The organism is Pseudomonas sp. E6002 (assembly GCF_013385565.1).
GTDB lineage: Bacteria > Pseudomonadota > Gammaproteobacteria > Pseudomonadales > Pseudomonadaceae > Aquipseudomonas.
Genome location: NZ_JACAPT010000009.1, coordinates 464,054 through 694,739 on the forward strand (window position 1 = coordinate 464,054; position 230,686 = coordinate 694,739).

The window sequence follows — 230,686 nt, forward strand, 5'->3', positions numbered from 1 at the left end:
AGGTAGTCCGCCAGCGCGCCAATCGGCAGTTGCAGCAACGCATCACCGACCACCACCGTGCTGACCATCGCCAGAGCAATCTCGGCGGTGAAACCCTGTTGCAGGCAATACACCGGCAACAACGTAAGAATCATCGCCTCGAATGCGGCGAACAACGCCACCGCCCAGGCAATCGCCGGCAATCCCTGGCAGAAGCGCAGCAGGTCGCCAAAGGTCACGCTGAAAGACTCGGCAGTCGGCGCACCGGAACGGCCCAGCAGCAGGATCGGCGAGCACGTCAGCAGGCCGACACCCACCCAGAAGCCAATATCGTTGTCCGTACCCAGCGCGCCCAGCAGCAACGGGCCCGACAGCTGGCTCAAGGCATAGCTGCAGCCATACAGCGCCACCAGACGGCCGCGCCAGCGTTCGATCACCAGTTGGTTGATCCAGCTTTCGCCGAGGATAAACACGATGGTCAGGATCACCCCGATCATCAGCCGCAACACCAGCCATACCGGGTAGCTGGGCAATACCGCCAGCAAGCCGATGGAAATCGCCCCCGCCCACAGGCACAGGCGCATCAGGTTCGCCGTGCCCAGGCGCGAGGCCAGGCCGCTGGAGACCTTGGCACCCAGTAGCACACCGAAGGCCGGCATCGCCGCCATGACTCCGATGGCGAAGCTGCCATAGCCCCAGCTTTCCAGGCGCAGGGACACCAGCGGCATGCTCACGCCCAAGGCCAGGCCCACGCTCAAGACCGACGCCAACACGGCGAAATAGGTCGCCCAACGCATTTCCACGCTCCTGTGGATGATTTGGAGATCACACAAAACAGTGTGGGAGCGGGCTTGCTCGCGAATGCGGTGTACCAGTCAATACATCAGCGACTGTGATACCTCATTCGCGAGCAAGCCCGCTCCCACATTTTTTACAGCGGTGTTCCTGGAGGCTTACAATTTGATCCAGGTCGCCTTCAGCTCGGTGTACTTGTCGAACGCGTGCAGCGACTTGTCGCGGCCGTTACCCGACTGCTTGAAACCACCGAACGGTGCGGTCATGTCGCCGCCATCGTACTGGTTGACCCACACGCTGCCGGCACGCAGTGCCTTGGCGGTCAGGTGTGCCTTGGAGATGTTCGACGTCCACACCGCAGCGGCCAGGCCGTATTGGGTGTCGTTGGCGATCGCAATGGCTTCTTCCACGCTGTCGAAGGCAATCACCGACAGCACCGGGCCGAAGATTTCTTCCTGGGCGATCTTCATGGCGTTGGTCACGCCGTCGAAAATCGTTGGCTCGACATAGGTGCCACCGCTTTCCTGCAGCGTGCGCTTGCCGCCGGCCACCAGCTTGGCGCCATCGGCATGCCCGGCTTCGATGTACGACAGCACGGTGTTCATCTGCTGGGTGTCCACCAGCGCACCGACCGTGGTGGCCGGGTCCAGCGGGTTGCCCGGCTTCCAGGCCTTGAGGGCCTCGATCACCAGCGGCAGGAATTTATCCTTGATCGAACGCTCCACCAGCAGGCGCGAACCGGCGGTGCACACTTCGCCCTGGTTGAAGGCGATGGCGCCAGCCGCGGATTCGGCGGCGGCTTGCAGGTCCGGGGCATCGGCAAACACGATGTTCGGGCTCTTGCCGCCAGCTTCCAGCCAGACGCGCTTCATGTTCGACTCGCCGGAGCGAATCAGCAGTTGCTTGGCGATCTTGGTGGAACCGGTGAACACCAGGGTGTCGACGTCCATGTGCAGCGCCAGGGCGTTACCCACGGTGTGGCCATAACCCGGCAGCACGTTGAACACGCCTTTCGGGATGCCGGCTTCAACCGCGAGGGCAGCGATGCGGATGGCAGTCAGCGGTGATTTTTCAGATGGCTTGAGGATCACCGAGTTACCGGTGGACAACGCCGGCCCGAGTTTCCAGCAGGCCATCATCAGCGGGAAGTTCCACGGCACGATGGCCGCGACAACGCCGACGGGCTCACGGGTCACCAGGCCCAGCTGGTCGTGAGGGGTGGCTGCGACTTCATCGTAGATCTTGTCGATGGCCTCGCCGCTCCAGCTCAGCGCTTGCGCCGCGCCCGGGACGTCGATGTTCAGGGAGTCGCTGATCGGCTTGCCCATGTCCAGGGTTTCAAGCAGTGCCAGCTCTTCGGCGTTGGCCTTGAGCAGGCCGGCGAAACGGATCATGGTGGCTTTGCGCTTGGCTGGCGCCAGGCGCGACCAGGCACCGGAATTGAACGTGGCACGGGCGTTTTCTACGGCACGCTGGGCGTCGGCAACGTCACAGCTGGCAACGGTTGCCAGCAGGCGGCCATCGACTGGGCTCAGGCATTCGAACGTGTCGCCGGAAACGGCGGCGGTGTATTCGCCATTGATGTAGGCGCGGCCTTCGATCTTCAGATCCTTGGCGCGTTGTTCCCAGTCGGCACGGGTCAGGGTGGTCATGCGAGTGTCCTCCTCTTATTGAATACAAGGGCCGGGCGATGTACCCAGGCACCTTCGAAGAATTCTTGCCCGGCCAGCCAGCTGTTCGGCTCAAGGCAGCTGCCACCCTAAACCAGCGGCGATGGATGTTTCAATATATTTGACATAACGGCAGCAAACGCCCTTGCGATGTTCATTTTAATAAACATAGACTTTGAGCTCTCCAACCGCAGGCCAGACGGGACACGCCCATGAACATCCAGAATATCGTCGACTTCAGCCAGGCCAGGACCGAGCCTGATCGCTACCGTCCGGCTGCGGAGAAAATCCTCAAGGGCGACCCGGAGCAAACCGTCTACAACCACTACAACAGTCCGTGCGGCCAGATGAGCGCCGGGGTCTGGGAAGGTGAAGTCGGACAGTGGAAGGTCAACTACACCGAGCATGAGTATTGCGAGATCGTGCAGGGTGTTTCGGTGTTGCGCGATGCCGACGGCAACGCCAAGACCTTGCGGGCCGGTGATCGCTTCGTCATTCCGGCCGGCTTCAGCGGCACCTGGGAAGTGCTGGAACCCTGCCGCAAGATCTACGTGGTGTTCGAAGAAAAGGCCTGATCATTTATCAGGCACAAAAAAAAGCCCGCATCGTGAGATACGGGCTTTTTTTCACAAGAAAGAAAACCAATTACTTGATTTTGCCTTCTTTGTAGATCACGTGCTTGCGAACGCGCGGGTCGAACATTTTCTTTTCGAGCTTGTCCGGGGTAGTACGCTTGTTCTTGTCGGTAGTGTAGAAGTGACCAGTACCGGCGCTAGAGATCATTCGAATCAATTCACGCATGATTTAGCTCCTTAGATTTTGCCGTCGCGGCGCAGTTCGGCCAGCACGACAGTGATGCCGCGCTTGTCGATAACACGCATGCCTTTGGCAGATACGCGCAGACGAACAAAACGTTTCTCTTCTTCAACCCAAAAGCGGTGATGCTGCAGGTTTGGCAGGAAACGACGACGGGTTTTGTTGTTTGCGTGGGAAATGTTATTCCCAGTCACCGGACCCTTACCGGTAACTTGACAGACTCTCGACATGCCTCAGCCCTCTAAAACCACATGCCCAACCCGGCATGGGTTGGCCGCTTAATCTCTCAGTCATTTGGCGCCAGGCGCCGCGTTTCTTTAGGGTCTTACCGGCTACACCTACTAGCGAAGGAACCGGGCCCCTAGAAAAGAGCGCTGCTTTATACCAGAAAGACCCCAGTGCAACAACAGGCCGTGTACTTTTATACGCGTAAATCCAGGCCATGGACGCCTGAACCGTTGCCAGGGTGGGCCGCTATAGAAGCTAACCGCTCGTCGCACAGAATGATTTACAGCGCCCGCGCGCACTGCAAAGTGCTCGGCAAAACGACCTGAGGCGCCATCAAAACAGTATTTGCGGCAAAAGCACAGGCAAAAATGGGCTAGTCATTTGTCAATCAGCCCACTACGGTAGGACTTTTCCAGACTGCACTCGCAGATGGGCCTTCGATCTGCAAAGGAAACCGAATATGCGCCTCGCTGCCCTACCGCTATTGCTAGCCCCTCTTTTTATTGCTGCACACGCCCAGGCGGCCACTACCCTGAGCGTCTGCACCGAAGCCAGCCCCGAAGGCTTCGACGTGGTGCAATACAACTCGCTGACTACCACCAACGCTTCGGCAGACGTATTGATGAACCGCCTGGTGGACTTCGACGCCACTAGCGGCAAGCTGGTCCCGAGCCTCGCGGACAGCTGGGAAGTGTCGCCGGATGGCCTCACCTACACCTTCAAGCTGCACCCGGACGTTAAATTCCACCGCACTGACTACTTCACGCCAAGCCGCAGCCTGACCGCCGAAGACGTGCGCTTCAGCTTCGAGCGCATGCTCGACCCGGCCAACCCCTGGCACAAGATCGCCCAGAGCGGCTTCCCCCACGCCCAGTCGCTGCAGTTGCCCACGCTGATCAAGAAGATCGACGCCCTCGACCCGCTGACCGTGCGCTTCACCCTGGACCACGCCGATTCGACCTTCCTCGCCGCCTTGAGCATGGGCTTTGCCTCGATCTACCCGGCGGAATATGCCGACAAACTGCTCAAGGCCGGCACCCCGGAGAAGCTCAACAGCCAGCCTATCGGCACCGGGCCGTTCATTTTCGGGCGCTTCCAGAAGGACGCGACGATTCGCTACAAGGCCAACCCGGATTACTTCGCCGGCAAGCCTGCGGTGGATAACCTGATCTTTGCGATCACCCCGGACGCCAACGTGCGCCTGCAGAGACTGCGTCGCGACGAGTGCCAGATCGCCTTGTCGCCCAAGCCCCTGGATATCGATGCCGCCCAGAAAGACGCCGATCTGAAGATCGAGAAAACCGCGGCCTTCATGACCGCGTTTGTCGCCATCAACAGCCAGCATCCGCCACTGGACAAGCCGGAAGTTCGCCAGGCGATCAACCTGGCCTTCGACAAGGCCAGCTATCTGAAGGCCGTATTCGAAGGCACCGCCGAAGCCGCCAACGGCCCTTACCCACCCAATACCTGGAGCTATGCCAAGGACCTGCCGGGCTATCCGCAGGACATTGCCAAGGCCAAGCAACTGCTGGATCGCGCCGGGCTCAAGGATGGCTTCAAGACCACGATCTGGACCCGGCCGTCGGGCAGCCTGCTGAACCCCAACCCCAGCCTGGGCGCACAACTGCTGCAGGCGGACCTGGCCAAGGTCGGCATCCAGGCTGAAATCCGTGTGATCGAGTGGGGCGAACTGATCCGCCGCGCCAAGGCCGGCGAGCACGACTTGCTGTTCATGGGCTGGGCCGGTGACAACGGCGACCCGGATAACTTCCTGACGCCGCAGTTCTCCTGCGCGGCCGTGAAGTCCGGCACCAACTTTGCCCGCTACTGCGACCCGGCGCTGGACAAGCTGATCAGCGCCGGCAAGACCACCAGCGAACAAGGCGTGCGCAGCAAGCTGTACCAGCAGGCCCAGGCGCAGATCCAGCAACAGGCGCTCTGGCTGCCACTGGCGCACCCGACCGCGTTTGCGCTGACCCGCAAGAATGTCGAGGGGTATCAGGTGAGCCCGTTCGGGCGCCAGGATTACTCCAAGGTCAGCGTCAAGCCCTGACCCCTGCCAGGGGCTGGCATGCCAGCCCCTACATCCACCCAAATTCCGCCATCGACAGCGGGTCACCCTCCCCCACAATGATGTGGTCCAGCACACGCACGTCCACCATCTCCAGCGCCTTTTGCAGCACCTTGGTCAATTTTCGATCAGCGATGCTGGGCTCGGGGCTGCCGGAAGGATGGTTGTGGCACAGGATCAGCGCCGCGGCGTTGTAGTCCAGCGCGCGCTTCACCACTTGTCGCGGGTAGACGATGGCGTTGTCGATGGTGCCTTGAAACAGCTTTTCGAAACCCAGCACTCGATGCTTGGCGTCGAGAAACAGGCAGCCGAATATCTCGTGAGGCTCGTGGCGCAGCAGTGCCTTGAGGTAGTCGCGCACGGCCTCCGGGCTTTCCAGCACCGAATCGTTGCGCAGGCGTTCAGCCAAATGACGGCGCGCCATCTCCAGTACGGCTTGAAGCTGGGCGAACTTCGCCGGCCCCAACCCCAAATGCTGGCTGAACACCGGCTGCCTCGCCTCCATCAGCGCCCGAAGGCTGCCAAATTGCGCCAGCAGATGGCGCGCCAGGTCCACGGCACTTTTGCCTGACACCCCGGTGCGCAGGAAAATCGCCAGCAATTCCGCGTCGGAAAGGTTCTCCGCTCCCAGCTCCAACAGCTTCTCCCGCGGACGCTCTGCCGCAGGCCAATCGCGAATACTCATGGCACCTCCGTGTGCATGTGCGCCGCTGTTGCATGGCGGACGCTGTGGTATCTTAGGCCATCTTTTTGCGTGCGATTTCACCTGGGGAGGGGGCATCGCAACGCCATCACTGAACTGGAAAGGCAAGCCAATGCAGCGTCTGTATCGGAAACGCATCGTTCTCGGCGTCGGCGGCGGCATTGCCGCCTACAAGAGCGCAGAGCTGGTTCGCAGGCTTCTCGACCAAGGCGCCGAAGTGCGCGTGGTCATGACCCGTGGCGGCAGTGAATTCATCACCCCGTTGACCATGCAGGCCTTGTCCGGCCACCCGGTGCACCTCGACCTGCTGGACCCTGCGGCCGAAGCCGCCATGGGCCACATCGAGCTGGCCAAGTGGGCCGACCTGGTGCTGATCGCCCCGGCCACCGCCGACCTGATCGCCCGCCTGGCCCAAGGCATTGCCGACGACCTGCTGACCACCCTGGTACTGGCCACCGACGCCACCGTCGCGATCGCCCCGGCCATGAACCAGGCCATGTGGCGCGACCCGGCCACCCAGGCCAACACCCAACTCCTGCAAAGCCGCGGCCTCAAGGTTTTCGGCCCGGCCTCCGGCAGCCAGGCCTGCGGCGACGTGGGCATGGGCCGCATGCTCGAAGCCACCGACCTGGCCCAATGCGCCGCCGACTGCTTCCAGCACCTGGCCCTGACCGGCAAGCACGTGCTGATCACCGCCGGCCCGACCCAGGAAAACATCGACCCGGTGCGCTACATCACCAACCATAGCTCAGGAAAAATGGGCTTTGCCCTGGCGGAAGCGGCGGTCGAGGCAGGCGCCCGTGTGACGTTGATCACCGGCCCGGTGCATCTGCCGACCCCGGATCGCGTCACCCGAATCGACGTAGTCAGCGCCCGCGACATGCTGGCGGCCTGTGAAGCGGCGATTCCCTGCGACCTGTTCATCGCTTCGGCTGCGGTAGCGGACTACCGCCCCGAGGTGGTTGCACCGCAGAAACTCAAGAAAGACCCTACAAGCGGCGACGGCCTGCTCCTGCAAATGGTCCGTAACCCGGACATCCTGGCGACCATCGCCACCCGTGAGGACCGCCCGTTCAGCGTCGGTTTTGCCGCCGAAACCGAGCATTTGCTGGACTATGCCGCACGCAAATTGAAAGACAAAAACCTCGACCTGATTGTCGCCAACGATGTCGCCAACCCGAGCATCGGCTTCAACAGCGAGGAAAATGCCATCAGCGTGATCGACCGCGAGTTGCACGCTACCGTTTTCGCCCAGACCAGCAAGGGCAAGATTGCCCGCCAACTGATCTCTTTTATCGCCCAACGGCTGAACCAGGTTTAATTTCCATGCACGCTTTGCAAGCCAAGATCCTCGACCCCCGCATCGGCAACGAATTCCCGCTGCCGGCCTACGCCACACCAGGCTCCGCCGGCCTCGACCTGCGCGCCATGCTCAAGCAGGACACCGTGCTTGAGCCAGGCCAGACCATTCTGATTCCGACCGGCCTGTCGATCTACGTGGGCGACCCGGGCCTGGCGGCGCTGATCCTGCCGCGCTCCGGCCTGGGCCACAAACACGGCATCGTCCTCGGCAACCTGGTGGGGCTGATCGACTCGGACTACCAGGGCGAGTTGATGGTGTCCTGCTGGAACCGTGGCCAGACCGCGTTCAATATCGCCGTCGGCGAGCGCATTGCCCAACTCGTGCTGGTACCGGTGGTGCAGGCGCACTTCGAGCTGGTCGAAGAGTTCGACGAAACACAACGCGGCGCAGGTGGCTTCGGGCATTCCGGCAGCCACTGACTAAGCTGAATTGACTTAGCCGAACAAGCCGGGTGCCTCACCCGGCCTGATGCCAACGCATGGCCTTTCAGGATGAAGAATGCGCGGAACTTACCAGCAAGGTTTCCCCAGTGAAATCAGGGCATTAAGGGGGCAAAAGGGCGGAGCTTCGGCGCCGATGGCACTTTTGCACCACGAACTCTATGCCAAAAACGCCGTCTTACCCTTCAGTTTGAGCCTGCCGGTCAGCACCCTTGAGGCCAGCCCAGCCCCTTATCGATGGAGTTCCCCCCCGCAATGAGCAACCCAGCCCGAGTCGCCCCGACATTTCCCGACAGCATTTTCCGCGCCTATGACATTCGTGGCGTGGTCCCCAAGACCCTGACCGCCGAGACCGCCTACTGGATCGGCCGCGCCATTGGCTCCCAGAGCCTGGCACAGGGCGAGCCCAACGTTTCCGTAGGCCGTGATGGCCGCCTGTCCGGCCCCGAACTCGTCGAGCAACTGATCCAGGGCCTGGCCGACAGCGGCTGCCACGTCAGCGACGTGGGCCTGGTGCCGACGCCTGCGCTGTACTACGCAGCCAACGTACTGGCCGGCAAGTCGGGCGTGATGCTCACCGGCAGCCATAACCCGTCGGACTACAACGGCTTCAAGATCGTCATCGCTGGCGATACCCTCGCCAACGAACAGATCCAGGCCCTGCACACCCGCCTGAAGACCAACGACCTGACAAGCGGCGAAGGCAGCGTCACCAAAGTCGACATCCTGCAGCGCTACTCTGACCAAATCACCGGCGACGTCAAACTCGCGCGCCGCCTCAAAGTGGTGGTGGACTGCGGCAATGGCGCGGCCGGCGTGATCGCCCCGCAACTGCTCGAAGCCCTGAACTGCGAAGTGATCCCGCTGTTCTGTGACGTCGACGGCAACTTCCCGAACCATCACCCGGATCCAGGCAAGCCCGAGAACCTGGTAGACCTGATCGCCAAGGTCAAGGAGACCGGGGCTGACGTCGGCCTGGCCTTCGACGGTGACGGCGACCGCGTTGGCGTGGTGACGGACACCGGCGAAAACGTGTTTGCGGACCGCCTGCTGATGCTGTTTGCCCGCGACGTGGTTGCGCGCAACCCAGGTGCCGAAATTATCTTCGACGTGAAGTGCACCCGCCGCCTCACACCGCTGATCAAGGAATACGGCGGTCGCCCGCTAATGTGGAAGACTGGCCACTCGTTGATCAAAAAGAAAATGAAAGAAACCGGCGCGCTGTTGGCCGGCGAAATGAGCGGCCATGTGTTCTTCAAGGAGCGCTGGTTCGGCTTTGACGACGGCATTTACAGCGCCGCTCGTCTGCTGGAGATCCTCAGCAAGGAAAAATCGACCGCGCAGGAGCTGTTCCAGACCTTCCCGAATGATATTTCTACGCCAGAGATCAATATCCATGTGACCGAGGAGAGCAAATTCAGCATCATTGACGCACTGCACGATGCGCAATGGGGCGAAGGCGCCGACCTGACCAGCATTGATGGTGTGCGAGTCGATTACGCCAAAGGCTGGGGCCTGGTTCGCGCATCCAACACCACACCGGTGCTGGTGCTGCGTTTCGAGGCGGATACCGAGGCTGAGTTGCAGCGCATCAAGGACGTGTTCCACGCCCAGTTGAAACGTGTTGCCCCTGATCTCCAATTACCGTTCTGATTTTTTACCGGAGCCCTGAATGACCCTCGAACGCGAAGCCGCCGCCAATACCGCCAAGGTCCTTTCCGAAGCGTTGCCTTACATTCGACGCTACGTCGGCAAGACGCTGGTGATCAAGTACGGCGGCAATGCCATGGAAAGCGACGAGCTGAAAACCGGCTTTGCCCGCGACATCGTGTTGATGAAAGCCGTCGGGATCAACCCGGTGGTGGTGCACGGTGGCGGCCCGCAAATCGGTGACCTGCTCAAGCGCCTGTCCATCGAGAGTCACTTCATCGACGGCATGCGTGTGACCGACGCCCAGACCATGGACGTGGTAGAGATGGTCCTGGGCGGCCAGGTGAACAAAGACATCGTCAACCTGATCAACCGCCACGGCGGCAGCGCCATCGGCCTGACCGGCAAGGACGCCGAACTGATCCGGGCGAAGAAGCTCACCGTGACCCGCAAGACCCCGGAGATGACCCAGCCGGAAATCATCGACATCGGCCAGGTGGGCGAAGTGATCGGCATCAACACCGACCTGCTGAACCTGCTGGTGAAAGGCGATTTCATTCCGGTGATCGCGCCGATCGGTGTCGGTGCCAACGGTGAGTCCTACAACATCAACGCCGACCTGGTGGCCGGCAAGGTGGCCGAGGCGCTGAAGGCCGAGAAGCTGATGCTGCTCACCAACATCGCCGGCTTGATGGACAAGGAAGGCAAGGTCTTGACCGGCCTGACGACCCAGCAAGTGGACGACCTGATCGCCGACGGCACCATCTACGGCGGCATGCTGCCGAAGATCCGCTGCGCGCTGGAAGCGGTGCAAGGCGGCGTTGGCAGCTCGTTGATCCTGGATGGCCGGGTGCCGAATGCGATCCTGCTGGAAATCTTCACCGATACCGGTGTGGGTACCCTGATCAGCAACCGCAAGCGCCCCTAAGCGCTGGTAAACAAAAAGGCCCCGTTCAATTCGATTGAACGGGGCCTTTTCTATGTACTCGGTCTAAAAATGTGGGAGCGGGCTTGCTCGCGAAAGCGGCGGGTCAGTCGACACATATATCAACTGACAAGCCGTATTCGCGAGCAATCCCGCTCCCACATGGATCTTCTAAACGCCGAATTGCTCGCGATAAGCCTTGACCGCCGGCAAATGCTGCTTGAGCTGCGGGTCATCTTCCAGGAACTGCAACACCTGGTTCAGGGACACGATGCTCACCACCGGAATCGCGAAATCACGTTCCACTTCCTGGATCGCCGACAATTCACCGTTGCCGCGCTCCTGGCGGTTCAGCGCGATCAACACGCCGGCCGCCTTGGCGCCGTCCTGTGAAGCGATGATCTGCATCACTTCGCGAATCGCCGTACCGGCAGTGATCACGTCGTCGATGATCAGCACGTCGCCCTTGAGCGGCGCACCCACCAGGCTGCCGCCTTCGCCGTGGGCCTTGGCTTCCTTGCGGTTGAAGCACCAAGGCAGATCCAGCTCGTGATGTTCAGCCAACGCCACGGCGGTCGCGGCCGCCAGGGGGATGCCTTTGTAGGCAGGACCGAACAGCACGTCGAAGGAAATACCGCTTTCAACGATGGCGGCCGCATAGAAACGACCCAGCTGCGCCAGGGCAGAACCCGAGTTGAAAAGGCCGGCATTGAAGAAGTAAGGGCTGGTGCGCCCGGACTTCAAAGTGAACTCACCGAAGCGCAATACGCCGCGATCGATGGCAAAACGAATAAAATCGCGTTGATACGCCTGCATGAAAAAAGCCTCAGATACCACGGATTTAGCTAATTAGGTAGACGGCGTGTATCATACACGCACGCGATTTTTGGGGCCATTTATGCGGATCATCAGTGTGAACGTCAATGGTATTCAGGCTGCAGTCGAGCGTGGTTTGCTCAGTTGGCTGCAAGCCCAGAATGCCGACGTCATCTGCCTGCAGGACACCCGCGCCTCCGCCTTTGAACTGGACGACCCAGCCTTCCAACTGGATGGCTACTTCCTTTATGCCTGTGATGCCGAAGTTCCCGCCCAAGGCGGTGTGGCTTTGTATTCGCGGTTGCAACCCAAGGCGGTCATCAGCGGCCTCGGCTTCGAGACAGCCGACCGCTACGGGCGCTACCTGCAAGCCGATTTCGATAAGGTCAGCATTGCGACCTTGCTGCTTCCATCAGGGCAGAATGGCGATGAAGACTTGAACCAGAAGTTCAAGCTAATGGACGACTTCGCCCGTTATCTGGATAAACAGCGGCGCAAACGTCGCGAGTACATTTACTGTGGCTCGCTGTACGTGGCGCAACAGAAGCTGGATATCAAGAACTGGCGCGACAGCCAGCAATCCCCGGGCTTCCTGGCGCCGGAACGGGCCTGGATGGACGAGATTGTCGGCAACATGGGCTATGTCGATGCCCTGCGGGAAGTCAGCCGCGAAGGCGACCAGTACAGCTGGTGGCCGGATAACGAACAGGCCGAGATGCTCAACCTCGGCTGGCGTTTTGACTACCAGCTGCTGACGCCAGGCTTGCGTCGCTTCGTGCGCAGCGCACGTCTGCCACGCCAGCCGCGCTTCTCGCAGCACGCGCCGCTGATCGTGGACTACGACTGGACCTTGACCATCTAAGGTCTTTTTCCAGGCACAAAAAAACCGACATCGCTGTCGGTTTTTTTGTGGGCGGTGGTTATTTGATCAACCGCAATGTCCACGGATAACGATAAGCCACGCCCTTGTTGGCCTTGATGCCCGCAATGATCGTCATCACCACCGCGCCGATCACCAGCACGGTCATCAACACGAAGCCGATCACGATAAAACCCAGCAGGAAGCAGACCGCCCAGGCAATGCCCACGGTGATCTGGAAATTCAGCGCTTCCTTGCCCTGGTCATCAATGAACGGGTCTGCATCCTTCTTCACCTGCCAGAGAATCAAGGGCCCCAGCAGGCTGCCGAACGGGAACATCAGCCCGAAGAACGCCGCAAAATGACAGAGCATCGCCCACTGGCGAACTTCCTTGGACGGTGTCGGCAGTGGAAGTTGGCTGTCACTCATGGCGTCGCTCCTTGGGATTGAATCAGTCGGCCAATGCGGCGTTCTGCAGTTCGAAGATTTCGGTCATGCCCTTCTGGGCCAGGGCCAGCATGGCATTCAGGTCCGCCGGCTGGAATGGCGCGCCTTCGGCGGTGCCCTGCACTTCAATGAAACCACCGGTGCTGGTCATCACCACGTTCAGGTCGGTCTCGGCAGCCGAATCTTCAAGATAGTCCAGATCCAGCACCGGCTCGCCCTGATACATGCCGACCGATACAGCCGCGATCATCTGCTTGAGCGGATCGCCGCCTTTCAGGCCGCCACGTTTCTTGATGACTTTGAGCGCGTCGACCAGGGCAACCATGGCCCCGGTGATGGAGGCGGTACGGGTACCACCGTCGGCCTGGATCACGTCGCAGTCGACGTACAGGGTCACGTCGCCCAGCTTGGACATGTCCAGGGCTGCACGCAGGGAGCGACCGATCAGGCGCTGGATTTCCAGGGTGCGGCCGCCTTGCTTGCCACGGCTGGCTTCACGCTGGTTACGCTCGCCGGTGGCGCGCGGCAGCATGCCGTATTCGGCGGTCAACCAACCCTGGCCCTGGCCCTTGAGGAAACGCGGCACGCCGTTTTCGACGCTGACGGTGCAGATAACCTTGGTATCGCCAAACTCGACCAGTACAGATCCCTCGGCGTGTTTGGTGTAGTTGCGGGTGATGCGGATCGAGCGGAGCTGATCGGCAGCGCGACCACTTGGACGTTTCATAGGGGATACCTGTACGGAGGACGAAAAACTGCCGAGCATTATAGAGCCGCCAGCCCTGATCGGCACGGCTAAAAAATCCTGTTACAAACCCGGGCACCGAAGCCACTGTTTGGGGCCACCCGTCCCCTTGAGCTACAATCCTGCGCCTTCGCAGCCTGTCGGCTTCAATCTACCCATCAGCCCGCCTGTTTGCGGGACTGCATCGCGAGGTACCTCCATGGTGCACAGCATGACCGCCTTCGCCCGCGTCGAAAAAGCCGGCGTCCAAGGCACCCTGAGCTGGGAATTGCGCTCGGTCAACAGCCGCTACCTGGAGCCGCACCTGCGCCTGCCGGAATCGTTTCGCGACCTCGAAGGCGCGGTTCGTGAGGCACTGCGCCAGGGCATCTCCCGCGGCAAGCTGGAATGCACCCTGCGCTTTACCGAGGAAACCACCGGCAAGCCGTTGCAGGTGGATCGCGAGCGCGCCGCCCAATTGGTCGCCGCCGCCGAAACCATCGCCGGCCTGATCAAGCAGCCTGCCGCCATCAACCCGCTGGAAGTCCTGGCCTGGCCCGGCGTGCTGGTGGCCGATGCCACTGACCCACAGGCGTTGAACGCCGAGGCGCTGGCCCTGTTCAACCAGGGCTTGAAAGAACTCAAGGCCGGCCGCGAGCGTGAAGGGGCCGAACTGGCCCGCCTGATCAGCGACCGCCTGACCTCCATTGAAGAAGACGTGGTGACCCTGCGCGAACTGGTGCCGCAGATGCTTGCCACCCAGCGCCAGAAGGTCCTGGACCGCTTCGCCGACATGCAGGCCGAACTGGATCCGGTGCGCCTGGAGCAAGAGATGGTCCTGCTGGCGCAAAAAAGCGACGTGGCCGAAGAACTCGACCGCCTGAGCACCCACATCCTGGAAGTGCGCCGCGTGCTCAAGTCCGCCGGTGCCGCCGGTCGGCGCCTGGACTTCCTGATGCAGGAACTCAACCGCGAAGCCAATACACTGGGCTCCAAAGCCTTTGATCCGCGCAGCACCCAGGCGGCGGTCAACCTCAAAGTGTTGATCGAGCAAATGCGCGAACAAGTACAGAATATCGAGTAAGGCACCCTGACATGACCCACAGCACCGGCACCCTTTACATCATTTCCGCCCCATCGGGCGCGGGCAAAAGCAGCCTGGTCAAGGCCCTGACCGACGCTGACGAGCAGATCCGCATCTCGGTATCCCACACCACCCGCGCCATGCGCCCGGGTGAAGTGAACGGCGTGCACTACCACTTCGTCGAGCGCACCGAGTTCGTCAAGATGATCGAGCACGGTGATTTCCTGGAGCGCGCCGAGGTCTTCGGCAACCTCTACGGCACCTCGCAAAGCCACCTGCAGCAGACCCTGGACGAAGGCCACGACCTGATCCTGGAAATCGACTGGCAGGGCGCCGAGCAAGTGCGCCAGCTGATGCCCAAAGCCCGCTCGATCTTCATCCTGCCGCCTTCGCTGGAAGCGTTGCACCAGCGCCTGACCAATCGCGGCCAGGACAGCGACGAGATCATCGAAGGTCGCATGCGTGAAGCCGTCAGTGAAATGAGCCACTACGTCGACTACGACTACCTGATCATCAACGACGATTTCGCCCACGCGCTGGACGATCTGAAAGCGATTTTCCGCGCCAATCAGCTCCAGCAAAAGCGTCAGCAGCAGCGTTTCGGCAAATTATTGGCCGAACTGCTCGGCTGATTGGCTCTTCCCAAAACCGCTGCAAGGGCTTTACATTGGCACTTGTAGCGCGTTTGCGATGGCCTGCGAAAAATCAGCGCTTCCCTAAACGCTGGTGATTTTTTAAACTGTTCAGTCCGCTCGCCCAACCGGGCAGCGCGCATATTGCATTCGCTCCGAGGAATACCATGGCCCGCGTAACCGTTGAAGACTGCCTAGAACACGTGGATAACCGCTTTGAGCTGGTCATGCTCTCTACCAAGCGTGCCCGTCAATTGGCCACTGGCGGCAAAGAGCCTCTGGTCCAGTGGGAAAACGACAAGCCTACCGTTGTAGCCCTGCGTGAAATCGCTGAAGGCCTGATGAGCTACGAGTTCATCGCCAACGCCGAAATCGTTGAAGACGAACCGCTGTTTGCAGCGTTCGAGGACGAGTCCAACGAGGCCGTCTAAGCCTATGCCTGGTCGACGTAGCACGGCGCGGGGTCACAGCCAACGGCAGGAGTTAATACTTTGCCGAGCATAGACGCCCTCGCCGATCGCTTATCGACCTACCTCGGCCCAGACCAGGTCAACCTGGTCCGCCGAGCGTATTTCTACGCCGAACAAGCCCACGACGGCCAACGCCGCCGCAGTGGCGAGGCGTATGTCACGCATCCTCTTGCCGTGGCCAATATTCTTGCCGACATGCACATGGACCATCAGAGCCTGATGGCCGCGATGCTGCATGACGTGATCGAAGACACCGGCATTGCCAAGGAAGCGCTCAGTGCGCAATTTGGCGAAACCGTGGCCGAACTGGTCGACGGGGTCAGCAAACTGACCCAGATGAACTTCGAGACCAAGGCCGAAGCCCAGGCGGAAAACTTCCAGAAGATGGCCATGGCCATGGCCCGGGACATCCGGGTGATCCTGGTCAAGCTGGCCGACCGGCTGCACAACATGCGCACGCTGGAAGTGCTGTCCGGTGAAAAACGCCGGCGCATCGCCAAGGAAACCCTGGAAATCTACGCGCCCATCGCCAACCGGCTGGGCATGCACGCCATTCGTATCGAGTTCGAAGACCTCGGCTTCAAGGCCATGCACCCGATGCGTTCCGCGCGCATCTACCAGGCAGTGAAACGCGCCCGGGGCAATCGCAAGGAAATCGTCAACAAGATCGAAGAATCCCTGAGCCATTGCCTGGCGATCGATGAGATCGAGGGCGAAGTCAGCGGCCGGCAGAAACACATCTACGGCATCTACAAGAAGATGCGCGGCAAGCGCCGGGCCTTCAACGAGATCATGGACGTGTACGCGTTCCGGATCATCGTCGACAAGGTCGATACCTGCTACCGCGTGCTGGGTGCTGTACATAATTTGTACAAGCCCCTGCCCGGACGCTTCAAGGATTACATCGCGATTCCCAAGGCCAACGGCTACCAGTCGCTGCATACCACGCTGTTCGGTATGCACGGGGTGCCGATCGAGATCCAGATCCGCACTCGCGAAATGGAAGAGATGGCCAACAACGGCATCGCCGCCCATTGGCTGTACAAATCCACCGGCGACGAGCAGCCAAAAGGCACCCATGCCCGCGCCCGCCAGTGGGTCAAGGGCGTGCTGGAAATGCAGCAACGTGCCGGCAACTCCCTGGAATTTATCGAAAGCGTGAAGATCGACCTGTTCCCGGACGAGGTCTACGTGTTCACGCCCAAAGGCCGGATCATGGAGCTGCCCAAAGGCTCCACGGCGGTCGACTTTGCCTACGCGGTGCACACCGACGTGGGTAACAGCTGCATAGCCTGTCGGATCAATCGTCGACTGGCCCCGCTGTCGGAACCGCTGCAAAGCGGCTCCACGGTGGAGATCGTCAGCGCACCGGGCGCGCGCCCGAACCCGGCCTGGCTCAACTTTGTGGTCACCGGCAAGGCTCGCACCCACATCCGTCATGCCCTGAAACTGCAACGCCGTTCCGAGTCCATCAGCCTGGGCGAACGCCTGCTGAACAAGGTGCTCAACGGCTTCGACAGCTCACTGGACAAGATCCCGGCCGAACGCGTGCAGGCGATGTTGCACGAGTACCGCCAGGAACTGATCGAAGACTTGCTGGAAGACATCGGCCTGGGCAACCGCATGGCCTATGTGGTCGCGCGCCGCCTGCTGGGCGAAGGCGAACAGTTGCCAAGCCCCGAAGGCCCGCTGGCGATTCGCGGCACCGAAGGCCTGGTGCTCAGCTACGCCAAGTGCTGCACGCCGATCCCTGGCGACCCGATTGTCGGCCATTTGTCTGCGGGCAAAGGCATGGTGGTGCACCTGGACAACTGCCGCAACATCAGTGAAATCCGCCACAACCCCGAGAAATGCATCCAGCTTTCGTGGGCAAAGGATGTCACTGGCGAATTCAACGTCGAGCTGCGGGTCGAGCTGGAACACCAGCGCGGCCTGATTGCCCTGCTGGCCAGCAGCGTGAACGCGGCCGACGGCAATATCGAGAAAATCAGCATGGACGAACGCGATGGCCGCATCAGCGTGGTCCAACTGGTGGTCAGCGTGCACGACCGCGTGCACCTGGCCCGCGTGATCAAGAAACTGCGCGCCCTGACCGGGGTCATCCGCATCACCCGCATGCGCGCCTAGCCCATCCATTACAAGGAGTCATTCATGACCAAGACTGTTATCACCAGCGACAAGGCACCAGCAGCAATCGGTACTTATTCCCAGGCGATCAAGGCGGGCAATACCGTCTACATGTCCGGCCAGATTCCACTGGACCCAAAAACCATGGAGCTGGTTGAAGGCTTTGAAGCCCAGACCATCCAGGTCTTCGAAAACCTGAAGTCGGTTGCCGAAGCTGCGGGCGGTTCGTTCAAGGACATCGTCAAACTGAACATCTTCCTCACCGACCTGAGCCACTTCGCCAAGGTCAACGAGATCATGGGCAAATACTTCGAACAGCCGTACCCTGCCCGCGCCGCCATCGGCGTTGCCGCCCTGCCAAAGGGCGCGCAGGTTGAGATGGACGCCATTCTGGTCATCGAGTAAAACATCCGGCGCAGCGCTTCCACGGGAAGGCTGCGCCGAATTGGTTCTTGGAAGGATTTCGTAATGCGCAAAGCGCTCGTTGCCTCTTCGTTGCTCGCCCTGTTGCTCGGCGGCTGCGCCAGCAATCCCGCCGACCTGGATGTGAGCGGCACCTGGATCAACCAGGCCGCCATCGACGCGGCAGCCAAGGGCGGCCCTTTGCGTGAAGCCCTGCAGAGCTATGGTCCGAACCTCGAATGGGAGGTGAACACCAAAGCGTCCCAGGCCCGCTACTACAACGGTTTTGAAGTAGCTGAAGGCAAATTGCTGGGTGAAAAATCCGGCGCCTGGAGTGTCGATTTCTACGGCAGCTCCGCCACTGAACTCAAGCGTAAAGGCAAGCTGCTGCTGCAAGGGGCCAATGATAACGAGCCCGAGCAACTGTTCGCCCGTGCCAAGGATCCAGCCCCCGAAGGCGCGCCACTGGGTGCCAACTTCGAACGCACCCTGTACGCCGCCTACATGGGCGGCACCTGGAAAATCAGCAGCGGCACTGGCGAAGGCGCCACCGTACAGTTCCAGGCCAATGGCCAGGTGACCGGCTTGCCCGGCGCCGATCAGTACTCGCTGTGCCTGGCGGGCGATTGCGCCTCCATGAGCGGCGGCTACGACAGTATCTGGCTACAGTTGAACGGCCAGGGCAACCCGTGGATCTTTGCGCGCAAGGGCAAGCAACTGGAGATCTTCCAGGCGATCAACACCGCCCAGGCCGACGAGGTACCCTCGTTTACCCCCGGGCCACGACAGTGGTTGCTGGAAAAACAGTGACGCAAAAAAGGAGCCCTCAGGCTCCTTTTTCTTCACGCCGCGATCAACCCTCCAGGATCGCCGCATACCCTTCGCGATAACTCGGATAACGCGGCACCCAGCCCAACGCCTTGGCCCGGGCGTTGCTGCACTGCTTGCTACCGGCGCGTCGCACGCTGGCGTTCTCGGCCCATTCGGTCACGCCAAGGTACTCGCGCAACCAGGCAACCACCTCGGCCAGCGGGGCCGGAGCATCGTCAACGCCGATGTAGCACTTATCCAGCACACCGCCCTGCTCCACGTGCTGCAGCAAAAACGCCAGCAAACCCGCCGCGTCATCCGCGTGAATCCGGTTGCCATATAAAGGCGGATCAATCGCCACGCGATAGCCCTGGCGCACTTGGCTCAACAACCACTCCCGACCTGGACCATAAATCCCGGTAAGGCGCACGACACTGGCGGGAATGCCGCTATCCAACGCCACTTGCTCGGCTTCCAGCATGACTTGGCCGGAATAACCGCCTGCCTTGGTCTCGGAGCTTTCGTCGACCCACTCACCGTTCTGCTGCCCATACACACTGCTGCTGGACACAAACAACAGGTGCTTGGGCTCCTGGCCGTAGTCGTTCAGCCACTCCAGCACATGCCGCAACCCTTGCACGTATGCCGCACGATAACCCGCCTCGTCGTGATCGGTGGCGGCCGCGCAATACACCAGGTAATCCACCCCGCCCACCGGCCAGGTATCGGGACAGTCTTCATTGAACAGGTCGCCGGCAATCCCGATAACGCCCTTGGGAAGGCGCGAAATATCCCGCCGCAGGCCATGAACCTCCCAGCCCTGGGCCAGCAATTGGGTGGCCAGACGGCTACCGACATCGCCGCAACCGGCAATCACCACAGAAGGCGCAGACATCACAAAACTCCGTTCTTAAAGGTCAAGGTTAGCCCCCGCAGATGACCAGCGGCCAGCAAAACGACAAATAAAGTAACTGTATTACTTCTGTTAACAAGAATTACTTGCAATAATAACCGCCCATTTGTCCTCGACCCGTTACGGTCTGGAAGGACGCTCACTCATTTTTTCTCTCAGGTCCGGCCAGCATGACACGCAATACATCCCCCGCTTCGCCAACCAAGCCTCACAGCCCATCCCGCGCCTTGCGTGCGATTGCTGCAGTGCTGTTCAGCGTCCTGCTGGCACCGACCGCCGCGTTCGCCGACAACACCGCGCCGGCCGCCCCGCCTGCAGCGAGCGCGCCAGCTACAGAGCAAAACGCTCCTGCGCCAGCCGCCGCACCGGCCGCGACCGACCCGGCCCTGGCCGCCGAAGGCGCACCGGCTGACGATTCCGGCGTCGTGCTGGAAGAAGACAACAGCCTGGGCATGGCCCACGACCTGTCGCCGTGGGGCATGTACCAGAACGCTGACATCATCGTGAAGATCGTGATGATCGGCCTGGCCATCGCTTCGATCATCACCTGGACCATCTGGATCGCCAAGGGCTTCGAACTGCTGGGCGCCAAGCGTCGCCTGCGCACTGAAATCGTCCACCTGAAAAAAGCCACCACCCTGAAAGAAGCCAGCGAAAGCGCGGCGAAGAAGGGCACCCTGGCGCACCTGCTGGTTCACGACGCACTCGAAGAGATGCGCCTGTCTGCCAACACCCGTGAAAAGGAAGGCATCAAGGAACGCGTCAGTTTCCGTCTTGAGCGCCTGGTTGCCGCCTGCGGTCGCAACATGAGCAACGGCACCGGCGTGCTGGCCACCATCGGTTCCACCGCGCCCTTCGTCGGCCTGTTCGGTACCGTGTGGGGCATCATGAACAGCTTCATCGGCATCGCCAAAACCCAGACCACCAACCTCGCCGTCGTGGCGCCCGGCATCGCCGAAGCGCTGCTGGCAACCGCACTGGGCCTGGTTGCCGCGATTCCTGCGGTGGTGATCTACAACGTCTTCGCCCGTTCGATCGCCGGCTACAAGGCGCAGGTGTCGGACGCTTCGGCAGAAGTCCTGTTGCTGGTCAGCCGTGACCTCGATCACCTGCCTACCGAGCGCAGCTCGCAACCGCATATGGTGAAAGTGGGGTAATCGGCCATGGGCCTGCATTTGAATCAAGGCGACGACGAGCTCGTCGAGAACCACGAAATCAACGTCACGCCGTTTATCGACGTGATGCTGGTGCTGCTGATCATCTTCATGGTGGCTGCACCGTTGGCCACCGTGGATATCAAGGTCGACCTGCCCGCTTCCAGCGCGAAACCTGCGCCGCGGCCGGAGAAACCGATATTCCTCAGCGTGAAGGCGGACCAGCGTCTGTTCCTGGGCGAAGAAGAAGTCAAATCCGACACCCTGGGCGCGGTGCTCGACACCAAGACCCAGGGCAAGAAAGACACGACCATCTTCTTCCAGGCCGACAAGGGCGTGGACTACGGCGACCTGATGAGCGTGATGGATGCCCTGCGGGCGGCCGGCTACCTCAAGGTAGGCCTGGTCGGACTTGAGACGGCAGCCAAGAAATGATCACGACGCGCCACAAACTGACGCGTTATGGCACCAGCCTCGCCGTCGTGCTGGGCGTCCACGCCGTCGCGATCATCATCGCGCTCCAGTGGTCGGCGCCACATATGGTCCAGTTGCCTCCGGCCGCCATGGTCATCGACCTGGCACCGATGCCGGCGCCACCACCTCCGGCCCCGCCGAAGGTGATCACGCCGCCACAGCCGCCTGCGCCAGTCGAAGAGCTGCCATTGCCGAAACTGGCCGAGGCACCTAAGCCGACGATCCAGGTGCCAAAGCCGGTCAAGCCCAAGCCAAAACCACAGCCGCCCAAGCCTGTGGAGAAGAAGCCCGATCCGCCCAAGGAAAAACCTTCCGAAGAGCCGCCGAGCGAAACTCCGCAGAACAACGCGCCTACGGAAAAATCCGCCCAGCCACAACCGGGCCCTTCACCGCAGCAGATCGCGGCCAAGGCCACCTGGGAAAGTACCCTGCTGGGCCACCTGCAGAAGTACAAGAAGTACCCGCCGGGCGCCCAGGCGCGTGGCAAGGAAGGCCTGAACCGCCTGCGTTTCGTGGTTGATGCCGATGGCAACGTGCTGTCCTACGAACTGGTGGGCCGCTCCGGCAACGCCGACCTGGACCGCGCCACCCTCGACATGATCCGTCGTGCCCAGCCGCTGCCCAAGCCACCGGCCGACATGTTGAAAGGCGGGAGCATCGAGATCGTTGCACCATTCGTTTACAACATCGAAAAACGTCGCCGCTAAACCCTACCGTGGGCACTTTCGGGTGCCCACGGCTGCTGTTCCCTCCCCCGCGCATCACCGCAACCTGAACCAGGCTTGAACGAATCGACACCTAACTCGATCTTCACTTGTAACACTTAAAGACAACGCTAATTATCCGCGAATCGTTCTCATTAGCGGACATTCGGCATGCCCAACCCTGCCCGGCTGGCTCTCCTCCTACTGGCTTTACCCGCCGCTGCACAGGCGGATCAGCTGGTCACCCTGGTCATTCAGAACCACACCTTCAGCCCCTCGACGTTCGAGGTGCCGGCCGGTGAACGCTTTCGCATTCAACTCACCAGCCATGATGAAAGCGTCGACGAGTTCGAAAGCTACGACATGAAATTCGAAAAAATCATCGTCCCCGGCAACACCATCACGGTGTTTGCCGGCCCGCTGCATCCCGGCACCTACACCTTCTTCGATGACTACCACCCCGACCAGGCCAAAGGCACGGTCACCGCCGTCGCGGCCAAGGAGTAAGCCATGCTGGCCTGTCTGTTGATCGTGTTTCGAGAAGTGCTGGAAGCCGGGATTGTGGTGGGCATCGTGATGGCCGCCACCCAGGGCCTGGCAAGACGTGGGCTGTTCATTGGCGGCGGAATCGCAGCCGGCGTGCTCGGTGCCGGCATCCTCGCACTATTTACCGGCGCAATTACCCAGGCGCTGCAGGGCTTTGGCCAGGAGATTTTCAACGCAGCCATCCTGGTGGTCGCCGTGGTCATGCTGGGCTGGCACAACCTGTGGATGGCCAGTCATGGTCGCGAGCTGGCGACCCAACTGCGCAGCGCCGGCAATTCAGTACTCAAGGGTGAAAAATCACTCTGGGCCCTGGCCGTGGTCATCACCGTGGCCGTGCTGCGCGAAGGCTCGGAAATCGTGCTGTTCCTCTATGGCATCGCCGCATCCAGCCAGACAGACCCACTGTCGATGTTGGCCGGCGGCGTGCTCGGCATCGTCGCCGGCGCCGCGCTGTCCTGGCTGATGTACCGCGGCCTGGTCGCCATCAGCCTCAAGCGCATGTTCTCGATTACCGGCTGGATGATCGCCTTGCTTGCCGCCGGCATGGCTGGCCGGGCCGCCGCGATCCTCGCCGGTATCGACCTGATTCCCGCCTGGGGCTACCAGCTCTGGGACACCTCCTGGCTGGTCTCCGATGGCAGCCTCACCGGCCGCGCATTGACCGCGCTGGTGGGCTACACCGACCGACCTCTGGGCGTTCAATTGGTGGCGTGGCTTGTCACCCTCTCGCTCCTGGTGCTGGGTAACCGTTTACTGCATTCACGCCCGACACAATCACATTAACCGCCCCAGGAGCCCCACCATGAAACACCTGCGCAACCCCTTCGCCGCCGCACTGCTGCTCGTCAGCGCCGTGGCCGCTTCCTCCCTCGCCCAAGCCCGCGAATACCCGATTGGCGGACCGGTGCAGATCAATGACATGGAGATCGCCTCCTCGTACCTGGTGGGCATCGAAATGGCGCCCATGCCGCCAGGCATGGTGATGAGCAAGGACTCGGTACACCTTGAGACCGATGTGCACGCCACCGCCGACAACAAATACGGCCTGTCCAACGGTGAGTGGGTGCCCTACCTGACCATCAGCTACTCACTGGTCAAGGAGGGCTCGCCCGACTACAAGGAAATCGGCACGCTGTTGCCGATGGTGGCCAAAGACGGCGCCCACTACGCCAACAACGTGAAAATGGACGGCCCCGGCACCTACACCGTGGTGTTGCGCTATGAAAGCCCACAGATCAAGGGCTTCTTCCACCATGTAGACAAGGAAACCGGCGTGCCTGAATGGTGGGCTCCCTTCACCGAAACCTTCACCTTCAAGTACCCGCAAAAGTGAAATACGGGGCGGCGATACCCGATTAACCGGTGTTGCGGCCCCTACGCTGTCTGATAACGTGCGTCTATCGATTGCAGCCGGTATGCTTGGCCCGCAACCTCATGGACGCCCGCTATGACTCTTACAGAATTACGCTACATCGTTACCCTCGCCCAAGAGCAGCACTTCGGCCACGCGGCCGAGCGTTGCCACGTCAGCCAGCCGACGCTGTCGGTGGGTGTGAAGAAGCTTGAAGACGAACTCGGTGTGCTGATTTTCGAGCGCAGCAAAAGCGCCGTGCGCCTGACGCCCGTCGGCGAAGGCATCGTCGCCCAGGCCCAGAAGGTTCTGGAACAGGCCCAGAGCATTCGCGAGCTGGCCCAGGCCGGCAAGAACCAACTGACCGCCCCGCTGAAAGTCGGCGCCATCTACACCGTCGGCCCGTACCTGTTCCCGCACTTGATTCCGCAACTGCACCGCGTCGCGCCGCAGATGCCGCTGTATATCGAAGAAAACTTCACCCACGTGCTGCGCGACAAACTGCGCAACGGCGAGCTGGACGCGATCATCATCGCCCTGCCGTTCAACGAGGCGGATGTGCTGACGCTGCCGCTCTACGATGAGCCGTTCTACGTGCTGATGCCGGCGTCCCACCCATGGACGCAGAAAGACACCATCGACGCGGGCCTGCTCAACGACAAGAGCCTGCTGTTGCTGGGCGAAGGCCATTGCTTCCGCGACCAGGTGCTGGAAGCCTGCCCGACCCTGACCAAGGGCAACGACGGCGCCAAGCACACCACCGTGGAGTCCAGCTCCCTGGAAACCATTCGCCATATGGTCGCCTCCGGACTGGGTATCTCGATCCTGCCGTTGTCGGCGGTCGACAGCCATCACTACGCCCCCGGCGTGATCGCCGTGCGCCCACTGACGCCGCCGGTACCGTTCCGCACCGTGGCGATTGCCTGGCGTGCGAGCTTCCCGCGTCCGAAAGCGATTGAAATCCTCGCCGACTCGATCCGCCTGTGTTCGGTGGCCAAGCCGCCTGCTGCGAGCTAATTAACGGTATGACTGAGCTGTCGCAGGTATCGGTGACGGCACTCAAGGGTGTCGGGGAGGCCATGGCCGAGAAGTTGGCCAAGGTCGGGCTGGAAAATCTCCAGGACGTGCTGTTCCACCTGCCCCTGCGTTACCAGGACCGCACCCGCGTGGTGCCCATCGGCCACTTGCGCCCTGGGCAGGACGCCGTGGTTGAAGGCACCGTCAGCGGCGCCGACGTGGTCATGGGCAAGCGCCGCAGCTTGGTGGTGCGCCTGCAAGACGGCACCGGCGGCCTGAGCCTGCGCTTCTACCACTTCAGCAACGCCCAGAAGGAAGGCCTCAAGCGTGGTACCCGCGTGCGCTGCTACGGCGAAGCCCGGCCCGGCGCTTCGGGGCTGGAAATCTATCACCCGGAATACCGCGCGATTACCGGCGACGAACCGCCGCCGGTAGACACCACCCTCACGCCAATTTACCCGCTCACCGAGGGCCTGACCCAGCAGCGCTTACGCCAACTGTGCATGCAGACTCTGACGATGCTCGGGCCAAAAAGCCTGCCCGACTGGCTGCCCCAGGAACTGGCGCGCGACTATCAACTGGCGCCGCTGGATGATGCGATCCGCTACCTGCATCACCCACCCGCCGATGCCGACGTCGACGAGTTGGCTCTCGGGCATCACTGGGCCCAGCATCGCCTGGCGTTCGAAGAACTGCTGACCCATCAACTGTCCCAGCAGCGCCTGCGCGAGAGCATGCGTTCGCTGCGCGCGCCGGCCATGCCCAAGGCCAAGCGCCTGCCTGCGCAATACCTGGCCAACCTGGGGTTTGCACCGACGGGCGCCCAGCAACGGGTCGGCAACGAAATTGCCTACGACCTGAGCCAGAAAGAACCGATGCTGCGGCTGATCCAGGGCGACGTGGGCGCGGGTAAAACCGTGGTCGCCGCCCTCGCCGCGTTGCAGGCCCTCGAAGCCGGCTATCAGGTGGCGCTGATGGCGCCCACCGAGATTCTCGCCGAGCAGCACTTCATCACCTTCAAGCGCTGGCTCGAACCGCTGGGCCTGGAAGTCGCGTGGCTGGCCGGCAAGCTCAAGGGCAAGAACCGCGTAGCCGCCCTGGAGCAGATCGCCGCCGGCGCCCCGATGGTGGTGGGCACCCACGCGTTGTTCCAGGACGAAGTGAAGTTCAAGAATCTGGCGCTGGTGATCATCGACGAACAGCACCGCTTCGGTGTGCAGCAGCGCCTGGCCCTGCGCCAGAAAGGCGTGGGCGGCCGCATGAGCCCGCACCAGTTGATCATGACCGCCACACCGATCCCGCGCACCCTGGCCATGAGCGCCTACGCCGACCTCGACACTTCGATCCTCGACGAACTGCCGCCGGGCCGAACGCCGGTCAACACCGTGCTGGTCACCGACACCCGCCGCGTCGAAGTCATCGAACGGGTACGCGGCGCCTGCGCCGAAGGCCGTCAGGCGTATTGGGTGTGCACGCTGATCGAAGAATCCGAAGAGCTGACCTGCCAGGCCGCCGAAACCACCTATGAAGACCTCACCAGTGCCTTGGGTGAACTCAAGGTCGGGCTGATTCACGGTCGCATGAAGCCGGTGGAAAAGGCCGCGGTAATGGCCGAGTTCAAGGCCGGCAACCTGCAATTGCTGGTGGCGACCACGGTGATCGAAGTCGGCGTCGACGTCCCCAACGCCAGCCTGATGATCATCGAGAACCCTGAGCGCCTGGGCCTGGCCCAACTGCACCAATTGCGCGGCCGCGTCGGCCGGGGCAGCGCCGCCAGCCACTGTGTGCTGCTGTACCACCCGCCGCTGTCGCAGATCGGTCGCCAGCGCCTGGGGATCATGCGCGAAACCAACGACGGCTTCGTGATCGCCGAAAAAGACCTCGAACTGCGCGGCCCCGGCGAGATGCTCGGCACCCGCCAGACCGGCCTGCTGCAATTCAAGGTCGCCGACCTGATGCGCGATGCCGACTTGCTGCCCGCCGTGCGCGACGCGGCCCAGGCGTTACTGGAGCGTTGGCCGGAACACGTCAGCCCGCTGCTGGATCGCTGGCTGAGACATGGGCAGCAATACGGCCAAGTGTGACGGCTGACTCACTTAGACAACCCTCACTGGTATCAAGCTGGTTATACTCCAATGACTGTAGGAAATTGGATTCAGGCCATGTCAGAAGTTGCCCTCGCCACAGCTCCACCGACTGCACCCTCGGTGATTCGGACGCTGCTTGCAAAGCTCGCCATCAGCTACACGGAAGTTACCGAACGCCCCGGCCTGAACCCGGCGCAGAAGGTTCAAGCCGTGCTGCTCGATGATGCCGTGGGTGCGCTCATGGTGCTGTTTCCACAGAACCAGTTGCTGGACCTTAATCGCCTCGCCGAGCTCACCGGTCGGCGCCTCAAGGCCGTGTCGCCGGAGCGCCTGGAGCGCATGCTCGGCAAGCACAGCCTGAGCCTGCTGCCCGGCCTGCCGCCGCTGACCAGCTCTCCCTGCCTCTACGAAGAAAGCCTGTTGCGTGAGCCGACCGTGCTGGTGCACTCGGGCGAAGCCGGGCTGCTGCTGGAGATTTCCAGCGACGCGTTCAAGAGCATGCTGACCAAGGCCAGCGCCGCGCATTTCGGCGAGCCGCTGAGCAACATCCGGCCAAACCTGGATCGCCCCAATGACGACCGCGAGGAAATCACCCAGGCGATGCAGGCGTTCACCGCCCGCCGTATCCAGCAGCGCCTGGAAGCCACCATCGAAATTCCGCCGCTGGCCGATACCGCGCAAAAGATCATCAAGCTGCGGGTCGACCCCAACGCCACCATCGACGACATCACCGGCGTGGTCGAAACCGACCCGGCCCTGGCCGCCCAGGTGGTGAGTTGGGCCGCGTCGCCCTACTACGCCTCGCCGGGCAAGATCCGCTCGGTGGAAGACGCCATCGTGCGCGTGCTGGGCTTTGACCTGGTGATCAACCTCGCACTCGGCCTGGCCCTGGGCAAGACCTTGAGCCTGCCCAAGGACCACCCGCAACAGGCCACGCCGTACTGGCACCAGTCGATCTACACCGCTGCCGTCATCGAAGGCCTGACCCGCGCCATGCCCCGCGCCCAGCGCCCGGAAGCCGGGCTGACGTACCTCGCCGGCCTGCTGCACAATTTCGGCTACCTGTTGCTGGCCCACGTCTTCCCGCCGCACTTCTCACTGATCTGCCGGCACCTGGAGGTCAACCCGCACCTGTGCCACAGCTACATCGAGCAGCATCTGCTGGGCATCAGCCGCGAGCAGATTGGTGCGTGGTTGATGCGCTATTGGGACATGCCGGACGAACTGTCCACCGCCCTGCGCTTCCAGCACGACCCGACCTACGACGGCCAATATGCGGAATACCCGAACCTGGTGTGCCTGGCCGTGCGCTTGCTGCGCAGCCGCGGCATCGGCTCGGGGCCGGATGAATCCATCCCGGACGAACTGCTTGAGCGCCTGGGGCTGACCCGGGACAAGGCAGAGGATGTGGTGAGCAAGGTGCTGGACGCGGAAACGTTGTTGCGCGAGTTGGCGTCGCAGTTCAGCCAGGGATAAATCGGGCGCCTGTTACACCGTATTCGCGAGCAAGCCCGCTCCCACATTCGACCGAGTTCCAACTTTGGAATGGGATTGAATGTGGGAGCGGGCTTGCTCGCGAATGCAGGCGACGCAGTATTGCTGAAGAACCCCCTAGCCTTTGGGCTTTTTCTTCGGCTTCAAATACTTGGTCAACCCCTGGAACCAGATCACCAGCGCCGGGTTGCCCTTGATCTGGATCGACTTGTCCTGAATCCCCGTCATGAACGCCAGTTGCTTGTTCTTCGCCTGCATCGTGGCGAAGCCGTAGGCGGCGTCTTTGAAGGCGATGGCAAACGCAGGCGCGGGATGAACACCCGAGCGGCTGGTAATGCGCTGGTCTTTGACGATGAAGTGACGGGCAACCTTGCCGTCGAGGGTCTGCAACTGGAACGCCAGGTCCTTGTCACCCAACTGCTGCTGGAACGCAGGGTTGGTGCGGCTGGCTTTGCCCATCAACAGGCCAAGCATCCAGAGAAGAAAACGAAATTTCATGCACACGGCCTCAGTGTAATTATTGGGTGGCCGCAGCAGTTTAACGATTTGTGCAAATAACGCTACCGATCTCCCGTTTTAGCAGGAGATCGGCTGGCGTTTAACGCTTATAGCAACAACTTTCCTCAGACGTTAGGGCAAGGAACCGGTGCCCAATCCGCCAGGTTCGGATCACGGCAAGTGCCTTCGATCTGCGCTTTACCGGCGCTGGCAACCTGCTTGCTTTCAGCTTGTTTGGTCTGGGCGGTCTGGATGGTTTTCTCGGTGGCTACGGCTTCTTTCGGCACGGTTGGCAGTACCGGCTTTTTCGCGACTTTTACCGGCTTCTTGCCTTTGGCTGGCGTCACCACCGGCGTCGTATCGGCAGTCGCAACAGTGACCACGTCGGCGCGTTGTACGCCCACTTGTTGCAGATCCTGCTCGTACGCCTGGGTGTAGTTGTTCAGGTCTTCGCTGGCCTTGCCGTTCACCGCGACGATCAGGTCGTTGGACTCTTTCAGGCCCGAGACGATTTCTGCCAGGCGCTTGCGGCCTTCAACGTCGTTGACGGTCTTGGCCTTGCGGTCGGCCACCAGCTTGGTGAACGCGCTCTGGTAGCACTGCTGGGACGCCTTGGCGTACGCGGTGCTGCGGTCGATGTCGGAGGCACGCTTGTTGACGTCGGTGGCGTAGGAGGCGATGCGCTGGTTGTCATCGGTGATCTGCTTCTGGCGCTCGGTGTAGTAACCCGCTGCACCACCGGCCAGGGCGCCGCCCGCTGCACCGATGGCAGCGTTGCGGCCGCGCTTGTCGGAGTCGCCGGTCAAGGCGCCCAGCAATGCACCACCGGCCGCACCCAGGGCGGCACCGGTGACCACCGACTTGGTCAGGTCCGAATCGGTAGCACGCAGGTGCTGCACCGGCTCGTAGCAGTTCGGGTAGTACTCGACCTTGGTGGTCGAGGCGACCTTGTTGGTCGGTGACGTTGCGCAACCGGTCAGCACCGTGCTGAAGCCTGCGGCAATCAGCAGCAGATGACGCTTGGAAACCGCCTTACGGGAAAAAATCATCGTTGTGTTCTCTTTTAAGTTTGACTTGCCCAGCGCGGCCCACCGCCGCCTGAGTCCCTTCCAAGCTCGCTGTACAACCAGCGGTCAAGACCGCTGACCGCTCGCTGCGAGCAATTCCTTCAAAATCGTCGCCGGGTCGGCCCGCTGTTGCTTGCGGTAGTTGCCCACATGGCGAACGAATAACGTCGCACGCGTCACCAGGCTCTTGCCCAGTACCGGCTTGCGATCCAACTCTTCCTTGATCCGTTGAAACTGCGCCTGGATCACCGCATCGGTGTAGCGCGTGCCGGTGGCCAGGTTGTCGATGTAGATCGCCACCGCGCCGTCCAGCGCACTGCGCCCATTGGTGATCGCCGTGGCGAACAGCTGCGCGCTGGCCTCGTCCTTGGCGTCGATGGCCTGCTGGCGGCTCTTCTGCAAATTGATCAGGCGGATGTTGTAGTTGTTGATGGTCTCGGCCACCAGGGCCGCGGACTGAATCAGGTTGCCGGCCGCTTCTTCGCGCTGCTGGGCGATCAGCGAGACGTTGCGCTTGAGCTCTTCGTTGACCAGGCCGAGCTCGGCTTGCAGGCGCGGGTCGACGCTGGCGGCAATGATGCTGTCCAGGCGCTTGGTCGGGTCCTGGGCGTCGTCGATGGCATCGGTCAGCGAGGCCAGGCGACCTTCCTTCTGCCACTGGGCGAACAGTTCCTTGTAGCGCGAACGCGGTGCCGACAAGGCGCCAATCGCCACGCGAAAGCCGGTGGTCTCGTTGCTTTGTTCGGTACCGTCGGCGGCGAACAACGGGTACTCGCGGCGCATGCCGGTGAACAGCGTGCCCTCGCCTTCCAGATAATTACCGCCCTTGACCACAAAGCCGCCGTAGGTGCCCTGACGACGCCCGGCGTGCACCAGTTGGAAGGATTCCTGGACCATTTCCGCTGCGTTGCCGATCACATCGAACATGCCGATCGGGTTGGGCAGCTTGGTGCCAATGGGCATCAGCCGTGCGGCTTGGCCGGTGCCACCCGCGACCTGATTGAACACCGCGTAATCGGCAAGGGGGCCGTCGCTTTCGCTGCCCTCGGTACGCCGTGGAAACAGCCGGCCTTCCAGGTCCTGACGGCTCACCGCCTGGCCACCGCGCGCGGCGAACTCCCACTCCACTTCGGTAGGCAGGCGCACAAAGCCCAGGCCGCCGTCGTCCGCCGAAGCACCGCGACCACTCACCGGCAGCAGCTCGCGGTGATATTTCATCAACCAGGCGCTGTACACCGCCGAGAAACGTTCGGCTTCAAAGCGCGACAGCTTGACCTTGGGCAAGCGCGCCGCCATCCCGGTAGGTACATCGCACGCCGGGGCGGGTTCGCCACTGGCCAGGGATTGCGCCTGGGACATGACCTGCGCATATTGCCGCGCAGTGACTTCGTACTTGCCGATGAAGTACAGCATCGGCTTGAGCGGGGTCTTGGCGTCGGTCTTCGGCATCAGCGGCGCAATGACCTTGTTCCAGTCCTTGGGCAGGTCCTTGAGGGTGAACTGGCCGTTGATGAAGTCGCGGCGATAACCGGAAATGAACGACTGCTGATAGCCCGCTTCACCTTCGCTGAACGGGTAGCCGAGGCTGATCTCGCGGTCATCCAGGGTGCCCTGGGCCAGCACGTAGGCATAGCGAAACACCATGTTGCCTTCGCAGGGCAGCGGCAGGCTGACGTCGTCCGGCAACGGCTTGGGGTTGTCCAGCTTGTCGCTCGCCTCATCGGCCCAGGCCACACAGGACAGGGTCAGCGCCATGGCGGCGCCCAGTAACTTATACATCTCTGATTCCTTCAGAAGCCTGGATACGCGCCACACGCCAACCACCACAGGCCGCCGCCACGGCGCTGACGCCAAGGACAGCGGCCAAGGCCAGGCCGTAATGACGCGCCAGCAGATGACTGGCGTACTCGCCTGGCACCTGCACGAATAATTGATTCAGACCTGACTGCGCCAGGCCATACAACACGCCACTCAATACAGCGGCAAACCCCGCGCTGTAGAGCGCCTGCAACACCACGAACAGCAACAGCCCGGCGGTGGAAAACCCCAACAGCCGCAATACCGACAGCTCCCGGCGCTTGCGTGCAACCGACGCCAGCGCCGCGGCAAAGATCGCGGCAAACGCGCCCGCCAACGCCAGCCCGGCGATGATCCAGAACACGATCGACAGGTTGCGGCTCAACGACTGCACCTGGGCGATGGTCTGGGCCTGGGTCGACACCAACAGATTCTGCCCGGCGAAATACACCCGCAGCGGCTCCACATCCACCAAGCGCCGCGCATACAAACGGAACGCCGGGTATACCCGTTGCTCGCTGACGCCCACCGCATCGCCGTCCCAGCCAAACGCCGGCACCGCGCGGCCATCGCGATAATCTTCCGCTGCTTCCAGCAAGCCCAAGGGTGCAAACAATCCATCCCGGGCGAAGGCTTCCAGCGGCGCTACCTGCAGCACTTGAACCCGTAGGCGTTGCGACTCGACGCGCCCCGCCACCTGGCGCCCAAAACTCGCCTCCAGCCAATCCCCGGACTTTGCCCCGAGCTTTTCGGCAGCGGTGTGGCTCAGCACGATCTGATCCAGGCCCTTGGGCATCGGCAGGCCGGCCAGCAATGGATCGTTGTCGGCGGTCGGCAGCATCTCCACCGTCACGGCGCCCAACTGCGCCGTCGCCGCAATCTGCCGGGTGCGCGGCAAAGCGAACGCCACGTCGCTGCGCTGGCGGAGCTGCGCGACAAATTCACTGCTGAATCGACCACCGCCCAACGGAATAATTTCCCGGGTGGCCGGGTCGTTCTCCAAACGTTCGGTCAAACTGCTAACCAGTCCAAATTTCAGGCCGAATAACACCAGCAACGGCGCGATCACCGCCACCAGCGCCAGCACCGAACACACCGACAGCCACGCATCGTTGCGGTAATCCTGCCAGGCCAGGGAAGCCACCAGGGCGATACGCATCAGCACGCCTCCCCAAGGGTGGCGGTGACGCCGCCGTCGGCGTCGCGACGGCAACTGATGCGCCGCACCTGCAAGCCGCTGGCCCGGGCCAGGGGTTCATCATGGGTGGCGATCACGCAGCACGCGCCGTTATGCCGGGCCTGGGCCAACAGCGCCTGCATCACCCGCTCGGCGTTCAACGGGTCGAGCGCAGCGGTGGGCTCATCCGCCAGCAACAGCTGCGGACCGTGGGCCAGGGCTCTTGCGCAACTGACCCGCTGACGCTGGCCGACGGACAACGCCGCCGGCTTCTTGTCCAACTGATCAGTGATTTCCAACTGTTCGGCCAACCGCGCCACGCTGCCGTCGTCTTTCAAACCCAGGAGTTGCCGCGACAACGCAATGTTGCCGCGCACATCGAGAAAACCCAGCAGGCCACCGGTTTGCAGCACATAACCCAGGTGCCGACTACGCAGGTCCGCCAGCGCGCTTTGCTGATCACTACGCCAAAGCCCGGCAATGTCGACGCGGTTGAAATCGAACTGCCCGACCTGATCCGGCGCCAACACCAGCGCGAGCAAATCCAGCAAGGTGCTCTTGCCACAGCCACTCGGCCCGACCACCGCCAACTGTTCACCCGCACGCAGTTGCAAGCCCGGTATCACCAGGCTGTAGCGCTGGGCACCAACGCCCCGGCTCTTGTGCACTGCGCTCAAGTTCAGCATTACGGCAGCGTCGACAGCGGCACGCGGTACAACGCATCACCCGGCTCGGCATCGCCGAAACGGACCCAGTTGGCCACATCGTTATGGAAGGTTTCGTAGAGGCGGATCTTCGAATCCAGCTCGTCGATAAAGTCTTCCTGCTCGGCCACGCTCAACGACAGCCACAAATCCTGGGTCATGTTCAGCGACTTGCTGCGGTACGGCAGGCCTTCCAGGTATTCGCCAAGGATGCCGCCGTCCGCCAGGTTGCCGCCCTTTTTCAAGGCCTGTGGATCACGGCTCATATAGGCCGAGGCGCTGGCGATTTCCTGGAAGAAATCCTTCGGTGAGGTCTGGGTTTTACGCGCCGCGTCGACGATCAGTTTCAGTGACTGCTGCAAGTCGTTGAGCTGCAATTTGGTCAACATCACGCACACCTGGAAGGCCGGCAGCGCGGTGTTGGTCAGGTCGCGGTCGGCGGTCCAGGCACTCACCAGTTGCGGCGCCTGGCTCGCGGTTTTGCGGCCGAGGAAATCCATGTGCATCGCGTAACCGACGGCCGCGGATTTGTCCGCCAGGGTCGGCGCGGCACTGAGCAGCGGCACCGGCTGCGGCGTGTTGCTGCGCACCTGATGCACCAGGTTGGCGAACACCGTGCCGATCTCGTCGACCCGCTCGCCGAACTTGCGCACATCGCCACCGGGCACCGGCGTGTACAGGTCGCCGATCTGCGGGTTGGCGTCGGCGGTCAGGGTGCGGTACTGGGTTTCGGCGCCGCTGTGGGTTTTCTTCCCGGCTTCGGTGCGCAGGTGCAAGGCGTAGATCTTGATCTGCTTGCCCAGCGCCGCCTGGCGGACTTCGGCTTCGTTCATCTGGGTGGTGGCGAACGGGTCGTTCTTGCGCAGCGCACCGGCGTCGGTCACCAGCAGGATCAAGCGCCCGCCGTAGCCGGACCAGTCCATGCCTTCCACCGCCTGCATGACACCGGCGAACGCGTCTTCGTTGAACGAGTGGCTGGACACCGTCGACGCTTTGACCTGCCGCGCCATGTCGAGGAAGCGCTGCGGGTCGCGCCCTTGGTCGAGGGTGATCAGGGTCTTGGCCACATACTCCAGGCCGGGGGTTTTCTTGATGCTGTTGCGAAAACCCACCAGGCCAAAGCTCACGCTGTCCAGTTCGCCACGCTCGGCGATGCGGGTTTGCAGCTCGTGGACCACGTCGCGAACCTGGTCGATGTAGGGCTGCATCGACACCGTGGTGTCGACCACCAGCACCACGGCCGTGCGGAAGGCATCGGCGCTGGCGTCGGTCACCGGCGTTCGAGCGACAGCCTTGGCGATGACATCAGGTGTGCTGCCAGGGTCGATGGAGGCGACGTTGAGCAGCTGCACCGGCTGGCCGTTTTCGTCGAAGCTCTCCTTGGAATCGAAGATCGGCAGCAAATAGAACTGGTTCTGCGGGACGGCGCTGGCGGTCGGCTCCAGGGCCAGCACCTGCTGGTTGTCCTCGGTGTTTTTCTGCACCTTGAGCAGCAGGTTTTTCGCCGCCGCGGGATCGGCTAAAAGCTTCTCCACTTCAGCGGACTGACGCAGGAACATCACCGGCGCCCGGCCCGAACGCTCGGTGAACTTGAGCACCAGGCTCTGCTTCCAGTCGCTGGCTTGCGCCGCCGGCAGCCAGCCGTCGCTGCGCCCGTCGGTGGCGGCGCCAACCCGTAGCCAGGGGCTGCCGTCGACGTCCTTGCGTTGGTAGACATAGAGCACGGAAAACGCCGGCAAACCTTCGCCAGGCGCCCCGCCCGCTTCGTGGGAAAGCTTGGCGCCGGGCTTGCTCAGTACCCGCTGGAACAAGGTTTTCTTGCCGGCCATCAGCAACGGGCGTTGACCGCCGTCAACCTGCGCCGCTACCGGTTGCGTGGCAGGCGGCGTGACGGCCTTGGCCGCCTCGGCAACCGGCGGCGCGGCGGCTGGCGCGTCATCTTTCAACCACCAGTAACTTGCGCCCGCAATTGCCAGCGCGACCGCCACGGCAACTGCCGCCAACGCCAACACCGGCCCACGGTTTTGTCCGGACACGGCCGAGTGTTGCGTCGGCGTCACCACCGGTTGCCGCACGGGTTGTGGCTGCGGCTTTTCGGTCGGGATTTCGATGGAAACCGGCGTGAGTCCGGCCAGGTCATTGGAGACCGCAACCGGAATCGGCAGGGGCCGAATCAACGTCGCCTCTACCTGCTCCTCCTTCGGCAACTGATCCAGCGCCAGCAGCAACGCCGCCGCATCCGGGAAGCGCTCCGCCGGGTCCTTGGCCAGCAGCTTGCGCAGCACCTCCTGATAGCGCCCGTGGTGCACCGGCAATTCCGGCAGCGGTTCAGTCAGGTGTGCCAGTGCTGTGGAAAGCGCATCGGTGCCGTTGTAAGGCAACTTGCCCACGAGGATTTCATAGAGCACCACGCCCAGCGCATACAGGTCGGCGCGCCCGTCAATTTCCTGGCCCCGGGCCTGCTCCGGGCTCATGTAGCTCGGCGTGCCGACGGCAAATCCGGCCTGGGTGAACTGCGTGCGGTCATCCAGGGACTTGGCGATGCCAAAGTCCGACAACACCGCCGTGCCATCCGCGCGGAACAGAATGTTCGCCGGCTTCACATCGCGGTGTACCAGGCCCTGGGCGTGGGCATAACCCAGCGCCGAGGCGATCTGGCGGATATACGTCAGCCCTTGCTCCGGCGTCAGGCCCGCGGCGATGCGCTCCTTGAGCGTGCCATTGGGCAGGTATTCCATGGCCATGTAGTACAGCTCACCGACATTGCCGATGTCATGGATGGTCACGGTGTGCGGGTGGGACAGGCGCGCCAGGGTCTTGCCTTCGCGCAGGAAGCGCTCGCAGAAGCTCGGGTCGGCCGCCAGCGCCGCCGCCATGATCTTCAGCGCCACCTTGCGCTCCAGGGAACGCTGGGTCGCCAGGTACACGCTGGCCATGGCGCCAACGCCGATTTCGCCTTCGATGTCGTAGCCGGGAATGATGATGTTCATGTCGACACCTTCACAACGATGGCGGTGATGTTGTCCGGCGCGCCGCGATTGAGCCCCAGGTGCACCAGGCTGCGGACGATTTCGTCCGGCTCGGCATGGCTCAGTACTTCGCGGATCTCGTGGTCTTCGACGGTCTTGTTCAGGCCGTCGCTGCACAGCAGGTAACTGTCGCCGGGGGCGATCAACAGGTCGACCGACGACAACGCCAACTGTGCTTCCACGCCAATCGCGCGGGTGACGATATTCGCCCGTGGATGCACCCGCGCATCGGCTTCGCTGAGCAGGCCGCTGTCCTGCAAGTCCTGCACGTAGCTGTGGTCGCGGGAAATGCTTTCCAGCAGGCCGTCGCGCAGGCGATACAGGCGGCTGTCGCCGGCCCACAGGCACACGCCGCGCAAGCCTCGGGTGGCGAGCAACACCACGGTGCTGCCCATCATGGTCACGCCACGGTGGGCGGTTTCTTCGCGCACCGCGCCGTTGACTCGCAACAGGTCGCTGCGCAACGCCGCCGTGTATTCCTCAAGGGAACGGCCCACGGGAATGCTGCGCAGGCTGTCGACAATCAGGCTGCTGACGTAATCCCCCGCCGCGTGCCCGCCCATGCCGTCGGCCACCACCCACAGGCCGTTTTCCGGCAGGTCGAGGCAAGCGTCTTCATTGACTTGGCGAACCATGCCGACGTGGCTTTTGCTGGCGGATTTGAACGTGGACCGCATCTACACAACACCTTCTTGGCCGAGCAAAAATTGCGCAAAATCGTCGGCAGCAGGCAAGCCCTGACACCGCATTAAACCGGGAGAAATCTGTTGCGAACCACGGCCCCACCACAGGCTCGCGCCTTCGCAGGCCTGTTCGGCAAGCGCAGTCATCCGCGCCTGCGGGTCTGTGGCGTTGACACGCTGCAAGCCGGCAAAGCGGCTACCCAAGGTGCGAGGTTGGCAGGCTGGAGCGCCGAGGGATTCGATCCCGCCGCTGAAACCTTCGAAGCTGGCGCCGGCGTCCAGCGTGCTCAACAGCAGCTCTTCCACCTGCTCAAACCAGGCATCCGGGCCGCCAACGACGGAGGCCGGGTCGGTGTCGTGATCCAACAGCGCAGCCACCGTCAGCGGGAAATAGCGCCCCACCCGGTCGATGCTCGGCATCACCACGCCCACCGCCGCGTCCGGCCCGCACACACCCGGCGCCAACACGAAGCGCCACAATGGGCTGACCAGGTAAGCATTCAGCCAGTCAGCCCCGAGGCGGGTCTGGCTGGCGAGCAATCCGGACGCCAGCCAACTGTCCCAAGGGCCGATAAAACTCTGGGGCAGCGCGCGGCTGACAAAGTCGCCGCGGCACGCCAACTTGCCATAGAAACCCAGCGTGGTCATAGCCGCTCCGGCAGGCTGAAGCCGTTAAGCACGCGGCTCTTGAACGGGTTGAAGGCACTGTTGGCCCGCAACTCGTAGGAGATGCTCGCGCCGTCGACCCGCAGACGCAGATTGAAGCGGTCCGGCGAATTGCCGGCGGTCAGGTCCGATTGCTCCAGCAGGCGAAACCAGGCCCACGGGCCGTCCAGCGTTACACCGGAGCGCCCGCTGGCTGACGGCGGCATGATGGAAATGCGCACCACGCCAATGCTGCCGGGATTCGGCCACTGCATCGCGACCGGGCGGCTCGGGCCGTGGTCGTAGCTCAGTTGCTGGCCGTCCAGGTCCAGCAGGAACTGGGTGATGGTCGCGTCCATCGCCACCGGTTTGAGTTCAAAGCGCACGATCGGCTGGGTGCCACCGGCACGGAAAAACGCATCCCGAATGGTCGCCGCGCGCTGGAAGGTTTGCAGCACGCCCGGCGCGATGCCGAGCTTCTGCGCCGCGCCCGGCTGCCAGCGCCAGGTTTGCGTGGAGGTGTCGACGTAAGGTTGCAGGTACTTGCGGAAGTAATTGTCCATCACCCCGCCCACCCCGAAGAACTGGCCGAAGTCATCCAGGGTCGCGTCCCGCGCACTGCCGGGCGACATCGGATAACGCCCGGCCAGGGACTGGCGATACACGTTCACCACTTCGCTGACCCACGCCGCATTCAGCTGGTTGCGCACCCCGCCCATCATGCTGTTGGTGGTGGAGTTGACCACTGACTTGACCATGCCCTGCACCAGCGGCGGCTGGCGTTCGGCATTCAGGCTGACCCGCGTGGCCGCAGCCGCCGCCTGGTTTTTCGCTTCGCCGAGCAACGCATCGCCACTGGCACCAACCATGGCGCTGACCTGCACATACAGCGCATTCATGTCCGCCAGCAGGCCATCGATGGCTGCCGGCTCGCCTTCGTTCTTGCTGACGATGCTGTTGAGTTCGGCGAAGTGCGCCGTCACCGGGTCTTCACTGGCCGCCGGTACATCTGCGGTCGGTTGGTCCTGGCCAAGCAGGCTGCCGAGGCGTTCCTTGAGCTTGTCCACACCACCTTCCACCGGCGCGCCCTTGGCAGCCAGCAGGCGTTCTTCCGCCTGCAGGTCGGTCTCCTTGGAGACCGCCACCAGCAGCTTCTTCAGCGGCGAGGTCGGCCCGGAAATCACCCGCAAGACGTCGGCCGCCTGGGCCACGCTGGTGATCGGCACAAAGTCGATATCCGCCAGCAACGCATCCCACTGGCGTTGATAATCCTGGAAGTACAGGCGGCGCACATCGGCGGCGAGGCTGACGACGTTTTGTTGGTCGGCCTGCTCGCGGCCCAGTACCCACTGCTCTTCAGCAAGGGTGCCGGTCTGGTTCAGGCTGGCCAGCAGGAAGCCCTGGCGATAACCCTTGGCGGTGAAGAAACCGCTCAACGGTTCGCCCAACGGCTTGCCGCTCTTGCGACTGAACACCAGCGCCGCATCACGGCCCGCCGCTTCGTTGATGCGAAAGTCCGGCACGCCTTCCGGCAGTTTCTGGCGCTTGATACGGTCGTAGACGCGCTGGGCCACCGGCAGTTGCTGCAGTTGCCGACGCAGGTCGTCGATCAAGCGCGGGTCGAGACGGGCGCTGGGCGGATGCCGCTCGAACAGGGCCTGCAAGTGCCCGATCAATGCCTGGCGTTGGTCCGCCGGCAGATCGCGCGGCAGGTTGCGGTCCCAGTCCAGGGCGATCCAGGCCTTGATGAAGTCCGGGTCGTAATGCTCGCTGTCGGCGAGCATCAGGTAGGCCTTCAAGCCTTCATAGAGGAAGTCGGAATTGCCGCCACCGTGCAGTTGCTCTTCGATGCGCGTCACCAAACGGGGCGCGAACACGGCGATCAACAGCTTGCGGTAGACGCTGGCGGATTCGGCTTCGAGCATGTCGCCCTGATACAGGCCCAAGCCTTCGGACCAGCTCGGCGAGTCGCCCGCGAGGTTCTTCACGGCGTTAAGCAGGGGCAGCACCGCGAGTACTTCGCGCTGTGCCGGGCTGAGGTTCTGCACGGTCTGGCCCAACGGCGCGACCTTCTGGTCAACCTGGGCGATGTAGGCCTGGTTGGCGCGATAACTCACCCACCACAACGTGCTAACGACCAGTACCAGCGCCACGGTTGCGGCCAGCACACCCCGGGCAATCCACTTGCGACGGCGCTCGACCTTCGGGTTGACGCCCACCAGGCCACGCTCGGCAAACGCCACGGCGGTGAACAGTTTTTCGATGAAGTAACTGCGCCCGGTGCCGGTCTGGCGCGCCAGGTGCTGGCGGTCCAGGTTCATGCTCTGGGCCATGGCGCCGATCAAGCGGTCAATCGGGCTGCCTTCCTGGGTGCCGCTGGTGAAGTACACACCGCGCAGCAAGACGCGCTCTTCAAAGGCGTTGGGTTTGAACACGCCTTCGAGGAAGCCTTGCAGGCAATCCTTCAACGCGCCGAACTGCTGCGGGAAACCGTAGATCAGGTCGCGCCGCGCCGGGTCGCGTTCCTGTTGCAGGCGCTCCACCAGGCGCTCGTTGAGGCGCTGTTCCAGGCCGGCGAACTCGCTTTGCAGATGGGCCAGCGGGCTGTCGCTGTTCTTGCCGTCGTCCAGGGCGAAGGTCATGCCCCACACTTGGGCGCGCTCTTCCTTGCTCAGGTTGTCGAAGAACTCCATGAAACCCGGCACCAGGTCGAGCTTGGTGAGCATCAGGTAGATCGGGAAGCGCACGCCCAGTTGGGTGTACAGCTCCTGGATGCGCAGGCGGATCGCGGCGGCATGGGCGGCACGCTCGGCGTCGCTGCCCAGCAGCAGGTCCGAGAGGCTGATGGCGATAAACGCACCATCAATCGGGCGCCGGGAACGCTGCTTTTTCAGTAGGTCGAGAAAGCCCAGCCAGGCGGCTTTATCCACCGTGGAGTTGCTGTCCTGGGTGGTGTAGCGGCCAGCGGTGTCGAGCAATACGGCCTGGTCGGTAAACCACCAATCGCAATTGCGCGTACCGCCCACGCCCCGTACCGCACCGGCACCCAACTGCGCCGCCAAGGGAAAGTGCAGCCCGGAATTGACCAGCGCGGTGGTCTTGCCCGAGCCCGGCGGGCCGATGATCACGTACCACGGCAGCTCATACAGGTTGCGGCGCTCGTCACCGCCCAGCTTGGCCTTTTTCAACAGGGCCAGGGCTTCGTCCATGCGCTGGCGCAGGGTCGCCAGCTCTTCGGCGGTGGCGACGCTGGCAGGGTCTGGCGGGGTTTCCGCCGCGAGGCTGCGCATCACTTCGGCGGCCTGGCGCCGGGCCTGGATAATCCGGAATACGCGGTAGGCAATCCACACCGCGAACACCAGGATGATCAGCGCCCAGCGGCGCCCTTCCGGCACCAGCACATCGAGCAACGGGCCCACAAACCAGATGATCAGGCTCAAGGCGATCAGGCCCAGCAGCGGGATCACCCAGCGAATCACAAAACTGAAAAACGCCTTCACTCGACGCCCTCCGCCAATACGGTGATTTCTACCCGGCGATTGCGCGCACGGCCTTCGGCTGTGGCGTTGGTCGCCACCGGCTCGGTGTCGCTGCGGCCTTCGGCGCTGAAGCGTTCCGGCTGGCCGGTCTTGGCCGCGAGAATCTCCAGCACCGACTTGGCCCGCGCTTCGGACAGCGCCCAGTTGGACGGAAAGCGCAGGGTCGCAATCGGACGGTTATCGCTGTGGCCGGTGACCCGCACCTGGCCCTTGACCTTGCGGATGGCGTCGGCAATGCGCAGCATCAGTGGCTGGAAGTCATCGACGATGCTGGAGCTGGCCGAGGCGAACAGTTCATCGCCACGGATGGTCACCACGGAGCGGTCGACGGCATCTTCCACGGCTACGCGACCGGCCTTGATGTCTTCCACCAGGAAGCCCGCCAGACGCGGTCGCTCAATGATTTTCGGCTGGGCCACCGGACGGTCGATGGCCTGCACCGGGATCTCGCCCAGGGCATGAATATTCTTGAACACCGGCTCGGCATCCGACGCCAGTTTCATCCGCAATCCGAACAGCAACGCCAGCAACAATGCCACGCCGATGGCCACGGCGATCCACGGCGGCATGAACTGCGCCAGGCGATCACGGGCCACGGTTACGCCGCGCCAATGGGGCGACAGCTCGCGCTCATGTTCGCCACGGGCACTGCGAATCGCCGCCGCGGTACGCTCGCGCAAGGCTTCCAGCTGGCTACGGCCATCGTTCATCACGCGGTAGCGACCTTCGAAACCCAGGCACAGGCACAGGTACAGCAGTTCCAGCAGGTACAGGCGTTCCCGCGGGCTTTGCAGGCAGTGATCCAGCAATTGGAAGACCTTTTCGCCGCCCCAGGCTTCGTTGTGCACGGTGATCAGCAGGCTCTGCTTGCCCCAGTCACTGGCACTGCCCCACGGCGTACTCAGCACGGCTTCATCGAGGGCGGTGCACAGCGCGTAACGCGCCAGCAGCACGTCATTGCGGGCCACGCCGGCCGCCTCGGCACGTTCTTCGAACTGGCGCAGGTAAGCCAGCAGCTGCGCACGCAGGCTCGCTGGCGCAGGGTGCGAGATCGTGTTGCGCAGGCGCGTCAGCAGCGCCAACAACGGGCCGGCGGCGCTTTCCAGCGGGTTCAGGCCCTGGGCCTTGCCGGTCAGGATCGGCGCAGCGGGCATCGACAGCGGCGCCGGCTCTGCGCGAACAGGCTCCGGCGCGCGGCCACCGGGACGCGGCATGAACTGGGTGCGGTCATCGTCATTCGGATGCATCGCGGATTACCCTCGGATGGCCCAGAAAGCCAGGTTCAACCCCGGGAACTGGCCGGCGATGTGGAACGCAAAGCCACCGGAATTACCCAGTTGCTGCCAGTGCTCGCTGCCCCGGTCCAGCTCGTAGTAGGTGGAGCCTGCGTGGTACGGAATCTGCCGTGGCGCCACCGGCAGCGGCAGCAGGCCGATGCCCGGCAGTTGCAGGTTGACCAGGTCGCGGATGTGTTCCACCGAGCCAACTTTGCTTTGCTGGCCGAAGCGCGCGCGCAGGGTTTCGCCCGGCACATCGGCGCGCACCACCAGGATGAAACTGGCGCTGTCGATCAGGGTTTTGTCGGCCAGCATCGCCACGTGCACGCCGTAGGCTTTCTCGACAATCGGGATCGGCGTGGCCTTGCTGTCGATCAGCATCGACAGCGCCTCGCGCAGGGCCTGCATCACCGGGGTGAAGCTCAGGGCCAGGTCGTCATGCTGGTACTGCGGATATTCGTGGGGGCGGCGGCCAGTGGTGGAGAAGGTCGAGAACTCGCCGGCCAGGCTCACCAGCTCACTGAAGAAACGCTCCGGGTGCAGCGGGCTCAACTGACTCAGGTGCTGGATCAGCGGCTGGGCGCGGTTGACCAGTTGCAGCAGCATGAAGTCGGCAATCTCCGAAGCACCACCGGCGCCCGAAGCCACCACGCGCCCGGCCAACGCTTCGCCGCGCTGGTGCAGCAGGCCCAGCAGTTCGCTGCGAAACGCGGTCAGCGGTTTGCTGGCCGTCACGTCGAGGACCGGCGGGATGTAGCTCTCGTCCAGCACCAGGGCGCGGTCGGCGCGTTTTTCCTTGATGCGCACCAGGCCAATGGCCGCGTAATCGCTGATGCCATCCTGGGCGGTCAACAGGCGCAAGGCGCGGGAGCCGACCGCCACCGGCGCACGGTTTTCGAAGGGCGCGTTGTCGTCGCGCACTTCACGCACCTGGCTGACATAGCGCGCGGCTTCCAGGGCCTCGCCTTCGTCGACGGTGTCGCGGGCGCCGGCACGCTTGAGGGGCAACGCCAGGTACACCAGGCCATCGCGCAAGTTGTCGTCGATATTCAGCGGGCTCGGCGCCAGGTCGTCCTGGGGGATATTGAACGGCGTGCCATCCGGTAACAGGCCACGTGCCGAGACGATCGCCAGCTTGCCCTGGGCCAGCAGGCCCTGGTCGATCAACAGTTCGGAAAAGCCCCAGGCCCCCGCCGACAAAGGGCGGCTGCGCGCATCGATCAGGTTTTCCAGGTAACGGTCATGCTGCTGGAAGTGCTGCGTTCCGATGAACATGCCTTCCGACCAGACCACGCGATTGTTCCAGGACATGGGGGCTCCGATTCTTATTGGGCAGGGCTGGATGGGGGAACCACGACGTCGGCACGCACGGCGTGCACATCGAGGCTGATCTGGTATTCGGTGTATTGGCGTGCCGGCACGTTGAGCACCGTGCGCCACTCGGCGCGGTCCAGTTCGCGATAGCCCACCAGCAGGCCGATCTGGCGGGTGGACGGGTCGAGGTCGCGCTGGATGCTCAATTGCTGGCCGGGCAGGATCACCACTTCGTCCTGGTCGAGCAGGTCGAGGCCGAGGGTCGACTGTGCGCGATCGGCCAGGGCGAAGTAGTCGGAACGGCTGAAGGTGGCGGCGTTTTTCAGTTCGAAAATCCGCACCCGTACCGGGGCTGCCTGGCCATTGGCGCCGGGGTTGAGCCCGGCGATGGCATGGAAATGCAGCTCGACGGCGGCGGTGTCTGCCTCAGCTTCGGCGGCCTCGGGCTTGGCCGCATCCTTGGCACACGCCGTCAGCAGAAGCGCGGTGGCGACTGCGAGTAAAAACCTGGGAATCATCCTGCGTCCTCAATGACGTACTTAGCTATCCGTTGTTCCATGTACTGCGTTGTTAGTGACGCTGTCGGCTGCTGTGCGCTTCGTAGGCACGGCTGAATTCACGCCCGAACAGGTCCTGGAAATCTTCCTGGGCCTCGCGGGAAATATTGCTGTAGAGCTCGGTGAACTGCTGCCAGTACTGGGCCTGGCGCGAGCCGTTGAAAATGCTCGATAGCCCGCCGGGCTTGCCCATGCGCTCTTCGAGCTGCGCCGGTTCAAAGCGCGTCAGCAGGTGCTTGATGGCGGCTTCGACCCCGGCCATGACGGCCAGTTGGTGGGCGCGCAGATCGTCGAAACTGTCGCGCACGGCCAAGTCCGGTGCCATAAACGCCTGATTGCTGTGGCGTAGGAGCAGCAGTAGCGCTTCATCGGCATTCGGGGCGAATTTCAACGGATTGTTTTCCACCGGTTGAATCACCGTCTGCTGCATGCGGAACTCGCCCTTGAGGCTGCTGCGGGCACGCAACACGTCGATCAGGCCTTCGACCATCAGCCGGTAACTGCGGCCGATGCTTTCCATCTGGGCTTCGGCCTGGGCCTTGTCCAGGCGCAACTGATCGAGGCCCGCACCACGCAGGAAGGCTTGCAACAGGTCGGGCTGGCTGGCATCAGCCACCGGGAGCGGGCGCTCGACCTTGGGCGGGTCGATGACCGGCGGCTGTGGCGGTGTTGGCGCCGGCGGTGCAACAGGCCTGGGTGCCGGGGCATCGCCGAACAGATCCCAGTCTTCGGGGATTACTGAGCCCGAGACCACCGGCGCAGGCGGCTCAGCCACGGGCAGCGGTGTCGGCGGGCGGAAGTCGTGCTGCTCGGCCGGCACGTGATCGTGCACGGTGGCCGGCGGTACGCTGGTGGGCGCGAGGAAGTCGAACAGGTCCGGCAGGGTGTCCATCGACGAGGCGCCCTGGAACTGCGGCGCGATCACCGGAGGTGGCGTCGGGGCCTTCACGGCGGCGCCCATCAGGGCTTCGAAACTGTTGGAAGCGTCACCGGTGAAAGACGGGGTATCTGTCACTTTCAGGTTGAAATCGATACGCGCCTGGATCTCGTAATCGCCGATGCGGATCAGTTCGCCGTCCTGCAATGGCTCGCTGCTTCCCCGCCGCAAACGAATACCGGCATGCACTAACTCAACTCCATTAGTGCTGTTATCAGTTAAGTAGTAACGACCATCTTTGTACTGAATAACGCAATGTTGCGTGGAAACAAGACGTTCTGGATCAGGCAGTACCCAGTCATTTTCGGAACCGCGGCCAATAGCCATCACTCCCTGATCCAGGGACTTTTCAGAACACTGGCCAGGGGTAATCTTGTGATAACTAGTGATAGTCAAGCACAGCGACATCTTGCCTCCTTGCTGATACTTCGCGCGCGGCCGTTCCCTGGGAGAAATGCTCCGAGAGATCCACGACAGATCCTTCCAAAACCTTGAAAGCCTGCTTCAACCCGCGTAATTGCTGATCTTAACCGGCCTGTATGACAAAAATCCTGCCTCGGCACCTGCTTCGACTGATCAGTCGCACAAGATGTTAAGCACCGCACATCTGTCATAGAGGGCGAATAGCTTACCTTGACAAGGCATAAGTACTACACCAAAAATGCACAACTTCTTGAACACCAATGATGGCACTTTGAAATCAGCATGATGTCAAAGCGCTAAATAAGACCAAGAAAACATGCAAAGTTCCTCGCGCAACTAATGCATGAGTTGCCCGTCATCTAACGGGCTGATAGGGAGATCGAATTTAGTGGATGTGCCTCTGCTGCTCGCCGCCGTTTCCGCGACTTCGCCCTGTGGCGAAGACTTGGAATATGACGCCGATTACTTGCATCTTGAGCGTGCCGCACAGGGTCAACCCGAGCGCAGCATGGGCGACTCGATCCTGCCTGCCGAACCTCCGGAATGGCGCAGCATCCAGCAGCAAAGTCTCGACCTCCTGCAACGCAGCAAAGACCTGCGCATCACCCATTTCCTGTTGCAAGCCGCCCTCGCCCTCCAGGGCATTGCAGGGCTTGCCGACGCACTCGCGCTGATCAACGCGCTGCTGCGCGAATACTGGGCCGACCTGCATCCGCGCCTGGATGCCGATGACGACAACGACCCCACCGTGCGCATCAACGCCCTCAGCGGCGTGGCCAGCGACGCGAACATCCGCCTGCTGCGTGAGGCCATTCTCACCCGTTCGCGCACCTTCGGGCCCGTCAGCCTGCGCGCCGCGCTGAATGCCAGCGGGCTGCAGAGTTTCCCCGGCGAAAACCTCGGTGCCGAACAGCTTAACGGCGCATTCCTCGACAGCGATGCCGAGCAATTGCAAGCCACCCGCGACGCGCTGAACGCCGCCCGCGACGCCTGTGAGGCCATCGAACAATACGTCAGCGACCAGGTCGGTTCCGCCCAGGGCGTGGACCTCGCCCCCTTGAAGCAACTGCTCAAGCAGGCCGTGCAGATACTTAACCAATACGCCCCGCACAGCGGCGCCGCCAGCGAGCCCGAGGTTGTCAGTGACGACAATGCCCCCTCGGTTGAATACGCCGCCGCGCCCGTTGCAGCACGCCCGACCGGCGACATCGCAAGCCGCGATGAAGTGCTGCGCAGCCTCGACAAGATCCTTGCGTACTACACCCGGCACGAGCCTTCGAGCCCGCTGCCGGTGCTGTTGAACCGAGCAAAGAATCTGGTGCACGCCGACTTTGCGGCCATCGTGCGCAACCTGATTCCCGACGGCATGTCCCAATTTGAAAATCTGCGCGGGCCGGACAGCGAATAAGCGTACGGATCGCGCAGTTACAACACCGTCGCTCAAGCGACCAGGAGCAGCAACGTGGCGAAGCAAAGTTCTCAGAAATTCATCGCGCGCAACCGTGCGCCTCGGGTGCAGATCGAGTACGACGTCGAGCTCTACGGCGCCGAGAAAAAGGTCCAGCTGCCCTTCGTCATGGGCGTGATGGCCGATCTCGCCGGCAAGCCCGCCGAACCTCTGGCGCCTGTGGCCGACCGCAAGTTCCTTGAAGTGGACGTCGACAACTTCGACTCGCGCCTCAAGGCCATGCAGCCACGCGTCGCGTTCCACGTGCCCAACGAGCTGACCGGCGAAGGCAACCTGAGCCTGGACATCACCTTCGAAAGCATGGACGACTTCAGCCCCGCCGCTGTGGCGCGCAAGGTCGATTCGCTCAAGCAACTGCTCGAAGCCCGCACCCAGCTGGCCAACCTGCTGACCTACATGGACGGCAAGACCGGCGCTGAAGAAATCATCATGAAGGCGATCAAGGACCCGGCACTGCTTCAGGCACTTGCCAGCGCGCCCAAGCCTGCAGGGGAGCAGTAATCATGACTGACAATACCGCCCGCGAAGGCACCCAGATCCTGGGTACCACCGAAGAAGCCAGCGAGTTCGCGAACCTGCTGCTGCAAGAATTCAAACCCAAGACCGAGCGTGCCCGCGAAGCCGTGGAAACCGCTGTGCGCACCCTGGCCGAGCAGGCTCTGGCCCAGACCGACCTGGTGTCCAACGACGCGATCAAGTCGATCGAATCGATCATCGCCGCCATCGACGCCAAGCTCACCGCCCAGGTCAACCAGATCATCCATCACCAGGATTTCCAGCAGCTGGAAAGCGCCTGGCGTGGCCTGCACTACCTGGTGAACAACACCGAGAGCGATGAGCAGCTGAAGATTCGCGTGCTCAACATCTCCAAGCCGGACCTGCACAAGACCCTGAAGAAATTCAAGGGCACCGCGTGGGACCAGAGCCCGATCTTCAAGAAGATGTACGAAGAAGAATACGGCCAGTTCGGCGGCGAACCTTACGGTTGCCTGGTGGGCGACTACTACTTCGACCAGTCGCCTCCCGACGTGGAGCTGCTGGGCGAGCTGTCGAAAGTCTGCGCCGCCATGCACGCACCGTTCATTGCCGCCGCTTCGCCAACCGTGATGGGCATGGGCTCGTGGCAGGAACTGTCGAACCCGCGCGACCTGACCAAGATCTTCACCACCCCGGAATACGCCGGCTGGCGCTCGCTGCGTGAATCGGAAGACTCGCGCTACATCGGCCTGACCATGCCGCGTTTCCTGGCGCGCCTGCCGTACGGTGCCAAGACCGATCCGGTGGAAGCCTTCGCCTTCGAAGAAAACACCGACGGTGCCGACAGCTCCAAGTACACCTGGGCCAACGCCGCTTACGCGATGGCGGTGAACATCAACCGTTCGTTCAAACACTTCGGCTGGTGCTCGCGCATCCGTGGCGTGGAGTCGGGCGGTGAAGTCGAGAACCTGCCGGCCCACACCTTCCCGACGGATGACGGTGGCGTGGACATGAAGTGCCCGACCGAAATCGCTATCAGCGACCGCCGCGAAGCGGAACTGGCGAAGAACGGTTTCATGCCGCTGCTGCACAAGAAAAACACCGACTTCGCTGCCTTCATCGGCGCCCAGTCGCTGCAGAAACCGGCCGAATACGATGACCCGGACGCCACCGCCAACGCCAACCTGGCCGCGCGCCTGCCGTACCTGTTCGCCACCTGCCGTTTCGCTCACTACTTGAAGTGCATCGTGCGCGACAAGATCGGTTCCTTCAAAGAGAAGGACGAGATGCAGCGCTGGTTGCAGGACTGGATCCTCAACTACGTCGACGGTGACCCGGCGCACTCCACCGAAACCACCAAGGCCCAGCATCCATTGGCTGCCGCCGAAGTGATCGTGGAAGACGTCGAAGGCAACCCGGGGTACTACAACTCCAGGTTCTACCTGCGCCCGCACTACCAGCTCGAAGGGCTGACCGTGTCGCTGCGCCTGGTATCGAAACTGCCTTCGGCGAAAGGCGCGTAACACCGTCGCTCGTTCCCACGCTCCGCGTGGGAATGCCGCCCGGGACGCTCCGCGTCCCAGTGACGCAGAGCGTCACAAGATGCGTTACCACGCAGAGCGTGGGAACGATCAGCGTTAACAAATTCTGTGGCTCGGACCACACAGGGAGAAAACATGGCTGTTGATATTTTCATCAAGATCGGCGACATCAAGGGCGAGTCCATGGACAAGGCCCACAAGGACGAAATCGACGTGTTGAACTGGAGCTGGGGCATGGCCCAGTCCGGCAACATGCACGTGGGCGGTGGCGGCGGTGCGGGCAAGGTGAACATCCAGGACCTGTCGCTGACCAAGTACGTCGACAAGGCCTCGCCCAACCTGATGATGCACTGCGCGAGCGGCAAGCACATCGACAAGGTCACGCTGACCGTGCGCAAGGCCGGCGGTGAAAGCCAGGTCGAGTACATGATCATCAACCTGGAAGAAGTGCTGGTCACCTCCCTGAGCACCGGTGGTTCGGGCAGCGATGACCGCCTGACCGAAAACGTGACCCTGAACTTTGCCCAGGTGATGGTGGACTACCAGCCACAGAAAGCCGACGGCACCAAAGACGGCGGCGCGATCAAGTTTGGCTGGAACATTCGCTCCAACACCAAACGCTGATTGCCCCTGTAGCCGCCACCCCAAGTGGCGGCTGCAAGCCCCCTGTTCCTCTCGCAACCCGTCCGTGGAGCTGCTTTGGTGGTAACTGAAATTGCTTCCCGCGATCGCCTGCAACCGTCCCTGCTGGACCGGTTGACCGACGATGACCCGACCAATCCCAAGGAAAGCGCCGACAAACGCGTGCTGTCCCTGAGCCAATTGAAAGCCTCGGTGCTGCGTGACCTGACGTGGCTGCTCAACACCACTTCACTGCTCAACGCCGATGCCACGCTGCACACGCCGGCCGGTACGTCGGTGGTCAATTACGGGCTGCCGGCGCTGGCGGGCAACAGTGCCTCCAGTGTCGACATCAGCGCCCTGGAAGCCTTGATTCGACAAGCCATCGCCACCTTCGAGCCGCGCATCCTGCGCCACACCTTGCGGGTCAAGGCACGCGTCGGCCACGGTGAGATGAACCACAACGCCCTGAGTTTCGAGATCGAAGGCGACCTGTGGGCGCAGCCGGTGCCGTTGCGCCTGTTGCTGCAAACCGACCTGGACCTGGAGTCCGGCCATGTGCGTGTGGTCAACGCCGACCAGCGGAGACGCCCATGAACCCGCGCCTGCTGGAGCTGTACAACCAGGAACTGCACCACGTGCGCGAAAGCGCCGCCGAGTTCGCCAAGGAATACCCGAAGATCGCCAGTCGGCTGACCCTGTCCGGCATGGACTGCGCCGACCCGTACGTCGAACGCTTGCTCGAAGGCTTTGCGTATCTCACGGCCCGGGTCCAGCTCAAGCTCGACGCCGAGTACCCGACCTTCACCAACAACCTGCTGGAGATCGCCTACCCGCACTACCTGGCGCCGACCCCGTCGATGACCGTGGTGCAGTTGCAGGCCGATCCCGATGAAGGCTCCCTGGCCAGTGGTTTTCCACTGCCCCGCGACACCGTCCTGCGCGCCGCCTTGGGCCGCGAAACCCAGACCTGCTGCGAGTACCGCACCGCGCACCCGGTGACGCTGTGGCCGTTGCAGGTCGCCCAGGCCGAGTACTTCGGCAACCCGTCCGCCGTGCTCGGGCGGTTGGCCGCCAGCGAACCCAAGGCCAAGGCCGGCCTGCGCCTGACCTTGCGTACCGGCGCCGAGCTGCCGTTCAACAGCCTGGCGCTGGATAATTTGCCGCTGTACCTCAGCGGTGCCGACGAACAACCGTTCCGCCTCTACGAACAACTGCTGGGCAATGCCTGCGCGGTGTTCGCGCGCAAGCCCGGCGGTGACTGGGTTGAACGCCTGCCGCCGGATGCCTTGCGCTCCCGGGGTTTCGACGACGCCGATGCGGCAATGCCGGTGGTGCCGCGGGCGTTCCAGGGCTATCGCTTGCTCCAGGAATACTTCGCCCTGCCCCACCGTTTTCTGTTCGTCGAATTCGCTGAACTGAGCCGTGCAGTCAAACGCTGTGACGGCCAGGAACTGGAACTGATCGTGCTGTTCGACCGTCACGATCCAAGCCTGGAAGGCAGCGTCGGCAAGGCGCAATTCGTGCCGTTCTGCACCCCGGCAATCAACCTGTTTCCCAAGCGCGTGGACCGGATTCACTTGTCCGAGCGGGTCAACGAACACCATGTGATCGCCGACCGTACGCGGCCGATGGATTTCGAGATTCACTCCTTGAGCGGCATCACGGGCCACGGCACCGGGCCCGAGCAACCGTTTTTGCCGTTCTACGCAGTACGCGATCCATCGCGCTATGGCCGTGACCAGGCTTACTACACAGTGCGTCGCGAACCCCGCGTGTTGTCCAGCGACCAGCGCCGCAACGGGCCGCGCTCCACCTATGTGGGCAGCGAAACCTTCGTCAGCCTGGTGGACACCCAGCAAGCCCCGTACCGCCATGACCTGCGCCAACTGGGCGTGACCGCACTGTGCACTAACCGCGACTTGCCCCTGTTCATGAGCGTGGGCAACGGCAAGACCGACTTCACCCTGGCCGACAGTGCGCCGGTCTTGGCCGTGCGCTGCGTCGCCGGGCCAAGCCGCCCGCGCGCCAGCCATGCCCATGACGCCAAGGCCTGGCGTCTGATCAGCCAGTTGTCGTTGAACTACCTGTCGCTGAGCGAGCAAGGCCAGGGCGCCGCCGCGCTGCGTGAACTGCTGCGCCTGTATGGCGACAGCAACGACGCCGCCCTGCAATTGCAGATCGAAGGCCTGCGGGAAGTCAGCAGCAAGGCGGTGACCCGGCGCCTGCCGATGCCCGGCCCGATCGTGTTTGGCCGCGGCCTTGAGATCACTCTGGAATTTGATGAAAACGCGTTCCGCGGCACCGGCGTGTTTCTGCTCGGTGCGGTGTTTGAACGGTTCCTGGCACGCTACGTGTCGATCAACAGTTTTACCGAGACGGTGATCCGTACCACCGAACGCGGCGAGATCATGCGATGGAAAGCCAAGCCCGGACGCCGTCCGACCCTGTGAGTACCCTGGATGCAATGCATCAGGAGCCCTGGGAATATGACTTCTTCCAGGCGCTGCGGCGTATCGAGTGCGAATCGCCGGACTTGCCACGCCTGGGGCATTCCCTGCGCCTGGCGGATGACCCGCTGCGTCTCGGGCAGCAGGCCGATTGCACCTTTGCGCCGGCCACATTGGCCTCGGTCGAACCTGGGGCTGAAGGCCAGCCGGCACGGCTGGAGCAGTTCTTCTTCGGCCTCGGCGGCCCCAACGGCCCGCTGCCGCTGCACATCACCGAGTACGTGCGTGAGCGCCAGCGCAACAACGCCGACAGCACCAGCAAGCGCTTCCTGGATGTGTTCCACCACCGCCTGTTGACTCTGTTTTATCGCGCCTGGGCCGAGGCGCGGCCTACCGTCAGCCATGATCGCCCGGACGATGACTACTGGTCGGCGCGCCTCGCCGCATTGAGCGGTCGCGGCACCCCGAGCCTGCTCAACCAGGGCCTGATCCCCGACACGGCGAAGCTGCATTACAGCGGCCACCTGTCGGCACAAACCCGCTATCCGGACGGCCTGAAGGCGATTCTCGGCGAGTACTTCGGCCTGCCGGTGGAGATCGAAGAATACGTCGGCCAATGGCTGGAGCTGCCCGAACGCAGCCGCGTGAGTGTCAGCGCCAACCAGCTGGGCGTGGACTTTTGCCTCGGCAGCCACGTATGGGACCGCCAGCATAAATTCCGCATTCGCCTGGGCCCGCTGAAGCTCGATGACTACATGGGCATGCTGCCCGGCAGCCAGCCGTTCAACGAGCTGGTGGCGTGGGTCGCCGAGTACCTGGGCCACGAACTGGACTGGGACCTGAACCTGGTTCTGCACCAACCGGAAGTGCCGGCCCTGCAACTCAACGGCCAGTTCCGCCTGGGCTTCAACACCTGGCTCGGCCAACCCGAGCATGACGCCAACGACCTAATCCTGGCCCGGCATTACGCCGAACACGCCAACACCTCAAGGAATCCAGAGCATGGGTGAAATCAGTCGCGCCGCACTGTTCGGCAAACTCAACAGCGTGGCCTACAAGGCCATCGAAGCCGCCACCGTGTTCTGCAAGCTGCGGGGCAACCCGTACGTGGAACTGGCCCACTGGTTTCACCAGTTGCTGCAACTGCAGGACTCTGACCTGCATCGCATTATCCGTCAGTTCAACGTCGAACCGGCACGCCTGGCCCGCGACCTGACCGAAGCCCTGGACCGCCTGCCCCGTGGCTCGACGTCGATCACTGACTTGTCGTCCCATGTGGAAGAAGCGGTCGAGCGTGGCTGGGTCTACGGCAGCCTGATGTTTGGTGAAAGCCAGGTGCGCACCGGTTACCTGGTGCTGGGAATTCTCAAGACGCCCAGCCTGCGCCATGCGCTGTTGGGCTTGTCCGGTGAGTTCGACAAGATCAAGGCCGAAGCCCTGAGCGAACGCTTTGACGAATACGTCGGCGACTCGCCCGAAAATGCACTGAGTGCCAGCGACGGTTTCAATGCCGGTGCAGTACCGGGCGAAGCCAGCGGCGCCATGGCCCCGAGCGCGATGGGCAAGCAGGAAGCCCTCAAGCGCTTCACCGTCGACCTGACCGAACAGGCCCGTAGCGGCAAGCTCGACCCGATCGTCGGGCGTGACGAAGAGATCCGCCAACTGGTGGACATCCTCATGCGTCGCCGCCAGAACAACCCGATCCTTACCGGTGAAGCCGGCGTCGGCAAGACCGCCGTGGTCGAAGGCTTCGCCCTGCGCATCGTCGCCGGCGACGTACCACCCGCGCTGAAAGATGTGGAACTGCGCAGCCTCGATGTCGGCCTGCTGCAAGCCGGCGCGAGCATGAAAGGCGAGTTCGAACAACGCCTGCGACAGGTCATCGAAGACGTCCAGGCTTCGCCGAAACCAATCATCCTGTTTATCGACGAAGCCCACACCCTGGTAGGTGCCGGTGGCGCCGCCGGGACCGGTGACGCGGCCAACCTGCTTAAACCCGCCCTCGCCCGCGGCACCTTGCGTACCGTGGCCGCCACCACCTGGGCCGAGTACAAGAAGCACATCGAAAAAGACCCGGCCCTGACCCGTCGCTTCCAGGTGGTGCAAGTGGCCGAGCCGTCTGAAGAAAAGGCGTTGCTGATGATGCGCGGCGTGGCCTCGACCATGGAAAAACACCATCAGGTGCAGATCCTCGACGAAGCGCTGGAAGCGTCAGTGAAGCTGTCCCACCGCTACATTCCGGCGCGCCAGTTGCCGGACAAATCCGTGAGCCTGCTGGACACCGCCTGCGCCCGCGTCGCCATCAGCCTGCACGCGGTGCCGGCAGAAGTCGACGACAGCCGCCGCCGTATCGAGGCACTGGAAACCGAGCTGCAAATCATCGCCCGCGAGCATGCGATCGGCATCGCCATCGGTGCGCGCCAGACCAACAGCGAAGCGATGCTGAGCGCCGAACGCGAGCGCCTGGCCACCCTGGAAAGCCGTTGGGCCGAAGAGAAAACCCTGGTGGATGAGTTGCTCGCCACCCGTGCGACGTTGCGTGAAAAATCCGGTGTCGTGGACAGCGGCGATGATCAATTGCGTGCCCAATTGGTAGACCTGCAACAACGCCTTAGCACCCTGCAAGGCGAAACCCCGCTGATCCTACCGACCGTGGACTACCAAGCGGTGGCCTCGGTGGTCGCCGACTGGACCGGCATCCCGGTGGGCCGCATGGCCCGCAACGAACTGGAGACGGTGCTCAACCTCGACCAGCACCTGAAGAAACGCATCATCGGCCAGGACCACGCCTTGCAGATGATCGCCAAGCGCATCCAGACCTCTCGCGCCGGCCTCGACAACCCGAGCAAGCCGATTGGCGTGTTCATGCTCGCCGGCACCTCCGGCGTGGGCAAGACCGAAACCGCCCTGGCCCTGGCCGAAGCCATGTACGGCGGTGAGCAGAACGTGATCACCATCAACATGAGCGAGTTCCAGGAAGCCCACACCGTGTCCACCCTCAAGGGTGCGCCACCGGGCTACATCGGCTATGGCGAAGGTGGCGTGCTGACCGAAGCCGTGCGGCGCAAACCCTACAGCGTGGTGCTGCTGGACGAGGTGGAAAAAGCCCACCCGGACGTGCATGAAATCTTCTTCCAAGTGTTCGACAAAGGCGTGATGGAAGACGGCGAAGGCCGGGTGATCGACTTCAAGAACACCTTGATCCTGCTGACCACCAACGCCGGTACCGAGCTGATTTCCCAGGTCTGCAAAGACCCGGCGAACATCCCCGAGCCCGAGGAAATCGCCAAGGCCCTGCGCCAGCCGCTGCTGGAGATTTTCCCGCCGGCGCTGCTCGGCCGCTTGGTGACCATTCCGTACTACCCGCTCAGCGACGAGATGCTCAAGGCAATCACCCGCCTGCAACTCAACCGCATCAAGAAGCGTGTGGAGAACACCCACAAAGTCGCCTTCGATTACGACGACGACGTGGTCGACCTGATCGTGTCCCGCTGCACCGAAACCGAAAGCGGCGGGCGGATGATCGACACCATCCTCACCAACAGCCTGCTGCCGGACATGAGCCGCGAATTCCTCACCCGCATGCTCGAAGGCAAGGCGCTGGCGGGGGTGCGGATCAGCACGCGGGATAACGAATTGCACTACGACTTCAACGATTGACCTGACGGAATGCGATCAAAACTGTGGGAGCGGGCGTGCTCGCGAAGGCGGTGCATCAGTTGATGCATCCAGTGGCTGATTCACCGCATTCGCGAGCACGCCCGCTCCCACAGTTGGAGCCGGTTCCTACAGTTATTACGCTATTTACGGGTTAACCGATGTTATTCAACCAAGCCTCACGCCTGGCCAAGATCACCAGCCCCCTGGGGCCGGATGTGCTGCTGCTCAATGAAATGGGTGGCGGCGAAGAGCTGGGTCGGCTGTTCAATTTCGAACTGCAGCTGACCTCGCTGGACGCCAACATCGACCTCAACCAGTTGCTGGGCAAGCCCATGAGCCTGAACCTGCAACTGGCGGACGGTGGCGAGCGACACTTCCACGGCATCGTCGCCCGCTGCAGCCAGAACATCGACCAGGGCCAGTTCGCCAGCTATCAGGTGACTTTGCGCCCGTGGTTGTGGCTGCTGAGCCGCACCTCCGACTGCCGGATTTTCCAGAACCTGAGCATCCCGCAGATCATCAAGCAGGTGTTTCGCGACCTGGGTTTTTCCGACTTCGAAGACGCCTTGAGCCGCCCGTACCGCGAGTGGGAATACTGCGTGCAGTACCGCGAGACCAGCTTCGATTTCGTCAGCCGCCTGATGGAACAGGAAGGCATCTACTACTTCTTCCGCCACGAGCAGGACCGCCACGTGCTGGTGCTGGCCGATGCCTACGGTGCCCACGCCAACGTGCCCGGCTACGCCTCGGTGCCTTACTACCCCAAGGACGAGCAGCAGCGCGAACGCGACCATATGCACAACTGGCACCTGGCACAGGAAGTACAACCCGGCTCCCTTGAGCTCAACGACTACGACTTCCAGCGTCCCAGCGCGAGCATCGACGTACGCTCGGCCATGCCGCGCCCGCACACCGCCGGCGACTACCCGCTGTACGACTACCCCGGCACCTACGTCAAAAGCGAAGACGGCGAACACTACGCCCGCACCCGCATCGAAGCCCTGCAAACCCTGCACGAACAAGTGGAGTTCAGCGGCAACGCCCGGGGCCTGGGTTCCGGCCACCTGTTCAGCCTCACCGGCTTCAGTCGCCGCGACCAGAACCGCGAATACCTGATCGTCGGCGCCCGCTACTACATCTCCCAGGAAAGCCTCGAAAGCGGCGGTGGCGCGCCTTCGGCCCAGTTCGAAAGCACCCTCACCTGCATCGACGCGCAACAGAGTTTCCGCCCGCTGGCCAACACCTACCGGCCCATCGTCAAAGGCCCGCAGACCGCGCTGGTGGTGGGCCCCAAGGGCGAGGAAATCTGGACCGACCAATATGGCCGGGTCAAGGTGCATTTCTATTGGGACCGCCACGACCAGTCCAACGAAAACAGCTCATGCTGGATTCGCGTATCGCAGTCCTGGGCCGGAAAAAACTGGGGCTCGATGCAGATCCCACGGATCGGCCAGGAAGTGATCGTGAGCTTCCTGGAAGGCGATCCGGACCGGCCGATCATCACCGGCCGCGTGTACAACGCCGAGCAGACCGTGCCTTACGATCTGCCGGAAAACGCCACCCAAAGCGGGATGAAAAGCCGCTCCAGCAAAGGCGGCACGCCGGCCAACTTCAATGAAATCCGCATGGAGGACAAGAAGGGGTTGGAGCAGCTGTACATCCATGCCGAGCGTAATCAGGACATCGTAGTGGAGGTGGATGAAAGCCATTCGGTGGGGCATGACCGGAACAAGAGTATTGGGCATAACGAGACGGTGACGATTGGCTCAAACCGCCTGCGGGTCGTGCGCAACAACGACACCGTGATTGTGGGCGGGGCCAAGTCCGACAGCGCCGCCACGACCTACACCGTCGAGGCTGGCGACAGTATTCGCCTGGTGTGCGGCGACAGTGTGATTGAGCTCAAGGCTGGCGGAGACATCAACCTGACCTGTGGCTCGTTCAACCTGTTTTCCACCGGCAGCAGCAAAATCCAGACGAAGGGCAAACTGGATATCAACCTTGGCAGCGACAAGGGCACGGTGCCCGGCGCCCAAGGCGTGCAAAGCACGATCAAGTCCGCCGTCGAATCAAAATTTCCCGGCAAGCCCGGCGCTGGTCAATAACGAGATTTCTCCACGATGAATTACCTGATCAACGAAGCCCAATTCACCCTGCCCGATGCAGAGGTACAGGACACCTCGATCAACATTCTCAAGTTCGCCAAGCTGGGCACCACGTTGGTGGTCAGCCGCAGCCCGTTGGCCGATGGCGAGACCTTGCAAGGCAACTTCGAGGGTCAACTTAAAAAGCTCGAACAGCAGGTCAAGGACCTTCGTTATTCGCCGGCGCAAGCCATCAAGGTGGGGCCGGCGCAGGACATCGACGCCTTTGAAGTGCAGAACCGTTTCAACAAAGGCAGCGACAATATTTACCAATATCAGTTGGCAATGCAGATACCCGGCACACGCAACCTGATCGCCTTGAGCTACGTCAAGACCCAGCCCCTGGGACCTGCCGAGGCGGCACATTGGGCAACGCTCAAGAACACGCTCAACTTTGCCGTCACCCCCTGAGCAGAGTCTGAACAATGAGTGAAGACCTCTGGGCTGCCCGCGAAGGCGACGCACTGCTGCACACCTCGGTGATGGCCGATATTCTCGGCGGCGTGCTGGAAGTGGCCGCCTATGCCGCACTCACTACCGTGGGCTGCCTGGCCGTTGCAGGGGCGGTTTTCCTCGCGACCGGTGCGACCATCGCCACAGGCGGCGTTGCATTGGTCTTGGTAGTGGGGGCAGTCGTTGGGATCACCGCAGGGCTCACAGGGGCTGACCTGAAAATATCCAGTTGGTGCGAGTCCGCCGCCAACTGGGTGTTCCCGCCGGTGATCGATGCCTTCATCACCAGCGGTTCGGACAACGTCTTCATCAATGGCAAAAAAGCTGCCCGCGCCGCAGGCAAGATGACTGCGGTTCCGGTCGCACCCAGCGAACCGCCAGCCCCCAGCTTCCTGGACATGGCCGGGGAGTTTTTCTCACAGATGTGGCGCCCGACCGTCGCCTCCCCCGCCCCCGGCACCGAGCCTTGCCCGCTGGACACCGTGGGGTGCAACAAGCACCCGCCAATGCCCCTGCAATTCATTGCCGAGGGGTCCAGCTCGGTATTCATCAATGGCCAGCCTGCGGCGCGCAGTGGCGATCGCAGCACGTGCGACGCCAAGATCGGCACAGCCCCGGGCCTGATCTCGCCGGATGTGCGCATCGGTGGCGGGACCATCGTGGTGCAAGAGATTCGCAGCGGCAAGACGCCGGGCGTGGGTTTGGCGATTGCGGTGGTGATGGCGTTGCGGGGCAACCTGAAGTGTTTCTGGACCAAGCTGCCGTGCCTGGTCGGTGGCTTGGTGGTGGGCGGTGCCATTTCGTATGCAACCAGCAAGGTCACCTCTGCGCTCAAGAGCGCCATGAATGGCTCGCCCAATCCGGTTCACAGCGCGACCGGGACCAAGGTCCTGGGTGGGGACGAGGAGCTGGACTTCGTGCTGCCGGGCTTGCTCCCGATAGATTGGCAGCGTTTCTACAGCAGCCTCGACACACGCCAGGACGGCCTCTTTGGCGCGGGCTGGAGCGTTGCGTATGAAGTTTCGATCGAGATAGATGCAGACGAAAACCTGCTCTACATCGATGAGCAAGGACGCCGTCTGGAGATCGGCTACATCCCCTTGTCCGGCGGAGCATTCGACCCGGGCGAAGGCCTTGCGGTCAGGCGCAGTGCCGACGGCGCGGTATTGATCGAGAGCATCGACGGCCTGTATCGCCTGTTCGAGCCCGACCCGCTGAACAGCGCGCGGATGCGTCTGCAGCTGCTGGGTGATCGTAATGAAGGGCGGATCTTTCTCGACTACGACGCTCAGGGGCGGCTGTATCGCCTGCGCGACACCCATGACTTGATGCACGTCGAACTGAGCTACTCGGCTGAACACCCACGGCGCGTGAGCCACATCGAACGGCGTTATCTGCGCCAGGAACATTTCGATGCGCGCAGCGATGTGCTCGTCAGCTACCGCTATGACAGCAACGGCGACCTGGCTGAAGTGTTGGATGTGCAAGGCACAACCCTTCGACGCTTTGCTTATGACAATGGCCGGCGAATGGTCGAACACCAGTTGCCGAGTGGCCTGCGCTGCTTCTATCAATGGAGTGCAGTGACCGGCCCGGACGGTGAAGAGTGGCGCGTGAGCCGCCACTGGACAGACGCAGGCGATGAATACACCTTCGACTACGATCTCGACGCCGGCATTACCCGCGTGACCGATGGCCTGATGCGCGTCAGCACACGGCATTGGAACCCGCAGTACCAGATCACTCGCTACGTCGATAACCTGGGCCATACGTGGCAGTTCGAGTGGAGCGAAGATCGCCAGTTGCTCGGCGCGATTGACCCGCAAAACGGTCAGTGGCGCTTCAATTATGACGCGTCCGGCAACCTGAGCGCGGTGATCGATCCACTGTCCAGAACCAGCGGCACGCAGTGGCTCGCGCACTGGGCGTTGCCCCAAGTAGAGACCGACCTTGCGGGCAACAGTTGGCATTACCGCTACGATCAGCGAGGCAACTGCATCGAGGAAATCGACCCGCTGGGCAATAGCACGCGCTATGTCTACGACGGGTTCGGTCAACCGGTGCGCATCATCGATGCCACGGAAAAAACCAAAACGCTGCATTGGAACGAATGGAGCCAACTGGTCGAAGCGGTGGATTGCTCGGGTTATCCCACCCGTTATCAATACGATGCCTTTGGCAATCTGGTGGTGCAGACCAATGCGGAAGGTGAGTCGGTTCGCTACCGGTACGGTCCTCAGGGGCTATTGCTGGAATGCCAGCTCCCGGATGGCCGCGTGGAACAGTTCCAGCGCAGCGCCAGCGGTTACCTGACGGCCCATGTCGACCCGGCCGGCAGCACCACGCGCTATGCCTATGACCTGCGTGGCCTGGTCAAACAGCGCTGGGATGCGCACAACCGCACGGTCATGTTCGACCATGACGCCTATGGCCGATTGCGCAAGCTGACCAATGAGAACGGTGAAAGCTATCGCTTTGAGTGGGACGCGTGCGACCGCATGGTGCGGCAGCAAGACCTCGACCAGAGTCAGCGCTGCTACACCTATGATCCGCTGGATGATGTCGTCGCCGTGGACTTCCTGCCGGGGACGGAAGGCGAACCGGTAGCGCCATTGTCACACCAGTTTCAGCGAGATCCGGTTGGACGCCTGGTCAGCAAAGTCACCGCCGACGGCACCACCGTTTACGAACATGATCTGAACGACCAACTGGTCGGCGTCACGTTCACCGCGATTGACGGTCAGCAGCAGCGACTGGGTTTCAGCTACGACGCACTGGGGCAACTGCTGCAGGAGCAAAGCACAGCGGGCTCCTTGCAGCATCACTACGACGAATTGGGGAACCTGATTCAGACCCAGTTGCCCGACGGTCGATGGCTCAACCGCCTCTACTACGGCAGCGGTCACCTGCATCAGTTGAATCTCGATGGGAAGGTCATCAGCGACTTCGAGCGTGATCGTTTGCATCGCGAAGTGCAGCGCACTCAAGGCCAACTCAGGACGAACACCGCGTATGACCGCAGTGGAAGGGTTCGCTCACGCCAGCGCCGCAGTATTGACCAACCGTGGCAGTTGCCGCCGTTGGTTGAGACTGACTACAGCTACGATCCCAGCGATAACCTGATCGGGCGTCGGCGTGTTGACCGTGTTCATGATCGTCAAGAGCAGTTGGGTTACGACAGTACCGAACGTATTCTCGTCAGCCATCAGGTGAGCCGGAGCGAAACCTGCGCCTACGATGCAGCGGCCAACCTTTTGGACGGCCCACAACAAGGCGGCCTGGTACGGCACAACAGGCTGCTGACCTATCAAGACAAACGTTATAAATACGATGCTTTTGGCCGAATGATCGAAAAACGCAGCTCTGTTCGTGGCGTGCAGCGTTTCGCCTACGATGCTGAAAGCCGATTAGTTGAAGTACGCAATGAAAATGGCAACGTGGTCAAAATGGCCTACGACCCTCTGGGCCGTCGCATCGAGAAGACTGAACACGACAGCGTCGGGTACGCATTGGGCATAACGCGCTTCATTTGGGATGGATTGCGGCTCCTGCAAGAATACAAACACAGCCAGACTAGCCTCTATATCTATGAAGACGAAAGTTACAAACCCCTTGCCCGCGTAGATGGCAGCGGCCCACAGCAAAAAGTTCGCCATTATCACAATGATCTCAACGGCACGCCCGAGCAGCTAACTGAAACCGATGGACACACCATCTGGCAGGCGAGCTATCGAGTCTGGGGTGATGCCTTGGAGGAAGTGCGTGAGCCCTCTTACATCGAGGATCAAAATCTACGGTTTCAAGGGCAGTATCTGGATCGGGAGATTGGCCTGCACTACAACACGCTGCGGTTTTATGATCCTGACGTGGGCAGGTTTACTACTCGGGATCCTATCGGGCTCAAGGGAGGTATAAACCTTTATAAATATGCACCGAACCCGATGTCTTGGGTCGATCCTCTAGGTCTGAGCCGATGCGCCCCCGGCACTGCGTCAGGCAAAGGCGTAACTATTACTAACAAATGGCTCAGAGGTAGCCATGGTAATGCCGGACTGTTCCCGGCTTCGATTGCCAATAAAATGAGAGGCAAAACGTTTAATACATTCAACGATTTCCGAAATTCATTTTGGAAAGAAGTTGCGATGGATAAAAATTTGTCAAAGAAATTCAGTCCTTCGAATCTCAAACGAATGCAGAATGGGAATGCACCTATCGCTCATGGTTCGCAATGGAACGGAAAAAACAGATCATATATACTCCATCATCGAGAACCAATACAGCACGGAGGAGGCGTATATGATATGGATAACTTAATGATCGTAACGCCGAAGTTTCACCTGGATGTGCTGGACAGGGATTATCACTTTTGAGGATTTAACCATGTCTCGCGACGAGTTAATAAAACTTATATTAAAAATTCAGCGAAACGAAGGAACTGAAGAAGAGGCAGATGCGGACATAGAACTATTGGTAAATAGTGTTTTAGATCCAGAAGCTGTCGACTACATTTTCCAGCATGAATGGACCGCCGAATTCATTGCCGACAAAATTATTTCGTACGCCCCTATAGTATTATGATACACGACCATTATAAAACCGATGGCCAGGTTGGAGAACATATAAAAGAGACAGATTTATTTAAATTAACGGCAATAAGATAAATTAAATAAATCCGTGCCGGTCACCGGCGGGAAAGTTTTCTGAGAAGTAAAAAATGGGCGCCTGGAATTACAATCCTTGGGAAAACGATGAAGCCGCCGACTGGTTTCAAGAATTTTGGAAACAACAGAATTTCGCAGTCCTGATCAACGAAATTAACCGGTTTGATCCCACTGAAGAACGTTATGACGCCTTTAGGGCTGCCTGTTATCTATTACAAACCCTGGGCAACCCCTATATATGGCCAGCGGAGCATTTGGCAGAACTGAAGCCCCTGATCCAGCGCGCGATTTCAATACTGACGCAAATGATTGACCCAACCAATGAAGACTTGGGGTTTCTTGATATGTGGGGAGGCAGTGCTGATGTCATCAAGGCAGTGGAAGAGCAAGTCGACGCTCTAAAAACGCGTTTAGGCGAACTGGCTTAATCTGGCATACGTACCAGCCCCCAACAAAAAATGGGCACCCGACCCAGTCGGCGTGCCCATTTTTTATCCCGCGCTCGCACTCGCATGTGCATAGCGCAGGCTTCTTTACTTACGGATTGACGCTGTCTTTAAGCGACTTGCCTGGCTTGAACGCAACGGTGTTGCTCGCCTTGATTTTCACCGGCTCGCCGGTTTGCGGGTTTTTGCCGGTGCGGGCGCCGCGGTGGCGCTGCAGGAAGGTGCCGAAGCCTACCAGGGTGACGCTGTCCTTGCGATGCAGCGCGCCGGTGATTTCTTCGAGTACGGCGTTGAGTACGCGGTTGGCCTGTTCTTTGGTCAGGTCTGCTTTTTCTGCAATAGCGGCTGCGAGTTCTGGTTTACGCATAAGTGAAGCCTCTTTGACGGTTTTTTGTTGTTATGTCCGTGCTGCTCTCTATCGGAGCAGCGCCCAAGGCGCCGCAGGCTCTACTCTGCGGCAGACGGGAGTGAGGATGGCATGCCATCGGGGCCTGCGCCAGTCTCACGGCGACCTTTCTATGGTCAAAATGATGCTTATTCCGACAGAACGACCAGCATTTACGCCAGCAGCGGCGGAAGTTCTTTGTTGAGGGCCAGTTTTTCCATCACGGCCGTGCCGGTCAGGGCGTAGCCCAGCAGTCGGCCGCTGGCGTCGCGGCACAGGGCCTTGATGTCGCCGCCCTGCCCTTCGACGCTCCACACACCTTCGCTGCCCCGTGGCGGTGGCGAGACGACCAGCGGGCAGATCGGGGTTTTAACCGTGACGGGCATCGGACCGTAGCTGACGGCCGTCGCGTTACCCGCCAGGGTCTGGGCCAGGGCGCGGGCGCAGCTCATCAGGGGCATTACGTACAGCAGGTTCAGGCCATCGACCTCGGCGCAGTCGCCCAGGGCGTAGATGTTGGCGTGGGAGGTCTTGAGGTGGCGGTCGACCATGATCCCGCGGTTGATCTGCAACCCGGCGGCGGCGGCCAGGTCGACACGCGGGCGCAGGCCGATGGCAGATACCACCAGGTCGCACTGGATCACTTCGCCATCAGACAAGTGGGCTTCCAGGCCGTCAGCGGTGCGCTGCAGGCGATTGAGCACCGGGCCCAGGTGGAAACGCGCCCCCAGGCCTTCCAGACCGGCCTGCACCGCTGCGGCGGCGGCCGGGTGCAGCAGGGTCGGCATGACTTGCTCGCACGGCGCCACCAGGTCGATCTCGTAGCCGCCGAGGATCAGGTCGTTGGCGAACTCGCAGCCGATCAGCCCGGCCCCCAGCAACAGCACCCGGCGTTTTCCGGCCGCAGCGGCACGAAAGCGTGCGTAGTCTTCGAGGTCGTTGATCGGGAAAATCAGCTCGGCGGCGTCGCCCTGTACCGGCACCCGCACGGTTTCTGCACCCCAGGCCAGGATCAGGTCGCGATAGGCCACCGCTTCCTCACCGATCCACAAGCGCTTGTGGCCCGGGTCGATGCCGCTGATGCGGGTGTGGGTACGCACTTCGGCCTTCAGTTGCTCGGCCATGGCGCCCGGTTCAGCCATGCTCAGGCCGTCGGCTTCCTTGTTCTTGCCAAAGCCGGTGGAGAGCATGGGCTTGGAGTAGGAGCGCCCGTCATCTGCGGTGATCAGCAACAGCGGGGTTTCGCTATCGAGCTTGCGAAACTCCCGAGCCAGGTTGTAACCGGCCAAACCCGTGCCGACGATCACGACAGGTGCGTTCATTCCTTTCTCCTTGTAGTACGGTTCTTGAATTGCGATTTAAATCAGCAATCAGCCGATTTCGATCATTTCGAAATCCATTTTGCCCACGCCGCAGTCCGGGCACAGCCAGTCTTCGGGGACGTCCTGCCACAGGGTGCCCGGCGCGATGCCGTCATCCGGCCATCCGTCTTTCTCGTCGTAGATCAGGCCACAGACGACACATTGCCACTTCTTCATTACTTGTTTCCTCAGGTCCAGGCGCGTTGGCCGACGGTCGATAGATGCAACCTTGCCGTGCGGCTCAGGGCGTTTTGTACTGATCAGCAGGCGCAGATGCAAGCATGATCGACGCATGGGCCTGGCGCACTCCGGCAAAAGTCCAGGGCACCATGGTAAGCTCGCCGCCTCATTAACTGCCAATAATGACCCTCCGTGCCGCATTCAAACGCCCTTCCCGATGCTTGCCGATGGCTGACCCAGAGCCTTCTGAGCCCACTGCCCGCGCCGCTGACACTCAACTGGCTGTTCGATGAAGGTTCGCTGACCCGGCGCCTGACGCGCCTGTCCGACGATGGCTTCAGCGTGACGCCGTTGTTCGAAGGCTGGCAGCCACTGCGAGACGACGAATGCGCCACCCTGGACTTGCCCGCCGCCAGCATCGGCTGGGTGCGCGAGGTGTATTTGCGTGGCCATGGCCAGCCGTGGGTGTTTGCCCGCAGCGTGGCGGCCCGCAGCGCCTTGCAGGGCGACGGCTTGCACATGGACGAGTTGGGCAGCCGGTCTCTCGGGGAATTACTGTTTTGTGACCACGCCTTCACGCGCCAGGCCATCGAGGTGTGCCGCTACCCACGGGAATGGCTGCCCCCGGCGGACCAGGCCGATCACCTGTGGGCACGCCGCTCGCGCTTCGACCGCGGGCCGCTGAGCGTGCTGGTGGCTGAAATCTTCCTGCCGCCCCTGTGGCAAGCCGTGCACGACCATCCGGAGCGTTTCTGATGTACCAGCGCCTGCTCAAATCCCTGAATCACCTGAACCCAAGGGCCTGGGACTTCATCCAGTTGACCCGCATGGACAAGCCCATCGGCATTTACCTGCTGCTGTGGCCCACGCTGTGGGCGCTGTGGATAGCCGGCAAGGGTTCGCCATCGCTGCTCAATATCCTGATCTTCGTGCTCGGCGTGATACTCACTCGGGCCGGCGGTTGCGTCATCAATGACTGGGCCGACCGCAAGGTCGACGGCCATGTGAAGCGCACCGAACAGCGCCCGCTGGTCAGCGGCAGGATCAGCTCGAAAGAGGCCCTGGTGTTCTTCGCGGTGCTGATGGTCATCAGTTTCCTGCTGGTGCTGCTGACCAACTCCATGACGATCTGGCTGTCTCTGGGCGGCCTCGCGCTGGCGGCCAGCTACCCGTTCATGAAGCGCTACACCTATTACCCGCAGGTGGTATTGGGCGCGGCGTTCTCGTGGGGCATGCCGATGGCGTTCACCGCCGAGACGGGCAGCCTGCCCGCCGCTGCCTGGCTGCTGTACATCGCCAACCTGTTGTGGACGGTGGGTTACGACACGTACTACGCCATGACCGACCGCGACGATGACCTGAAAATCGGGGTCAAATCCACCGCGATTCTGTTCGGCGATGCCGACCGGGTGATCATCCTGACCCTGCAGGGCCTGGCACTGGTGTGCCTGTGGCTGGCGGGGATGCGTTTTGAGCTGGGCGGCTGGTTCCACCTGGGCTTGCTGGCGGCGGCCGGGTGTTTTGCCTGGGAGTTCTGGTACACCCGGGACAAGGACCGGCTCAAATGCTTCAAGGCGTTTTTGCACAACCACTGGGCCGGGTTGGCGATTTTTGTCGGGATTGTCGCGGACTACGGATTTCGGTGAGAGGCCAAGCCCCTCACCCTTATCCGGCTCACATCAAGGCTTGGCGACCTTCCACGCCCCGTCCATTTTGCCTTCGCCGGTCATGTCACCGGCCTTCTTGTCCATGATGAAGGTGTAGAGCGGCTTGCCGCTGTAGGCCCACTGGCTTTTCTGGTCGTCACGGGTGATCACGGTCCACTTGCCCATGGGCTTGTCGGTGGATTCGGCCATCAACGGCGGCCAGTTGGTGGCGCACTTGTCGTTGCACATGGATTTGCCATCAGCGTCCTTGGCAAAGGTGTAGAGGGTCATGCCGTTGTGGTCCACCAGCATCCCGTCTTTTGTCATCGCCGGGTCTGCCGCAAACGCCAGTGTCGGCAGCGTTAACGCGGCCGTTACCAGCAGGGCTTTCCAGGAAAAAGTACTGTGAGTCATGGGAACCTTCCTTTTGTGGTTGTCAGGATTCGGACCCAAAGCGTAGTCCAGAGAGGCAAGGATTGCCCAAGCGACTAAATTACTGTCACACGACTGCAATAATTCCGTTATCTAATGCGGCGCAAGACAGTTAAATGACAAGAGGATTTAGCATGGTTGGCAGGAGCATTCTGATCGTTGACGACGAAGCGCCCATTCGCGAGATGATCGCCGTTGCGTTGGAAATGGCCGGCTATGACTGCCTGGAGGCGGAGAACTCCCAGCAGGCCCATGCCATTATCGTCGACCGCAAGCCGGACCTGATCCTGCTGGACTGGATGCTGCCCGGCACCTCCGGCATCGAACTGGCCCGCCGCCTCAAGCGTGACGAGCTGACCGGGGATATCCCGATCATCATGCTCACCGCCAAGGGCGAAGAGGACAACAAGATCCAGGGCCTGGAAGTCGGCGCCGATGACTACATCACCAAGCCCTTTTCCCCACGGGAACTGGTCGCCCGTCTGAAAGCCGTTCTGCGCCGTGCCGGCCCCACCGATGGTGAAGCGCCTATCGAAGTCGACGGCCTGATCCTTGACCCGATCAGCCACCGCGTAACCATCGACGGCAAACCCGCCGAGATGGGCCCCACCGAATACCGCCTGCTGCAATTCTTCATGACCCACCAGGAGCGCGCCTACACCCGCGGCCAACTGCTGGACCAGGTCTGGGGCGGCAACGTGTATGTGGAGGAGCGCACCGTCGACGTGCATATCCGCCGCCTGCGCAAAGCCTTGGGCGACGCTTACGAGAATCTGGTACAAACCGTGCGCGGCACCGGCTACCGGTTTTCCACCAAAGGCTGAGCCAGCCCGAACTGCCCAGACAGCTGAAAGGACGCGTGTTTAAGTGAACCAAAACTGGCATGGCACCCTGATCCGCCACATGCTCCTGTTGATCACCGGCTGCCTGCTGGTGGGCCTGGTCAGCGGCTATTACGGCTGGAGCCTGGCCGTCGGCCTGGGCCTTTACCTGGGCTGGACCCTCAAGCAACTGCTGCGCCTGCACGAATGGCTGCGCCAGCACAAACCCGACGAAGCACCACCCGACGGCTACGGCCTGTGGGGCGAGGTGTTCGACAGCATCTACCACTTGCAACGCCGCGACCAGCGTGTACGCGGGCGCCTGCAAGCGGTGATCGACCGGGTGCAGGAGTCCACCGCCGCACTGAAAGACGCGGTGATCATGCTCGACAGCGACGGCAACCTGGAATGGTGGAACCGCGCCGCAGAGACCTTGCTGGGTCTCAAGACGCCCCAGGACAGCGGCCAGCCGGTGACCAACCTGGTGCGCCACCCGCGTTTCAAGGAGTATTTCGAGCAGGACAACTACGAAGAAGCCCTGGAAATCCCGTCACCGACCAACGACCGCGTGCGTATCCAGCTGTACCTGACGCGCTACGGCAATAACGAACATTTGATGCTGGTGCGCGATGTCACACGCATCCATCAGCTGGAACAGATGCGCAAGGACTTCGTCGCCAACGTCTCCCACGAACTGCGCACACCGCTGACGGTGATCTGCGGTTATCTGGAGACGCTGCTCGATAACGTCGAAGACGTGAACCCGCGCTGGACCCGTGCCCTGCAACAGATGCAGCAGCAAGGCTCGCGCATGCAAACCCTGCTTAACGACCTGCTGTTGCTGGCCAAGCTGGAAGCCACCGATTACCCCTCGGACAACCATCCGGTGCCGGTGCAAAGCCTGTTGCAGACGATCAAGAGCGACGCCCAGGCATTGTCCGGGCAGCGTGAACAGCAGATCACCCTTGAAGCCGACCCATCGATACTGCTCAAGGGCAGCGAGGGCGAGTTGCGCAGCGCGTTTTCCAACCTGGTGTTCAACGCCGTCAAATACACCCAGGACAAAGGCAACATCCGCATCCGCTGGTGGGCCGACGACCAGGGCGCACACCTCAGCGTGCAGGACTCCGGGATGGGCATCGACGCCAAGCATTTGCCGCGCCTTACCGAGCGTTTCTACCGCGTCGACTCCAGCCGCAACTCCAACACCGGCGGCACCGGGCTCGGCCTGGCCATCGTCAAACATGTGCTGCTGCGCCATCGCGCGCGGCTGGAAATCAGTAGCGTGCTCGGCCACGGCAGTACCTTTACCTGCCATTTCCCGCCGGCCCAGGTGACACATTCCCGGGTCCTTCATCAGGACGAGTGACCCTCCGCCCGGCAGCCGCCACTAGGCAAGCGCCCCGTCAGCCGCTACATTGGCGGACTTGCGCCTGCCTTTCAGGCCCACCTGCTCACCCTTTTCGATTAGACGGAACCCGCAAAACCCCATCATGGACCCTTCCCCTGGCATCACCCTCGCGACACTCTTCGCCGACTTCGGCATGATTCTTTTTGCACTGATCCTGGTACTGCTCAACGGCTTTTTCGTTGCGGCGGAATTTGCCATGGTCAAACTGCGCTCGACCCGGGTCGAGGCCATCGCCCACAAGAACGGCTGGCGCGGGCAGATCCTGCGCACCGTACACAGCCAGCTCGACGCCTATCTGTCGGCCTGCCAGTTGGGTATCACCCTCGCCTCCCTGGGCCTGGGCTGGGTCGGTGAGCCGGCCTTCGCGCACATCCTCGAGCCGTTGCTGGGGGCGATCGGTGTGCAGTCGCCGGAAGTGATCAAGGGCGTGTCGTTCTTTGCCGCCTTCTTCGTGATCTCGTACCTGCACATCGTGGTTGGTGAACTGGCGCCCAAGTCCTGGGCCATTCGCAAGCCCGAGTTGCTGTCGCTGTGGACCGCCGTGCCGCTGTACCTGTTCTACTGGGCCATGTACCCGGCGATCTACCTGCTCAACGCCAGTGCCAACGCCATCCTGCGCATCGCCGGCCAAGGCGAGCCTGGCCCGCACCACGAGCACCATTACAGCCGTGAAGAACTGAAACTGATCCTGCACTCCAGCCGTGGCCAGGACCCGAGCGACCAAGGCATGCGCGTGTTGGCCTCCGCCGTGGAAATGGGCGAGCTGGAAGTGGTGGACTGGGCCAACTCCCGGGAAGACCTGGTGACCCTGGACTTCAACGCACCGCTCAAGGAAATCCTGGCGCTGTTCCGTCGCCACAAGTTCAGCCGTTACCCGGTGTACGACGCCGTGCGCAACGAGTTCGTCGGCCTGCTGCACATCAAGGACCTGCTGCTGGAACTGGCGGCCCTGGACCACATTCCCGAGTCGTTCAACCTGGCCGAGCTGACCCGCCCGCTGGAACGCGTATCGCGCCATATGCCGCTGTCGCAACTGCTCGAGCAGTTCCGTAAAGGCGGCGCGCACTTCGCCCTGGTGGAAGAGGCCGACGGCAAGGTCATCGGCTACCTGACCATGGAAGACGTGCTGGAAGTACTGGTAGGCGACATCCAGGACGAACACCGCAAGGCCGAGCGCGGCATCCTCGCTTACCAGCCGGGCAAATTGCTGGTGCGTGGCGACACGCCGCTGTTCAAGGTGGAGCGCCTGCTGGGCGTCGACCTGGACCACATCGAAGCCGAAACCCTGGCCGGGCTGATCTACGACACCCTGAAGCGGGTGCCGGAAGAGGAAGAAGTGCTGGAAGTCGAAGGCCTGCGCATCATCATCAAGAAGATGAAAGGGCCGAAGATCGTGTTGGCCAAGGTGCTATTGCTCGACTAGGGCACACCCCTTGTAGGAGCGAGCTTGCTCGCGAAGGACGTTAACGATAACGCTGGGACCCTGACACCCGGCAGCGCCCTCAGGTTTTTCGCGAGCAAGCTCGCTCCTACAAAAGCCTTATCGCGTGCCCAGCGCAAAGTTGGGCAACGCCTGCACCGGCTGGTTGAATTCATAGGGAATCGACACCAGCCCCGACGCCGTCGTGCGCTGCACCACAAAATGCAGATGCGGCCCGCTGCTGTTACCGGTATTGCCCGACAGCGCCAGCGGGCTGCCCACCGCCACGCGCTGCCCTTCCCTGACGCTGACCGACCCTTGCTTGAGGTGCAGGTACACGCCTTGCGTGCCGTCATCGTGCTGCACCCGCACGAAATTGCCCGATGGATCGCTGCCGCGCCCGCTCTGCTCGTTCTCGGTTTTCAGTACGACACCGCCACGTGCCGCGATGATTGGCGTGCCTTCAGGCATGGCAATGTCCATCGCATAACGGCTTTTGAGCTCAGAGTGGCTGAAGGTACCGTTGGGGCCTTGGGTGAGACGGAACGGCCCGCCACGCCAGGGCAAGGGATAACGATAGGAAGCGGGTTGCGACGGATATACAGGCTTGGGAATCACCCGCTCCTGATACACAAACGCCTGCGCCCCGGGCGTGTACCGGTCGCTGAAGACCACAGCGCCGTCGGCGTCGATGGATTTGTAGAGGGTCATGGACATCGCCGGCATGACAACGGCGAACAGTCCACACAACAGCAGTGAGCGCACGAGCATCGGGTTGGCCTGCCAGGGACGACTGAATGGCAGGCTAACAAGGGATCATGACAGTGCTATGTGAACCCTCCACTGCCCCTGTGGCGAGGGGGCTTGTCCCCCGTTGGGCTGCGCAGCGGCCCCAGTAGAGTTATCGCGCAGGGTCAGGCAGAACTCAATTACAGGGTTTGGGGCCGCTACGCAGCCCAACGGGGGACAAGCCCCCTCGCCACAGGTTTTTTGGAGACCCCATCAAGTCACGCACCCGGCACAAAATGCTTCTGTGCGGTCCCGCGGGCGATCAGCCGCGAAATGTAGTCAAGCTTCTGCGCATCCTGGTCGATAAACCGGAAGGTCAGTTGCAGCCAGTCACTGTCGGGCTTGGGCTCGTAGGCCACCACGGCATGCAGGTAGCCATTCAGACGCGCCACTTCAGCGTTCTCACCCTGCTCCAGGTCGAGCACGGCGCTTTCCAGTACCTGAGGCAGGATTTCACCACGACGCACCACCAGCAGCGCCTCCTTGATGCTCAGGGCCTTGATCACACACTGCTGGGTGCCACTGGACAGGCGCAACTGGCCCTGGCCACGACCGCTGGCAGGCGACGCTGCCGCAGCCACCTGCACCGGCGGGCTGTTGAGCAGGCCTTTGCTGGGCGCCGCCACCGGGGCCGGCTTGACTGCGTCAGGCTTGCCACCAGTGAGGGCGCTGAGGGAATCGTTACCGAACGCCGAGTTCATCTTGGTCGGTGCGCTGGCGATCAGCGCGTCGAGGCGGCCAATCTTGTTCAGTGCCTGCTTGACCTTGTTCAGCAACTGCTCGTTGGTGAATGGCTTGCTGACGTAGCCGGAAACCCCGGCCTGGATCGCCTGCACCACGTTTTCCTTGTCGCCACGGCTGGTCACCATGACGAAAGGCATGGCTTTGAGATGAGGCTGTTCACGGCACCAGGTCAACAGTTCCAGGCCGGACATTTCCGGCATTTCCCAGTCGCACAGCACCATGTCGAAGGTTTCGCGCATCAGGATGGCCTGGGCCTTTTTGCCGTTCACCGCATCTTCGATCTTGATCCCCGGGAAGTAGTTACGCAGGCACTTCTTCACCAGGTCGCGAATAAACGAGGCGTCATCCACCACCAATACACTGACTTTGCTCATCGACCCTTCATCCTATAAAAACCCCGGCAAGCATAACGCTTCGCTGATGGCGTTTTGCCAAAAATTCCAACACCACAAACGAAAACGCCCGACCAAAGGCCGGGCGTTTATTTCTCGGGCAATCTTACTTATCGTCAGGAACGCCCGGAACATTAGGGATTTGATCGGTCGTACCTTCAACTTCTGCTTTCATCCGCTTGAGGCCCATGTGCCGCACGTCAGTACCCCGCACCAGGTAAATCACCAGTTCCGAGATGTTGCGTGCGTGGTCGCCGATGCGTTCCAGCGAACGCAGTACCCAGATGATGCTCAGTACCCGCGAGATAGAGCGCGGGTCTTCCATCATGTAGGTCGCCAGTTCGCGCAGCGCCGTCTTGTATTCGCGGTCGATGGTCTTGTCGTATTGAGCCACCGACAACGCCAGCTCGGCGTCGAAACGGGCAAACGCGTCGAGGGCGTCGCGAACCATGTTGCGCACCTGGTCACCGATGTGGCGCACTTCGACATAACCACGCGGCGCTTCGCCTTCCTCACACAACTGGATGGCGCGGCGGGCGATCTTGGTGGCTTCGTCACCGATGCGCTCCAGGTCGATCACCGACTTGGAGATGCTGATGATCAAACGCAGGTCGGACGCCGCCGGCTGACGACGGGCCAGGATGCGCAGGCATTCTTCGTCGATGTTGCGTTCCATCTGGTTGATCTGGTCATCGATCTCGCGCACTTGCTGGGCCAGGCCCGAGTCGGCCTCGATCAGCGCGGTAACGGCGTCGTTGACTTGCTTCTCCACCAGCCCGCCCATGGCCAGGAGGTGGCTGCGCACCTCCTCAAGCTCGGCGTTGAACTGCGCGGAGATGTGATGGGTAAGGCCTTCTTTGCTAATCATGTTGGCGTCCTTGGAACGTCCAGTAAGGTGCGGTCGACCGCAGCATCAGTTCAGTGAGCAACCAGCCACCTGCTAGCCGTAGCGACCGGTGATGTAGTCTTCGGTCTGCTTCTTCGCCGGGTTGGTGAACAGGGTATCGGTGTCGCCAAATTCCACCAGCTTGCCCATGTACATGAACGCGGTGTAGTCGGAAACCCGCGCCGCCTGTTGCATGTTGTGGGTCACGATGACGATGGTGAACTTGGATTTGAGTTCGTAGATCAGCTCTTCGACTTTCAACGTGGAGATGGGGTCGAGTGCCGAGCACGGTTCATCGAGCAGCAGCACTTCCGGCTCCACGGCGATGGTGCGGGCGATCACCAGACGTTGCTGCTGGCCGCCGGACAACCCGAGGGCCGACTCGTGCAGGCGGTCCTTGACCTCGTCCCACAGCGCCGCGCCTTTCAGTGCCCACTCAACGGCTTCGTCGAGGACGCGCTTTTTGTTGATGCCCTGGATGCGCAGGCCGTAGACCACGTTTTCGTAGATGGTCTTGGGAAACGGGTTGGGCTTCTGGAACACCATGCCCACCCGGCGCCGCAGCTCGGCCACGTCTTCGCCCTTGCGGTAGATGTTGGTGCCGTACAGGTTGATCGCGCCCTCGACGCGGCAGCCGTCCACCAGATCGTTCATCCGGTTGAAGGTGCGCAGCAGGGTCGACTTGCCGCAACCGGACGGGCCGATGAAGGCGGTCACGCGCTGCTTCGGAATGTTCATGCTGACGTCGTACAGCGCCTGCTTGTCGCCGTAGTACAGGCTCAGGCCCGGTACTTCGATGGCCACGGTTTCCTGGGCCAGGCTCAGGCTCTGCTTGTCGCGACCCAGGGCTGACATGTTGATGCCGTGGGAATGGGTTTCATGTTGCATGGGATGCTCCCTGTGCTACCAATTCGTTTTGTGGGAGCGGGCTTGCTCGCGAAGGCGTCAGGTCAGTTGACCCATGTATGACTGATACACCGCATTCGCGAGCAAGCCCGCTCCCACATTTAGTCCGCGTTCACTTCAATTAACTGTCCAGCGCTTTGTATTTTTCGCGCAGGTGGTTACGAATCCACACCGCCGACAAGTTGAGCGTGGCGATCACCAGCACCAGCAGCAAGGCGGTGGCGTACACCAGCGGCCGCGCGGCTTCGACGTTGGGGCTCTGGAAGCCGACGTCATAGATATGGAAGCCCAGGTGCATGATCTTCTGGTCCAGGTGCAGGTACGGGTAGTTGCCGTCCACCGGCAGCGACGGCGCCAGTTTCACCACACCCACCAGCATCAGCGGCGCCACTTCACCCGCGGCGCGGGCCACGGCGAGGATCATGCCGGTCATCATCGCCGGGCTGGCCATCGGCAGCACGATCTTCCACAGCGTTTCCGCCTTGGTCGCGCCCAGTGCCAAAGAACCTTCACGTACGGTGCGAGGAATCCGCGCCAGGCCTTCTTCAGTGGCCACGATCACCACCGGTACCGCCAGCAGCGCCAGGGTCAGGGATGCCCAGAGCAGGCCAGGCGTACCAAAGGTCGGTGCCGGCAAGGCCTCGGCGAAGAACAGCCGGTCAACCGAGCCGCCCAGTACGTACACAAAGAAGCCAAGGCCGAACACGCCGTAAACGATGGCGGGTACACCGGCCAGGTTGTTCACCGCGATGCGGATGATCCGCGTCAGGGTGTTCTGCTTGGCGTATTCACGCAGGTACACCGCCGCCAGCACGCCGAACGGGGTCACGATCATCGCCATGATCAGGGTCATCATCACGGTGCCGAAGATCGCCGGGAAAATCCCGCCTTCGGTGTTGGCTTCCCGTGGATCGTCGCTGAGGAATTCCCAGACCTTGCTGAAGTAGAAACCAACCTTGGTCATGTAGCCCATGGCGTTCGGCTGGTAAGCGTGCACCACCTTGCCAATGCCGATTTCGATTTCTTTGCCGTTGGCATCGCGGGCGGTCAGGCTGTCGCGGTTGAACTGGGTATGCAGGTCGGCCAGGCGGGCTTCGATATCCTTGTAGCGGTTGTTCAGTTCGGCGCGGCCGCTGTCCATGTCGGCCTGGGCGGTGGCGTCCAGCTTGCCTTCCAGCTCCAGCTTGCGACCGTGCAGGCGGATGCGTTCGAGGCCGGCGTTGATGGCGCCGATGTCGGACTTCTCGAGGGTCTTGAGCTGGGCCGCGAGCTTGTTGACGCGGTCCACGCGGGCTTGCAGTTCCGGCCAGGCCGCCTCGCCTTCGGCGATCACCTTGCCGTCCTGCTTGACGTTGACCAGGGTGCCGTAGAAGTTGCCCCACTCACGACGCTCGATGGCCATCAACTCGACCGGCTTGGTCTGGTTGGTCAGCCACTCGCCGACGATCCAGGTGAAGTCATTGCCGTTCAAGTCACGGTTGCCGACCTTGATCAGCTCGCGGGTCATGAACTCCGGGCCTTGGTCCGGCACCGGCAAGCCAGCGCTTTTCAGTCGCTCGCGGGGCACTTCTTCTTTCTGCACCACTTCGCCGACGACGATGTGATTTTCCTGGCCAGGCACGTTGTAGTTGGCCTGGATCAGGTCGGCCGGCCAGAAGTGGCCCAGGCCACGCACGGCGATCACGGCCAGCAGACCAATGGTCATGATGACCGCGATGGACACCGCGCCACCGCTGATCCAGACGCCTGGGGCGCCGCTCTTGAACCATCCATTCAGGGAGTTCTGTTTCACAGACTTCTACCTTTCTTAAAGCGACGAGTATTTCTTGCGCAGACGCTGACGAATCAGCTCGGCGAGGGTGTTCATGATGAAGGTGAACAGCAGCAGCACCAGCGCCGAGAGGAACAGCACGCGGTAGTGGCTGCCGCCGACTTCCGATTCGGGCATTTCCACCGCGACGTTGGCTGCCAGGGTGCGCAGGCCTTCAAACAGGTTCATCTCCATCACCGGCGTGTTGCCGGTGGCCATCAGCACGATCATGGTTTCACCGACCGCGCGGCCCATGCCGATCATCAGCGCCGAGAAGATGCCCGGGCTGGCGGTCAGGATCACGACGCGGGTCATGGTCTGCCATGGCGTGGCGCCCAGGGCCAGGGAGCCGAGGGTCAGGCCGCGCGGCACGCTGAACACGGCGTCTTCGGCGATGGAGTAGATGTTCGGGATCACCGCGAAACCCATGGCCAGGCCGACTACCAGGGCGTTGCGCTGGTCGTAGGTGATGCCCAGGTCGTGGGAGATCCACATGCGCATGTCGCCGCCGAAGAACCAGGTTTCCAGGTACGGGCTCATGTACAACGAGAGCCAGCCCACAAACAGGATGACCGGGATCAGGATCGCGCTTTCCCAGCCATCCGGGACCCGCAGGCGGATCGACTCAGGCAGGCGGCTGAAGACGAAGCCGGCCACCAGGATGCCAATCGGCAGCAGCATCAGCAGGCTGAAAATCCCCGGCAAATGCCCTTCGACATACGGCGCCAGGAACAGGCCGGCGAAGAAACCGAGGATCACCGTCGGCATCGCTTCCATCAACTCGATCACCGGCTTGACCTTGCGGCGCAGGCTCGGGGCCATGAAGTAAGCGGTGTAGATCGCAGCGGCAACGGCCAGTGGCGCGGCCAGCAGCATGGCGTAGAACGCGGCCTTCAGGGTACCGAAGGTCAGGGGCGCCAGGCTCATCTTGGGTTCGAAATCGGTGTTGGCGGCGGTCGATTGCCAGACGTATTTAGGTTCGTCGTAGTTTTCGTACCAGACCTTGCTCCACAGCGCGCTCCAGGAAACTTCCGGGTGCGGGTTGTCCAGCAGCAGCGGTTGAAGCTTGCCGCCGGCCTCGACGATCACCCGGTTGGCCCGTGGCGACATGCCGAAGATACCGTTGCCGTCGACCACCTGGTCCACCAGCAACGTACGGTGGGCAGTGCTGTGGAACACACCGAACTTGCCGGAAGCGTCGAGGGCGGTGAAGCCTTTGCGACGTTCTTCAGCAGTGATTTCAACGATAGGCGCGGTGCCCATCTGGAAGGTACGGATCTGCTTCAGGCGTTGTTCGCCGTCCGGGTCGCGGGCCATGAACCACTGCGCCAGGCCACCGCTGGAGTTACCGATGATCAGCGAGATGCCGCCCACCAGTTGGGTGCTGGCCGTGACTTGCGCCACGCCGTCTTCCAATAATTTGTAGCGACCGTTGAGGCTCTTGTCCCGCAGGCTGAAAACGTCGGCCTGGGCGCGACCGTTGATCACGTACAGCCACTGCTGGCGCGGATCAACGAAGATGGCTTTGACCGGCTCGGTCATTTGCGGCAGCTCGATGCGTTTCTGCTCGGTGGTGACTTCCTCGGTCATCATGTTTTCTTCACGGCTGATGGACAGCACGTTCAGATGGGCACCACTGGAACCAGCCACCACCAGCGTCGAGTCGGTCGCATTCAAGGCGACATGCTCAAGGGAGCGGCCCTGTTCGTCGAGGACGATCGGTGTTTCGCCGTAAGGGTATTCGACGGCGGGCGAGATGGTCTTCTTGCCGTCCGGGTACGACACTTTATAGGTGTGGCGGAACACCAGGGACTGGCCGTTGGACAGGCCCAGGATCACCAGCGGGCTGCCGGGCTGGTCTTCACCAATGGAGGCGACTGTCACGCCCGCCGGCAACGGCAGGTCAACGCGCTTGAGTTCGGCACCCGTGTCAACGTTGAAGAACAGCGCCTGGCCCTTGTCGGAAACCCGCATGGCGACCTGGTTCTGTTCTTCCATGGAGATCATCAGCGGCTTGCCGGCGTCCTGCAGCCAGGCAGGCGCCAGGGCCTCTTCCTTGGTCAGGTTGGCGCCGTGGAACAGCGGGGCGACCACGTAGGCGAGGAAGAAGAAGATCAAGGTGATCGCGCCCAGGACGGCGAGGCCGCCAATCAGCACGTACCAGCGGGTCAGGCGATCCTTGAGCGCGCGGATGCGGCGCTTGCGTTGCAGCTCAGGCGTATTGAAATCAATGCGCTTGGGGGGAGAAGTCGTCGTCATGGTGGAATTGGCCAGATCATTCATGCGCACACCCTAGCGATCCTGTATGACAGAAAGATGACAATGCAGTGACGCAAGAAATCCGCCGCGTAGCAGGGCTGGCAGCGGATTAAAAAATGGGAGGCGAGGTCCAGGTCTTACAGACCCCGCCCAGGCCTTGAACCGAGGTTAAACCGCGGTTCCAGGCAGGTTTACCGGCGGCTTATTTGCCACCTTCTTTCAGGCCCAGGTCAGCCAGTGCCTTGGCGGCAACTTTGGCTGGCAGCGGGATGTAGCCGTCTTTCACTACCACTTCCTGGCCCTGTTTGGACAGAACCAGCTTCACGAACTCGGCTTCCAGCGGGGCCAGAGGCTTGTTCGGGGCTTTGTTGACGTAGACGTAGAGGAAGCGCGACAGCGGGTATTTGCCGTTCAGGGCGTTTTCTTCGGTGTCTTCGATGAAGTCAGTGCTGCCTTTCTTGGCCAGGGCCACGGTTTTCACGCTGGCGGTTTTGTAACCGATGCCCGAGTAACCGATGCCGTTCAGCGAGGAGCTGATGGACTGCACAACCGACGCCGAACCAGGTTGTTCGTTCACGTTAGGCTTGTAGTCGCCTTTGCACAGGGCTTCTTCCTTGAAGTAGCCGTAGGTGCCGGATACCGAGTTGCGACCGAACAGTTGCACTGGCTTGTTGGCCAGGTCGCCGGTCACGCCCAGGTCGCCCCAGGTCTTGACGTCAGCCTTGGCGCCGCACAGACGAGTCGAGGAGAAGATCGCGTCGACTTGTTCCATGGTCAGGTGCTGGATCGGGTTGTCCTTGTGCACGAACACGGCCAGGGCATCCACGGCAACCGGGATCGCGGTTGGCTTGTAGCCGTACTTCTGCTCGAAGGCAGCCAGTTCGGTGTCCTTCATCTTGCGGCTCATCGGGCCCAGGTTGGAGGTGCCTTCAGTCAGTGCAGGAGGTGCAGTGGCGGAGCCGGCGGCCTGAATCTGGATGTTGACGTTCGGGTATTCCTTTTTGTAACCCTCAGCCCACAGGGTCATCAGGTTTGCCAGGGTATCGGAACCAACGCTGGACAGGTTGCCCGACACACCAGTGGTCTTCACGTAAGCCGGAATCGCCGGGTCAACACCAGCGGCTACCGCGTTAGCGGTCGCAACGCCAGCAGCGACAAAAGTCATTGCCGCCATCAAACGTTTCAGTTTCATGCCTTGCTCCTAGCAGATAGGGATAGTTGGATCGGGGCCAAGTATCGGTAGGCCGTGTGAACACTCTATGTCTGGAATATGACAATTAGATGAAAGGCCAGCATTTATGAAAAAGCTGACAGGAAGGAGAAACGCCAATAAATCCGGGGCTTGCGAGGAGGTTGGAGCGATTTCGTGGAAACAATCTGTAATCGTTGTAAGGCAAAATCTGTGGCGAGGGAGCTTGCTCCCGTTGGGTCGCGTAGCGGCCCCCAGAATGGAACGGCTGCGCAGTTCAACGGGAGCAAGCTCCCTCGCCACAAGGTTGTCCGGCAGTTTTCAAAAACGTGTCAGCGCCCGCGCTTCCACAGGTACCCACCCACCGCCATCCCCATCACGCACAGGGCCGCCACGTAGTAAGCAGGGCCCATCGGGCTTTCCTTCATCAGCAGCGACACCGCTAACGGCGTCAGGCCACCGAATACGGCGTAGGCGACGTTGTAGGAGAACGACAAACCGCTGAAACGCACCACCGGCGGGAACGCTTTCACCATGACATAGGGCACCACGCCGATGGTGCCTACAAACAGGCCGGTCAAGGCGTACAGCGGGAACAGCCAGTCCGGGTGAGCCATCAGGCTGTGATAGAGCGTCCAGGACGTTGCCAGCAACAAGGCACAACCGATGATCAGCACGCGCCCGGCACCAAAACGGTCGGCCAGGGCGCCGGAAGCAATACACCCCAGGCTCAGAGTGACGATGGCCAGGCTATTGGCCTGCAGCGCCACCGTTGGGCTGAAGTGGTAGATCGTTTGCAGCACGGTCGGCGTCATCAGGATAACCACGACCACACCGGCCGACAGCAGCCAGGTCAACAGCATCGACAGTACGATGGCGCCACGATGGTCACGCAACACCGCGCGCAACGGCAGCTCGGCCGCCAGGGTCTTGCGCTGCTGCATCTCGGCGAAGATCGGGGTTTCGTGCAGCCAGCGACGCAGGTACACCGACAACAGGCCGAACACGCCACCCAGCAGGAACGGAATGCGCCAGGCGTAATCCGACACCTGTTCCGGGCTGTAGAGCGTGTTGATGGCGGTGGCCACCAGCGAACCCAACAGAATGCCGGCCGTCAGGCCGCTGGTCAGGGTGCCGCAGGCATAACCGATGTGACGGGGCGGCACGTGCTCGGACACGAACACCCACGCGCCCGGCACTTCACCGCCAATCGCCGCGCCCTGGATCACGCGCATCAGCAGCAACAGGATCGGCGCCCACAGGCCGATCTGCGCGTAGGTCGGCAGCAGGCCCATGATCAGGGTCGGCACGGCCATCATGAAGATGCTCAGGGTGAACATCTTCTTGCGCCCCAGCAGGTCGCCGAAGTGCGCCATGATGATCCCGCCCAGCGGCCGCGCCAGGTAGCCGGCGGCGAAGATGCCGAAGGTCTGCATCATGCGCAGCCATTCGGGCATGTCCGCCGGGAAGAACAGCTTCCCGACTACCGTCGCAAAAAATACGAAGATGATGAAGTCGTAGAACTCCAGCGCCCCGCCCAAGGCAGACAGCGACAGGGTTTTGTAGTCGTTGCGGGTCAGCGGGCGCGACGGTTGCGCACTGCTTGCGGGCACGGAGGACATGGCAAGGCTTCTCTTATAGTAGTCAGGACGGCAAGCCCGGGACTTGCGGCAGGCTTGGCAAGATAGCAAATCGCTTGAAAAAGCACAGCGTTGAGCCGTTAACAGTTCAGATCCGCGAAATATTTCCGTAGCAGACGTGCAATTAATATGAGCAGGAGCACAGTTGCCGGAAAAAGCCGCGATACAGCGTCTATTTACCGACCAAATGAGCGTCGGGAGGTCGTCGTGACGCCGACGGCTCGATATACTCGGCCCTTGCAAGCGCCAGACCCGCATCCTTGAGGGGCTGCTGTGCCAAAACGCCGTTGGTTATACGCCAGCCGATTTGGCAGAGTTTCCCTTTAGTACGCCTTACGAGAAACGCATCGAGCGGTGTATGTTGGTGCTGAAACGTTTTTCCAGAAGACGGCTATCCACTTGAAATACCCATGAAGCGTCACGGGTCAGAGGCACCGGCATGATCGAACTCGAACAAGAAGATCCTATCCCGCAAGGCGATCTCGCCCTGCAAATCACCGCACTCCCGCGTGAAACCAACGGTTTCGGCGACATCTTCGGCGGCTGGCTGGTCGCGCAGATGGACCTGGCCGGCACCGCCATGGCGAGCAAGGTTGCCGGTGGCCGCGTAGCCACCGTGGCGATTGATCGCATGGCATTCCTGGTGCCCGTGGCCGTCGGCGCGCAGTTGTCCTTCTATACCCAGGCCCTGGAAATCGGCCGCAGCTCGATCCAGATGATGGTCGAAGTGTGGAGCGACGACCCGCTGTCCAGCGAATGGCGCAAAGTCACCGAGGCGGTGTTTGTGTTCGTTGCCATCGATGGCAGCGGCCGCACCCGCTCGGTTCCGTCGCGGGCGCGTTAAACATCGCGACGTTTTGACGGTCCATTGCCCCATTGTCTGCCATTGAGAGCGCGCGCCTATGTCTACGCCCAACATTGAAACCGTAAAACTGGATGAGCTGAACGCTTGGCGCATCCGCCACAACGGCGCCGAATTGGTGGTGGCCCAGCAAGGCGCGCACATCGTGAGTTACCAGCGCACCGGCGAGAAGCCGCTGATCTGGCCCAACGATCAGGTGCTGTTCAAGAAAGGCAAAGGCATTCGTACCGGCGTGCCGGTGTGCTGGCCGTGGTTTGGCGTATTCGACCGCAACCCGCAGAGCGTCAAGGCCATGTACCAGGGCGCCGAGCCGGCCGGTGCCCATGGTTTCGTACGGACCGCGGACTGGACGCTGGCTGGCGTGGAAGCTGAAGGCACGGCGTTGCGGGTTGAGCTGGAACTGCCGGTGCCTGAAGGCGGCTTCCCGGGTTGGCCGCATCAGGTTGACCTGAAGATGAGCATCCTGCTGGATGATCAACTGCACATCCGCCTGACCAGCCACAACCACGGCGCCGAGACCGTCAGCCTCAGCCAGGCGCTGCACAGCTATTTTGCGGTCAGCGATGTACGCAACGTGCAGGTCGACGGCCTGGACGGGCGGGACTATATCGATACCGCCGACGGCTGGACCCAAAAGCAGCAATCCGGGCTGCTGCACTTCACCGCCGAGACCGACCGCATCTACCTCGACACCCCGACTCAAGTGAACATCGTCGATAAAGACTGGCAGCGCCGCGTTCAGCTCACCAGCATAGGCTCGCATTCGACGGTGATCTGGAACCCGTGGACCGAACGTGCCAAGGCCTTCAGTGACATGGCCGACGACGGCTGGCAGGGCATGTTGTGCATCGAGACCGCGAATGTGCTGGACGATGTGGTGACGCTGGCGCCGGGTGAAAGCCATACCCTGGGCGTGAGCATCAGCGGTATCGCCCTGTAACCCCAATCAAAAATGTGGGAGCGGGCTTGCTCGCGAATGCGGTGTTCCAGTTAGTGCATGTGCTGACTGACACACCGCATTCGCGAGCAAGCCCGCTCCCACATTAGGTTCTGCATCAGATCAGAGATCCGATTCCTTGACCGCCCGCACCTTCCCCGCATCCAACGCATACGCCGCATCGGCCAGGTCATTGTTGACCTTCTCCACCTTCAGCGTGCCCGTCACCCACAGCGGCGTGTAGATGTCATCCAGCTTCAAGCCCTTGGGATAACGCACCAGCACCAACTGGTTGGGCGGCGGTGGCGGCACGTGGATGCAGGCGCCCGGATAAGGCACCAGGAAGAACAGCGTGCTGCGGCCCTTGGCGTCGGTTTCCAGCGGCACGGGGTAGCCGCCAATGCGAATATTCTTGCCGTTCATGGCAGCCACCGTCTTGGTGGAATACATAACCGCCGGCAAACCCTTGCTCTGCTTCAGGCCACCCTTTGCGGTGAACGTGCCTTGGGCTTCCGGGGAGTTGTGGTCGATTTCCGGCATTTCTTCGAGGGCTTTCTGGTCCGACTTGGGCATCAGTTCCAGCCAGTCGGTTTCCGGCAGTTCGCCAGCGTGGGCCAACCCGGTGCATAGAAGAAGGGATAACAGAAGACGGCGCATGGAGAGGCTCGGCAAGGATTACAGTGCCGGCATTCTAGCCCTCTGCGCCTGCGCAGCGCAGAGGGCCTGGTCGCTAAATTACTTCTTTTTCAGCAGACCGTAGATCACCAGCAGCACCACGGCACCCACCAGCGCACCAATGAAGCCTGCACCCTGGCCCGCCTGATAGATGCCCAGTGCCTGGCCACCATAAGTCGCAACCAGCGAACCGGCGATACCCAGCAGGATGGTCATGATCCAGCCCATGCTGTCGTCGCCTGGCTTCAGGAAACGCGCCAGCAGGCCGACGATCAAACCGATAAAGATGGTCCCAATGATACCCATGGCATTTCCCTCTGATTGAAGTGAATTCAGTCAAAGCCTAGTCAGACTTTGGCTTCCTGCAATCAGAGGGTGGCGGGTACCAATGGTTCCGCCCGGCCTTGGGTTATTGCTCGGCGATCAGCGCTTCGACCTTGAGGATCTGCGCTTGCAGCGTCGCGCGATCCTTGCAGCGCAGGTTGGCGTGGCCGACCTTGCGCCCGGCCTTGAACGCCTTGCCGTAGTGATGCAGATGGCAGTCATCAATCGCGATCACGCGATCAACCGGCGGCACCACGCCGATGAAGTTGAGCATGGCGCTCTCGCCGACTTTTGCCGTGGAGCCCAATGGCAAGCCCGCTACCGCCCGCAGGTGGTTTTCGAACTGGCTGCACTCGGCGCCTTCGGTGGTCCAGTGCCCGGAGTTGTGCACGCGCGGGGCGATTTCGTTGGCCTTGAGGCCACCGTCGACTTCAAAGAACTCGAACGCCATCACGCCGACGTAATCCAGTTGCTTCAGCACACGGCTCGAATAATCTTCGGCCAGGGCTTGCAGCGGGTGATCGGTGCTGGCCACGGACAGCTTGAGGATGCCGCTGTCGTGGGTGTTGTGCACCAGCGGGTAGAAACGCGTTTCGCCATCGCGGGCACGCACGGCAATCAGCGAGACTTCACCGGTGAACGGCACGAAGCCTTCCAGCAGGCAGGCGACGCTGCCCAGTTCGGCGAAGGTACCGACCACGTCGGCGGCGGTGCGCAGGACTTTCTGGCCCTTGCCGTCGTAACCCAGGGTGCGGGTCTTCAACACGGCCGGCAGGCCGATGGAGGCGACCGCGGCGTCCAGGTCAGCCTGGGACTGGATGTCGGCGAAAGCCGGTGTCGGGATGCCCAGGTCCTTGAACATGCTCTTCTCGAACCAGCGGTCACGCGCGATGCGCAAGGCTTCGGCGCTCGGGTATACCGGCACGAACTGCGACAGGAAGGCCACGGTTTCAGCCGGGACGCTTTCAAACTCGAAGGTTACCAGGTCGACTTCATCGGCCAATTGGCGCAGGTGATCCGGGTCGCTGTAGTCCGCACGCAGGTGTTCACCCAGGGCAGTTGCACAGGCATCTGGTGCCGGATCCAGGAAAGCGAAGTTCATCCCCAGCGGCGTACCCGCCAGGGCCAGCATGCGGCCCAGTTGGCCGCCACCGATTACACCGATTTTCATCAATCAACCACCTCAGGCAATGCGTGGGTCTGGATTGTCCAGGACGCTGTCTGTCTGCTCAGCACGGAATTTTTTCAGCGCCGCGTGGAACTGCGGGTGCTTGGCGCCGAGGATGCTGGCGGACAACAAGGCAGCGTTGATCGCGCCGGCCTTGCCGATCGCCAGGGTAGCCACCGGAATACCGGCGGGCATCTGCACGATGGACAACAGCGAATCCACGCCCGAGAGCATCGACGACTGCACCGGTACGCCCAGCACTGGCAGGTGAGTCTTGGCCGCACACATGCCTGGCAGGTGAGCTGCGCCGCCGGCACCGGCGATGATTACCTCGATGCCACGGGATTCTGCTTCATCGGCATACTGGAACAGCAAATCCGGAGTGCGGTGGGCGGAAACCACCTTCACTTCGTAGGGAATGCCGAGTTTTTCCAGCATATCGGCGGTGTGGCTAAGGGTGGACCAATCGGACTTGGAGCCCATGATCACGCCAACCAATGCACTCATCGTCGTGCCTCTTCTCTCTGGGCGCCCGCAGGCGCGTCAAAAAACAACAAGCCACGCGGGAAATCCAGCGTGGCTTGTTGTACGAATTAAGGCCGGTTGGACCGGCCGAAGGCCGCGCAGTATACCGTAATAACGCAGATAAACAGCCCCTGGAATGACCATCTGTCTTACACCTCAAACAGGCGGTTTTATTGACTTCCAGGTCAGCGAACACACCAGAAAACTAATGTGGGAGCGGGCTTGCTCGCGAATGCGGTGGATCAGCCACAGATGGGTTGACTGACACTACGCTTTCGCGAGCAAGCCCGCTCCCACATTTGATCTGTGTGGGCTCAGGTATTCTGCGCCGCGCCGCCTTCCAGCTTGCGCCACAACAACCGCACGTTCGCCTTGCGCACCAACGCACAGCGATACAACCGGATCTCCAGCGGCACATGCCATTGCGGGCCGCCGCACACCACCAGTTCACCCCGGGCCAGCTCGGCGCGCACGCTCAACTGCGGCACCCAGGCAATGCCCAAGCCCTCAAGGGCCATGCTTTTCAGGCTGTCGGCCATGGCGGTTTCGTAAATCGTGGTAAAGCGCAGCGCCCGCTGGCGCAGCAACAGGTTTACCGAGCGCCCCAGGAAAGCCCCCGCGCTGTAGGCCAGCAGCGGCACGCTGCCCTCGCCTTCCAGGTCGAACAACGGCTTGCCGTCGGCATCGGCGGCGCACACCGGCAGCATCTCGGTGTTGCCCAAGTGCAGCGACGGGAAGATCTCCGGGTCCATCTGCATCGCCGCATCCGGGTCGTAGAACGCCAGCATCAAATCGCAGCCGCCTTCACGCAGCGCATGCACGGCGTCGCCCACGTTGGTGGCGACCAACCGCGTGGCGATGTTCAGCCCTTCGTTGCGCAACTGCGCGATCCAGCGCGGGAAGAAACCCAGGGCCAGGGAGTGCGCCGCCGCCACTTGCATGACTTCACCCTGCCCGCCTTCCAGGTGATGCAGGTGGCGCAGCACCTCGCCGAGCTGCTCGACCACGGTCCGCGCGGTGACCAGGAACAACTGCCCCGCCGCCGTCAGTTCGACCGGCGTGCGCGAGCGATTGACCAGGGTCAGCCCCAGCGCCGCCTCCAGGCTGCGGATGCGCCGACTGAACGCCGGCTGGGTGACGAAGCGCCGCTCAGCCGCCTGGGAGAAGCTGCGGGTGGCAGCCAGGGCGCTAAAGTCTTCCAGCCATTTGCTTTCAAGGTTCATCACATCCTCCCGGGGCACGCACCATTTTGGCACACACGTCCGTCATGGTAACGGGGTCACACCGACATTATGCCGTTTATGCATAGGCCAGTGTTTAACAGCATTGGCCCAAAATCTCCTGCAAGCCTAGCATTCACAGCGTTCCGGCCTAGCCCGGGTCCATATCGAGATGATTTCCGTCATGTCCTCCGCTGCATCTTTCCGCACAGAAAAAGACCTGCTTGGCGTACTCGAAGTACCCGCTCAAGCGTATTACGGCATCCAGACCCTGCGAGCGGTGAACAACTTCCGTCTCTCGGGCGTTCCGATTTCGCATTACCCGAAATTGGTGGTCGGCCTGGCAATGGTCAAGCAGGCAGCTGCTGACGCCAACCGCGAGCTGGGCCAACTCAGCGAAGCCAAGCACGCTGCCATCAGCGAAGCCTGTGCCCGTCTGATCCGCGGCGATTTCCACGAAGAGTTCGTGGTGGACATGATTCAAGGCGGCGCTGGCACTTCAACCAACATGAATGCCAACGAAGTCATCGCCAACATCGCGCTGGAGGCCATGGGCCACAGCAAGGGCGAATACCAATACCTGCACCCCAACAACGACGTGAACATGGCGCAGTCGACCAACGACGCCTACCCGACCGCGATCCGCCTGGGTCTGCTGCTGGGCCACGACGCGCTGTTGGCCAGCCTCGACAGCCTGATCCAGGCGTTCGCTGCCAAGGGTGAAGAATTCAGCCACGTCCTGAAAATGGGCCGTACCCAGCTGCAAGACGCCGTGCCGATGACCCTCGGCCAGGAATTCCGTGCCTTCGCCACCACCCTCGGTGAAGACCTGGCCCGCCTGAAGACCCTGGCGCCTGAGCTGCTGACCGAAGTGAACCTGGGCGGCACCGCCATCGGTACCGGCATCAACGCCGACCCGCGTTACCAGGCCCTGGCCGTCCAGCGCCTGGCGACCATCAGCGGCCAGCCGCTGGTACCGGCTGCCGACCTGATCGAAGCCACCTCCGACATGGGCGCTTTCGTGCTGTTCTCCGGCATGCTCAAGCGTACCGCGGTGAAGCTGTCGAAGATCTGCAACGACCTGCGCCTGCTGTCCAGCGGCCCACGCACCGGCATCAACGAAATCAACCTGCCGGCGCGTCAGCCAGGCAGCTCGATCATGCCCGGCAAGGTCAACCCGGTGATCCCGGAAGCCGTGAACCAGGTGGCGTTCCAAATCATCGGTAACGATTTGGCGCTGACCATCGCGGCCGAAGGCGGCCAGCTGCAACTGAACGTGATGGAGCCGCTGATCGCCTACAAGATCTTCGACTCGATCCGCCTGCTGCAACGCGCCATGGACATGCTGCGCGAGCACTGCATCGTCGGCATCACTGCCAACGAAGCCCGCTGCCGCGAGCTGGTGGAACACTCCATCGGCCTGGTCACCGCGCTGAACCCGTACATCGGCTATGAAAACGCCACCCGCATCGCCCGTATCGCCCTTGAAAGCGGCCGCGGCGTGCTGGAACTGGTGCGCGAAGAAGGCTTGCTCGACGACGCCATGCTCGACGACATCCTGCGCCCCGAAAACATGATTGCCCCACGCTTGGTGCCTCTGAAGGCCTAAGCGTTTGTTGCACCGCTCACCAGGTTGAGGGACTAGACACCTCTCACCTTTTGAGGGCCTGAAGGCTCGTTCTTCAGGCCCTTTTTTTTGCCTCAAGGTTGTGAAATGACGCCAATAAAAACTCCAAGATCGCCCAACAAACCCGCCTTGCCCGTAACGCCTTGGCTGAAACCTTTAATCGCCTCGTGCAGACGGATCACCCACTCCTAGGTATAGTGCCGCCCCTCTTCGCGTCAGCGGTCGTCGGTAACGAGACCCTGGGAAGCGCGAAACCGCATGAATAACAACACCCGCAAAAGGATTGGGGTCGAAGCGTCGTGCACTGCCTGGTGCCGAGCGATGCGTCGGACCGTCCTGCGTTTGCCATTAGAAAAATCAGCGAGGAACACTCCATGCTAGAAGTCATCAACGACTTCCTCTCAGGGAAAGTATTGATCGTGCTCATTGTCGGGCTCGGTGGTTACTTCACGATCCGCTCGCGTTTCGTTCAGTTGCGTCACTTTTTCCACATGTTTTCGGTGTTTCGCGACAGCCTGAAAAGCAGCGCCGGCCAGCTCAGTTCGTTCCAGGCGCTGATGCTCAGCCTCGCCGGGCGCGTGGGTGCCGGCAACATCGCAGGCGTCGGCATTGCCGTGACCCTGGGTGGCCCGGGCGCCGTATTCTGGATGTGGGTCACCGCACTGGTGGGCATGTCTTCGAGCTTTATCGAGTGCTCCCTCGGCCAACTGTACAAACGCACCGACGCTGAAGGCACCTACCGTGGTGGCCCGGCGTATTACATCCAGCACGGCCTGCACAAACGCTGGCTGGGCATGGTGATGGCGTTCCTGCTGCTGGTGACTTTCGGCTTCGCCTTCAATGGCCTGCAAGCCCACGCCGTAACCCACTCGCTGAACAACGCATTTGGCCTCGACACCACCTACACCGGCCTGGCCCTGGCGGTGTTGCTGGGCCTGGTGTTCATCGGCGGGATCAAGCGTATCGCCTCGATCGCCGACCTGCTGGTGCCGGTCAAGACCCTGGTCTACATCGCGGTGACCCTGTACGTGATCGTGCTGCAATTCGACCACGTGCCGGCCATGCTCGCGACCATCGTCAAGAGCGCTTTCGGCCTCGACCAGGCCTTCGGTGGCCTGGTGGGCAGCGCGATCATCATGGGTGTGAAACGCGGCGTGTTCGCCAACGAAGCCGGCCTGGGCAGTGCGCCTAACGTGGCGGCAGTCGCCTCGGTTGAACACCCGATCGCCCAAGGCGTGGTTCAGGCGTTCAGCGTGTTCCTCGACACCTTCGTCATCTGCACCTGCACCGCGCTGCTGATCCTGCTCTCGGGCTTCTACACCCCGGGCTTTGAAGGCGACGGCATTGCCCTGACCCAGAACTCCCTGGCGGCGGTGGTGGGTGACTGGGGCCGGATGTTCATCTCGGTGGCCCTGGCGTTGTTCGTGTTCACCTCGATCATGTACAACTACTACCTCGGCGAGAGCAACCTGCGCTTCATCGTAGGCGACAACCGCAAGGTGCTGATGGGCTACCGCGCGCTGGTGCTGGTGCTGATTTTCTGGGGTTCCATCGAGAACCTGAGCACCGTGTTCGCCTTCGCCGACATCACCATGACCATGCTGGCGTTCGTCAACCTGTTCGCCCTGGCGTTCCTGTTCAAGATCGCCATGCGCATCCTGAATGACTACGACGGCCAGCGTGCTGCGGGCATCAAGACCCCGGTGTTTGATTCCAGCAAGTTCCCGGACCTGGACCTGGACCGCAAGGCCTGGCCGGCGAATCCGGTGAAGCCTGAGCCAGCCGCTCAAGCGACGGCAGAACTGAACGCTCAAGCGCAACGCTAAACCTAGATAGATGACACGCCGCCCGGCCTTGGGCATGCTCTGGGCCCGGCGGCGTTTTTCGTTCAGGAGATTCTTCAATGCAACCAGCCAACAACGTCATGGTGCTCTACACCGGCGGCACCATCGGCATGCAGGCCAGCGCCAACGGCCTGGCCCCCGCTTCGGGGTTTGAAGCGCGCATGAGCGAAGCCCTCGCCCAACTGAATATGCCAGCCTGGCGCTTTCGGGAAATGTCCCCGCTGATCGACAGTGCGAACATGACCCCCGCCTATTGGCAGCGCCTGCGCGCCGCCGTGGTTGAGGCGGTGGACGAGGGTTGCGACGCCGTACTGGTGCTGCACGGCACCGACACCCTGGCCTACAGCGCCGCGGCCATGAGTTTCCAACTGCTGGGCCTGCCCGCGCCGGTGCTGTTTACCGGCTCGATGCTGCCGGCCGGTGTGCCCGACAGCGATGCCTGGGAAAACGTCAGCGGTGCGTTGGCAGCCCTGGGCCAAGGCCTGGCGCCTGGCGTGCAACTGTACTTCCACGGTGCACTGATGGCCCCGACCCGTTGCGCGAAAATCCGCAGTTTTGGTCGCCACCCGTTTGCCGCGTTGCAGCGTAACGGCGGCGTCGCCCAAGCCGAGTTGGTTCCGGCGGCGCTGCATTACCGCCAGCCCAAGGCGCTGGCCAATGTGGGTGTGCTGCCACTGGTGCCGGGCATCGCCGCCGCGCAATTGGACGCGTTGATCGACAGCGGCATCCAGGCGCTGGTGCTGGAATGCTTCGGCAGCGGCACCGGACCGAGCGACAACCCGCAGTTCCTCGCCAGCCTGCAGCGCGCGCAGGATAACGGCGTGGTCGTGGTGGCAATCACCCAATGCCATGAAGGCGGTGTGGAGCTGGACGTGTACGAAGCCGGCAGCCGCCTGCGGGGCGTCGGGGTGTTGTCGGGTGGCGGGATGACCCGTGAAGCCGCGTTCGGCAAGCTCAATGCGTTGATCGGCGCCGGGCTGGACACCGCCGAAATCCGCCGCCTGGTCGAACTCGACCTGTGCGGCGAACTGAGCTGACCGGCATATAACTTGCTCCTCTTCCAGCCATCCCCTGGCTGGAAGCACCCATGTTGCACTCCCACCTCACCACCCTCAATGCCGTCTCGTTGGTGCTCAATACCTTCAAGGCCGAAGGCCAACCCGCCGAGGCCTTGCTGGCCGGCAGCGGTATTTGCGCGGCGGACTTGAGCCGCGCCGACACCCGCATCACCACCAACCAGGAGATGCGCGTGTGCGCCAACGCCGTGGCCCTGCGCCGGGATATCGGCCTGGAGCTGGGCCGGCAAATGCACGTTTCTTCCTATGGCATGCTCGGTTACGCACTGCTCACCAGTGCCACCTTCGGTGACGCTTTGCGCCTGGCGCTGCGGTATCCGGCGCTGCTGGGAACACTTTTCGAGCTGGACCTTGAGGACGACGGCACGCGCATCTGGTTCAGCGCCGCGGATTACCGGGAAAATCCGGCGCTGGAAACGTTCAACGTCGAACTCTGCCTGGCCTCGTTGAAGGTGATCTGCGACGACCTGCTGGGGCATGCCCTGCCGCTGCTTGCGGCGCGCTTTGAACACGACGCCCCGGATTACCGCGCACGGTACGCCGAAATCTTTGCCTGCCCGCTGCAATTCGGCGCCATCGCCAACGCGTTTGCCTTCGACCGAAGCTGGCTGGACCAGCCCCTGCCATTAGCCGACGCCGTCACCCACCAGGCCATGGCCGAGCGCTGCCGCAAGCAAAACACCGAGTTCACCGGGCGCCAGGCCTGGCTGGGCAAGATTCGCCACCTGCTCGCCAGCCAACTTAGCGCCGCGCCGGGCGTCGACGGCCTGGCCGAGCAGATGAACTGCTCCCCGCGCACGCTACGCCGGCACCTGCATGACTTGGGCTGCAGCTATCAGGAGTTGCTGGACGAGCTACGCTTCGAGCGGGCCAAGCGATTGCTGGGCGAGGATGAGCTGCCCATTTACCGAATTGCCGAGGCGCTGGGCTTCAGCGAAACCGCGAGTTTCCGTCACGCCTTTGTTCGCTGGAGCGGCGTCGCACCCAGCCAGTTCCGCCCCTGAAGCCACTTGCTGGGGCACGGCCGCGCCATTTCGGGGCGAATTGCGGTCACACACTTTGGCCATATTTATCCCCTTTTGGCCGCTCCTGCCATTCTCATTAATCCCACCCGCCGCAAGACTGGACTCACCGATTCAGCCTGCGGAGAACAACAATATGCTGACGATCTACTCGGACGATCACCACCTGCACCATGGCCGGTGCGAGTTGATGGACGGGCAACTGATGCCCTGTTTCGAAATGCCCTCGCGCGCCGACCATGTGTTGCAACGGGTCAAGGACCGCGAACTGGGCCCGGTGCAAGCGCCTGAGGATTTTGGCCTGGCGCCGCTGCAACGTATTCACAGCCCCGCGTACCTGGACTTCTTCAAAGGCGCCTGGCAACGCTGGACGGCATTTGGCCAGGACGGAGACTTGCTGCCCTACACCTGGCCCGCACGCACCTTGCGCCGGGTCATCCCCACCAGCCTGCACGGCCAGCTCGGCTATTACAGTTTCGACGGCGGCGCGCCGATCACCGCCGGCACCTGGCAAGCGGCCTACAGCGCGGCGCAAGTCGCTCTCACCGCGCAACAGGCGATCCAGCAAGGCGCCCGCAGTGCCTTCGCCCTGTGCCGTCCGCCCGGGCACCACGCCGCCAGCGACTTGATGGGCGGATATTGCTACCTCAACAACGCGGCGATCGCAGCCCAGGCGTTTCTCGACCAGGGCCACACAAAGGTGGCCATCCTCGACGTGGACTACCACCACGGCAACGGTACCCAGTCGATTTTCTACGAGCGCGACGATGTGCTGTTCACCTCGATCCACGGCCATCCGGAGGCGGAATTTCCGTTCTTCCTGGGCTACGCCGACGAGTTGGGCGAAGGCGCCGGTGAGGGTTTCAACTTCAACTATCCGTTGCCCGCAGGTTCTGGCTGGGACCGCTGGAGCGCCGCGCTGGAGCAGGCCTGCGGGGATATCGAGCGCTACGGCGCCGACATCATCGTGGTCTCGCTGGGCGTCGACACCTTCAAGGACGACCCTATCTCCCAGTTCAAGCTCGACAGCCCCGACTACCTGGCGATGGGCGCGCGAATCGCCCGCCTCGGCAAACCGACGCTGTTTGTGATGGAAGGCGGCTACGCCGTGGAAGAAATCGGCATCAATGCCGTCAACGTTCTCGAAGGTTTTGAGGGATTCGCCCAATGAACATGCTCAAGCATCTCGTCCTCTGCGCCGCCGTGCTGAGCGGGGCCGCGCACGCCGAAGAAAGAACCCTGCGGGTCTACAACTGGTTCGACTACATCACGCCCAAGGCCCTGGAGGATTTCAAGGCGCAGAACCCCAGCGTCAAGCTGGTCTACGACATCTTCGACACCAACGAAGCCCTGGAGGCCAAGCTGCTGACCGGCAACTCCGGCTATGACGTGGTGGTGCCGTCCAACGTGTTCCTGGCCAAGCAGATCGAAGCCTCGGTGTTCCAGCCGCTGGACCGCAGCAAACTGCCCAACTGGAACCACCTCGATCCCAAGTTGATGAAGCTGATCGAGGCCAACGACCCCGGCAATAAATTCGCCGTGCCGTACATGTACGGCACCATCCTGATCGGCTTCAACCCGGACAAGGTCAAGGCCGCGCTGGGGGCCAACGCCCCCGTGGACAGCTGGGACCTGATCTTCAACGTAGAGAACATCAGCAAGCTCAAGCAATGCGGCGTGGCGCTGCTGGATTCGCCGTCGGAAATCCTGCCGCTGGCCTTGCAGCACCTGGGCCTGGATCCCAACAGCAGCAACCCGGCGGACTATGTCAAAGCCGAAGCACTGCTGATGAAGATCCGCCCGTACATCACCTATTTCCATTCGTCCAAGTACATGGCTGACATTGCCAACGGCGACATCTGCGTGGCGGTCGGCTATTCCGGCAGCTTCTCCCAGGCCGCCAACCGCGCCAAGGAAGCCAGGAACGGTGTGACCGTGGACATGCGGCTACCCAAAGAAGGCGCGCCGATCTGGTTCGACATGCTCGCGATCCCCAAAGGCGCCAAGGACCCGGAAGACGCCTACGCCTTTATCAACTACCTGCTGCAACCGGGCGTGATCGCGCCGATCAGCGATTTTGTCGGTTACCCCAACCCCAACAAGGACGCCACCGGGTTGGTGGATCCGGCGATTCGCAACAACCCCAACCTGTACCCGACCGAGGCGGCCATGGCCACGCTGTATACCCTCAAGCCCCTGGGACGTGACGCCGAACGAGCCAGGACCCGCGCCTGGACCAAGATCAAGTCCGGCACCTGATCGGTTGCCGCCGGTTGCGCCTCAGTGCGCAACCGGCGCGCGCCAAACCTGGCCCAAGCGCTTCAACGCCTGGCTGATCTGTGCCTCGGGCACGGCAGCAAACCCCAACACCAATCCGGCACGCTGATCCTGCGGCGTGAGTGACTCCGGCAACCAATAGCTGCTCAAGCCATTGACCTCCACACCCACTGCCGCCGCCTGTTGGATCAGCGCCTGTTCCCGCGCCAGGCTGTCGACCCGAACGGTCAGGTGCAGCCCGGCCGCCACCGACGGCAGGCGGCCAACGCCTTCAATGTCGGCGGGCCATTCGGCCAATAGCGCATTGAGCCGGCTCTGCGCGGCGCGGCGCATGCGGCGTACATGGCGCTGGAAATGCCCGGTCGCCATGAACTCCGCCATCACCGCCTGAGTGCTGACTTCCGAGTGGCGCACGTCCACCGCGCGGCGCCGGGCAAAGGCCTGGACCAGGCCGACCGGCAACACCAGGTAGCCCAGGCGCAGCGCCGGAAAGGCCACCTTGCCGAAAGTCCCGACATACAGCACCCGCCCCGTGCGATCGAGGGCCGCCAGTGGCGCCAGGGGCGCGCCGCTGTAGCGGTACTCACCGTCGTAGTCATCCTCGACGATCCAGCCGCCCGTACGCTCGGCCCAGGCCAGCAGTTCCAGGCGCCGGGCCAGGCTCATCACCACGCCGGTGGGGTATTGATGGGACGGGGTGACGTAGGCCAGGCGGCAACCGCCGAGGCGGTTCAAGGCAGCGCAGTCGATGCCCTCGCTGTCCACCGTCACGCCATGCAATTGGCCACCCGCCACCGCGAACGCATGGCCTGCTGCCCGATACCCCGGATTCTCGATGGCAACCTCATCGCCGGGCTCCACCAGCAGCTGTGCACAAAGGCTGATTGCCTGCTGCGCGCCACTGGTGATCACTATTTGCTCAGCCGTGCACTGCATGCCGCGAGAACTGCGTAGATAGGCCGCAATCAATCCACGCAGGCGCGCGTCGCCCGCCGGGTCGCCGTAACACAACTGCTGCAAGTCCGGCTTGCGCCAGAAAGCCGCATTCAGCTTGGCCCACACGTCAAACGGGAACAGATCGAAAGCCGGTACGCCCACCCTGAAAGCCCTCGGCGGACCACTGGGCGGAAGCGCCAAATGATTGTTTTCCACCCGCGCCAGCGCACCGCTGTGGATAACTTGACTGGACGAAAAAACAGGTAAATCCGGCCGTTTTGTGGATAAACCTGGGGATAAGCCTGTTGATAACCCTGTGGACACTTTTGTGGATAGTTTTTTTTCGGCCGTCGGTGTCTGCGGCAATTGCGCCACATAGGTGCCATCACCCACGCGGCCCTCAATAAATCCTTCGGCGTACAGTTGGTCGTAGGCGCGAACCACACTGTTGCGCGAGATAGACAGTGCCGCCGCCAGGTCACGGCTGGCGGGGAGCCGGGTGCCACTGACCAACCGGCCATCCAGTACCCGCTGGCGCAGCGCCTGATAGAGCTGGCGGGTGAGTCCCTGGCGTCGGTCCAACTCGATACCCGCCGGGTTGAACGAGAGCGGTGGTTCTAGCGCAGGCATGGAATTGGACCTATAAAATTGACTGTAGATGGCTCTTACAACGAACCAATAGCCTGCCTAGGATGCAGGCATTCGCCAAGGAAAATCTTCATGTACACACCACGCGCCTTTGCCCTCGATGACTTGCCTGAAATCCAGCAACTGATCCAGCACACGCGCCTGGCGCAACTGGTGACCTTGGGCGAACAAGGCCTGCAAGCCAGCCATTTGCCGCTGCTGCTCAACCCGGATGAAGGGCCCAACGGCACCCTTTACGGGCACATGGCCAAGGCCAATCGCCAATGGCAGGACCTGCAAAATGGCGGCGAGGCCCTGGTGATTTTTGCCGGCGCCGAGGCCTACGTCAGCCCGGCGTTCTACCCGGCCAAGGCCGAACACGGCAAAGTGGTGCCGACCTGGAATTACATCGCGGTACACGCCTACGGCACCGGCGAAGTGTTCACCGACGCCGAGCGCCTGCTCGAGCTGGTCAGCGCCCTCACCGACCGCCATGAAGGCAATCGCGCCCAACCCTGGAAAGTCAGCGACGCCCCGGCCGACTACATCGACGGCATGCTCAAGGCCATTGTCGGCTTTGCCCTGCCGATCCAGCGCCTGGAAGGCAAACGAAAACTCAGCCAGAACCGCAGCCCGGCGGACATCGCCGGTGTTCGCGACGGCCTGGCTGCCAGCACCGACGTACGCGACCAGACCCTCGCCCGCTTTATTCCCAAGGAGCCATCATGAGCCAGATCGAAATCCGCCAGGTCAGCGCCGCCGACCACGCCGCTTGGTTGCCCCTGTGGCAAGCCTACCTGCGCTTCTACAACACCGAGCTGCCCGACGCCGTCAGCCAGAACACCTGGCAACGCTTGATCGACGCCAATGAGCCGACCCACTCGGCCCTGGCCTGGCAGGACGGCAAGGCCGTAGGCATGGTCAATTTCATCTACCACCGTTCCAACTGGAGCATCGAGAACTCCTGCTACCTGCAGGATTTGCTGGTAGATCCGGCCCAGCGCGGCACCGGCGTCGGCCGCAAGCTGATCGAATTCGTCTACGCCACCGCCAAGGCCGACGGTTGCTGCAAGGTCCACTGGCTGACCCACGAGACCAACGCCACCGCCATCCAGCTGTACGAACGCATCGCCGAACGCCCCGGTTTTATCCAGTTTCGCAAAGGTCTTTAAGGAGAAGCACAGCATGACGACATCATTGGCCGACTGGAAAGGTGTCCCGGCGCCCACCGTCACCCTTATCGAAGGGCGCTTCGTGCGCCTGGAAAAACTCGACCCGGCCCGCCACGGCGATGACCTGTTCAACGCCCTGCAAGGCCCCGGCGCGGATCCGAAGCTGTGGGACTATTTGCCTTACGGCCCATTCCCCGAGCGCGCCGCCTTCGATGCCTGGCTGAACAACCACGCGTCCCACAGCGACCCGTACTTCTTCAGTGTGATCGACAAGGCCAGCGGCGAGGTGCAAGGCATCCTCAGCCTGATGTCCATCGTGCCCGAGCAAGGCCGTATTGAAATCGGCCACGTGACCTTCGGCGCCCCGATGCAACGTTCACCGAAAAGCACCGAGGCGGTGTACCTGCTGGCCAGGCACTCGTTTGAGTTGGGCAATCGTCGCCTGGAGTGGAAGTGCAACAACGCCAACGCCCGCTCCAAAAATGCCGCCGAGCGGTTGGGTTTCAGTTTTGAAGGGGTGTTTCGCCAGCACACCGTGGTCAAGGGCCGCAACCGGGATACGGCGTGGTACTCGATCCTGGATGGGGAATGGCCGGCGATTGGGGCGGGGTTTGAGCGGTGGCTGTCAGATGCCAACCAGACCGGTTCGGGACAGTTGAAAACGCTGGTGGAGTGCCGTACCTAAGCCACCCTGCCACCCTCTGGCAAATGTGGGAGCGGGCTTGCTCACGAAAGCGGTGTATCCGTCACAAATGTATTGACTGACCCACCGTCATCGCGGGCAAGCCCGGCTCCCACATTGTATCTTCAGCGTATCCGGGCCTTGTGCTCAGCCGAGGCGAATAGGCGAGCATCTATAGATCAAACACCACGCCATCGCCTTTTCCTACAAGCTTCTGCGAACCTTCACCACTCCCATCTTCAACCCAAACGGCCTGAACACTGCGTTCAACGACTTCAGCGTCTGATTGCCCTCGCCATGTTCGATATGCACCAGCGTGCGTACGGAGATTTTGCACATCTTGGCAAACTGGCTCTGATGCAGCCCAGTGACTTCCGTTCGCAGCCGGCGTACCGCCTCGGCTATTTCCAGCGTTCCCTCGGCCAATGCATCCTGAATGCTTTCGATCAACCGGGTTCGTTCTTCAACCGTCAGGCTCATTTCAATCCCCGTCACCTCCTCGCCATCATTCTGTAAAAAACCTCCGCTATATAGGTCGACTCTTTTCCAAAAACAAGGTCGCCCGCCATGCCCCCTTCGCCCCAGCGCCTTGCGCTCACTCTCGGCCTGCTGGTCAGCAGCGGTTTTGCCGATGCGGCGCCCGCGCCAACCAAGACGCTGCAGATCGACACGCCCACCACCACCGGGCAAACCCTGGGTGGCAGTGACTCGTTGACGATTTCGGCACCGGGCAGCATTACGACTTCCAAAGTCGCGGTGACCTTGAAAGACGGCACCAGCGGCAGTGGTGTGCTGATCGACAACTCCGGCAGGATTACTTCCACCGGAGGTCGGGCCATCGACAGCAGCGGCGACCTCACCGGCGCGCGCAACTACAGCATCTACAACCGCGCCGGTGGCGTGATCCAGGGCGCCAACGACGCGCTGCGCATCGACAGCAACTTCGCCAGCGGCAGCCTGTTGATCGACAACAACGGCACCATTCGCTCCGCCACCGGCCAAGGGCTGGACCTGGATGCGATCCGCAGCTCCAACGTCACCACCACTATCATCAACCGCCAGGGCGGGCTGATTCGCGGTGACGCCAGCGACGGCATGAAGACCGGCGGCAACGCTACGATCACCAACTACGGCGAGATTTCCACCGGCGATACCCACTCGCGTGATGACAAATTCGACGGCGTCGACATCGACTCCGCTACTGGCGTGACCGTCACCAACTACGGCCTCATCTCCGGCGGCCGCCACGGCATCACCACCGACCTGGGCGCCACGCTGACCAACTACGGCACGGTAATCGGCCGCAACGGCTCGGGTTTTGGTTCCGACGGCGATGGCACGGTGATCAACTACGGCACTATTACCGGCGCATTCTCCGGACTGCAGCCGGACGGCGATGGTGACGGCGTGGACATCGACAAGATCGCCCACATTGAAAACTACGGCATCATCCAGGGCGTCGGCGCCGGCGGTGTCGACAAGAACGGCTTTGCCAACGGCAGCGAAGGCATCGCCCTCGGCGGTGGCTACGTGTTCAACGGCGTGGGTGCATTGGTAAGCGGTGCCAACAACGCGGTGCTGGTGGACGACGGCAGCGACGGCCCGGGACTTGCTGCAACCACCCTGATCAACCATGGCACCATTCAGGGCCTGAACGGCTTCGGCGTGAAGTTCGTCGGCGAGTTTGCCGACACGGTGGTCAACGCCGGCTTGATCAGCGGCAGCAACGGCCTGGCCCTGGATTTGGGCGGCGGCGATGACACGCTGACCCTGCTCGGCGGCAGCCGCTTTGTCGGCGTGGTGGATGGCGGCACCGGATATGACCGCGTGATCATGGACGACGCCGCCGGCGGCAGTTTTGGCGACAGCCGCAACTTCGAATGGCTGGACGTGAAGCAAGGCACCTGGACCCTCACCGGCAGCGGCGACTTCAGCGACGGCGGCGAGATTTTCAGCGGCGCCAAGCTGATCAACCAGGGCGGGATCGCTGGCAACCTGACCGTCGATGAAGGCGGTATTTATGCCGGTGGCGGCAGTGTCGGCAGCCTGTTGGTCAAAGGCACCTTGCAGACCAACACCGCCCTCGGCACCGCCAGCATCACCCGCGACCTGACGATGACCAGCGGCTCGACCCTGGCCTATGGCGTGAATGCCGACGGCAGCAGCGCACCGGTCCAGGTCGGCGGCACCGCGTACCTGAATGGCGCGACCCTGGCGGTCAATCCCGGCACCGGCACCTACCCGTGGCAGAGCCACTACACGGTACTGCAGGCCGGCAGCATCAATGGCACGTTCGGCAAGGTCACCAGCGACTATGCCTTCCTCACCCCCACCCTGGATTACAGCCCTACCCAGGTCGGCCTGACCTATTCCCGCAATGACGTGGCGTTCAATCAGTTCGCCAACACCGGCAACGGCACCCGCGCCGCCAACGCCCTGGCGAGCCTGGGCAAGAACAACGCGTTGTACAACGCCTTGCTCAACACCACCAACAGCAGCGCCGGTGCCGCCATCGAGCAATTGGCGGGCAGCAGCACCGCCAACCTGACCAGTGCCACCCTCGGCGCCAGCGCCCAGGTCGGCAACAGCATGTTGAACGCCATGCACCAACTGGGCGGCGGTGCCGGACTGCTGGTGGGCCTTGATCAAAAAGACACACCCGTACTGGCCGCCACCGGCGTACCCGCCGAAGCCCGTAACCTCAACGACCCCAATGCCCGGGGCCGCCTGTGGCTGCAAGGTATCGGCAGCTACGGCAAGCTCGACGGCGACCACGGCAGCAATGGCCTGACCCAGCGCACCAAAGGCAGCGTGCTGGGGGCCGACTGGGCGCTCGATTCGGACTGGCGCGTGGGCGTGCTGGGCGGTTATTCGAAGACCGACCTGGACACCACCGGCGTCGACGGCAGCGTCGACAGCTGGCACGCCGGCGTCTACGCCATGCGCCAGAGCGGACCGCTGGCCTTGCGCCTGGGTGCTGCGTACAGCGGGCACCAGGGAGACAGTAAACGTACGGTGGCCTTTGACGGTTTCAACGATCGCCCCAAAGGTGACTACGACGCCAACAGCCAACAAGCCTTCGCCGAACTGGGTTATGCCATGGGCAGCGGGCGCCTGAGCGCCGAGCCGTTCGCCAACCTCGGCTACCAGCGCTACCACCGCGACAGCTACAACGAAAAAGGCGGCGCCGCCGCCCTGCATGTCGAAGGGCAAACCCAGGACAATTTCAGCAGCACCTTCGGCCTGCGCCTGGCGCACTTGAGCCAGCTGGACAACGGCATCAGTCTCACGCCGCGGGTCAGCGCCGGCTGGAAACACACCTACGGTGACGTGGACAGCAGCACCCGCCAGGCCTTCCTGATGGGCGGCACCGCGTTCAACGTCGAAGGCAGCGCCCTGGACCGCGACAGCCTGTTGCTGGAAGCCGGGCTGGATGTAGGCCTGTCGGCACGCCATACCCTCGGCGTGGGCTACAGCGGCGAAATAGGCAGTAACAGCCGCAATCACGGGCTGATCGGGCAATGGCAGATGAGTTTTTAATCGCGGCCCACTAGAGACATCTCTGGCAGGCAAAGGGTGGATGGCCTGACATTTATCCGCCCTTTACCCCGCTAGATTTCCCGACCTCATACATCAAGAGGTCGGACCTGCATGCCACTCCTTCAGAAACAACTCGCACTCGCCATCACCTTCGCGCTGGGTGCCACCAACGCTCAATTCGTCCAGGCGCGAGGGGACATCGATCCAGACAGCGAGTGGTTCATCCCGGCGCCAGAGGTCGGCCAGCAAGGCCACCAGCGCCCCAAGCCACCCAAGCCCACTCCCGACTTTTACTTCAACGACCACGCCACCACCCGTAACGGCCAGCAGGTTGCCCGCGTACTGGACTCTGCCGTGGACACCCTCATCAAGTCGGGCGAACTCAATGACTGGGAGGAGTACGAACTGGACAATATCGCCCGGGAACTTGGCAGGCTGGCACCGGGCCGTGTGGGTGCAGTTCTGGAGCAACTGGCAGGCAGCCAGAACGCCAACCTTGGCGCCGCCACTCAAGACAGCATGAAACAGCTCAACAGCAGCCTGCTTTCAGTCATGCGCCGGACAGGCGACGAACGCAACCTTACGGATGCCGAAGGCAATGGCCACGTATGGTTCCAGGCCCTGGGCAACGCTGGCAAGCTTGAAGGACAGCACGGTAGCGTGGGCCTGCAGCAACACACCCAAGGCCTGATGCTGGGCGGCGACTGGGCAGTGGACGATGCCTGGCGGGTGGGTGTGATGGGCGCCAAGTCCGCCAGCGACCTGAACGCCAAACGCTTCAAGGGCGAATTGGACAGCTGGCACCTCGGCGGTTACGCCGTGCGTCAGGACGGCCCCCTTGCATTGCGCCTGGGGGCGATCTACAGCAGCCATGCCGGCCAAACCCAACGCACCGTAGACTTTGATTTCGTTGAGCGCCGCGAGCAGTCCAAAGGCAAATACAACGCCCAAAGCCAGAACGCTTTCGCCGAGCTGGGCTATCAACTGGACAAGGGCAGTTTCAGCGTCGAACCCTATGCGGGGATCGGCTACCAGCGCTATCACCGCGACCGCTACAAGGAAAAAGGCGGCTTTACAGCGCTGAATGTCGGCGCCCAGACCCAGGAAAACCTCAGCAGCACCTTCGGCTTGCGCCTGGCCAGTGCCTTTACGCTGGACAACCAGATGGCCCTCAAGCCGCACCTGAGCACAGGCTGGAAGCACCTCTACGGTGACGTGAGCAGCACCGTGCGCCAGTCCTCCGCGTGGGTAAAACGGCCGGGCTTCAACAGTGACTTCACCATCGAAGGCACCTCCCTGGACCGCGACAGCCTGGCGCTGCACACCGGGGTGGACCTGGCGCTGTCGACCCGGCACACCGTGGGCCTGGCCTATACCGCCGAGGTCGGCACCCACAGCCGTAACCAGGGTTTGCTGGGCCAGTGGACCCTGGCGTTCTGATTATTGCGGGCAAAAAAAAGGGGGCACATGCCCCCCCGAGGTTTAAGCGGTAGTTTCGAAGGCTGTTGATCAGCCTTCGATTTCAATCAGGATTTCACCCGGGTTGACCCGGTCGCCCTTGGCCACGTGTACGGCGGTGACCTTGCCGGCGATCGACGCCTGTACTTCGGTCTCCATCTTCATCGCTTCAGTGATCAACACAGCCTGGCCGGCCTTCACCACGTCGCCTTCCTTGACCAGCACGTCGACGATGTTGCCCGGCATCGCCGTGCTGACATGGCCTGGCGCGGTGGCGTGCTTGCGCTTGCTGCCGCCACTGCTGACAAACTCGTTGAGCGGCTCGAACACCACTTCTTCCGGCATGCCGTCGATGGACAGGTAGAAGTGGCGCTTGCCTTCGGCCTTGACGCCCACCCCGGTGATGTCCACGCGATAGCTTTCGCCGTGCACGTCGATCACGAACTCGGTCGGCACACCTTCACCACCGGCACGGGCCACGCCGCCGGCTTCAGGAATCGGCAACAGCACTTCAGGGCTCAAGGTGCCAGCGTCGCGCTCTTCAAGGAATTTGCGCCCGATGTCCGGGAACATCGCGTAGGTCAGTACGTCTTCTTCGGACTTGGCCAACGCGCCGATTTCGCCGCGCAACTTGGTCATTTCCGGCTTCAGCAGATCTGCCGGGCGATGGTCGATCACCTCTTCGCTGCCGATGGCCTGGCGCCGCAGTTTTTCATTCACGGTGCCCGGCGCCTTGCCGTAGCCGCCTTGCAGGTACAGCTTCACTTCGTTGGTGATGGTCTTGTAGCGCTCGCCGGCCAGCACGTTGAAGAACGCCTGGGTACCGACGATCTGCGAAGTCGGAGTGACCAGCGGCGGGAAGCCAAGGTCTTCACGCACCCGCGGGATTTCGGCCAGCACTTCGCTCATGCGGTTCAGCGCGCCCTGCTCTTTCAGCTGGTTGGCCAGGTTGGAAATCATCCCGCCCGGTACCTGGTTGACTTGCACGCGGGTGTCGACGGCGGTGAATTCGCTTTCGAACTGGTGGTACTTCTTGCGCACGGCGTAGAAGTACAAACCGATTTCCTGCAGCAGTTCCAGGCTGAGGCCGGTGTCGAATTCGCTGCCTTTGAGGGCCGCGACCATCGACTCGGTACCCGGGTGGCTGGTGCCCCAAGCGAAGCTGGAAATGGCGGTGTCGATATGGTCGGCACCGTTTTCGATGGCCTTGAGCTGGCACATCGAAGCCAGGCCCGCAGTGTCGTGGGAGTGGATGAAGATCGGCAGGCTCTGCTCGGCCTTCAGCGCCTTGACCAGCTCGCCGGTGGCGTATGGCGTCAGCAGGCCGGCCATGTCCTTGATCGCCACCGAGTCGCAACCCATGGCTTCCATTTGCTTGGCCTGGGCCACGAACGCCTCGATGGTGTGCACCGGGCTGGTGGTGTAGGCGATGGTGCCCTGGGCATGTTTGCCGGCGGCTTTTACCGCTTCGATGGCCACTCGCAGGTTACGCACGTCGTTCATCGCGTCGAAGATGCGGAACACGTCGATGCCGTTGACGGCGGCCTTGGCTACGAAGGCTTTGACCACATCGTCGCTGTAGTGGCGGTAGCCCAACAGGTTCTGGCCACGCAGCAGCATTTGCAGGCGCGTGTTGGGCAACGCCGCGCGCAGTTTGCGCAGGCGCTCCCACGGGTCTTCTTTCAGGAAGCGTACGCAGGCGTCGAAGGTCGCGCCGCCCCAGACTTCCAGGGACCAGTAGCCGACTTTGTCGAGCTTGTCGCAGATCGGCAGCATGTCGTCGGTGCGCATGCGGGTTGCCAGCAACGATTGGTGGGCGTCGCGCAGGATGGTGTCGGTTACGAAGATCTTCTTGCTCATTCTTATATTCCTCACAGGCCTGCGTGGGCGGCGATGGCGGCGGCGATGGCCAGGGCCAGCTCTTCGGGTTTGCGCTTGATCGAGTAGTTGGTCAGCTCAGGGTGGCTTTCCACAAAACTGGTGTTGAACTGGCCGCTGCGGAATTCCGGGTTGCGCAGGATTTCCTGGTAATAGGCGGCGGTGGTCTTCACGCCTTGCAGGCGCATGTCGTCCAGGGCGCGCAGGCCGCGGTCCATGGCTTCTTCCCAGGTCAACGCCCACACCACCAGCTTCAGGCACATCGAGTCGTAGAACGGTGGGATGGTGTAGCCGGTGTAGATCGCCGTGTCGGTACGCACGCCAGGACCGCCGGGTGCGTAGTAACGGGTGATCTTGCCGAAGCTGGGCAGGAAGTTGTTCTTCGGGTCTTCGGCGTTGATGCGGAACTGCAACGCAAAACCCCGGTGCTGAATGTCTTCCTGCTTGACCGACAGCGGCAGGCCCGACGCAATGCGGATCTGCTCACGCACAATGTCGATACCGGTGATTTCTTCGGTAATGGTGTGTTCCACCTGCACCCGGGTGTTCATCTCCATGAAGTACACCTCGCCCTCGGCGAGCAGGAACTCCACGGTGCCGGCGTTCTCGTAGCCCACGGCCTTGGCCGCGCGCACCGACAGGTCGCCGATGTAGGCACGCTGTTCAGGGGTCAGCTGGGGGCTTGGGGCGATCTCGATCAGCTTCTGGTTACGGCGCTGGATCGAGCAATCGCGCTCGAACAGGTGCACCACATTGCCGAAGCTGTCACCGAGGATCTGCGCCTCGATGTGCTTGGGATTGACGATGCATTTTTCCAGGAACACTTCCGCCGAACCGAAGGCCTTGGTGGCTTCGGAAATTACCCGGGGGAAGGCTTGTTCGAGTTCTTCACGGCTGTTGCAGCGACGGATACCGCGACCGCCACCACCGGAGGTGGCCTTGAGCATCACCGGGTAACCAATGCGGTCGCCTTCGGTGAGGGCTTCGGCGATGTCGGCAACGTTGCCTTCGGTGCCCGGGGTGACCGGCACACCGGCCTTGATCATGCTGCGGCGGGCTTCGGTCTTGTCGCCCATGCGGCGAATCACTTCTGCGGACGGGCCGATGAACTTGATCCCACGTTCGGCGCAAATGTCTGCCAGCTCGGCGTTTTCCGAGAGGAAGCCGTAGCCGGGGTGCAGCGCGTCGCAACCGGTTTCCACCGCCAGGTTCACCAGCTTGCGCGGGTTCAGGTAACCGGCCAATGGCTCGGCACCGATGCTGTGGGCTTCATCTGCACGCTTTACATGCAGGGCATGGCGATCGGCATCGGAATAGACCGCGACCGAACGAATGCCCATCTCGGCGCAGGCACGCACGATACGTACGGCAATCTCACCACGGTTGGCGATCAGGATCTTTTTTATCACTTGGAAATTCCCTTGAGCCGATTGCTACCTACTTCGACCCTGGAAGCGGGTCGGCGCGTGACCAAATGTTTCATGGCAGTCGCGTGACACACACTATGCCCCTGTAGGGATTAACAAAAATCAATAATTATTGGGTTGTGTATAAGCAAAGACTTATAGTCGTCGCATCAAGGGTCGGCAGGAGTGTTTGAACAATGCGTAAGTCATTGATGCGTATGACATTGCGTCAATTGCAGATTTTCAATGAAGTCTGTGATTTGCGTTCCTACAGCCGCGCAGCCGAGGAAATGTCCCTCACGCAACCAGCCGTTAGCCTACAAATCAAGCAGCTGGAGGAGCTGCTGGGCCAGCCATTGTTCGATTACGTCGGCAAAAAGCTCTATATGACTGAAGCTGCTGAAGCCTTGCAACGGGCCAGCCGGGACATTTTCGGCCGCCTGGAAAACCTCGATATGCAGCTCTCCGACATGCAGGGCTCGTTGCAGGGCCAGCTGAAACTGGCGGTGGAATCCAGCGCCAAGTACTTCGTGCCGCACCTGTTTGCCGCCTTCAAGCGCCAGCATCCGGAGGTCAACCTGCACCTGACGGTGGTCAACCGCGCCCAAGTGATTCGCCGGCTTTCAGACAACCGCGACGACCTGGTGATCATGTCGATGGTGCCCCAGGACATGGGCCTGGAATTCCTGCCGTTCCTGAACAACCCGATTGTCGCGGTGGCACCCCACGATCATCCGCTGAGCCATCAAGGGCCGTTGCGCCTGCAGGACCTTGAGCCTTACACGCTGCTGTTGCGCGAGCCGGGGTCCGGCACGCGGATGGCGTGCGAAGAGTATTTCAAGGAGAAGCGCGTGCACTTCACCCAGACGGTGGAAGTGTCTTCGGCCGAGGCGCAGCGCGAGTGCGTGACCGCCGGGTTGGGCGTGGCGCTGCTGACGCGCCACGCGGTCAACCTGGAACTGGCCACCGGCGGGCTCAGGGAGCTGCCGGTGGAAGAACTGCCGCTTTACCGCAGTTGGTGCCTGGTGCAGGCCAAGGCCAAGCGCCTGTCACCGGTGGCCCATGCATTCCTGGGCTTTATCCGCAGCGAGCGGCTGCAGATCAGCGCGCTGGCTGAGCGCTTCGCTGGGCAGTTGCGGGTGCCTGCCAGTGGAGTTCCGGATAGTCACTGATGCTCTGTTGCAATTGACGCTGATCGCAGCGGTCTTCAATTGCGCGACGGAAGGCCATGCGGCGCTGGTCTTCCTGCTGGCGGCGGGTCTTGACGGTGCTGTTGCTTTCTTCGTATTGCCGAGCCATTTCGAGTCTCCCAATGCGAGTAAGGGGAGTTCAGGATGGGCTCGGGCAATGACGGTTTGGCGGCACGGGGATGACAGGACGATGAATCTTGCGGGGCAGGACCCAATCAAAATGTGGGAGCGGGCTTGCTCGCGAATGCGGTGGGCCAGCCAGCATATTCAGTGACTGACACTTCGCATTCGCGAGCAAGCCCGCTCCCACAATTGGTCCGCGTACAAACTATCAGTCGTCGAGGGCTTTTACGGACTTGGGTGACAACCGAAGGCTGCGCAAGCTGCGCTTCACGCTCTTGAGGTGGTTGACCAGGCTCGGGCCGCGCGCCATGGCCACGCCCATCGCCAGCACGTCGATCACCACCAGGTGGGCGATACGCGAGGTCAGCGGCGTGTAGATCTCGGTGTCCTCGTGTACATCGATCGCCAGGTTGACGGTCGACAGCTCTGCCAATGGCGTCTGGCTCGGGCACAGCGTAATCAGGGTCGCGCCGCTTTCACGCACCAGGTTGGCGGTGATCAGCAAATCCTTGGAGCGGCCGGACTGGGAAATGCAGATCGCCACGTCGCTGGGCTTCAACGTCACCGCCGACATCGCCTGCATGTGCGGGTCGCTGTAGGCCGCCGCCGTCAGCAGCAAACGGAAGAACTTGTGCTGGGCATCCGCCGCCACCGCGCCGGACGCGCCGAAACCATAGAATTCCACGCGCTGGGCCTGGGACATGGCGGTCACGGCTTTTTGCAGCTCCACCGGGTCGAGCTTTTCGCGCACTTCCATCAGGGTGTGCAGGGTGGTGTCGAAGATTTTCAGGCTGTAGTCGGCGACGGAATCGTCTTCGTGGATCGCAAACTGGCCAAAGCTCGCACCGGCCGCCAGGCTCTGGGCCAGCTTGAGCTTCAAGTCCTGGAAACCGGAGCAACCGATGGCGCGGCAGAAGCGCACGATGGTCGGCTCGCTGATGCCCACGCTGTGGGCCAGGTCGGCCATGGAACTGTGCATCACGGCCGCAGGGTCAAGCAGCACGTGATCGGCAACCTTGAGTTCCGATTTGCGTAACAGGTGGCGCGACTGGGCGATATGTTGCAACAGGTTCAAAGGGCTGGACTCTTGTTATCGGCAGACGCCAGGGATGTAGCAAGCTTGTAGTTATACTACAAGAATTAACGATTTGCCCGTTCGATGCATCACTTAATCACGCTGCTGCCCGCTGATTCAGCGGGCAGGCTCGATGTAGCCCCGCGTGCGGCTTGGGCTCAACTATGGAAAATCGGCATTTTTTCGTAACAAATCCGCCAAGCCATCCGCTTCCACCGGCCGACTGATCAAATAGCCTTGCACCTCGTCACATTGCTCATCCCGCAAAAAGTCCAGCTGCTGCTGATCTTCCACACCCTCGGCCACCACCTTGAGCGACAGCCCGTGGGCCATGGCAATGATTGCGCGGGTGATCGAGGCATCTTCGCGTCCCTGGCCCAGGCCGCGAATGAACGTCTGGTCGATCTTCACGTAGTCCACGGGGATGCGCTTGAGGTAACTGAGGGATGAGTAACCGGTGCCAAAATCATCAATCGCCAGCTTCACCCCCAGGTCGCGCAGTTGCTGGAAGGTCGAGATGATGTGCTCGACGCTGTCGAGCAGCTGGCTTTCGGTCAGTTCCAGCTCCAGGTATTGCGGATCAAGCCCGGTTTCTTCCAGTACCTGGCGCACCAGGCTGATCAGCTTGCCCTGGCGCAGTTGGTGCACCGACAGGTTGACCGACACCCGAATCGGCGCCAGCCCCTGGCGTTGCCATTCACAAGCCTGCCAGCACGCCTGGCGCAACACGAACTCCCCCAGCGGCACGATCAGGCCGGTTTCTTCGGCCAGCCCGATAAAGTCGCCGGGCGGCACCATGCCCCACTGCGGATGTTCCCAGCGAATCAACGCTTCGGCCGCATTCAGCTTGCCACTGGCCAGGCACAGTTTGGGTTGGTAGAACACCGTAAGCTGGCGCTCATCAATCGCCTTGCGCAGCTGATTTTCCAGCTGCAAACGTTCCAGGGTGCTGGCCTGCAGGCTGTCGGTGTAGAACTGGAAGTTATTACCGCCCAGGTGCTTGGCGTGCTGCATGGCCATGTTCGACTGGCTGACCAGCGCGGATATTTCCCGCGCATTGTCGGGCAACAGGCTGACGCCCATTGAGGCACTGACCACCAACTCGTGCCCTTCCACCGTCACCGGCACCCGCAACTTGGCCAGCAACCGCGTGGCCACCCGCGCCAGGCTCGACAGGTTGCCGTAGGCGTCGAACAGCACGGCGAATTCATCGCCAGAGAGCCGCGCTATGGTGTCGGCCTCAGGCAAGGCGTTGATCAAGCGGCGGGCCATTTTCTGCAACAACTGGTCGGCCACTTCATGCCCGAGGCTGTCGTTGAGCAGCTTGAAACGGTCCAGGTTGATATGCAGCAAGGCCAGGCTGCGGCCACCCTGGCGCACCCGCTGATGGGCTTCGCGCAACCGCTCGCGGAACAGCGAGCGGTTGGCCAGCCCGGTCAATTCGTCGTAATGCGTGAGGTAGCGCATGCGCTCCTCGGATTCGCGCCGCGCGGACAGATCAGCGAAGAAACCCACGATATGGCTGACATTTCCCCGAATATCCCGGACTACATTCAGTTGTAGCCATTGCGGGTAGAGTTCGCCGTTCTTGCGGGTCTCCACGAGCTCGCCCTGCCAGGTGCCGTAGCTGAGCAACGCCTGGCGGATCACCGGGAAGTGGCGCCGTGCGTCGCGGCTGCTGGGCAGCTCCACGACATTGCGCCCGATCATGTCGTCAATGTCGAAGCCGGTGACGCGGCTGAATGCCTGGTTGACGGCTATCAGCACGTAGTCCGGGTCGAGGATCACAATGCCTTCGCTGGCCGCCTCAAACACCGTCGATGCCAGGCGCTGCTGTTCTTCCAGGACCTTGCCGGCGCTGATGTCGCGGCGGGTGCCGAGCATCCGCGTGACGCGCCCGCCTGCCGAGCGCTCCACGGCGCGGCCACGGTCCTGGATCCATACCCAATGGCCATCGCCATGGCGCACCCGGTATTCCACCAGGTAGTCCTCGCTGCGGCCTTTAAGGTGCTCCACCAGCGCGCGCTTGAGCAGCGGCAAGTCGTCCGGATGCAGGCGTGGCTTGAGGTGGCTGAGCATCGCCGTGACGTATTCCGGCTCCAGGCCGAACAACTCCTTGAGCTGGGTATGGTGGACCTCATCGGTTTGCAGGTTCCAGTCCCACAGCCCCAGTTCGCTGGCCTGCAGCGCCATGGCCAGACGCGCCTCGCTTTTGCTCAGGGCCAGGCTCGCCGCGTCCAGTTCCTGACTGCGCTGATCGACGCGTTGCTGCAGGCCGATCTGTGCTTCGCGCAACTCTTGTTCGACCTGGCGCCGCTGCTCCACCTCACGCACCAGTTCCTGGTTCAGTTGCTCGCTGCGTTGCTGCGCTTGCTGCAGATGCTCGATCAACGCCTGGTTCTGGAAGCGCCTGAGCAGCCCACGCTGGATCAGGCGATTGACCTGCCATGCCACCAGGCTCAGGGATGCCAGCAGAATCAGGCCCAGGCAACCCCAGCCTTGCTGCTGCGGGTCGCCGCTCCAGAATAAATAGAGGATGGCCGGCACCAGGCAGGGCACGGCAAACGACAGGAAAGCCGGCAGGCTGACGGCATAGGCCACACTGGCGGACAAGGTCGCCGCGCCGAGCAGGCCGAACACCCAGGCCTGTTGCGCAAAACTGTCCACCGGTACCAGGGCGATGGCAGCACTGGCCAGCGTCAAGCCGCTGACGGCTGAGCCCAGCATGAACATGCGTCGCCAGATCGGCTGCGCCTGGCGGCTGGGCATGGCGGAATCGAACGCCGCCACCTGAATTACCCGCAAGGCCACCAGCGCCAGCAGCCATACCAGCCAAATGCTGTCCAGCAGATAGCGCTGCGGGCTCCAGAGCAACCAGGCGCAGACCAGTCCATTCACCAGCATTAATAAAGTAGGCAGCAGAGAGCCTTGGTAAAGCAGGCGCGTGCGCTCCACCGCCATCTCCATGGCGTAGTGCTTGCGGATAACCTGCGCCGGCGCCACGGAGGGTCCCGCCAGGTCAATGCTAAGGGTCATAGGCAGTGTTCTTATAATGGTGAGCCCGAAACGTCGACGGAGCATACACAAGCAAACGCTCGGGCCAAACTGCCCCAAGTCATAAAAACAGCGCGACAATCAGGCGCAAACCTTGGAGCCAGACAGCTTGAGTGAGACAGGGCGCGGGCTGTGGGCGATGACCGACCGGTCATCACCGTGAATAGATTGTTGCCTTATCCTGTGTCGACGCAGAAGTTTTCCCGTGACCACCCGGCATTGGGATTTGCCCGACTCCCCCGGGCACCCTAGAATGCGCCGATGCGCGATGATCTCTCTCTTTTGCTGAACTCCCTCAACGATGCCCAACGCCAGGCCGTAGCGGCCCCCGTTGGCCGTCAGTTGGTCCTGGCCGGTGCTGGCTCCGGTAAAACCCGAGTGCTGGTGCACCGTATCGCCTGGTTGATCCAGGTCGAGAACGCCTCACCGCATTCCATCCTGTCGGTGACCTTCACCAACAAGGCCGCTGCCGAGATGCGTCATCGCATCGAGCAGTTGATGGGCATCAGCCCGGCCGGCATGTGGGTGGGCACCTTCCACGGCCTGGCGCACCGCCTGTTGCGGGCGCATTGGCAGGAAGCCGGCCTGAGCCAGACCTTCCAGATTCTCGACAGCGACGACCAGCAACGCCTGGTCAAGCGGGTGATCCGCGAGCTGGGCCTGGATGAACAACGCTGGCCGGTCCGTCAGGCCCAGTGGTTCATCAACGGTCAGAAAGATGAAGGCCTGCGCCCGCAACATATCCAGGCCAGCGGCGACCTGTTCCTGGCCACCATGCGCAGCATTTATGAAGCCTATGAAGTGGCCTGCCAGCGCGCCGGCGTCATCGACTTCTCCGAACTGCTGCTGCGCGCCCTCGACTTGTGGCGCGACAACCCGGGCTTGCTGGCGCACTACCAGAAACGCTTCCGCCACATCCTGGTGGACGAGTTCCAGGATACCAACGCCGTGCAGTACGCCTGGTTGCGCCTGCTGGCCAAGGGCGGCGACAGCCTGATGGTGGTGGGCGACGACGACCAGTCGATCTACGGCTGGCGCGGCGCGAAAATCGAGAACATCTACCAGTACAGCGACGACTTCCCGGACGCCGAAACCATCCGCCTGGAACAGAACTACCGCTCCACCGCCGGGATCCTCAAGGCCGCCAACGCCTTGATCGCCAACAACACCGGGCGCCTGGGCAAAGAACTGTGGACCGACGGCGGCGAAGGCGAAGCGATCAACCTGTACGCCGCCTTCAACGAACACGATGAAGCGCGCTACGTGGTGGAAACCATCGAAAGCGCCCTGAAAACCGGCCTCGCCCGCAGCGATATCGCGATTCTCTACCGCTCCAACGCCCAATCACGGGTATTGGAAGAGGCCCTGCTGCGCGAGCGCATTCCGTATCGCATCTATGGTGGCCAGCGCTTCTTCGAACGTGCCGAAATCAAGAACGCCATGGCCTACCTGCGCTTGCTGGAAGGTCGCGGCAACGATGCGGCGCTGGAACGGGTGATCAACATTCCGGCCCGCGGCATCGGCGAGAAGACCGTCGAGGCGATTCGCGACCACGCACGTCACAGCGATGTGTCGATGTGGGAAGCGATGCGCCTGCTGATCGCCAACAAGGGCCTGACCGGCCGTGCGGCCGGTGCCTTGAGCGTGTTTGTCGAGCTGATCGAGAACCTGGCCGCCAAGTGCATGGAAATGCCGCTGCACCTGATGACCCAGACCGTGATCGAGCAGTCCGGCCTGATCGCCTACCACGAAGCGGAAAAAGGCGAGAAAGGCCAGGCCCGGGTAGAAAACCTTGAGGAACTGGTCAGCGCCGCCCGCGCGTTCGAAAACACCGAAGAAGACGAAGACCTGACGCCATTGGCGGCATTCCTCGGCCACGCGTCCCTGGAAGCCGGCGACACCCAGGCTGATGAGCATGAAGACAGCATTCAGCTGATGACCTTGCACAGTGCCAAGGGCCTGGAATTCCCCTACGTGTTCCTGGTGGGCATGGAAGAAGGCCTGTTCCCCCACAAGATGAGCCTGGAAGAACCCGGCCGCCTTGAGGAGGAACGCCGCCTGGCCTACGTGGGCATCACCCGGGCGATGCAGAACCTGGTGATGACCTACGCCGAAACCCGGCGCCTGTACGGCAGTGAGACCTACAACAAGGTGTCGCGCTTCGTACGTGAAGTGCCGAAAGGGCTGATTCAGGAAGTGCGCCTGTCCAACAGCGTCAGCCGACCGTTCGGCGGCGGCCAGCAGCAGAACTCCAGCAGCATGTTCGCTGGTTCGGAAATCCCCGAGACGCCGTTCAGCCTTGGCCAGCAGGTCAAGCACGCGATCTTCGGCGAAGGCGTGATACTCAACTTCGAAGGCGCCGGTGCCCAGGCCAGGGTGCAGGTGAACTTCGCCGAAGGCAGCAAGTGGCTGATGATGGGCTACGCCAAGCTCGAAGCAATCTGAAACAACTGTAGAACATGAAGGATGTTGCCCCACCCTTGTATTTGGCAGCGGTGGGGCCAATATCTGTAATAAGTCCTACAGACGATTCGGTATTGGCCCTACGCAAAAGCCCGAAACACTATGCCGCTAGCCACTGACATCACACCTGTGCAACATGGCGCGCGTGCAATCCACAAATGGGAATTCCCTTTATGAAACGTTTTCTTAGCATCGCCATGGCGTTGTGCATCGGCCTGACGATGAGCCTCGACGCCAACGCCAAGCGCTTCGGTGGCGGCAAATCCATGGGCTCGGCGCCGAGCCACCAGACCAGCCAAATGGCCCCATCCGGCGGCGGCATGGGCGGCGCAGCTGCGACCGCTGGCGCTGCCGGTGCCGCAGGCGCTGCTGCCAAGGCTGGCGGTGCTTCGCGCTGGTTGGGCCCTCTGGCCGGTATCGCGGCCGGCGGCCTGCTCGCCTCCATGTTCATGGGCGGCGGCTTCCAGGGCATGCAGATCTTCGACATCCTGATCATGGCGGTCATCGCCTTCCTGATCTTCCGCTTTATCGCCGCCCGTCGCCGCAAGCAACAGGAGCACATGGCTCCAGCCGGCGCGCCGATGCAGCGTGAAGTGTTCGAGCAAAAGCCTGCTGCCATGGGTTCGATCTTCGGCGGTTCGGCTGCTCCTGCTGCCGCTCGTCCGGTGATCAACGCACCCGCCTGGTTCAACGAAGAGCGCTTCGTCGAAGCGGCCCGCAGCCACTTCCAGTCCCTGCAGCAACACTGGGACGCCAACGAAATGGACAAGATCGCCGAGTTCGTGACCCCGCAACTGCTGGAGTTCCTCAAGCGCGAACGTGCCGACCTGGGCGACGGCTTCCAGTCGACCTACATCGACGACCTGAAAGTGCAGCTTGAAGGTGTGGATGACCGCGCCGACAAGACCATCGCCACCCTGACCTTCAGCGGTGTGTCGAAGACCTCGCGTTTCGACCAGGGCGAAGTGTTCAGCGAAAGCTGGAACATGGAGCGCCCACAAGGCGAAAACCAGCCTTGGCTGGTCGCCGGTATCCGCCAGAACGGCTGATCCCTGCCCGCTTTGAGTACGCAGTAACAAAAACCCCGGACTTGTCCGGGGTTTTCTATTTCACGGTTGCACTTATAGCGAGCTACTGTATAAAACGCCCCTATAAACCGCGCCATCTAGCAAGAGGATCCCGGCCGTGGAAGAAGTTATCGAACAATTGCGTGAAGCCAACGAACCGGTACCGGTTCCTCTGGAGCTGCCTGACGAAGATCAACTGGTGGAAATCGAGGAACAACTGTTCATCGATATTCCGTTCGTCTTCCGTGAATTTCTGCTGACCGTCAGCGATGTGGTCTACGGCAGCCTGGAGCCGGTGACCGTCACCGACCCACAGTCCCACACCTACCTGCCGGACGTTGCCGCCAACGCCTGGGATGCCGGTGTTGACCGCAGCATGATCCCGATCTGCCAGGACGGCGACGACTACTACTGCGTCGAGGAAGACGGCACCGTGGTGCTGTGGTCCGGCGAAGAAGAGCTCGTCACCGAAGAAACCTGGGAATCGGTGTGGCACTGGGCACGAGACGTCTGGCTGGAAAGCTGAGACCCCTGTGTGCCGAGGGCGCTTGTTGTGGCGAGCGAGCTAGCTCGCGCTGGGCTGCGAAGCAGCCCTCTGCGACCCACTCAGTGCTCCGGCGTATCCTTATGGTTATCCAGGGTCTCCAGCAAGGCGACCTGCATCCGCGTATGCACGCGGATGAACCAGCGCCAGAGCACGGCGGCCACCGCGGCCGTCACCACGGCGATCAGCACCAGCAACTTGTTGGTCGGCAGGATACTGGCCGACAAGGCTGCCAATAGCAGGAAAATCACCAGCAGCGAAAGAATCGGGATCACTTCGGCGATCACCCGGCGCACGCGCTGAGTGTGGCGCCCGGCCATTTCCGGCTTCACGCTCATCTCCGCCAGCAGCATCGACAGCGCCTTGAGCTTGCGGTACGCCGCAATCAAAAACGGCAGCGACAGCAGCAACGCCCCACCCCAGATCAATGCCTTCTGCCAGCTCGGATCGCTGACCCAGCCTTCCAGGTAGATGCCAATACGCGCCGCGAAAAAGCTGCCGGCAAAGAAGATCGCCACCACCAGCGCCAGGTTCACCCCCACCTGCAGAATGATCTTGCGGATCATCGACGCCAGCATCGCACCCTCGCCCTGGGGCTGAATGCTGCGCAGCCACTCGCCATACATCCCGAACACCCGACTCATGCGCTTGGGCATGACTGCGGCAATCTTCAGCGACAGCGGGTCTGCGCCACGGATCAGATAGGGTGTGAGCAGTGTGGTAATCGCAGAAACAGCCACCGCCACCGGATACAGGAAGTCGCTGGTGACCTGCAACGTCATCCCCAGCGCGGCGATGATGAATGAAAATTCGCCGATCTGTGACAGCCCCATCCCCACTCGCAATGAAGTGCGGCCATCGTTACCCGCAATAAACGCCCCCAACCCACAGGACAACATCTTGCCCAGCACCACGGCCACGGTAATCACCGCAATCGGCCAGGCGTATTGCAGGAGGATCTGCGGGTCGATCATCAAACCAATGGCGACAAAGAAGATCGCGCTGAACATGTCGCGAACCGGTTCGATCAGGCGCTCAATCTTCAGCAATTGCCGGGATTCAGCCATGATCGCGCCGATCAGGAATGCCCCCAGCACCATGCTGTATTCCAGCTTGACCACCAACAGGCAGAAACCGAAGCACAGGCCCAGCACGGTGATCAGCAGCATCTCGTTGCTTTCGAATTTGGCCACGTACTCCAGCAGGCGTGGCACCAGCAAAATCCCGATCACCAGTGCGACAATCATGAACAGCGAGAGCTTGCCGACGGTGGAGAACACCTCGCCGGAGCTGACCGTGCCGCTGACGGCAATGCTCGACAGCAAGGCGATGATGCCAATGCCGAGGATGTCTTCGACGATCAGCACCCCGAAAATCAGCTGGGCAAAGCGCTGGTTTTTCATCTTCAGGTCATTGAGCGCCTTGACGATGATGGTGGTCGAGGAAATCGCCAGGATCGCGCCCAGGAACAGCGAGTCCATGGTGTTCCAGTCGAACCAGCGGCCGATTTCGTAGCCGATCCAGATCATCAGGATGATTTCGAGGAACGCCGCGATAAAGGCGGTGGCGCCAACCTTGAACAGCTTGCGCAGGCTGAACTCAAGGCCCAGGCAGAACATCAGGAAGATCACCCCAAGCTCGGCCAGGGTCTTGATCGTGTCTTCGTCGTGGATCAGGCCAAACGGTGGGGTGTGCGGGCCGATGATGAAGCCGGCGACGATATACCCCAACACCACCGGCTGCTTGAGCCGATGGAACAGGATCGTCACCACCCCGGCCACCAGCATGATCACGGCCAGGTCCTGGATAAAGCTGATGGCGTGCATGGCGAGGGGCTCCTTGAGGGGTACTGGCGCTTTTCCCATTTCCACGCATGCACCCCGAAAGGTCGCAATGAACGGAAAGAAAAGTCTGCCTTGATCGTAAGAATTGCCTTTGAGACGGGCTTTTGAAGGGTAACACCGCGACTTGCGGCAGAAAGCCGGTGCAATATATGGAAACAGATCGCCCCGGGCGTGACGGCAAGCCGGGGGCCAGCGTCCCGTTATGAATGGCTCTGCAAAGATTCCAGCACCCGCAGAGGTGCCTCCCCACCCAATGCCTACAACCCGTGAGTGTGCTATGGAACCCGGAAACGCCCAGCTGTCGATGACAGTATTGATGACCCCTGACATGGCCAACTTCTCTGGCAATGTGCACGGCGGCACGCTGCTCAAGTACCTCGACGAAGTGGCCTACGCCTGCGCCAGCCGTTATGCCGGGCGCTATGTGGTGACGTTGTCGGTGGACCAGGTGATTTTTCGCGAGCCGATCCATGTCGGCGAGCTGGTGACCTTCCTGGCCTCGGTCAACTACACCGGCAACACGTCGATGGAAGTGGGGATCAAGGTGGTCACCGAGAACATCCGTGAGCGTTCGGTACGCCACACCAATAGCTGCTTCTTCACGATGGTCGCGGTGGATGACCAGCGCAATCCGGCCGCCGTGCCGCCGCTGCAACCGCAGAACAGCGAAGACAAGCGGCGGTTTGTGCAGGCTCAACAGCGCCGGCAGATTCGCCAGGAGCTGGAAAAGCGCTATCAGGAAATCAAGGCAGACGGCCCGTAAGAGCCCGCCAGGTTTCTGGATGACCGCTTAGTAACCCGAGCACTTGTCAAAGTGCGCACACACATCAAAGCGCTGGTCCAACTGGGCCATGCGCTCCATATGGTGATTGACCACCTCCATCGTCACGCTCTTTCGGGTATTCACGTAGTACTGCACCATAAGCTTGTCGTTCTCCGCTACGCGCGATTTGATCGCACTGTCCGTAGGCTGCATCCATTGCTCCAGGACGGCATCCTCAGTTCCCCGCAGGCGCTGGCGGTACACCTCAGTGTAAAACCCCAGAGCCCGGGCCAGACGACCGGCAGACTCTTGATTCGACAGTTCGTAGTTCTGCCGAAACTGGTTCCAATAATCCGGCGGCAAGGTATACGAGCCCATCAACGCCTTGCGCTTGCTGATCAACTCATCAAGCTCTTGAGGCGAGGTTTGCATTCGGTCGACTTTATTCTCTGACACGATGGCCGTGATCGACTGCGCACGCTCGTCAAGAATGCGATCAATCAACACCATTCGCTGCGGAGTATCCGGTAACAACTTGCCGAATATCGGACCTTTGCCCTCGCAAGTCGGCATGCCGGTCTCGAACAGCGGCTGCGGGATCCGCACGTCCTTGCCGTCCAATCGCGTAAGACGCTGGAGCAGCGTGCTGCATTGGCGGCCCTGCAATTCGAAGGTCACTTCGTACTCTTCACCCGCCTTGGGCGTTAGATTGAACGCTTTGCCACAGACATAGGAGCTGCCGTTGGTGTTGATCATCAACATAGTGTCCTTTCCGGGCGCCAGCTTGATCTCCAGCAGCCCACGAGCCGTGGGCGGTGGCGGCACAAGCATGTCTACCCGCCGCTTGGTGTCCACCAGGAACATGTTGTTGAGAATGCCTGTGGTCTCACCCATGCAGTGCTGTGCGTCATAGACAAAAAGGGTGCTGTTGGTGGTGTTGGAGATGAACCGCAGCTTCGCCGCATCGGGCTCGGTTGCGTCAGGATAGGTACCGTGGACGCTGCAACCACTGAGCAGCGTAACCAGGGCCAATGCGATAAATGCCCGTGGCGAATGGAGCAGGGATAACGACATGATCTTCCTTGATGAACGCAGAGGGCAAAAAGACGGCCGATAGTAACGGACGCCCTTTGCGTCGCTCAATCAGGAATATTCCTACAGCCCGATTGGGGTTGCCTCGAAGCGAACTCGCGGATGGGCAATCCGGTCCTGGGCACGCACCAGTTCCAGCTCATAGCTGGCGCACGCCTGGGTTTCCAGCAGTACTTCATGCACCGCTGCAGCAGTGAACTCAAAGGCCGCCACCAGGCTATCGCCCAACAACACCCGCGCCAGGAACAGGCCCGACGTCAGGTCGCCCACGCCCACCGGCTGACGCGGGAATGCCAGCAGTGGCCGACGCAGGTGCCAGCTGCCTTCAGCCGTCACCAACAGCATTTCGAAGCCGTCCGGCAGCTTGCCGGGATAATCCAGGTGCTTGACCAACACCGCTTTCGGCCCGCGGGCCAGTAATGCACGGGCCATCCCCAGGCAATCGAACAGCGACTGCGGCTTGCGCCCGGCAAAGCTGTCCAGCTCCAGCTGGTTGGGGCACAGGAAGTCGGCCATCGCCGCCGCTTCCTCCAGCAGGAAGTTGCTGACCTCCTGGGGCACGATGCAGCCTTTTTCCGGATGCCCCATCACCGGGTCACACAGGTAAAGAGCCTTGGGGTTGATCGCCTTGATCCGCGCCACGCCGGTGAGGATCGCCCGGCCCTGGGCCGCACTGCCCAGGTAGCCCGACAGCACTGCATCACAGTTGCCCAGCTCGCCAATCGCCGCGATGCCTTCCACCAGCGCAGGAATTTGCTGCGGCGCCAACACTTCTCCCGCCCACTGACCATACTGAGTGTGGTTGGAGAACTGCACCGTATTGAGCGGCCACACGTTCACCCCGACCCGTTGCATGGGGAACACGGCGGCGCTGTTTCCGGCGTGGCCGAAGACCACATGAGACTGGATCGCAAGCAGATGGGGCGTACGTTTCATGCAGGGGATTTCCGTAAAGCCGTTGATATTCTGGCTGCGCAGTATGCGACTAAACGCGGCCTGTACGACAGACCGGAGACGCAGTTAAGCTGGCCCTACTTTGTTGGAGTTCATCGAATGCTGACCCTCGGAAATATCTTCGTGCTGATGCTGCTGGCGACCGGTGCCGCCTGGCTGTGGCACAACCACGGCCTGCGCGAGCGGGCGCTGGAACGGGTCAAGCAGCACTGCGCCAAGCTCGACATCGAGCTGCTCGATGGCGCCGTGGCGTTGAAGCGCATCGGTTTTGTGAAAGATGCCAGCGGGCGGCGGCGCCTGGCACGGATCTACAACTTCGAATTCACCGTGACCGGCGAAACGCGGCACCCGGGGACCATCACCCAATTCGGCGCCCACAGTGCACAAATCGAGTTGGCGCCCTACCCGTTCGAGATCAAGACGCCATTGCCCAGCGCCGAGATCATTGAGCTAAGCCAGTGGCGCCAGGAGCATGGCAACAGCAAGACCCGTCACTGACGGCAAGCGGTTAACCCACCCTGTAACTGCGCAACGTCCTGCACTTCGCTGAAGATCAATTCGATACGCGAATCCCGCCGCCATTCGCTGGGCTGCCAGGCCAATGCGGCGTTATCCACCGCGTTGGCCGATACCCAGCCATCCAGGCTGTGGATAACCAGTTTTGCCCGTCGCCAGTCCAACGATTGCAGCCATTGCTGAATGCGCCGCGCGTCGAATCGCTGACTCGGATGCCAGCGCCAGCCAATGCTCCAGCCATCCTCCTGGCCCTGGCTGAGGCAGATCGGCGATGCCGGATCCGTCCAGATGGCCGGCATTTGCCCCAGGCCTTTGGGCAACTCGAAGTTATCCACAGCCGCTGCCGCTTGAGCATTCACACCCGGTAACCGGGCCAAGGGCAGTTGCGCCTGCTGCGTCCAATAGATCGGTCGATCGGGCAGTTGCCCTTGAATCAACAGGCGCTGCGCATCACTTAAGGCTTCATTCTTGTTCAATACCAACAGCCCGGCGCTGGCTAATGCCTCCCGTTGGGCATTGGGTAAAGGTTTGCCCGCCGCCAACGCCTGGGCGTCCAGTACGAGTACGCACGGCTGCACCGCCAGTACCTGCTGCCAGGGTGCTTCCCGCAGCTGCTTGAGCAATTGAGCCGGGTGCCCAAGCCCGGACGGCTCGATAAACAGCCGGTCGGGCCTGGCCTTACGCAACAAACGCCCCAGTCCTACCTGAAACGGCGCCCCGTTGACGCAACACAGGCAGCCACCCGCCACTTCACCGAGGGCAATCCCGTCGTCATCACGGGTGAGCAACGCGGCATCCAGGCCAATCTGCCCGAACTCATTGATCAACACCGCCCAACGCTCGTTGGCCGGGCGCTGGGCCAGCAGGTGCTTGATCAGGCTGGTCTTGCCGGCGCCCAGGGGCCCGGCAATCACGTGGGTGGGAATGTTCTGCAGCATGGTGGACATCATTCAGACCGTGTAGAGAGGTTCGATCCTACCCGGTTACGCCAACCAATCCAGCGTCAGAATCAACCGTCGTTGATCCGCTTGCAGCGGCGGCGAGCGGTGGATCAGGCCAAAGCCTTCGTTGCCGTGCCATTTTTCGCCCTTGAGCAACGCCACTTCACCGCAGTGGATTTGCTCAATGCATTCTTCCGGCTCAGCACTCGCCTGGCTCAGGTGCCGCCGCTCCATCACACCTTCGCGTAGCCATTGGCTGCCAATGCCGGCGTAGGTAGTGATCAGCCGCACCGGCACATGATCCACATGAAAACGCGGGCACATGGCCTTGTCCAATAGCCGCAAACGCACGCCGATACGCTTGGCTCCCAGCAAACAGGCAATGGCGCTGACCAGCCACGACACATCGGCGATAAAGCCTTCGTAGCCTTCAAGGTCACGGCAACCCGATGCAAAGTCCTGCAGGTTTGGCTCGGCGTCTTCGCTGTTCAGTTCAACCACCAGCGACTCGGCCAATGGCTCATTGAGTGCCACCAGTAACGCGCCGAACTCGGCGATGTGCAGGGGCAACTGACGCTGCCACACCGCTAGGTTCACGCCGTCCTCAAGGATATCGGTGAGCACGGCCGGGGTTTCGCCGTGGGTCTGGCGAACCACCGGGCGCAGTTTCAGGGTCGGTGCCAGCATCAGGCAGCCTCTTCGAACCAAGGGCCAAAGGGATCGGCCAACAAGCGCCAGCCTTCGACACCCGTGGCCATTTCATCGTCGGTCAGCAAACAAGCGTCCAGCTCGGCGGTCATCTGGGCGAAGTCGATGTTCTGGCCGATAAACACCAGCTCCTGCCGGCAATCGCCGGTGCTCAGTTGCCAGTTTTTCATGATTGCGGCGATGCCTTCCTCGTCCTGGGGCCACTGGGTTTTCGGCACGAAACGCCACCAGCGCCCGGCAAACCCATGGCGCATCAGGCCGCCAGCCTGGGACCAGCTACCGGCGTCCTGGTGTTTGCTGGCCAGCCAGAAAAAGCCCTTGGAGCGCAGCAGTTTTCCATTCACCCAAGGCCGGTCGATAAAGTCGAAAAACCGCTGCGGGTGGAACGGGCGGCGGGCGCGATAGGCGGTGGAGGCGATGCCGTACTCTTCGGTTTCCGGCAGGTGTTCGCCACGCAGTTCCTGCAACCAGCCCGGCGCCTGGGAAGCACGCTCGAAGTCGAAACGGCCGGTGTTGAGGATCTTCGCCAACGGCACTTCGCCCATGACCATCGGGATGATTTCAGCCTGGGAGTTCAAGCGCTCCAGGATCGCCATCAACTCCTCGCGCTCACTGCTGCTGATCAGGTCGATCTTGCTGATGAGGATCACATCCGCAAATTCGATCTGCTCGATCAGCAGGTCGGTGATCGAGCGCTCGTCCTCTTCACCGAGGGTTTCGCCCCGGGACGCCAGGCTTTCGGCAGCCTGGTAGTCGAGCAGGAAGTTCATGCCGTCGACCACGGTGACCATGGTGTCGAGCCGGGCAATGTCCGCCAGGCTTTGGCCTTCTTCATCGCGGAAGGTGAAGGTTTCGGCCACTGGCAGCGGCTCGGAGATACCGGTGGACTCGATCAACAGGTAATCGAACCGACCTTCCTTGGCGAGCTTTCCGACTTCTTCCAGCAAGTCTTCGCGCAAGGTGCAGCAGATGCAGCCGTTGCTCATCTCCACCAGTTTTTCTTCGGAGCGATTGAGGGTGACGTCGCGCTGGACCTCACTGCCATCGATGTTGATTTCGCTCATGTCGTTGACGATCACCGCCACCCGCAGGTTTTCGCGGTTGCGCAGGACGTAGTTGAGCAGCGTGCTTTTGCCGGCGCCGAGGAATCCGGACAGCACAGTAACGGGGAGACGATTGGGCATCAGGTATTCCTCATCAGGGTTGGCCGGTCAAATCGCCCGTTGATGGCGTTCGCGCAGCTCTTCACGTTCTTTGGCTTCGATACACAGGGTGGCCGTGGGGCGCAGCAGCAGGCGCTTGAGGCCGATGGGTTCGCAGGTTTCACGGCACCAGCCGTATTCACCGCGGGCCAGGCGTTCCAGGGCTTCGTCGATCTTGTCCAACAGCTTTTTTTCGCGCTCCAGCAGGCGCAGTTGCCATTGGCGCTGTTCTTCGGCGCTGCCGACATCGGCGGGATCGCTGTTGGGCTCCTGTTCGCGCAGCACCATGAATTCAGCGTCGATACGCGCTTGCAGCTCGTTGCGCTGGGCCAGCAGCAGCTCGCGGAAGAAACCTTGCTGGGCTTCATTCATGTAGTCGGCGCAGGGTTGGGCGAGAAGGTCTTGTTCGGTCATCGGAGGTGGTTCACGGGTCAGGCTGTCTTTTAATGTTATAGTATAACAATGCAAATAAGCCAATCCCCCTTGCTCGTGACGACGAAGGGCGCAATGCTGGCAGCCGAATAACGCCCCGAGAGCCTCTATGAAATACCTGCTGTGTGCTGTGTTGCTGATGCTGGCGAGCCTGGCCAACGCCCAGGTGCCCAGCCTGCTGGCCAACTGCACCCGCAGCGCCAACCTGCTGGCGTGCGTCGACGCCCAGGGCAATGCCTACAGCGTCGCGACGGCAGGCAGCACTACGTATTTGCGGGGCTTTGAAGTAATCGGAAAACGCTATTGGGCACAGACCAGCAGCCGCTACGGGCAACTGACGTTCTTTACCGGGTTGGCTTCCGATGGTGAGGCGTGGGTGGGCTACACGCGGCGAGTGGGCTGGACCACCCTCAACCGGTTTTCCAGTTCCGGTGGTGCCAGCGCCAAGTTCACCTGTAGTCGAATCACCGGCTGTTAGACCTGGCCGGTTTTCTGTTCCTGAACCCAGGCCATGTAGCTGTTCATCGGCGGGTTCTTCTGGAAGTAATTTTTCAACCCTTCAAATAAACCGTCTGCCACCGCCTGTTGATGGCGTGCGGTGACCAGTCGCTGGGCGTCCTGGGTGTTGGAGATAAACCCGGTTTCCACCAGGATCGACGGCACGTCCGGCGACTTGAGCACCGCAAAGCCGGCCTGTTCCACGCGTTTTTGATGCAGCGTGGTGATGCTTTGCAGGCTGCCCAGTACCGAGCTGCCCAGTTGCAGGCTGGAGGCGATGGTGGCGTTCATCGACATGTCGAGAATCACCCCGGCGAGCATCGGGTCCTTGTCCTTGAGATTGAGCAAGGTGGTGGCGCCCAAGAGGTCGGCGCCGTTTTCCCGCTGCGCCATGAACCGTGCGGTGGCGGAGGTGGCGCCGCCTTCAGACAGCGCATAGACAGAGGCGCCGGACGCCGTAAGCCGTGGCGCGGCATCGGCGTGTACCGAGATAAACATGTCGGCTTTGTGCTGACGGGCGATGTCCACACGTTTACGCAGCGGCACGAAGAAGTCGTCGTTGCGCACCAGCTTCACATCGAAGCCCTTCTCGCGCTTCAGACGCTTGGCCAGCAATTGGGCGATGGACAGCACCACGTCTTTTTCGCGCTGGCCCTTTGAGCCAATCGCGCCGGGATCCTTGCCGCCGTGCCCAGGGTCGACCACCACGATGATGTCGCGTTTCGGATGAGCCCTGTCCACCGGTGCCGGCACGGGTGCAGCCAACGCGGCCGGTGCCGCAGCGATTTGCATAGGTGCATGAGTGGCGCTTGTCAGGTCCAGCACGAGGCGGTGGCCCTGGCCATCCTGCGGCGGCAGGAGAAAGCTGTTGAGCTGCATCGGCGCCTTCAAATCCAGCACGATCCGCGTATCGCCCTGCCCGAAATGCCCCGAGCGAATCGAGGTAATGCCGCTGTTGGTCAGGGCCAGTTGGCTGAAATCACCGGTCAGCTTCGCGCCGCTCAAATCGATGATCAACCGCTCCGGCGCGGTCAGGGTGAAGGTCTTGTATTGCACCGGGCCGCTGAGGTCCAGCACCAGCCGCAGCTTGTTATCCGACCGCCACAGCCGTGCATTGCGGATCTGCGCGGCAGACACGCCCAAGGGCAAGGTGAACACCGCACTGGCCAGCAGCAGGTTGAGGAGTTGACGTCTGTGCATGACTTACACCGCAAATAAAGGAGCTTCCGTACTCGACATGACTGAATAAAAGACAGAACAGAAAAACTTTCGTCGTTTCAATTGTAATAATATAACATGTCTTTTTATTTCCAACGATGGACCTGCTCATGAACGCGCTGACTCTGCCCGATATCGCCGCGCAGGCTTCACGCCAAGCCTCGCCGCTCGATTGGGTGGGCATGTGCGGCATTGCCCTGCCCATTCTGATCGACGGCCAAAGCCTTAGCGCCACGGCTGATGCCGGCGTCAGCCTGGACGACGGCGAGGCCCGTGGCATTCATATGTCACGGCTTTACCTGGCGCTGGAAATGCTTGAACAGCAGCCGCTTACGCCAGCACTGCTGCGCAGTGTATTGCAACGTTTTCTCGACAGTCATGAAGGTTTATCCACAAATGCCTACCTGCGAATTCATGCAGGTCTGCTGCTGAAACGTCCGGCGCTGGTCAGCCCGTTGGCCGGCTGGAAAAGCTACCCGGTGAGCATCGAGGCGCGCCTGGAAAACCAGATGTTCCACGTGGAACTAAAAATTGACGTTACTTACTCTTCAACCTGCCCTTGCTCCGCTGCCCTCGCCAGGCAATTGATTCAGCAGCAATTTATCGAGGACTTTGCCGGCACACCGCTGCAGCACGAAGACGTACTGACCTGGCTCGGCAGTGCAAACGGCATCGTCGCCACGCCCCACAGCCAGCGCAGCAGCGCGCTGTTGCATGTACGGCTTCAGGACGATCAGCCAACACTGCCGCTGACCCAGTTGATCGACGAAACCGAAGCCGCCCTCGGCACTGCCGTGCAGACCGCCGTAAAGCGTGCAGACGAACAAGCCTTCGCCCTGGCCAACGGGCAGAACCTGATGTTCTGCGAAGACGCCGCCCGCCGCCTGAACCTCGCCTTGAAACGCTCGGATGCGGTCAATGCCTTCCACTTGAGAGTGATCCACGCCGAAAGCCTTCACGCGCACGATGCCGTGGCCGAAAGCCGCTGGACGAGACCTTCCGAATGATCACCTGCACCGCTTTGCGCTGGGGCGCCCCCGGCCAACCACTGACCCCCGCCGTGGATTTCACCCTGGAAAAAGGCAGCCTTACCGGCATCATCGGCGCCAACGGCACCGGCAAAAGCAGCCTGCTGAAAGTTATCGCCGGATTGCAGAAGCCACTGGCGGGGAAAGTGACGATCGATGTTCCACGCCGAGGTGGCCTGTCGTTTTTGCCCCAGCAACAGAACCTCGATCGCCAGTTTCCTATCAGCCTTGAAGAATTGGTGGCCGCCGGTTTCTGGGGCAGCAGGCAAACCCCGCAACAACGTACCGAACGCCTGAGCGCCGTGCTCGAAGACTGGTGCCTCAGCGGCCTGGAGCATCGGCCGTTGATGGCCTTGTCGGGCGGCGAACTGCAACGCGCCCTGCTCGCCCGCATGAGCCTGGCCGAGTCGCCGATATTGCTGCTGGACGAACCCCACGCCGCCCTCGACGAAGACGGCCAGGCGCTGTGCTGGAAACACATCCACGCCTGGCACGACGCAGGCCGCACGGTGGTCGTGGTGTGCCATGACCTCGGCTCCGTACGCCAACACACCCAGCAAGTGGTGCAGATCAAAAGCAGTGGCTGCGTGTTCGGCTCCAGCAAAGAACTGATCCGCCCGCAGCCGCAAATGCAGGTGGCCTGATGCACTTCGCCGCCCACCTGTGGATGCCGTTTCTCGATTTCGTTTTCATGCGCCGCGCGCTCGTCGGCGGTCTGGTATTGGCATGCAGCACGGCGCCGCTCGGGGTGTTCCTGATCCTGCGCCGCATGAGCCTGATCGGTGACGCGGTGTCCCACGGCATCCTGCCCGGCGCCGCACTGGGCTTCTGGTTTGCCGGCCTGAGTTTGCCCGCGCTGACCATCGGCGGCCTGGGCGCCGGCCTGAGCATGGCCGGTCTCGCCGCCTGGATTACCCGTCGCACCGGGCTGAAGGAAGACGCCAGCCTCGCCGCCATCTACCCGATCTCCCTGGCCAGCGGCGTGCTGATCCTCGGCCTCGCCGGAAAACGCCTGGACCTGCTGCACCTGCTGTTCGGCTCGGCCCTGGCGGTAGACGGCCCGACCCTCACCGGCATGCTCTGGGTCTCGGGCTTCAGCCTGATCGCCATGGTGGTGATCTACAAACCGCTGCTGCTGGACACCCTCGACCCGCTGTTCCTGCAAACCGTCAGCCGCCTCGGCCCGCTGGCCCACGGCCTGTTCCTGACGCTGGTGGTGCTGAACCTGGTGATCGGTTTCCAGGCCATCGGCGCGTTGATGGTGGTCGGCCTGATGATGTTGCCGGCGATTGCTTCACGTTTCTGGAGCCGGCGCCTGCCGGTGTTGATCGCCATATCAGCGGTGCTGGGATGCCTGTCGGTCTGGCTTGGCTTGTTGCTGTCGTTCTACTACTCGCTGCCCAGCGGCCCGGCAATTGTGCTGGTGGCTGGCGGCTGGTACCTGCTGTCCGTGGTCTTCGGTCCGGTGCACGGCTTGCTGCGCCGCCCGCCTTTGCTTACATCCCAATGAGGTGTTTCCCGATGCGCGCTCTACTCGTGCTGTTCAGTGTGTTGCTGCCGCTGTCGTTCGCGACGGCCCAGGCTGCCGACAAGCTTCAGGTGGTTACCAGCTTCAGTATTCTTGACGACATGACCCACCAGGTCGGTGGCGATCATATCCAGATCAGCAACATGGTCGGCCCCGACGCCGACGCCCACACCTACGAACCAACACCAGACGATGCCAAGGCCCTGCTCAAGGCCAAGGTGATCATCAAGAACGGCCTGGGCTTCGAACCGTGGCTGGATCGCCTGGTCACCAGCACCGAGACCAAGGCCACTGTGGTCACTGCGAGTAAAGGCGTGCTCTCCCACACCATGGAAGAGGACGGCGAAACCATCCCCGACCCGCACGCCTGGCACAACCTGGCCAACACCGTTATCTACGTGAACAACATCACCAAGGCGCTGATCGCTGCCGACCCGGCCAACAAGGCCGACTACGAGCACAACAGCCAGGTGTACCTGAAAGAAATCTACCGCCTGCTGGCTGAAGCCAAGGCCAAGTTTGGCGCGCTGCCACCGGGTAACCGTCGCATCGTCACCTCTCATGACGCCTTCGGCTACCTGGGCCAGGCCTACGGTATCGAGTTCCTGTCGCCTCAAGGCCTGTCCACCGAACGTGAACCGTCGGCCGCCGAAGTCGCCACGCTGATCACCCAGATCCGCAAGGACAAGGTCAAGGCCGTGTTCATGGAAAACATCAAGGACTCGCGTCTGCTCCAGCAGATCGCTGATGAGAGCGGCGCGCAGATCGGCGGCACGCTGTATTCGGACGCCCTGGCTGCAGAAGGTCCGGCCAGCACCTTTACCGGCCTGTTCGAATACAACCTCAACACCCTGTGCGCGGCCCTGAGCAAGCCATGAGCCTGAGCATGCTTGACCTGGAAGAGGCTGCCATCGGCAGCCGCTTTCCACTCGATAGCGTGCTCGACGCCCTGCCGTGGAACAGCGATGGACTGATCGCCGCCATCGCCCAGCAACACGGCAGCGGCGAAGTGTTGATGCTGGCCTGGATGAACCGCCAGGCCCTCGACGAAACCCTGGCCACCAGGCACGTCTGCTACTGGTCCCGCTCGCGCCAGCAACTGTGGCGCAAGGGCGAAACCTCGGGCCACTGGCAACTGCTGGTGGAGGCCCGCCTGGATTGCGACGGCGACGCGGTATTGCTGATCGTCGACCAGCAAGGCCCGGCCTGCCACACCGGCCGGCCCACCTGTTTCTACAACGCCATCGACGGCCATCACGTAAACATCATCACCGCGCCTCTCAAGGAACCTGACCCATGATCCGCAAGAACCCTTCCGGCGATCTGCCCGTGATTGCCGAATCGGCCTACGTCGACAAAACCGCAATCATCTGCGGCAAGGTGATCATCGGCGAAAACGTATTTGTCGGCCCTTACGCGGTGATCCGCGCCGACGAAGTCGACGCCAACGGTGACATGGACCCGATCACCATCGGTGCCAATTCGAATATCCAGGACGGCGTGGTGATCCACTCCAAATCCGGCGCCGCCGTAACCATCGGCGAGTTCACCTCCATCGCCCACCGCTCCATCGTCCACGGGCCCTGCACCGTTGGTGACCGGGTGTTCATCGGCTTCAACAGCGTGCTGTTCAATTGCGTCGTCGGCGATGGCTGCGTGGTGCGGCACAATTCTGTAGTCGACGGCCGCGATTTGCCCGACGCGTTCTACGTGCCCTCCACCACCCGCATCGGCCCCAACACCGACCTGTCCCAGTTTCCGCCGGTGAGTGTCAGCGCTTCGGAGTTTTCCGAAGACGTGGCACGCACCAACGTCGACCTGGTGCTGGGTTACAAAGCCCTGCAAAACGAGTTCTGACCATGAGCCGCCTGCTGATCCGCAACGCCCGCCTGGTGAACGAAGGCGAGGAATTCGAGGCTGACCTGCTGGTCGCCAATGGCCGTATCGAGAAGATCGCCGGCAGCATCGACAACGCCAACGCCACCGTGGAAATCGACGCCCAAGGCCAGTGGCTGCTGCCGGGAATGATCGACGACCAGGTGCATTTCCGAGAACCCGGCGCGCCGGACAAAGGCAGCTTCTACAGCGAGTCCCGCGCGGCGGTGGCGGGTGGCATCACCAGTTTCATGGACATGCCCAACACCAACCCGGCGACCCTGAACCTGGAAGCCCTGGCCGACAAGAAGCGCCGCGCGGCGCTGCATTCGGTGGCCAACTATGGCTTTCACTTCGGAGTGAGCAACGACAACCTCGACACCGTCGCCGCGCTGGACCCGCGGGAAGTCGCCGGGGTCAAAGTGTTCATGGGTGCGTCTACCGGCAATATGCTGGTGGATGATCCGAAGATCCTCGAGCGTCTGTTCGCCGAGGTGCCGACCATTCTCCTGGCCCACTGCGAGCACACCCCCAGCATCCTGGCCCGCGAGCAAAGGATGCGCGAGCGTTTCGGTGAGCACATTCCTGCCGTGGCGCACCCGCTGATCCGCGATGCCGAGGCCTGCTATCGCTCCTCGTCCCTGGCGGTGGAACTGGCCAAGCGGCACGGCACGCGCCTGCATGTGCTGCACATCACCAGCGCACGGGAGTTGGTGCTGTTCGAAGACAAACCCCTGGCGCAAAAACGCATCACGGCGGAAGTCTGCCTGCATCACCTCTTGTTCGATGACCGCGACTACGCCCGCCTCGGCCACCAGATCAAATGCAACCCGGCGATCAAGACACGCGCCGACCGCAACGCCCTGCGCCTGGCATTGTTGAGTGATCGTCTGGATGTAATTGGCAGTGACCATGCTCCGCACACCTGGGCGCAAAAACAGCTGCCCTATCGCGAAGCGCCGTCAGGCTTGCCGCTGGTGCAACACGCCTTGCCGGCGCTGCTGGAATTGGTCGCCGACGGCCTGCTGCCGCTGACCACGCTGGTGGCGAAAACCAGCCATCGGGTCGCGGACCTGTTTGCGATCCCCGACCGTGGCTACCTGCGCGAAGGCTATTGGGCCGACCTGGTGCTGATCCAACCCGAGCCTCACGGCAAACCCGTCAGCAGCCAGCCGATCCTGGCCCGCTGCGGCTGGACGCCCTTTGCCGGGCGCAGCTTCCGGCACAGCGTCAGCACCACGCTTGTGTCCGGCCACCTGGCCTGGCACGACGGGCGCGTGCACGACAGTTGCCAGGGGCTGCCGCTGCATTTCCAGCGTTGAAGAGACTCTGTACCTGGCAATCCAATCAAATGTGGGAGCGGGCTTGCTCGCGAATGCGGTGGGTCAGCCAATACACCTGTGACTGATTCACCGCATTCGCGAGCAAGCCCGCTCCCACATTTTGATCGGGGTATGTCTTAGGTTAAGCGCGGGGTTTGACCGTACCGCAGTTGCTGCCCAACCACTGCGCGTGGGTGTCCAGGCTGCCCTTCTGCTGTACGCCGGTGGCGTTGAAGGTACCGTTAACCGTAGTGGTGAATTCCTGCTGGCTCTGGAACGTCGCCACGCCAGTGCCCTGGGCTTTCGGGCAGCTGAAACGGAATTTCCATTGGTTGCCGGTCTTGTCCGTCACTTCCTGCTTGCAACCCGATTGCGGGTCGGTCAGCGGGATGGAATCGGACGCCACCTGGGCCGGGGTCAGGCACACCTGTACGCCTTTGCCGGCCATGGTGATGCCTTGCTTCTCAAGCATCGCGCGTTGTTCCGGGGTCATCTGTTGCTTGAGCTGACCGAGGATCAGCGACAAGTCCGGCAGGTCCTGGTTATCGACCTTCATGTTGCTGGTGGTCAACTCCCACAAGCCCGGCGCCAACATCTGCGCTTGCGCCGCCACAGGCAGCGTCAAACCAACAACCATGGCCAAACCAAGCAGACGAGCATTCATCGGGTAACTCCTGGGCAATTGTCGGCGTTAGACGCCGCAAAAGCGCCAGTGTTGCACAGCAAATAAAATAGCGACATTCGTGGCCGAACATGGTCTGTTAGGCACTTGTTCGTCAGGAGTACCGTTGTCCATGGATTTCTTTGGCCCGCACCTGCTCGCCTATTTCATTGCCACCCTGCATTTTCTGGGCACCCTCGCCGCCATCCATGCGGTGCTGACCGTCAGGACCGCCCAAGGCTCGATTGCCTGGGCATTGTCGCTGATGTTCATCCCCTACCTGACGCTGATTCCCTACCTGATCTTTGGCCGGAGCACTTTCGACGCCTACATTCAGGCGCGGCGCCAGGCCAACCAGGAAATGCACAAGGCGATCACCGAGCTGAACTGGCGCCCATGGGTTGAAGAGGCATTGGCCGCGCGCAACTCCCAGGCCTACGCTTCGCTACGGGCCATGCCCAAGCTGGGGCGCATGCCGTGCCTGGCGAATAATCAGGTGCGTTTGCTGATCAATGGCGAGGCTACGTTCAGCGCGATTTTCGAGGCGATTCGCTCGGCAAAGACCGCCGTGCTGTTCCAGTTCTTCATCATTCATGACGACGAACTTGGCCGCCAACTGCACACCTTGCTCAAGGAAAAAGCCGCCGAAGGCGTAGCCATTTTCGTGCTGTACGACCGTATCGGCAGCCATGCCCTGCCCCATCGTTATGTGCAGTCGCTACGAGACGCCGGGGTGCAGGTCAAGGCCTTCGCCACGCGCAGCGGCTGGCTCAACCGCTTCCAGGTCAACTTCCGCAACCACCGCAAGATCGTGGTGGTGGATGGCATTACCGGGTTCGTCGGTGGGCATAACGTCGGCGATGAGTACCTGGGCAAGAAACCGCCGCTGGCGCCATGGCGTGACACCCATGTGCAAGTCAGCGGCCCGGTGGTGGCGTGCTTGCAGGAATCCTTTGCCGAAGACTGGTTCTGGGCCTCGCGTGAGCTGCCGCCGCTGCTGCTGCCGGATACCTACCCGGACGACGGCGTGCTCTGCCAGTTGCTGGCCAGCGGCCCGGCGGACCCTTATGAAACCTGCTCGCTGTTTTTCGTCGAGGCCATTCATGCGGCCACCGAGCGGGTATGGATCACCAGCCCGTATTTCATTCCCGATGAGGCGGTGTTTGCGGCTTTGAGGTTGGCGGTATTGCGCGGTGTCGACGTGCGCCTGCTGCTGCCGTCACGGCCGGATCACCGCATCGTCTACGCCGCTTCCAGCCTGTATGCGATCGAAGCCGTGCGCGCCGGGGTGCGGGTATTCCGCTATACGCCAGGATTCCTGCATCAGAAAGTGGTGTTGGTCGACCGTGAAATCAGCGCCATCGGCAGTGCGAACCTGGATAACCGCTCGTTCCGGCTGAATTTCGAAGTGATGTTGCTGACGGTAGATGACACTTTCGCCAGCCAGGTGGAGCACATGCTGCTGGAAGACTTCGCCCTGGCCCATGAAATCAGCCAGGAAGAAAACCGCCAGACCCACCGCCTGCAACAATTGGGCATGCGGATCGCGCGGCTGATTTCTCCAATTTTGTAAGGCTTGCACCGAATCCAATGTGGGAGCGGGCTTGCTCGCGAAAGCGGAGTGTCAGTCACTGAATGTGTTTCTGATCCAACGCCTTCGCGAGCAAGCCCGCTCCCACACAAGCCCGCTCCCACATTCAGATCACCGGTAACATTGCTTACTGGTACAGGTCATCCCGCGTCCACGGCAGCTCATGGCTACCATCGGCATGGGGTTTCACCGCCAGAATCTGATGCAGGTTGATCCAGCCCCGGGCAAACGCATACGCACAGCCGGCCAGGTACAGGCGCCAAATGCGCAAGGCTTGTTCCGGCACCATCTTGCCTGCCGCTTCCAGGTTGTCTTCGAGGCGCTCGCTCCAGTGATCCAGCGTGCGCGCGTAATGCAGGCGCAGGCTTTCGACGTCGACGACTTCCAGGCCCACGTCGCTGATCTCGGCGGTCATCATCGACAGATGCGGCAACTCGCCGTTGGGGAACACATAACGCTCGATAAAATCCCCGGCGCCACGGCCTACGGGCCGGCCATCAATGTGCTTGGCGGTAATCCCGTGGTTCATCACCAGGCCGCCCTCACGCACCGCGCCGTAGAGAATCTTGCAGTACTCAGCCAGGTTGGCGTGGCCAACGTGTTCAAACATCCCCACGCTCACCACCTTGTCGAACCGGCCATCCTGGGGCAAGTCGCGGTAGTCGAGCAGCGTCAGCTCTACCTGGTCTTCCAGGCCTTCGGCCTTCACCCGCTCCCGGGCCAGCGCCAGCTGTTCCTTGCTCAGGGTGATACCAAACACCTTGACCCCGAATTCCCGCGCGGCATACCGCGCCAGCCCACCCCAACCGCAGCCCACGTCGAGCAAATACTCCCCCGGCTGCAGCCGCAATTTGCGGCACAGGTGGCGGAATTTGTCTTGTTGGGCTTGATCAAGGGATTCGCTGCCGGTTTCGAAATACCCGCAGGAATAGGCCATGTCGCGGTCCAGCCACAGCTGGTAGAACTCGTTGGACAGGTCGTAATGGTAGGAAATAGCAGCTGCGTCGGTGGCCTTGTCGTGGATCGAGCGCACCGGACGACTCCCCTCGTCGTCATCAACCAGGGCATGACTCAACTCGTCAACGACCCTGATCACTTCGGAAATGGAGCCTTCCAGCTCCAGTTTGCCCTCGACGAAAGCTTCGCCCAGTGAGTCGAGCGTCGGATGGCTGAGCTTGGAAACCATCATGGGGTCCTTGACCACAATGGTGACGCTGGGATCCGGGCCCAGGTTGAATTCATGGCCGTCCCAGAGTCGAAGACGCAGCGGTAGCTTGAGATTCTGTAAGGCCGGTGGAAGTTGCGCGAGCATGAGTAGTCCCCCCTTGTTTCAGACGTCTGAAATGAGGGTAGACCATCCACGGAAAAATTAGCAGGCTATCGAAACAATAGCGCCTTTCTATGGTGCCCGCCGCTGGAGCAAACCCTCCTGGACCCACTGTTTCAGCCAGGTAACCGCTTGCAATGGCGCGCCCTCCTGGTAAGTGACTGCCAACTCGGCACACAGTTCGGAAAAACTCCAACCGTTGGCGACCATGCCTGTCAGCGCGCAGGCTTGCGCCGGTTCAACGCTGCGGTATTGGCAGACATTCTGATGGCGCCAGACCAGGCACACCTGCGCCAACGGCAGGGCTTCGCTGCCGGGAAAGTCCCACTCGCCCTTGCTCGCACGCCAGATGCCCAGACTGTTGAAATCACACAGCACCTGCTGCACCGAGGGCACGAACTGCACCAGCAGCCCGGGCCAGTCTTCGGGCGGCAGCGTTGCCATGTCTTGCAGGGTCAACGGCTCGCCCTGCGGTGCATCAAAGGCCAGGGTGAATGCCCACTCGAGCCGCGCCAGCTCGGCAGGCGCCAAACCTTGCTCGCCATAATGCTCAACGATAAACCCGGGGAACCGCTCGCCAAACCAGCGCAGGCTGTAATGGGCCGAGGGATAACGGCGGGTATAGGCCGAACCCAACGCTGCAAACTCCTCGTCCCCCAGCCAATACCAGACGGCGCCGAAGTCGTCGCGCAGCACTTCCTGCAATCGGGCGTGATAAGCGTTGTGGTAAATCGCCAGGCCCGTCTCGACATCCAGGGTCGGGCCGCCGATCAAGGTGGCGCTGAAGCTGTTGCTGGCAGTGGAAGATTCGGCCAGCAAATGCCGCTCAAAGGCCAATTGCCAATCGATCAGGCGCATAACGCTCTCCTGTCCAGCGCGCTCGCGCCCAGCTCGCGGGCCTTGTTCAACTCGTCGAGCAGCTCCTGGAACGGCGGGAAATGGTCATCGCGTTCGAGCAAGGTCGAGACTGGCCCAAGGTGCTCCAGGGTCCGCTGATACAGCGCCCACACCGGATCGCATACCGGATGGTCATGGGTGTCGATCACGTAGTCGCCGTAATCCATATGCCCGGCCAGGTGCAGTTGGCGGATGCTTTCGGGCGGCAGGTTGCGGATAAATTCCCAGGCGTCGAACCCGTGATTGCGCGAGCTGACGTAGACGTTATTCACGTCCAGCAGCAACTGGCAGCCGGTGAGGTGGCTCAGGGCGTTGAGAAATTCCCACTCGGTAAACTCATCCGCCTTGGAGCGCACGTAGCTGGAGACGTTTTCCAGCACGAACGGGCGCTGCAACACATCCTGCACCTGCCGCACGCGAGCGGCGACGTGGTACAGGCTTTCTTCGGTGTAGGGCAGCGGCAGCAAGTCATGCAACTGGTGCGCGTTGCCACGGCTCCAGCACAGGTGATCGGAAATCCACGCCGGCCGGATGCGCTCGGAGAGCTGCTTGAGTTGTTTCAGGTAATCGGTATCGAGGGCATGGGGCCCGCCGATTGAAAGGGACACGCCATGCATCACCAGGGGATAACGCTCGGCTATCGCATCCAGGTAGTACAAGGCCTTGCCGCCCTGCACCAGATAATTCTCGGAGATCACTTCGAACCAATCCACGGCCGGCGATTGTTCAAGGATCTGCTGGTAGTACTCGCTGCGTAAACCCAGGCCGTAACCCAGACTCGGAAGGGAAGCGGACATAAAAACACTCCTGGGGAAAGTGTCCGCAGCGGAGGGGGGGCCCGCTGCGGTTGCACTCGGTTGTCGGTTATTCGCCGACTTTGCCGCCTTTCTGATCGCACATCGCCTTGCTCATCGACAGGAAGCCCTGGCCTTTGCAAGAACCCATGCCTTTGCAGGCGTGGTCTTTGGTTTTGCAGTCGTTCTGGCCTTTGCAGGCGTTGACGCCATAGCAATGGACCTGGGCGTCTGCTGCCTGTACCTGAGTGGCAACACCGGCAAACATGCCAGCAGCGGCGATAGCGAGGGCGGCACCAGCAGCAGCGGATTTGATGTTCATTGTGTATTCCTCATGATCGGTAGTGGAGCCGGTCTGAACGGATTGTTCAGTCTCGACATAGCACTAGAGTGAGGTCCCCCCATGGCGTTACAGCGCGACTGAAAAATTTATTCTTCGAGTTTCAATAGCGGCTCCTGGAACCGCAACAGACGCCCCGCATTGCCCAGCACCAGCAGCGTACTGAGGTTGTGCAGCACCGCCGCAATCATCGCTCCCGCCGCGCCCAGCCAGCCAAATGCGGCGAACACCACGATCGCCAGCGTCCAGCCCAGACCGATGATCACGTTAACCTGCAACGTGTGCCGGCACTGGCGACTCAAGCGCACACAGGTGCCCAGGCGCCGCAGGTCGCTGCCGATCAGCACCACGTCCGCCGATGCCAACGCGATATCCGCCCCGCCCGCGCCCATCGCCACACCGACCACACCCGCCTTGAGCGCCAACGAATCGTTGATCCCGTCGCCCACCACCATCGGCCGGAAACCGCTGCCGATTTCCCCCAGCACGCGATTGAGTTTGTCCTCCGGCAAAGCCTGGGCTTCGACGTCGCTGATGCCCACTTCCAACGCCAGGCTGTCGGCCACGCTCTGGCGGTCACCGGTCAGTAGCAGTTGGCGCCCCAGGCCCAATTCACGCAGCTCTTTCATCGCCTGGCGCGCTTCAGGTTTCACGCTGTCCGCCAGCAACAGCCAGGCAAGGAACTGCCCGTTCAACGCAAGCCCGGCAATCGGGCCGTCGTGATTGGGGACCGCCGTGGTCGTGATGCCCAGTTGCTCAAACAATTCCGGCCGGCCGAGGGCGGCTTCGCCCTGCCCGGTCTGGGCGACCACACCGAGGCCCTGGCGCTCGCGAATATCCGACAGCACCAGCATTTGTTCCTGAGTCGCCAGCCCCGCCAATGCCCGGCTGACCGGGTGGCTGCTGGCCGAGCCGAGGCTGGCCGCCAGATTGAGCAGTGCTTGCCGATCCGGCTCACGGGTGTCGATGGACTGCAAACGCAGGGTGCCAAACGTCAGGGTGCCGGTCTTGTCGACCACCAGGGACGTCAGGTCCGCCAGCTCTTCGAGAAACGCCGAGCTGCGAATCAGAATGCCGTGACGCGCCGCCACCGCAATGCCCGCAATCGCCGTGGCCGGCGCCGACAACACCAAAGCACACGGGCACGCCGCCACCAGCACCGCGAGCATCGCCTGGGCGTCATTGGTGACAAACCAGGTGACCGCCGCCAGCAACAGCACCAGCACCATGTAGCTGCCGGCGTAGCGCTCCAGCAATCGGGTGATCGGCGGCTTCGAACGTTCGGCGCTCTGCATCAGGGCGATGACTTTGCCCAGCGTCGACTCATTGCCGGTGCGGGTCACTTCCAGGCGCAGCAAACCGTCGAGGTTGATCGCGCCACCAAACACCTGCACGCCGACACTCGCTTCCAGCGGCACCGATTCACCGGTAATCGGCGCGGTGTCGAGGCTGGCCTGGCCCGACAGCACCACGCCGTCGGCGGGCACGCGGTCACCGGCACGCACTTCGACGATATCGCCGGTCTTCAGGATGCCGTTGTCCACTTCCAGGATCGTCCCGTCCGCCTGCACCAACCGTGCGTGGCTACGGGTCAGCTTGCCCAGGGCATGAATCGCTTCCTGGGAGCCGATGACGCTGCGCTCTTCCAGCACATGGCCGAAGATCATGATGATCGGCAGCAGCGCGGCGGTCAGCAGGTCACCGGTAGCCCAGGCGCCGAGCATCGCCAGCGCAATGAGTTGGTCGGTGATGCCATGCAAACTTGGATACCGCAGGCTGTACCAGGCCGAGCGCATCACGGGCACGGCCACCAGCAATGAGGCGACGCCCAACAGCAGTTGGCTCACGCCGGTCTGGTCCGGCGCCAGCCAGCGCCATACCAGGCCCAGGCTGAGCAGGCCCAGGGCGAGCATCGCCAGGGTCAGTTGCCGGGCGGCGCTGCGTTGTTCGGCCGACGAGAGCATCGGGGCTGCGTGGGCGGTCATTGTTCGGCTCCCTGAATGATCAGGCGGGAATCGTCTTTAGGGTCAACCGTGGTCACGGAGCCGGCCTGCCCGAGAATCTTCGGCAGGCGTTCGCGGTACAGGCGCAGCAACAGGCCGGGGTCTTGGACCTGGGCCAGGCTGGCGACGGTAGCGGTTTGCACCTGGGCGTTGGACAGCCGTTCGCTGGCCTGGGCGTGAGCCACTTGCACGGCGCGGTCGGCGTCCTGGTTAGCGGTCTGGGTAAGTTTTTCGGCGTCGGTGCGCGCATTGGCCACCGCCTTGTCGGCTTGCTGGCTGGCGGTCAGCACTGCGTTGAAGGCATTGACCGCCGGGCCCGGCAAGCTCGATTGCACGTCGACCCGGGTGACTTCGATGCCCAGGCCAAGGCCGGTGGACGCCAGGTCAGCCAGGCGTTGATTGATGCCGCGCACCAGGTCGCCACGCAGCCGTTCGCGGCGTTCGGCGGCTTGGTTGTCGGCGCCGATCAACTCGGGGCGCGCCACCAGAATCGTGTCCAGATCCCGCGCCGCAGTCAGCACCACAGCGCTGCGAGTGACCAGTCGATCCAGCGCCGGCAGCACGTGATCGCCCTGCAACACAAACGCGTAGGGCTCGGTGACCTTATAGAAGACCCGCACATCCAGCTGCACCACCCCGGCATCGCCGGTCAGCAGGTAACCGGAGCCGGCCAGGGCATCGCTCAGCGGCGTGGCAAAACTGGCCACGCGATCGGCTTGGGTGGCCGCATCGGAACGCAGCAGGTTTTCCACCCGGCGCTCAATCACCCGGTCCGCGGCGGGCAACAGCACCACTTGTTCAAACGGACGCGGCCAGGCCAGCAGCAGCCCGGCATTCTGGATCCGGTCCAGCGCGCCGAAGTGCAACACCACGGCACGGTTCTGCGGGTCGATCTGGCGCACGTTGGAAAACGCCCACGCCAGCGCGGCCAATACCGTCACCGCATACAGCGCCAGGAACGTCAGCCGTCCAGCCTGGATCCACGGGCTGTCGAGGCTTTCCCGCTCACTCATGGCTGGACATCCTTCGGCCCATCCACCAGCGCGCGGAAAGGCGCGGCGTCGGTGCGCAGGATGATCTTGGTTCCCGGCGTGACCACTGTGCCAAGGGTGTCGAGGGAACGCAGCAGGTTGTACAACTGCGGATTGCCGGCGTAGGCATGGCCATAAATCTGCGCGGCTTCGACCCGGGATTGCGCTTCGATGTCGGCGGCTTTCACCGTGGCGTCGGCCTGGACGATCCGCGCATCACGCTCGGCGGCCGAACGAATCTGCGCCGCTTCACGCTTGCCCACGGCGGTTCGTTCCGTGGCGATGGTCTCGCGCTCGGCGCGCATGCGGTCGACGGTGGCGGCGAGGGTCACCGAGGGCAAGGTCAGCCGTTCAACGCCCACCTGCACCACACGCACGCCATAGGTGGTGAGCAATTGTTGATCAATCTGCTGGCGCAACTGCGCTTCAAAATCGGCAATGCGCACCTGGCTGGCATCGGTGTTCACCAGGTTGGCCAGGTCGAAACTGGCGGCGGTGGTTTCCAGCGCCGAGCCGACAAAGGTACGAATCTGCCGCGCCGCTTCATCCGGCTGGTTCTGCACCGCGCGCATAAAGCGCTGCACATTGTCGGGGTCGCCCTGCACCTGCCAGGCCACGTAGGCCTGCACGATGATCCGCAGGCCATCGCGGGTGCCCACATCCTGCAAACCGCTGGAGGTGGTGCGCAGGCGCAGGTCCACCGGAATCGCCGCCTCGAACGGCGCCGGCCAGCGCCAGCCCAGGCCCGGCTCCAGCAATACCCGCGACGGGTTGCCGAAGCGGGTAATCACCGTGGCTTCACCGGAACGCACCTGCACCAGGCTCGCCGCGGCGACCGCGAACAGCACCAGCAATACCGCCCAGCCCATACGCCGCCAGGGGAACGGGCCGGCTTCGTGCTCATCGCCATGATGGTGATGATGGTGGCCGTGGTGGTGACCATGGCCTGCGTGATCGTGAGAATAAGCGCTCAACAGATGAACTCCTTATTGAACGGCTTTACGCGGCACCGCAGGGTCGGCCGGTAAGGTAAAGGAACGCAGATCGATGGTCGGTGCGCCACTGGCGCCCAAGCGATGATCAAGAATGAGTAACTTGGCGTGGGCCAGGCCCTGGCTCAGTTGGCTCAGGTACTGCTCCAGCACGAACGCCTGGCCGGCTTGTTGATAGGCCTTTTGTTCAGCGCTGAAGCGCAGGTCCGCCGCTTGGGCGCCGGCGCTGACTTCATGGGCCGTGGCCTGGGCCTGGTCGCGGGCGGTACTGGCTTGCAGCAACGCCTGGTTGGTCTGCTCACTGGCAGCGCCGCGCTCCCGGGAAATCAGCGCCTGGGCGCCGATCTGCGCAGCTTGCACCGCGTGGTAGGCATTCGCCGCACCGGAGGGCGGGTGAATGGCTTCCACCACGGTGGCGAGAATTTCCACGCCGCTGTCGAGTTTCTTCAGGTCCGCTTGCACCGCCTGGCCAATTTCATCGGCGAGGCTGTTGCGTTCCTCACCCAGCAACTCATCAAGGGTTCGCGAGGCAAACTCGTGGACGAGGATGCGGCTGGCGGTGCTGCGGATCAGCGTGGGCACATCGGCGCTGTTATAGGTGGCGGCGAGTGCGGCCTGGTCGGTCAAGCCGATGCGGTACACGAAGCGCACGTCCATATTGACGATCTGGAAGCTCTGCTTGTCGCCGCTGCTGCTGGCGATCACCTGGGATTTGTCATTTACATGGCTGGCGTCCCACAGGCGATTGGCGATCAGCGGCGCCGGGCCCTCGGCCGGAGCGACGTCGGTGTTTGCCGCTTCGCCAACGCTGGTGGCCAGCTCATGGACCACGCCGTTCTCCACGTTCAGCACGCGGCCGAGCGGCCATGGCAAACCGGCATGCAGGCCAGGCCCGAAGACCTCCACCGGCTTGCCAAAGCGTTCATAGATCCCACGACTTTGCAGGGCGACTTCATGCACGCCGGTCAGCAACCAGCCTACGGCCAGCACCACCACCAACACCGGCAGGAATGCCCGGCGCATGTAGGTGAAGGCCCAGATCTGCCGCAGGTCGATGCCGAAACGGTTGTGCAGTTCGTGCTGCAAGGCGAGCAACGGTTGCGGCGGCCAGCGCAGCATCCCGGCGATAAAACTTTGCGCCATCAGGCGCGGCTCAAGCCGCTCCTGGCGCGGGCTGAACAGCGACAGCAGGCCTCTTAGTAGAAACTCCAGCGCCACCAGGGCCGGCAACAGGCCGATCAACACGGCCAGGCGCAGAGGCCACACGGACTCTTCACCGGCAAACAGCAGACAAATCGCACTGATCACCAGGCAGATAATCGCCACCCGGCTCAGTTGCGCCAGTTGCACCGCTTCCGGCCATTGGGCGGTGCTTTCCTGGGCCATGCGCCGTTCAAACACCAGCAAGCCGAATGCCAGTGCCAAGGCAATGGCGGCGCCCACACTGGCAGCCTGGCCCAGCGCCGCGGCGGGCAAGGTCAAGCTCCAGAATTCCAGAACGCTGAAGAATGCCAGCAACGACCAGCCGCACAGCCAGAACACCGGTGCGCCAATCTGCACCAGCAAGCCGTTACCGACGCGACCGAACTGCCGGTTAAGCCAGTCAGGCTCTTCTTGTGGCAGCGGCGGTTCGATCAGCCGTGCAGCCGGCTCCTCCAGCGCCATGGCCCGCCAATCCGCGACCCACCACGCCGATTGCAAGCCAGCCACCAGCACCAGCAACGCCGAGGCGCAGTTGATCAGCACCACCGGCCAGATCGACAGCGGGGCGAACAGCGCCACAAACAGCGCCAGCATCCAGCCGCCGACCGCCAGCACCGTCAGGCCAATGCCGGCCTGCCTTAACCGGCGGGCATGAAACAACCCCTGCTGAAAACGCGGCAGCCCTTCAATGGCCACGTCATCAGCATCTAGATCCACTCGCATCCCCAAACGCCCACCCAGAAACAATTGGTTACCCTATAACGCGGGGCGTGAAATTTTTGTTTGGTTTCACACAGATAGTGACGAAAGCCCCAGAAACACGAGCCATCACTGGTTTCAGCGGTGATAAATCGGCACACTCCCCAGAGTTTTTCGCGGGCTTACGGACAAGGAAGCGTCACTCCCCATGATTTCGATCTATCAGCTTAAACCGCGTTTTCAGAACCTGCTGCGCCCGCTGGTGCAGCGCCTCTACGACAACGGCACCACCGCCAACCAGATCACCGTGCTGGCCGGGGTGGTTTCCCTGCTGGTGGGATTGCTGATTGCCGGCTTCGCACAACATGTGTGGCTGTTTGCGCTGATCCCGCTGTGGATGATCCTGCGCATGGCCCTCAATGCCATCGACGGCATGCTCGCCCGGGAATTCGGCCAGCAGTCGCGACTCGGCGCCTACCTCAATGAACTGTGCGACGTGATCGCCGACAGCGCACTGATCCTGCCGTTTGCGCTGATCCCCGAGGTCAGCCTGGCGCCGGTGTTGCTGGTGACGCTGCTGGCGGTGTTCAGCGAATACGCCGGCGTGCTCGGGCCGATGGTCGGGGCCTCGCGGCGCTACGACGGCCCGATGGGCAAGAGCGATCGGGCGTTTGTGCTCGGGGTGCTGGCCACCGGCGTGGCGCTGGGTTGGCTGGGTGCCGGTTGGGTCGATGCGGTGATGTGGCTGGTCGCCGCCTTGCTGGCCTACACCCTGGTCAACCGCGTGCGCCAAGGCTTGAAAGAAGAAACGAACACCTCCCCTTCTGCATAAGGATTTTGCGATGCGTGAACAGCAAGAGCACACCTTCAGCACCCATGACGGGGTGGAGCTTTTCTACCGTCATTGGCCCGCCACCGCACCCGCGGGCTTTGCGCCGCGCAAGGCGATCTTGCTGTTCCATCGCGGCCACGAGCATTCCGGTCGTATCGCCCACCTGGTGGACGAGCTGAACCTGCCGGAGTTCGACTTCTTCGCCTGGGACGCCCGTGGCCACGGCCAATCCCCCGGCGCGCGCGGCGACAGCCCGAGCTTCGCCACCAGTGCGCGGGACGTGCAGACTTTCGTTGACCATATCGGCAGCGCCTACAACATCGAGGAAGAACACCTCGCAGTGATCGCCCAAAGCGTCGGCGCGGTGATCGCGGCCACCTGGGTGCACGACTACGCGCCGAAGATTCGCTCGCTGGTACTCGCCTCCCCCGCATTCAAGGTCAAACTCTACGTGCCCTTCGCCCGGCCGGGCCTGGCGTTGATGCGCAAGTTTCGCGGCAACTTTTTCGTCAACAGCTACGTCAAGGCCAAGTTCCTGAGCCATGACCCGGAGCGCGTGGCGTCCTACGACAGTGATCCGCTGATCACCAAAGCCATCTCGGTGAATGTACTGTTGGGCCTGTACGAAGCGGCCGACAGGGTTGTAGCCGATGCCCAGGCAATTCAGGTACCGACCCAACTGCTGATCTCCGGCTCGGACTTTGTGGTGCACCGCAAACCCCAGCAGCAGTTTTTCGACCGCCTCGGCAGCTTGAAGAAAGAGCTGCACATCCTCCCCGGCTTCTTCCACGACACCCTCGGTGAACGTGACCGCGCCGTGGCCTTGAGCAGCGCCCGGCGCTTTATCCTGCAGAATTTCGAACACCCGCTGGACCGCGCCAACTTGCTGGACGCCGACAAGATCGGCCTGACCTGCGCCGAATCCGAATCCCTGGCCGCGCCGTTGCCACGCAACTCCCTGCGCGACCTGTACTGGCGCATGACCCGCGCCAGCATGGGCCTGGGCAGCAAACTGTCGGATGGCGTGAAGCTCGGTTTCGACACCGGCTTCGACTCCGGCAGCACCCTGGACTACGTATACCGCAACAAACCCACCGGCAAAGGCGGGCTGGGGCGGATGATCGACACCAACTACCTGAACTCCATCGGCTGGCGCGGTATTCGTCAGCGCAAGTTGAATGTGGAAGAGCTGCTGCGCCTGGCGATGGCCAAGCTGCGGGACGAGCAGCGGGAAGTGCGCATCGTCGACATCGCCGCCGGGCATGGTCGGTACATTCTGGAAGCCTTGCAGGGCGTTTCGCCGTTGCCGGAATCGATCCTGCTGCGGGACTACAGCGATATCAACGTGCGCGACGGTGGCGCGCTGATTCGTGAAAAAGGGCTGGGGGATATCGCCCAGTTCGTCAAAGGCGATGCGTTTGACCGGGCGAACCTTGCGGCGCTGGAACCCAAGCCGACGCTGGCGGTGGTGTCCGGGCTATATGAACTGTTCGCGGATAACGCGATGGTCGGTGGCTCGCTCGCCGGCTTGGCCGAAGCCGTGGAGCCCGGTGGTTATCTGGTGTACACCGGCCAACCGTGGCACCCGCAACTGGAACTGATCGCCCGCGCCCTCACCAGCCACCGCCAGGGCCAGGCCTGGGTAATGCGCCGGCGCAGCCAGGCGGAAATGGATCAACTGGTGGCAGCCGCCGGTTTCCGCAAGATCACCCAGCGCGTGGATGAGTGGGGGATTTTCAGCGTGTCCCTGGCACAGCGAGTCTGACCCATGCGTGAACCGGGCCTGTTGAAACCGGCGGTGCTGTGGCTGCTGCTGTTGGCGCCGCTGTTTTTCAGCACCTACGGCTTTGCCACGTGGGTCACCAGCCAGCGCAGCGACGTGGGCACGATGGTGTTCGGCTGGGAAACCCATATCCCGTTCTGGGCCTGGACCATCGTGCCCTACTGGTCGATCGACCTGCTCTACGGTTTCTCCCTGCTACTGCCAAGCACCCGCCATGAACTGAAACAACATGCCTTGCGCCTGCTGACGGCCCAAGTGATTGCCGTCACCTGCTTCCTGATCTGGCCCTTGCGCTTCACCTTTGAAAGGCCGGCGCTGGACGGCGTGTTTGGCTGGCTGTTTGCGGTACTCGCCGGGTTCGACAAGCCGTTCAACCAGGCGCCGTCATTGCACATCGCGCTGCTGGTGGTGCTGTGGATAATGTATCAGCGGCATAGCCAGGGCCTGTGGCGCTGGCTGGTGCATGGCTGGTTCGCGTTGATCGGCCTTTCGGTGCTGACCACTTATCAACATCACTTTATTGACTTACCCACAGGCGCCCTCGCCGGCTGGATGTGCGTGTGGCTGTGGCCGCCGGAACATCCGAGCCCGCTGCTGAATGCCCAGCTGACCAGGGACCGCCAGCGTTGGCGCCTGGGACTGCGCTATGGCTTCGGGTCGCTGGTGTGTTTGATCCTGGCGTTTTCCCTTGGCGGCGGCTGGTTGTGGCTGCTTTGGCCGGCGGTATCCCTTGGCTTGATGAAGGCGAATTACCTGGTACTGGGCGTTGCGGGATTTCAGAAACGCGCCGACGGACGACTCACTCCGGCGGCGCGCTGGTTGTTGGCGCCTTATCTGGTGGCCGCCTGGATCAATTCCCGCCTGTGGACACGTAGACATCCACAGCCCGATCAGGTTGTGGATAACGTTTGGCTGGGGCGAATTCCCACCAGCGGCGAGCTGGGATCATTCAAGGCGGTGGTCGATCTGTGCGCCGAATTGCCGATTAATCCACAGGGTCGCGCCTATTACAGCCTGCCAGTGCTCGACCTGACGGCGCCCACTGCAGCGCAATGCGTGGAAGCCGCCCAAGCGATAGAGCGGCTACGCTCAGCCGGACCCTTGCTGGTGTGCTGCGCCCTCGGTTACTCACGCAGCGCCACCGCCGTGGCTGCATGGCTGCTGCATACCGGGCGCGCAGGCAATGTCGACGAGGCGGTGGCTATTATTCGTACAGCACGCCCACGTGTGGTCCTGCATTCCGCGCACCGTGAAGCCCTGGAGGGTTTAGCCCATGCCCGCTGATATGGAATTACAGGTCGTCGCCAGCCTGCTGCGGCGGGGCCGTTCCCTGGATCAGTTATCCACAGGCCTGACCTTGCTCGGCGTACTGTTCGGCCTCGCTCAACTGCTGATGGCCAGCATCACGCCGGTCTGCCTGATCCTCAGCCTGTGGATGATTGTGCTCGGGCTGCTGGAAAAATATTGGGCGTTGCGGGTGGCCTTCGACGCCGACCTGTTCGCCCTGCTCGCCCGCGACACCGACCGCACGCCCGACTTCGACCAGGCCATGCAAACCCTTGGCCTGCAATCCGCCAAACGCGCAGGCCGCCCCTGGACCGAGCGCCGTCGCGGCGCCCTGAAACTGTTGCGCAAGCAAGCCTACCTGCTGGCGGCGCAAGTGCTGCTGACCGTGGCCGTCATCCTGGCCAGCCCCTGGCTGCCCTTCGCCGGATAAGGAATCCTCATGTTCGAACCTGTGGTCGCCACCCTGATTACCTCCATGGCCCGCACCGTCACCGGCGCCCGCAGCCTGTGGCTTGGCTGCGCGCCGGTGCCGGTGCAACGCATCTACTACGCCAACCACAGCAGCCACGGCGATTTCGTGCTGCTGTGGGCCTCGTTGCCGCAGAACCTGCGTAAATTCACCCGCCCGGTGGCCGGCAGCGACTACTGGAACACCAGCGCCCTGCGCCGCTACATCATCAACCGGGTGTTCAACGGCGTGCTGATCGACCGCGAGCGCAAGGACCCTGTGGATAACCCTCTGGCGCCGATGCTTCAGGCCCTGGAAAACGGCGACTCGCTGATCATCTTTCCCGAGGGCACGCGCAACCTGGAAGACGGCCTGTTGCCGTTCAAAAGCGGGCTGTATCACCTGGCCAAGAGTTATCCACAAGCCGAATTGATCCCGGTGTGGATCGCCAACCTCAACCGGGTCATGCCCAAGGGCCGTGTGCTGCCGCTGCCCTTGCTGTGCACCACCAGCTTCGGCGCACCGCTGCAACTGGAGGACGGCGAAGACAAGGCGCTGTTCCTCGCCCGCACCCGCGACGCCTTGCTCGCCCTTGCCCCGGAGCATTCCTGAGATGGATAGCCAAACCCTGATGTTGTTCGGCGGGATCGGCGCGATCCTCGTGCTCGCCTCGCTGATCGGCCTGATCCTCAAACTGCGCACCCGTGGCACACCCAACGCGGTGATCGACAACCTCAACGCCCGCATCAATGCGTGGTGGGTGATGGTGGTGGTGATCGGCGTGGCGTTCTGGCTCGGCACCGGCGCGGTGATCCTGCTGTTTTACGCCGTGTCGTTCTATGCCCTGCGGGAATTCCTCACACTCACGCCGACCCGGCGAAGCGATTACCCGGCGCTGGTGGCGGCCTTCTACCTGGCGCTGCCGCTGCAATACCTGCTGATCTACTTCGACTGGTACGGGCTGTTCTCGATCTTCATCCCGGTGTACGTGTTCCTGCTGCTGCCGATCCTCGCGTCACTGGGCGGCGACAGCACGCACTTCCTGGAACGGGCGTCGAAGGTGCAATGGGGGCTGATGATCGCGGTGTTCTGTGTGTCCTTCGTGCCGGCGCTGCTGACCCTGGATATCGTCGGCTACGAAGGCCGCAACCTGCTACTGATTGCCTACCTGGTGATCGTGGTGCAACTGTCGGACGTGTTGCAGTACGTGTGCGGGAAGCTGTTCGGCAAACACAAGATCGCGCCCAACCTGTCGCCATCGAAAACCGTGGAAGGGTTTGTCGGCGGGATCCTGCTGTCATCCCTGATCGGCGCGGCGCTGTGGTGGACCACGCCGTTCAATCCCTGGCAGTCGTTCCTGATTGCGCTGTTGATCAACCTGCTGGGGTTTGCGGGCGGGATTGTGATGTCGGCGATCAAGCGCGACCGGGGCGTGAAGGATTGGGGGCACATGATCGAGGGCCACGGCGGGATGCTGGATCGGCTGGATTCAGTGTGTTTTGCCGCGCCGATCTTCTTTCATCTCGTGCGCTACTGGTGGACCTGACGACCACCTCCCTCCCCAAATCCACACAACCCCAGTGGCGAGGGAGCTTGCTCCCGCTGGAGTGCGCAGCGCTCCCAGGATTTTGGGGCCGCTACGCAGCCCAGCGGGAGCAAGCTCCCTCGCCACAACAAGCGTCCTTACCACAATAAGAAATCACCAGCCGGGAAGATGCCCCCGGCGTCATTATCTGATCGTTCCCACGCTCTGCGTGGGAATGCATCCGGTGACGCTCCGCGTCACGACTTTTAGAGCGGACGCGGAGCGTCCAGGGCGGCATTCCCACGCGGAGCGTGGGAACGATCTAGCCGGGAAGGTGACTCAGCGGCAATGCCCCGGGCGTCTTCACCGTCTGAATCGCGAAGTTACTGCGGATATCACTCACCCCCGGCAACTTCAACAAGCTCCCGGTCAGGAACCGTTCATACCCGCGCAAGTCCGGCACCACCACTTGCAGCAGGAAATCCGACTCCCCCGACACCAGAAACGCCGAAATCACCTGGGGCAGCGCCGTCACCGCCAACCGAAACGCCTCCGCCTGTTCGTCGTTATGCCGCTCCACTTTCACCCCGACAAACACCGTCAGCCCCAACCCGACTTCATCCCGGTCCAGGCTTGCCTGGTAACCACGAATCACCCCGGCCTCTTCCAGCAGCCGCACACGCCGCAAGCAGGGCGAGGCCGACAGGCCAATCTCGTCCGCCAGTTGCACGTTGCTCAGCCGGCCATCCCGTTGCAGGGCTTCAAGAATCTTGCGGTCAAATGCGTCCAGCTTCAGATTTGGCATAAGTGAAATGTTTCGCCCGAAAAAAGTGGCAGATTGTGCCAAGACTAGACGCTTTTCCGGCTGACTACGCAAGCACCTGCCCCGGCCTTCACCTCTAAAATTGCCCTACGAATCACCTACCGCAAGGGGCAGGCACATGGCAGAACTCTGGTTGTTTTTAGTCGCGTTGGCAGTGGTGTACCTGCTGCCCGGCCCGGACATGATCCTGCTGCTGCAAACCGGCGCCCGCCAGGGCAAGGCGATGGCACTGGCAACCGCAGGCGGCTTGGGCCTGGCGCGAGCCTGCCACGTGGCGCTGGCGGGGATGGGCCTGGCGACCCTGTTCAAGGTCGCGCCCTGGACCTTCGATGTGGTGCGCCTGGGCGGTGCGGCGTATCTGCTGTGGATCGGCGTGCAGTGCCTGCGCTCAAACCTGCTGCCCAACCTGAACGCCGGGCACAGCACGGCGCCGGCGCATGCCTGGCGCGAAGCCTTCCAGCGGGGTTTGCTGACCAACCTGCTCAACCCCAAGGCGCTGCTGTTCTGCTCCGTGCTGCTGCCGCAATTCATTGATCCACATGGCGCATCGGTGACGGCGCAGTTTGCGCTGCTGGGGGCGATTCTGGTGGCGGTCGGCCTGGGCTTCGACAGTTGCTATGGATTGGCCGGCGCAAGAATCGGCCGCTGGCTGGAACGCAGCCCGTCCGCCCAGCGCCTTCAGCAATGGCTGTTTGGCAGTCTTTTGATCGGTTTTGCGATACGCCTCACCTTCGTACAGCAAGCTTGAGCTTTGCGGCGCATTTGCCGTCATCTTTTGTATCAAAGAGACGTGTAAGATACGCGACACATTGCCAGGGATGCTCACCATGTTTGATTCGTTAAAAGCGACCAGCCGCCGTTTTTTCGGGGCCTTGATCTCAGTGGTGAGTGTCCTGTTCAGCGCCGTTCGATGGCTGGCGCGCAGCCTGTTCGGCCAGTGGCAGCCGCCGCGCTGGCTGCAAGCCACAGGCAACGGCCTGGTCAACGTCGGCCACAAGGCCCGGGCTTATCCGCGCCAGGCTGCGGGCGGCGCGCTGGCCCTGGTACTCGTGCTGGCCGCGGGCTTTTACGGCTGGCACTGGTATTCCCACCTGCCACAGCCCCACACCGTGGGTTATTCGCTGCACAAGCCCAACCTGACGGATTACACCCAGCCGCAACCGGTTGTGGATAACTTGCAGGTACGCTTCGCCGAATCCGTGGCCCCGCTGGCGGCCATCGGCAAGCCGGTAACCGAAGGCATCACCCTCAAGCCTGCCATCGCCGGCGCCTGGCGCTGGGCGGATGACCGCAGCCTGGTGTTCACCCCGGAAAAAGACTGGCCCGTCGACGCCCACTACACCATCGACCTGGCCAAGAAAACCCTGTTGGCCGACGGCGTACTGCTCAGCCAATACACCAGCCAATTCTCCACCCAGCCGTTCCGCGCCACCTTGACGCAAAACGAGCTGTACCAGGACCCGAGCAACCCGACGCAGAAACAGCTGGTAGCGACCTTCCACTTTTCCCACCCGGTAGACGAAGACAGCGTACGCAAACGTGCCTCGGTCACCCTCGGCAAAGGCTTGGCCTACCGCGATGCGCAACTGCCCAATCGCCCGGAAATCACCTTCGACGAACACAAGCTCAACGCCTTTGTGCGCTCAGCCGCCCTGGCCACCCCACTGGAAAGCACCCCGGTCAGCGCCAAGCTCGATGAAGGCCTCAAGGCCCGTGAAGGCGGCAATCCCAGCTCGGCGCCGCTGGTGGCCGAAGTCACCGTGCCCGGCCGCTATCGCCTGACCTTTACCGGCGCCGAAGTCAGCTTTGTCGACAACGAGCGCGGCGAACCCGAGCCGGTGTTGATGTTCAGCAGTTCCAGCGCCGTGGCCGACGAGACCATCGCCAACAAGGTGCAGGCCTGGATGCTGCCGGAAAAAGCCGAGGACGATACCCGCCCCTGGAACCTGCAAGACATCGACGACAAACTGCTGGCCAGCAGCACCAAGGTCAAGCTGACCCACGTGCCGAGCGTCGAACCGCTGAATACCCTGCACGCCTTCAAGTTCAAGGCCCCGCCGGGCCGCGCCCTGTATGTGCGGGTGCCGGCCAACCTGGAAGCCATCGGCGGCTACCTGGCGAAAAATCCGACAGCCTCTCTCGTGAGCATGCCGGCTTATCCACGCACGCTGCAGTTCCTGTCCGACGGCGCCCTGCTCAGCCTCACCGGCGAAAAACGCCTGGGCTTCATGGCCCGTGGCGTACCCGGCGCCCATGTGGAAATCGCGCGCCTGCTGCCCAACCAGTTGCAACACCTGGTGGACCAGAGCAGCGGCAGCTTTGCCCGACCGAATTTTGCCAATGACTACTTCGACCGGATGGTGGAGCGTCAGAGCCTGGACATTCCGCTGTCGGCTGGCGACCCGTCGAAAACCGTCTACGACAATGTCGATCTGAGCAGCTACCTGACGGCCAACGGCGGCCGCCGGGGGATTTTTGTGCTCAAGCTGAGCCCGCAGGACGATCCGGCTGATCGCACCTTCGACTACTCGCGCAACACCACCAGCGACCTGCGTTTCATCGTGGTCACCGACTTGGGCATCATCGCCAAGCGCTCCAGCGATGGCAGCCACGATGTGTACGTGCAGTCCATCGGCAACGGCTCGCCGGTGTCCGACGCCCAGGTCGATATCATCGGCCGCAACGGTTTGTCGGTCGCCAGCGGCCATACCGACGCCGAAGGTCACGCGCACTTCGCCAAGCTGGATGAATTGCGCCGTGAGAAAACGCCGTTGATGTATGTGGTCAGTCGCGGCAATGACCAATCCTTCCTGCCGATTGCCCGTCAGTCGCAACAGCTGGATTTGTCACGCTTTGATGTAGGCGGCCTGGAAGAGGACGGTGCGATCAATCGCCTCAGCGCCTACCTGTTTACCGATCGCGGCCTGTACCGGCCCGGCGAGACCGCGCACCTGGGCATGATCGTGCGCAGCGGCGACTGGAAAGGCGCCCTGCAAGGCCTGCCGGTTGAGTTGCAGATCACCGACCCCCGTGGCCTTGAGGTGATTCGCCAGCCGTTGAAACTGTCGGCCAGCGGTTTTGAAACCTTCGATTTCCCAAGCAGCGAAGTAGCGCCATCCGGCGATTACACCGCGACCCTGCAACTGATCGGTGAGAAGCAGCGTCGTACCGACCTGGGCAGCGTCAACTTCAAGGTCCGCGACTTTGAACCGGACCGGATGAAAGTCAGCCTGAGCCTGCACGATACACCGGTGCTGGGCTGGATCCCGCCGGATCAGGTGGTGGCCAAGGTCACCGCGATGCACTTGTTCGGCGCTCCGGCCGCGGGTCGTCGCGTCACGGCGAAAATGTCTCTGAGCCCGACGCTCGCGGCCTTTGATCGCTACCCGGATTACCGCTTCCGCCTGAATGACTCGCTGGAAGAAGCCAGCTCCGAAGACCTGGCCGAAACCACCGTCGACGACAATGGCCAGGCGGTGCTGGACCTGAACCTGCAACGCTTCGCCAACAGCACCTACCGCCTGCAAGTGATGACCCAGGTGTACGAAGCCGAAGGCGGTCGCAACGTCGCCGCACAAAGCGCATTGCTGGTGTCGGCGGCGCCGTACCTGGTGGGTGTGAAGAGCAAGGATTCGCTGTCTTTCGTCGCCAAGGACGCTCCGCGTGAAGTGCAATGGCTGGCCGTGGCGCCAGACCTCACGCCAGTCGCAGTCGACGGCCTGACCAGTGAAGTGGTCGAGCACCGCTACGTCTCGGTGCTGGTGAAGCAATCCAACGGCACCTACAAATACGAGTCGCGCATCAAGAACATCAGCCAGCCGGCCTCGCCGCTGGTGATGACCAAGGACGGCGCCAAGCAAACCCTGAACACCGGCACCCCGGGCGATTTCACCCTGCAACTCAAGGACGCCAACGGCAACCTGCTGAACCAGATCGACTACAGCGTCGCCGGCCGGGGCAACACCTCGCGCTCCCTGGAGCGCAACGCCGAACTGCAACTGCGCCTGGATAAACGCAGCTACGCCACCGGTGATGAGATCGCCATCAGCATTCGCGCGCCGTACACCGGCGCCGGGTTGATCACCATCGAGCGGGACAAGGTCTACACCCAGCAGTGGTTCAAGGCCGACAGCACCAACAGCGTGCAACACATCCGCGTTCCTGCGGGGCTTGAGGGCAATGCCTACGTCAACGTGCAGTTCGTACGGGACATTGGTTCGTCCGAGGTCTACATGAGCCCGCTGTCCTACGGCGTGGTGCCGTTCAGCATCAACCTCGACGCGCGGCGCATGGCGCTGAAAGTCGAAGGTCCGGCGAAGATCGAGCCGGGGCAGACCCTGGATATCAAGGTCAACGCCGACCGCCCTGGCCGCGCAGTGGTCTACGCGGTGGACGAAGGCATCCTGCAAGTGGCGCGCTACCAGACGCCGGACCCGTTGGGCTTCTTCTTCCAGAAGCGTGCACTGGAGGTCGGCACCAGTCAGATCCTTGACCTGATCCTGCCGGAATTCAGCCGCCTGCTCAGTGGGGCAGCGCCGGGTGGCGATACGGAAGGCGCCCTGGCCAACCACCTCAACCCGTTCAAGCGTAAACATCAGCCGCCTGTGGCCTGGTGGTCTGGCCTGGTGGACTTGCCGGCCGGTGAAACCGTGCTGCACTACCAGGTTCCGGACAGCTTCAATGGCAAGCTGCACCTGTTTGCGGTGGCCGTGGACAGCGACAGCGTGGGCGTCAGCGAGGCCAACACCGAAGTGCGCGGGCCGCTGGTGATCACGCCGAACGTGCCGGCCTTTGTCGCACCGGGGGATGTGTTCAGCGTCAGCGCCGGGGTGTTCAGCAACCTGGACGCGGCGGCGGACGTGAAGTTTGAAGTGCAGACCAGCGATGGCCTGCAGGTGCAAGGCGACAAGGCCAGCACCCTGGCCCTGCAACCGCGCAAGGAGGGTGTCGCCGAGTTCAAGATCAAGGTAGGCGAAACCCTCGGCTCGGCAGACTTGCGCTTCGTCGCGGTGCTGCCGGATGGCAAGCGTATCCAGGTGGCGGAAACCACATCGATCCGACCCTTGAGCGAGCATCGGGTGGCCCTGAGCCTGGGCCGTTTCGACAGCGCCAGCAAAGAGCTGAAACCGACCCGCGAGCTGTTCAGCCAGTTGCGCGATGTGCAGTTGGGCGTCGCCGCTTCGCCGCTGGTATGGGCCAACGGCCTCAAGCATTACCTGGATGACTATGGCTACGCCTGCACCGAGCAATTGGTGTCCAAGGCCATGCCGGCGTTGATCTGGGGTGGTAACGCGCCGGAGGCCGAGCAGGCCTTCAGCGGTGCGGTGCGCATGCTGCGTCAACGGCAGAACCAGGCCGGCGGTTTCGGCTTGTGGGCGGCCAACCCGGATGTGGCGCCGTATGCCAGCCTGTACGCCACCGACTTCCTGATCGAAGCCAGGGAGCGCGGGCTGCCGGTGCCGGAAGACCTGCTGCAACGTTCCAACGCGTACCTCACCGACCTGGCCAACGGCCCGAGCGAAGGCCTGTCGGAATTGCGCAACCGCGCCTATGCCAGTTACCTCCTGAGCCGTCAGGGGATTCTGGTGAGCGGCGCCTTGAGCGATATCCGCGAGCGCTACGAAAGCTACTTCAAGGACACCTGGCAGAACGACATTGGCGCGGCGTACCTGGCCGCCAGCTACAAGCTGCTCAAGCAGGATCGCCAGGCCGATACCTTGTTCCGCAAGGTGCCGTGGCTTTCCCTGTCGGATAAATGGAACAGCGACGGCCTGTATTACGACCCGCTGGTACACGACGCCGAGCACCTGCATTTGCTCGCGCGGCACTTCCCGGAAATGCTCGACGATGTGCCGACAAGCCTGCTGGATAAACTCGGCAAGCGTCTCAACGAGCAACGCTACAACTCGCTGTCGGCGGCACTGTTGCTGCGGGCCCTGGACAATTACGGCCAGCGCGCCCAAAGCGACATGACCCTCAAGGCCACCGCATGGCTCAGCGACAAGCAGCAACAGTTGTTGCAGATGGCCGGCCAACCGCCACGTGCGGCGGTGCCTGCCGGTACGCAAAAACTGCAGATGGAAAAATCCGACGGCCCGGCGGCGTTCTACATGCTGAGCGAAGCGGGCTATGACAAGGGCGCCAACCTCAAGCCGATCAACAGCGGCCTGGAAATCATCCACGAATACCTCGACCTCAAAGGCAATCCAGTCAGCAAGGTCGCGGTAGGCGATGAGTTCCTGGTGCGCCTGCGCTTGCGCGCCACCGACCGTGATCAGGTGCAGCAAGTGGCCGTAGTCGACTTGCTGCCGGGCGGCGTCGAGCCTGTGTATAACTTGCCGCCGGAGCCGGAAGCGGCCAGCACCGAGGAAAGCGAAGGCGACGATTCGGAGTACGTTGAAACCGGCGAAGACACCGAAGAAGCCGACGCCTGGCAGGCGCCGATTGGCGAGACCGACTTGAGCAACTGGCAACCGGACTACGTCGACGTGCGTGATGACCGAGTGGTGTTGTACGGCACCGCGCTGCGGGATGTAGGCACCTTCGTGTACCGCGTGCGCGCCACCAACGCCGGTACCTTCAATACGCCACCGGCCTACGCCGAGGGCATGTACGAAACCACCCTGCAAGGACGCGGCAAAGTAGGCCAGCTTGAAATTACCAAGCCTTAAAAGCCTGACGCCGCTGCTGGCAGCGGCGTTGATTCTGGCGGGGCTACGGTTGTGGCCCCACGCGCCGCTGGAACAGGCAGCCACCTCCTCACGGGTGGTGTTGGCCGATGACGGTTCGCTGCTGCGCATGACCCTGGCGGCTGACGGGCAATATCGCCTGTGGCTTCCCCTGGAACGGATTTCTCCGTCACTGGTGGAGGCGTTGCTGCTCAAGGAAGACCGCAATTTCTACTGGCACCCGGGGATCAATCCCCCGGCGTTGCTGCGGGCGGCCATGGCCACCTATAGCGGCGGCCAGCGCCAAGGCGGCTCGACCTTGAGCATGCAGTTGGCCAGGCGCCTGTGGGATCTCAATACCCGCCAGGTACCCGGCAAGCTGCAGCAGATGGCCCTGGCACTGTGGCTGGAGGCGCGTTACAGCAAGCACGACATCCTTGAGGCCTACCTCAACCTGGCACCCATGGGCGGCAATATCGAAGGTGCCGAAGCGGCCAGCCGGATCTATTTTGGCAAGTCAGCGGCGCAGTTGTCCTTGTCTGAAGCCCTCGCGCTGGCCGTGATTCCCCAGCAACCGGGTCGTCGGGCGCGCTTTGGGCCTTCCCTGCAAACCGCCCGGCAACGGCTGATGGCCGACTGGCGGGAAACTTATCCACAGGACCCGCGTAACGACAGTTTGCTGGACCTGCCGCTGGAAGCCCGCAACCGCCAGCAGATCCCGTTTCTCGCGCCGCACCTGAGCGAACAGTTGCTGGCCTCGCAAACCGGCAATGAGTTGAACAGCACCCTTAACCTGGCGCTGCAACAATTGCTGGAACGGCTGATCACCGGCTTCATCGCCGAGCGCCGCAGCAGCGGTGTGGAAAACGCCACGGCGATCCTGATCGACAGCCGCGACCAGAGCGTAAAAGCCCTGGTGGGCTCGGCAGACTACTTATCCACAAGCATCCACGGCCAGGTCAACGGCGTGTTGTCGCGGCGCTCGCCGGGCTCCACCCTCAAGCCATTCCTGTATGGGCTGGCGCTGGACCAAGGGGTGATCCACCCCATGAGCATCCTCAAGGACATGCCGAGTAACTTCGGCTACTTCCAGCCGGAAAATTTCGACGGCAGTTTTGTCGGGCCGGTGACAGCCCGCGACGCGCTGATTCGCAGCCGCAATATTCCGGCGGTGTGGCTGGCCAGCCAGACCCGCTCACCGTCACTCTACGGATTGCTGCAACGGGCCGGGATCAAGGGCCTGCGCGGCGAAAGCCATTACGGCTTGGCGCTGGCCTTGGGCGGCGGCGAGATGACGCCCGAGGAGCTGGCGCGGCTGTATGTGATGCTGGCTGGTGACGGGCATTTGCGGCCGCTGCGCTATTTGCAGGAACAGCCGCAAACCACTGGCGCCCAGCTACTCACGCCGCAGGCCGCGTTTATGGTGCGCGACATGCTGCGGCGCAACCCGCGCCCGGACGGGCTGCCGGGGCGCCACTGGCGTACGGCCTGGAAGACCGGCACGTCCTGGGGTTTTCATGATGCATGGAGCGCCGGCCTCGTAGGCCCGTACGTGCTGGTGGTGTGGGTGGGCAACTTCGATGGCCGTCCGAATCCTGAGTTTATCGGTGCGAAAACTGCGGCACCGTTGTTCTTCCGTATCGCCGACGCCCTGCCGCTGGCCTTGCCCAATGTGGTGATCAAACCCGACAAGCCGCCCGCCGGGCTGATCCGCATCGACGTCTGCACGGCCTCTGGTGACTTGCCCAACCGTTGGTGCCCACGTACCCGCAAGACCTGGTACATCCCCGGCGTGTCACCGATTCGGGTGTCCAACCTGCACCGCCCGGTGCTGATCGACACCCGCACCGGCAAGGCCGCGTGCCCGCCGTTCGACCCGCAGTACACCCGTGAAGAAGTCTTCGAGTTCTGGCCCAGCGATGTGCAGCGGCTGTTCCGCGCCGCCGGACTGCCCCGGCGTACGCCGCCCAATGTGCAGAAAAGCTGCCAACCCAACCGTGTCGGCGATCAAAGCGAAGCGCCACAGATTCGCTCGCCGCTGACCCAGGTCAGCTACCACCTGCGCCTGTCCCAGCCCCAGGAAAGCATCCCGCTGAACGCCAACGCGGCCAGTGATGCACTGACGCTGTATTGGTTCGCCGACCAGACCCTGATCGGCCAGGGCCCGCCGCAAACCACGCTGAACTGGCGGCCGGGTAAGTCGGGGGAGTACCGGTTGCGGGTGACTGACGATCAGGGCCGCAGCGCCAGCCGAGGCTTGAAGGTTGAGTTTGTACCCTGATCAGGCGTCCTCCTCGCCTAAACCGGCAGTGCCGGCATCTTTTGCGAAATGCTTGTACGCCACCCCCAGCTTGCGTTGCTCAAAGATCGAAAACACCAGGGTACCCAGCAGAATCATCATCCACACCAGGAACACCTTCATGGTGTCCACCTGGGCCACCACCAGCAGCAAGGTCACTACGCCGCCAATCACCATGCCCAGGCCCATCCAGGCGCCCAGCACGCGGCCTACCGCCAGGCGCATGCCCGTGGGCAGCAAGAGCCGCAGCGCGAGCAACACCACAAACATCGTCAGCAAGAAGCCAAACGCGGCCATGAAAGGAATCACGAAGCCATTGTCACGGTACAACCAGGCCAGAAACCGATAGGCGGGATTCAGCTCTGCCATTTGCTGGTAGGTGGCGGGGCCCGGCAAATGCAGTTGGGCAAAATGTTCCGGCGTCATGGCCATGATGCCGACGCCGATCAAACCCACCACCACCGCGTAGAAACCACCGGCGCGCCACAGCGGCGCCAGCACGCGGCGGTTTTCCACCTCCTTGGTCTCGGCCAGGCCGAACACCGCGTCAGGTTGCCGGCCCTGGGCAATCACCGTCTTGCCCGCACGTTCGCAGGCGTCGCCAATCAGCATCACCTGCATATCCTGGGTGAGGAGCAGTTCGCCCTGGCGGCGGGAGCTGCTGATCCATTCATGGTCGTCAGGGCGCTTCTTGCCGAACAGGTCGATACCCTCGGCAATCACTGTCACTTCACCGGTGGCGTCCTGCAGGCGGAAGTCATTGCAGCGAGCCTCGGCCGAGACCTGGCTCCAGCTCCAATCGCCATCCTTGTCTTTGGTGCCTTCTTCGATGACCCACACGTAACCCGCGCAAGGCTTGCCGTGGACCGGGGAGATAAGGGGCGTGTCGACGATCACCTTGCCGTTCACCTCCACCAGCCCCATGGCCAATGAGCGTATCTGGCTGGTGGCCAGGCGCTGTTCGGTGCGATAGAAATTGGGGCCGAAGCTGGCCAGCAGTCCGATCAGGATGCACACAGGAAAAAACAGCGCCACCAGGATCGTCGGGGCGTAGACCATCAGGCCAATAAAGCCGGCGAGAAAGACCAGTGCCACCAGGGTTTTCCACACTGGTTTTTTTGTGACAACCCCTGCCTGGGTGGTTTTCATGCCCCCGGCACCTCAAGCTTCACGCCGTCGTAGCGGGTTTCTTCGGCGCTGATGGCCAGCAGCGGAATGCGCTGATAGCCGAGCATCTTGGCGAAGAACAGATCAGGAAAAATCGCGATGGCGATGTTGTAGAGGTTGACCGACTCATTGAAGAACTCGCGACGGTCGGCGATGCGTTCCTCCACCGCCGAGATCGCCTGCTGCAACTCGACCATGTTGGGGCCGGAGATCAGCGTCGGATAATTCTCGGCCACTGCAATCACCGACTTGAGCGCCGTATTGAGCTGGTTGGAGGCATCGACTTTATCGGTGAGGTTGCTGGCGTTGAGGTACGCGGTGCGGGCGTCGCTGAGGCGGGTGAACAGCGCGTTCTCATGGTTCATGGCGGTTTGCACCACGCGCATCAGGTCGGGAATCTGGTCTGCCCGCTGCTTGAGCAGCACGTCGATGTTGGCGAAGGCTTTATCCACATCGTTGCGGCGCATCACCAGGCCGTTGTAGACCCCCACCAGCCAGCCGACCAGGCCGACGACAATGATCAGCACGACGATACCGGCGATCAGCAGTTCGATGTTCATGGCGGCGGCATTCCCTGGCTAGTTATCCACAGGGCGCATTCTAGGGGTAAAGCAGGGGAATACTCCCGGAATTAGTCCACAGAAACGGCAAGACCCGATGCTCGGTAGCCTGAAAAAGCAAAACCCCCGAAGAACGGGGGTTTGATCCTACGGAATAAAGTCTGTCGGATCGAGCCCAGCAATCCCGGGAGCTAATCAGCGGGCCAATCAAAAATAAAGTCTGTCGCAACGACATTTTTTGAAGTTTTGGAGCCAGACCTACTAAATAAAGTCTGTCGATAGCATTTAACCTATTGATTAATGATTGTTTTTCTCAAAAAACCAGCACATGTGCCGAGCGCAAGCACAATGGCGGTATGACGGCCGAGAATGCCTCACGCCGTTGAATGGCTTGAACGATTCAATCTGAGTGAGCGCGCGAGGGTTTTCAGAGAAAAACTTATCACGGGCAGCCTGATACCGATTTTCAATACTCATTGATTTTTCAGTGAGTTCGTAACTCGTTGATAAACCTAGCGAACTGTCCCATTCCGCCACACTGGGGGAGTGGGTTGCCCGGTTTTCCATCGTGTCTGTGACTGTCGGCAAGCATGCAGCCCAGTGCTCGTGTAGCCCAAGGTACAACTTGGGTTGTGCCATCACCCCCTAACGGCCAACCAGCGGCGAAACAAGTGTAATTGCGCCGTGGTTGGTATGGAGCTGTATAGTGGTTTTGGTAGCATCGTCTTCGTCGTTTGGATCCCCGACCACCGATACGCAATGTCCCGCCCGAACAAGTGCAGCACGGGTCTGCCCTTGCTTGCGACCAGCATGATCGAACAAAGCAACCTCCCCTGCATCATGGATCTTTGCAATCAACTCGCGGGACTCTTCGTCTGTCGCAGAAAGGAACTCATTGCCAGAAAGGTCTGGGTCGTCGTCTGGGTTCGATGGTGTGTGCGCATTGAATTGGTCAAGAAGCTTCTTCAGTTCTGGGGTACGACTTTTTTGCCAAGGTTCAATCATAAGTTGCTCTCCTTCCTAGTGAATTAGACGTGGGTGCGCTTGATCGAATCTCTAGCTTGTGTGGCTCCGCCCAAGCCCGTGATCCGCGCTATTCTTCTACGCACATAGCCTTCTTTTTTCCAGGGAAATACGTCGAGTCCAAGCCGCACCTCAGTTCATGGAAGGTGAGCATTTTTTTAAGTTGGATCGGCAAGAAGGTGATCGTAGCCCAGCATTGATCGGCGCTGAAGGTGTCTTCACTGGCGTGACATGGGATAGGCTTAAGGCGCTTCTCGGTATGAGCTAGTAGCGATCTGGGGCGATTCATATAAGGGGGGGGAATGAGTCATCCGATGTGGATTGCTCAACGCGATGGGCATGATTGGACGGATGGTTCTGCCCTACGCGTAATTGACTGGTTCCGGGGCACGGTGACGGAATCTGTTTGGTCGCAGCGTATGAATGCAGTTAGGGAACGATTCGAAGCGGGTAAAAGAGCTTGGGCGCAAGGCAATCCTGAGCCCCTTTTTGATCCGGACGACGCAATCTTCTGGTACCTCTTCCAGGCTGCTGCATATGCTTCCCCTGGTCGACGACATGACTACTTCGAGCCTGATGCTTTCAGGATTAGCCCGGTGTTCGCTCGGCTGGGTCAAATGCTTCCGCAGCTATCTCATGTTGTTGGCATTGAAGACCGCCTTGAGACATTAATGACTAAAGGTAAAAACCAGCCTGATGCAGGGCTCTATGAGGTTCTTGTTGCCGGTACCTACAAAAGCCGAGGATGGAAAACAGTCACATTTGTTCCCGAACAGCCGGGTGTTGCGAAAACCCAGGATTTGCTGGTCACCAATGGCCGGCGACGGTGGGCGGCGGAATGCAAGCGGGTAAACCGAAACGAATATGAGGAGCAGGAGTATCAGTACGCCTTGGTTTTGGCGCAGCCTGTACACGAATTATCCGAACAGCTTGGATTGTCAGTCATCTGTGAGGTGATGTTTCTAGTCGAGCTAAAAGACGTCCCCATGGGATATCTAGTAAACAGGTTGCGCGATTGTTTATCCGATCCGAGTTCGCGTGCTTGGGAGGACGAGATCGCTATCGGTTTCATTCTGGACGCTCGGCTTGATCTCCTCCAGCAGGTGTTGCAGCACGATGATGTGTTCTATGGCTCAAGCAGAATGGTTGAGTTGCTAGCAGGGCGGTATCGGCAGGATTTCGACCACAGCGTTAAGGCGCTGTGGGAGCCATCTCCGCAGCGCCCACTCCATGCATACTGGGTAAACCAAGCCAGTGTGGTCAGCTGGCGGAGTGGATCGCCTGAGGCAGCGGAGAGCAAGGCACGCCACTTTAGGGCTCTTGTTGCAAAAGCCACCAAGCAATTACCTACTGATTGCCCTGGCGTTGTGCATGTGGGCTACGAGGCGCTTGGTAACAATTCTGTGGATCAACAGCGTCATGCACGCAATACTTTCGAAATGTGGCGATTTGATCCAGAAGGTTCCCGATTACGCTGGGTATATGCCAACTACCTCATGCCCGAACACACGACGGCGAGAAATGAGAATTGGGCGGTCAATGAAACCACCGCTCACTACCGCATAGGTCGGCATAAAACGGCTCAGCCATTGCCCGGTCATTTAGTACTAAGCCAAGAGGATGGAGAGCCGGGAGATCATTGGTAAGAGGGACAGATGAATGTCGACATCTGCATACCTGGCTACGCAGCATTCCTTGTTGATTCAGGCACGGCAGGGATTTCACTACTTTTAGCAATAGGAAGCACGCGTGCCGAAGAACTTACTCGTCGACGTAAAGACCTATATAACTGGAATACACGGCCTCACGAATGCACCTCTTCCCGAGCAAACGGGAGCGGTGTTGACGCTGATGCCGAATTGACCTATGTGCCGACGCTAGACTAACCCACCTCCAGATCGGCATAAACCCAGCACAGGCAATGGTCGGGAAGAATCAGGCTGGGTCAGTGGCCCCTCGGCAACTAGGTTAATTCCACATCGGTGCCAACACAGCTGCTGCTAGATCTGATCAAGAAACGTAGGTAACGGTGGGCGAACCCAAAAACCAAAAAACCGCCAAAAAGGCGGTTTTTTGTAAAACGTTTTCTTCTGCAGTATATGCCCTAAGGCCGTCGCGAGGTTCCGGTACTGCTCCAGCATTCCCCGCCGTTCCTAAGAAGATTACTGATCGCTAATCACTTTGTCAATTAGATTGACGCTTCTGACATTCGATTAGGCGGTCAATTTCTCAGGCGAACCCTCGGTAGCCATCGTCTCGTATAGCTCTCGCAAATCACCGACAGCTGCTTCGAGCTGACCTTCTCCGAACCCTTTGCCCCAATCCACGGCAACCTCCTGGTACAGCAATAACTCTTTTCGTTCGGCCTCGAGCGCGGCTATACGGCCGTTTGCCGCTTCCAGGTCGGTTGCGGCTGCAATGAGCTCTTGAAGCTGTTCGCGGGTTTCGCTCAGTTTGGTCTTGGTCTGCTGGTAGTCTGTGACCCCGATGCTATGAAGCAGAGAGTTCCTCAGCAGGGCCTTTTCTGCCTCGGCAAGACGCAACGTATAGTGAGTGTTACGACCTCGACGGGTTTGCCCACGTGCCTGGTATTCAGTAACTGGCGGCAGGATTCGGCTGACCGATACCGACTCCACCATCTGGCAAATTGCCCAGCTGTCCTTTCCGCTAGAGCCCCAAAACGTCAGCTGGTCGAGGGTCGGTCGCGAAAGCTGAAAGCTCGTCTTGTCAGCGATGCCTGGTGAATCGGAGGTCACCGGGACAACCTGACATACCCCTCTGTTGGCTCGCACGACGATTGCCAGCCTACGCTTATGCATCTCGCCTTTTTGCAAGGTATCGCAGTAACGTTTGTTCGTCCGGAGAGCGCCGTCTTCCCGGCCAATGGTCTGAATGAAGCCATAGTCGACCTCCACAATAGTCCCGAACTGAATCACTCGGTTCAGGGAGGCGCCAGTTTTCTTCAGGGTCTGCTGCAGGTATTCCTCAGGCACCGTGATGAAAATCTTACTGAGCGTCACCGAGTACTCAGCAGGAACAACGCCTGTAGTCGTGAGCTGTGCAACCCCTTCCACGTACCAGCGGTAGTTTGCGACGCCTGTGAATTTCTTGATGCAGAAGATTTTGTGCGTACCACTTCCAGGCATGAGCGCCTCAGAAATGGATTCGTAAGTTTCTTTGCCCAAGGGGGACACGCTCATTGTCCCTGTGGCCAGGTCTTTGATCTGCTCAAAGTACCGAATGACGATTGTGTCCATGCCTTTCCCTGGTGCCAGCGGTTCATTCAAAGGGTGCCAATATGCCATAAATGGTCCGTCTCCTGCTCTAAATGGCAGTAGCCGACGCCTGCGCCGAATCAGGCAGCTCTGAGGTGCCGGAGGTTTTGGCGGCAGATTGCTCTCTATACCGCAGATTGAAACCTTTGATCAGGTAGCGGTTCGTCCGGTCAAAGTCTAGAAAGTCGGAGGTGTTCGGATCGCCGGAGCGGAACGAAATCATGTTCATCTCCATCAGCAGATTGATGGCCAGACTCACGGAATGACGCTTCACGCCCGTGTACTCGGAGATCTTGTCATACGTGATCAAGGTCAAGCCGTCCCCGTTCGGAAAGTCACGGTTGCGCATGGCCAGCAGCAGCACGTAGATCTTCAATGCCTGCAGCGAAAGACGTTTGCCGAAGGTGAAGGCTTTGAGCTTTATCAGGGTTTCCTCGGGCGGATTGCTCGCCCGATCATCTTTCGACCCCCGACCTTGGTACAGCCAGCTCTTCGGAATCTTTGCGAAGCCTTTATCTTCCATCCAGCGCTCAACGTAGATCCGCGATCCACCGCGTGGCTGAGCCGTATCGCGGCGGATGTGTCCCCCCTCCTCGAGTACCCGCAGCGAGCGTGCCACTACGTTCCGCGAATGACCTACCAAAGCGCAGAGCTCAGGGTAGGTCGTCCTCACAATCCCGCTGTGATAGTCCGCCCGTGTGCAGATAGCTAGATACACCTTCAGCGAAGCCAGCGACGCATTTATCGCGATCGTGTCGACCTTACCCTGGCCATCCACCTCACCAAATTTCTTCAAGCCCCCGGACATCGCCCACCGATTTGGCATCTTTGCCCAGCGAGGCTTGGGTTTCTCCGATTCGCTCATTAGTGGTTCCTCATCAAAGCCAGGCTCAACACCAGTGCGATGCACAGGGAGAGATTCAGCGGGGCGGTCGTGATCGCTTTGTCGACCAGGAGGATCAAGTCAGTCATGGAATTAGGCTCCGTTACCTTCGATGAGCTGAAATTTACTTGTACTCGGCAACTTGTATCTAGATATAGGCGGAATTTGATATAGGCTCGGATGCCACGAAACTCAGGGTATTGAGAGCATTTTCTAGGAAAATTATTAGTATTTTCAACTGTGTTTGAAATAAATCAAAATCGATGTTTTGATTGGTGACAATGGAATATTGAAATAGAAAATAAGGAAATGATATGACTGGTCGTGATTTGTCGATCCTCGAAGGTCAGCTGCATGACCATCTGGGGGTCTCCGAGTGTCGAGTCCGGTTCGTAGCTCAGGCGACCGGCTTCACCCTCCAGATTAGGCATTCAGGTCTGCAGCACACACTGTTCACCCAGCGCGGTAGCCCAAGGGTCTTTAAAAATCTAACCCTGGCAGCGGCCTTCCTCAAAGAACGGGGAGTGAAAAGGTTCACGGTGATGCTGGTGCAGCCGAGTGCTTCTAAGAAAGGAGCCAAGGCCACAGAGGTTGGCAAAAAGAAGCTAAAGAGGAAGCCTGCCGAACCGCGGCGTTTTCTCCCTGACCTAGAGTGATACTGAGAGTGGCCTGAGACTGATCAGCTTTTAGTGCTCACCTATAAGCCGCATCACCGCACGCTTTCTACCCGGAATCGATATGCCTTTGGCTAGGCACATTCTGATAAGTCAACATCTTTTCTCTGACGCCGAAAATTTTAAGCTTCGAGTAGGTGAAGAAGCCCTACTAGGAAGTTACTCAAAGCCAACCCAGCTAAAAATCGACTATAACGTTTGCCTTGACTAAATTGGAGACACAACAATGAAATGGAATGAAAAATGGATGTGGGCGGCTATAGTTTTCTACATCGCTTCAGTGGGTGGAGTTTACATATTTAATTTGCACGATTATCCATTTTCTAAGTCTCCAGGCGACTGGGGCACCATTGGCGATTACTTTGGCGGCTTAATTAACCCATTAACTTCGCTTATTGCATTGTATTTTTTAATAAAAGCATATTTGAGTCAAAAAGAAGAACTATCAGCAACGAAGAGCGCTTTAGAAGAAAGCGCCAAACATCAAGAGGCGCTAGCAAAAGCTCAGATCCTTAGCATACAAGCCGCGGCAAAGTTTGAAGAAATAAAATTCTGGTCGAGCGAGGCAGAGAGATGCACGATAGCAACAAATAATGACCGGAAAACCTGGGATCTGAACGGTAAGCAGCTATTCACAGACAAAGAAATACATGGCTACAGACTGAGCTGCTTCGACATGATGAATAAGCTACTTAAAGAATCCAAACTGCTGCAGGTCGAAGTGGAAGGTCTCAGAAAGCAACCATAGGCTGTTTTCAGTGATATGGAGTTGACCCACTTGCCGAAATTGCAATGACCTAGACTGATGCGTAGTAGACCTTTTACTACGGTCTATTTTTGCCAACTGGTATACGGTCGGCGATTCATCAGCACCTGGGTCAAAATCGCATCAGCTCCAACACCCTGGTCTCACATCGTGCCGCGCCCCCTATGACGATATGTTGACGTTGATGCCGAATTGACCCATGTGCCGACGCCGACTAACCCACCTCTAGATCGGCATAAACCCAGCACAGGCAATGGCCGGGAAGAATCAGGCTGGGTCAGCGGCACCTCGGAAACTAGGTTAATTCCACATCGGTGCCAACACCCTTGTGGACGCTCGGCTGACGTGTGGGGCGCAGCCGCCTCGCTTGCGGCTAGAAAGTCTTCATTGGTTCGTCAATAGAGCGGATGCGGAAGCAGTCGCCGCAAAGTCGACACGTCCCAGGTCCAGCCGGTGGAACACTCAAGAGGACATAATCGCAGACTGGCTCGTCTGCACAGACTGTGCACACATCCAAACTTCCGGCTACCCGGATGGCCGCTTCCGTCATCGCAGCCTGCTTTGGGTCCCACTCGCGCAGCGAAGCGAACCATTCCGGCGTGTGCGGACGAAGCAGCGTGCGAGGCTCCGGCTTAAGCAGCCCCTTACGCTCAAGCCAAGTAGTTGCCGCCCTAATGCGACGATCATGTAGCTGTGTCAAAAGCTCGTAAAGCTTTATCTTCAGAGCGAAATACTGGCGCGGATGCAATGCGTTCACAGTCACGTAGCCCGCATGGTTCAGGACAAAACGGTTTTGCCCTAACTTTTCGCTTGCCAGCAGCTCTTCACAGTATCTCTGCTTGTGCTCCGCCGAGCTTTTGTATCCCTCCATGAAGGCGACGTGATACTGCCAAGCATTCCTTTCAAACTCATCCTTCCACAGTTCCAGATACCTTGAAGTTCTCAGAGCTTTTACTAGGTGATCATCTGCCTCCTGATGGTCCACTAGGTATGCATCAATGTCGTTGAGTGATTCAATCTCAGAGGACAGCATTCGGGCTTCCCGAAGCAAGGCATTGGTTGAATCCCGCATAACCTGCACGTGGTCAACATTTTCACGCCAGCCAGCCTCTTCTTCCGCATTGAGATCTCTCAGTACATTCGGAACCTCAAAAAGCGCCGCGCTATTCAGTAACTCCCCTGGATGGCAAAAGTCAGCATCCGGGACTAGGTTCGCCCCAGCCCTGTGATAAGCCTGCGCGACCAATCGCGAGCAGAACTGCCTCCGACCGGCCACAAAACCAGCCAATACACTCTTGGCGGCGCCGATCTTGGTGTATCGAGTACCAACCGCAGCTCTGGCGAAGGCGATAATAGAGTGCAGTTGGTCAGTAGTCAGGGGTGCAACCGGACGAAGAACATGACCAGCGCAGCCTGGCTCAAGTATCAGACGCTCGAGATTGCGTGCATGTACACCGTCACCAGTAGAATCGATCACACTCGACTTCCCCACACAAATCATAGCGTGAGAGATGTCCGCACCAATGGCCTTACGGATCGTTTTGCTCATGGGGTCGGGCGTGGTTGTCAGGACAATATCGCCGAGCTGGATGAGGTCGGAGACGAACACCCGCGGTCTCAGTTCCAATTCATTCATCTCGCCTTCCATATTGAATACTGCTCCTGTGCAGGTACTGAACGATGGATATTGGTGACCGATCCAAAATGTTCAAAACTGAATAGGTATTCAAGCAGGTAGATGCCGAGCTGTCCCGATGATGGTTAGAGATTTCGCTCCTCGGGTCATCGCGACGTACAAATCCTTCGCATCAAGCGAGTCGGCATCAAGAATGACGGCGTGATCATACTCAAGGCCCTTGACCAGCAATGTGGTTCCAATCAGCTTACGATGGCTGATCGGCCGCCCCGAGTGCCTCATCTCGCGCTGGTAAAGAATACCGGCCTCCACGAGCGTCGTAGCTTGACCATCAACATGAATCTTGAGCACGTTCAAGAAACGATAGAGTAAGTCACGGCGATAGGCTGATGTTTCAGGGTTGCTCTTCAAGGTTTGGAAAAATGCCTTGAGATAGCTGCTCGACTGGTCAGACAAATAGTCATTCGCGGCTTGAAGCACGAGTGGGTACTTCGTTGTCTTGCGAAGGTTGGTAACCTCACCACGCTTTGTGCCTGCCGTTAGCGTGCGAGTTACACCTGTGAAGCACTTCGTTGCGAACTTCAGGGCAAGGAGAAAGCCCGCCTGAGCAGTCTTTGCTGCCGCAAGCTTTTTAAGGAATAAGTGCAGATCTTTCCCTTCGATTTCCTCGATTGACGAAAAGCGTCCGGCCATAGATTTCGCCAAGAGGTGCGTTTTGTTCTTGGACTGCTGATCGCCACCGTGCAGGGCGATGACGCTCTCATTATGGTTCAACAGCCCACAGAGCGCTGAGTACTGTTTAGCGGCTAGATACTCGGGCTGGGTGTGGACACTGATTACGCTTGGTGGCAGTTTGGCAAGAAGGTCAATCTTTTGGCCGAGCTCAATCTTTCGCCTTGTCTCTTTTAGCCACTCGCCGAGGGCCGGACTCTTCGCGTTGATCCACCGCCAAGGGACCTCCAGCCGTCCCAAGCAATCAAATTCGGGATAGATGCTGGCTTCCCAATCAACGGGCTTGCCGTCGTCAAAATCGAATATGGCTTGCAGGGGGTCACCCAAAATCCGGCTTGGGAGGAACTCCGCCAGGCTACACACCAGATCGTGTTGCAGGTCTGAGCAGTCTTGATACTCGTCGACGTAGAGACCTATGTAGCTTGACGACACCGCCTCACGGATGAACCTTTTGCTCAGCAAACGGGTGCAGCACTCGTACAACTTACTCCACTGTTTGCTGGTCGGGTTTTCAATTTTCCACCCTGATGCCTTCGGGTATGCCAAACAGAGGCGAAGTGCCCAACTCGCGATCGTATCGACCTGGTACTGGGAACCGCGAACGCCCAAGTTTGCCATCTTCATTTTTATCGAGTTCACGCCGGCAAAGGTGTGCGTCAGGATAAGCTGCCGGCCGCTGGACGCTCGCACTGCCATTGCGATGAGGTGAGTCTTTCCAAACCCCGCTGGCGCGATTAAATAGCCCTTGGAGGTACAGTCGTTGAGCTTGATTGCGAGGTCTTCAGACACGCTTGGCCCACTCCCAAAGCCTTCCCAACTCTACGGCGAGATTTGTTTTGCCGAACACGGGATCGTTGAAAGCAGCACTCACCGACTTGAACCACTGGTCGCCTCTAGTAGTGTCCTTGAACCACCCCGCAGTCTTTGCTGCAGCACCAATTGCAGTCCGCAGCTTGGGGCTATCCCGCCACTCGCTGATGTCAGGGTCGAGCACGTCCTGATACTGCGATCGCACTTGATCGTATACCGAGTAGAAAAGTTCGACTCCGGCAAGCGTCAAACTGGCAAGTACGGAAGCCCAGGGCAGATCTGCAAAAGCCCGTTCCTCAAGCGAAAGTTTGTCGCTCCAGACGTAGGAGGGAATTCCTAACGCCACAAGCCCAGCAGCATCAGCGGCTGAGAACTGCTTCTCGGCATCGCCATCAGCTAGCACCGACACGTCATAGCCAAGTTTTTTGAAGGCAATGGCCATGCCCTTCACTTTGCTGGCCCCCTTGGCGTCCAGCAACGCCACACCGTGATACGACAATGGATCTTGCCCATTCTCGAGTTGGTGATCGTCAAAGCCTCTTATGAAACCTACCTCGGTAGCGCCTTCACATACGACGACCTTTTTGGCCAAGAATGCTTCAGCGCTAGAGCGAATCTTCCCCTGAACCTCATGCTCTTCGAGGCCCTTCTCGGCAGCAGAGACGATCGTCACGACCCCGCCCTGACTGTGGACGATATGAAGGTCCTGCACCGTGAGTTCGCGAAGCACCATGGGCGAATGAGTGGTTAGGAAATACTGCCCACGTTTGTCCTCCCTAATGTGCTTGATGAGACGCGTAATGCGATGGGGCTCGAGGCCGAACTCCAACTCATCGAACAAGGTGATATGGCCTTCCTCCAGACCTGCTTTCTGGATTCCACACTGAAGCATTCGGCGAGATCCCAGACCTAACTGGCGTAACGGGATTTCGCCGTCATGCAGGGAAAGACCGCCAACTTTCAGGTTGATGGACGCCAAGTCGAGATGGGCCTTATAGGCATCAAGTACAGGGACACCCAAGAGCTTCGCAATCTCTTGTGATTTGGTTGCTGCATTGTCGAAGTTTGTCAGGGTGACAGCGCGGTCGACATCGAGTGAACCTCTCGCGGTCCTCGATGCATTGGCCAATAGCTCGCTCAAGCTCTGCGCCGCGGTCAGCTTGGCAAGAGCAGTTCCGTTTGCCCAGGAAAGCTCTCGTTCACTAAATACTCCGATGAGGCCCACGCCGACCTTGTTTCTGTCTGCCTGCTTGAACTGCACTCCGTCAGGATTGCGATCACACACGACTGTCCACTTCGGCTCCAGGTCCTTTTCGACGGTAAGCCGGGCGGTCACTACGCTTTCAAAATGATCATCTGGCTCGTCATGAAGCTTCTGAGCTGCAGCATCCCAGCCCCTCAGGTGAAGTCCGTACTTATTGAGTGCACAGAAGTCAGCTGCCAAATGCCCGATTGTGATCTCAATGACAATGGGATCAGCGATCTTGCATTGGTAAAAATCTGAGTCGCTGAGAGCAAGATTCCACTGGGGATGGAACGTGTAACGGATGGCTTCTAGGATGGTGGATTTTGAGGAGTCGCCCTTGCCTATAAGGCAACAAATGTCGGCTGTTGGCACGTTCCAATCAAGCGCTTTCACCCCTCGAAAGTTCTTGATCACGATCTTTCTGATTTTCACCGACCGGTATCCTCTGATCGTCATCTATGAGTGAGGCGAAATCCATTTGTAGCGCCTCACCTGGCTCTAAAGGAGAGCTGCGGGAGTGGCCATTCGCCTTACCCATCATAGATGACATCCAGCGAGCCGGGGAACTCGCCGCACGAATCCGTCGAAGATCGCATTATCCCGCAGGCTTGGGGATACCTACTGGAGAGGAATCACAGCGAATGTCGATCACCCTCAGTTTTGTAATCGAACAGCAGTCATCTTAGCCCTTTGCTGCTCCCTGACCACAGCCTGCTGATCTATTCGCGTCTGGATTTGGGTGTAGAGTTGAGCCCGCTCGTTGTCGCGGTCGGCCACAGTAACCACCAGTGAATACTGTTCCTTTTCTGCAGCCGAGGGATTCCAGTCACGATCCTGCCTGACTACGACCACAAACCACTTCTCGCCGGGTTTCCCTTGTTTGAACGTCCAGCGAGAAGACTGAACCGTGCCATGGTTTCTCATTTGGGCGGGAATGTCGCGATTTGTGTCCCTGGCCTCTTTGAGTACCTCCGTCTTCTTTTTCATCTCCTGGCTAAAGTGTTTCTGTACCTCCTCCAGCGAGGTGCCCGTGACCAAGCGGTAATAAATTTGGGTAGCCAGATATTCAATCCGGGTAGTCCGGACTACTGGCGAGTAAGCCAGTGTTATTGAAAGCTCTCGGGTCCCTCGAGCGGAGCGCAAATAGTCCTCCGGCAACGGCAGTTCGAAGAACTGGCATCCGTCGTTCTCGATGGTTTCCTCTGACATCAACACCACGACGTTATCGGAAGACCTAAAAAGATCAGCCTCACTCACCACACCATAGCCGGCCACATCCCTTTCTACGTCACGGTTCCAGGTGGCTTTCGCCTTCTTGTAACTCTTTCGAAACTCCTGCGAAAACGTCGAGGTGACCGCATCCGGCAGATAAGCCTGATTCACCAGCATTGCGCGAAGCATGTTCGCAGACGCCGTCGGGTAAGCGTTCAGCAGGCGCCCGGCTAGGTGAGTGATGTACGGCGCCGCCAAACTGGTCCCGCTTATTTCCTTGAAAACCGTATTCCCCGTCCACTGGTGGTTGAGCGTTAACACGCCCAAACCTCGCATGTGCGGCGCCCATTGTGCGTTTGCTTGCCTCATAGGGCTGGCGAGATTGCCGCCGGCCGCAACGAGCTCGGGCTTGATCGCCCCTTTTACCGACGGGCCGTGCCGAGTGAAGGGAGATGGTTGGTTTTCCGATGCAGGTGAAAGATGGTAAATCTCCGGATACTTCTGGCTGTCAATCGTAGAGTTGTGTCGGGAGATGCTCCCCACCGTCAACACCATCATTGCAGGTGCGGGGTCGATGATGGCGCTCTGGGCAGCGATTAGGTACTCCGGGTACTCGTCGCGCCAACTGTTGGTTGGGACTGGTGGGCTTTCGGAGCCACAGAAATTGCCCGTAGAGACTACGAACAAGATGTTGTACCGCCGGGAAAGGACATCCAGGATATAGGCTAGCCCTCTGACATGCGCACCATCGTAGGGAGCATTATTGTTGCCTAGCGAGAGGTTGAAGATCCGGCATCCGAGTTCGACGAAATGCTCTACAGCCTTTGTCAGCGATACCTCGAGTGTGAGTTCGTCGTAGACCGCATTACCTGTATGCGGACATTTCTTCATGACTTTTCCATTGAAGAGCCAGAACTCCGGCTTCCAGAAATTCGAGTTGTTACAACCCTCCACGTCGCCATACAGTGCAACGCCGGCCACAGCGGTGCCGTGACCCGCTTCATCTGCATCCCCCTCTTCATCGACAAATGAGGCGCTCTCAGCCATTGCAGGCTTTAGGAGGGGATGATTCCCGTTAATGCCGCTGTCTAGAATGCAAACTCGGGCTGCGTCATTAGGTGGTGGCGGGATGTTGAGAGGCAACTCATTGATGTCTCGGTTCAGCTGTTGGATGCTAATCCCAGTGGCTGGGATGAGGTCCACCAGGCGAACATCGCGCTGGTTAAGCAGCAACTGTGCTTGCTCGGGGGTGACCTCGACCCGATACATGAGCAGGCTGTCCAGGTTGATTCTGTCGAGCCTCTTGATGTGCTCGGTGGCTAGCCAGGTCTCGAAAGAGGTCGTGAGCTGAACACGACTTGGGTGATGCGCAACCTGAATAGGCCACAGTTCGACATCGAGCTTGAAGGTGGGGGTGTCTGGCAACCCTATATTCTTAAGAGCCCAACTCTTCCGATCTTCTGCGGACCAGGCATCTACACCTGCAATAGCCTCGAGAATCTGGCGATGGGTCAAGTTGGCGTCCATGACACCCAGCTTTTGTAGATGGGCGGTAAATTTTGCCAAACCCTCTTCGCTCGCGAACACTACGCAGAGTTGCTTGCCTTCTTGGCTGATAAACTCCAACCCATGCGTATTCAGGTTGGCGAAGGTCAATGCGCCCTCGTACTCCAGCTTTAGAACGTAAGGGGATTTGTCTGAAGAGCCAATTTGCTTCTTGGCCAGCCCCTCCGCTGTGGCGAAGTAACCGTTGAGCTTTTGACCGTGACCAAGCCGATCTTCGCGGGTGACGAAGTGAGGGGGGCTTTTGGTCCGACGCGAGTTATCCAGAACTTCACGTGTAATGCTCAGATGCTTGTAGGTTGCCACAGCTTCTTCCTTGAAAATTTATGTTTTAGGACTTTCTGAGGTCCTCCCGCACAAGAGCGCTTTTAAGCTCCTTGATGGTCAGAAACTCTTGCTCTCGCAGGATCATCCGTTTGGCGGCGCGGCGAATAACCCGCTCGATATCCGCGCCGCTCTTACCTTTAAACTCCTTCAATACTTCTTTGTCGTCAATCTCGAATTGACGACGGATCCCTCGCAGTTTCAGCAACAAGATCTCCTTCAACTGCTTTTCATCCGGAAGCGGAAACTCGATCGACTCATCGAATCGCCGCCAAATGGCAGAGTCTAAGATCTTCTCATGGTTGGTAGCCGCCAGGATCAAACTAAGACCTTCGTATGAGTCCATCATCTGAAGGACCGCGTTCACAACACGTCTTAGTTCGCCATGGTCGCCACTATCACCACGTTCTTTACCGATGGCATCGAACTCATCGAAGAGAACAACAAACGGATGTTGGGCGATAAAATCGAAGACCTTACGAAGGTTGGCTGCCGTTTCGCCCAAGAACGAGGACATCAATGCATCCAAGCGGACGATAGCTAAAGGTCGATCAAGCTCGAAGGCCACGACCTCTGCAGCAAGCGTCTTTCCGCAGCCGGGTGGGCCGAAGAAAATCACCTTGCCAGCGGGCTTCATGCCGTAGCTGCGCAGCACATCAGCACGCCGGTTCTCCTCAAGGATCTCCTCCAATGCAGCGGAACTACTGGGGGGAAGTATCACTTCATCAAGAGACCGCTTTGGAGTTCTTATATCGAGCAGTGGTAAACCACGCTCCTTGTCTACGGGAACGTCGTAGTGAGCTCGTGGCGTATTACTGCATGCCTTGAGATTCAAATCGCTGCCGTAGAGGATCTGCTCCAGATCGTTAGCCAGAAGATGATGCTGCTTCTGCCGCTCCTCCTCAATAACCGCTTTAGAGGCAAGACGAAACGCATCGGCATCGCCAGCGGTACCTGCTCGGAACAGCTGACGGAGAATTTTTCCATTTGCCATAATCACCACCTTCTAAGTTATTGATTAATAAACTTATATAGACGTCGACAACCCTGTCACGACTACATAATCTCCAATAACTTGTCTCGCATTTTGATTTTCATAATCAGGCACTCCATTCCCAATTCAACATCTGTACACACACGTGCTAACACTTTGGAGCCGGGCAGCTGGCATGGCGTCGTAGCCTAGTTCATGTTGGAGTGGTCTTAAATGGCCCCTCCCGAAATTCCGCCGAGCTGCACCTGTCACCCCACCTCTCGACCGATTGCAAGAGCCATCCAAGATGGCAGTAGCGACCGCACCGAGCTCAACGCCTGCCAGTCGATGGGAGTCAGCTGTTTACGCAGCGTTTCCATCACCTCACCTATACGCCGCTCACCCATCCAAGCCAAGGCTCGAATTGCAGCTCCGGCGGTTGTTGAACCAAGCGCTAGCAACCAGCGAGGGGCGTGTCTTATCTCCGCCGTTGCATCTCCCACTTTAAGCGTCCGAGTACGCCCATTGCTGAGAAACACGTTCCCATCTAGGGCTTGCGCCGACAGGCCCAGCATCTTTGCAGAGCGCGCCCCATCAAGAACGATCTCTTCCTGATTCTTCGAAGCCAGGGCGCTAACAACCTTATCCATCGACGGCGTTGCTTGCTTACCCAGGTCTGTAATGGCGGCTAGGTAAAGCCCACGAGCCGCGCGAATGAGCTGCCCAGCCTTCGCCAATCGTGAAAGCGCCTGATCTACAGCAGCCCGGCTCCCCAAGTGTAGAAACTCTTTGGGACTCAGTAAGCCACCCTCAGGCAGACGCCTGCTGTGGTCTAGGATCGATTCGGGGAGGGTCTTCATAGGGCTTAAATAACTCTCGCGATTCTAATGTCAGAAGTTTATTTTTATTTCTGACATTGATCAAGTAATGATCATCTCCAACCGTCAGTCAATGCCTCTGGTATCCGCCTGCCGCTACATGTTGGCGCTGACGCTAAATTGACCCTGAAGCCGAGATGTCACTGACCTAACTGAATCTCGAAACATTGCGATTGCGGAAGTGGCGCCAACTTGAAGGCAGCCTCGAGCCGGTAAGTGGGTCAATCCCGCATAGGCCTCAACAAGATGGCGGCGGATGCAATCCCGCCTCCCACTCAATCTGTTATTTGGCCTTAGTAAGGTGACTATCCAGATTAAACCGCAATAGGTAGCGCTTGCCGTCATTTTGTCGCTATTATGCCGCCACGCCAGCAAAATGCCCTCAAAATGACAGCGAGTATCATCCATGGCCAGATTAAGCGTTCGCGACTTTCCTGATAACTTGCACCAACTGCTGATCCAATCAGCTGCCAGGCATGAACGCTCGCTAGAGGGGGAAACCCGGTTTGGTTTGGCGCGCTACCTTGAATCTCTCAAAGTACCCAAACCTGAGGAGGCATCCTTGTGTGAATCCTGGCAGTGCTCTACAGGCCAGCGCTTGCAAGCGCTATTTGCGCGCTTGCGCGAAGACAACGTTTTTTCTTGGGGCGAGCGCAGCGATTTGCCTCACTTGGCCTTGGCCTTGGGGGAACCGTCGCCGGCAACGCTGATGAACTGCATCGACGGTCGTGAAGCGCTGCCATTTGATCTGGCCATACGTATTGCTGATCGCTATGGGTGCAACCTGGAGTGGCTTATCAACGGCTCTAGCACTATGTTCCCTTACCCAGAAATTGGCGGTGAATATCGCGAGTTTTTCGAGCCAGCTATCAGAGGCACCGGTATCAGTATCAAGCTAGTCCGGCTCTGCACCTCTGAGGATGCCGAAGGTAATCCAGGCCGACATGACGGTACCTTGCTGATGTTCAGATGCAAGGACGACAAACTAAGCATTGCCGCGGGGTATAGCGGTCGCTTTTATCTCAATGGCCATATGGGTGGTGGTGGCCATAGTTGCCTAGAAGGTTTCGTCAAATTTCTCAACGAGAGTAAAAACTTGCAATTCAGCGAATACAACTGCACGGCGCCGATTGACGAATCTGCGATGTGGGACCACCACCCCAACTACTACCTTGATCTCAAGCATTGCAGTCAGGCGTCCTGGCTATACCCACTGCGCGCAGGTCGGTCGCCTTCCAGCATTGACTGGACGCAGCAACATGCCTATATGAGCCCAAAGCAAAACGATCAGCCGCTTTCATAATCAACGTCTTAACGCTAAGGCTAAATTGACACTTGTGCTCACGTGAGACTATCCCACCTTTAGATCAACACAAATCTAGCAAAGGTAGCGGTACGCGAGGATGTTGAATGGGACAGCGGTCCCGGCAACTGAGTCAATTCGGCGCTGGCGCCTACATTAATGGCTATGGTCAAGGCGCGCAGGCTGAACCTCATCTCGTAGCAGGACTTGCAACGGCGTCCTTCTCCAAACAGGGCTAGCTGTGAACCTTGAGACTTCGCGCTGTTTTCGGATCAAGCCTTGGAGCAACCTGGATCAAGGCGTTGTTTGCTTGCGCCCAATGTATGTCTGACAAATTTTCGCTAGGCGCATGTGGCCTTGTCAGTAAAAGAATGGACGAGAAATGATTACCCTATGACAGCTCCTACCCAGATTGACACCACCAGCTTGCTCACCATATTGGGCGTTATCGCCGCAGTGTGGGCGCTGATCTCTCCTACCAGCAGACTTCGATTTCGTTTCTGCACAACTTGGGTAGATTCGGTTGTCGGTATATCGGCCTTTCTTCTCGTCCACTATCTAGTGTTTGCCCCCGCTTTGGAGCAGCTTGGGCTGTACTACAGCCTGGGTCCTTGGAAATGGGGACTCGACAGTCCCAGTGCGGTTTATCTGCTTCTGCTTTCGACTGCTCTCTACTTTTTTTGGCGAACACGGTTTCCTAGGCTTGCTCGAAGCAGAGTCCATGTCTTTCGTGAGTTGATTGAGAACTTGCACCTCACCAAGCGCTACGACGAGCTGGTAGTGCTGGTCGAACCGCAACTGCTGAAACTCATTTCGCTGACACAGCAGCAATCCTGGCTGGTGCGCTGGATTGATGGCCTCGACAAGCCCAAGATTGACCTCGCAGTGCTCTTACGCGGGGAAGCCGCAGCCCCCCTATCAGCTTGGCGCAAGCACTGGCGTGGCATGTTGCACAAAGTGAAGTCTTGGCGAATGGCTCGGGACGAGGCCAGTACGCAAGCCCGTGAAATCCTACTGAACCTCGTTACCTCACCTGAGCTAACCGTTCACTTGGCGCAGGCCCACCCGCATTTCTGCCTCAAGCTCCTTGAAACGGACGAGGCGATACGCTCCGACTTCATTACAATTTACATTGATGCGTTGCTGGGCGCGCCGGGAAGTCGCCTCTACGTCGAGCTGAAGAACAATCAAAACCTGAATGGCGGAAGCCGCCTGTATCTGCCGGAGAGCAATCGGCTGCTTCGCTTCTTCTTTGCCGATGCAGCCACGGCGGTGAAGAACGGCTTGGATGCTGCCATCGGTGACTCAGTACGCCGCCGATTGGATGAAGAAAGACAATTGTCCGATAAGCTCAACGAGCCGCTAGGTTCCTACCAGGAGACAGGGCGATTTCGCTGCCCGATCAATTCGGGCATCACACTCTTTGAGATCATGGTGCACGAAGGCATCCATCAAGGGCTGCAAGACCACATGTGGCTCCACTACTTTGGAGACTTTGCCGAAAAGATCCTCAAAAAAATGTCTGGGCCACCCGACAAAGAGGCCTATCAGGAGTGGCCAACGCCTTTTCACTACCTCCTTTGCCGCCTGGTCAGCATCGCCACGGATTGGGCTGAGCAGTGCGCGCGCATGGATGATTCAGAAATCCCGCAGGCAACCCGTTCTGCCGATCGCTTTGATCGCCACTACATCTCCAAGCAAGCCACCAAGGCGCTTGGTTCAATGCTGGAAGACATCATCCCAAGTGAAAAACTGTCAGCTTCGTTCAAGACGTATTTGCTGGAAATCGTCATTCGAAGCTATGTAAAGCTCCAGAGCGATCCGAAGATGGCGGATGTTGCATCGTCATTCCTGACCGCCGTGATCGAGGGGACCGACTTACTAACAAAAGTCGCCTACCGGCAGGAGCTTCGGAATGTGTTCGGAAGACTGGATCACCCCTTGAGGGGCGACGCATTTGACTTCAAAAACGCGCTGGACGCCTCACTTCCTTGACGCTCCGATTGGCATATAGCTCTGGGCTTCGCTGATGCCGGATTGCTTTCAACCAGTGAACAACTACGTCAATGACAGAGCTTCCGCGCAACTGCTACACGGGTGAAGACCGTTGTTCCACGCGGGCTCGCTCTTTCTCGTTCTGCTTTCCTTGCAGCGCGGCCCCTGCTCAACTCAACCTCTCCCATGGGGTGGTTGATGAAGTGCTGTTCGTAGGTACGGATCAATCCAGCATCGTGACTTGCCATAAGAAGGACCGAGTTGTGTTTGTGGCACACCGTCACATTAGGGTAGGTGTAGCGCCTCCAGTAGGAAAACCCCCGGCTTTCCAAATCCTCCCTGACACAGTCCGGGCAGTAGGCGGAGCTGAGCACGTTTAGGCAGGGCGCCTTCGAAGCGTACAGCGATCCAGAATAGGAGATGTCTTGGTCGCCCTTGATAACATGCTTAGCTGCCAACAACGTGTGGTTGTGAACCAACCGGTTGAAACCGTAGCAGCCTGGCCAGCCGATAAGTCCAGCAATCTTGCGTAACTGCTTGGTGTCGAAGACGCTGCGAGGAGACAGATCATCTAGTAGCGAGCTCTCTGACGAGTACTGATTGATATGAATTGCTCGTATCACAAACGAGATTAGGGACTCATCGGGCTGGATCTGCAAAAGCATCAGAAGGTCCTGAGGTTGCTGCGGCCACGTAGGCAGCAAACGAAAAACGCCGTTACATGAGTGATGCCTTCAAGCGGCTCCCTGAGCGCTGCGACAGATTTTTAATCTTCAAAACCACCGGAGAAAGCGTCACTGGCGACTTAGCCGGAGGGTCGAAGGCGCCAGCGACAGACTTTATTTAGTTCCGACAGACTTTATTTCGTAGCTTCAAGTTTTGGTGGTTCGGGTGCGGCTTATTCCACCGTCACCGACTTCGCCAGGTTACGCGGCTGGTCAACGTCGGTGCCCTTCAGCACAGCGACGTAATACGACAGCAGCTGCAGCGGGATGGTGTAGAGGATCGGCGACAGGGTGTCGTGGATGTGCGGCATGTTGATGACGTGGGTGCCTTCGCCATTGGTCATGCCGGCCTTCTCGTCCGCGAACACGATCAGTTGGCCGCCACGGGCGCGCACTTCCTGCAGGTTGGACTTTAGCTTCTCCAGCAGTTCGTTGTTCGGCGCGACGGTAACGACTGGCATGTCGTCATCCACCAGGGCCAGCGGACCGTGCTTGAGCTCACCGGCCGGGTAGGCTTCGGCGTGGATGTAGGAGATTTCCTTGAGCTTGAGCGAACCTTCCATTGCCACCGGGTATTGCGCACCACGGCCGAGGAACAGGGTGTGGTGTTTGTCGGCGAACAGCTCAGCGACTTTCTCCACGGTGCTGTCCATGGCCAGGGCTTCACCCAGGCGGGCCGGCAGGCGGCGCAGTTCTTCGACCAGGTGTGCCTCGACGCCTTCGCCCAGCGTGCCGCGAACCTGGCCCAGGGACAGGGTCAGCAACAACAGGCCGACCAACTGGGTGGTGAAGGCCTTGGTGGATGCCACGCCGATTTCACGACCGGCCTGGGTCAGCAGGGTCAGGTCGGACTCGCGCACCAGGGAGCTGATGCCGACGTTGCAGATCGCCAGGCTGCCGAGGAAGCCCAGTTCCTTGGCGTTGCGCAGGGCGGCCAGGGTGTCGGCGGTTTCGCCGGACTGGGAGATGGTCACGAACAGAGTGTCGGGCTGCACCACCACCTTGCGGTAGCGGAATTCGCTGGCGACTTCGACCTGGCACGGGATGCCGGCCAGTTCTTCCAGCCAGTAACGGGCGACCATACCGGCGTGGTAGCTGGTGCCGCAGGCGACGATTTGCACGTTGCGCACTTTGGCGAACAGCTCGGCAGCTTGCGGGCCGAAGGCTTGCACCAATACCTGGTTCTGGCTCAGGCGACCTTCCAGGGTGCGTTGCACCACGGCCGGTTGCTCGTGGATTTCCTTGAGCATGAAGTGGCGGAACTCGCCCTTGTCGGCGGCTTCGGCGCCGTCACGATACTGCACGGCCTCACGTTCCACGGACTGGCCGTCAACGTCCCAGATCTGCACGCTTTCACGGCGGATTTCGGCGATGTCGCCTTCTTCCAGGTACATGAAGCGGTCAGTCACCTGACGCAGGGCCAGTTGGTCGGAGGCGAGGAAGTTCTCGCCCAGGCCCAGGCCGATCACCAATGGGCTGCCGCTGCGGGCGGCGACCAGGCGGTCAGGCTGGCTGGCGCTGATCACGGCCAGGCCATAGGCGCCATGCAGTTCCTTGACGGTGGCCTTGAGAGCGTTGGTCAGGTCGCCGATGTCCTTGAGCTTGTGGTTCAGCAGGTGGGCGATGACTTCGGTGTCGGTGTCCGAGGTGAAGACATAACCCTGGCCCTTGAGTTGTTCACGCAGCACTTCGTGGTTTTCGATGATGCCGTTGTGCACAACCGCCAGGTCACCGGAGAAGTGCGGGTGAGCATTGCGTTCGCACGGCGCGCCGTGGGTGGCCCAACGGGTGTGGGCGATACCCAGGCGGCCTACCAGCGGCTCACCGGCCAACGCTTGTTCGAGTTCGCTGACCTTGCCCGGGCGACGCATGCGCTCAAGCTTGCCGGCGTTGGTAAAGAGCGCCACACCGGCGCTGTCGTAGCCACGGTATTCCAGGCGTTTGAGGCCTTCGAGCAAAATGGCAGTGACGTTTCGTTCAGCGACTGCGCCAACAATTCCACACATGGTTTCTCTCCTAGATGACTGCCGCGCAAATCAGCGTGATGCCGCGGGCTTGAATCTGGTCGCGGGCCTCAAGTGGCAGGCGATCATCGGTAATAAGGGTATGGACGCTGCTCCAGGGCAGTTCCAGGTTGGGGATCTTGCGGCCAATCTTGTCGGACTCGACCATCACCACCACTTCGCGGGCGACTTCGGCCATGACGCGGCTCAGCCCCAGTAATTCGTTGAAAGTGGTGGTGCCGCGCTCCAGGTCGATGCCATCGGCACCAATAAAGAGCTGGTCGAAATCGTAGGAACGCAGTACCTGTTCGGCGACCTGGCCCTGGAACGAGTCCGAATGCGGGTCCCAGGTGCCGCCGGTCATCAACAATACCGGCTCGTGTTCCAGGTCGCTCAAGGCGCTGGCCACGTGCAGGGAGTTGGTCATCACCACCAGGCCGGGCTGGTGGCCCAATTCGGGGATCATGGCGGCGGTGGTGCTGCCGCTGTCGATGATGATGCGCGCGTGTTCCCGCAAACGCCGGACGGCCGCACGGGCGATGGCGCGCTTGTAGGCCGAAATGGGCTGTGCCGGATCACCGACCAGTTCCTGAGGCATGGTGATGGCGCCACCGTAGCGACGCAGCAACAGACCGTTACTTTCGAGGGCCGCCAGGTCCTTGCGGATGGTGACTTCCGAGGTTTCGAAACGCTTGGCCAATTCGTCCACGCTGACTTCACCTTGCTCGGTGAGCATGGCAAGGATGTTGTGGCGACGTTGGGGTGTATTTCGTTTCGACATGGTGATGATAAGTTTCGTTTCGAAAGATAACGAAGGCAATCAAAACCTATTCATTCAAAATGGTCAAGCATGCGACTGAGTTTTTTGAATCAACACAGATAAAAATGTGGGAGCGGGCTTGCTCGCGAAGGCGGTGTGTCAGTCGGCGCATGTATCAACCGAAAGACCGCCTTCGCGAGCAAGCCCGCTCCCACATAAGTACCGCAGTGTTTCAGGGTTGTGGATAACTCAGGTCTTTTTGATTTTGACCGGGCGTTTCCAGCCGTCGATGTTGCGCTGGCGGGCGCGGGCCACGGCCAACTGGGACTTATCCACATCCTGGTTGATGGTGGAACCTGCGGCGGTGTTTGAACCATCACCGATAGTGACGGGGGCGATCAGCGAGTTGTTGGAGCCGATAAACACGTCTTCGCCAATGGTCGTCTGGTACTTGTTGGCGCCGTCGTAATTGCAGGTGATGGCGCCTGCGCCGATATTGCTGCGGGCACCGATCACTGCATCACCGAGGTAAGCCAGATGGCCGGCCTTGGCGTCGTCACCCATCCGGGCGTTTTTCAGTTCTACAAAGTTACCCACATGGGCGCGAGCGCCCAGCACGCTGCCCGGACGCAAACGCGCGAACGGACCGGCATCACTGCCCTCGCCCATCACCGCACCGTCGATATGGCTGTTGGCCTTGATCACCACACCCTTGCGCAGGGTGCTGTCCTTGATCACGCAGTTCGGCCCGATCACCACGTCGTCTTCAATGACCACGCGGCCTTCGAGGATCACGTTAATATCGATCAGCACGTCGCGGCCAACGGTGACGTCACCCCGCACATCGAAACGTGCCGGATCACGCAGCGTCACGCCCAGCGCCATCAGGCGGCGGCCTTCACGCAGTTGGTAGTGACGCTCCAGCTCCGCCAGTTGCTTGCGGTCGTTGGCGCCCTGCACTTCCATCGGGTCGTGGGGCTGTTCGGTGGCGACCACCAGGCCATCGCTGACGGCCATCTCGATGACGTCGGTCAGGTAGTACTCGCCCTGGGCGTTGTTGTTGGACAAGCGGCTCATCCAGTCAGCCAGGCGGTCAGCCGGCACAGCGAGGATGCCGGTGTTGCCTTCAGTGATGGCGCGCTGGGCTTCGCTGGCGTCTTTATGCTCGACGATGGCGGCGACCTTGCCGTCAGCGTTGCGCACGATGCGACCGTAGCCGGTCGGGTCGTCCAACTCGACAGTGAGCAAGCCCATCTGGCCTGGCACCACGTGCTTGAGCAGGCGCTGCAAGGTTTCCACTTCGATCAGCGGCACGTCACCGTAGAGGATCAGCACGGTGTCGGCCTTGATGAACGGCACGGCCTGCGCGGTGGCATGCCCGGTACCCAATTGCTTGTCCTGCAATACGAAATTCAGGTCATCCGCCGCCAGCCGCTCACGCACCACATCGGCACCGTGGCCGATCACCACATGAATGCGCTGTGGATCCAGCTGCCGGGCGCTGTGGATAACATGGCCAAGCATGGAGTTGCCGGCAACCGGGTGCAGCACCTTGGGCAGGGCCGAACGCATGCGGGTGCCCTGGCCTGCGGCAAGAATTACGATTTCGAGAGACATGAATGGCTACCAATCCTGGGCGGTCAGACTTCAGACCAAAGAAGTGTTTTGCAAAAAAAGAAAAAGGGTAGCCGAGGCTACCCTTTTTAATCAATCACGCATGAGGCTTGACGGCTTAGCCGCCAAACTTCTTGCGGATCTGCTGGACGGTGCGCAGCTGAGCTGCGGCCTCGGCCAGACGTGCAGCAGCAGAACCGTAGTCGAAATCTGCGCCTTTTTCGTTCAGGGCCTTCTCGGCAGCCTTGACGGCTTCCTGAGCGGAGGCTTCATCCAGGTCGGCAGCACGTTGCACGGTGTCGGCAAGTACCTTGACCATGTTCGGCTGAACCTCGAGGAAACCACCGGAGATGTAAAACACCTCCCGTTCCCCGCCCAGCTTGGTCAGAGTGATCGGACCAGGCTTCAAGGATGTAATCAATGGCGCGTGGCCAAAGTTAATACCCAGGTCGCCCAGTTCGCCGTGTGCAATCACACTCTCGATCTGACCGGAGAAGATTTCCCCTTCCGCGCTGACGATATCGCAATGGAATGTCATAGCCATCTGCTTGCCTCAACCTGATTAGCGCCCGTTACCGGGCGCCGGAATTACAGTTTCTTGGCTTTCTCGATCGCTTCTTCGATGCCGCCGACCATGTAGAACGCTTGTTCTGGCAGGTGGTCGTAGTCACCGTTGAGGATGCCTTTGAAGCCAGCAATGGTGTCTTTCAGGGAAACGTATTTACCCGAGGCACCGGTGAAGACTTCAGCCACGAAGAACGGCTGCGACAAGAAGCGCTGGATCTTACGAGCGCGGGATACCAACTGCTTGTCGGTTTCCGACAGCTCGTCCATACCCAGGATCGCAATGATGTCCTTCAGTTCTTTGTAACGCTGCAGAACGTACTGGACGCCGCGAGCGGTGTCGTAGTGTTCCTGGCCGATGACGTTCGGGTCCAGCTGGCGCGAAGTCGAGTCCAGTGGATCGACCGCTGGGTAGATACCCAGGGAGGCGATGTCACGGGACAGTACGACGGTGGCGTCCAAGTGGGCGAACGTGGTCGCTGGCGACGGGTCAGTCAAGTCATCCGCAGGTACGTATACCGCTTGGATCGAGGTGATCGAACCGTTTTTGGTCGAAGTGATACGCTCTTGCAGAGTACCCATCTCTTCGGCCAGGGTCGGCTGGTAACCTACTGCGGAAGGCATACGGCCCAGCAGTGCGGATACTTCAGTACCGGCCAGGGTGTAACGGTAGATGTTGTCGACGAACAGCAGAACGTCGTTACCTTCGTCACGGAACTTCTCGGCCATGGTCAGGCCGGTCAGTGCTACGCGCAGACGGTTACCCGGCGGCTCGTTCATCTGACCGTAAACCAGTGCCACTTTGTCCAGAACGTTGGAATCCTTCATCTCGTGGTAGAAGTCGTTACCCTCACGAGTACGCTCACCCACACCGGCGAACACGGAATAACCGCTGTGCTCGATGGCGATGTTACGGATCAGTTCCATCATGTTTACGGTTTTGCCTACACCGGCACCACCGAACAGACCGACTTTACCGCCCTTGGCGAACGGGCAAACCAGGTCGATAACCTTGATGCCGGTTTCCAGCAGGTCGTTGCCGCCCGCTTGTTCCGCGAAGGAAGGCGCAGGACGGTGAATGCCCCAGCGCTCTTCGGTGTCGATTGGACCGGCTTCGTCGATCGGGTTACCGAGGACGTCCATGATCCGGCCCAGGGTCGCTTTACCGACCGGTACGGAGATGGCTGCGCCAGAGTCAGTGACTTCCAGACCGCGCTTCAAGCCTTCGGTGGAACCCATTGCAATGGTACGAACCACACCGTCGCCCAGCTGCTGCTGAACTTCCAGGGTGGTGCCTGCATCGCTTTTGACTTTCAAAGCGTTGTAGATGCTCGGTACGCTGTCGCGTGGGAATTCCACGTCGATAACGGCGCCGATGATTTGAACGATACGTCCGCTACTCATAGCTGGATCCTCTGAATATTTGAACCGTTAAACCGCGGCAGCGCCGCCGACGATTTCCGAGATCTCTTGGGTGATCGCAGCCTGACGCGCCTTGTTGTAGATCAGCTGCAAATCGCTGATCAAATCACCGGCGTTGTCGGTAGCGTTCTTCATCGCGATCATCCGCGCAGCTTGTTCAGCCGCGTTGTTCTCGACCACCGCCTGGTACACCTGCGACTCCACGTAGCGCACCATCAAGCCGTCAAGCAGCTCTTTGGCGTCTGGTTCGTAGAGGTAGTCCCAGTGGTGCTTGAGTTCTTGTTCCGGGGCGGCCACCAATGGAATCAACTGCTCCACGGTAGGCTGTTGCGTCATGGTGTTGATGAACTTGTTGGATACCACGGAGAGGCGGTCAATCCGGCCTTCCAGGTATGCATCCAGCATCACCTTGACGCTGCCGATCAAATCATTGATCGACGGTTCTTCACCCAGGTGGCTGATAGCTGCAACGACGTTACCGCCGAAGTTGCGGAAAAAGGCCGCACCCTTGCTACCGACCACACACAGATCGATCTCGACGCCTTTTTCGCGGTTTACCGCCATGTCCTTGACCAGGGCCTTGAACAGGTTGGTATTCAAACCACCGCACAAACCACGGTCACTGCTCACCACGACATAACCGACGCGCTTTACTTCGCGATCGATCATGAACGGGTGGCGATATTCCGGGTTGGCGTTAGCCAGATGACCAATAACCTGGCGGATACGCTCCGCGTAGGGACGGCTAGCAGCCATGCGCATTTGTGCCTTGCGCATTTTGCTGACCGCCACTTTTTCCATGGCGCTGGTGATCTTTTGCGTGCTTTTGATGCTCGCAATCTTACTGCGAATCTCTTTTGCGCCTGCCATGTAACACCTATCAGGTTAGCAAGCGGGAGCCTCGCGGCCCCCGCTGCGGCTTACCAGGTTTGGGTGGCCTTGAACTTCTCGATACCGGCTTTGATGCCAGCGTCGATGTCGTCATTGAAGTCACCCTTCACGTTGATCTTCGCCATCAATTCGGCGTGATCGCGGTTGAAGTAAGCAATCAGCGCTTGTTCGAAGCTGCCGACCTTGGTGATTTCAACGTCGGTCAGGAACCCACGCTCAGCGGCATACAGCGACAGCGCCATGTCAGCGATCGACATTGGTGCGTATTGCTTCTGCTTCATCAGCTCGGTAACGCGCTGACCATGCTCAAGTTGCTTACGGGTCGCTTCGTCCAGGTCAGAAGCGAACTGGGCGAATGCCGCCAGTTCACGGTACTGAGCCAGAGCGGTACGGATACCACCGGAGAGCTTCTTGATGATCTTGGTCTGAGCGGCACCACCCACACGGGATACCGAAACACCGGCGTTCACTGCAGGACGGATCCCGGAGTTGAACATGGCCGATTCCAGGAAGATCTGACCGTCGGTGATGGAAATCACGTTGGTCGGAACGAACGCGGAAACGTCGCCAGCCTGGGTTTCGATGATCGGCAGTGCGGTCAGGGAACCGGTTTTGCCGGTCACTGCGCCGTTGGTGAACTTCTCTACGTATTCTTCCGAAACGCGGGATGCGCGCTCCAGCAGACGGGAGTGGAGATAGAACACGTCGCCTGGGTAAGCTTCACGGCCTGGTGGACGGCGCAGCAGCAGGGAAATCTGGCGGTAAGCCACTGCTTGCTTGGACAGATCGTCATAAACGATCAGCGCGTCTTCACCGCGGTCGCGGAAGTATTCGCCCATGGTGCAACCGGAGTACGGTGCCAGGAACTGAAGTGCAGCGGATTCCGAAGCACTGGCGGCCACGACGATGGTGTTAGCCAGGGCGCCGTTTTCTTCCAGCTTGCGAACCACGTTGGCGATGGTCGATTGTTTCTGACCGATGGCTACGTAGACGCAGAAAATCCCGCTGTCTTTCTGGTTGATGATCGCGTCGATCGCCAGAGCGGTTTTACCGATCTGACGGTCACCGATGATCAGCTCACGCTGGCCACGGCCGACAGGAATCATGGCATCGACAGCCTTGTAGCCAGTCTGTACAGGCTGGTCTACCGACTTACGCCAGATCACGCCTGGAGCAACTTTCTCGACCGCATCGGTCTCGGTGTTGTTCAGCGGACCTTTGCCGTCAACTGGGTTACCCAGTGCGTCGACAACGCGACCCAGCAGTTCCTTACCAACCGGAACTTCCAGGATGCGGCCTGTGCACTTGGCGCTCATGCCTTCGGCCAGAGTCTGGTAGGAGCCCAATACAACGGCACCTACAGAGTCTTGCTCCAGGTTGAGGGCCATACCGTAGACGCCGCCCGGAAACTCGATCATCTCGCCGTACATTACGTCGGCCAGACCGTGAATCCGCACGATGCCGTCAGATACGCTGACGACAGTGCCTTCGTTACGGGCTTGGGAGGTCACATCGAGCTTGTCGATGCGGCCCTTGATAATTTCACTTATTTCGGAAGGATTGAGTTGCTGCATTGCTCTGCTGCCCCTTCAAACTCAAGATTTCAATGCTTCGGCAAGATTCGCGAGTTTGCCGCGAATCGAGCCATCGATAACCAGGTCGCCGGCGCGAATGATGACACCACCAATCAGGGTGGCATCCTCCGCAACTTGCAGGCGCACTTCCCGGTCGAGTCGTGCACTGAGAACCTTGGCGAGTTTGTCTTGCTGTTCTTGGTTCAATGCAAAAGCACTGGTCACTTCAACATCTACCGATTTCTCTTGTTCGGCCTTGTACAGGTCAAACAGAGCGGCGATCTCCGGCAGAAGCGGGAGACGGTCGTTTTCGGCAACGACGTGGATGAAGTTCTGCACTTTTACATCAAACTTGTCGCCGCACACGTCAATAAACGTGGCGGCCTTGTCTGCGCTCGTCAGTCGCGGGGCCTTGAGCACGCGCTGCATGGTGTCGTCTTGCGACACTGCTGCAGCCAGGCCGAGCATGGCTGACCAAGAGGCCAGCTGCTGGTGGGCCTGGGCGTGCTCGAAGGCTGCCTTAGCGTAAGGTCGGGCCAACGTGGTCAATTCTGCCATGATCGCCCTCGCTTAAATTTCAGCAGCCAGTTTGTTTACCAGCTCCGCGTGCGCGTTTTGATCGATTGTGGCACCCAGGATCTTCTCAGCACCGCCGACGGCCAGAGCACCCAGTTGGGCACGCAGCGCATCTTTGACACCGTTCAGTTCCTGCTCGATCTCGGCTTGAGCCTGAACCTTCACACGGTCAGCGTCGATACGGGCTTTTTCAACAGCCTCTTCAACGATCTGGTTACCGCGTTTCTTGGCTTGCTCAATGATTTCAGCTGCCTGAGCTTTCGCTTCGCGCAGTTGTTGACCCGCTTTATCTTGGGCCAACTCCAGGTCGCGAGCTGCTCGTGCGGCAGCGTCCAGTCCGTCTGCGATCTTCTTCTGACGTTCGTGCAAAGCCGCGATGACCGGAGGCCATACGAACTTCATGCAGAAAACTACAAAAATCAAGAACGCTAAGGACTGACCAATAATGGTTGCATTAATGTTCACGCCAATACCTCGCTCGTTCGTTGCACAACACACCAATCACTCGAAAAAACGAGTGATTAACCGGCGAGTTGACCAACGAAGGGGTTCGCGAAGGTGAAGAACAGAGCGATACCAACACCGATCATGGTCACGGCGTCGAGCAGGCCGGCGACGATGAACATTTTAACTTGCAGCATTGGAACCATTTCTGGCTGACGCGCTGCGCCTTCCAGGAACTTGCCGCCCAGCAGGCCGAAACCAATGGCAGTACCCAGGGCGCCCAGGCCGATCAACAGTGCAACAGCGATAGCGGTTAGACCAACTACAGTTTCCATCTTTCCTCCCGACTTTTACGTCGTATGGTTTAGGTTTTTTAGATTTTAAAGCGGTAAAACAAATCGTTTCATAGCCCTTCAGGGCTACCCTCCCGTTTGACCGGGAGGGACATCAGACTAGTCGAGACTGGTCTTAATGGTTCTCTTCGTGCGCCATCGACAGGTAGACGATGGTCAGCATCATGAAGATAAACGCCTGCAGGGTGATGATCAGGATGTGGAACACAGCCCACGCCCACTGCAGAACAATGCCCAGGCCGCTAAGCCAGAGCAGACCACTGCCGAACATCACAGCGATCAGAATGAACACCAGCTCGCCGGCATACATGTTGCCGAACAGTCGCAGGGCCAGGGAAATCGGCTTGGCGACCAGGGTCACGAACTCCAGCAGGAAGTTCACCGGGATCAGCAGCGCTTGAACGAAGATGTTCTTGCTGCCGAACGGGTGCAGGGTCAGTTCGCCGATGAAGCCGCCGATGCCCTTGATCTTGATGCTGTAGAAAATGATCAACGCGAACACCGACAGGGCCATGCCCAGGGTGGCGTTAGGGTCCGTGGTCGAAACCGCACGGAATGGAATGTGGTGATCGCCGGAGATCAGGATGGCCAGCTGAGGAATCCAGTCGACCGGGATCAGGTCGACGGCGTTCATCAGGAACACCCAGACGAAGATGGTCAGTGCCAACGGTGCAATCACCGCGCTACGACCATGGAAGCTGTCCCGCACGCTGCCATCGACGAATTCGACCAATACTTCAACGAAGTTCTGCAAAGCACCTGGCTGACCGGAAGTCGCCTTCTTTGCCGCCATGCGGAAAATCAGGACGAAGATCAGACCCAATGCGACAGACCAGCCCAGAGTATCCAGGTGGAATGCCCAGAAGCCCATTTCTTTGGCTTCTGCTGCGGAGTGGGCAAAGCCCCAGCCGCCGTTGGGAAGCTGACCGAAGGTCAAGTTCTGCAAGTGGTGCTGGATATAGCCCGAAGCGGTTGTTTCTGCCATGGTTGCCTCAAACGCCCTAAGGTTTCGAAAGTCTTGTTTTCATTAGCGGGGGAGCGAACCAGCTGACCAGTTGGGTCAACACGAAGACGCCGAATACAGCCAGCGGCGCCAATGGCTTCACACCTGCAAAGGTCAGTGCAAACAGCACTGCCGTCAAAATCAATTTCCCCGCCTCGCCGGCATAAAAAGACCGGACGATAGCCTGGGCTGCTCGGGCGCCGGAAAACCGAAAGGCCCTGTGAGCAAAATACATATTGGGCAGCAAGGCTATCAGGCCTCCGCAGAGTCCCGAGTATCCGGCTACGACTCCATACCAATACCAGAGCGCCAAAGAGGCGATCAGTAAAATGACAAATTGAGCCACTAAAACCGGGAAAACGGCCAAGCGATGGAACGGCAACGTGTTTGGCGTGCGGGTTTCCATCACTCTTGCTCCTCAATGGTCGGCTGCCGGAAATCAATAACTTGGCATAATTTGTGCCGACAAAATGCGCGCAGAGTATAGGGGCGGTTCTGCCCCTATTCAACTGCCGGGTAGTGATTTCCGACTGCGCGCTACAGAAGCAATTGTTTCAGCGGATGTGGGCAAGGACGCCCTGAAGCTCATCCAATGAGTTATATCCGATGACCAATTGCCCTTTGCCTTTCTTGCCATGACGAATTTGCACCGCAGAGCCTAGGCGTTCGGCCAGGCGCTGCTCCAGGCGTGCAATATCCGGATCAGGTTTGGCGGTTTCGACCGGTGCAGGTTTGCCACTGAGCCACTGGCGAACCAGGGCCTCGGTCTGACGAACGGTGAGGCCTCGTGCGACAACGTGTCGCGCCCCCTCAACCTGTTGATTTTCCGGCAAACCGAGCAAAGCACGGGCATGACCCATTTCCAGGTCGCCATGGGAAAGCATGGTTTTGATGACTTCCGGCAGCGCGATCAGGCGCAACAGGTTGGACACGGTAACCCGGGACTTGCCCACCGCATCCGCGACTTCCTGCTGAGTCAGTTTGAATTCCTGCTGCAAACGCTGCAGGGCGATCGCTTCCTCGATCGGATTGAGGTCTTCACGCTGGATGTTCTCGATCAACGCCATGGCGATGGCGGTTTCATCCGGCACATCGCGCACCATTGCCGGAATGGTTTCCTTGCCGGCCTGCTGGCTGGCGCGCCAGCGGCGCTCGCCGGCGATGATTTCAAAGCGGCCAGCACCAATCGGGCGCACCACGATCGGCTGCATCACGCCCTGGGCCTTGATCGAATTCGCCAATTCCTCCAGCGCCTGCGGGTCCATGTCCCGGCGCGGCTGGTATTTGCCGCGCTGGATCAGGTCCAGCGGCAGGTGCTGCAGCTCGCGCTCGTCGGCCTGCACTGCCTGTTCTTCAAGCGAAGTGACAGTCGGACCACTCAGCAGTGCATCCAGTCCACGTCCGAGACCTCGTTTCTTGACGGCCATGGGGATTCCTTAAGTTGGCTGGGCTGCAGCGGTGCGTGAATTGCGGCGTTGACGGCGAACCATCTCGCCGGCCAGCGCCAGATAGGCAATGGCGCCGCGGGAAGACTTGTCGTACGCCAGCGCGGGCATGCCATAGCTTGGCGCTTCGGCCAGGCGGATGTTGCGTGGAATCACGGTGTCGTAGAGCTGATCGCCGAAGTGTTCCTTGAGCTGTGCCGACACATCGTTCATCAGGCTCAGGCGCGGGTCATACATGGTCCGCAGCAGGCCTTCGATTTGCAGGTTCGGGTTGAGCAACTCGGCGATACGCTTGATGTTATCCACAAGGTCGCTCAAGCCTTCGAGCGCGAAGTACTCGCACTGCATGGGGATAATCACCCCGTCGGCCGCAACCAGTGCGTTCAACGTCAGCATCGACAGCGACGGCGGGCAGTCGATCAAAATGTAGTCGTAATTCTCGCGAATCGGCGCCAGAGCGCTGCGCAGACGGCTTTCTTTCATCTGCATTTCCAGCAGCACCACTTCCGCCGCGGTCAAATCGCGGTTGGCCGGCAGCAGTTGATAACCGCCGTGCTCGGAGAAGTGCATGGCCTGGGCCAGGTCGCACTCGCCAATCAGCAAGTCGTAGACCGAGTTTTCCAGGCCGTGTTTATCCACACCGCTACCCATGGTGGCGTTGCCCTGTGGATCGAGATCGATCAACAGCACCCGACGCTTGGTAGCGACCAGGGATGCTGCGAGGTTGATGCAGGTGGTGGTTTTGCCCACGCCACCTTTCTGGTTCGCTATCGCGAATACCTTAGCCATTCTTGCTTGTGTTCCCAATCATGCCGTGCGGCGCAGTATCAGCAGATGGCGTTGGCCTTGGCAACCGGGTACGGCCAAGGCGTGTTCGCTATCGAGGTGGAAGTCTGCCGGCAATGCTAACAGCTCGTCGCTTGGATGAACGCCCTTCATTGCCAGCCAACGGGTATCGCGGTCGCCGAGGTGGCGGGTCCAGTTGCTGAAGTTCTCCATGCTGCTGAACGCCCGGGAAACAATTCCGTTGAAAGGCTGTTCAGGCGTAAAGGCTTCGACGCGACTGTGGATAACTTGCAGGTTATCCAGCTTGAGTTCGAGTTTGACCTGGGTCAGGAAGCGGGTTTTCTTGCCGTTGCTGTCCAGGCAGGTCACTTGCGACTCCGGAAACAGGATCGCCAGCGGGATGCCGGGCATGCCGCCGCCGCTGCCAACGTCGAGCCAGCGGCCGTTTTCGATAAACGGCATCACGCTGAGACTGTCGAGCAGATGGCGGGAGACCATTTCGTCCGGGTCACGCACCGCAGTGAGGTTGTAAGCCTTGTTCCATTTGATCAACAGGGCCAGATAACCCAGCAGCAACTCGTGCTGGGCTTCGGTCAGGTTGACGCCAAGCTGGCGAGCACCTGTGGATAACTCTTCGGCGTGTTGCGAGGTGACCAACGAACTCAAGCGCTTTGCTCCAACTGACGGCCCGCGCCGCGTTTTTTCAAATGAATCATCAACAGCGAAATGGCTGCCGGCGTGACGCCCGGGACACGGGACGCCTGGCCCAGGGTCTCCGGTCGAGTTATCCCCAGCTTGCCTTGGATCTCTTTCGACAGCCCGGAAATGTTTGTGTAATCGATATCCACAGGCAGCTTGGTGTCTTCGCTGGCCCGCAGACGAGCGATCTCATCCTGCTGGCGGTCAATGTAACCGGCGTATTTGGTCTTGATTTCGACCTGCTCGGCGACTTGTGGATCTTCTGCGCCAGCGCCGGTGACCGAGATCAGACCAGCGTAGTCGATTTCCGGCCGGGACAGCAGGTTCAGCAAGTTGTATTCGTGAGTCAGCGGCGTGCCGAATTTTTCGGCAATCGCGTCGCCTTGCTCGGTGCCCGGGCGAACCCAAGAACTTTTCAGGCGTTGCTCTTCCAACGCGATACTTTCGCGTTTTTTGCAGAAGGCCGCCCAACGCACGTCGTCGACCAGGCCCAATTCGCGACCTTTTTCGGTCAAGCGCAGGTCGGCGTTGTCTTCCCGCAGGATCAGGCGGTATTCGGCCCGGGACGTAAACATCCGGTACGGTTCCTGGGTTCCGAGGGTGATCAGGTCGTCGACCAACACACCGATGTACGCCTCATCGCGACGCGGGCACCAGCTGTCTTTGCCCTGTGCACGCAGTGCCGCGTTGGTTCCGGCCAGCAAACCCTGGGCGCCGGCTTCTTCGTAACCGGTGGTGCCGTTGATTTGCCCTGCAAAGAACAAACCGCCGATGACCTTGGTTTCCAGGCTGTATTTCAGGTCACGCGGGTCGAAGTAGTCGTACTCGATGGCGTAGCCAGGACGCACGATGTGCGCATTTTCCATACCGCGAATCGATTGCACGATCTGGATTTGCACGTCGAACGGCAGAGACGTGGAAATTCCGTTCGGGTACAGCTCATGGGTGGTCAGACCTTCCGGCTCGATGAAGACCTGGTGGCTTTCCTTGTCGGCAAAGCGGTGGATCTTGTCTTCGATCGACGGGCAGTAGCGCGGGCCAATACCTTCGATCACCCCGGAATACATCGGCGAACGGTCGAGGTTCGCAGCAATGATTTCGTGGGTGCGAGCGTTGGTATGGGTAATCCAGCAACTGACCTGTTTCGGATGCTGTTCCTTGGAGCCCATGAACGACATCACCGGGATCGGTGTATCACCGGCTTGCTCGGTCATCACCGAGAAATCCACAGACCGGCCATCAATTCGCGGCGGCGTGCCGGTTTTCAGGCGACCAACACGCAGTGGCAGTTCGCGAAGGCGCTGAGCCAAGGCGATTGACGGTGGATCACCGGCGCGGCCACCGGAATAGTTCTGCATACCGATGTGGATAAGTCCGCCGAGGAAGGTACCGGTGGTCAGCACCACGGATTCTGCGAAGAAACGCAGGCCCATTTGCGTGACAACACCGCGTACCTGGTCTTGTTCGACGATCAGGTCATCGGCTGCCTGTTGAAATATCCACAGGTTCGGCTGGTTTTCCAGGGTTTCGCGGACAGCGGCCTTGTACAGGATGCGGTCGGCTTGAGCACGTGTGGCTCGTACGGCCGGGCCTTTGCGACTGTTCAGTACGCGAAATTGAATACCACCCTTATCGGTGGCCATGGCCATCGCGCCGCCGAGGGCATCGATTTCCTTGACCAGGTGGCTTTTGCCAATCCCGCCAATTGCGGGATTGCAGCTCATGGCGCCGAGGGTTTCCACGTTATGCGTCAGCAACAGGGTTTTTGCCCCCATGCGTGCTGACGCCAGTGCTGCCTCGGTACCGGCATGACCGCCGCCGATGACGATCACTTCAAAACGGGAAGGGAAATCCACCACGCACCTCGTGCCTGCTTCTGTAGGTAATTAGGAATGAGCGTTCGAGATCAGGTTTTCGAACGAGTCGGCAAGTATAGGGACTTCGCCCTTCCTAAAGAACCCTTTGCACAAAATTTAACCAGCTGTGGATGAATCACGAACAATAGAAATTAAAAGAGAGAAATTTATTAAATCTTTGTTTTTATGTTTATTTCTACTGAGGCATGTTTCTGTGGATAAATCTCTACAGGCCTTTATTTACCTTATGTACAGAGATTCAAAAGTCTGTGGTTAGGTGCCAATGAGGCCCTTGGATAAGTGCTTTAAGCCTGTGGATTAAACGGGTGGTTATCCACAGAGGGGTTTTTACTCAGGTTTCAAGCCTGGTTATCAACTGGGCACAGGGGCGGTTATTCACAGGGCTTAATCCACAGAAAATACGGATCCCGATAAGTTTCAGGCAGGCAGATGCCTCCGAAAATCCTCGGTCAGGCAGGAAACAGTTCATTTGCATTTGTGAAACGGGTTGATGGAACGCCTATTGTGAGAAAGCGTCACGGCAGTTAATAATAGTTATTATCATTAACCTGCCTCGTCACCTCTCATGGCCCTTCCCTCGCATACCGTTGCAGTCCAACACATCTATGAGCAGCACCATTCGTGGTTGCACAGCTGGCTCAAGGGAAAGTTGCATAACGCCTGCGATGCAGCTGACGTGGCACACGATACGTTCGTGCGGATCCTGGGCGGCCGCAATGCGACGCAGATCCTCGAGCCCAGGGACTATCTGGCCACAGTTGCCCGGGGACTGGTGATTGACCGCTATCGTCGCCGCGCCATTGAGCAGGCCTATCTGCAAACCCTGGCAGACCGGCCCGAAGCGATCGCAATCAGTGAAGAAGACAAGGCCATCATCATTGAAACCCTCGTTGCTGTGGATAAAGCGTTGTGTGGGCTGGGGGAGCGGGCCAGGCGAATTTTCATGCTGTCCCAGGTCGAAGGCCTGACTTATCAACAGATCGCCGATCAGTTGCGTGTCTCGCTGACCACCGTCAAGAAACATATGGTTCGGGCCCTGACTGAATGCGCCTTGATCATGGCGGGCATGTAATGGCTGCCCCGGATCGCAAGACGTTCGAAGCCGCCGCCAGTTGGTACGTGCAATTTCAATCGCAGCCACCGACACCCGCGCAACAAAGTGCCTGGCAGCAATGGCTCAACGGCGATCCCTCCCATCAGGCGGCCTGGAACCAGATGGAGCAGTTGCAACGTGGCCTCGGTGCGCTACCCAAGGACTTCACCCGTCGTGCGCTCTCGGCCAGTCAACAACGGCGGCAAGTGCTCAAGCTGATGCTGATGCTCGGTGCCGCCGGGTACTTGGGGTGGAACGTTCAACAACACACATCCCTGGGCAACCTCTGGGCTGACTATCGGACCAAGGTCGGCGAACGACGGCGAATCGGGTTGGCCGACGGCACTCAAATTGACCTCAATACGAACACGGCTATCGACGTACTTTTCGATGGGCAGCAGCGACTGGTCCGTTTGCGTGAGGGGGAAGTACTTATCCACACCGGAAAGTCGGGCCGGCAAACACCGTTTTATGTTGAAACCCATGAGGGTCGTGTTCAAGCCTTGGGTACGCGGTTCACTGTTCGCCAACTGCAAGGGTCGACGCGGGTTGGTGTGCTGGAAGACCGGGTCAGCGTGCAACCCGTCGACCAGCCGGCCAATAGCCGAGTGCTCGGACCTGGTGAGAGTGTCGACTTCGGCACGCAAGACGTAGGCCCCAGCCATATCTATCGCGGGAACCAAGCCGCATGGGTCGACGGCCAACTGATCGTTCTGGATGCGCGACTGGGGGATGTCATCGACGAACTGGCGCGCTATCGGCCGGGCGTTATGCAGTGCGATGCCGCATCAGCGCGGCTGCGGGTGTCCGGCACTTTCCGTCTGGATTCCACCGACGCCGTATTGGCCAACCTGCAGGTCACGCTGCCGATCCACGTGAAGTATTTCACGCGCTATTGGGTCTCCGTAACGCTTACAGCTTGATACTGAAAAAATACTCTCAACGGGGGTTATCTTTTTTTTACCTGGCGCGGCCCTACAGGTAATCACGATGCTACCTTCAGGGCTTACTCACACATGCGCCTTCCTACAAAACTTCGCCAGCGTCTCTCCCATCACGGCATCACGTATGGCTTGCTGCTGGCCACGGCAGCGACTGCCAGCACCTTGCTATGCACTCGGGCCATTGCTGCCAGCCCAGTGCAACATTACGTGATCGCCTCCGGGCCACTCGACAATGCCTTGAGCCAATTCGCGTCGAAGGCCAATGTGATTCTGTCATTCTCGCCGCAGCAGACGGCGCGCCTGCAAAGTCCTGGGCTGGAGGGTGACTACTCGGTGGAGCAAGGGTTTGCGTTATTGCTGCAAAACTCGGGATTGCAGGCGGCGGTTCAAGGCCCCGGCAGCTACGCGCTGCAGCCGGCTGCGAGCGGGGAACAGCTCATGCTGGCCCCCACTACTGTCAGCACTTATCAACAGACTGGGTTCAATCAGGAAATTGCCGGGGACGTAGGTTACAAGGCGCAAAACAGCCGAATCGGTACCAAGACCAGCACACCATTGTCGGAAACCCCGCGCTCGGTGTCGGTGGTGACCGGTCAGCGCATCAAGGATCAAAAATCCCAGACACTCACCGAAGTGCTGGGCTATGTGCCGGGAATCTTTGCCCCTCCCTTCGCTGCGGGCGACGGGCTGGCCGGTGACTTGTTCTTCATTCGCGGTTTCAACGCTACGGATTATGGCTACGGCCTGCTGCGCGATGGCTTGCGAGTCCAAGGCAACCGGTATGACACCACCAGCGAACCTTATGGCCTGGAACGGGTGGAGATATTCCGTGGCCCTTCTTCCCTGCTCTACGGCGAAAACGCACCCGGTGGCCTGGTCAACCTGGTGAGTAAACACCCGACAGCTACACCACAAGGCGAAGTTCAGCTGACCTACGGTTCTAATAACCGGCGCCAGGTGGGTGTGGATATCTCCGGTCCCTTGGACGACAGCGGCAATATCCTTGGACGGGTGGTGATGCTCGGCAGGAAGTCCGACACCCAGACCGATCACGTTCCCGATGACCGTCTGTATATCGCACCGTCCCTGACCCTCAATTTCGACGACTACAACACCCTGACGCTGCTGGCCAACTACCAGAAAGACCACACCAATCTTGAACTTGGCCTACCTGCAGCAGGCACGTTACTGACCAACCCCAACGGAAAGCTCTCCAAGCACACCATGCTCGGTGACCCGGATTGGAACACCTTCGAACGGGAAACCTGGAGCACCGGCTACGAGTTCAGCCACAGCTTCAATGATGACTGGCAGTTTCGGCAGAACTCGCGCTACATGCAGTCGCGAATCACCCGCCATGAAACCTGGCCAGGCAACCTGAATAATGCGGGGTTCGGCACACAGCTGAACATGAATGCCTACGACCGCTACAACAAATCGATGGTCTACTCGCTGGATAACCAGTTGGAAGGCAAATTCCAGGTAGGCGGGCTGGAAAATACCGTGCTGTTCGGTGCCAGCTATGACCGTACCTCGTTCAGCCAGGATTGGAATGCCGGATTTGCAGGCACGATCAATGTGTATAACCCGGTGTACCTGAGGGACCCATTGACGCCTCTCACGGTGCAAAACACGTTGCTCGAACAGCAGATGAAAGGTGTTTATGCACAGCTTCAGAGCAAGTATGACCACTGGTTATTCTTGCTCGGCGGGCGGCAGGACTGGGTCGACAGTGATTTTCGCGACAAGGTGGCCAAGGCCGGCAACATCAGCTCTGAAGACCGCAAGTTCACCTATCAGGGCGGGATCATGTACCAGTTCGACAATGGCCTGACGCCATATGTCAGCTACTCGACCGCGTTCGTTCCGGTACAGCAGATCTCCAATGCCGGCACACCGCTGGACCCGATCACCAGCAGTCAATACGAAGTAGGCCTCAAGTACGAGCCGATCGGCTGGGACACGGCGATGACGTTGTCGGTCTATGACTTGCGCAAGCAGGACGACACGTACCTCGACGCCACGACCAATACCTACCGCCAGGTCGGCGAAAGCCGGGCCAAGGGTGTGGAAGTGGAGGTCAACAGCAACCTCACACCTAATTTGAACGTGACTGCGGCCTACACCTACACCGATGCTCGGATTACCAAGGATTCGGCAACGTCGCTCGTGGAAGGTCACCAGATGACCGGTGTTCCGCGTAATCAGGCTTCGGTCTGGGGCAAATACCGCTTTCTTGATGGCCAGCTCAAGGGCTTGTCCGTCGGCGGCGGCGTGCGCTACTTCGACAGCACTTTCGCTTACACCGCGCCTTCTCTATACGGGAAGCTGGATGCTGGAAGCGTGACGTTGGTGGATGCCGCCATTGGTTACCAGATTGACCAGCACTGGTCGGTAGACGTGAATGCGAAGAACCTGTTCGACAAGGAGTATGTGTCCGGCTGCAACGATGCGGGCCGCTGCTACTGGGGTGAAAGCCGGACGCTACTCGGAACTGTTTCCTACAACTGGTAACCAGCCAGCTGTGGATAACCGCCTATTTCCCGATACAGAAGCTTGAAAAGATCCGCCCCAACAAATCATCGGAGCTGAATGCGCCGGTGATCTCACCCAACAGCTGCTGCGCCTGGCGTAAATCCTCAGCCAGCAGCTCACCGGCTCCTGCCAGCGTCAGTTGCGCACGGCCATGCTCGAGGGCGGCGCTGGCATGCCGCAGTGCCTCCAGGTGCCTGCGACGAGCGCTGAAGCTGCTTTCCGAAGTCTGCTCGTAGCCCATGCACGCTTTCAGATGATCGCGCAGCAGTTCCAGCCCTTCTCCTGCAGCCTTGGCACTCAAGCTGATTGTCACGTGGCCATCTTCACTGACTTCCAGGGCAATTGCCTCGCCCGTCAGGTCAGCCTTGTTGCGAATCAGCGTGACCTTGGCCGGGTCCGGCCGTTGTTCGAGGAATTCCGGCCACAGTGCGAACGGGTCTGCAGCCTCTGGCGCGGTGGCGTCCACCACCAGCAACACGCGGTCAGCTTCCGTGATGGCCTTCAACGCGCGTTCCACCCCGATCTTTTCCACCTGGTCATCGGTGTCACGCAGTCCAGCGGTGTCCACCACATGCAGGGGCATGCCATCGATGTGGATATGTTCGCGCAGGATATCCCGCGTGGTGCCGGCGATCTCGGTGACGATCGCGGCCTCTCGCCCGGCCAGGGCATTGAGCAGGCTCGACTTGCCGGCGTTGGGACGGCCGGCAATCACCACGGTCATACCGTCACGCAGCAAGGCACCTTGCCCGGCTTCGCGCAGCACTGTGGATAACTCATCGCGAACCTTATCCAGCATCGCCAGGACATGGCCATCGGCAAGGAAGTCGATTTCTTCCTCCGGGAAATCAATCGCGGCCTCCACGTAGATGCGCAAGCTGATCAATTGCTCGGTGAGGTTATGCACACGCAGGGAAAACGCGCCCTGCAACGAGCGCAACGCATTGCGCGCAGCTTGTGCAGAGCTGGCTTCGATCAGGTCGGCAATCGCCTCGGCCTGGGCCAGGTCGAGTTTGTCGTTGAGGAACGCGCGTTCGCTGAATTCACCCGGACGTGCCAGGCGGCAACCCAACTGCAGGCAACGCTGCAGCAGCATGTCCAGAACGATCGGGCCGCCGTGGCCTTGCAGCTCCAGGACGTCTTCGCCGGTAAAGGAGTTCGGCCCCGGGAAATAAAGGGCGATACCTTCATCCAGCACTTCTTCATCAGCACCTAAAAACGGCCCGTAATGCGCATACCTCGGCTTCAGTTCCCGCCCGCTGATGGCCTGGGCCGCCACGCCGGCGAGCGGCCCGGAAATACGAACGATACCGACACCACCACGACCTTGAGCGGTGGCGACAGCGGCGATGGTTTCACGAGGAGCGCTCATGGCGGGTACCCGGATAAAAGTGACAGAAAGCAAAACGCCCCACTAGGGGGCGTCTTGAGTGGTGTTATCCACAGAGTAAATTACGCCTCGGCTTTTTTGGTAGCCGCTTCGATTTTACGTGTGATGTACCACTGTTGGGAGATCGACAGGCAGTTGTTGACCACCCAGTACAGCACCAGACCAGCCGGGAACCACAGGAAGAAGAAGGTGAAGATGATTGGCATCATTTTCATTACCTTGGCCTGCATCGGGTCCGGCGGAGTCGGGTTCAGACGCTGCTGGATGAACATGGTCGCGCCCATGATAATCGGCAGGATAAAGAACGGGTCTTTGATCGACAGGTCAGTTATCCACAGCATGAACGGCGCCTGGCGCATTTCCACGCTTTCCAGGAGCACCCAGTACAGCGACAGGAACACCGGCATCTGCACCAGAATCGGCAAGCATCCACCCAGCGGGTTGATCTTCTCTTTCTTGTACAGCTCCATCATGGCCTGGGACATTTTCTGCCGGTCATCGCCATGTTGTTCTTTCAGCGCAGCCAGTTTCGGGGCCACGGCACGCATACGCGCCATCGACTTGTAGCTGGCGGCCGACAGTGGGAAGAAGATCCCCTTGATCAGCATGGTCAGCAGGATAATCGAGAAGCCCCAGTTACCCACAATGCTGTGGATATGTTGCAGCAGCCAGAAAATCGGCTGGGCAATGAACCACAGAATGCCGTAATCCACAGTCAGTTCCAGACCTGGGGATAACTCTTTGAGGACTGCCTGGCTCTTCGGACCGGCGTACAACGTGGCGCTGGCTTCAGCCTTGGCACCCGGAGCGACGGTCAACGTCGGGCCAGTAAAGCCAATGATGTAGTTGCCTTGGCTGTCTTTGCGGGTTTGAACCAGGTTGGCATCACCTTTGTTCGGGATCCATGCGGTCACGAAGTAGTGTTGCAACCAGGCAACCCAGCCACCTTGAACGGTTTCTTTCAGCGCGCCCTTGTCGATATCTTTCATCGACACTTTTTTGTACGGCTCGCTACTTGTCCACAGGGCTGCGCCCAGGTAAGTCGCGGTGCCGGTGGCGGTGCTGGAAGAAGGATCGGCGCTGTTGTCACGCTTGAGCTGGGCAAACAGGTTGCCCGTCCACGGCTTCGCGCTTTCGTTGTCGATCAGGTAAGTGACTTTCAGATCGTACAAACCGCGGGTGAAGCTGAAACGCTTGATGTAGTTGACGCCGTCGTGACTGAATTTCAGGTCGACGTTCAACTGGTTCTGGCCATCGGCCAGTTGATAAGTCTTCTGTTCGGTCGAATAAACCGGACGACCGGTAGCACGAGCATCCGGACCGTCAGTACCGGTCAGGCCACTTTGCGCCAGATATACACGTTCGCCACCGTTATCGAACAGCTGGAACGGAACATCCGGATGGTCTTGGCGACGTGGATACAGCGGCAGCTTCAGCTGGGCGATATCACCACCCTGTGGGTCGATTGCCAGGTCCAGTACATCCGTTTTTACATGGATGAGGTCTTTATTGGTGACGACCGGGGTTTCTACCGGGGTACTGGTATCGGCATTCGCGCTGGGTACATCGGCACTGGCGGCAGCATTGTTACCCAGTGGCGTATCCGGAATAGCCGGCGCCGACTGATTGGTAGCAACATTCTGAGTCGGCAGGGCAGCTTGGCCATAATCCTGGTTCCACTTAAGAACCATAGAGTAGGACACGATTGCCAGGGCGACGATCAGGATCGTGCGTTTAATATCCATGATTACTCGGCCATCGAAGAAGAACGGGAGGTAGGGATAGGCGGAACCGGGTCATAACCACCGGGATTCCACGGATGACAGCGACCTAAACGACGAAAGGTCAGCCAGCCACCGCGCAGAAGGCCATGATTTTCTATGGCTTCCAACGCGTAGCAGGAACAACTGGGGTAGAAACGACAGTGGTTTGCCATCAGGGGACTAATGGCATAGCGGTAAAACTGGATCGGAACGAGGGCCAGTTTACGCATCAGTACTGTCTACCCCTACAGTTTCGGTGCTGACAGCTGGTGCTGGCTTGTTGGTACGAGCCAAACGTTTCCAGAGCTTGCCGAAATGCTGAATCAATTCGGGGTTTTCTACGTCCCCCAAGCCTTTGCGCGCGACGATAACAATATCCCAACCAACCAGAGTTTCCTGGTGGAGGCGAAACGATTCGCGCATCAGACGCTTGAGGCGATTGCGCTCAACGGAGAGCTTTACGCTCTTCTTGCCGATCACCAACCCGAGACGGGGGTGATCCAGATCGTTGTTACGCGCAAGGAGCAGGAGATTTTTCCCCGGAACCTTGCCGGTGGGGGAGTCAAAGACTGCCTTGAAATGCCGGGGGGTTAGCAGACGCTTTTCCCGACTGAAGTCCTGACTCACCACCAGTACCGGATTATCAAACTGCCAGACGCGCACGACCTTTGGCGCGGCGACGCGACAGGACAGCACGGCCGTTCTTGGTGGCCATGCGAGCACGGAAGCCGTGAGTACGGGCGCGTTTGATGGTGCTTGGTTGGAAAGTACGTTTCATGGCGTGTTACCTGGTTCGTCCACAACGGGCCGGAATGGCCCCCGTTTTAAGAGATCGGCGATTCTAGAGAAAGCAAGCCTCTAGGTCAATTTCCAACCAGCTTTTCCTTTAATTAGATATCTGGAGGCCTGCGGACCGAATCCGGGCGATTCGCCTTTCACGAGCAATGCCATAGATATAAAAATAAAGAAGGAAGTTATTTAAAGCTTTTCTGTAAAGCTTATAAAAGCTAGGCACCCCATCTTCTGTGGATAACTGCCTTTAGGCCATATTCTACGGGCTGTACAGAGAATGACAACACGGGGGAGAAACGGTGCTCTGCCTGTGCTGCGCTATCGGATAAGCTGTGTGTGGAATGGCTAGTTATCCACAGGCCAGTTACCCACAGACTTTCGACCCCACTTGTACAACGAGCTTAGGGGCGCTTATCCACAGAGCTTATGCACAGACCATTTGTCGCCTTTTTTACGGTTAAGGCATTGATTCTTGGCGCCCTGTGAGCAACCTACATGTGGATAAGTGGGCGGCTGGCCGCTACAATGGCGGCTGTTTTTGCCTCACCGGCTTTCAACTTAGGGGATATCCGTGTCAGTGGAACTTTGGCAGCAGTGCGTGGAGCTTTTGCGCGATGAGCTGCCTGCCCAGCAATTCAACACCTGGATCCGTCCGCTACAGGTCGAAGCCGAAGGCGACGAGTTGCGTGTCTACGCACCCAATCGTTTTGTTCTCGACTGGGTCAACGAGAAATACCTGAGCCGCGTTCTCGAATTACTCGATGAACATGGCAACGGGCTTGCTCCGGTGCTCTCCTTATTAATAGGCAGCAAACGTAGCTCGGCACCTCGTGCTGCGCCGAATGCACCGTTGGCAGCCAGTGCCTCCCAGGCTCAGGCCGCTGCGGCACCTGTTAATAACTCGCCAGCCCCGGTCGCCCAGACGCCTTCGAAATCCTCGTCGCAGAAAAACGCGCCTATAAATGAAGAGCCGTCCCGCGACAGCTTTGACCCAATGGCCGGCGCCAGCTCACAACAGGCCCCGGTTCGTGCCGAACAGCGCACCGTCCAGGTAGAGGGTGCGCTCAAGCACACCAGCTATCTGAACCGCACGTTCACCTTTGAGAACTTTGTCGAAGGTAAATCCAACCAGCTGGCCCGCGCGGCTGCCTGGCAGGTCGCCGACAATCCCAAGCACGGTTACAACCCGCTCTTCCTTTATGGTGGCGTTGGCTTGGGTAAAACTCACTTGATGCACGCCGTGGGTAACCACCTATTAAAGAAGAACCCGAATGCCAAGGTCGTGTACCTGCACTCGGAGCGCTTCGTGGCCGATATGGTCAAGGCGTTGCAGCTCAACGCCATCAACGAGTTCAAGCGGTTCTACCGTTCCGTTGATGCCTTGCTGATCGATGACATTCAATTCTTCGCCCGCAAGGAACGTTCCCAGGAAGAGTTTTTCCACACGTTCAACGCGTTGCTCGAAGGTGGCCAGCAGGTCATCCTGACCAGTGACCGTTATCCGAAGGAAATCGAAGGCCTGGAAGAGCGCCTGAAGTCGCGCTTCGGCTGGGGCCTGACCGTAGCGGTAGAACCGCCGGAGCTTGAAACCCGCGTCGCGATCCTGATGAAAAAGGCCGACCAGGCCAAAGTCGACCTGCCGCACGACGCCGCGTTCTTTATCGCCCAGCGCATTCGCTCCAACGTGCGTGAACTGGAAGGCGCACTCAAGCGGGTCATCGCTCACTCGCACTTCATGGGTCGTGACATCACCATCGAGCTGATTCGCGAATCCTTGAAAGACCTGCTGGCGTTGCAAGACAAGCTGGTGAGTGTGGATAACATCCAGCGCACCGTGGCCGAGTATTACAAGATCAAGATTTCCGACCTGCTGTCCAAGCGCCGTTCGCGCTCGGTAGCACGTCCCCGCCAGGTAGCGATGGCGCTCTCCAAAGAGCTGACCAACCACAGCCTGCCGGAAATTGGTGATGTGTTTGGCGGTCGCGACCACACCACGGTCTTGCACGCGTGCCGCAAGATCAACGAACTTAAGGAATCCGACGCGGATATTCGCGAGGACTACAAGAACCTGCTGCGTACACTGACTACTTGATGAACACCAGCGCAGCTTATTAAGGCAAGGGACTAGACCATGCATTTCACCATTCAACGCGAAGCCCTGTTGAAACCCCTGCAACTGGTCGCAGGCGTCGTCGAGCGCCGACAGACCTTGCCGGTGCTTTCCAACGTATTGCTGGTTGTCGAAGGCCAGCAATTGTCCTTGACCGGTACCGACCTGGAAGTCGAGCTGGTCGGTCGCGTCCAGCTCGAAGAGCCCGCCGAACCCGGCGAGATCACCGTGCCGGCGCGCAAGCTGATGGACATCTGCAAAAGCCTGCCCAACGACGCGCTGATCGACATCAAGGTTGATGAGCAAAAGCTGGTGGTCAAGGCCGGTCGCAGCCGTTTCACCCTGTCGACCTTGCCGGCCAACGACTTCCCGACCGTGGAAGAAGGCCCAGGCTCGCTGACCTGCAGCCTGGAACAAAGCCGACTGCGCCGCTTGATCGAGCGCACCAGCTTCGCCATGGCCCAGCAGGACGTGCGTTATTACCTTAACGGCATGCTGCTGGAAGTCTCCGAAGGCATCATCCGCGCCGTAGCCACCGACGGTCACCGTCTGGCCATGTGCTCGATGAAGGCCGATATCGGTCAGCCGGATCGCCACCAGGTGATCGTGCCGCGTAAAGGTATTCTGGAACTCGCGCGCCTGCTGACCGAGCCGGATGGCAATGTCAGTATCGTGCTGGGCCAGCACCACATCCGCGCGACCACTGGCGAGTTCACCTTCACTTCCAAGCTGGTTGACGGCAAGTTCCCGGATTACGAGCGCGTTCTGCCAAAAGGCGGCGACAAGCTGGTGATCGGTGATCGTCAGGCCCTGCGTGAAGCGTTCAGCCGTACCGCTATTCTTTCCAACGAGAAATACCGTGGTATCCGCCTGCAATTGGCCAACGGCCAACTGAAAATCCAGGCGAATAACCCTGAGCAGGAAGAAGCGGAAGAAGAAGTGGGCGTCGACTACAACGGCGGCAACCTGGAAATCGGCTTCAACGTCAGCTACCTGTTGGACGTGCTGGGCGTGATGACCACTGAACAGGTTCGCCTGATTCTGTCTGACTCCAACAGCAGCGCCCTGGTACAAGAATCCGACAACGATGACTCGGCTTACGTTGTCATGCCGATGCGCCTGTAATCATGTTCAGCAGAAGCTAGATGTCCCTCAGTCGCGTCTCGGTCACCGCGGTGCGCAATTTGCACCCGGTGACCTTCTCCCCCTCCCCCCGCATCAATATCCTCCACGGCGCCAACGGCAGTGGCAAAACCAGCGTGCTGGAAGCCATTCACCTGCTGGGGCTCGCTCGTTCCTTTCGCAGTGCCCGCTTGTTGCCGGTGATTCAGTACGAGCAACTGGCGTGCACAGTATTTGGCCAAGTCGAATTGGCCGAAGGCGGTCATAGCAGCCTGGGGATTTCTCGTGATCGTCAGGGGGAGTTTCAAATCCGCATCGATGGGCAGAATGCTCGTAGTGCTGCGCAGCTGGCAGAAATCCTGCCGCTGCAACTGATCAACCCGGACAGCTTCCGCTTGCTGGAAGGCGCGCCAAAAATCCGCAGGCAATTCCTCGATTGGGGAGTGTTCCACGTGGAACCGCGTTTCATGGCCACTTGGCAGCGCCTGCAGAAGGCCCTGCGGCAGCGGAACTCATGGCTGCGGCATGGTACACTTGACGCCGCTTCGCAAGCTGCTTGGGACCGGGAACTGTGCCTGGCCAGCGCTGAAATAGATGAATACCGCCGCGCCTATATCAAAGCCTTGAAACCAGTCTTTGAGCAGACCTTGAGCGAGTTACTTGAACTCGAGGGGCTGACGTTGAGCTACTACCGTGGTTGGGACAAAGACCGGGAACTGAGTGCAGTGCTCGCGACGTCCTTGCAACGGGATCAGCAAATTGGTCACACCCAGGCCGGACCACAACGGGCTGATTTGCGCCTTAGATTGGGCGCACATAATGCTGCGGATATCTTGTCCCGCGGTCAGCAAAAGTTGGTGGTCTGCGCTTTGCGTATCGCCCAGGGGCATCTGGTTAGCCAGGCCCGGCGCGGGCAATGTATTTATCTGGTGGATGACTTGCCGTCCGAACTGGACGAGCAGCACCGCCGCGCGTTATGCCGCTTGTTGGAAGACTTACGCTGCCAGGTGTTTATCACCTGTGTAGACCACGAATTATTGAGGGAAGGCTGGCAGACGGAAACGCCAGTCGCTTTGTTCCACGTGGAACAAGGCCGTATCACCCAGACCCACGACCATCGGGAGTGAAGGCATGAGCGAAGAAAATACGAATACGTACGACTCGACCAGCATTAAAGTGCTTAAAGGTTTGGATGCCGTACGCAAACGTCCCGGTATGTACATCGGTGATACCGATGATGGCAGCGGTCTGCACCACATGGTGTTCGAGGTGGTCGATAACTCGATCGACGAAGCTTTGGCCGGTCACTGCGACGACATCAGCATCATCATCCACCCGGACGAATCCATCACCGTACGCGACAACGGTCGCGGCATTCCGGTAGATGTGCATAAAGAAGAAGGCGTTTCGGCGGCAGAGGTCATCATGACCGTGCTCCACGCCGGCGGTAAGTTCGACGATAACTCCTATAAAGTATCCGGCGGTTTGCACGGTGTAGGTGTTTCGGTAGTAAACGCCCTTTCTGAAGAGCTGATCCTGACTGTACGTCGTAGCGGCAAGATCTGGGAACAGACTTACGTTCATGGTGTTCCACAGGAACCGATGAAAATCGTCGGTGACAGCGAAAGCACTGGTACGCAGATTCACTTCAAGCCTTCGGCTGAAACCTTCAAGAACATCCACTTCAGCTGGGACATTCTGGCCAAGCGGATTCGTGAACTGTCTTTCCTGAACTCCGGTGTGGGTATCGTCCTCAAGGACGAACGCAGCGGCAAGGAAGAGCTGTTCAAGTACGAAGGCGGCCTGCGTGCGTTCGTTGAATACCTGAACACCAACAAGACCGCGGTCAATCAGGTGTTCCACTTCAACATCCAGCGTGAAGACGGCATCGGCGTAGAAATCGCCCTGCAGTGGAACGACAGCTTCAACGAGAACCTGTTGTGCTTCACCAACAACATTCCTCAGCGCGATGGCGGTACTCACCTGGTGGGTTTCCGTTCTGCACTGACGCGTAACCTGAACACCTACATCGAAGCGGAAGGCTTGGCGAAGAAACACAAAGTCGCCACCACCGGTGACGATGCCCGCGAAGGCCTGACCGCCATTATCTCGGTCAAGGTTCCGGATCCGAAGTTCAGCTCCCAGACCAAAGACAAGCTGGTGTCCTCCGAAGTGAAGACAGCGGTCGAACAGGAAATGGGCAAGTACTTCTCCGACTTCCTGCTGGAAAACCCGAACGAAGCCAAGCTGGTTGTCGGCAAGATGATCGACGCAGCACGGGCTCGTGAAGCGGCGCGTAAAGCCCGTGAGATGACGCGTCGTAAAGGTGCGCTGGATATCGCCGGCCTGCCGGGCAAACTGGCTGACTGCCAGGAGAAAGACCCTGCCCTCTCCGAACTGTACCTGGTGGAAGGTGACTCTGCTGGCGGTTCCGCCAAGCAGGGTCGTAACCGTCGCACCCAGGCCATCCTGCCGTTGAAGGGTAAGATCCTCAACGTCGAGAAGGCGCGTTTCGACAAGATGATTTCCTCGCAGGAAGTCGGCACCTTGATCACCGCCCTGGGCTGTGGCATCGGCCGCGATGAGTACAACATCGACAAGCTGCGCTATCACAACATCATCATCATGACCGATGCTGACGTTGACGGTTCGCACATCCGCACCCTGCTGCTGACGTTCTTCTTCCGTCAGTTGCCGGAGTTGATCGAGCGTGGCTACATCTACATCGCCCAGCCACCGTTGTACAAAGTGAAAAAAGGCAAGCAAGAGCAATACATCAAAGACGACGACGCCATGGAAGAGTACATGACGCAGTCGGCCCTGGAAGATGCGAGCCTGCACTTGAACGACGAAGCCCCGGGCATCTCCGGTGAAGCGTTGGAGCGCCTGGTAAACGACTTCCGCATGGTGATGAAGACCCTCAAGCGTTTGTCGCGCCTGTACCCTCAGGAGCTGACCGAGCACTTCATCTACCTGCCATCCGTCAGCCTGGAACAGTTGGGTGATCATGCTCACATGCAGGCTTGGTTGGCCCAGTACGAAGTCCGCCTGCGTACCGTTGAAAAATCCGGCCTGGTCTACAAAGCCAGCCTGCGTGAAGACCGTGAACGTAACGTCTGGCTGCCAGAGGTCGAACTGATCTCCCACGGCCTGTCGAACTACGTCACCTTCAACCGCGACTTCTTCGGCAGCAACGACTACAAGACGGTTGTTACCCTCGGCGCGCAACTGAGCACCCTGCTGGACGACGGTGCTTACATTCAGCGTGGCGAGCGCAAGAAAGCGGTCAAAGAGTTCAAGGAAGCCCTGGACTGGTTGATGGCGGAAAGCACCAAGCGCCACACCATTCAGCGATACAAAGGTCTGGGCGAAATGAACCCGGATCAGCTGTGGGAAACCACCATGGACCCAGCCCAGCGTCGCATGCTGCGCGTGACCATCGAAGACGCCATTGGCGCGGACCAGATCTTCAACACCCTGATGGGTGATGCGGTCGAGCCTCGTCGTGACTTCATCGAGAGCAATGCCCTGGCGGTTTCCAACCTGGACTTCTGATCAGGTTGCAGCAAAAAAAAGGCCAACGCTTAGCGTTGGCCTTTTTTATGGGCAGGATATGAGCATTTTATAAATGCTCCACGTGGAACATCTCAGTCCTCGGAAGCCGCCGTCACACTCTCCAACCGATATCCGTACCCATAGATCGTCAGCAACTGCCAACCCCGATCCGCCGTCAGCCCGAGCTTATTCCGCAGCCGATAAATATGCGTATCCAGCGGCCGCGACGACACCATCTCCTCATGGGTCCAGAACCGTTCATACAGGTACTCTCGAGACAGCGGCCGCGCCAGGTTCTCAAACAGGCACCGCGCCAGGCGGTATTCGCGCTCCGTCAGGCTGATGGGTTTTCCCGCCCTGCTCACCGTGAGTTCAGCATCATCAAAGGTCAGGTCATTGAAGGTATGCACCTCACTGGCTGCAGACTTCTGCAACCCGTGGCGACGCAGAACGGCATTCACCCGAGCCTTAAGCTCATTGGGACGAAACGGCTTGCTGACGTAATCATCGGCACCACTGTTCAGCGCCTGGACGATATCGCTCTCGGCATCGCGGCTGGTAAGCATGATGGCGGCTGGCGGCGCTTCCATGTGCTCGCGGGTCCAGCGCAGCAATGCCAGGCCACTGAGGTCGGGCAGTTGCCAGTCAAGGATCAGCAAGTCGAAGGTCTCGCGGCGCAGTTGTCGCAGCAGGTCTTCTCCACGCTCGAAGCAGTGCAGGGTCCATGGCTGATCCGCAGCGCTGGGGATTTGTCGCAGTGTCTGTTCCACCCGCCGCAGTTCAGCAGGTTCGTCATCCAATATTGCGACACGCATGGCAGGGTCCTTTCTTATTGAAGAATGCGGGCATCGAATCTGAACAATTATGGCCAGATTCTCAGGCCCTCTGAATCTCTCGGTACGCTGATATCAAATGGCCGCAAGCCATTGGAAATCGTCAACACCCAAGCTGGGAAGATACCGGCTCGAGACCTTCAGGAAAAGGATCAATGGCAATCTGGTTTTATGCTGTTTCGAGACGTATGGCCGTTCTGGGGAAGGTTGATGTATGGGGAAGACTGGTATTGGTGGTGATGGTTGCTACGCTGGGCACGGAAACGGTCGGGGCCAATAAGCCGGCGATACCTATGCCGTTCGAGGAACGGCAGACTTTGAGTGAGCCCGGCAATGGCATGGGCTTCGCCCGTTCACCGTTTCAGCAACTCAGCGAACAGCAGCAGACCCAACGTTGGGTATTTTAAGTACCCGCAAATCTGAACAAATGTTGCGAATCGGTCCGATGCACCTATGTTGTAGGTAAATTCGCTCTCGCTGGATGACACACGGATTGGAGCGACGGAAGTGCTCCGACACAGGGACGTGTCATCTTCTGCAATGGATCTCACGCTCCCAGATATTTCGGCTATCGACTGGATACCTCATCGAGTATCGTAGACGGTACTCAAGGTCTTCCCGCTGCAAGACGCTGCCTGAAAGTGCTTTCTGATGACCCATTAGAACTAGAATCTTGATGAGCGCCATGACCTTTTTCCCTTGCCGATTCCGCTCTGCCGCTTCTACGCTGTTGAGTTCGGGCCTGATCGTTACGCTTGGCGTAGTGAGTCTTCCGGCCTTGGCACGCCCTGCCCCTCCCCGTGCACCCTATATCGACGACAACCGGATGTGCCGCGCGCAACCGCTTCCGGCAGTGGTGCAGCACCTCACGGGCGAAGCCTGGAAACTGGATGCCAAGGGTGTGTCCACGGCCCTGGAAGAAGGCATGTTCATTGATGAACAAGAAAGCGTAAAAACCTCATCGGGCGCATTTGTCAGCCTGTTGCTGGGGGACGGCTCGCGGATTGTCTTGCCCTCCAGCTCCCAGGTCCGATTGCATCTGGTCGAGGAGCAATCCATTCCCCAGGTGATTCTTGAAGAAGGTCAGGTCGAGGCTTACGTGATCAAGCGTGCCAGCGACTATGACCGTTTCCAGATCATGACCCCGGTGGGCGTTCTGGGGGTACGCGGCACGCATTTCCGTGTGCGTAACGATGGCGAACAATCGCTGGTGGAAGTACTCAACGGGCAAGTGGCGGTCAATCGTGATGACGCTCCACCGAGCCCGCGCCCTATCAAGAAGAAGCCCATTACCGGTCCAGTCTCTGGTGAAGTAAAGGTTGGTGCGCGGCAGGGCCTCGCGTTCAAGAAACAAGGCGAACTCAAACCCGTGGAACTGCTTGATGCGCCACGGTTGGTCGGCCAGGACGGCCAAAAGGGCGATGCGCCTGTCTGGACCCTGTTCCTGCGGCCATTGGCCGGGGCCCAACGCTACCGGGCCCAGGTCGCGACCGATAAGGAGTTTCTGAACATCAAGCAGGAAAATTTCTCCGACAAGCCGCAAATGCGCTTCACTGGGCTGAAAGCATCGTTCTATCACGTTCGCTTGTCGGCATATGATGAACACGGGCTTGAGGGAGAAACCGGGGTTTATGACATTTTCTATTACCCACCCGCGAACCGCGTTCAGTAGTGCCCTGGACGCGAGCCGGTGAGGCTGTGGCACAGGGCTGAAAAGCGCCAACCGACTCAGGCTCAGCGGCTGTTCAATGGCCTGGTGCGCGAATGGCTGTGGGTCAGCCTGTTGCTATTACCCATCACGGCCTTCCTGTCCCTGAGCCCTGGCCTGGCCCTCAATAACCTGCTGTATGACAGCCTCCGCCGGCTGGCGCCTTTATCGGTGGATCCACGCATCCTGCTGGTAACGATCGACGACCGAAGTCTGAAGGAACTTGGCCAATGGCCGTGGTCCCGACGTGTGCATGCCGACCTGCTTGATCGGCTGAGCGCCGCCAAGCCTGCCGGCATCCTGTTTGACGTGATCTTCAGCGAGCCCGCCCGGGAGCCAGCCAATGACCTGCGCCTGGCCGAGGCTATGTGCAACGCTGGCAACGTCCTGTTGCCTTTGATTCGTGAAGGCTCGCCACGCTACGGCCAGCCTGTGGCGCAAATCCTGCCTGTGTTGCCCTTGCGTGATTGCGCCCGTAGCGTCGGCCATATCAACGTGGAAGCGGACAGCGACGGCATCGTTCGAAGCCTGTATTTGCGTGAAGGTCCACCCGGTAATTTGACACCGCAGTTAGCCTGGCTGGCGTTTGAACTGAGCGGCCAGCCATCCGGAATGCCGGGCGCACCTGGTCCGTCGGAAAGCTCCAGCTGGCAGCGGGAAAATGCCATTCGAATTCCTTTTATTGCCAGTCATGCCGGCTTTCCCAGCGTGCCGTATATCAGTGCCTTGCGCGGGGAGGTGCCATCCGAGTTGCTGCGCGACCGCTTGATCCTGATTGGCGCTACGGCACCGGGCATGGGCGACCGTTATGTCACGCCGCTTTCGGCCAGTGTCGGCACCACCCCGGGCGTGGAGATCCAGGCAAATATTCTCAATGGCTTGCTGCAAGGGCGCAGTATTGTCGATCTGCCCGTGTGGATGGCGACGCTACTGGCCACCGCGATGGTCGCGGTGCTGTTGGGCCTTCTGCTGTTTCGCCCGCGTTATGCACTGTGGCTGACCCTCGGTTGCATGGGGGCTGCGCTTCTGGGTTCATGGGGCCTGTTGCGCCTGGGCCATTGGTGGTCGCCGGCAGCAAGTCTGATTGGCATGCTGCTCAGCTACCTGATCTGGAACTGGCGGCGCCTGAGCGTGATCCTGGCCTACTTCGGCTGGGAACTGGCACGCCTGGACAACGAACCCAAAGTGCTCCCGGAGCGCCGTCGAGCGCCCGCCAGCCAGGGTGATGTATTGCAGGGACGAATCTTCGCCCTCGAACAAGCGGTCAGCCGTACCCGGGACACTCGTCGCTTCATGGCCGATGGGCTGGAATGTTTGCCTGTAGCAACCTTGATTACCGACCCCAAGGGCAACGTCCTGCTGGCCAATCGAATTGCCCGCGATGTGTTCGGCAATGAACTGGTGGCCGAAAACCTCTTGGATCAGCTCGCCGCATTAGGTTATCCACCGCTGCAGGACGGTGTTCGCCCTGCCCTGTCGACGCTGGAGATTGTCGAGTTCCGCGACACCCTTGACCGCAGCCTGCGCCTCGACCTGGCTCCGCTGCTGCCCGCAGACGGTGACGTGGCCCTTGGCTGGCTGCTGAGCCTCACAGACCTGAGCATTGAGCGTGATGCCCAGCAGCAACGGGAGACCCTGCTGCGCTTTCTGTCCCATGACTTGCGTGCGCCGCATTCGGCGATCCTGGCCCTGTTGGATGTTCAGGACACCGCCGCGCCGATATTTGCGCAGATCGAACAACAAGTCCGCCGTGCCCTGAACCTGACCGAATCATTCGTGCAGTTGGCGAAAGCCGAATCCGATGGCTACCAATTCCAGCCCAGCCTGTTCGCCATGTTGGTGCTCGACGCATTTGATCAAGTCGCAGTGCACGCCCAGTTGAAAGGCATTCGCCTGGTCCATCACCTGGATGAAGACGGCGAAGAAATGGTCTGGGCGGATCAATCGCTGCTGACCCGCGCCTTATTCAACCTGTTGGAAAATGCGGTGAAATACAGCCCATCGGGCACCACCGTTACGTTAAGCCTGACCCGCCATGAAGACGCGTTGGAGTGCCGCATCAGCGACCAGGGGCGAGGAATCTCCCCGCAGGATTTGCCCGAACTCTTCGCTCAATACCGGCGCTTCGCCTCGGCTCAGGGCAGTGAAGGATTGGGGTTGGGGCTGACCATGGTCAAGGCCGTCGTGGATCGTCACGGTGGGAGAATTCGCTGCGAAAGCGAGGTGGGTAAAGGTACGACCTTCATCCTTCAGCTGCCATTGTGGCGAGACTGAATCGCGGCTTTTCACCTGTGCATAAAAAACCGGTCTCAAGGACCGGTTTTTTAATGCGGGAAAAACTTATGCACCTTTTCCGCTGTTTTATGAACTTGGGAAATATGTAAGTAAATCAGCAGCCTATAAGCCAAAAAGCGCAATTCGCCAACAAACCGTACACAGGTTATCCACAGAAACTCAAATCACCGGCGTGTCGACCACAACCGGCTCCGGCGGCAACGAACCCATGGCCCTTTGTTGCGCTTCATTCCATGCCTGGGCACGGTCGTTCAGCGCTGCAATGGCACGTGGGCCTTCGCCCTCGGCATACATGGGCTCGCCAATGATTACAGTGATGGTGCCTTGACGCTTGGCCCAGCCGGTCTTTGGCCAGAACTTGCCGGCGTTGTGGGCAATCGGCAGCACCGGCAGCCCGGCGTTCACCGCCAGGGCAGTACCGCCACGTGAGAACTTGCCCACAGTGCCGTAGGGCACGCGCGTACCTTCAGGGAAGATCAGCACCCAAACCCCATCCTTCAACAGCTCATCGCCCTTCTTGGCCACATGCTTGAGTGCGGCCTTGGGGTTGTCGCGGTCGATGGCGATCGGTCGCAGCATGGCCATGGCCCAGCCGAAGAATGGCACGTACAGCAGCTCACGCTTGAGCACTTGGCTCAGGGGCGAGAAATACGCAGACAGGAAAAAGGTTTCCCAGGTGCTCTGGTGGTTCGACAGAATCACACAAGGCTGGTCCGGGACGTTTTCGGCGCCCTTGATCTCGAAACGAATGTTCAGGAACACCTTGGTCAACCACAGCGCGCAGTTGCACCAAAAGACGTTGATGAAACGATAGCGCGCCTTGAACGGCAGGAAAGGCGCGATAAAAAAGCTCAGGGTGCACCAGAGAAAAGAGCTGGTGCCCAACAGCAGGTAAAAGAAGAAGGTTCTGATGGCCTGCAAAATCGACATGGCGGCATTTACCGTTGCGGGACAACGCCCGCCTGTTAAAAGCGCGCTCCCGAACAGTCCTTGGTCAGGAAGTCAGAAGGGCTGCTAGTTGTTGATAAGTTCTGCGGCAACCGCCGCCAGATCGTCAAAAATCAAAGTACCTACCGGCAGGGTTTTAGCCTGGGTCTTTTCGCCTTTCCCGGTTTTTACCAAAACTGGCTGAGAGTCGACGGCTTTGGCGGCTTCCAGGTCACCGAGGCTGTCCCCGACAAACCATAGCCCAGCCAACGGCACGTTGTAATGTTCAGCAATAGTTTTAAGCATACCCGGTTTGGGCTTGCGGCAATCGCAGCCTTCATCCGGGCCGTGCGGGCAATACACCACCAGCCCTACTTCACCGCCCTGCTCGGCCACCAGCGTGCGCAGGCGCGCGTGCATGGCGTCGAGGGTGGCGATGTCGTAGTAGCCGCGGGCGATGCCGGACTGGTTGGTGGCGATGGCCACTGTCCAGCCCGCTTTGCTCAACTGCGCGATGGCCTCGATCGAGCCGGGCAGTGGAATCCATTCCGCCACCGATTTGATGTAAGCGTCGGAGTCGTAATTGATCACTCCGTCCCGATCGAGAATCAGCAGTTTCAACATGGTCAGCTCAGTACGGAAATGTCAGCGATATTGATGAACAGGCCGCGCAGGCGCGCCAGCATGGCGTAGCGGTTTTTCCGCACGCCCGCGTCTTCGGCATTGATCATCACCGCTTCGAAGAACGCATCCACCGGCTCACGCAAGGTGGCCAGGCGCGCCAAGGCTTCGGCGTAGTTGCGTTCGGCGATCAGCGGCTTCACTGCGTTTTCCGCCTTGGCGATGGCCGAGTTCAGCGAGAACTCCTTGGCATCGGCAAACAGGCCCGGGTCGACTTCGGCATTGCCGAGGTTGTCGGCCTTGCTCAGCAGGTTCGACACACGCTTGTTCACGGCGGCCAGGGCACCGGCTTCCGGCAGCTTGCGGAAGGCCTGTACGGCCTGCACACGCTGGTCGAAGTCCAGCGCCGAACCTGGTTGCAGGGCACGTACCGACAGGTACACCGAAACGTCCACGCCTTCGTCTTCGTAACGCGCACGCAGACGGTCGAACACGAACTCCAGCACTTGCTCGGCCAGGCCGGCTTGCTTGACCTTGGCACCGAACTGGCCAACCGCAAACACCACGGCCTGGGTCAGGTCGAGGTCGAGCTTCTTGTCGATCAGGATGCGCAGCACGCCCAGGGCCGCACGGCGCAGCGCATACGGGTCTTTGCTGCCGGTAGGCAACATGCCGATACCGAAGATACCGACGAGGGTATCCAGCTTGTCAGCGATGGCCACGGCCGCACCGGTGAGGGTGGTCGGCAGCTCGGCGCCAGCACCGCGCGGCATGTACTGCTCGTTCAGCGCGAGGGCGACGTCTTGCGGCTCGCCATCATTCAGAGCGTAGTAGTAACCGGCAACACCTTGCATCTCCGGGAACTCGCCGACCATCTCGGTGGCCAGGTCGCACTTGGACAGCAGGCCGGCACGCGCAGCCCAGGCAGCATCGCCACCAATGCGTGGCGCGATGTAGGCCGCCAGCTTGGAAACCCGTACGGCCTTGTCGTATACGCTGCCGAGTTTTTCCTGGAACACCACGTTCTGCAGGCGCAGGTTGAAGTCTTCGAGCTTCTGCTTCTTGTCTTGCTTGAAGAAGAACTCGGCGTCAGTCAGGCGCGGGCGAACGACTTTTTCGTTACCGGCGATGATCTGCTGCGGGTCCTTGCTTTCGATGTTGGCCACGGTGATGAAGCGCGGCAGCAGCTTGCCGTCGACGTCCAGCAGGCAGAAATACTTCTGGTTGTCCTGCATGGTGGTGATCAGCGCTTCCTGCGGCACGTCGAGGAAACGTTCCTCGAACGAGCACACCAGCGGCACTGGCCATTCAACCAAAGCGGTCACTTCGTCCAGCAGGCTTGGCGGCACGATGGCGGTGCCTTCCTGCAGGCGGGCCAGCTCTTCGGTACGCTTGCTGATCAGCTCGCGGCGCTCATTGGCATCCGCCAGCACATAGGCTGCACGCAGGTCGTTGAGGTAGTTGGCGGGCGCGGTGATGCGCACGGCTTCAGGACGGTGGAAGCGGTGGCCACGTGAATCACGGCCGGCCTTCTGGGCGAGGATGGTGCAGTCGATGACCTGGTCACCGAGCAGCATCACCAGCCATTGGGTCGGGCGCACGAACTCTTCCTTGCGGGCACCCCAGCGCATGCGCTTGGGAATCGGCAGGTCGTTCAGCGAGTCTTCAACGATGGTCGGCAACAGGCTGGCGGTCGGCTTGCCGGTGATGACCTGGCTGAAACGCAGCTTCGGGCCACTCTGGTCGATTTCGCTCAGCTCGACGCCACACTTCTTGGCAAAACCAAGGGCGGCTTGAGTCGGGTTGCCTTCAGCATCGAAGGCGGCCTGGCGTGGCGGGCCGTCGAGGTTGATGCTGCGGTCCGGCTGCTGGGTTTCCAGTGCGGTGAGCAACACAGCCAGTCGGCGCGGCGCGGCGTAGACCTTTTTTGCGGCGAACTTCAGGCCAGCGGTTTGCAGGCCTTTTTCGATACCGGCCAGGAATGCGTCGGCCAGGGTATTCAGTGCCTTGGGTGGCAGCTCTTCGGTGCCCAGTTCAACCAGGAAATCTTGAGCACTCATTGTGCAGCCTCCAGCTTAGCCAACACTTCATCACGCAGGTCCGGGGTGGCCATCGGGAAGCCCAGCTTGGCGCGAGCCAACAGGTAGGCTTGGGCGACGGAACGCGCCAGGGTGCGTACACGCAGGATGTATTGCTGGCGCGCAGTTACCGAGATGGCACGACGGGCGTCCAGCAGGTTGAAGGTGTGGGATGCCTTCAGAACCATTTCATAGCTTGGCAACGGCAGCGGCTGATCCAGTTCGATCAGGCGCTTGGCTTCGCTTTCATAGAAGTCGAACAGTTCGAACAGCTTCTCGACGTTCGCGTGTTCGAAGTTGTAGGTCGACTGCTCCACTTCGTTCTGGTGGAACACGTCGCCGTAGGTCACCTTGCCGAACGGGCCGTCAGCCCACACCAGGTCGTAGACCGAGTCCACGCCTTGCAGGTACATGGCCAGGCGCTCGAGACCGTAGGTGATCTCGCCGGTCACCGGGTAGCACTCGATGCCGCCGGCTTGCTGGAAGTAAGTGAACTGTGTCACTTCCATGCCGTTGAGCCAGACTTCCCAGCCCAGGCCCCAGGCGCCCAGGGTTGGCGATTCCCAGTTGTCTTCGACGAAACGGATGTCGTGGACCAGCGGGTCCAGGCCGACATGTTTCAACGAGCCCAGGTACAGCTCCTGGAAGTTGTCCGGGTTTGGCTTCAGAACCACCTGGAACTGGTAGTAGTGCTGCAGGCGGTTCGGGTTTTCGCCGTAGCGGCCGTCAGTCGGGCGACGACTGGGCTGCACATAAGCGGCGTTCCAGGTTTCCGGGCCGATGGCCCGCAGGAAGGTAGCGGTGTGGAAAGTGCCGGCGCCTACTTCCATATCGTAGGGCTGAAGTACCACACAACCTTGCTCGGCCCAGTATTGCTGGAGGGCGAGGATCAAGTCTTGGAAGGTACGCACGGCTGGCGTAGGCTGGCTCACGAAATTCACCTGTTACTTGGGCTGCGATTTAAAGAGCGGGAGTATACCCGATTCGGCCGCGCCACCATCCCCTGGAGCCTTATGCCACGCTGCTTTTGGTGTTCTGAAGATCCGCTGTACATGGCTTATCACGATCAGGAGTGGGGAACGCCGCTGCGCGATGCGCAGGGACTGTTCGAGTTGCTTTTGCTCGAAGGGTTCCAGGCGGGCCTGTCCTGGATCACCGTTTTACGCAAACGCGAGCATTATCGAAAGGTCTTGTTCGGCTTTGATGCGCAGCGTCTGGCCCAACTGAGCGATGCCGAGATCGAAGCGCTGATGCTCGATCCGGGCATCGTGCGTAACCGCCTGAAACTCAATGCCACCCGGCGCAATGCCGCCGCCTGGCTGGCGCTGCAGGACCCCGTGGAGTTTCTGTGGTCGTTTGTGGGCGGCGTGCCCAAGGTCAATCATTTCAAGGACCGCAGCCAGGTCCCGGCCATTACGCCGGAGGCTGAGGCCATGAGCAAAGCCTTGAAAAAAGCCGGCTTCACGTTCGTCGGGCCGACCATCTGCTACGCGTTCATGCAGGCCTCGGGCATGGTCATGGACCACACTCAGGACTGCGACCGTTACGCGGACCTCGCCAACGCCGGTTAGAATGGCGGCTTTGCGCACCACACACGATCAGGAGTGACCTGTGGAAAAGTTTAAAGGCGCCTTGCTGGTAGGCGCTCTTCGGTTGTTTGCCCTGCTGCCCTGGCGCGCGGTGCAAGCGGTCGGTTCGGCAATTGGCTGGATCATGTGGAAAACCCCCAACCGTTCCCGCGAGACGGTGCGGATCAACCTGTCCAAATGCTTCCCGGACATGGATCCGGCCGAGCGCGAGCGTCTCGTTGGACGCAGCCTGATGGACATCGGCAAGTCCCTGACCGAAAGCGCCTGCGCCTGGATCTGGCCGGCCCAGCGTTCCATCGACCTGGTGCGCGAGGTCGAAGGCCTGGACGTGCTGCACGAAGCCCTGGCCTCGGGCAAAGGCGTGGTCGGCATCACCAGCCACCTGGGCAACTGGGAAGTGTTGAACCACTTCTATTGCAGCCAGTGCAAACCGATCATTTTCTACCGCCCGCCGAAGCTCAAGGCGGTGGATGACTTGCTGCGCAAACAGCGGGTGCAACTGGGTAACCGCGTGGCGGCGTCCACCAAGGAAGGCATCCTCAGTGTCATCAAGGAAGTGCGCAAAGGCGGCCAGGTGGGGATTCCTGCGGATCCGGAGCCGGCGGAATCGGCCGGGATCTTCGTGCCGTTCTTCGCCACCCAGGCGCTGACCAGCAAGTTCGTGCCGAACATGCTGGCGGGGCACAAGGCGATCGGGGTGTTCCTGCATGCCCTGCGGCTGCCGGATGGCTCGGGCTACAAAGTGATCCTGGAAGCGGCGCCGGAAGACATGTACAGCACCGACACCGCCACTTCGTGTGCGGCGATGAGCAAGGTGGTGGAGCGCTATGTGGGGGCTTACCCGAGCCAGTACATGTGGAGCATGAAACGCTTCAAGAAACGCCCGCCGGGTGAGGCGCGGTGGTATTGATGTACGGCTGACTCAAGGTTGGCACAAAACAAAATGTGGGAGCGGGCTTGCTCGCGAAGGCGGTGTATCAGACACAAATTCGGTGACTGACACGACGCCTTCGCGAGCAAGCCCGCTCCCACATTGGGTTCTGCTTAAGCTTGGCGGTCGAGTTTCTTCAGGAATACGGTCATTTCCTTTTCGGCCTGCTTGTCGCCATGTGCCAGGGCCGCTTCAATACCCTTCTCCCAAGCTAACCGCGCTGCAGCGTTATCACCCTGCCCCAGTTGCGCCTTGCCCAACAGCTTCCACGCCGCCGAATACTTCGGATCGAACTCGACGCATTTCTGCAAATGCTCGGCCGCCTTGGCGTTGTCCTTCAGATCAAGATAACCCTTGCCCAAACCAAACCGCAGCAGTGAGTTATCCACACCCTTGGCGAGCATTTTTTCCAGGGATTCGAGCATGTCGGTCACTCCGTTTGATCAGAAAAAGCTCAGGCCCACGTGGAACAGCTTCTCCACATCGCGGATATGTTTTTTATCCACAAGGAACAGAATCACGTGGTCGCCCGTGGCGATCACCGTGTCGTCGTGGGCGATGATCACTTCTTCATCGCGAATGATTGCGCCGATGGTGGTGCCCGGCGGCAGGCCGATATCGCGGATCGCCTTGCCAATCACCTTGCTCGATTTTGAATCACCGTGGGCAATCGCCTCGATGGCTTCCGCCGCACCCCGGCGCAACGAGTGCACACTGACGATATCGCCGCGCCGCACGTGGGCCAGCAAGGTGCCGATGGTCGCCAGTTGCGGGCTGATGGCGATGTCGATATCGCCGCCCTGGATCAGGTCGACGTAGGCCGGGTTGTTGATGATGGTCATCACCTTCTTCGCCCCCAGCCGCTTGGCCAGCAACGACGACATGATGTTGGCTTCGTCATCGTTGGTCAGGGCCAGGAAGATATCGGCGTCGGCGATGTTTTCTTCCAGCAGCAGATCACGATCCGAGGCGCTGCCCTGCAGGACCACGGTGCTGTCGAGGGTGTCGGACAAATACCGGCAGCGTGCCGGATTCATCTCGATGATCTTCACCTGGTAGCGGCTTTCGATGGCCTCGGCCAAGCGCTCACCGATCTGCCCGCCGCCGGCGATGACGATGCGTTTATAGGTCTCATCCAGACGGCGCATTTCGCTCATCACCGCGCGAATGTTCGCTTTGGCGGCGATGAAAAACACCTCGTCGTCAGCCTCGATCACCGTATCGCCCTGGGGCAGGATCGGCCGGTCGCGACGGAAGATCGCCGCCACCCGCGTCTCGACGTTGGGCATGTGCTCGCGCAGTTGGCGCAGTTGCTGGCCCACCAACGGCCCGCCGTAGTAGGCCTTGACCGCCACCAGCTGTGCCTTGCCTTCGGCGAAGTCGATCACCTGCAAGGCGCCCGGGTGTTCGATCAGGCGCTTGATGTAATGGGTCACCACCTGTTCCGGGCTGATCAGCACATCGACCGGGATCGCGTCGTTGTCGAACAGTCCGGCGCGGGTCAGGTACGCGGCCTCACGCACTCGGGCGATCTTGGTCGGAGTGTGAAACAGGGTGTGGGCGACCTGGCAGGCGACCATGTTGGTTTCGTCACTGTTGGTGACCGCCACCAGCATGTCGGCATCGTCGGCACCGGCCTGGCGCAGCACTGTAGGAAACGAGGCGCGGCCTTGTACGGTACGGATGTCCAAACGGTCGCCCAAATCCCGCAGGCGCTCCGCGTCGGTGTCGACCACGGTGATATCGTTGGCTTCGCTGGCCAAATGCTCGGCCAGCGTACCGCCAACCTGCCCTGCGCCGAGGATGATGATTTTCATCCGGTCACTCCCTTAAAACCATTCAGCCGCGAGCGGCGGCAATCTTGATCAGCTTGGCGTAATAGAACCCGTCGTGGCCGCCTTCCTGGGCCAGCAACTGGCGGCCATGAGGCTGCTTGATCCCGGCCTGGATGTCGAGGTCCAGTTCCCGTGCGCCGCTGGTGCGAGCAAGGAAGGCTTCGATGACTTCAGTGTTTTCGGTAGGCAGCGTCGAGCAGGTGGCGTACAGCAGGATGCCGCCTACTTCGAGGGTCGGCCACAACGCGTCCAGCAACTCGCCTTGCAGCACGGCCAGGGCGGCGATGTCGTCGGGTTGGCGGGTCAGTTTGATATCCGGGTGACGGCGGATCACGCCGGTGGCGGAACACGGGGCGTCCAGCAGGATGCGCTGGAAGGGCTTGCCGTCCCACCAGGTGGCGGTGTCGCGGCCGTCGGCGGCGATCAGCTCGGCGCTGAGGCCCAGGCGGGCGAGGTTTTCCCGCACACGCACCAGGCGCTTGGCTTCCAGGTCGACGGCGACGACACCGGCCAGGTCCGCTTGCACTTCCATGATGTGGCAGGTCTTGCCGCCAGGGGCGCAACAGGCGTCCAGTACGCGTTGGCCCGGGGCCAGGTCCAGCAGGTCGGCGGCCAGTTGAGCGGCTTCGTCCTGCACGCTGATCCAGCCTTCGGCGAACCCGGGCAGGTTACGTACATCGCCCGGTTCTGTAAGAACGATGCCGTCCTGGCTGTAGACGCAGGCCGTGGCCGCTACACCGGCTTCGCCAAGCAACGTGAGATAAGCGTCGCGGGTGTGATGACGGCGATTGACCCGCAGGATCATCGGCGGGTGCGCGTTGTTGGCCGCGCAGATGGCTTCCCACTGCTCGGGCCAGAACGCCTTCAGGGATTTTTGCAGCCAGCGCGGGTGGGCGGTGCGCACCACCGGGTCATGTTCCAGCTCGGCCAGCAGCGCTTCGCTTTCGCGCTGGGCGCGGCGCAGCACGGCGTTGAGCAGGGCCTTGGCCCAAGGCTTTTTCAGCTTGTCGGCGCAACCGACGGTTTCGCCGATTGCCGCGTGGGCCGGCACGCGGGTGTAGAGCAGTTGATACAGGCCCACCAGCAGCAGCGCCTCGACATCGGCGTCCGCCGCCTTGAACGGCTTTTGCAGCAGCTTGGCCGCCAGCGCCGATAAACGTGGCTGCCAGCGGGCGGTACCGAAGGCCAGGTCCTGGGTAAAGCCGCGATCGCGGTCTTCGACTTTATCCAGTTGGGTCGGCAACGAACTATTGAGGGAAGCCTTGCCGTTGAGCACGGCGGCCAGGGCCTTGGCGGCGGCCAGACGTGGGTTCATTGCGCGTCCACCGCTTGGCCGAGGACGATGCCAACGGCAAATTTCTCACGGCGGCTGTTGAACAAATCGCTGAAGTTCAGTGCCTTGCCGCCGGGCAATTGCAGACGGGTCAGACACAGCGCCTGTTCACCGCATGCTACCAACAGGCCGTCCTTGCTGGCGCCGATGATCTCGCCGGGGGCGCCCTTGCCTTCGGCCAGGGTAGCGGCCAGTACTTTCAAGGCCTCGCCATTGAGCGTGCTGTGGCAGATCGGCCACGGGTTGAAGGCACGCACCAGACGCTCCAGCTCAACGGCCGGGCGGCTCCAGTCGATGCGGGCTTCATCCTTGTTCAATTTGTGGGCGTAGGTGGCGAGGCTGTCGTCCTGAACTTCACCTTGCAGAGTGCCGGCAGCCAGGCCTGCGATGGCCTGGACGACAGCCGGCGGGCCCATTTCGGCGAGGCGATCATGCAGGCTGCCGCCGGTGTCTTGCCCGGTGATCGGGGTGGTGACTTTCAGCAGCATCGGCCCGGTGTCCAGGCCTGCTTCCATGCGCATCACGGTCACCCCGCTTTGCGCATCACCGGCTTCGACGGCACGCTGGATCGGTGCCGCGCCACGCCAGCGAGGCAGCAGCGAGGCGTGGCTGTTGATGCAGCCCCGGCGCGGGATATCCAGCACAGCCTGGGGCAGGATCAAGCCGTAGGCCACCACCACCAGCAGGTCTGGCTTCAGCGCAGCCAGTTCGGCCTGGGCATCGGCGTTGCGCAGGGTCGGCGGCTGCAGCACCACAATGTTGTTTTCCAGTGCCAGCTGCTTGACCGGGCTGGGCATCAGTTTTTGCCCACGACCGGCCGGGCGATCGGGCTGGGTGTAGACCGCCACGATTTCATAAGGGCTGGCGAGCAGGGCCTTGAGGTGTTCGGCGGCGAATTCGGGGGTGCCGGCAAAAACGATGCGCAGTGGCTCGGTCATGGGAAACGTCTCACAAAAGAAAAAGGCTTGCCGGAGCAAGCCTTTGAAAGAAGGGAATCAAGCTTGCTGGCGATGCTTCTTTTCCAGCTTCTTCTTGATCCGGTCGCGTTTAAGCGTGGACAGGTAATCGACAAACAGCTTGCCGTTGAGGTGGTCGCACTCGTGTTGGATGCACACCGCCAGCAGGCCTTCGGCAATCATCTCGAACGGCTTGCCGTCACGGTCCAGGGCCTTGATCTTGACGCGCTGGGGACGGTCGACGTTCTCGTAGAAGTCGGGCACCGACAGGCAGCCTTCCTGGTACTGGCCCATCTCGTCGGTCAGGGTTTCGAACTCAGGGTTGATAAACACCAGGGGCTCGCTGCGGTCTTCGGACAGGTCCATGACCACGACGCGCTGATGCACGTCGACCTGGGTCGCGGCGAGGCCGATACCCGGGGCTTCATACATTGTTTCAAACATGTCATCGACCAACTGACGAACCTTGGCGTCCACTACGGCCACTGGCTTGGCGATGGTGCGCAGGCGTGAGTCCGGAAATTCGAGGATGTTCAAAATAGCCATAAGCGTAATTGCTGCACATGTGAGGTAAAGGCAAGTCGGCGCCGGGGATGGACCCTTGATGTGCCGGGATAAGTGCCGTGGGAAAACGTCCGAAAGCCGCGAAGGCCAAGGCGTTTCACGCGAATGCACATAATAAAGGAGATTCACCCCATGAGGAAATCGCTACTCGTCTTGCTGCTGTGGGCCCAGGCCGTTATTGCCCAGGTTCCCGAGAGCTATCCACAGGCCGGCCAACCGTTGCCGCTTCATACGCAGCAGGCCATCCAGCGCTTTTTAATGCACAACCGCATTCTCGATACCCCCCAGGAACTGGAGCACGCTCCCTATATTGTTGCAGCAGATGCCGGACGAGTATTGGGCGCCGATGGCGAGCGTATTTATGCGCGAGGTGCCCTGGACCCTACCGCCGAAAGCTACGGGATCTTCCGTCGCGGTAAGGCCTATACCGACCCGCAAAGCCAGGAATTGCTGGGTATCAACGTCGACGACATTGGCACCGCACGTTTTGTGACGGCGGGCGATGTCAGCACGTTGGGTGTGCAGCGCGTCACCCAGGAAGTGCGGCCCGGCGACCGATTGCTCAGCCAGCAAGCGCCCACCGACCTGGCCAGCCTGGTGATTCAGATGCCTGCTCGCGCCACTGCCGGGCACATCATCGACGTGCCACGGGGCGTGACGCAGATCGGCGTGCTGGACGCGGTGACGCTGAACAAGGGCCGTCGTGACGGCCTGATGGAAGGCCATTTGCTGGCCGTGGTGAAAACCGGGGAAACCGTTCGGGACCGAGTGACCGGTGCTCCGGTGAAGATGCCCGACGAGCCGGCCGGGACGCTATTGGTGTTCCGCACCTACGAAAAGCTCAGCTACGGCCTGGTGCTCAGCGCGTCGCGTTCGCTGGCGGTAATGGACCGTTTTGAGGCGCCTGAACGAAGACAATAATTAGGTTGCTAAATAAGTTACCAACAGAGTTATCCACAGCTTGTTCCGATCAAGGACGATCAAATGTTACCGACGAAAGACCGTGAAATTTCCCCGGCAGAACTGGAAGCCCGACTACGCTTGCACAGGCTGCCGGAACTGGGTCCCAAGGGCTTTAAAAAACTTATCGAGGCCTTTGGTTCTGCGTCAAAAGCCATCAGCGCACCGGCCAGTGCCTGGCGCTCCCTGGGGCTCAAGGTGGCCAGCGCCGATGCCCGGCGTTGCGAGGAAGTACGTGATGGTGCCAGTGCGGCATTGGCCTGGTTGGAGCGTCCGGCCCAGCATTTGCTGATGTGGGACCAACCCGACTACCCGGCATTGCTTGCAGAATTGGATGACGCACCCCCGCTATTATTCGTCGCCGGCAACCCGGCGATTCTGGAGAAACCGCAGCTGGCGATGGTCGGCAGCCGTCGCGCCTCCAGGCCAGGAATGGATACCGCCGCCGCGTTTTCCCGCAGCCTGGCGCGTGCCGGTTTTGTCATCACCAGTGGCCTTGCCCTGGGTAT

The 230,686-nt window shown here is 60.6% G+C and carries 202 protein-coding genes and 1 pseudogene (2 of these 203 cut by a window edge); 96 read left to right on the top strand and 107 right to left on the bottom strand.

Features of this window, described 5'->3' with window-relative positions; all coding sequences use genetic code 11:
• Window positions 1-776, bottom strand: the 5' portion of a protein-coding gene (locus tag HX815_RS08460) for an MFS transporter (protein ID WP_177028059.1). 367 nt of this gene lie to the left of the window's left edge; the window shows 776 of its 1,143 coding nt (coding positions 1-776); its start codon is at window positions 774-776; its stop codon lies beyond the left edge, outside the window.
• 156 nt (window positions 777-932) lie between these two features.
• The gene (locus HX815_RS08465) at window positions 933-2,426 is read right to left on the bottom strand and encodes an aldehyde dehydrogenase (protein ID WP_003213259.1); all 1,494 of its coding nucleotides are present in this window, start codon (window positions 2,424-2,426) and stop codon (window positions 933-935) included.
• Between the two features lie 230 nt (window positions 2,427-2,656).
• Between HX815_RS08465 and HX815_RS08470 the strand changes: the two genes are divergently transcribed.
• The gene (locus tag HX815_RS08470) at window positions 2,657-3,019 is read left to right on the top strand and encodes a cupin domain-containing protein (protein ID WP_003213261.1); all 363 of its coding nucleotides are present in this window, start codon (window positions 2,657-2,659) and stop codon (window positions 3,017-3,019) included.
• Between the two features lie 70 nt (window positions 3,020-3,089).
• On the opposite strand, the gene rpmG is transcribed toward HX815_RS08470, so the two are convergent.
• Entirely contained in the window at window positions 3,090-3,245 is a 156-nt protein-coding gene (rpmG, locus tag HX815_RS08475) for a 50S ribosomal protein L33 (protein WP_003176906.1), read from the bottom strand.
• An 11-nt stretch (window positions 3,246-3,256) separates the two neighbouring features.
• Window positions 3,257-3,490 (bottom strand): 50S ribosomal protein L28, encoded by a 234-nt coding sequence (gene rpmB, locus HX815_RS08480; RefSeq protein ID WP_003213263.1) that lies wholly within the window; start codon window positions 3,488-3,490, stop codon window positions 3,257-3,259.
• Window positions 3,491-3,948: 458 nt separating this feature from the next.
• Here rpmB and HX815_RS08485 point away from each other — a divergent pair, with 458 nt between their 5' ends.
• Complete coding sequence (locus HX815_RS08485) at window positions 3,949-5,541, top strand: ABC transporter substrate-binding protein (RefSeq protein ID WP_008439424.1); 1,593 nt, start codon at window positions 3,949-3,951, stop codon at window positions 5,539-5,541.
• Between the two features lie 28 nt (window positions 5,542-5,569).
• Here the strand turns inward: HX815_RS08485 and radC are convergent, their stop codons facing one another.
• Window positions 5,570-6,244 carry a DNA repair protein RadC gene (gene radC / locus HX815_RS08490; RefSeq protein ID WP_087693709.1) on the bottom strand — a complete coding sequence of 225 codons (675 nt, stop codon included), beginning with the start codon at window positions 6,242-6,244 and terminating at the stop codon, window positions 5,570-5,572.
• A gap of 130 nt (window positions 6,245-6,374) precedes the next feature.
• Between radC and coaBC the strand changes: the two genes are divergently transcribed.
• The 4 genes and pseudogenes from coaBC (at window position 6,375) to argB (ending at window position 10,643) form a co-directional block, all read left to right on the top strand.
• Window positions 6,375-7,583: a bifunctional phosphopantothenoylcysteine decarboxylase/phosphopantothenate--cysteine ligase CoaBC gene (gene coaBC / locus HX815_RS08495; protein WP_003213269.1), complete on the top strand. Its 1,209-nt coding sequence runs from the start codon at window positions 6,375-6,377 to the stop codon at window positions 7,581-7,583.
• A gap of 5 nt (window positions 7,584-7,588) precedes the next feature.
• Window positions 7,589-8,044, top strand: coding sequence for a dUTP diphosphatase (gene dut, locus HX815_RS08500; protein WP_003213270.1), 456 nt, complete (start codon window positions 7,589-7,591; stop codon window positions 8,042-8,044).
• Window positions 8,045-8,296: 252 nt separating this feature from the next.
• Window positions 8,297-9,718 (top strand): annotated as a pseudogene (locus tag HX815_RS08505) (phosphomannomutase/phosphoglucomutase); the annotation flags it as partial.
• A 19-nt stretch (window positions 9,719-9,737) separates the two neighbouring features.
• Window positions 9,738-10,643 carry an acetylglutamate kinase gene (gene argB, locus HX815_RS08510; protein ID WP_003213275.1) on the top strand — a complete coding sequence of 302 codons (906 nt, stop codon included), beginning with the start codon at window positions 9,738-9,740 and terminating at the stop codon, window positions 10,641-10,643.
• A 168-nt stretch (window positions 10,644-10,811) separates the two neighbouring features.
• On the opposite strand, the gene pyrE is transcribed toward argB, so the two are convergent.
• Complete coding sequence (gene pyrE / locus HX815_RS08515) at window positions 10,812-11,456, bottom strand: orotate phosphoribosyltransferase (protein ID WP_003213276.1); 645 nt, start codon at window positions 11,454-11,456, stop codon at window positions 10,812-10,814.
• An 82-nt stretch (window positions 11,457-11,538) separates the two neighbouring features.
• On the opposite strand from pyrE, the gene HX815_RS08520 reads away from it, so the two are divergent.
• Complete coding sequence (locus tag HX815_RS08520) at window positions 11,539-12,318, top strand: exodeoxyribonuclease III (protein ID WP_003176915.1); 780 nt, start codon at window positions 11,539-11,541, stop codon at window positions 12,316-12,318.
• Between the two features lie 58 nt (window positions 12,319-12,376).
• On the opposite strand, the gene HX815_RS08525 is transcribed toward HX815_RS08520, so the two are convergent.
• A complete protein-coding gene (locus tag HX815_RS08525; protein WP_003213278.1) occupies window positions 12,377-12,745 on the bottom strand; it encodes a DUF4870 domain-containing protein in 369 nt (122 codons plus the stop codon).
• Window positions 12,746-12,767: 22 nt separating this feature from the next.
• Entirely contained in the window at window positions 12,768-13,490 is a 723-nt protein-coding gene (gene rph / locus HX815_RS08530; RefSeq protein ID WP_003213280.1) for a ribonuclease PH, read from the bottom strand.
• Between the two features lie 217 nt (window positions 13,491-13,707).
• Here rph and HX815_RS08535 point away from each other — a divergent pair, with 217 nt between their 5' ends.
• From HX815_RS08535 to HX815_RS08560, 6 genes are all read left to right on the top strand, one after another.
• On the top strand, window positions 13,708-14,571 hold the full coding sequence (locus tag HX815_RS08535) for a YicC/YloC family endoribonuclease (RefSeq protein ID WP_008439430.1): 864 nt from the start codon (window positions 13,708-13,710) through the stop codon (window positions 14,569-14,571).
• A gap of 11 nt (window positions 14,572-14,582) precedes the next feature.
• A complete protein-coding gene (gene gmk / locus HX815_RS08540) occupies window positions 14,583-15,203 on the top strand; it encodes a guanylate kinase (RefSeq protein ID WP_003213284.1) in 621 nt (206 codons plus the stop codon).
• A gap of 167 nt (window positions 15,204-15,370) precedes the next feature.
• Window positions 15,371-15,634: a DNA-directed RNA polymerase subunit omega gene (rpoZ, locus tag HX815_RS08545; RefSeq protein ID WP_003176920.1), complete on the top strand. Its 264-nt coding sequence runs from the start codon at window positions 15,371-15,373 to the stop codon at window positions 15,632-15,634.
• Between the two features lie 60 nt (window positions 15,635-15,694).
• Entirely contained in the window at window positions 15,695-17,800 is a 2,106-nt protein-coding gene (gene spoT / locus HX815_RS08550) for a bifunctional GTP diphosphokinase/guanosine-3',5'-bis pyrophosphate 3'-pyrophosphohydrolase (protein WP_008439435.1), read from the top strand.
• Window positions 17,801-17,824: 24 nt separating this feature from the next.
• On the top strand, window positions 17,825-18,205 hold the full coding sequence (locus HX815_RS08555) for a RidA family protein (RefSeq protein WP_003213288.1): 381 nt from the start codon (window positions 17,825-17,827) through the stop codon (window positions 18,203-18,205).
• A gap of 63 nt (window positions 18,206-18,268) precedes the next feature.
• Window positions 18,269-19,012 carry a hypothetical protein gene (locus tag HX815_RS08560; RefSeq protein WP_003213290.1) on the top strand — a complete coding sequence of 248 codons (744 nt, stop codon included), beginning with the start codon at window positions 18,269-18,271 and terminating at the stop codon, window positions 19,010-19,012.
• 43 nt (window positions 19,013-19,055) lie between these two features.
• Here HX815_RS08560 and HX815_RS08565 read toward each other — a convergent pair whose 3' ends face one another.
• Complete coding sequence (locus HX815_RS08565) at window positions 19,056-19,907, bottom strand: SDR family oxidoreductase (protein WP_008439436.1); 852 nt, start codon at window positions 19,905-19,907, stop codon at window positions 19,056-19,058.
• 188 nt (window positions 19,908-20,095) lie between these two features.
• Between HX815_RS08565 and exbB the strand changes: the two genes are divergently transcribed.
• The 9 genes from exbB (at window position 20,096) to HX815_RS08610 (ending at window position 28,734) form a co-directional block, all read left to right on the top strand.
• Window positions 20,096-21,082, top strand: a complete 987-nt coding sequence (gene exbB, locus HX815_RS08570) for a tonB-system energizer ExbB (RefSeq protein WP_102604061.1) — start codon at window positions 20,096-20,098, stop codon at window positions 21,080-21,082.
• A 6-nt stretch (window positions 21,083-21,088) separates the two neighbouring features.
• Window positions 21,089-21,514 (top strand): TonB system transport protein ExbD, encoded by a 426-nt coding sequence (exbD, locus tag HX815_RS08575; RefSeq protein ID WP_177028060.1) that lies wholly within the window; start codon window positions 21,089-21,091, stop codon window positions 21,512-21,514.
• Window positions 21,511-22,260 (top strand): energy transducer TonB, encoded by a 750-nt coding sequence (locus tag HX815_RS08580; protein ID WP_003213297.1) that lies wholly within the window; start codon window positions 21,511-21,513, stop codon window positions 22,258-22,260. The genes exbD and HX815_RS08580 overlap by 4 nt, the downstream gene beginning before the upstream one ends.
• A 168-nt stretch (window positions 22,261-22,428) precedes the next feature.
• Complete coding sequence (locus HX815_RS08585; RefSeq protein WP_177028061.1) at window positions 22,429-22,764, top strand: cupredoxin domain-containing protein; 336 nt, start codon at window positions 22,429-22,431, stop codon at window positions 22,762-22,764.
• Between the two features lie 3 nt (window positions 22,765-22,767).
• Window positions 22,768-23,586 (top strand): FTR1 family protein, encoded by an 819-nt coding sequence (locus HX815_RS08590; RefSeq protein WP_177028062.1) that lies wholly within the window; start codon window positions 22,768-22,770, stop codon window positions 23,584-23,586.
• A gap of 19 nt (window positions 23,587-23,605) precedes the next feature.
• A complete protein-coding gene (locus HX815_RS08595) occupies window positions 23,606-24,136 on the top strand; it encodes an iron transporter (RefSeq protein ID WP_087693714.1) in 531 nt (176 codons plus the stop codon).
• A gap of 114 nt (window positions 24,137-24,250) precedes the next feature.
• On the top strand, window positions 24,251-25,171 hold the full coding sequence (locus HX815_RS08600; RefSeq protein WP_003213305.1) for a hydrogen peroxide-inducible genes activator: 921 nt from the start codon (window positions 24,251-24,253) through the stop codon (window positions 25,169-25,171).
• An 8-nt stretch (window positions 25,172-25,179) separates the two neighbouring features.
• Window positions 25,180-27,255 carry an ATP-dependent DNA helicase RecG gene (gene recG, locus HX815_RS08605; RefSeq protein WP_003213306.1) on the top strand — a complete coding sequence of 692 codons (2,076 nt, stop codon included), beginning with the start codon at window positions 25,180-25,182 and terminating at the stop codon, window positions 27,253-27,255.
• A gap of 78 nt (window positions 27,256-27,333) precedes the next feature.
• On the top strand, window positions 27,334-28,734 hold the full coding sequence (locus tag HX815_RS08610; RefSeq protein WP_003213308.1) for an aminoacyl-tRNA deacylase and HDOD domain-containing protein: 1,401 nt from the start codon (window positions 27,334-27,336) through the stop codon (window positions 28,732-28,734).
• A 135-nt stretch (window positions 28,735-28,869) separates the two neighbouring features.
• On the opposite strand, the gene HX815_RS08615 is transcribed toward HX815_RS08610, so the two are convergent.
• The 13 genes from HX815_RS08615 to tagH form a co-directional block, all read right to left on the bottom strand.
• Window positions 28,870-29,250 (bottom strand): hypothetical protein, encoded by a 381-nt coding sequence (locus tag HX815_RS08615; RefSeq protein WP_008439448.1) that lies wholly within the window; start codon window positions 29,248-29,250, stop codon window positions 28,870-28,872.
• Between the two features lie 125 nt (window positions 29,251-29,375).
• The gene (tagQ, locus tag HX815_RS08620) at window positions 29,376-30,299 is read right to left on the bottom strand and encodes a type VI secretion system-associated lipoprotein TagQ (protein ID WP_003213311.1); all 924 of its coding nucleotides are present in this window, start codon (window positions 30,297-30,299) and stop codon (window positions 29,376-29,378) included.
• Window positions 30,300-30,383: 84 nt separating this feature from the next.
• Window positions 30,384-32,096 (bottom strand): SUMF1/EgtB/PvdO family nonheme iron enzyme, encoded by a 1,713-nt coding sequence (locus HX815_RS08625; protein ID WP_003213313.1) that lies wholly within the window; start codon window positions 32,094-32,096, stop codon window positions 30,384-30,386.
• Window positions 32,089-33,273: an ABC transporter permease gene (locus HX815_RS08630; protein ID WP_177028063.1), complete on the bottom strand. Its 1,185-nt coding sequence runs from the start codon at window positions 33,271-33,273 to the stop codon at window positions 32,089-32,091. The genes HX815_RS08625 and HX815_RS08630 overlap by 8 nt, the downstream gene beginning before the upstream one ends.
• Window positions 33,273-33,977, bottom strand: coding sequence for an ABC transporter ATP-binding protein (locus HX815_RS08635; RefSeq protein ID WP_087693717.1), 705 nt, complete (start codon window positions 33,975-33,977; stop codon window positions 33,273-33,275). The genes HX815_RS08630 and HX815_RS08635 overlap by 1 nt, the downstream gene beginning before the upstream one ends.
• Entirely contained in the window at window positions 33,977-36,985 is a 3,009-nt protein-coding gene (locus HX815_RS08640; RefSeq protein WP_177028064.1) for a serine/threonine-protein kinase, read from the bottom strand. The genes HX815_RS08635 and HX815_RS08640 overlap by 1 nt, the downstream gene beginning before the upstream one ends.
• Complete coding sequence (locus HX815_RS08645; RefSeq protein WP_003213320.1) at window positions 36,982-37,701, bottom strand: PP2C family serine/threonine-protein phosphatase; 720 nt, start codon at window positions 37,699-37,701, stop codon at window positions 36,982-36,984. Before HX815_RS08645 ends, HX815_RS08640 begins: the two co-directional genes overlap by 4 nt.
• The gene (gene tagF, locus HX815_RS08650; RefSeq protein WP_102370167.1) at window positions 37,702-38,355 is read right to left on the bottom strand and encodes a type VI secretion system-associated protein TagF; all 654 of its coding nucleotides are present in this window, start codon (window positions 38,353-38,355) and stop codon (window positions 37,702-37,704) included.
• On the bottom strand, window positions 38,352-41,852 hold the full coding sequence (tssM, locus tag HX815_RS08655) for a type VI secretion system membrane subunit TssM (protein ID WP_177028065.1): 3,501 nt from the start codon (window positions 41,850-41,852) through the stop codon (window positions 38,352-38,354). The genes tagF and tssM overlap by 4 nt, the downstream gene beginning before the upstream one ends.
• The gene (locus HX815_RS08660; protein ID WP_003213328.1) at window positions 41,849-43,138 is read right to left on the bottom strand and encodes a DotU family type VI secretion system protein; all 1,290 of its coding nucleotides are present in this window, start codon (window positions 43,136-43,138) and stop codon (window positions 41,849-41,851) included. Before HX815_RS08660 ends, tssM begins: the two co-directional genes overlap by 4 nt.
• A 6-nt stretch (window positions 43,139-43,144) precedes the next feature.
• Window positions 43,145-44,479, bottom strand: a complete 1,335-nt coding sequence (gene tssK, locus HX815_RS08665; protein WP_003213330.1) for a type VI secretion system baseplate subunit TssK — start codon at window positions 44,477-44,479, stop codon at window positions 43,145-43,147.
• A 14-nt stretch (window positions 44,480-44,493) separates the two neighbouring features.
• A complete protein-coding gene (gene tssJ / locus HX815_RS08670) occupies window positions 44,494-45,000 on the bottom strand; it encodes a type VI secretion system lipoprotein TssJ (RefSeq protein WP_003213332.1) in 507 nt (168 codons plus the stop codon).
• 52 nt (window positions 45,001-45,052) lie between these two features.
• Window positions 45,053-46,384, bottom strand: a complete 1,332-nt coding sequence (tagH, locus tag HX815_RS08675) for a type VI secretion system-associated FHA domain protein TagH (RefSeq protein ID WP_177028066.1) — start codon at window positions 46,382-46,384, stop codon at window positions 45,053-45,055.
• Window positions 46,385-46,787: 403 nt separating this feature from the next.
• Here tagH and tssA point away from each other — a divergent pair, with 403 nt between their 5' ends.
• From tssA to HX815_RS08740, 13 genes are all read left to right on the top strand, one after another.
• Window positions 46,788-47,807 (top strand): type VI secretion system protein TssA, encoded by a 1,020-nt coding sequence (gene tssA / locus HX815_RS08680; RefSeq protein ID WP_003213337.1) that lies wholly within the window; start codon window positions 46,788-46,790, stop codon window positions 47,805-47,807.
• Window positions 47,808-47,861: 54 nt separating this feature from the next.
• Complete coding sequence (gene tssB / locus HX815_RS08685; protein WP_003213340.1) at window positions 47,862-48,368, top strand: type VI secretion system contractile sheath small subunit; 507 nt, start codon at window positions 47,862-47,864, stop codon at window positions 48,366-48,368.
• A 2-nt stretch (window positions 48,369-48,370) separates the two neighbouring features.
• Window positions 48,371-49,867, top strand: a complete 1,497-nt coding sequence (tssC, locus tag HX815_RS08690) for a type VI secretion system contractile sheath large subunit (RefSeq protein WP_003213343.1) — start codon at window positions 48,371-48,373, stop codon at window positions 49,865-49,867.
• Window positions 49,868-50,020: 153 nt separating this feature from the next.
• Window positions 50,021-50,509 carry a type VI secretion system tube protein Hcp gene (locus tag HX815_RS08695; protein WP_003213345.1) on the top strand — a complete coding sequence of 163 codons (489 nt, stop codon included), beginning with the start codon at window positions 50,021-50,023 and terminating at the stop codon, window positions 50,507-50,509.
• A gap of 78 nt (window positions 50,510-50,587) precedes the next feature.
• Entirely contained in the window at window positions 50,588-51,103 is a 516-nt protein-coding gene (tssE, locus tag HX815_RS08700) for a type VI secretion system baseplate subunit TssE (RefSeq protein ID WP_177028067.1), read from the top strand.
• Window positions 51,100-52,959, top strand: a complete 1,860-nt coding sequence (gene tssF / locus HX815_RS08705; RefSeq protein WP_063033828.1) for a type VI secretion system baseplate subunit TssF — start codon at window positions 51,100-51,102, stop codon at window positions 52,957-52,959. Before tssE ends, tssF begins: the two co-directional genes overlap by 4 nt.
• Window positions 52,923-53,966 (top strand): type VI secretion system baseplate subunit TssG, encoded by a 1,044-nt coding sequence (gene tssG / locus HX815_RS08710; protein ID WP_134327536.1) that lies wholly within the window; start codon window positions 52,923-52,925, stop codon window positions 53,964-53,966. Before tssF ends, tssG begins: the two co-directional genes overlap by 37 nt.
• Window positions 53,959-56,616 carry a type VI secretion system ATPase TssH gene (tssH, locus tag HX815_RS08715; protein WP_177028068.1) on the top strand — a complete coding sequence of 886 codons (2,658 nt, stop codon included), beginning with the start codon at window positions 53,959-53,961 and terminating at the stop codon, window positions 56,614-56,616. Before tssG ends, tssH begins: the two co-directional genes overlap by 8 nt.
• A 158-nt stretch (window positions 56,617-56,774) precedes the next feature.
• Window positions 56,775-58,721 carry a type VI secretion system Vgr family protein gene (locus HX815_RS08720; protein WP_134327538.1) on the top strand — a complete coding sequence of 649 codons (1,947 nt, stop codon included), beginning with the start codon at window positions 56,775-56,777 and terminating at the stop codon, window positions 58,719-58,721.
• 15 nt (window positions 58,722-58,736) lie between these two features.
• Entirely contained in the window at window positions 58,737-59,171 is a 435-nt protein-coding gene (locus HX815_RS08725) for a DcrB-related protein (protein ID WP_177028069.1), read from the top strand.
• A gap of 14 nt (window positions 59,172-59,185) precedes the next feature.
• A complete protein-coding gene (locus HX815_RS08730; RefSeq protein ID WP_256351064.1) occupies window positions 59,186-63,583 on the top strand; it encodes an RHS repeat-associated core domain-containing protein in 4,398 nt (1,465 codons plus the stop codon).
• Between the two features lie 10 nt (window positions 63,584-63,593).
• Window positions 63,594-63,791: a hypothetical protein gene (locus HX815_RS08735; RefSeq protein WP_177028070.1), complete on the top strand. Its 198-nt coding sequence runs from the start codon at window positions 63,594-63,596 to the stop codon at window positions 63,789-63,791.
• Between the two features lie 136 nt (window positions 63,792-63,927).
• Window positions 63,928-64,302, top strand: a complete 375-nt coding sequence (locus tag HX815_RS08740; protein ID WP_177028071.1) for a DUF4259 domain-containing protein — start codon at window positions 63,928-63,930, stop codon at window positions 64,300-64,302.
• Window positions 64,303-64,411: 109 nt separating this feature from the next.
• Here the strand turns inward: HX815_RS08740 and HX815_RS08745 are convergent, their stop codons facing one another.
• The 3 genes from HX815_RS08745 to HX815_RS08755 form a co-directional block, all read right to left on the bottom strand.
• On the bottom strand, window positions 64,412-64,687 hold the full coding sequence (locus HX815_RS08745) for an HU family DNA-binding protein (protein WP_003213368.1): 276 nt from the start codon (window positions 64,685-64,687) through the stop codon (window positions 64,412-64,414).
• Window positions 64,688-64,878: 191 nt separating this feature from the next.
• On the bottom strand, window positions 64,879-66,027 hold the full coding sequence (locus HX815_RS08750; protein WP_177020307.1) for an NAD(P)/FAD-dependent oxidoreductase: 1,149 nt from the start codon (window positions 66,025-66,027) through the stop codon (window positions 64,879-64,881).
• A 48-nt stretch (window positions 66,028-66,075) separates the two neighbouring features.
• Entirely contained in the window at window positions 66,076-66,243 is a 168-nt protein-coding gene (locus tag HX815_RS08755) for a rubredoxin (protein ID WP_003213373.1), read from the bottom strand.
• Between the two features lie 195 nt (window positions 66,244-66,438).
• Between HX815_RS08755 and HX815_RS08760 the strand changes: the two genes are divergently transcribed.
• Window positions 66,439-67,002: a chorismate lyase gene (locus HX815_RS08760; RefSeq protein WP_177022393.1), complete on the top strand. Its 564-nt coding sequence runs from the start codon at window positions 66,439-66,441 to the stop codon at window positions 67,000-67,002.
• Window positions 67,002-67,892: a 4-hydroxybenzoate octaprenyltransferase gene (gene ubiA / locus HX815_RS08765; RefSeq protein ID WP_177009045.1), complete on the top strand. Its 891-nt coding sequence runs from the start codon at window positions 67,002-67,004 to the stop codon at window positions 67,890-67,892. Before HX815_RS08760 ends, ubiA begins: the two co-directional genes overlap by 1 nt.
• A 33-nt stretch (window positions 67,893-67,925) precedes the next feature.
• Here the strand turns inward: ubiA and HX815_RS08770 are convergent, their stop codons facing one another.
• Entirely contained in the window at window positions 67,926-68,306 is a 381-nt protein-coding gene (locus HX815_RS08770) for a hypothetical protein (RefSeq protein WP_003213380.1), read from the bottom strand.
• A gap of 152 nt (window positions 68,307-68,458) precedes the next feature.
• On the opposite strand from HX815_RS08770, the gene phoB reads away from it, so the two are divergent.
• The 3 genes from phoB to HX815_RS08785 all read left to right on the top strand — a co-directional run bounded on the left by phoB (window position 68,459) and on the right by HX815_RS08785 (window position 71,979).
• Window positions 68,459-69,148, top strand: a complete 690-nt coding sequence (gene phoB, locus HX815_RS08775; protein WP_003195617.1) for a phosphate regulon transcriptional regulator PhoB — start codon at window positions 68,459-68,461, stop codon at window positions 69,146-69,148.
• Between the two features lie 43 nt (window positions 69,149-69,191).
• The gene (gene phoR, locus HX815_RS08780) at window positions 69,192-70,514 is read left to right on the top strand and encodes a phosphate regulon sensor histidine kinase PhoR (RefSeq protein ID WP_003213382.1); all 1,323 of its coding nucleotides are present in this window, start codon (window positions 69,192-69,194) and stop codon (window positions 70,512-70,514) included.
• Between the two features lie 124 nt (window positions 70,515-70,638).
• The gene (locus HX815_RS08785) at window positions 70,639-71,979 is read left to right on the top strand and encodes a hemolysin family protein (RefSeq protein WP_003213385.1); all 1,341 of its coding nucleotides are present in this window, start codon (window positions 70,639-70,641) and stop codon (window positions 71,977-71,979) included.
• 117 nt (window positions 71,980-72,096) lie between these two features.
• On the opposite strand, the gene HX815_RS08790 is transcribed toward HX815_RS08785, so the two are convergent.
• From HX815_RS08790 to HX815_RS08825, 8 genes are all read right to left on the bottom strand, one after another.
• Entirely contained in the window at window positions 72,097-72,747 is a 651-nt protein-coding gene (locus tag HX815_RS08790) for a M23 family metallopeptidase (protein WP_008439474.1), read from the bottom strand.
• Window positions 72,748-72,983: 236 nt separating this feature from the next.
• Window positions 72,984-73,883 carry a response regulator gene (locus tag HX815_RS08795; protein ID WP_003213389.1) on the bottom strand — a complete coding sequence of 300 codons (900 nt, stop codon included), beginning with the start codon at window positions 73,881-73,883 and terminating at the stop codon, window positions 72,984-72,986.
• 124 nt (window positions 73,884-74,007) lie between these two features.
• Window positions 74,008-74,769 carry a phosphate signaling complex protein PhoU gene (gene phoU / locus HX815_RS08800; protein WP_003213392.1) on the bottom strand — a complete coding sequence of 254 codons (762 nt, stop codon included), beginning with the start codon at window positions 74,767-74,769 and terminating at the stop codon, window positions 74,008-74,010.
• Window positions 74,770-74,841: 72 nt separating this feature from the next.
• Complete coding sequence (pstB, locus tag HX815_RS08805; protein WP_003213395.1) at window positions 74,842-75,675, bottom strand: phosphate ABC transporter ATP-binding protein PstB; 834 nt, start codon at window positions 75,673-75,675, stop codon at window positions 74,842-74,844.
• Between the two features lie 139 nt (window positions 75,676-75,814).
• Window positions 75,815-77,485 carry a phosphate ABC transporter permease PstA gene (gene pstA, locus HX815_RS08810; protein WP_008439475.1) on the bottom strand — a complete coding sequence of 557 codons (1,671 nt, stop codon included), beginning with the start codon at window positions 77,483-77,485 and terminating at the stop codon, window positions 75,815-75,817.
• A gap of 15 nt (window positions 77,486-77,500) precedes the next feature.
• The gene (locus HX815_RS08815; protein ID WP_173406109.1) at window positions 77,501-79,534 is read right to left on the bottom strand and encodes an ABC transporter permease subunit; all 2,034 of its coding nucleotides are present in this window, start codon (window positions 79,532-79,534) and stop codon (window positions 77,501-77,503) included.
• A 430-nt stretch (window positions 79,535-79,964) separates the two neighbouring features.
• The gene (locus HX815_RS08820) at window positions 79,965-80,954 is read right to left on the bottom strand and encodes a phosphate ABC transporter substrate-binding protein PstS (protein ID WP_076013198.1); all 990 of its coding nucleotides are present in this window, start codon (window positions 80,952-80,954) and stop codon (window positions 79,965-79,967) included.
• A 329-nt stretch (window positions 80,955-81,283) separates the two neighbouring features.
• Window positions 81,284-82,573 carry an MFS transporter gene (locus HX815_RS08825; protein WP_003213403.1) on the bottom strand — a complete coding sequence of 430 codons (1,290 nt, stop codon included), beginning with the start codon at window positions 82,571-82,573 and terminating at the stop codon, window positions 81,284-81,286.
• Between the two features lie 457 nt (window positions 82,574-83,030).
• Here HX815_RS08825 and HX815_RS08830 point away from each other — a divergent pair, with 457 nt between their 5' ends.
• Entirely contained in the window at window positions 83,031-83,435 is a 405-nt protein-coding gene (locus HX815_RS08830) for an acyl-CoA thioesterase (protein WP_003176975.1), read from the top strand.
• A gap of 58 nt (window positions 83,436-83,493) precedes the next feature.
• Entirely contained in the window at window positions 83,494-84,393 is a 900-nt protein-coding gene (locus HX815_RS08835; RefSeq protein WP_177028072.1) for a D-hexose-6-phosphate mutarotase, read from the top strand.
• A gap of 120 nt (window positions 84,394-84,513) precedes the next feature.
• Here the strand turns inward: HX815_RS08835 and HX815_RS08840 are convergent, their stop codons facing one another.
• From HX815_RS08840 to HX815_RS08860, 5 genes are all read right to left on the bottom strand, one after another.
• Window positions 84,514-85,047, bottom strand: coding sequence for a DUF3299 domain-containing protein (locus tag HX815_RS08840; RefSeq protein ID WP_023659290.1), 534 nt, complete (start codon window positions 85,045-85,047; stop codon window positions 84,514-84,516).
• Between the two features lie 78 nt (window positions 85,048-85,125).
• Window positions 85,126-85,371 carry a GlsB/YeaQ/YmgE family stress response membrane protein gene (locus HX815_RS08845; protein WP_003213408.1) on the bottom strand — a complete coding sequence of 82 codons (246 nt, stop codon included), beginning with the start codon at window positions 85,369-85,371 and terminating at the stop codon, window positions 85,126-85,128.
• Between the two features lie 103 nt (window positions 85,372-85,474).
• Window positions 85,475-86,560 (bottom strand): 5-(carboxyamino)imidazole ribonucleotide synthase, encoded by a 1,086-nt coding sequence (locus HX815_RS08850; RefSeq protein ID WP_177028073.1) that lies wholly within the window; start codon window positions 86,558-86,560, stop codon window positions 85,475-85,477.
• Between the two features lie 12 nt (window positions 86,561-86,572).
• A complete protein-coding gene (purE, locus tag HX815_RS08855) occupies window positions 86,573-87,064 on the bottom strand; it encodes a 5-(carboxyamino)imidazole ribonucleotide mutase (protein ID WP_003213411.1) in 492 nt (163 codons plus the stop codon).
• A gap of 332 nt (window positions 87,065-87,396) precedes the next feature.
• Window positions 87,397-88,305: a LysR substrate-binding domain-containing protein gene (locus tag HX815_RS08860; RefSeq protein WP_003213413.1), complete on the bottom strand. Its 909-nt coding sequence runs from the start codon at window positions 88,303-88,305 to the stop codon at window positions 87,397-87,399.
• Window positions 88,306-88,486: 181 nt separating this feature from the next.
• Here HX815_RS08860 and aspA point away from each other — a divergent pair, with 181 nt between their 5' ends.
• The 6 genes from aspA to HX815_RS08890 all read left to right on the top strand — a co-directional run bounded on the left by aspA (window position 88,487) and on the right by HX815_RS08890 (window position 96,130).
• On the top strand, window positions 88,487-89,911 hold the full coding sequence (aspA, locus tag HX815_RS08865) for an aspartate ammonia-lyase (protein WP_003213415.1): 1,425 nt from the start codon (window positions 88,487-88,489) through the stop codon (window positions 89,909-89,911).
• A gap of 392 nt (window positions 89,912-90,303) precedes the next feature.
• On the top strand, window positions 90,304-91,755 hold the full coding sequence (locus HX815_RS08870; protein ID WP_003213417.1) for a sodium:alanine symporter family protein: 1,452 nt from the start codon (window positions 90,304-90,306) through the stop codon (window positions 91,753-91,755).
• 77 nt (window positions 91,756-91,832) lie between these two features.
• Window positions 91,833-92,810 carry an asparaginase gene (locus HX815_RS08875; RefSeq protein WP_177028074.1) on the top strand — a complete coding sequence of 326 codons (978 nt, stop codon included), beginning with the start codon at window positions 91,833-91,835 and terminating at the stop codon, window positions 92,808-92,810.
• 50 nt (window positions 92,811-92,860) lie between these two features.
• Entirely contained in the window at window positions 92,861-93,853 is a 993-nt protein-coding gene (locus HX815_RS08880) for an AraC family transcriptional regulator (RefSeq protein ID WP_177028075.1), read from the top strand.
• 154 nt (window positions 93,854-94,007) lie between these two features.
• Complete coding sequence (locus tag HX815_RS08885; protein WP_008439485.1) at window positions 94,008-95,042, top strand: histone deacetylase family protein; 1,035 nt, start codon at window positions 94,008-94,010, stop codon at window positions 95,040-95,042.
• The gene (locus tag HX815_RS08890) at window positions 95,039-96,130 is read left to right on the top strand and encodes a polyamine ABC transporter substrate-binding protein (protein ID WP_008439486.1); all 1,092 of its coding nucleotides are present in this window, start codon (window positions 95,039-95,041) and stop codon (window positions 96,128-96,130) included. The genes HX815_RS08885 and HX815_RS08890 overlap by 4 nt, the downstream gene beginning before the upstream one ends.
• Before the next feature lie 21 nt (window positions 96,131-96,151).
• Here the strand turns inward: HX815_RS08890 and HX815_RS08895 are convergent, their stop codons facing one another.
• Complete coding sequence (locus tag HX815_RS08895) at window positions 96,152-97,714, bottom strand: PLP-dependent aminotransferase family protein (protein WP_177028076.1); 1,563 nt, start codon at window positions 97,712-97,714, stop codon at window positions 96,152-96,154.
• Window positions 97,715-97,804: 90 nt separating this feature from the next.
• Between HX815_RS08895 and HX815_RS08900 the strand changes: the two genes are divergently transcribed.
• From HX815_RS08900 to HX815_RS08910, 3 genes are read left to right on the top strand one after another with little or no spacing between them, the layout of a single operon-like run.
• Window positions 97,805-98,440 carry an FMN-binding negative transcriptional regulator gene (locus tag HX815_RS08900; protein ID WP_134327550.1) on the top strand — a complete coding sequence of 212 codons (636 nt, stop codon included), beginning with the start codon at window positions 97,805-97,807 and terminating at the stop codon, window positions 98,438-98,440.
• The gene (locus HX815_RS08905; RefSeq protein WP_003213433.1) at window positions 98,437-98,883 is read left to right on the top strand and encodes a GNAT family N-acetyltransferase; all 447 of its coding nucleotides are present in this window, start codon (window positions 98,437-98,439) and stop codon (window positions 98,881-98,883) included. Before HX815_RS08900 ends, HX815_RS08905 begins: the two co-directional genes overlap by 4 nt.
• A 13-nt stretch (window positions 98,884-98,896) precedes the next feature.
• Window positions 98,897-99,568 carry a GNAT family N-acetyltransferase gene (locus HX815_RS08910; RefSeq protein WP_102370186.1) on the top strand — a complete coding sequence of 224 codons (672 nt, stop codon included), beginning with the start codon at window positions 98,897-98,899 and terminating at the stop codon, window positions 99,566-99,568.
• A 201-nt stretch (window positions 99,569-99,769) separates the two neighbouring features.
• Here HX815_RS08910 and HX815_RS08915 read toward each other — a convergent pair whose 3' ends face one another.
• Window positions 99,770-100,045 carry a helix-turn-helix domain-containing protein gene (locus HX815_RS08915; RefSeq protein ID WP_087694596.1) on the bottom strand — a complete coding sequence of 92 codons (276 nt, stop codon included), beginning with the start codon at window positions 100,043-100,045 and terminating at the stop codon, window positions 99,770-99,772.
• Window positions 100,046-100,132: 87 nt separating this feature from the next.
• On the opposite strand from HX815_RS08915, the gene HX815_RS08920 reads away from it, so the two are divergent.
• Together HX815_RS08920 and HX815_RS08925 are read left to right on the top strand one after the other, a co-directional pair.
• The gene (locus HX815_RS08920) at window positions 100,133-103,105 is read left to right on the top strand and encodes an autotransporter domain-containing protein (protein ID WP_177028077.1); all 2,973 of its coding nucleotides are present in this window, start codon (window positions 100,133-100,135) and stop codon (window positions 103,103-103,105) included.
• A 111-nt stretch (window positions 103,106-103,216) separates the two neighbouring features.
• Window positions 103,217-104,545 carry an autotransporter domain-containing protein gene (locus HX815_RS08925; protein ID WP_177028078.1) on the top strand — a complete coding sequence of 443 codons (1,329 nt, stop codon included), beginning with the start codon at window positions 103,217-103,219 and terminating at the stop codon, window positions 104,543-104,545.
• A gap of 69 nt (window positions 104,546-104,614) precedes the next feature.
• On the opposite strand, the gene oadA is transcribed toward HX815_RS08925, so the two are convergent.
• Complete coding sequence (gene oadA / locus HX815_RS08930; protein WP_102370189.1) at window positions 104,615-106,423, bottom strand: sodium-extruding oxaloacetate decarboxylase subunit alpha; 1,809 nt, start codon at window positions 106,421-106,423, stop codon at window positions 104,615-104,617.
• An 11-nt stretch (window positions 106,424-106,434) separates the two neighbouring features.
• A complete protein-coding gene (locus HX815_RS08935; protein ID WP_003213442.1) occupies window positions 106,435-107,850 on the bottom strand; it encodes an acetyl-CoA carboxylase biotin carboxylase subunit in 1,416 nt (471 codons plus the stop codon).
• Between the two features lie 194 nt (window positions 107,851-108,044).
• Here HX815_RS08935 and HX815_RS08940 point away from each other — a divergent pair, with 194 nt between their 5' ends.
• Window positions 108,045-109,019 (top strand): LysR family transcriptional regulator, encoded by a 975-nt coding sequence (locus HX815_RS08940; RefSeq protein ID WP_102604039.1) that lies wholly within the window; start codon window positions 108,045-108,047, stop codon window positions 109,017-109,019.
• On the opposite strand, the gene HX815_RS31580 is transcribed toward HX815_RS08940, so the two are convergent.
• The 3 genes from HX815_RS31580 to HX815_RS08950 form a co-directional block, all read right to left on the bottom strand.
• Entirely contained in the window at window positions 108,949-109,146 is a 198-nt protein-coding gene (locus tag HX815_RS31580) for a PA3496 family putative envelope integrity protein (protein ID WP_256351065.1), read from the bottom strand. The two genes, HX815_RS08940 and HX815_RS31580, sit on opposite strands and share 71 nt — an antisense overlap.
• Window positions 109,147-109,368: 222 nt before the next feature.
• Window positions 109,369-110,235, bottom strand: coding sequence for a transcriptional regulator HexR (gene hexR / locus HX815_RS08945; protein ID WP_003213447.1), 867 nt, complete (start codon window positions 110,233-110,235; stop codon window positions 109,369-109,371).
• A gap of 162 nt (window positions 110,236-110,397) precedes the next feature.
• Window positions 110,398-113,271, bottom strand: a complete 2,874-nt coding sequence (locus HX815_RS08950; RefSeq protein ID WP_177020315.1) for a GGDEF domain-containing phosphodiesterase — start codon at window positions 113,269-113,271, stop codon at window positions 110,398-110,400.
• 279 nt (window positions 113,272-113,550) lie between these two features.
• Here HX815_RS08950 and uvrD point away from each other — a divergent pair, with 279 nt between their 5' ends.
• The 3 genes from uvrD (at window position 113,551) to HX815_RS08965 (ending at window position 117,345) form a co-directional block, all read left to right on the top strand.
• A complete protein-coding gene (gene uvrD / locus HX815_RS08955) occupies window positions 113,551-115,734 on the top strand; it encodes a DNA helicase II (RefSeq protein WP_003213452.1) in 2,184 nt (727 codons plus the stop codon).
• Window positions 115,735-115,925: 191 nt separating this feature from the next.
• Complete coding sequence (locus HX815_RS08960) at window positions 115,926-116,801, top strand: Tim44 domain-containing protein (protein ID WP_003213454.1); 876 nt, start codon at window positions 115,926-115,928, stop codon at window positions 116,799-116,801.
• A gap of 136 nt (window positions 116,802-116,937) precedes the next feature.
• Complete coding sequence (locus HX815_RS08965) at window positions 116,938-117,345, top strand: SMI1/KNR4 family protein (RefSeq protein ID WP_003213456.1); 408 nt, start codon at window positions 116,938-116,940, stop codon at window positions 117,343-117,345.
• A gap of 80 nt (window positions 117,346-117,425) precedes the next feature.
• Here HX815_RS08965 and HX815_RS08970 read toward each other — a convergent pair whose 3' ends face one another.
• Window positions 117,426-119,189 (bottom strand): cation:proton antiporter, encoded by a 1,764-nt coding sequence (locus HX815_RS08970; protein WP_177028079.1) that lies wholly within the window; start codon window positions 119,187-119,189, stop codon window positions 117,426-117,428.
• A gap of 295 nt (window positions 119,190-119,484) precedes the next feature.
• Between HX815_RS08970 and HX815_RS08975 the strand changes: the two genes are divergently transcribed.
• Window positions 119,485-119,970: an acyl-CoA thioesterase gene (locus HX815_RS08975; RefSeq protein ID WP_177028080.1), complete on the top strand. Its 486-nt coding sequence runs from the start codon at window positions 119,485-119,487 to the stop codon at window positions 119,968-119,970.
• A 27-nt stretch (window positions 119,971-119,997) separates the two neighbouring features.
• Here HX815_RS08975 and HX815_RS08980 read toward each other — a convergent pair whose 3' ends face one another.
• Both HX815_RS08980 and pdxY read right to left on the bottom strand, forming a co-directional pair.
• Complete coding sequence (locus tag HX815_RS08980) at window positions 119,998-121,044, bottom strand: hypothetical protein (RefSeq protein WP_177028081.1); 1,047 nt, start codon at window positions 121,042-121,044, stop codon at window positions 119,998-120,000.
• Between the two features lie 81 nt (window positions 121,045-121,125).
• On the bottom strand, window positions 121,126-121,998 hold the full coding sequence (gene pdxY / locus HX815_RS08985) for a pyridoxal kinase PdxY (protein ID WP_177028082.1): 873 nt from the start codon (window positions 121,996-121,998) through the stop codon (window positions 121,126-121,128).
• Window positions 121,999-122,115: 117 nt separating this feature from the next.
• Here pdxY and HX815_RS08990 point away from each other — a divergent pair, with 117 nt between their 5' ends.
• On the top strand, window positions 122,116-122,514 hold the full coding sequence (locus tag HX815_RS08990; RefSeq protein ID WP_003213466.1) for a DUF3301 domain-containing protein: 399 nt from the start codon (window positions 122,116-122,118) through the stop codon (window positions 122,512-122,514).
• Here the strand turns inward: HX815_RS08990 and HX815_RS08995 are convergent.
• From HX815_RS08995 to dksA, 4 genes are read right to left on the bottom strand one after another with little or no spacing between them, the layout of a single operon-like run.
• Window positions 122,508-123,470 carry a GTP-binding protein gene (locus tag HX815_RS08995; RefSeq protein WP_008439499.1) on the bottom strand — a complete coding sequence of 321 codons (963 nt, stop codon included), beginning with the start codon at window positions 123,468-123,470 and terminating at the stop codon, window positions 122,508-122,510. The genes HX815_RS08990 and HX815_RS08995 overlap by 7 nt on opposite strands.
• Window positions 123,471-123,515: 45 nt before the next feature.
• The gene (locus HX815_RS09000) at window positions 123,516-124,160 is read right to left on the bottom strand and encodes a DUF1826 domain-containing protein (RefSeq protein ID WP_177028083.1); all 645 of its coding nucleotides are present in this window, start codon (window positions 124,158-124,160) and stop codon (window positions 123,516-123,518) included.
• Window positions 124,160-125,365, bottom strand: a complete 1,206-nt coding sequence (gene zigA / locus HX815_RS09005; RefSeq protein WP_003213472.1) for a zinc metallochaperone GTPase ZigA — start codon at window positions 125,363-125,365, stop codon at window positions 124,160-124,162. The genes HX815_RS09000 and zigA overlap by 1 nt, the downstream gene beginning before the upstream one ends.
• 27 nt (window positions 125,366-125,392) lie before the next feature.
• On the bottom strand, window positions 125,393-125,797 hold the full coding sequence (gene dksA / locus HX815_RS09010) for an RNA polymerase-binding protein DksA (RefSeq protein ID WP_003213474.1): 405 nt from the start codon (window positions 125,795-125,797) through the stop codon (window positions 125,393-125,395).
• 127 nt (window positions 125,798-125,924) lie between these two features.
• Here dksA and HX815_RS09015 point away from each other — a divergent pair, with 127 nt between their 5' ends.
• The gene (locus HX815_RS09015) at window positions 125,925-126,293 is read left to right on the top strand and encodes a hypothetical protein (protein ID WP_003213476.1); all 369 of its coding nucleotides are present in this window, start codon (window positions 125,925-125,927) and stop codon (window positions 126,291-126,293) included.
• Here HX815_RS09015 and HX815_RS09020 read toward each other — a convergent pair.
• Complete coding sequence (locus HX815_RS09020; protein WP_003213478.1) at window positions 126,290-127,513, bottom strand: N-acetylmuramoyl-L-alanine amidase; 1,224 nt, start codon at window positions 127,511-127,513, stop codon at window positions 126,290-126,292. The two genes, HX815_RS09015 and HX815_RS09020, sit on opposite strands and share 4 nt — an antisense overlap.
• 128 nt (window positions 127,514-127,641) lie before the next feature.
• Between HX815_RS09020 and folE2 the strand changes: the two genes are divergently transcribed.
• Genes folE2 through HX815_RS09055 form a run of 7 tightly spaced genes read left to right on the top strand, consistent with a single transcriptional unit; the run spans window position 127,642 to window position 133,284 of the window.
• Window positions 127,642-128,538: a GTP cyclohydrolase FolE2 gene (folE2, locus tag HX815_RS09025; protein ID WP_102604032.1), complete on the top strand. Its 897-nt coding sequence runs from the start codon at window positions 127,642-127,644 to the stop codon at window positions 128,536-128,538.
• Window positions 128,535-129,203 carry a metal ABC transporter ATP-binding protein gene (locus HX815_RS09030; RefSeq protein ID WP_008439505.1) on the top strand — a complete coding sequence of 223 codons (669 nt, stop codon included), beginning with the start codon at window positions 128,535-128,537 and terminating at the stop codon, window positions 129,201-129,203. The genes folE2 and HX815_RS09030 overlap by 4 nt, the downstream gene beginning before the upstream one ends.
• Entirely contained in the window at window positions 129,203-130,069 is an 867-nt protein-coding gene (locus tag HX815_RS09035; RefSeq protein WP_003213483.1) for a metal ABC transporter permease, read from the top strand. Before HX815_RS09030 ends, HX815_RS09035 begins: the two co-directional genes overlap by 1 nt.
• A gap of 11 nt (window positions 130,070-130,080) precedes the next feature.
• Window positions 130,081-130,965 carry a metal ABC transporter substrate-binding protein gene (locus HX815_RS09040; RefSeq protein WP_003213485.1) on the top strand — a complete coding sequence of 295 codons (885 nt, stop codon included), beginning with the start codon at window positions 130,081-130,083 and terminating at the stop codon, window positions 130,963-130,965.
• Window positions 130,962-131,387, top strand: a complete 426-nt coding sequence (hisI, locus tag HX815_RS09045) for a phosphoribosyl-AMP cyclohydrolase (RefSeq protein WP_003213487.1) — start codon at window positions 130,962-130,964, stop codon at window positions 131,385-131,387. Before HX815_RS09040 ends, hisI begins: the two co-directional genes overlap by 4 nt.
• Window positions 131,384-131,944, top strand: coding sequence for a DapH/DapD/GlmU-related protein (locus tag HX815_RS09050; protein WP_087694587.1), 561 nt, complete (start codon window positions 131,384-131,386; stop codon window positions 131,942-131,944). The genes hisI and HX815_RS09050 overlap by 4 nt, the downstream gene beginning before the upstream one ends.
• Window positions 131,945-131,946: 2 nt before the next feature.
• Window positions 131,947-133,284 carry a dihydroorotase gene (locus HX815_RS09055; protein WP_102370193.1) on the top strand — a complete coding sequence of 446 codons (1,338 nt, stop codon included), beginning with the start codon at window positions 131,947-131,949 and terminating at the stop codon, window positions 133,282-133,284.
• Window positions 133,285-133,426: 142 nt separating this feature from the next.
• Here HX815_RS09055 and HX815_RS09060 read toward each other — a convergent pair whose 3' ends face one another.
• The gene (locus tag HX815_RS09060; protein ID WP_003213494.1) at window positions 133,427-133,948 is read right to left on the bottom strand and encodes a DUF3617 domain-containing protein; all 522 of its coding nucleotides are present in this window, start codon (window positions 133,946-133,948) and stop codon (window positions 133,427-133,429) included.
• Window positions 133,949-134,078: 130 nt separating this feature from the next.
• On the opposite strand from HX815_RS09060, the gene cls reads away from it, so the two are divergent.
• Window positions 134,079-135,518 carry a cardiolipin synthase gene (gene cls, locus HX815_RS09065; protein ID WP_003213496.1) on the top strand — a complete coding sequence of 480 codons (1,440 nt, stop codon included), beginning with the start codon at window positions 134,079-134,081 and terminating at the stop codon, window positions 135,516-135,518.
• 145 nt (window positions 135,519-135,663) lie between these two features.
• On the opposite strand, the gene cfaB is transcribed toward cls, so the two are convergent.
• The 8 genes from cfaB to hflK form a co-directional block, all read right to left on the bottom strand.
• Complete coding sequence (cfaB, locus tag HX815_RS09070; RefSeq protein ID WP_177022405.1) at window positions 135,664-136,848, bottom strand: C17 cyclopropane fatty acid synthase CfaB; 1,185 nt, start codon at window positions 136,846-136,848, stop codon at window positions 135,664-135,666.
• An 87-nt stretch (window positions 136,849-136,935) separates the two neighbouring features.
• Complete coding sequence (locus tag HX815_RS09075) at window positions 136,936-137,721, bottom strand: DNA-binding domain-containing protein (RefSeq protein WP_003213499.1); 786 nt, start codon at window positions 137,719-137,721, stop codon at window positions 136,936-136,938.
• Window positions 137,712-138,557 (bottom strand): DUF692 domain-containing protein, encoded by an 846-nt coding sequence (locus HX815_RS09080; RefSeq protein ID WP_087694584.1) that lies wholly within the window; start codon window positions 138,555-138,557, stop codon window positions 137,712-137,714. Before HX815_RS09080 ends, HX815_RS09075 begins: the two co-directional genes overlap by 10 nt.
• A gap of 67 nt (window positions 138,558-138,624) precedes the next feature.
• Window positions 138,625-138,876, bottom strand: a complete 252-nt coding sequence (locus HX815_RS09085) for a hypothetical protein (protein WP_003213503.1) — start codon at window positions 138,874-138,876, stop codon at window positions 138,625-138,627.
• 107 nt (window positions 138,877-138,983) lie between these two features.
• Window positions 138,984-140,879 carry a cation-translocating P-type ATPase gene (locus HX815_RS09090; protein WP_102604026.1) on the bottom strand — a complete coding sequence of 632 codons (1,896 nt, stop codon included), beginning with the start codon at window positions 140,877-140,879 and terminating at the stop codon, window positions 138,984-138,986.
• Window positions 140,876-141,910, bottom strand: a complete 1,035-nt coding sequence (locus HX815_RS09095) for an SPFH domain-containing protein (RefSeq protein WP_177028084.1) — start codon at window positions 141,908-141,910, stop codon at window positions 140,876-140,878. Before HX815_RS09095 ends, HX815_RS09090 begins: the two co-directional genes overlap by 4 nt.
• Window positions 141,907-142,902 carry a protease modulator HflC gene (gene hflC / locus HX815_RS09100; protein ID WP_371135987.1) on the bottom strand — a complete coding sequence of 332 codons (996 nt, stop codon included), beginning with the start codon at window positions 142,900-142,902 and terminating at the stop codon, window positions 141,907-141,909. The genes HX815_RS09095 and hflC overlap by 4 nt, the downstream gene beginning before the upstream one ends.
• Before the next feature lie 12 nt (window positions 142,903-142,914).
• Complete coding sequence (hflK, locus tag HX815_RS09105; RefSeq protein WP_177028085.1) at window positions 142,915-144,846, bottom strand: protease modulator HflK; 1,932 nt, start codon at window positions 144,844-144,846, stop codon at window positions 142,915-142,917.
• 184 nt (window positions 144,847-145,030) lie between these two features.
• Here hflK and HX815_RS09110 point away from each other — a divergent pair, with 184 nt between their 5' ends.
• The 6 genes from HX815_RS09110 to HX815_RS09135 are packed head-to-tail and all read left to right on the top strand — an operon-like array spanning window position 145,031 to window position 150,718.
• Window positions 145,031-145,654, top strand: a complete 624-nt coding sequence (locus HX815_RS09110; RefSeq protein ID WP_102370198.1) for a CDP-alcohol phosphatidyltransferase family protein — start codon at window positions 145,031-145,033, stop codon at window positions 145,652-145,654.
• 10 nt (window positions 145,655-145,664) lie between these two features.
• Window positions 145,665-147,419 (top strand): bifunctional alpha/beta hydrolase/class I SAM-dependent methyltransferase, encoded by a 1,755-nt coding sequence (locus HX815_RS09115; RefSeq protein WP_177028086.1) that lies wholly within the window; start codon window positions 145,665-145,667, stop codon window positions 147,417-147,419.
• A gap of 3 nt (window positions 147,420-147,422) precedes the next feature.
• Window positions 147,423-148,721, top strand: a complete 1,299-nt coding sequence (locus tag HX815_RS09120) for a phosphatase PAP2/dual specificity phosphatase family protein (RefSeq protein ID WP_177028087.1) — start codon at window positions 147,423-147,425, stop codon at window positions 148,719-148,721.
• Window positions 148,711-149,154: a hypothetical protein gene (locus HX815_RS09125; protein ID WP_003213520.1), complete on the top strand. Its 444-nt coding sequence runs from the start codon at window positions 148,711-148,713 to the stop codon at window positions 149,152-149,154. Before HX815_RS09120 ends, HX815_RS09125 begins: the two co-directional genes overlap by 11 nt.
• Window positions 149,155-149,163: 9 nt before the next feature.
• Entirely contained in the window at window positions 149,164-149,784 is a 621-nt protein-coding gene (locus HX815_RS09130) for a 1-acyl-sn-glycerol-3-phosphate acyltransferase (protein WP_003213522.1), read from the top strand.
• A gap of 1 nt (window position 149,785) precedes the next feature.
• Complete coding sequence (locus tag HX815_RS09135; RefSeq protein WP_063033761.1) at window positions 149,786-150,718, top strand: phosphatidate cytidylyltransferase; 933 nt, start codon at window positions 149,786-149,788, stop codon at window positions 150,716-150,718.
• 301 nt (window positions 150,719-151,019) lie between these two features.
• Here HX815_RS09135 and HX815_RS09140 read toward each other — a convergent pair whose 3' ends face one another.
• Window positions 151,020-151,493 (bottom strand): Lrp/AsnC family transcriptional regulator, encoded by a 474-nt coding sequence (locus HX815_RS09140; protein ID WP_032899927.1) that lies wholly within the window; start codon window positions 151,491-151,493, stop codon window positions 151,020-151,022.
• Window positions 151,494-151,638: 145 nt separating this feature from the next.
• Here HX815_RS09140 and HX815_RS09145 point away from each other — a divergent pair, with 145 nt between their 5' ends.
• From HX815_RS09145 to pbpC, 3 genes are all read left to right on the top strand, one after another.
• Window positions 151,639-152,268, top strand: a complete 630-nt coding sequence (locus tag HX815_RS09145) for a LysE family translocator (RefSeq protein WP_134327568.1) — start codon at window positions 151,639-151,641, stop codon at window positions 152,266-152,268.
• Window positions 152,269-152,347: 79 nt separating this feature from the next.
• Entirely contained in the window at window positions 152,348-158,191 is a 5,844-nt protein-coding gene (locus HX815_RS09150; RefSeq protein WP_177028088.1) for an alpha-2-macroglobulin, read from the top strand.
• On the top strand, window positions 158,172-160,469 hold the full coding sequence (gene pbpC / locus HX815_RS09155) for a penicillin-binding protein 1C (RefSeq protein WP_177028089.1): 2,298 nt from the start codon (window positions 158,172-158,174) through the stop codon (window positions 160,467-160,469). Before HX815_RS09150 ends, pbpC begins: the two co-directional genes overlap by 20 nt.
• Here pbpC and HX815_RS09160 read toward each other — a convergent pair whose 3' ends face one another.
• The 3 genes from HX815_RS09160 to HX815_RS09170 all read right to left on the bottom strand — a co-directional run bounded on the left by HX815_RS09160 (window position 160,470) and on the right by HX815_RS09170 (window position 163,219).
• Entirely contained in the window at window positions 160,470-161,636 is a 1,167-nt protein-coding gene (locus HX815_RS09160; RefSeq protein WP_177028090.1) for a hypothetical protein, read from the bottom strand. It abuts the gene before it with no gap.
• The gene (locus HX815_RS09165; protein ID WP_177028091.1) at window positions 161,633-162,214 is read right to left on the bottom strand and encodes a LemA family protein; all 582 of its coding nucleotides are present in this window, start codon (window positions 162,212-162,214) and stop codon (window positions 161,633-161,635) included. The genes HX815_RS09160 and HX815_RS09165 overlap by 4 nt, the downstream gene beginning before the upstream one ends.
• A gap of 645 nt (window positions 162,215-162,859) precedes the next feature.
• Window positions 162,860-163,219 (bottom strand): hypothetical protein, encoded by a 360-nt coding sequence (locus tag HX815_RS09170; protein WP_144432002.1) that lies wholly within the window; start codon window positions 163,217-163,219, stop codon window positions 162,860-162,862.
• Between the two features lie 320 nt (window positions 163,220-163,539).
• On the opposite strand from HX815_RS09170, the gene HX815_RS09175 reads away from it, so the two are divergent.
• The gene (locus tag HX815_RS09175) at window positions 163,540-164,883 is read left to right on the top strand and encodes a hypothetical protein (RefSeq protein WP_177028092.1); all 1,344 of its coding nucleotides are present in this window, start codon (window positions 163,540-163,542) and stop codon (window positions 164,881-164,883) included.
• Between the two features lie 567 nt (window positions 164,884-165,450).
• On the opposite strand, the gene HX815_RS09180 is transcribed toward HX815_RS09175, so the two are convergent.
• Entirely contained in the window at window positions 165,451-166,494 is a 1,044-nt protein-coding gene (locus HX815_RS09180; RefSeq protein WP_177028093.1) for a type II toxin-antitoxin system PemK/MazF family toxin, read from the bottom strand.
• 67 nt (window positions 166,495-166,561) lie between these two features.
• Window positions 166,562-167,377: a hypothetical protein gene (locus HX815_RS09185; RefSeq protein ID WP_174519160.1), complete on the bottom strand. Its 816-nt coding sequence runs from the start codon at window positions 167,375-167,377 to the stop codon at window positions 166,562-166,564.
• Window positions 167,378-167,709: 332 nt separating this feature from the next.
• Between HX815_RS09185 and HX815_RS09190 the strand changes: the two genes are divergently transcribed.
• Window positions 167,710-168,051, top strand: coding sequence for a hypothetical protein (locus tag HX815_RS09190; protein WP_057438326.1), 342 nt, complete (start codon window positions 167,710-167,712; stop codon window positions 168,049-168,051).
• A gap of 244 nt (window positions 168,052-168,295) precedes the next feature.
• Window positions 168,296-168,817 (top strand): hypothetical protein, encoded by a 522-nt coding sequence (locus HX815_RS09195; protein WP_177028094.1) that lies wholly within the window; start codon window positions 168,296-168,298, stop codon window positions 168,815-168,817.
• 391 nt (window positions 168,818-169,208) lie between these two features.
• On the opposite strand, the gene HX815_RS09200 is transcribed toward HX815_RS09195, so the two are convergent.
• From HX815_RS09200 to HX815_RS31585, 6 genes are all read right to left on the bottom strand, one after another.
• Window positions 169,209-170,471: a YiiX/YebB-like N1pC/P60 family cysteine hydrolase gene (locus HX815_RS09200; protein ID WP_256351068.1), complete on the bottom strand. Its 1,263-nt coding sequence runs from the start codon at window positions 170,469-170,471 to the stop codon at window positions 169,209-169,211.
• A 90-nt stretch (window positions 170,472-170,561) separates the two neighbouring features.
• Window positions 170,562-171,992, bottom strand: coding sequence for a UvrD-helicase domain-containing protein (locus HX815_RS09205; RefSeq protein ID WP_177028096.1), 1,431 nt, complete (start codon window positions 171,990-171,992; stop codon window positions 170,562-170,564).
• Window positions 171,985-173,691, bottom strand: a complete 1,707-nt coding sequence (locus HX815_RS09210) for an ATP-binding protein (protein WP_177028097.1) — start codon at window positions 173,689-173,691, stop codon at window positions 171,985-171,987. Before HX815_RS09210 ends, HX815_RS09205 begins: the two co-directional genes overlap by 8 nt.
• A gap of 222 nt (window positions 173,692-173,913) precedes the next feature.
• Window positions 173,914-176,340 carry a S8 family peptidase gene (locus HX815_RS09215; RefSeq protein WP_177028098.1) on the bottom strand — a complete coding sequence of 809 codons (2,427 nt, stop codon included), beginning with the start codon at window positions 176,338-176,340 and terminating at the stop codon, window positions 173,914-173,916.
• Between the two features lie 25 nt (window positions 176,341-176,365).
• Complete coding sequence (locus HX815_RS09220) at window positions 176,366-177,352, bottom strand: AAA family ATPase (RefSeq protein ID WP_177028099.1); 987 nt, start codon at window positions 177,350-177,352, stop codon at window positions 176,366-176,368.
• Window positions 177,353-177,600: 248 nt separating this feature from the next.
• Window positions 177,601-178,191 carry a DUF6088 family protein gene (locus tag HX815_RS31585; RefSeq protein ID WP_256351071.1) on the bottom strand — a complete coding sequence of 197 codons (591 nt, stop codon included), beginning with the start codon at window positions 178,189-178,191 and terminating at the stop codon, window positions 177,601-177,603.
• 424 nt (window positions 178,192-178,615) lie between these two features.
• On the opposite strand from HX815_RS31585, the gene HX815_RS09225 reads away from it, so the two are divergent.
• A complete protein-coding gene (locus tag HX815_RS09225) occupies window positions 178,616-179,512 on the top strand; it encodes a hypothetical protein (RefSeq protein WP_177028100.1) in 897 nt (298 codons plus the stop codon).
• 393 nt (window positions 179,513-179,905) lie between these two features.
• Window positions 179,906-181,507 carry a hypothetical protein gene (locus HX815_RS09230; protein WP_177028101.1) on the top strand — a complete coding sequence of 534 codons (1,602 nt, stop codon included), beginning with the start codon at window positions 179,906-179,908 and terminating at the stop codon, window positions 181,505-181,507.
• A gap of 68 nt (window positions 181,508-181,575) precedes the next feature.
• Here HX815_RS09230 and HX815_RS09235 read toward each other — a convergent pair whose 3' ends face one another.
• The 17 genes from HX815_RS09235 to mnmG form a co-directional block, all read right to left on the bottom strand.
• Window positions 181,576-182,172, bottom strand: a complete 597-nt coding sequence (locus tag HX815_RS09235; RefSeq protein ID WP_177028102.1) for a TniQ family protein — start codon at window positions 182,170-182,172, stop codon at window positions 181,576-181,578.
• Window positions 182,173-182,405: 233 nt separating this feature from the next.
• Window positions 182,406-184,238: a glutamine--fructose-6-phosphate transaminase (isomerizing) gene (gene glmS, locus HX815_RS09240; RefSeq protein WP_003213537.1), complete on the bottom strand. Its 1,833-nt coding sequence runs from the start codon at window positions 184,236-184,238 to the stop codon at window positions 182,406-182,408.
• Window positions 184,239-184,248: 10 nt separating this feature from the next.
• Entirely contained in the window at window positions 184,249-185,016 is a 768-nt protein-coding gene (locus tag HX815_RS09245; RefSeq protein ID WP_003213539.1) for a DeoR/GlpR family DNA-binding transcription regulator, read from the bottom strand.
• A gap of 228 nt (window positions 185,017-185,244) precedes the next feature.
• The gene (gene glmU, locus HX815_RS09250; protein WP_102370203.1) at window positions 185,245-186,612 is read right to left on the bottom strand and encodes a bifunctional UDP-N-acetylglucosamine diphosphorylase/glucosamine-1-phosphate N-acetyltransferase GlmU; all 1,368 of its coding nucleotides are present in this window, start codon (window positions 186,610-186,612) and stop codon (window positions 185,245-185,247) included.
• A 115-nt stretch (window positions 186,613-186,727) separates the two neighbouring features.
• Window positions 186,728-187,153 (bottom strand): F0F1 ATP synthase subunit epsilon, encoded by a 426-nt coding sequence (locus HX815_RS09255; protein WP_008439541.1) that lies wholly within the window; start codon window positions 187,151-187,153, stop codon window positions 186,728-186,730.
• Window positions 187,154-187,197: 44 nt separating this feature from the next.
• Window positions 187,198-188,577, bottom strand: coding sequence for a F0F1 ATP synthase subunit beta (gene atpD, locus HX815_RS09260; RefSeq protein ID WP_003213545.1), 1,380 nt, complete (start codon window positions 188,575-188,577; stop codon window positions 187,198-187,200).
• A 27-nt stretch (window positions 188,578-188,604) separates the two neighbouring features.
• Window positions 188,605-189,465 carry a F0F1 ATP synthase subunit gamma gene (atpG, locus tag HX815_RS09265; RefSeq protein WP_003213547.1) on the bottom strand — a complete coding sequence of 287 codons (861 nt, stop codon included), beginning with the start codon at window positions 189,463-189,465 and terminating at the stop codon, window positions 188,605-188,607.
• Window positions 189,466-189,515: 50 nt separating this feature from the next.
• A complete protein-coding gene (gene atpA / locus HX815_RS09270) occupies window positions 189,516-191,060 on the bottom strand; it encodes a F0F1 ATP synthase subunit alpha (RefSeq protein ID WP_003213549.1) in 1,545 nt (514 codons plus the stop codon).
• Between the two features lie 21 nt (window positions 191,061-191,081).
• The gene (locus HX815_RS09275) at window positions 191,082-191,618 is read right to left on the bottom strand and encodes a F0F1 ATP synthase subunit delta (protein WP_003213551.1); all 537 of its coding nucleotides are present in this window, start codon (window positions 191,616-191,618) and stop codon (window positions 191,082-191,084) included.
• Between the two features lie 12 nt (window positions 191,619-191,630).
• The gene (locus tag HX815_RS09280) at window positions 191,631-192,101 is read right to left on the bottom strand and encodes a F0F1 ATP synthase subunit B (RefSeq protein WP_008439543.1); all 471 of its coding nucleotides are present in this window, start codon (window positions 192,099-192,101) and stop codon (window positions 191,631-191,633) included.
• Window positions 192,102-192,157: 56 nt separating this feature from the next.
• Window positions 192,158-192,415 (bottom strand): F0F1 ATP synthase subunit C, encoded by a 258-nt coding sequence (gene atpE, locus HX815_RS09285; protein ID WP_002555987.1) that lies wholly within the window; start codon window positions 192,413-192,415, stop codon window positions 192,158-192,160.
• Window positions 192,416-192,548: 133 nt separating this feature from the next.
• Complete coding sequence (gene atpB, locus HX815_RS09290) at window positions 192,549-193,418, bottom strand: F0F1 ATP synthase subunit A (RefSeq protein WP_003213554.1); 870 nt, start codon at window positions 193,416-193,418, stop codon at window positions 192,549-192,551.
• Window positions 193,419-193,434: 16 nt separating this feature from the next.
• Window positions 193,435-193,842 (bottom strand): F0F1 ATP synthase subunit I, encoded by a 408-nt coding sequence (locus HX815_RS09295; RefSeq protein WP_177028103.1) that lies wholly within the window; start codon window positions 193,840-193,842, stop codon window positions 193,435-193,437.
• 148 nt (window positions 193,843-193,990) lie between these two features.
• On the bottom strand, window positions 193,991-194,863 hold the full coding sequence (locus HX815_RS09300; protein WP_063033750.1) for a ParB/RepB/Spo0J family partition protein: 873 nt from the start codon (window positions 194,861-194,863) through the stop codon (window positions 193,991-193,993).
• 9 nt (window positions 194,864-194,872) lie between these two features.
• On the bottom strand, window positions 194,873-195,670 hold the full coding sequence (locus HX815_RS09305) for a ParA family protein (RefSeq protein ID WP_003213559.1): 798 nt from the start codon (window positions 195,668-195,670) through the stop codon (window positions 194,873-194,875).
• A gap of 18 nt (window positions 195,671-195,688) precedes the next feature.
• Complete coding sequence (gene rsmG / locus HX815_RS09310) at window positions 195,689-196,333, bottom strand: 16S rRNA (guanine(527)-N(7))-methyltransferase RsmG (protein ID WP_003213561.1); 645 nt, start codon at window positions 196,331-196,333, stop codon at window positions 195,689-195,691.
• Window positions 196,330-198,222 carry a tRNA uridine-5-carboxymethylaminomethyl(34) synthesis enzyme MnmG gene (gene mnmG / locus HX815_RS09315; protein ID WP_177028104.1) on the bottom strand — a complete coding sequence of 631 codons (1,893 nt, stop codon included), beginning with the start codon at window positions 198,220-198,222 and terminating at the stop codon, window positions 196,330-196,332. The genes rsmG and mnmG overlap by 4 nt, the downstream gene beginning before the upstream one ends.
• Window positions 198,223-198,808: 586 nt before the next feature.
• Here mnmG and HX815_RS09320 point away from each other — a divergent pair.
• The 3 genes from HX815_RS09320 (at window position 198,809) to HX815_RS09330 (ending at window position 202,794) form a co-directional block, all read left to right on the top strand.
• On the top strand, window positions 198,809-199,315 hold the full coding sequence (locus HX815_RS09320) for a sigma-70 family RNA polymerase sigma factor (protein WP_008439546.1): 507 nt from the start codon (window positions 198,809-198,811) through the stop codon (window positions 199,313-199,315).
• Window positions 199,315-200,259: a FecR domain-containing protein gene (locus HX815_RS09325; protein WP_177020335.1), complete on the top strand. Its 945-nt coding sequence runs from the start codon at window positions 199,315-199,317 to the stop codon at window positions 200,257-200,259. The genes HX815_RS09320 and HX815_RS09325 overlap by 1 nt, the downstream gene beginning before the upstream one ends.
• Before the next feature lie 93 nt (window positions 200,260-200,352).
• Window positions 200,353-202,794 carry a TonB-dependent siderophore receptor gene (locus HX815_RS09330; RefSeq protein WP_177028105.1) on the top strand — a complete coding sequence of 814 codons (2,442 nt, stop codon included), beginning with the start codon at window positions 200,353-200,355 and terminating at the stop codon, window positions 202,792-202,794.
• A 22-nt stretch (window positions 202,795-202,816) separates the two neighbouring features.
• Here HX815_RS09330 and mnmE read toward each other — a convergent pair whose 3' ends face one another.
• From mnmE to rpmH, 5 genes are all read right to left on the bottom strand, one after another.
• The gene (gene mnmE, locus HX815_RS09335; protein WP_008439550.1) at window positions 202,817-204,187 is read right to left on the bottom strand and encodes a tRNA uridine-5-carboxymethylaminomethyl(34) synthesis GTPase MnmE; all 1,371 of its coding nucleotides are present in this window, start codon (window positions 204,185-204,187) and stop codon (window positions 202,817-202,819) included.
• Window positions 204,188-204,267: 80 nt separating this feature from the next.
• Window positions 204,268-205,950, bottom strand: coding sequence for a membrane protein insertase YidC (yidC, locus tag HX815_RS09340; protein WP_003213572.1), 1,683 nt, complete (start codon window positions 205,948-205,950; stop codon window positions 204,268-204,270).
• Between the two features lie 2 nt (window positions 205,951-205,952).
• Window positions 205,953-206,198: a membrane protein insertion efficiency factor YidD gene (gene yidD / locus HX815_RS09345; RefSeq protein WP_003213574.1), complete on the bottom strand. Its 246-nt coding sequence runs from the start codon at window positions 206,196-206,198 to the stop codon at window positions 205,953-205,955.
• Window positions 206,191-206,595, bottom strand: a complete 405-nt coding sequence (rnpA, locus tag HX815_RS09350; protein ID WP_010168490.1) for a ribonuclease P protein component — start codon at window positions 206,593-206,595, stop codon at window positions 206,191-206,193. The genes yidD and rnpA overlap by 8 nt, the downstream gene beginning before the upstream one ends.
• Window positions 206,596-206,611: 16 nt before the next feature.
• Complete coding sequence (gene rpmH, locus HX815_RS09355; protein ID WP_003213577.1) at window positions 206,612-206,746, bottom strand: 50S ribosomal protein L34; 135 nt, start codon at window positions 206,744-206,746, stop codon at window positions 206,612-206,614.
• A 585-nt stretch (window positions 206,747-207,331) separates the two neighbouring features.
• On the opposite strand from rpmH, the gene dnaA reads away from it, so the two are divergent.
• The 4 genes from dnaA to gyrB are packed head-to-tail and all read left to right on the top strand — an operon-like array spanning window position 207,332 to window position 213,547.
• The gene (gene dnaA, locus HX815_RS09360) at window positions 207,332-208,852 is read left to right on the top strand and encodes a chromosomal replication initiator protein DnaA (RefSeq protein WP_032868695.1); all 1,521 of its coding nucleotides are present in this window, start codon (window positions 207,332-207,334) and stop codon (window positions 208,850-208,852) included.
• A 39-nt stretch (window positions 208,853-208,891) separates the two neighbouring features.
• The gene (gene dnaN / locus HX815_RS09365) at window positions 208,892-209,995 is read left to right on the top strand and encodes a DNA polymerase III subunit beta (RefSeq protein ID WP_003213582.1); all 1,104 of its coding nucleotides are present in this window, start codon (window positions 208,892-208,894) and stop codon (window positions 209,993-209,995) included.
• 20 nt (window positions 209,996-210,015) lie between these two features.
• Entirely contained in the window at window positions 210,016-211,119 is a 1,104-nt protein-coding gene (gene recF / locus HX815_RS09370) for a DNA replication/repair protein RecF (RefSeq protein WP_003213585.1), read from the top strand.
• Window positions 211,120-211,123: 4 nt separating this feature from the next.
• Entirely contained in the window at window positions 211,124-213,547 is a 2,424-nt protein-coding gene (gene gyrB, locus HX815_RS09375; protein ID WP_003213587.1) for a DNA topoisomerase (ATP-hydrolyzing) subunit B, read from the top strand.
• 92 nt (window positions 213,548-213,639) lie between these two features.
• On the opposite strand, the gene HX815_RS09380 is transcribed toward gyrB, so the two are convergent.
• Window positions 213,640-214,362, bottom strand: coding sequence for a response regulator transcription factor (locus HX815_RS09380; RefSeq protein ID WP_003213588.1), 723 nt, complete (start codon window positions 214,360-214,362; stop codon window positions 213,640-213,642).
• 173 nt (window positions 214,363-214,535) lie between these two features.
• Here HX815_RS09380 and HX815_RS09385 point away from each other — a divergent pair, with 173 nt between their 5' ends.
• The 3 genes from HX815_RS09385 (at window position 214,536) to HX815_RS09395 (ending at window position 218,362) form a co-directional block, all read left to right on the top strand.
• A complete protein-coding gene (locus HX815_RS09385) occupies window positions 214,536-214,787 on the top strand; it encodes a hypothetical protein (protein WP_003213590.1) in 252 nt (83 codons plus the stop codon).
• A gap of 269 nt (window positions 214,788-215,056) precedes the next feature.
• On the top strand, window positions 215,057-216,052 hold the full coding sequence (locus HX815_RS09390) for a FecR domain-containing protein (RefSeq protein WP_250884777.1): 996 nt from the start codon (window positions 215,057-215,059) through the stop codon (window positions 216,050-216,052).
• Between the two features lie 18 nt (window positions 216,053-216,070).
• Entirely contained in the window at window positions 216,071-218,362 is a 2,292-nt protein-coding gene (locus HX815_RS09395; RefSeq protein ID WP_177028106.1) for a CHASE2 domain-containing protein, read from the top strand.
• 180 nt (window positions 218,363-218,542) lie between these two features.
• Here the strand turns inward: HX815_RS09395 and HX815_RS09400 are convergent, their stop codons facing one another.
• The 4 genes from HX815_RS09400 to glyQ all read right to left on the bottom strand — a co-directional run bounded on the left by HX815_RS09400 (window position 218,543) and on the right by glyQ (window position 222,941).
• On the bottom strand, window positions 218,543-219,313 hold the full coding sequence (locus tag HX815_RS09400; protein ID WP_087694572.1) for a 1-acyl-sn-glycerol-3-phosphate acyltransferase: 771 nt from the start codon (window positions 219,311-219,313) through the stop codon (window positions 218,543-218,545).
• Between the two features lie 84 nt (window positions 219,314-219,397).
• Entirely contained in the window at window positions 219,398-219,934 is a 537-nt protein-coding gene (gene gmhB / locus HX815_RS09405; RefSeq protein ID WP_166742131.1) for a D-glycero-beta-D-manno-heptose 1,7-bisphosphate 7-phosphatase, read from the bottom strand.
• 2 nt (window positions 219,935-219,936) lie between these two features.
• The gene (glyS, locus tag HX815_RS09410; protein WP_177028107.1) at window positions 219,937-221,991 is read right to left on the bottom strand and encodes a glycine--tRNA ligase subunit beta; all 2,055 of its coding nucleotides are present in this window, start codon (window positions 221,989-221,991) and stop codon (window positions 219,937-219,939) included.
• Window positions 221,988-222,941 (bottom strand): glycine--tRNA ligase subunit alpha, encoded by a 954-nt coding sequence (glyQ, locus tag HX815_RS09415; RefSeq protein WP_003213601.1) that lies wholly within the window; start codon window positions 222,939-222,941, stop codon window positions 221,988-221,990. The genes glyS and glyQ overlap by 4 nt, the downstream gene beginning before the upstream one ends.
• Before the next feature lie 81 nt (window positions 222,942-223,022).
• On the opposite strand from glyQ, the gene HX815_RS09420 reads away from it, so the two are divergent.
• Both HX815_RS09420 and HX815_RS09425 read left to right on the top strand, forming a co-directional pair.
• On the top strand, window positions 223,023-223,580 hold the full coding sequence (locus HX815_RS09420; protein WP_087694571.1) for a DNA-3-methyladenine glycosylase I: 558 nt from the start codon (window positions 223,023-223,025) through the stop codon (window positions 223,578-223,580).
• A gap of 40 nt (window positions 223,581-223,620) precedes the next feature.
• Complete coding sequence (locus tag HX815_RS09425) at window positions 223,621-224,508, top strand: lysophospholipid acyltransferase (protein ID WP_177028108.1); 888 nt, start codon at window positions 223,621-223,623, stop codon at window positions 224,506-224,508.
• A gap of 134 nt (window positions 224,509-224,642) precedes the next feature.
• Here the strand turns inward: HX815_RS09425 and HX815_RS09430 are convergent, their stop codons facing one another.
• From HX815_RS09430 to def, 5 genes are read right to left on the bottom strand one after another with little or no spacing between them, the layout of a single operon-like run.
• The gene (locus HX815_RS09430) at window positions 224,643-224,954 is read right to left on the bottom strand and encodes a lipopolysaccharide assembly protein LapB (protein ID WP_003213608.1); all 312 of its coding nucleotides are present in this window, start codon (window positions 224,952-224,954) and stop codon (window positions 224,643-224,645) included.
• 18 nt (window positions 224,955-224,972) lie between these two features.
• Window positions 224,973-226,346: a Trk system potassium transporter TrkA gene (trkA, locus tag HX815_RS09435; protein ID WP_003213611.1), complete on the bottom strand. Its 1,374-nt coding sequence runs from the start codon at window positions 226,344-226,346 to the stop codon at window positions 224,973-224,975.
• Window positions 226,347-226,368: 22 nt separating this feature from the next.
• Window positions 226,369-227,679, bottom strand: a complete 1,311-nt coding sequence (gene rsmB, locus HX815_RS09440) for a 16S rRNA (cytosine(967)-C(5))-methyltransferase RsmB (protein WP_102604438.1) — start codon at window positions 227,677-227,679, stop codon at window positions 226,369-226,371.
• Window positions 227,676-228,635 (bottom strand): methionyl-tRNA formyltransferase, encoded by a 960-nt coding sequence (gene fmt, locus HX815_RS09445; protein WP_177028109.1) that lies wholly within the window; start codon window positions 228,633-228,635, stop codon window positions 227,676-227,678. The genes rsmB and fmt overlap by 4 nt, the downstream gene beginning before the upstream one ends.
• A gap of 57 nt (window positions 228,636-228,692) precedes the next feature.
• Window positions 228,693-229,199, bottom strand: coding sequence for a peptide deformylase (gene def / locus HX815_RS09450; protein WP_003213617.1), 507 nt, complete (start codon window positions 229,197-229,199; stop codon window positions 228,693-228,695).
• A 150-nt stretch (window positions 229,200-229,349) separates the two neighbouring features.
• Here def and HX815_RS09455 point away from each other — a divergent pair, with 150 nt between their 5' ends.
• Both HX815_RS09455 and dprA read left to right on the top strand, forming a co-directional pair.
• A complete protein-coding gene (locus tag HX815_RS09455) occupies window positions 229,350-230,138 on the top strand; it encodes a peptidoglycan-binding protein (RefSeq protein WP_177028110.1) in 789 nt (262 codons plus the stop codon).
• 63 nt (window positions 230,139-230,201) lie between these two features.
• Window positions 230,202-230,686: the start of a DNA-processing protein DprA gene (gene dprA, locus HX815_RS09460; RefSeq protein ID WP_177028111.1), read on the top strand. 610 nt of this gene lie beyond the right edge of the window; only the first 485 of its 1,095 coding nucleotides appear in the window; its start codon is at window positions 230,202-230,204; its stop codon lies beyond the right edge, outside the window.

Bases quoted from the DNA above. Each gene is read 5' to 3' on its own strand.
- HX815_RS08635 (WP_087693717.1), bottom strand. From the start codon at position 33,977: ATGCTGAACTTGAGCGCAGTGCACAAGAGCCGGGGCGTTGGTGCCCAG.
- HX815_RS08785 (WP_003213385.1), top strand. From the start codon at position 70,639: ATGGACCCTTCCCCTGGCATCACCCTCGCGACACTCTTCGCCGACTTC.
- exbD (WP_177028060.1), top strand. From the start codon at position 21,089: ATGGGCCTGCATTTGAATCAAGGCGACGACGAGCTCGTCGAGAACCAC.
- glmU (WP_102370203.1), bottom strand. From the start codon at position 186,612: ATGTCTCTCGAAATCGTAATTCTTGCCGCAGGCCAGGGCACCCGCATG.
- HX815_RS09225 (WP_177028100.1), top strand. From the start codon at position 178,616: ATGGCCAGATTAAGCGTTCGCGACTTTCCTGATAACTTGCACCAACTG.
- zigA (WP_003213472.1), bottom strand. From the start codon at position 125,365: ATGCCCAATCGTCTCCCCGTTACTGTGCTGTCCGGATTCCTCGGCGCC.
- HX815_RS09130 (WP_003213522.1), top strand. From the start codon at position 149,164: ATGTTCGAACCTGTGGTCGCCACCCTGATTACCTCCATGGCCCGCACC.
- HX815_RS09235 (WP_177028102.1), bottom strand. From the start codon at position 182,172: ATGCTTTTGCAGATCCAGCCCGATGAGTCCCTAATCTCGTTTGTGATA.
- cls (WP_003213496.1), top strand. From the start codon at position 134,079: ATGGATTTCTTTGGCCCGCACCTGCTCGCCTATTTCATTGCCACCCTG.
- rpoZ (WP_003176920.1), top strand. From the start codon at position 15,371: ATGGCCCGCGTAACCGTTGAAGACTGCCTAGAACACGTGGATAACCGC.
- HX815_RS09120 (WP_177028087.1), top strand. From the start codon at position 147,423: ATGCGTGAACCGGGCCTGTTGAAACCGGCGGTGCTGTGGCTGCTGCTG.
- gyrB (WP_003213587.1), top strand. From the start codon at position 211,124: ATGAGCGAAGAAAATACGAATACGTACGACTCGACCAGCATTAAAGTG.
- HX815_RS08730 (WP_256351064.1), top strand. From the start codon at position 59,186: ATGAGTGAAGACCTCTGGGCTGCCCGCGAAGGCGACGCACTGCTGCAC.
- HX815_RS08720 (WP_134327538.1), top strand. From the start codon at position 56,775: ATGTTATTCAACCAAGCCTCACGCCTGGCCAAGATCACCAGCCCCCTG.
- rpmH (WP_003213577.1), bottom strand. From the start codon at position 206,746: ATGAAACGTACTTTCCAACCAAGCACCATCAAACGCGCCCGTACTCAC.
- HX815_RS09455 (WP_177028110.1), top strand. From the start codon at position 229,350: ATGAGGAAATCGCTACTCGTCTTGCTGCTGTGGGCCCAGGCCGTTATT.
- HX815_RS08910 (WP_102370186.1), top strand. From the start codon at position 98,897: ATGACGACATCATTGGCCGACTGGAAAGGTGTCCCGGCGCCCACCGTC.
- HX815_RS09180 (WP_177028093.1), bottom strand. From the start codon at position 166,494: ATGGACACAATCGTCATTCGGTACTTTGAGCAGATCAAAGACCTGGCC.
- HX815_RS08485 (WP_008439424.1), top strand. From the start codon at position 3,949: ATGCGCCTCGCTGCCCTACCGCTATTGCTAGCCCCTCTTTTTATTGCT.
- HX815_RS08745 (WP_003213368.1), bottom strand. From the start codon at position 64,687: ATGCGTAAACCAGAACTCGCAGCCGCTATTGCAGAAAAAGCAGACCTG.
- HX815_RS08750 (WP_177020307.1), bottom strand. From the start codon at position 66,027: ATGAACGCACCTGTCGTGATCGTCGGCACGGGTTTGGCCGGTTACAAC.
- HX815_RS08585 (WP_177028061.1), top strand. From the start codon at position 22,429: ATGCCCAACCCTGCCCGGCTGGCTCTCCTCCTACTGGCTTTACCCGCC.
- phoB (WP_003195617.1), top strand. From the start codon at position 68,459: ATGGTTGGCAGGAGCATTCTGATCGTTGACGACGAAGCGCCCATTCGC.
- HX815_RS09230 (WP_177028101.1), top strand. From the start codon at position 179,906: ATGACAGCTCCTACCCAGATTGACACCACCAGCTTGCTCACCATATTG.
- yidD (WP_003213574.1), bottom strand. From the start codon at position 206,198: ATGCGTAAACTGGCCCTCGTTCCGATCCAGTTTTACCGCTATGCCATT.
- HX815_RS09275 (WP_003213551.1), bottom strand. From the start codon at position 191,618: ATGGCAGAATTGACCACGTTGGCCCGACCTTACGCTAAGGCAGCCTTC.
- HX815_RS09330 (WP_177028105.1), top strand. From the start codon at position 200,353: ATGCGCCTTCCTACAAAACTTCGCCAGCGTCTCTCCCATCACGGCATC.
- HX815_RS09050 (WP_087694587.1), top strand. From the start codon at position 131,384: ATGATCCGCAAGAACCCTTCCGGCGATCTGCCCGTGATTGCCGAATCG.
- HX815_RS09320 (WP_008439546.1), top strand. From the start codon at position 198,809: ATGGCCCTTCCCTCGCATACCGTTGCAGTCCAACACATCTATGAGCAG.
- cfaB (WP_177022405.1), bottom strand. From the start codon at position 136,848: ATGCTCGCGCAACTTCCACCGGCCTTACAGAATCTCAAGCTACCGCTG.
- HX815_RS08860 (WP_003213413.1), bottom strand. From the start codon at position 88,305: ATGAACCTTGAAAGCAAATGGCTGGAAGACTTTAGCGCCCTGGCTGCC.
- HX815_RS08600 (WP_003213305.1), top strand. From the start codon at position 24,251: ATGACTCTTACAGAATTACGCTACATCGTTACCCTCGCCCAAGAGCAG.
- HX815_RS08580 (WP_003213297.1), top strand. From the start codon at position 21,511: ATGATCACGACGCGCCACAAACTGACGCGTTATGGCACCAGCCTCGCC.
- HX815_RS08615 (WP_008439448.1), bottom strand. From the start codon at position 29,250: ATGAAATTTCGTTTTCTTCTCTGGATGCTTGGCCTGTTGATGGGCAAA.
- HX815_RS08925 (WP_177028078.1), top strand. From the start codon at position 103,217: ATGCCACTCCTTCAGAAACAACTCGCACTCGCCATCACCTTCGCGCTG.
- HX815_RS09110 (WP_102370198.1), top strand. From the start codon at position 145,031: ATGATTTCGATCTATCAGCTTAAACCGCGTTTTCAGAACCTGCTGCGC.
- atpD (WP_003213545.1), bottom strand. From the start codon at position 188,577: ATGAGTAGCGGACGTATCGTTCAAATCATCGGCGCCGTTATCGACGTG.
- coaBC (WP_003213269.1), top strand. From the start codon at position 6,375: ATGCAGCGTCTGTATCGGAAACGCATCGTTCTCGGCGTCGGCGGCGGC.
- HX815_RS08905 (WP_003213433.1), top strand. From the start codon at position 98,437: ATGAGCCAGATCGAAATCCGCCAGGTCAGCGCCGCCGACCACGCCGCT.
- HX815_RS08525 (WP_003213278.1), bottom strand. From the start codon at position 12,745: ATGAGTGACAGCCAACTTCCACTGCCGACACCGTCCAAGGAAGTTCGC.
- HX815_RS09305 (WP_003213559.1), bottom strand. From the start codon at position 195,670: ATGGCTAAGGTATTCGCGATAGCGAACCAGAAAGGTGGCGTGGGCAAA.
- atpB (WP_003213554.1), bottom strand. From the start codon at position 193,418: ATGGCAGAAACAACCGCTTCGGGCTATATCCAGCACCACTTGCAGAAC.
- HX815_RS09380 (WP_003213588.1), bottom strand. From the start codon at position 214,362: ATGCGTGTCGCAATATTGGATGACGAACCTGCTGAACTGCGGCGGGTG.
- HX815_RS08735 (WP_177028070.1), top strand. From the start codon at position 63,594: ATGTCTCGCGACGAGTTAATAAAACTTATATTAAAAATTCAGCGAAAC.
- HX815_RS08900 (WP_134327550.1), top strand. From the start codon at position 97,805: ATGTACACACCACGCGCCTTTGCCCTCGATGACTTGCCTGAAATCCAG.
- tssH (WP_177028068.1), top strand. From the start codon at position 53,959: ATGGGTGAAATCAGTCGCGCCGCACTGTTCGGCAAACTCAACAGCGTG.
- HX815_RS08885 (WP_008439485.1), top strand. From the start codon at position 94,008: ATGCTGACGATCTACTCGGACGATCACCACCTGCACCATGGCCGGTGC.
- HX815_RS09145 (WP_134327568.1), top strand. From the start codon at position 151,639: ATGGCAGAACTCTGGTTGTTTTTAGTCGCGTTGGCAGTGGTGTACCTG.
- HX815_RS08555 (WP_003213288.1), top strand. From the start codon at position 17,825: ATGACCAAGACTGTTATCACCAGCGACAAGGCACCAGCAGCAATCGGT.
- HX815_RS08845 (WP_003213408.1), bottom strand. From the start codon at position 85,371: ATGGGTATCATTGGGACCATCTTTATCGGTTTGATCGTCGGCCTGCTG.
- glyS (WP_177028107.1), bottom strand. From the start codon at position 221,991: ATGAGTGCTCAAGATTTCCTGGTTGAACTGGGCACCGAAGAGCTGCCA.
- atpE (WP_002555987.1), bottom strand. From the start codon at position 192,415: ATGGAAACTGTAGTTGGTCTAACCGCTATCGCTGTTGCACTGTTGATC.
- HX815_RS08610 (WP_003213308.1), top strand. From the start codon at position 27,334: ATGTCAGAAGTTGCCCTCGCCACAGCTCCACCGACTGCACCCTCGGTG.
- gmhB (WP_166742131.1), bottom strand. From the start codon at position 219,934: ATGTTGAAACTGCTGATTCTCGATCGGGACGGAGTGATCAATTACGAC.
- HX815_RS09200 (WP_256351068.1), bottom strand. From the start codon at position 170,471: ATGAATGAATTGGAACTGAGACCGCGGGTGTTCGTCTCCGACCTCATC.
- rph (WP_003213280.1), bottom strand. From the start codon at position 13,490: ATGAAACGTCCAAGTGGTCGCGCTGCCGATCAGCTCCGCTCGATCCGC.
- HX815_RS08590 (WP_177028062.1), top strand. From the start codon at position 22,768: ATGCTGGCCTGTCTGTTGATCGTGTTTCGAGAAGTGCTGGAAGCCGGG.
- def (WP_003213617.1), bottom strand. From the start codon at position 229,199: ATGGCTATTTTGAACATCCTCGAATTTCCGGACTCACGCCTGCGCACC.
- HX815_RS09390 (WP_250884777.1), top strand. From the start codon at position 215,057: ATGAGCGCCATGACCTTTTTCCCTTGCCGATTCCGCTCTGCCGCTTCT.
- HX815_RS09090 (WP_102604026.1), bottom strand. From the start codon at position 140,879: ATGACCGCCCACGCAGCCCCGATGCTCTCGTCGGCCGAACAACGCAGC.
- HX815_RS08990 (WP_003213466.1), top strand. From the start codon at position 122,116: ATGCTGACCCTCGGAAATATCTTCGTGCTGATGCTGCTGGCGACCGGT.
- HX815_RS08920 (WP_177028077.1), top strand. From the start codon at position 100,133: ATGCCCCCTTCGCCCCAGCGCCTTGCGCTCACTCTCGGCCTGCTGGTC.
- atpA (WP_003213549.1), bottom strand. From the start codon at position 191,060: ATGCAGCAACTCAATCCTTCCGAAATAAGTGAAATTATCAAGGGCCGC.
- HX815_RS08795 (WP_003213389.1), bottom strand. From the start codon at position 73,883: ATGAGCAAAGTCAGTGTATTGGTGGTGGATGACGCCTCGTTTATTCGC.
- pyrE (WP_003213276.1), bottom strand. From the start codon at position 11,456: ATGCAGGCGTATCAACGCGATTTTATTCGTTTTGCCATCGATCGCGGC.
- HX815_RS08535 (WP_008439430.1), top strand. From the start codon at position 13,708: ATGGTGCACAGCATGACCGCCTTCGCCCGCGTCGAAAAAGCCGGCGTC.
- HX815_RS09020 (WP_003213478.1), bottom strand. From the start codon at position 127,513: ATGCACAGACGTCAACTCCTCAACCTGCTGCTGGCCAGTGCGGTGTTC.
- radC (WP_087693709.1), bottom strand. From the start codon at position 6,244: ATGAGTATTCGCGATTGGCCTGCGGCAGAGCGTCCGCGGGAGAAGCTG.
- tagF (WP_102370167.1), bottom strand. From the start codon at position 38,355: ATGACCACGCTGGGTTTCTATGGCAAGTTGGCGTGCCGCGGCGACTTT.
- recF (WP_003213585.1), top strand. From the start codon at position 210,016: ATGTCCCTCAGTCGCGTCTCGGTCACCGCGGTGCGCAATTTGCACCCG.
- tssF (WP_063033828.1), top strand. From the start codon at position 51,100: ATGAACCCGCGCCTGCTGGAGCTGTACAACCAGGAACTGCACCACGTG.
- HX815_RS09075 (WP_003213499.1), bottom strand. From the start codon at position 137,721: ATGCGCCTGATCGATTGGCAATTGGCCTTTGAGCGGCATTTGCTGGCC.
- HX815_RS08820 (WP_076013198.1), bottom strand. From the start codon at position 80,954: ATGAAACTGAAACGTTTGATGGCGGCAATGACTTTTGTCGCTGCTGGC.
- HX815_RS09060 (WP_003213494.1), bottom strand. From the start codon at position 133,948: ATGAATGCTCGTCTGCTTGGTTTGGCCATGGTTGTTGGTTTGACGCTG.
- rpmB (WP_003213263.1), bottom strand. From the start codon at position 3,490: ATGTCGAGAGTCTGTCAAGTTACCGGTAAGGGTCCGGTGACTGGGAAT.
- aspA (WP_003213415.1), top strand. From the start codon at position 88,487: ATGTCCTCCGCTGCATCTTTCCGCACAGAAAAAGACCTGCTTGGCGTA.
- fmt (WP_177028109.1), bottom strand. From the start codon at position 228,635: ATGACCGAGCCACTGCGCATCGTTTTTGCCGGCACCCCCGAATTCGCC.
- HX815_RS09165 (WP_177028091.1), bottom strand. From the start codon at position 162,214: ATGAACATCGAACTGCTGATCGCCGGTATCGTCGTGCTGATCATTGTC.
- HX815_RS09190 (WP_057438326.1), top strand. From the start codon at position 167,710: ATGACTGGTCGTGATTTGTCGATCCTCGAAGGTCAGCTGCATGACCAT.
- HX815_RS09255 (WP_008439541.1), bottom strand. From the start codon at position 187,153: ATGGCTATGACATTCCATTGCGATATCGTCAGCGCGGAAGGGGAAATC.
- HX815_RS08995 (WP_008439499.1), bottom strand. From the start codon at position 123,470: ATGCTGCAGAACATTCCCACCCACGTGATTGCCGGGCCCCTGGGCGCC.
- HX815_RS08830 (WP_003176975.1), top strand. From the start codon at position 83,031: ATGATCGAACTCGAACAAGAAGATCCTATCCCGCAAGGCGATCTCGCC.
- HX815_RS08645 (WP_003213320.1), bottom strand. From the start codon at position 37,701: ATGCGGTCCACGTTCAAATCCGCCAGCAAAAGCCACGTCGGCATGGTT.
- HX815_RS08870 (WP_003213417.1), top strand. From the start codon at position 90,304: ATGCTAGAAGTCATCAACGACTTCCTCTCAGGGAAAGTATTGATCGTG.
- HX815_RS09085 (WP_003213503.1), bottom strand. From the start codon at position 138,876: ATGAACATCAAATCCGCTGCTGCTGGTGCCGCCCTCGCTATCGCCGCT.
- uvrD (WP_003213452.1), top strand. From the start codon at position 113,551: ATGCGCGATGATCTCTCTCTTTTGCTGAACTCCCTCAACGATGCCCAA.
- HX815_RS09000 (WP_177028083.1), bottom strand. From the start codon at position 124,160: ATGCTGGCACCGACCCTGAAACTGCGCCCGGTGGTTCGCCAGACCCAC.
- oadA (WP_102370189.1), bottom strand. From the start codon at position 106,423: ATGAGCAAGAAGATCTTCGTAACCGACACCATCCTGCGCGACGCCCAC.
- HX815_RS08725 (WP_177028069.1), top strand. From the start codon at position 58,737: ATGAATTACCTGATCAACGAAGCCCAATTCACCCTGCCCGATGCAGAG.
- HX815_RS08660 (WP_003213328.1), bottom strand. From the start codon at position 43,138: ATGCATCCGAATGACGATGACCGCACCCAGTTCATGCCGCGTCCCGGT.
- HX815_RS08695 (WP_003213345.1), top strand. From the start codon at position 50,021: ATGGCTGTTGATATTTTCATCAAGATCGGCGACATCAAGGGCGAGTCC.
- HX815_RS09095 (WP_177028084.1), bottom strand. From the start codon at position 141,910: ATGAGTGAGCGGGAAAGCCTCGACAGCCCGTGGATCCAGGCTGGACGG.
- hisI (WP_003213487.1), top strand. From the start codon at position 130,962: ATGAGCCTGAGCATGCTTGACCTGGAAGAGGCTGCCATCGGCAGCCGC.
- atpG (WP_003213547.1), bottom strand. From the start codon at position 189,465: ATGGCAGGCGCAAAAGAGATTCGCAGTAAGATTGCGAGCATCAAAAGC.
- HX815_RS09055 (WP_102370193.1), top strand. From the start codon at position 131,947: ATGAGCCGCCTGCTGATCCGCAACGCCCGCCTGGTGAACGAAGGCGAG.
- HX815_RS09420 (WP_087694571.1), top strand. From the start codon at position 223,023: ATGCCACGCTGCTTTTGGTGTTCTGAAGATCCGCTGTACATGGCTTAT.
- HX815_RS09170 (WP_144432002.1), bottom strand. From the start codon at position 163,219: ATGATTGAACCTTGGCAAAAAAGTCGTACCCCAGAACTGAAGAAGCTT.
- HX815_RS08625 (WP_003213313.1), bottom strand. From the start codon at position 32,096: ATGTATAAGTTACTGGGCGCCGCCATGGCGCTGACCCTGTCCTGTGTG.
- HX815_RS09295 (WP_177028103.1), bottom strand. From the start codon at position 193,842: ATGGAAACCCGCACGCCAAACACGTTGCCGTTCCATCGCTTGGCCGTT.
- phoU (WP_003213392.1), bottom strand. From the start codon at position 74,769: ATGATTAGCAAAGAAGGCCTTACCCATCACATCTCCGCGCAGTTCAAC.
- gmk (WP_003213284.1), top strand. From the start codon at position 14,583: ATGACCCACAGCACCGGCACCCTTTACATCATTTCCGCCCCATCGGGC.
- HX815_RS08840 (WP_023659290.1), bottom strand. From the start codon at position 85,047: ATGCGCCGTCTTCTGTTATCCCTTCTTCTATGCACCGGGTTGGCCCAC.
- HX815_RS08835 (WP_177028072.1), top strand. From the start codon at position 83,494: ATGTCTACGCCCAACATTGAAACCGTAAAACTGGATGAGCTGAACGCT.
- trkA (WP_003213611.1), bottom strand. From the start codon at position 226,346: ATGAAAATCATCATCCTCGGCGCAGGGCAGGTTGGCGGTACGCTGGCC.
- hflK (WP_177028085.1), bottom strand. From the start codon at position 144,846: ATGCGAGTGGATCTAGATGCTGATGACGTGGCCATTGAAGGGCTGCCG.
- HX815_RS09035 (WP_003213483.1), top strand. From the start codon at position 129,203: ATGCACTTCGCCGCCCACCTGTGGATGCCGTTTCTCGATTTCGTTTTC.
- tagH (WP_177028066.1), bottom strand. From the start codon at position 46,384: ATGTCGCTGTGCTTGACTATCACTAGTTATCACAAGATTACCCCTGGC.
- HX815_RS08890 (WP_008439486.1), top strand. From the start codon at position 95,039: ATGAACATGCTCAAGCATCTCGTCCTCTGCGCCGCCGTGCTGAGCGGG.
- HX815_RS31580 (WP_256351065.1), bottom strand. From the start codon at position 109,146: ATGGCTCGGCAATACGAAGAAAGCAACAGCACCGTCAAGACCCGCCGC.
- pdxY (WP_177028082.1), bottom strand. From the start codon at position 121,998: ATGAAACGTACGCCCCATCTGCTTGCGATCCAGTCTCATGTGGTCTTC.
- HX815_RS08770 (WP_003213380.1), bottom strand. From the start codon at position 68,306: ATGACTCACAGTACTTTTTCCTGGAAAGCCCTGCTGGTAACGGCCGCG.
- HX815_RS08875 (WP_177028074.1), top strand. From the start codon at position 91,833: ATGCAACCAGCCAACAACGTCATGGTGCTCTACACCGGCGGCACCATC.
- HX815_RS09160 (WP_177028090.1), bottom strand. From the start codon at position 161,636: ATGAAAACCACCCAGGCAGGGGTTGTCACAAAAAAACCAGTGTGGAAA.
- HX815_RS09195 (WP_177028094.1), top strand. From the start codon at position 168,296: ATGAAATGGAATGAAAAATGGATGTGGGCGGCTATAGTTTTCTACATC.
- yidC (WP_003213572.1), bottom strand. From the start codon at position 205,950: ATGGATATTAAACGCACGATCCTGATCGTCGCCCTGGCAATCGTGTCC.
- rpmG (WP_003176906.1), bottom strand. From the start codon at position 3,245: ATGCGTGAATTGATTCGAATGATCTCTAGCGCCGGTACTGGTCACTTC.
- HX815_RS08640 (WP_177028064.1), bottom strand. From the start codon at position 36,985: ATGAACATCATCATTCCCGGCTACGACATCGAAGGCGAAATCGGCGTT.
- HX815_RS09325 (WP_177020335.1), top strand. From the start codon at position 199,315: ATGGCTGCCCCGGATCGCAAGACGTTCGAAGCCGCCGCCAGTTGGTAC.
- HX815_RS09245 (WP_003213539.1), bottom strand. From the start codon at position 185,016: ATGTCGAAACGAAATACACCCCAACGTCGCCACAACATCCTTGCCATG.
- HX815_RS08950 (WP_177020315.1), bottom strand. From the start codon at position 113,271: ATGACCCTTAGCATTGACCTGGCGGGACCCTCCGTGGCGCCGGCGCAG.
- rsmB (WP_102604438.1), bottom strand. From the start codon at position 227,679: ATGAACCCACGTCTGGCCGCCGCCAAGGCCCTGGCCGCCGTGCTCAAC.
- HX815_RS08960 (WP_003213454.1), top strand. From the start codon at position 115,926: ATGAAACGTTTTCTTAGCATCGCCATGGCGTTGTGCATCGGCCTGACG.
- HX815_RS08940 (WP_102604039.1), top strand. From the start codon at position 108,045: ATGCGTAAGTCATTGATGCGTATGACATTGCGTCAATTGCAGATTTTC.
- dksA (WP_003213474.1), bottom strand. From the start codon at position 125,797: ATGACCGAACAAGACCTTCTCGCCCAACCCTGCGCCGACTACATGAAT.
- glmS (WP_003213537.1), bottom strand. From the start codon at position 184,238: ATGTGTGGAATTGTTGGCGCAGTCGCTGAACGAAACGTCACTGCCATT.
- HX815_RS08595 (WP_087693714.1), top strand. From the start codon at position 23,606: ATGAAACACCTGCGCAACCCCTTCGCCGCCGCACTGCTGCTCGTCAGC.
- HX815_RS09300 (WP_063033750.1), bottom strand. From the start codon at position 194,863: ATGGCCGTCAAGAAACGAGGTCTCGGACGTGGACTGGATGCACTGCTG.
- HX815_RS09015 (WP_003213476.1), top strand. From the start codon at position 125,925: ATGAAATACCTGCTGTGTGCTGTGTTGCTGATGCTGGCGAGCCTGGCC.
- ubiA (WP_177009045.1), top strand. From the start codon at position 67,002: ATGTACCAGCGCCTGCTCAAATCCCTGAATCACCTGAACCCAAGGGCC.
- exbB (WP_102604061.1), top strand. From the start codon at position 20,096: ATGACACGCAATACATCCCCCGCTTCGCCAACCAAGCCTCACAGCCCA.
- HX815_RS08565 (WP_008439436.1), bottom strand. From the start codon at position 19,907: ATGTCTGCGCCTTCTGTGGTGATTGCCGGTTGCGGCGATGTCGGTAGC.
- HX815_RS31585 (WP_256351071.1), bottom strand. From the start codon at position 178,191: ATGAAGACCCTCCCCGAATCGATCCTAGACCACAGCAGGCGTCTGCCT.
- HX815_RS08465 (WP_003213259.1), bottom strand. From the start codon at position 2,426: ATGACCACCCTGACCCGTGCCGACTGGGAACAACGCGCCAAGGATCTG.
- HX815_RS08970 (WP_177028079.1), bottom strand. From the start codon at position 119,189: ATGCACGCCATCAGCTTTATCCAGGACCTGGCCGTGATCATGCTGGTG.
- HX815_RS09030 (WP_008439505.1), top strand. From the start codon at position 128,535: ATGATCACCTGCACCGCTTTGCGCTGGGGCGCCCCCGGCCAACCACTG.
- HX815_RS09115 (WP_177028086.1), top strand. From the start codon at position 145,665: ATGCGTGAACAGCAAGAGCACACCTTCAGCACCCATGACGGGGTGGAG.
- purE (WP_003213411.1), bottom strand. From the start codon at position 87,064: ATGAGTGCATTGGTTGGCGTGATCATGGGCTCCAAGTCCGATTGGTCC.
- HX815_RS08980 (WP_177028081.1), bottom strand. From the start codon at position 121,044: ATGTCGTTATCCCTGCTCCATTCGCCACGGGCATTTATCGCATTGGCC.
- HX815_RS09135 (WP_063033761.1), top strand. From the start codon at position 149,786: ATGGATAGCCAAACCCTGATGTTGTTCGGCGGGATCGGCGCGATCCTC.
- HX815_RS08560 (WP_003213290.1), top strand. From the start codon at position 18,269: ATGCGCAAAGCGCTCGTTGCCTCTTCGTTGCTCGCCCTGTTGCTCGGC.
- HX815_RS08630 (WP_177028063.1), bottom strand. From the start codon at position 33,273: ATGCGTATCGCCCTGGTGGCTTCCCTGGCCTGGCAGGATTACCGCAAC.
- HX815_RS09175 (WP_177028092.1), top strand. From the start codon at position 163,540: ATGAGTCATCCGATGTGGATTGCTCAACGCGATGGGCATGATTGGACG.
- folE2 (WP_102604032.1), top strand. From the start codon at position 127,642: ATGAACGCGCTGACTCTGCCCGATATCGCCGCGCAGGCTTCACGCCAA.
- HX815_RS08850 (WP_177028073.1), bottom strand. From the start codon at position 86,560: ATGAAAATCGGTGTAATCGGTGGCGGCCAACTGGGCCGCATGCTGGCC.
- HX815_RS09430 (WP_003213608.1), bottom strand. From the start codon at position 224,954: ATGCTCGAATCCCTGGAAAAAATGCTCGCCAAGGGTGTGGATAACTCA.
- HX815_RS09400 (WP_087694572.1), bottom strand. From the start codon at position 219,313: ATGTCGATTTTGCAGGCCATCAGAACCTTCTTCTTTTACCTGCTGTTG.
- HX815_RS08790 (WP_008439474.1), bottom strand. From the start codon at position 72,747: ATGCTCGTGCGCTCACTGCTGTTGTGTGGACTGTTCGCCGTTGTCATG.
- HX815_RS09185 (WP_174519160.1), bottom strand. From the start codon at position 167,377: ATGAGCGAATCGGAGAAACCCAAGCCTCGCTGGGCAAAGATGCCAAAT.
- tagQ (WP_003213311.1), bottom strand. From the start codon at position 30,299: ATGATTTTTTCCCGTAAGGCGGTTTCCAAGCGTCATCTGCTGCTGATT.
- HX815_RS08755 (WP_003213373.1), bottom strand. From the start codon at position 66,243: ATGAAGAAGTGGCAATGTGTCGTCTGTGGCCTGATCTACGACGAGAAA.
- HX815_RS08915 (WP_087694596.1), bottom strand. From the start codon at position 100,045: ATGAGCCTGACGGTTGAAGAACGAACCCGGTTGATCGAAAGCATTCAG.
- dnaN (WP_003213582.1), top strand. From the start codon at position 208,892: ATGCATTTCACCATTCAACGCGAAGCCCTGTTGAAACCCCTGCAACTG.
- tssK (WP_003213330.1), bottom strand. From the start codon at position 44,479: ATGTCCTGGAACAATCGCGTGGTCTGGTCGGAAGGCATGTTCATCGGA.
- HX815_RS09385 (WP_003213590.1), top strand. From the start codon at position 214,536: ATGGCAATCTGGTTTTATGCTGTTTCGAGACGTATGGCCGTTCTGGGG.
- HX815_RS09040 (WP_003213485.1), top strand. From the start codon at position 130,081: ATGCGCGCTCTACTCGTGCTGTTCAGTGTGTTGCTGCCGCTGTCGTTC.
- HX815_RS08825 (WP_003213403.1), bottom strand. From the start codon at position 82,573: ATGTCCTCCGTGCCCGCAAGCAGTGCGCAACCGTCGCGCCCGCTGACC.
- pstB (WP_003213395.1), bottom strand. From the start codon at position 75,675: ATGCAACATGAAACCCATTCCCACGGCATCAACATGTCAGCCCTGGGT.
- tssC (WP_003213343.1), top strand. From the start codon at position 48,371: ATGACTGACAATACCGCCCGCGAAGGCACCCAGATCCTGGGTACCACC.
- argB (WP_003213275.1), top strand. From the start codon at position 9,738: ATGACCCTCGAACGCGAAGCCGCCGCCAATACCGCCAAGGTCCTTTCC.
- HX815_RS09220 (WP_177028099.1), bottom strand. From the start codon at position 177,352: ATGGCAAATGGAAAAATTCTCCGTCAGCTGTTCCGAGCAGGTACCGCT.
- HX815_RS09150 (WP_177028088.1), top strand. From the start codon at position 152,348: ATGTTTGATTCGTTAAAAGCGACCAGCCGCCGTTTTTTCGGGGCCTTG.
- HX815_RS08470 (WP_003213261.1), top strand. From the start codon at position 2,657: ATGAACATCCAGAATATCGTCGACTTCAGCCAGGCCAGGACCGAGCCT.
- tssG (WP_134327536.1), top strand. From the start codon at position 52,923: ATGGAAAGCCAAGCCCGGACGCCGTCCGACCCTGTGAGTACCCTGGAT.
- HX815_RS09080 (WP_087694584.1), bottom strand. From the start codon at position 138,557: ATGTCCGCTTCCCTTCCGAGTCTGGGTTACGGCCTGGGTTTACGCAGC.
- dut (WP_003213270.1), top strand. From the start codon at position 7,589: ATGCACGCTTTGCAAGCCAAGATCCTCGACCCCCGCATCGGCAACGAA.
- HX815_RS08895 (WP_177028076.1), bottom strand. From the start codon at position 97,714: ATGCCTGCGCTAGAACCACCGCTCTCGTTCAACCCGGCGGGTATCGAG.
- HX815_RS08740 (WP_177028071.1), top strand. From the start codon at position 63,928: ATGGGCGCCTGGAATTACAATCCTTGGGAAAACGATGAAGCCGCCGAC.
- mnmE (WP_008439550.1), bottom strand. From the start codon at position 204,187: ATGAGCGCTCCTCGTGAAACCATCGCCGCTGTCGCCACCGCTCAAGGT.
- HX815_RS09125 (WP_003213520.1), top strand. From the start codon at position 148,711: ATGCCCGCTGATATGGAATTACAGGTCGTCGCCAGCCTGCTGCGGCGG.
- HX815_RS08520 (WP_003176915.1), top strand. From the start codon at position 11,539: ATGCGGATCATCAGTGTGAACGTCAATGGTATTCAGGCTGCAGTCGAG.
- tssJ (WP_003213332.1), bottom strand. From the start codon at position 45,000: ATGATTCCCAGGTTTTTACTCGCAGTCGCCACCGCGCTTCTGCTGACG.
- HX815_RS08975 (WP_177028080.1), top strand. From the start codon at position 119,485: ATGGAACCCGGAAACGCCCAGCTGTCGATGACAGTATTGATGACCCCT.
- recG (WP_003213306.1), top strand. From the start codon at position 25,180: ATGACTGAGCTGTCGCAGGTATCGGTGACGGCACTCAAGGGTGTCGGG.
- HX815_RS08880 (WP_177028075.1), top strand. From the start codon at position 92,861: ATGTTGCACTCCCACCTCACCACCCTCAATGCCGTCTCGTTGGTGCTC.